The organism is Methanobrevibacter arboriphilus JCM 13429 = DSM 1125, from assembly GCF_002072215.1.
Classification (GTDB): domain Archaea; phylum Methanobacteriota; class Methanobacteria; order Methanobacteriales; family Methanobacteriaceae; genus Methanobinarius; species Methanobinarius arboriphilicus.
This window is the reverse complement of record NZ_JXMW01000006.1, coordinates 1-230,686: the sequence shown is the minus strand read 5'-3', so window position 1 is coordinate 230,686 and position 230,686 is coordinate 1. Positions and strand designations below refer to the sequence as shown.

187 protein-coding genes and 1 tRNA gene (1 of these 188 cut by a window edge) are annotated in these 230,686 nt (G+C 25.3%); 116 read left to right on the top strand and 72 right to left on the bottom strand.

Annotated features, from left to right (window positions below):
• The 24 genes from rpmD to mvk form a co-directional block, all read left to right on the top strand.
• On the top strand, positions 1–441 hold the 3' portion of the coding sequence (gene rpmD / locus MBBAR_RS04830) for a 50S ribosomal protein L30 (RefSeq protein WP_080460145.1). 18 nt of this gene lie to the left of the window's left edge; only the last 441 of its 459 coding nucleotides appear in the window; its start codon lies off the left edge, out of view; it ends in the stop codon at positions 439–441.
• A 39-nt stretch (positions 442–480) separates the two neighbouring features.
• Positions 481–918 (top strand): uL15m family ribosomal protein, encoded by a 438-nt coding sequence (locus MBBAR_RS04825; RefSeq protein WP_080460128.1) that lies wholly within the window; start codon positions 481–483, stop codon positions 916–918.
• A gap of 346 nt (positions 919–1,264) precedes the next feature.
• Entirely contained in the window at positions 1,265–2,629 is a 1,365-nt protein-coding gene (secY, locus tag MBBAR_RS04820; protein ID WP_042701532.1) for a preprotein translocase subunit SecY, read from the top strand.
• Between the two features lie 37 nt (positions 2,630–2,666).
• Positions 2,667–3,221, top strand: coding sequence for an adenylate kinase (locus MBBAR_RS04815; protein ID WP_080460124.1), 555 nt, complete (start codon positions 2,667–2,669; stop codon positions 3,219–3,221).
• 38 nt (positions 3,222–3,259) lie between these two features.
• Positions 3,260–3,841: an EMC3/TMCO1 family protein gene (locus MBBAR_RS04810; protein ID WP_080460123.1), complete on the top strand. Its 582-nt coding sequence runs from the start codon at positions 3,260–3,262 to the stop codon at positions 3,839–3,841.
• Between the two features lie 311 nt (positions 3,842–4,152).
• A complete protein-coding gene (locus MBBAR_RS04805; protein ID WP_080460122.1) occupies positions 4,153–4,419 on the top strand; it encodes a 50S ribosomal protein L34e in 267 nt (88 codons plus the stop codon).
• Positions 4,419–4,937, top strand: a complete 519-nt coding sequence (gene cmk / locus MBBAR_RS04800; protein ID WP_080460121.1) for a (d)CMP kinase — start codon at positions 4,419–4,421, stop codon at positions 4,935–4,937. Before MBBAR_RS04805 ends, cmk begins: the two co-directional genes overlap by 1 nt.
• Positions 4,938–5,159, top strand: coding sequence for a 50S ribosomal protein L14e (locus MBBAR_RS04795; protein WP_080460120.1), 222 nt, complete (start codon positions 4,938–4,940; stop codon positions 5,157–5,159).
• Between the two features lie 405 nt (positions 5,160–5,564).
• On the top strand, positions 5,565–6,524 hold the full coding sequence (locus MBBAR_RS04790) for an RNA-guided pseudouridylation complex pseudouridine synthase subunit Cbf5 (protein ID WP_080460119.1): 960 nt from the start codon (positions 5,565–5,567) through the stop codon (positions 6,522–6,524).
• Positions 6,525–7,312: 788 nt separating this feature from the next.
• Positions 7,313–7,397, top strand: a tRNA-Ser gene (locus MBBAR_RS04785).
• A gap of 327 nt (positions 7,398–7,724) precedes the next feature.
• Positions 7,725–8,174 carry a 30S ribosomal protein S13 gene (locus MBBAR_RS04780; protein ID WP_080460118.1) on the top strand — a complete coding sequence of 150 codons (450 nt, stop codon included), beginning with the start codon at positions 7,725–7,727 and terminating at the stop codon, positions 8,172–8,174.
• Between the two features lie 296 nt (positions 8,175–8,470).
• Complete coding sequence (locus MBBAR_RS04775; protein WP_080460117.1) at positions 8,471–9,106, top strand: 30S ribosomal protein S4; 636 nt, start codon at positions 8,471–8,473, stop codon at positions 9,104–9,106.
• A gap of 14 nt (positions 9,107–9,120) precedes the next feature.
• Positions 9,121–9,513: a 30S ribosomal protein S11 gene (locus MBBAR_RS04770; protein WP_042701483.1), complete on the top strand. Its 393-nt coding sequence runs from the start codon at positions 9,121–9,123 to the stop codon at positions 9,511–9,513.
• A gap of 12 nt (positions 9,514–9,525) precedes the next feature.
• The gene (locus MBBAR_RS04765; protein WP_080460116.1) at positions 9,526–10,323 is read left to right on the top strand and encodes a DNA-directed RNA polymerase subunit D; all 798 of its coding nucleotides are present in this window, start codon (positions 9,526–9,528) and stop codon (positions 10,321–10,323) included.
• 25 nt (positions 10,324–10,348) lie between these two features.
• Positions 10,349–10,714 carry a 50S ribosomal protein L18e gene (locus tag MBBAR_RS04760; protein ID WP_080460115.1) on the top strand — a complete coding sequence of 122 codons (366 nt, stop codon included), beginning with the start codon at positions 10,349–10,351 and terminating at the stop codon, positions 10,712–10,714.
• A gap of 56 nt (positions 10,715–10,770) precedes the next feature.
• Complete coding sequence (locus MBBAR_RS04755) at positions 10,771–11,193, top strand: 50S ribosomal protein L13 (RefSeq protein WP_042701476.1); 423 nt, start codon at positions 10,771–10,773, stop codon at positions 11,191–11,193.
• Positions 11,194–11,369: 176 nt separating this feature from the next.
• On the top strand, positions 11,370–11,771 hold the full coding sequence (locus MBBAR_RS04750; protein WP_042701473.1) for a 30S ribosomal protein S9: 402 nt from the start codon (positions 11,370–11,372) through the stop codon (positions 11,769–11,771).
• A gap of 278 nt (positions 11,772–12,049) precedes the next feature.
• Positions 12,050–12,220, top strand: coding sequence for a DNA-directed RNA polymerase subunit N (locus MBBAR_RS04745; RefSeq protein WP_080460114.1), 171 nt, complete (start codon positions 12,050–12,052; stop codon positions 12,218–12,220).
• 115 nt (positions 12,221–12,335) lie between these two features.
• Positions 12,336–12,524: a DNA-directed RNA polymerase subunit K gene (locus tag MBBAR_RS04740; RefSeq protein ID WP_042701467.1), complete on the top strand. Its 189-nt coding sequence runs from the start codon at positions 12,336–12,338 to the stop codon at positions 12,522–12,524.
• A gap of 885 nt (positions 12,525–13,409) precedes the next feature.
• Positions 13,410–14,660: a phosphopyruvate hydratase gene (gene eno / locus MBBAR_RS04735; RefSeq protein WP_080460113.1), complete on the top strand. Its 1,251-nt coding sequence runs from the start codon at positions 13,410–13,412 to the stop codon at positions 14,658–14,660.
• Between the two features lie 212 nt (positions 14,661–14,872).
• Positions 14,873–15,064: a 4Fe-4S dicluster domain-containing protein gene (locus MBBAR_RS04730; protein WP_042701461.1), complete on the top strand. Its 192-nt coding sequence runs from the start codon at positions 14,873–14,875 to the stop codon at positions 15,062–15,064.
• A gap of 104 nt (positions 15,065–15,168) precedes the next feature.
• Complete coding sequence (gene rpsB, locus MBBAR_RS04725) at positions 15,169–15,765, top strand: 30S ribosomal protein S2 (protein WP_080460112.1); 597 nt, start codon at positions 15,169–15,171, stop codon at positions 15,763–15,765.
• Between the two features lie 198 nt (positions 15,766–15,963).
• Entirely contained in the window at positions 15,964–16,824 is an 861-nt protein-coding gene (gene amrB / locus MBBAR_RS04720; protein WP_080460111.1) for an AmmeMemoRadiSam system protein B, read from the top strand.
• A gap of 530 nt (positions 16,825–17,354) precedes the next feature.
• Positions 17,355–18,314, top strand: coding sequence for a mevalonate kinase (gene mvk / locus MBBAR_RS04715; protein WP_080460110.1), 960 nt, complete (start codon positions 17,355–17,357; stop codon positions 18,312–18,314).
• Here mvk and MBBAR_RS10710 read toward each other — a convergent pair.
• The gene (locus tag MBBAR_RS10710; RefSeq protein ID WP_394334521.1) at positions 18,307–18,510 is read right to left on the bottom strand and encodes a hypothetical protein; all 204 of its coding nucleotides are present in this window, start codon (positions 18,508–18,510) and stop codon (positions 18,307–18,309) included. The genes mvk and MBBAR_RS10710 overlap by 8 nt on opposite strands.
• A gap of 55 nt (positions 18,511–18,565) precedes the next feature.
• Between MBBAR_RS10710 and MBBAR_RS04705 the strand changes: the two genes are divergently transcribed.
• The 5 genes from MBBAR_RS04705 (at position 18,566) to MBBAR_RS04685 (ending at position 23,669) form a co-directional block, all read left to right on the top strand.
• Positions 18,566–19,408 (top strand): isopentenyl phosphate kinase, encoded by an 843-nt coding sequence (locus MBBAR_RS04705; RefSeq protein WP_080460108.1) that lies wholly within the window; start codon positions 18,566–18,568, stop codon positions 19,406–19,408.
• A gap of 199 nt (positions 19,409–19,607) precedes the next feature.
• Positions 19,608–20,684 carry a type 2 isopentenyl-diphosphate Delta-isomerase gene (fni, locus tag MBBAR_RS04700; protein WP_080460107.1) on the top strand — a complete coding sequence of 359 codons (1,077 nt, stop codon included), beginning with the start codon at positions 19,608–19,610 and terminating at the stop codon, positions 20,682–20,684.
• A gap of 1 nt (position 20,685) precedes the next feature.
• Positions 20,686–22,035, top strand: a complete 1,350-nt coding sequence (locus MBBAR_RS04695; RefSeq protein WP_080460250.1) for an RNase J family beta-CASP ribonuclease — start codon at positions 20,686–20,688, stop codon at positions 22,033–22,035.
• A 52-nt stretch (positions 22,036–22,087) separates the two neighbouring features.
• Positions 22,088–23,125 (top strand): short chain isoprenyl diphosphate synthase IdsA, encoded by a 1,038-nt coding sequence (idsA, locus tag MBBAR_RS04690; protein WP_080460106.1) that lies wholly within the window; start codon positions 22,088–22,090, stop codon positions 23,123–23,125.
• 211 nt (positions 23,126–23,336) lie between these two features.
• Positions 23,337–23,669, top strand: a complete 333-nt coding sequence (locus MBBAR_RS04685) for a hypothetical protein (RefSeq protein ID WP_080460105.1) — start codon at positions 23,337–23,339, stop codon at positions 23,667–23,669.
• 140 nt (positions 23,670–23,809) lie between these two features.
• On the opposite strand, the gene MBBAR_RS04680 is transcribed toward MBBAR_RS04685, so the two are convergent.
• The 7 genes from MBBAR_RS04680 to MBBAR_RS04650 all read right to left on the bottom strand — a co-directional run bounded on the left by MBBAR_RS04680 (position 23,810) and on the right by MBBAR_RS04650 (position 33,432).
• Positions 23,810–24,595, bottom strand: a complete 786-nt coding sequence (locus tag MBBAR_RS04680; protein ID WP_282956046.1) for a class I SAM-dependent methyltransferase — start codon at positions 24,593–24,595, stop codon at positions 23,810–23,812.
• A 310-nt stretch (positions 24,596–24,905) separates the two neighbouring features.
• A complete protein-coding gene (locus MBBAR_RS04675) occupies positions 24,906–25,253 on the bottom strand; it encodes a DUF2149 domain-containing protein (protein ID WP_080460103.1) in 348 nt (115 codons plus the stop codon).
• 23 nt (positions 25,254–25,276) lie between these two features.
• Positions 25,277–25,924 carry a MotA/TolQ/ExbB proton channel family protein gene (locus MBBAR_RS04670; protein ID WP_080460102.1) on the bottom strand — a complete coding sequence of 216 codons (648 nt, stop codon included), beginning with the start codon at positions 25,922–25,924 and terminating at the stop codon, positions 25,277–25,279.
• 205 nt (positions 25,925–26,129) lie between these two features.
• Positions 26,130–26,987, bottom strand: a complete 858-nt coding sequence (locus tag MBBAR_RS04665; protein WP_080460101.1) for a DUF2162 family putative transporter — start codon at positions 26,985–26,987, stop codon at positions 26,130–26,132.
• A gap of 9 nt (positions 26,988–26,996) precedes the next feature.
• Positions 26,997–28,724 carry a right-handed parallel beta-helix repeat-containing protein gene (locus MBBAR_RS04660; protein WP_080460100.1) on the bottom strand — a complete coding sequence of 576 codons (1,728 nt, stop codon included), beginning with the start codon at positions 28,722–28,724 and terminating at the stop codon, positions 26,997–26,999.
• Positions 28,725–29,462: 738 nt separating this feature from the next.
• Positions 29,463–31,406, bottom strand: coding sequence for a right-handed parallel beta-helix repeat-containing protein (locus tag MBBAR_RS04655; RefSeq protein WP_080460099.1), 1,944 nt, complete (start codon positions 31,404–31,406; stop codon positions 29,463–29,465).
• A gap of 286 nt (positions 31,407–31,692) precedes the next feature.
• Positions 31,693–33,432, bottom strand: a complete 1,740-nt coding sequence (locus tag MBBAR_RS04650) for a right-handed parallel beta-helix repeat-containing protein (RefSeq protein ID WP_080460098.1) — start codon at positions 33,430–33,432, stop codon at positions 31,693–31,695.
• Between the two features lie 590 nt (positions 33,433–34,022).
• Here MBBAR_RS04650 and MBBAR_RS04645 point away from each other — a divergent pair.
• The 5 genes from MBBAR_RS04645 (at position 34,023) to MBBAR_RS04625 (ending at position 40,679) form a co-directional block, all read left to right on the top strand.
• Positions 34,023–34,853, top strand: coding sequence for a class I SAM-dependent methyltransferase (locus tag MBBAR_RS04645; RefSeq protein WP_080460097.1), 831 nt, complete (start codon positions 34,023–34,025; stop codon positions 34,851–34,853).
• A gap of 204 nt (positions 34,854–35,057) precedes the next feature.
• Positions 35,058–36,116 (top strand): ABC transporter substrate-binding protein, encoded by a 1,059-nt coding sequence (locus MBBAR_RS04640; protein WP_225370052.1) that lies wholly within the window; start codon positions 35,058–35,060, stop codon positions 36,114–36,116.
• A gap of 264 nt (positions 36,117–36,380) precedes the next feature.
• Positions 36,381–37,556 carry a choloylglycine hydrolase family protein gene (locus MBBAR_RS04635; RefSeq protein ID WP_080460095.1) on the top strand — a complete coding sequence of 392 codons (1,176 nt, stop codon included), beginning with the start codon at positions 36,381–36,383 and terminating at the stop codon, positions 37,554–37,556.
• Between the two features lie 599 nt (positions 37,557–38,155).
• Positions 38,156–38,428: a DUF6110 family protein gene (locus tag MBBAR_RS04630; protein ID WP_080460094.1), complete on the top strand. Its 273-nt coding sequence runs from the start codon at positions 38,156–38,158 to the stop codon at positions 38,426–38,428.
• A gap of 82 nt (positions 38,429–38,510) precedes the next feature.
• Positions 38,511–40,679 carry a heavy metal translocating P-type ATPase gene (locus MBBAR_RS04625; RefSeq protein WP_080460093.1) on the top strand — a complete coding sequence of 723 codons (2,169 nt, stop codon included), beginning with the start codon at positions 38,511–38,513 and terminating at the stop codon, positions 40,677–40,679.
• Positions 40,680–40,890: 211 nt separating this feature from the next.
• Here the strand turns inward: MBBAR_RS04625 and MBBAR_RS04620 are convergent, their stop codons facing one another.
• A complete protein-coding gene (locus tag MBBAR_RS04620; protein ID WP_080460092.1) occupies positions 40,891–41,175 on the bottom strand; it encodes a hypothetical protein in 285 nt (94 codons plus the stop codon).
• Between the two features lie 510 nt (positions 41,176–41,685).
• Here MBBAR_RS04620 and MBBAR_RS04615 point away from each other — a divergent pair.
• The gene (locus MBBAR_RS04615; RefSeq protein WP_080460249.1) at positions 41,686–43,392 is read left to right on the top strand and encodes a glutamate--tRNA ligase; all 1,707 of its coding nucleotides are present in this window, start codon (positions 41,686–41,688) and stop codon (positions 43,390–43,392) included.
• Positions 43,393–44,204: 812 nt separating this feature from the next.
• Here the strand turns inward: MBBAR_RS04615 and MBBAR_RS04610 are convergent.
• Both MBBAR_RS04610 and MBBAR_RS04605 read right to left on the bottom strand, forming a co-directional pair.
• Positions 44,205–44,414 (bottom strand): KTSC domain-containing protein, encoded by a 210-nt coding sequence (locus MBBAR_RS04610; RefSeq protein WP_042701408.1) that lies wholly within the window; start codon positions 44,412–44,414, stop codon positions 44,205–44,207.
• Positions 44,415–44,764: 350 nt separating this feature from the next.
• Entirely contained in the window at positions 44,765–45,754 is a 990-nt protein-coding gene (locus MBBAR_RS04605) for a hypothetical protein (protein ID WP_080460091.1), read from the bottom strand.
• 724 nt (positions 45,755–46,478) lie between these two features.
• Between MBBAR_RS04605 and MBBAR_RS04600 the strand changes: the two genes are divergently transcribed.
• Positions 46,479–47,714: an LL-diaminopimelate aminotransferase gene (locus MBBAR_RS04600; RefSeq protein ID WP_080460090.1), complete on the top strand. Its 1,236-nt coding sequence runs from the start codon at positions 46,479–46,481 to the stop codon at positions 47,712–47,714.
• Between the two features lie 73 nt (positions 47,715–47,787).
• The gene (locus tag MBBAR_RS04595; RefSeq protein ID WP_080460089.1) at positions 47,788–49,413 is read left to right on the top strand and encodes an FAD-dependent oxidoreductase; all 1,626 of its coding nucleotides are present in this window, start codon (positions 47,788–47,790) and stop codon (positions 49,411–49,413) included.
• 74 nt (positions 49,414–49,487) lie between these two features.
• Here MBBAR_RS04595 and MBBAR_RS10525 read toward each other — a convergent pair whose 3' ends face one another.
• Together MBBAR_RS10525 and MBBAR_RS10620 are read right to left on the bottom strand one after the other, a co-directional pair.
• Positions 49,488–49,844 carry a flavodoxin family protein gene (locus tag MBBAR_RS10525; RefSeq protein ID WP_263641022.1) on the bottom strand — a complete coding sequence of 119 codons (357 nt, stop codon included), beginning with the start codon at positions 49,842–49,844 and terminating at the stop codon, positions 49,488–49,490.
• A gap of 8 nt (positions 49,845–49,852) precedes the next feature.
• Positions 49,853–50,035: an NAD(P)H-dependent oxidoreductase gene (locus tag MBBAR_RS10620; RefSeq protein WP_080460087.1), complete on the bottom strand. Its 183-nt coding sequence runs from the start codon at positions 50,033–50,035 to the stop codon at positions 49,853–49,855.
• A 487-nt stretch (positions 50,036–50,522) separates the two neighbouring features.
• On the opposite strand from MBBAR_RS10620, the gene MBBAR_RS04580 reads away from it, so the two are divergent.
• The 24 genes from MBBAR_RS04580 to MBBAR_RS04460 all read left to right on the top strand — a co-directional run bounded on the left by MBBAR_RS04580 (position 50,523) and on the right by MBBAR_RS04460 (position 70,767).
• The gene (locus MBBAR_RS04580; RefSeq protein WP_080460086.1) at positions 50,523–50,942 is read left to right on the top strand and encodes a TipAS antibiotic-recognition domain-containing protein; all 420 of its coding nucleotides are present in this window, start codon (positions 50,523–50,525) and stop codon (positions 50,940–50,942) included.
• Positions 50,943–51,045: 103 nt separating this feature from the next.
• Positions 51,046–51,729: a DUF6882 domain-containing protein gene (locus MBBAR_RS04575; RefSeq protein WP_080460085.1), complete on the top strand. Its 684-nt coding sequence runs from the start codon at positions 51,046–51,048 to the stop codon at positions 51,727–51,729.
• Positions 51,730–51,969: 240 nt separating this feature from the next.
• Positions 51,970–52,593: a DUF6891 domain-containing protein gene (locus MBBAR_RS04570; RefSeq protein WP_080460084.1), complete on the top strand. Its 624-nt coding sequence runs from the start codon at positions 51,970–51,972 to the stop codon at positions 52,591–52,593.
• A 12-nt stretch (positions 52,594–52,605) separates the two neighbouring features.
• Positions 52,606–53,280, top strand: a complete 675-nt coding sequence (locus MBBAR_RS04565) for a hypothetical protein (RefSeq protein ID WP_080460083.1) — start codon at positions 52,606–52,608, stop codon at positions 53,278–53,280.
• Positions 53,281–53,545: 265 nt separating this feature from the next.
• Positions 53,546–54,409 (top strand): hypothetical protein, encoded by an 864-nt coding sequence (locus tag MBBAR_RS04560; RefSeq protein ID WP_080460082.1) that lies wholly within the window; start codon positions 53,546–53,548, stop codon positions 54,407–54,409.
• Between the two features lie 441 nt (positions 54,410–54,850).
• Positions 54,851–55,678, top strand: a complete 828-nt coding sequence (locus tag MBBAR_RS04555; RefSeq protein ID WP_080460081.1) for an AAA family ATPase — start codon at positions 54,851–54,853, stop codon at positions 55,676–55,678.
• Between the two features lie 848 nt (positions 55,679–56,526).
• A complete protein-coding gene (locus MBBAR_RS04550; protein WP_080460080.1) occupies positions 56,527–56,826 on the top strand; it encodes a hypothetical protein in 300 nt (99 codons plus the stop codon).
• A gap of 220 nt (positions 56,827–57,046) precedes the next feature.
• The gene (locus tag MBBAR_RS04545; protein ID WP_143746136.1) at positions 57,047–57,325 is read left to right on the top strand and encodes a hypothetical protein; all 279 of its coding nucleotides are present in this window, start codon (positions 57,047–57,049) and stop codon (positions 57,323–57,325) included.
• Complete coding sequence (locus MBBAR_RS04540; protein ID WP_080460078.1) at positions 57,312–57,653, top strand: hypothetical protein; 342 nt, start codon at positions 57,312–57,314, stop codon at positions 57,651–57,653. The genes MBBAR_RS04545 and MBBAR_RS04540 overlap by 14 nt, the downstream gene beginning before the upstream one ends.
• A gap of 611 nt (positions 57,654–58,264) precedes the next feature.
• A complete protein-coding gene (locus tag MBBAR_RS04530; RefSeq protein WP_080460076.1) occupies positions 58,265–58,741 on the top strand; it encodes a hypothetical protein in 477 nt (158 codons plus the stop codon).
• 66 nt (positions 58,742–58,807) lie between these two features.
• Positions 58,808–59,860, top strand: a complete 1,053-nt coding sequence (locus MBBAR_RS04525) for a hypothetical protein (RefSeq protein ID WP_080460075.1) — start codon at positions 58,808–58,810, stop codon at positions 59,858–59,860.
• A gap of 4 nt (positions 59,861–59,864) precedes the next feature.
• Positions 59,865–60,275, top strand: a complete 411-nt coding sequence (locus MBBAR_RS04520; RefSeq protein ID WP_080460074.1) for a hypothetical protein — start codon at positions 59,865–59,867, stop codon at positions 60,273–60,275.
• 40 nt (positions 60,276–60,315) lie between these two features.
• Positions 60,316–60,705, top strand: coding sequence for a hypothetical protein (locus tag MBBAR_RS04515; RefSeq protein ID WP_080460073.1), 390 nt, complete (start codon positions 60,316–60,318; stop codon positions 60,703–60,705).
• Between the two features lie 434 nt (positions 60,706–61,139).
• On the top strand, positions 61,140–62,591 hold the full coding sequence (locus MBBAR_RS04510; protein ID WP_080460072.1) for a phage tail protein: 1,452 nt from the start codon (positions 61,140–61,142) through the stop codon (positions 62,589–62,591).
• A gap of 2 nt (positions 62,592–62,593) precedes the next feature.
• A complete protein-coding gene (locus tag MBBAR_RS04505) occupies positions 62,594–63,349 on the top strand; it encodes a hypothetical protein (RefSeq protein WP_080460071.1) in 756 nt (251 codons plus the stop codon).
• Positions 63,346–64,395, top strand: a complete 1,050-nt coding sequence (locus tag MBBAR_RS04500) for an XkdQ/YqbQ family protein (RefSeq protein ID WP_080460070.1) — start codon at positions 63,346–63,348, stop codon at positions 64,393–64,395. Before MBBAR_RS04505 ends, MBBAR_RS04500 begins: the two co-directional genes overlap by 4 nt.
• 5 nt (positions 64,396–64,400) lie before the next feature.
• Entirely contained in the window at positions 64,401–65,438 is a 1,038-nt protein-coding gene (locus MBBAR_RS04495; RefSeq protein WP_080460069.1) for a transglutaminase domain-containing protein, read from the top strand.
• 1 nt (position 65,439) lies between these two features.
• Positions 65,440–65,787: a hypothetical protein gene (locus tag MBBAR_RS04490; protein WP_080460068.1), complete on the top strand. Its 348-nt coding sequence runs from the start codon at positions 65,440–65,442 to the stop codon at positions 65,785–65,787.
• A complete protein-coding gene (locus MBBAR_RS04485; RefSeq protein ID WP_080460067.1) occupies positions 65,781–66,884 on the top strand; it encodes a baseplate J/gp47 family protein in 1,104 nt (367 codons plus the stop codon). The genes MBBAR_RS04490 and MBBAR_RS04485 overlap by 7 nt, the downstream gene beginning before the upstream one ends.
• 6 nt (positions 66,885–66,890) lie before the next feature.
• On the top strand, positions 66,891–67,460 hold the full coding sequence (locus MBBAR_RS04480; protein ID WP_080460066.1) for a hypothetical protein: 570 nt from the start codon (positions 66,891–66,893) through the stop codon (positions 67,458–67,460).
• Positions 67,453–67,677 (top strand): hypothetical protein, encoded by a 225-nt coding sequence (locus tag MBBAR_RS04475; RefSeq protein WP_080460065.1) that lies wholly within the window; start codon positions 67,453–67,455, stop codon positions 67,675–67,677. The genes MBBAR_RS04480 and MBBAR_RS04475 overlap by 8 nt, the downstream gene beginning before the upstream one ends.
• A gap of 1 nt (position 67,678) precedes the next feature.
• The gene (locus MBBAR_RS04470; RefSeq protein ID WP_080460064.1) at positions 67,679–68,725 is read left to right on the top strand and encodes a hypothetical protein; all 1,047 of its coding nucleotides are present in this window, start codon (positions 67,679–67,681) and stop codon (positions 68,723–68,725) included.
• Between the two features lie 23 nt (positions 68,726–68,748).
• Positions 68,749–69,855: a phage baseplate protein gene (locus MBBAR_RS04465; RefSeq protein WP_080460063.1), complete on the top strand. Its 1,107-nt coding sequence runs from the start codon at positions 68,749–68,751 to the stop codon at positions 69,853–69,855.
• A gap of 180 nt (positions 69,856–70,035) precedes the next feature.
• Positions 70,036–70,767, top strand: a complete 732-nt coding sequence (locus tag MBBAR_RS04460; RefSeq protein WP_080460062.1) for a hypothetical protein — start codon at positions 70,036–70,038, stop codon at positions 70,765–70,767.
• Between the two features lie 128 nt (positions 70,768–70,895).
• Here MBBAR_RS04460 and MBBAR_RS04455 read toward each other — a convergent pair whose 3' ends face one another.
• The gene (locus MBBAR_RS04455; protein WP_080460061.1) at positions 70,896–71,795 is read right to left on the bottom strand and encodes a hypothetical protein; all 900 of its coding nucleotides are present in this window, start codon (positions 71,793–71,795) and stop codon (positions 70,896–70,898) included.
• 774 nt (positions 71,796–72,569) lie between these two features.
• Between MBBAR_RS04455 and MBBAR_RS04450 the strand changes: the two genes are divergently transcribed.
• The 3 genes from MBBAR_RS04450 to MBBAR_RS04440 all read left to right on the top strand — a co-directional run bounded on the left by MBBAR_RS04450 (position 72,570) and on the right by MBBAR_RS04440 (position 79,483).
• Positions 72,570–73,592, top strand: a complete 1,023-nt coding sequence (locus tag MBBAR_RS04450; RefSeq protein WP_080460060.1) for an adenylosuccinate synthetase — start codon at positions 72,570–72,572, stop codon at positions 73,590–73,592.
• A gap of 625 nt (positions 73,593–74,217) precedes the next feature.
• Complete coding sequence (locus MBBAR_RS04445; RefSeq protein ID WP_080460059.1) at positions 74,218–77,346, top strand: right-handed parallel beta-helix repeat-containing protein; 3,129 nt, start codon at positions 74,218–74,220, stop codon at positions 77,344–77,346.
• Between the two features lie 436 nt (positions 77,347–77,782).
• Complete coding sequence (locus tag MBBAR_RS04440) at positions 77,783–79,483, top strand: SulP family inorganic anion transporter (protein WP_158082530.1); 1,701 nt, start codon at positions 77,783–77,785, stop codon at positions 79,481–79,483.
• 485 nt (positions 79,484–79,968) lie between these two features.
• Here MBBAR_RS04440 and thiD read toward each other — a convergent pair whose 3' ends face one another.
• From thiD to proS, 3 genes are all read right to left on the bottom strand, one after another.
• Positions 79,969–80,844, bottom strand: coding sequence for a bifunctional hydroxymethylpyrimidine kinase/phosphomethylpyrimidine kinase (thiD, locus tag MBBAR_RS04435; RefSeq protein WP_080460057.1), 876 nt, complete (start codon positions 80,842–80,844; stop codon positions 79,969–79,971).
• Between the two features lie 212 nt (positions 80,845–81,056).
• Complete coding sequence (gene cofC, locus MBBAR_RS04430) at positions 81,057–81,731, bottom strand: 2-phospho-L-lactate guanylyltransferase (RefSeq protein ID WP_080460056.1); 675 nt, start codon at positions 81,729–81,731, stop codon at positions 81,057–81,059.
• Between the two features lie 231 nt (positions 81,732–81,962).
• On the bottom strand, positions 81,963–83,384 hold the full coding sequence (gene proS / locus MBBAR_RS04420) for a proline--tRNA ligase (RefSeq protein ID WP_080460054.1): 1,422 nt from the start codon (positions 83,382–83,384) through the stop codon (positions 81,963–81,965).
• 795 nt (positions 83,385–84,179) lie between these two features.
• Here proS and MBBAR_RS04415 point away from each other — a divergent pair.
• From MBBAR_RS04415 to rpiA, 3 genes are all read left to right on the top strand, one after another.
• Positions 84,180–85,223: an NAD(P)-dependent glycerol-1-phosphate dehydrogenase gene (locus MBBAR_RS04415; RefSeq protein ID WP_080460053.1), complete on the top strand. Its 1,044-nt coding sequence runs from the start codon at positions 84,180–84,182 to the stop codon at positions 85,221–85,223.
• On the top strand, positions 85,224–85,661 hold the full coding sequence (locus MBBAR_RS04410) for a UPF0179 family protein (protein WP_080460052.1): 438 nt from the start codon (positions 85,224–85,226) through the stop codon (positions 85,659–85,661).
• 476 nt (positions 85,662–86,137) lie between these two features.
• On the top strand, positions 86,138–86,806 hold the full coding sequence (rpiA, locus tag MBBAR_RS04405) for a ribose-5-phosphate isomerase RpiA (protein WP_080460051.1): 669 nt from the start codon (positions 86,138–86,140) through the stop codon (positions 86,804–86,806).
• A gap of 288 nt (positions 86,807–87,094) precedes the next feature.
• Here rpiA and cobM read toward each other — a convergent pair whose 3' ends face one another.
• From cobM to MBBAR_RS04390, 3 genes are all read right to left on the bottom strand, one after another.
• The gene (gene cobM / locus MBBAR_RS04400) at positions 87,095–87,865 is read right to left on the bottom strand and encodes a precorrin-4 C(11)-methyltransferase (protein ID WP_080460050.1); all 771 of its coding nucleotides are present in this window, start codon (positions 87,863–87,865) and stop codon (positions 87,095–87,097) included.
• A 404-nt stretch (positions 87,866–88,269) separates the two neighbouring features.
• Positions 88,270–89,214 (bottom strand): DUF166 domain-containing protein, encoded by a 945-nt coding sequence (locus MBBAR_RS04395; RefSeq protein ID WP_080460049.1) that lies wholly within the window; start codon positions 89,212–89,214, stop codon positions 88,270–88,272.
• Positions 89,215–89,346: 132 nt separating this feature from the next.
• Positions 89,347–89,925: a methyl-coenzyme M reductase family protein gene (locus tag MBBAR_RS04390; RefSeq protein ID WP_080460048.1), complete on the bottom strand. Its 579-nt coding sequence runs from the start codon at positions 89,923–89,925 to the stop codon at positions 89,347–89,349.
• A 352-nt stretch (positions 89,926–90,277) separates the two neighbouring features.
• On the opposite strand from MBBAR_RS04390, the gene MBBAR_RS04385 reads away from it, so the two are divergent.
• Both MBBAR_RS04385 and MBBAR_RS04380 read left to right on the top strand, forming a co-directional pair.
• Positions 90,278–90,742: a hypothetical protein gene (locus MBBAR_RS04385; protein WP_143746133.1), complete on the top strand. Its 465-nt coding sequence runs from the start codon at positions 90,278–90,280 to the stop codon at positions 90,740–90,742.
• 127 nt (positions 90,743–90,869) lie between these two features.
• On the top strand, positions 90,870–91,376 hold the full coding sequence (locus MBBAR_RS04380; protein ID WP_080460046.1) for a hypothetical protein: 507 nt from the start codon (positions 90,870–90,872) through the stop codon (positions 91,374–91,376).
• A 384-nt stretch (positions 91,377–91,760) separates the two neighbouring features.
• Here the strand turns inward: MBBAR_RS04380 and MBBAR_RS04375 are convergent, their stop codons facing one another.
• The 4 genes from MBBAR_RS04375 to metG form a co-directional block, all read right to left on the bottom strand.
• Positions 91,761–92,789, bottom strand: coding sequence for an MraY family glycosyltransferase (locus tag MBBAR_RS04375; RefSeq protein ID WP_225370323.1), 1,029 nt, complete (start codon positions 92,787–92,789; stop codon positions 91,761–91,763).
• A 210-nt stretch (positions 92,790–92,999) separates the two neighbouring features.
• A complete protein-coding gene (locus tag MBBAR_RS04370; protein ID WP_080460045.1) occupies positions 93,000–93,506 on the bottom strand; it encodes a hypothetical protein in 507 nt (168 codons plus the stop codon).
• 78 nt (positions 93,507–93,584) lie between these two features.
• Complete coding sequence (locus MBBAR_RS04365) at positions 93,585–95,228, bottom strand: DUF530 domain-containing protein (RefSeq protein ID WP_080460044.1); 1,644 nt, start codon at positions 95,226–95,228, stop codon at positions 93,585–93,587.
• 257 nt (positions 95,229–95,485) lie between these two features.
• Positions 95,486–97,498, bottom strand: coding sequence for a methionine--tRNA ligase (gene metG, locus MBBAR_RS04360; protein ID WP_080460043.1), 2,013 nt, complete (start codon positions 97,496–97,498; stop codon positions 95,486–95,488).
• 1,222 nt (positions 97,499–98,720) lie between these two features.
• Here metG and MBBAR_RS04355 point away from each other — a divergent pair.
• Entirely contained in the window at positions 98,721–100,109 is a 1,389-nt protein-coding gene (locus tag MBBAR_RS04355) for a DNA primase (protein ID WP_080460042.1), read from the top strand.
• Between the two features lie 282 nt (positions 100,110–100,391).
• Positions 100,392–101,366: a DNA primase catalytic subunit PriS gene (priS, locus tag MBBAR_RS04350; RefSeq protein ID WP_080460247.1), complete on the top strand. Its 975-nt coding sequence runs from the start codon at positions 100,392–100,394 to the stop codon at positions 101,364–101,366.
• Between the two features lie 281 nt (positions 101,367–101,647).
• Here the strand turns inward: priS and MBBAR_RS04340 are convergent, their stop codons facing one another.
• From MBBAR_RS04340 to MBBAR_RS04330, 3 genes are all read right to left on the bottom strand, one after another.
• Positions 101,648–102,079: a DUF3021 domain-containing protein gene (locus tag MBBAR_RS04340; protein WP_080460041.1), complete on the bottom strand. Its 432-nt coding sequence runs from the start codon at positions 102,077–102,079 to the stop codon at positions 101,648–101,650.
• 15 nt (positions 102,080–102,094) lie between these two features.
• A complete protein-coding gene (locus MBBAR_RS04335; protein WP_080460040.1) occupies positions 102,095–102,532 on the bottom strand; it encodes a LytTR family DNA-binding domain-containing protein in 438 nt (145 codons plus the stop codon).
• Positions 102,533–102,712: 180 nt separating this feature from the next.
• On the bottom strand, positions 102,713–103,513 hold the full coding sequence (locus tag MBBAR_RS04330; protein ID WP_158082529.1) for a CARDB domain-containing protein: 801 nt from the start codon (positions 103,511–103,513) through the stop codon (positions 102,713–102,715).
• 175 nt (positions 103,514–103,688) lie between these two features.
• Here MBBAR_RS04330 and MBBAR_RS04325 point away from each other — a divergent pair, with 175 nt between their 5' ends.
• On the top strand, positions 103,689–104,453 hold the full coding sequence (locus MBBAR_RS04325; RefSeq protein WP_080460038.1) for a DUF169 domain-containing protein: 765 nt from the start codon (positions 103,689–103,691) through the stop codon (positions 104,451–104,453).
• A 284-nt stretch (positions 104,454–104,737) separates the two neighbouring features.
• Positions 104,738–105,286: a nitroreductase family protein gene (locus MBBAR_RS04320; RefSeq protein ID WP_080460037.1), complete on the top strand. Its 549-nt coding sequence runs from the start codon at positions 104,738–104,740 to the stop codon at positions 105,284–105,286.
• 267 nt (positions 105,287–105,553) lie between these two features.
• Here MBBAR_RS04320 and MBBAR_RS04315 read toward each other — a convergent pair whose 3' ends face one another.
• From MBBAR_RS04315 to MBBAR_RS04305, 3 genes are all read right to left on the bottom strand, one after another.
• Entirely contained in the window at positions 105,554–107,296 is a 1,743-nt protein-coding gene (locus tag MBBAR_RS04315; protein ID WP_080460036.1) for an ABC transporter ATP-binding protein, read from the bottom strand.
• A 2-nt stretch (positions 107,297–107,298) separates the two neighbouring features.
• A complete protein-coding gene (locus tag MBBAR_RS04310) occupies positions 107,299–109,119 on the bottom strand; it encodes an ABC transporter ATP-binding protein (RefSeq protein ID WP_080460035.1) in 1,821 nt (606 codons plus the stop codon).
• 350 nt (positions 109,120–109,469) lie between these two features.
• Positions 109,470–110,438, bottom strand: coding sequence for a helix-turn-helix domain-containing protein (locus tag MBBAR_RS04305; RefSeq protein ID WP_158082528.1), 969 nt, complete (start codon positions 110,436–110,438; stop codon positions 109,470–109,472).
• 797 nt (positions 110,439–111,235) lie between these two features.
• On the opposite strand from MBBAR_RS04305, the gene MBBAR_RS04300 reads away from it, so the two are divergent.
• Complete coding sequence (locus MBBAR_RS04300) at positions 111,236–112,600, top strand: hypothetical protein (protein WP_080460033.1); 1,365 nt, start codon at positions 111,236–111,238, stop codon at positions 112,598–112,600.
• Between the two features lie 321 nt (positions 112,601–112,921).
• On the opposite strand, the gene MBBAR_RS10615 is transcribed toward MBBAR_RS04300, so the two are convergent.
• Entirely contained in the window at positions 112,922–113,044 is a 123-nt protein-coding gene (locus tag MBBAR_RS10615; protein ID WP_263641345.1) for a hypothetical protein, read from the bottom strand.
• Between the two features lie 54 nt (positions 113,045–113,098).
• Entirely contained in the window at positions 113,099–113,536 is a 438-nt protein-coding gene (locus tag MBBAR_RS04295) for a TetR/AcrR family transcriptional regulator (RefSeq protein WP_080460032.1), read from the bottom strand.
• A gap of 787 nt (positions 113,537–114,323) precedes the next feature.
• On the opposite strand from MBBAR_RS04295, the gene MBBAR_RS04285 reads away from it, so the two are divergent.
• Entirely contained in the window at positions 114,324–114,929 is a 606-nt protein-coding gene (locus MBBAR_RS04285; RefSeq protein ID WP_080460030.1) for a hypothetical protein, read from the top strand.
• Between the two features lie 1,545 nt (positions 114,930–116,474).
• Here MBBAR_RS04285 and MBBAR_RS10220 read toward each other — a convergent pair.
• The 16 genes from MBBAR_RS10220 to MBBAR_RS04210 all read right to left on the bottom strand — a co-directional run bounded on the left by MBBAR_RS10220 (position 116,475) and on the right by MBBAR_RS04210 (position 132,342).
• On the bottom strand, positions 116,475–116,651 hold the full coding sequence (locus MBBAR_RS10220) for a hypothetical protein (RefSeq protein WP_158082527.1): 177 nt from the start codon (positions 116,649–116,651) through the stop codon (positions 116,475–116,477).
• On the bottom strand, positions 116,652–116,789 hold the full coding sequence (locus MBBAR_RS10215; RefSeq protein WP_158082526.1) for a hypothetical protein: 138 nt from the start codon (positions 116,787–116,789) through the stop codon (positions 116,652–116,654).
• Positions 116,770–117,180: a class I SAM-dependent methyltransferase gene (locus tag MBBAR_RS04275; protein ID WP_080460028.1), complete on the bottom strand. Its 411-nt coding sequence runs from the start codon at positions 117,178–117,180 to the stop codon at positions 116,770–116,772. Before MBBAR_RS04275 ends, MBBAR_RS10215 begins: the two co-directional genes overlap by 20 nt.
• An 85-nt stretch (positions 117,181–117,265) precedes the next feature.
• Positions 117,266–118,663, bottom strand: coding sequence for a B12-binding domain-containing radical SAM protein (locus MBBAR_RS04270; protein ID WP_158082525.1), 1,398 nt, complete (start codon positions 118,661–118,663; stop codon positions 117,266–117,268).
• Between the two features lie 62 nt (positions 118,664–118,725).
• Positions 118,726–119,865 carry a glycosyltransferase family 4 protein gene (locus MBBAR_RS04265; protein WP_080460026.1) on the bottom strand — a complete coding sequence of 380 codons (1,140 nt, stop codon included), beginning with the start codon at positions 119,863–119,865 and terminating at the stop codon, positions 118,726–118,728.
• Between the two features lie 126 nt (positions 119,866–119,991).
• A complete protein-coding gene (locus MBBAR_RS04260; RefSeq protein ID WP_080460025.1) occupies positions 119,992–121,005 on the bottom strand; it encodes a glycosyltransferase in 1,014 nt (337 codons plus the stop codon).
• A 27-nt stretch (positions 121,006–121,032) separates the two neighbouring features.
• A complete protein-coding gene (locus tag MBBAR_RS04255; protein WP_080460024.1) occupies positions 121,033–122,040 on the bottom strand; it encodes a sugar phosphate nucleotidyltransferase in 1,008 nt (335 codons plus the stop codon).
• A 422-nt stretch (positions 122,041–122,462) separates the two neighbouring features.
• Complete coding sequence (locus tag MBBAR_RS04250) at positions 122,463–122,825, bottom strand: hypothetical protein (RefSeq protein WP_080460023.1); 363 nt, start codon at positions 122,823–122,825, stop codon at positions 122,463–122,465.
• Between the two features lie 650 nt (positions 122,826–123,475).
• Positions 123,476–123,772 carry a putative quinol monooxygenase gene (locus tag MBBAR_RS04245; RefSeq protein WP_080460022.1) on the bottom strand — a complete coding sequence of 99 codons (297 nt, stop codon included), beginning with the start codon at positions 123,770–123,772 and terminating at the stop codon, positions 123,476–123,478.
• 281 nt (positions 123,773–124,053) lie between these two features.
• Complete coding sequence (locus MBBAR_RS04240; RefSeq protein WP_080460021.1) at positions 124,054–125,121, bottom strand: NAD(P)-dependent alcohol dehydrogenase; 1,068 nt, start codon at positions 125,119–125,121, stop codon at positions 124,054–124,056.
• A gap of 653 nt (positions 125,122–125,774) precedes the next feature.
• Complete coding sequence (gene cca, locus MBBAR_RS04235) at positions 125,775–127,211, bottom strand: CCA tRNA nucleotidyltransferase (protein ID WP_080460020.1); 1,437 nt, start codon at positions 127,209–127,211, stop codon at positions 125,775–125,777.
• A 210-nt stretch (positions 127,212–127,421) separates the two neighbouring features.
• A complete protein-coding gene (thpR, locus tag MBBAR_RS04230) occupies positions 127,422–127,997 on the bottom strand; it encodes an RNA 2',3'-cyclic phosphodiesterase (RefSeq protein WP_158082524.1) in 576 nt (191 codons plus the stop codon).
• 76 nt (positions 127,998–128,073) lie between these two features.
• Positions 128,074–129,210 carry a 3-dehydroquinate synthase II gene (locus tag MBBAR_RS04225; RefSeq protein WP_080460018.1) on the bottom strand — a complete coding sequence of 379 codons (1,137 nt, stop codon included), beginning with the start codon at positions 129,208–129,210 and terminating at the stop codon, positions 128,074–128,076.
• Between the two features lie 251 nt (positions 129,211–129,461).
• Positions 129,462–130,256, bottom strand: coding sequence for a 2-amino-3,7-dideoxy-D-threo-hept-6-ulosonate synthase (locus MBBAR_RS04220; RefSeq protein ID WP_211272915.1), 795 nt, complete (start codon positions 130,254–130,256; stop codon positions 129,462–129,464).
• 491 nt (positions 130,257–130,747) lie between these two features.
• Positions 130,748–131,293, bottom strand: coding sequence for a methyltransferase domain-containing protein (locus MBBAR_RS04215; RefSeq protein ID WP_080460016.1), 546 nt, complete (start codon positions 131,291–131,293; stop codon positions 130,748–130,750).
• 113 nt (positions 131,294–131,406) lie between these two features.
• Positions 131,407–132,342 (bottom strand): pantoate kinase, encoded by a 936-nt coding sequence (locus tag MBBAR_RS04210; RefSeq protein WP_158082523.1) that lies wholly within the window; start codon positions 132,340–132,342, stop codon positions 131,407–131,409.
• A 483-nt stretch (positions 132,343–132,825) separates the two neighbouring features.
• Between MBBAR_RS04210 and MBBAR_RS04205 the strand changes: the two genes are divergently transcribed.
• Positions 132,826–133,491, top strand: a complete 666-nt coding sequence (locus MBBAR_RS04205) for a histidinol phosphate phosphatase domain-containing protein (RefSeq protein ID WP_080460014.1) — start codon at positions 132,826–132,828, stop codon at positions 133,489–133,491.
• A gap of 312 nt (positions 133,492–133,803) precedes the next feature.
• Here MBBAR_RS04205 and MBBAR_RS04200 read toward each other — a convergent pair whose 3' ends face one another.
• From MBBAR_RS04200 to MBBAR_RS04190, 3 genes are all read right to left on the bottom strand, one after another.
• Positions 133,804–135,783 (bottom strand): transglutaminase domain-containing protein, encoded by a 1,980-nt coding sequence (locus MBBAR_RS04200; protein WP_080460013.1) that lies wholly within the window; start codon positions 135,781–135,783, stop codon positions 133,804–133,806.
• 818 nt (positions 135,784–136,601) lie between these two features.
• A complete protein-coding gene (locus tag MBBAR_RS04195; protein ID WP_080460012.1) occupies positions 136,602–138,374 on the bottom strand; it encodes a pseudomurein-binding repeat-containing protein in 1,773 nt (590 codons plus the stop codon).
• 447 nt (positions 138,375–138,821) lie between these two features.
• The gene (locus MBBAR_RS04190; RefSeq protein WP_080460011.1) at positions 138,822–139,484 is read right to left on the bottom strand and encodes a 2,5-diamino-6-(ribosylamino)-4(3H)-pyrimidinone 5'-phosphate reductase; all 663 of its coding nucleotides are present in this window, start codon (positions 139,482–139,484) and stop codon (positions 138,822–138,824) included.
• A 448-nt stretch (positions 139,485–139,932) separates the two neighbouring features.
• On the opposite strand from MBBAR_RS04190, the gene MBBAR_RS04185 reads away from it, so the two are divergent.
• The 3 genes from MBBAR_RS04185 to hemL all read left to right on the top strand — a co-directional run bounded on the left by MBBAR_RS04185 (position 139,933) and on the right by hemL (position 142,565).
• Positions 139,933–140,331, top strand: coding sequence for a carboxymuconolactone decarboxylase family protein (locus tag MBBAR_RS04185; RefSeq protein WP_080460010.1), 399 nt, complete (start codon positions 139,933–139,935; stop codon positions 140,329–140,331).
• 210 nt (positions 140,332–140,541) lie between these two features.
• A complete protein-coding gene (locus tag MBBAR_RS04180) occupies positions 140,542–141,174 on the top strand; it encodes a cobalt-precorrin-8 methylmutase (RefSeq protein WP_080460009.1) in 633 nt (210 codons plus the stop codon).
• 128 nt (positions 141,175–141,302) lie between these two features.
• On the top strand, positions 141,303–142,565 hold the full coding sequence (hemL, locus tag MBBAR_RS04175) for a glutamate-1-semialdehyde 2,1-aminomutase (RefSeq protein WP_080460008.1): 1,263 nt from the start codon (positions 141,303–141,305) through the stop codon (positions 142,563–142,565).
• A gap of 586 nt (positions 142,566–143,151) precedes the next feature.
• Here the strand turns inward: hemL and MBBAR_RS04170 are convergent.
• Entirely contained in the window at positions 143,152–143,868 is a 717-nt protein-coding gene (locus MBBAR_RS04170; protein ID WP_080460007.1) for a DUF4012 domain-containing protein, read from the bottom strand.
• A gap of 647 nt (positions 143,869–144,515) precedes the next feature.
• On the opposite strand from MBBAR_RS04170, the gene MBBAR_RS04165 reads away from it, so the two are divergent.
• The 3 genes from MBBAR_RS04165 to MBBAR_RS04155 all read left to right on the top strand — a co-directional run bounded on the left by MBBAR_RS04165 (position 144,516) and on the right by MBBAR_RS04155 (position 147,530).
• Complete coding sequence (locus tag MBBAR_RS04165; RefSeq protein WP_080460006.1) at positions 144,516–145,364, top strand: hypothetical protein; 849 nt, start codon at positions 144,516–144,518, stop codon at positions 145,362–145,364.
• 606 nt (positions 145,365–145,970) lie between these two features.
• Positions 145,971–146,738, top strand: a complete 768-nt coding sequence (uppS, locus tag MBBAR_RS04160) for a polyprenyl diphosphate synthase (protein ID WP_143746132.1) — start codon at positions 145,971–145,973, stop codon at positions 146,736–146,738.
• A 33-nt stretch (positions 146,739–146,771) separates the two neighbouring features.
• Positions 146,772–147,530 carry a TatD family hydrolase gene (locus MBBAR_RS04155; protein WP_080460005.1) on the top strand — a complete coding sequence of 253 codons (759 nt, stop codon included), beginning with the start codon at positions 146,772–146,774 and terminating at the stop codon, positions 147,528–147,530.
• A 115-nt stretch (positions 147,531–147,645) separates the two neighbouring features.
• Here MBBAR_RS04155 and MBBAR_RS04150 read toward each other — a convergent pair whose 3' ends face one another.
• The 5 genes from MBBAR_RS04150 to hisD form a co-directional block, all read right to left on the bottom strand.
• On the bottom strand, positions 147,646–149,010 hold the full coding sequence (locus MBBAR_RS04150) for a BaiN/RdsA family NAD(P)/FAD-dependent oxidoreductase (protein ID WP_249025030.1): 1,365 nt from the start codon (positions 149,008–149,010) through the stop codon (positions 147,646–147,648).
• 282 nt (positions 149,011–149,292) lie between these two features.
• Entirely contained in the window at positions 149,293–150,534 is a 1,242-nt protein-coding gene (gene tgt, locus MBBAR_RS04145) for a tRNA guanosine(34) transglycosylase Tgt (protein ID WP_080460004.1), read from the bottom strand.
• A complete protein-coding gene (locus MBBAR_RS04140; RefSeq protein ID WP_080460003.1) occupies positions 150,515–151,261 on the bottom strand; it encodes a queuosine precursor transporter in 747 nt (248 codons plus the stop codon). Before MBBAR_RS04140 ends, tgt begins: the two co-directional genes overlap by 20 nt.
• A 372-nt stretch (positions 151,262–151,633) precedes the next feature.
• Complete coding sequence (gene aspS, locus MBBAR_RS04135; protein ID WP_080460002.1) at positions 151,634–152,953, bottom strand: aspartate--tRNA(Asn) ligase; 1,320 nt, start codon at positions 152,951–152,953, stop codon at positions 151,634–151,636.
• Positions 152,954–153,800: 847 nt separating this feature from the next.
• A complete protein-coding gene (hisD, locus tag MBBAR_RS04130) occupies positions 153,801–155,096 on the bottom strand; it encodes a histidinol dehydrogenase (RefSeq protein ID WP_080460001.1) in 1,296 nt (431 codons plus the stop codon).
• 763 nt (positions 155,097–155,859) lie between these two features.
• On the opposite strand from hisD, the gene MBBAR_RS04125 reads away from it, so the two are divergent.
• The 3 genes from MBBAR_RS04125 to MBBAR_RS04115 all read left to right on the top strand — a co-directional run bounded on the left by MBBAR_RS04125 (position 155,860) and on the right by MBBAR_RS04115 (position 158,960).
• Positions 155,860–156,174, top strand: a complete 315-nt coding sequence (locus MBBAR_RS04125) for a UPF0058 family protein (RefSeq protein WP_042704259.1) — start codon at positions 155,860–155,862, stop codon at positions 156,172–156,174.
• 630 nt (positions 156,175–156,804) lie between these two features.
• Positions 156,805–157,755 carry an alpha/beta fold hydrolase gene (locus MBBAR_RS04120; RefSeq protein WP_080460000.1) on the top strand — a complete coding sequence of 317 codons (951 nt, stop codon included), beginning with the start codon at positions 156,805–156,807 and terminating at the stop codon, positions 157,753–157,755.
• A 116-nt stretch (positions 157,756–157,871) separates the two neighbouring features.
• Positions 157,872–158,960 carry a pyrroline-5-carboxylate reductase dimerization domain-containing protein gene (locus tag MBBAR_RS04115; protein ID WP_080459999.1) on the top strand — a complete coding sequence of 363 codons (1,089 nt, stop codon included), beginning with the start codon at positions 157,872–157,874 and terminating at the stop codon, positions 158,958–158,960.
• An 879-nt stretch (positions 158,961–159,839) separates the two neighbouring features.
• On the opposite strand, the gene MBBAR_RS04110 is transcribed toward MBBAR_RS04115, so the two are convergent.
• The 4 genes from MBBAR_RS04110 to MBBAR_RS04095 all read right to left on the bottom strand — a co-directional run bounded on the left by MBBAR_RS04110 (position 159,840) and on the right by MBBAR_RS04095 (position 163,249).
• On the bottom strand, positions 159,840–160,091 hold the full coding sequence (locus MBBAR_RS04110) for a hypothetical protein (protein WP_080459998.1): 252 nt from the start codon (positions 160,089–160,091) through the stop codon (positions 159,840–159,842).
• Positions 160,092–160,292: 201 nt separating this feature from the next.
• Complete coding sequence (locus tag MBBAR_RS04105; protein WP_080459997.1) at positions 160,293–160,847, bottom strand: putative ATP-dependent zinc protease; 555 nt, start codon at positions 160,845–160,847, stop codon at positions 160,293–160,295.
• A gap of 274 nt (positions 160,848–161,121) precedes the next feature.
• Complete coding sequence (locus MBBAR_RS04100; protein ID WP_080459996.1) at positions 161,122–161,586, bottom strand: GyrI-like domain-containing protein; 465 nt, start codon at positions 161,584–161,586, stop codon at positions 161,122–161,124.
• A 283-nt stretch (positions 161,587–161,869) separates the two neighbouring features.
• The gene (locus MBBAR_RS04095) at positions 161,870–163,249 is read right to left on the bottom strand and encodes a cyclic 2,3-diphosphoglycerate synthase (protein ID WP_080459995.1); all 1,380 of its coding nucleotides are present in this window, start codon (positions 163,247–163,249) and stop codon (positions 161,870–161,872) included.
• Between the two features lie 476 nt (positions 163,250–163,725).
• On the opposite strand from MBBAR_RS04095, the gene MBBAR_RS04090 reads away from it, so the two are divergent.
• Positions 163,726–164,949, top strand: coding sequence for an FprA family A-type flavoprotein (locus tag MBBAR_RS04090; protein WP_080459994.1), 1,224 nt, complete (start codon positions 163,726–163,728; stop codon positions 164,947–164,949).
• Positions 164,950–165,618: 669 nt separating this feature from the next.
• Entirely contained in the window at positions 165,619–165,894 is a 276-nt protein-coding gene (locus tag MBBAR_RS10055) for a hypothetical protein (RefSeq protein ID WP_143746131.1), read from the top strand.
• 379 nt (positions 165,895–166,273) lie between these two features.
• On the opposite strand, the gene MBBAR_RS04085 is transcribed toward MBBAR_RS10055, so the two are convergent.
• The gene (locus tag MBBAR_RS04085; RefSeq protein ID WP_143746130.1) at positions 166,274–167,833 is read right to left on the bottom strand and encodes an FAD-dependent oxidoreductase; all 1,560 of its coding nucleotides are present in this window, start codon (positions 167,831–167,833) and stop codon (positions 166,274–166,276) included.
• A gap of 474 nt (positions 167,834–168,307) precedes the next feature.
• Here MBBAR_RS04085 and MBBAR_RS04080 point away from each other — a divergent pair, with 474 nt between their 5' ends.
• Complete coding sequence (locus MBBAR_RS04080) at positions 168,308–171,121, top strand: beta strand repeat-containing protein (protein WP_080459992.1); 2,814 nt, start codon at positions 168,308–168,310, stop codon at positions 171,119–171,121.
• 244 nt (positions 171,122–171,365) lie between these two features.
• Here MBBAR_RS04080 and MBBAR_RS04075 read toward each other — a convergent pair whose 3' ends face one another.
• On the bottom strand, positions 171,366–172,991 hold the full coding sequence (locus tag MBBAR_RS04075) for a right-handed parallel beta-helix repeat-containing protein (protein WP_080459991.1): 1,626 nt from the start codon (positions 172,989–172,991) through the stop codon (positions 171,366–171,368).
• A 397-nt stretch (positions 172,992–173,388) separates the two neighbouring features.
• Here MBBAR_RS04075 and MBBAR_RS04070 point away from each other — a divergent pair, with 397 nt between their 5' ends.
• A complete protein-coding gene (locus MBBAR_RS04070; RefSeq protein WP_080459990.1) occupies positions 173,389–174,363 on the top strand; it encodes a ZIP family metal transporter in 975 nt (324 codons plus the stop codon).
• Positions 174,364–174,528: 165 nt separating this feature from the next.
• On the opposite strand, the gene MBBAR_RS04065 is transcribed toward MBBAR_RS04070, so the two are convergent.
• Positions 174,529–175,512 (bottom strand): beta-ribofuranosylaminobenzene 5'-phosphate synthase, encoded by a 984-nt coding sequence (locus MBBAR_RS04065; protein ID WP_080459989.1) that lies wholly within the window; start codon positions 175,510–175,512, stop codon positions 174,529–174,531.
• 787 nt (positions 175,513–176,299) lie between these two features.
• Here MBBAR_RS04065 and gdhA point away from each other — a divergent pair.
• Positions 176,300–177,646 (top strand): NADP-specific glutamate dehydrogenase, encoded by a 1,347-nt coding sequence (gene gdhA / locus MBBAR_RS04060; RefSeq protein WP_080460244.1) that lies wholly within the window; start codon positions 176,300–176,302, stop codon positions 177,644–177,646.
• Between the two features lie 306 nt (positions 177,647–177,952).
• Here the strand turns inward: gdhA and MBBAR_RS04055 are convergent, their stop codons facing one another.
• Positions 177,953–178,630: a TIGR02253 family HAD-type hydrolase gene (locus MBBAR_RS04055; RefSeq protein ID WP_080459988.1), complete on the bottom strand. Its 678-nt coding sequence runs from the start codon at positions 178,628–178,630 to the stop codon at positions 177,953–177,955.
• Positions 178,631–178,668: 38 nt separating this feature from the next.
• Positions 178,669–179,352: a DNA polymerase domain-containing protein gene (locus MBBAR_RS04050; protein WP_080459987.1), complete on the bottom strand. Its 684-nt coding sequence runs from the start codon at positions 179,350–179,352 to the stop codon at positions 178,669–178,671.
• Positions 179,353–180,074: 722 nt separating this feature from the next.
• On the opposite strand from MBBAR_RS04050, the gene MBBAR_RS04045 reads away from it, so the two are divergent.
• The 3 genes from MBBAR_RS04045 to MBBAR_RS04035 all read left to right on the top strand — a co-directional run bounded on the left by MBBAR_RS04045 (position 180,075) and on the right by MBBAR_RS04035 (position 182,756).
• Positions 180,075–180,458, top strand: a complete 384-nt coding sequence (locus tag MBBAR_RS04045) for a 30S ribosomal protein S8e (protein WP_080459986.1) — start codon at positions 180,075–180,077, stop codon at positions 180,456–180,458.
• A gap of 419 nt (positions 180,459–180,877) precedes the next feature.
• The gene (gene mch, locus MBBAR_RS04040) at positions 180,878–181,840 is read left to right on the top strand and encodes a methenyltetrahydromethanopterin cyclohydrolase (protein WP_080459985.1); all 963 of its coding nucleotides are present in this window, start codon (positions 180,878–180,880) and stop codon (positions 181,838–181,840) included.
• Positions 181,841–182,345: 505 nt separating this feature from the next.
• Positions 182,346–182,756, top strand: coding sequence for a secondary thiamine-phosphate synthase enzyme YjbQ (locus tag MBBAR_RS04035; RefSeq protein WP_080459984.1), 411 nt, complete (start codon positions 182,346–182,348; stop codon positions 182,754–182,756).
• Positions 182,757–182,906: 150 nt separating this feature from the next.
• Here MBBAR_RS04035 and pheT read toward each other — a convergent pair whose 3' ends face one another.
• Positions 182,907–184,559: a phenylalanine--tRNA ligase subunit beta gene (gene pheT / locus MBBAR_RS04030; RefSeq protein WP_080459983.1), complete on the bottom strand. Its 1,653-nt coding sequence runs from the start codon at positions 184,557–184,559 to the stop codon at positions 182,907–182,909.
• Positions 184,560–184,859: 300 nt separating this feature from the next.
• Complete coding sequence (locus tag MBBAR_RS04025) at positions 184,860–185,216, bottom strand: hypothetical protein (protein WP_080459982.1); 357 nt, start codon at positions 185,214–185,216, stop codon at positions 184,860–184,862.
• Positions 185,217–185,842: 626 nt separating this feature from the next.
• Between MBBAR_RS04025 and MBBAR_RS04020 the strand changes: the two genes are divergently transcribed.
• The 11 genes from MBBAR_RS04020 (at position 185,843) to MBBAR_RS03970 (ending at position 199,991) form a co-directional block, all read left to right on the top strand.
• Positions 185,843–188,602, top strand: coding sequence for a valine--tRNA ligase (locus MBBAR_RS04020; protein ID WP_080459981.1), 2,760 nt, complete (start codon positions 185,843–185,845; stop codon positions 188,600–188,602).
• 262 nt (positions 188,603–188,864) lie between these two features.
• Positions 188,865–190,247, top strand: coding sequence for a 3-phosphoshikimate 1-carboxyvinyltransferase (gene aroA / locus MBBAR_RS04015; RefSeq protein ID WP_080459980.1), 1,383 nt, complete (start codon positions 188,865–188,867; stop codon positions 190,245–190,247).
• 83 nt (positions 190,248–190,330) lie between these two features.
• Positions 190,331–190,924, top strand: a complete 594-nt coding sequence (locus tag MBBAR_RS04010; RefSeq protein ID WP_080460243.1) for an endonuclease III domain-containing protein — start codon at positions 190,331–190,333, stop codon at positions 190,922–190,924.
• A 575-nt stretch (positions 190,925–191,499) separates the two neighbouring features.
• Complete coding sequence (locus MBBAR_RS10610) at positions 191,500–191,661, top strand: heavy metal-binding domain-containing protein (protein WP_080459979.1); 162 nt, start codon at positions 191,500–191,502, stop codon at positions 191,659–191,661.
• Position 191,662: 1 nt separating this feature from the next.
• Positions 191,663–191,767: a heavy metal-binding domain-containing protein gene (locus MBBAR_RS10605; protein WP_080459978.1), complete on the top strand. Its 105-nt coding sequence runs from the start codon at positions 191,663–191,665 to the stop codon at positions 191,765–191,767.
• A 12-nt stretch (positions 191,768–191,779) separates the two neighbouring features.
• Positions 191,780–192,076, top strand: coding sequence for an STAS domain-containing protein (locus MBBAR_RS03995; RefSeq protein WP_080459977.1), 297 nt, complete (start codon positions 191,780–191,782; stop codon positions 192,074–192,076).
• 50 nt (positions 192,077–192,126) lie between these two features.
• Complete coding sequence (locus MBBAR_RS03990) at positions 192,127–193,815, top strand: GH3 auxin-responsive promoter family protein (RefSeq protein WP_080459976.1); 1,689 nt, start codon at positions 192,127–192,129, stop codon at positions 193,813–193,815.
• A 41-nt stretch (positions 193,816–193,856) separates the two neighbouring features.
• Positions 193,857–195,593, top strand: a complete 1,737-nt coding sequence (locus MBBAR_RS03985; protein WP_158082522.1) for a GH3 family domain-containing protein — start codon at positions 193,857–193,859, stop codon at positions 195,591–195,593.
• 48 nt (positions 195,594–195,641) lie between these two features.
• Positions 195,642–197,396 carry an MATE family efflux transporter gene (locus MBBAR_RS03980; RefSeq protein ID WP_158082521.1) on the top strand — a complete coding sequence of 585 codons (1,755 nt, stop codon included), beginning with the start codon at positions 195,642–195,644 and terminating at the stop codon, positions 197,394–197,396.
• Between the two features lie 92 nt (positions 197,397–197,488).
• A complete protein-coding gene (locus tag MBBAR_RS03975; protein ID WP_080459973.1) occupies positions 197,489–197,905 on the top strand; it encodes an ATP-binding protein in 417 nt (138 codons plus the stop codon).
• 154 nt (positions 197,906–198,059) lie between these two features.
• The gene (locus tag MBBAR_RS03970; protein WP_080459972.1) at positions 198,060–199,991 is read left to right on the top strand and encodes a SpoIIE family protein phosphatase; all 1,932 of its coding nucleotides are present in this window, start codon (positions 198,060–198,062) and stop codon (positions 199,989–199,991) included.
• A 188-nt stretch (positions 199,992–200,179) separates the two neighbouring features.
• On the opposite strand, the gene MBBAR_RS03965 is transcribed toward MBBAR_RS03970, so the two are convergent.
• The 4 genes from MBBAR_RS03965 to MBBAR_RS03950 all read right to left on the bottom strand — a co-directional run bounded on the left by MBBAR_RS03965 (position 200,180) and on the right by MBBAR_RS03950 (position 211,285).
• Positions 200,180–202,438, bottom strand: coding sequence for a DHH family phosphoesterase (locus tag MBBAR_RS03965; protein WP_080459971.1), 2,259 nt, complete (start codon positions 202,436–202,438; stop codon positions 200,180–200,182).
• Between the two features lie 356 nt (positions 202,439–202,794).
• On the bottom strand, positions 202,795–203,301 hold the full coding sequence (locus MBBAR_RS03960; protein WP_080459970.1) for a hypothetical protein: 507 nt from the start codon (positions 203,299–203,301) through the stop codon (positions 202,795–202,797).
• A gap of 506 nt (positions 203,302–203,807) precedes the next feature.
• On the bottom strand, positions 203,808–209,171 hold the full coding sequence (locus MBBAR_RS03955) for an outer membrane protein assembly factor BamB family protein (protein ID WP_080459969.1): 5,364 nt from the start codon (positions 209,169–209,171) through the stop codon (positions 203,808–203,810).
• A 134-nt stretch (positions 209,172–209,305) separates the two neighbouring features.
• Entirely contained in the window at positions 209,306–211,285 is a 1,980-nt protein-coding gene (locus MBBAR_RS03950) for a right-handed parallel beta-helix repeat-containing protein (RefSeq protein WP_080459968.1), read from the bottom strand.
• A 912-nt stretch (positions 211,286–212,197) separates the two neighbouring features.
• On the opposite strand from MBBAR_RS03950, the gene MBBAR_RS03945 reads away from it, so the two are divergent.
• The 12 genes from MBBAR_RS03945 to MBBAR_RS03895 all read left to right on the top strand — a co-directional run.
• Positions 212,198–215,839 (top strand): chitobiase/beta-hexosaminidase C-terminal domain-containing protein, encoded by a 3,642-nt coding sequence (locus tag MBBAR_RS03945; RefSeq protein ID WP_080459967.1) that lies wholly within the window; start codon positions 212,198–212,200, stop codon positions 215,837–215,839.
• Between the two features lie 341 nt (positions 215,840–216,180).
• Entirely contained in the window at positions 216,181–216,555 is a 375-nt protein-coding gene (locus tag MBBAR_RS03940) for a hypothetical protein (RefSeq protein ID WP_080459966.1), read from the top strand.
• A 352-nt stretch (positions 216,556–216,907) separates the two neighbouring features.
• Positions 216,908–217,072 carry a hypothetical protein gene (locus MBBAR_RS10210; protein ID WP_155930726.1) on the top strand — a complete coding sequence of 55 codons (165 nt, stop codon included), beginning with the start codon at positions 216,908–216,910 and terminating at the stop codon, positions 217,070–217,072.
• 545 nt (positions 217,073–217,617) lie between these two features.
• Positions 217,618–218,190: a rubrerythrin gene (rbr, locus tag MBBAR_RS03935; RefSeq protein ID WP_080459965.1), complete on the top strand. Its 573-nt coding sequence runs from the start codon at positions 217,618–217,620 to the stop codon at positions 218,188–218,190.
• A gap of 317 nt (positions 218,191–218,507) precedes the next feature.
• Positions 218,508–218,888, top strand: a complete 381-nt coding sequence (locus tag MBBAR_RS03930; protein ID WP_080459964.1) for a desulfoferrodoxin — start codon at positions 218,508–218,510, stop codon at positions 218,886–218,888.
• Between the two features lie 510 nt (positions 218,889–219,398).
• On the top strand, positions 219,399–220,319 hold the full coding sequence (locus tag MBBAR_RS03925) for a DUF2121 family protein (protein ID WP_080459963.1): 921 nt from the start codon (positions 219,399–219,401) through the stop codon (positions 220,317–220,319).
• Between the two features lie 631 nt (positions 220,320–220,950).
• Positions 220,951–221,799: an MBL fold metallo-hydrolase gene (locus MBBAR_RS03920; RefSeq protein ID WP_080459962.1), complete on the top strand. Its 849-nt coding sequence runs from the start codon at positions 220,951–220,953 to the stop codon at positions 221,797–221,799.
• Between the two features lie 231 nt (positions 221,800–222,030).
• Positions 222,031–223,416 carry a methanol--corrinoid protein co-methyltransferase MtaB gene (mtaB, locus tag MBBAR_RS03915; RefSeq protein ID WP_080459961.1) on the top strand — a complete coding sequence of 462 codons (1,386 nt, stop codon included), beginning with the start codon at positions 222,031–222,033 and terminating at the stop codon, positions 223,414–223,416.
• 21 nt (positions 223,417–223,437) lie between these two features.
• Positions 223,438–224,262, top strand: coding sequence for a methanol--corrinoid protein MtaC (mtaC, locus tag MBBAR_RS03910; protein WP_080459960.1), 825 nt, complete (start codon positions 223,438–223,440; stop codon positions 224,260–224,262).
• 337 nt (positions 224,263–224,599) lie between these two features.
• Positions 224,600–226,222, top strand: coding sequence for a methylamine methyltransferase corrinoid protein reductive activase (locus MBBAR_RS03905; RefSeq protein ID WP_080459959.1), 1,623 nt, complete (start codon positions 224,600–224,602; stop codon positions 226,220–226,222).
• A gap of 336 nt (positions 226,223–226,558) precedes the next feature.
• Positions 226,559–227,617, top strand: a complete 1,059-nt coding sequence (mtaA, locus tag MBBAR_RS03900; protein WP_080459958.1) for a methylcobamide:CoM methyltransferase MtaA — start codon at positions 226,559–226,561, stop codon at positions 227,615–227,617.
• 631 nt (positions 227,618–228,248) lie between these two features.
• Positions 228,249–230,686 (top strand): beta strand repeat-containing protein (locus MBBAR_RS03895; protein WP_080459957.1); only part of this gene is annotated, 2,438 nt, incomplete at its 3' end.

Here is a 230,686-nt window from a genome sequence, read left to right as displayed (position 1 = left end):
GTTAGAGGTACAACTGGTGTTAAAAAGGATATTGCTGACACTTTAAAAATGTTAAGATTAACTAGAATAAATCATGGAGTTTTAATAGAAGATACTCCTAGTTTTGATGGTATGCTTCAGAAAGCTAAAGATTATATTACTTGGGGAGAAATTGACTCTGAAACTTTAACTGAAGTTATTTCAAAAAGAGGAAAATTTGTTAGTGGAGAAAAAATCACTGATGAACTTTTAGCAGAAAAAACTCAATATTCTTCTATTGGAGATTTATCTAATGCTCTTATTAATGGTGATGTTAAAGGGGAAGATATCGAAATTAAACCAGTATTTAGATTACATCCTCCAAGAAAAGGTTATGAAGGTATTAGAAGTTCAATTAAAGAAGGCGGATCTTTAGGTTATAGAGGAGAATCTATTAAAGATCTAGTCAAAAAAATGAGCTAATGAGCTATTAATGATCTTTTAACTAATGTAGGTGTTATAATGATTAGAAAAACTCGTAAAATTAATAAAATGAGAGGTTCTAGGTCTATTGGTGGAGGCTGCACTAAAAAAAGAAGAGGTGCAGGTCATAAAGGTGGTAAAGGTAAAGCTGGAATGGGCAAACATCATTGGACTTGGACTGTTAAAAATGATCCAAATCATTTTGGGAAATATGGTTTTAAAAGACCTCAAAAAATGACTAATAAAATTAAACCTGTTAATATAGGATATCTAGATGATAATTCTGAAAAATTATTAGCTAAAGGAATAGCTACTAAAGAAGGAGATACTATAGTTATTGATGTGACTGATTTAGGTTATGGTAAAGTTTTAGGTAAAGGAAATTTGTTAAAACCTTTAATAATTAAATCTCCTGCATTTTCTGCTTCTGCAGAAGATAAAATACAGAAAGCTGGTGGAGAAGCTATAAAATTATAGTTAATCTTCTAATATTTAATATATCATGTACTATATTAGATATTTATTAAAAGACTAATTATTATAAATATTTATTATAAATATCTATTATAAATATCTAATTATTAGTTATATGGTTATTCCACTAAATTATAATATAAATATTAAATATACTATAAATATTAAAAATTAAGAAAGATATTATCATTAAGAAAAATATTATCTAAACTTATCAAATTTAGAATTTTTAATATTTTCAATTTATATTGAATAACAATAATGAAATCAAATAATAACCTATAAATACATTGATTTATAGAATACAGTTTACAATTTGTAACAAATATTACAAGTACTGAGGAATAAAATGATCTTAGATTATATAAAACCATTATTTTCTATATTGCCTGAGGTGAAAACACCTATTCATAGGCAAGATTTCAAAGAAAAGCTTAAATGGACTGCCATTGTATTGGTATTATATTTTTTCTTAACACAAGTACCTTTATATGGACTAAGTCCTTTAGCAGTCGATCAATTTGCTCAAATGAGGGCTGTAATGGCCGGTAGTTTTGGTTCAATTCTTACTTTAGGGATTGGTCCTATTGTTACTTCGTCTATTGTACTACAACTTTTAGTAGGAGCAAAAATTTTAAAATTAGATCTTTCTCGCCATGATGATAAGGCATTGTTCCAAGGTACTCAGAAGATTTTAGCTATTGTATTTACAGTATTTGAAGCTGCTGTTCTTGTATATACTGGAAGTTTAATTCCAACAGACCCTTCACTCTTATGGTTATTAATGCTCCAATTAATTATTGGTGCATTATTAATACTTTTCCTTGATGAAGTTGTTTCAAAATGGGGTTTTGGAAGTGGTATTGGACTATTTATTGCTGCAGGTGTATCCGAAGCAATTGTTGTTGGAACATTTAATTTCTTACCAACTAAAGCAAGTCCTGGTGTTATGCCTGGAATGATTCCTAAATTCATACAATCCATTACATCAGGTTCTCCTGATCCAACTATATTAATTCCACTAATAGCTACAATTGGTGTTTTCTTAGTAGCTGTTTATGGAGAAAGTATGAGAGTAGAAATACCAATTTCTCATGGACAAGTTAAGGGACATGGAAGAATTAGGGGTTCAGTAGCTAAATATCCTTTAAAATTTATATATGCAAGTAATATGCCAGTTATTTTAACTAGTGCACTTCTTGTTAATGTTTCATTAATGGCTAGTGTATTCCAAAAATTAGGATTTCCTATTTTGGGTCAAGTTGAAGGTGGTAAAGCTATTAGTGGCCTTGCTTATTATTTAACCACTCCTTCAAGCTTAGGAGTAGTTTTTACAGATCCTTTAAAGGTTTTAATATATGGTGTTTTCTTTATTGGTTTTTGTATATTGTTCTCTTGGCTATGGGTAGAAATGAGTGGTTTAAATGCAAAAGAAATTTCTAAACAATTATATAATTCGGGAATTCAAATTCCAGGTTTTAGAAGTAGTAAACGGCAGCTATATAAGATATTAAATAAGTATATTCCTGCTCTTACTGTGCTTGGTGGTGTTTTTGTAGGTTTACTTGCTTTTGGAGCCGATTTAACTCAAGCAGTTGGTGGAGGTACTGGTGTTTTACTTACTGTCGGTATTGTTTACAAACTATATGAAGAAATAGCACAAGAACAATTAATGGATATGCATCCAATGCTTAGAAAATTCTTAGGAGATTAAATATAAATATATAATAATCAATATTGAGGAGATTTAATTGAAATTAGTAGTATTAACTGGGATTCCAGGTTCTGGAAGCACTACTGTTTTAGAAAGTACTTTAAAGAAAGTTGATTATGTCCATTTAAATTATGGGGATGTAATGACTGAGATAGCTATAGAAAACAGTATTGTAAAAGATAGAGATGAGCTTAGAAAATTGTCTCCTGAAACTCAAAAAGAAATTCAAAAACAAGCCGCAGCAAAGATAAAAGAAAGTTCTGCTGATAATAATGTTATTGTAGATACTCATTGTACGATATCTACACCATCTGGATTTTTACCAGGACTCCCTCAATGGGTTCTTGAAGAGTTAAAACCAAATGTATTTGTTTTAATTGAAGCAGATCCTGATGAGATTATGCTTAGAAGAATTTCTGATGAGTCAAGAACTAGGGATTTAGAGATGTATGAAAGCATTAAGTTACACCAAGAAATGAATAGAGCTGCTTCTATGGCATATGCAACTCTTACTGGTGCTACTGTAAAAATTTTAGAAAATCATAATGATCAACTTGATGTGATTGTTGATAAATTATTTGAAGTTTTATAATATAGAAAATAATATGAAGAAAATAAGAGGATAATAAAATGGTTTTAGAAATAATTTTCGGTGGGCTCAGTTGGATTTTTAATCCGATATTAGCTTTAGATCCTATGCCCAATAATCCGATGCTTACAATTTTTTTGATAGCAACTATTATAGCATTTTTCACTACATTAGCTAATAAACTATTAGTTGATCAAGATGAAATGGAATCTTCAAGAGCGGAAATGAAAGAATTCCAAGAAAAGATGAAAGAAGCTCAGATGAGTGGGGATGCTAAAGCTTTGGCTAAAGCTCAAGCTATGCAAAAAGATGTTATGGCAAAACAAGGAGATATGATGAAAAATTCATTTAAACCATTGCTTGTGACTCTTATTCCAATAATGCTAATGTTTTGGTGGATGGGTCAACCTTCAAATCCAATTAATCATGTGATTGTTCAACTTCCTGAGTTTGTTTATTATGTATTATTAGTTCCTGTGTGGCATGGTGTTTATGGTATGTTTTATGGAGGAGGAGGACCTTCTGTACCGTTTATTGCAGGTTGGTTAGGTTGGTACATAATGTGTACTTTTGCTATGACACAAATTCTTAGAAAATTCATGGGCTTTAAAACAGGATTTTAATCTTAAATTATCCTGTAAGCTCTTATTATCATGATTTTTAACCTATGAATATTAACTATAAAATGAATATTACTATAAATATTAAAATATATTCATATATCTTATATTCAATAGGTTATTAATTTTATAACCTCTCATGATCATCTCGCTAATTACAAATAGATCATGAATTAATCAATCTTGAGATAATAATGTGATCATGATGAATCATGAAATTATCTCTAATAGTAAATTAAAATAACATTTTAAATGATATATTAAAAAATTAAATAATATTATTTATTAAATAATATTCAAAAATAGGTGAAAAAATGCCTGAATCAAGATATAGATCTAGATCTTATAAAAGAATTAACAAAAAGACTCCTGGTGGACAAAGTGTCCTAAGATATAAGAAGAAAAAACCAAGTAAGCATATATGTGCTGAATGTGGTGCAATTTTACATGGAGTTCCAAGAGGAAGACCATATGAAATTGGAAAATTATCAAAAACTAAAAAACGGCCTAATAGACCATTTGGAGGAAATTTATGCTCTAAATGTGCTCGTGATTATTTTAAATCAGAGGCAAGGTCCTAATGATTATAACAATCGGTGGTTTAGCGGGTAGTGGAACTACTACAGCAGCTGATGTATTATCAAAAAAAATTGATATTCCTTTTATTTCTGCTGGAAGTATCTTTAGAGATATGGCAAAAGAAAAGGAAATGTCTCTTATAGAATTCAGTAAATATGCTGAAGATAATACTGCTATCGATATTGAACTTGATAAAAGACAATCTGAAATAGCTAAAAATTCTGAAAATCTTATTGTTGAAGGAAGACTTTCTGCTTATTTTGTTGAAGCAGACCTTAGAATATGGTTACTTGCACCATTAGATATTAGAGCCAAACGTGTTTCAAATCGTGAGTCTAAATCTTTGGAGGTAGTTATTGAAGAAACTATTATTCGTGAAGAAAGTGAGGCTTTAAGATATTTAGATATTCATAATATAGATATTAATAATTTTGATATCTATGATTTAGTGCTTAATACTAATAGGTTTAACCCAGATAGTATTGCAGAGATTATATTAACAACATTAAAGGTGATATAAATGGCATCCATAGAAGTAGGAAGAGTATGTGTTAAGACAGCTGGTAGAGAAGCTGGAGAAAAATGTGTAATTATAGAACTCATTGATGAAAATTTTGTAGAAGTTATTGGAGGTTCTGTTAAAAACAGAAGATGTAATATAAATCATTTAGAACCTCTTGAAGAGACTATAGAAGTTTCTGATGATGCTGAAGCTATTAAAAAAGCTTTAGAATCATTATAGTTTAACATCTAATTTCTTTATTTTCATTTTTCTTATTTTATTTTTATTTCTTAATATTTTTATATAATTATTTTTATATAATTATTTTTTTATAATTATTTTTAGCTTAGTTAAATATTTTTTATATTTATTTATATTTTCATGTTAATATTGTTTTTTACATTAATATTATTTTTATATAAATATTATTTTTTTTATATTGATGCTATTTTTCTATTTTCTATGTTAATTTTATTGTTATTTTTTTGTACTTATTTTTTATATTTTTTTTAATTTATATTCATATTTTTTCTAATATTTTTTATATTTTATAAATATCAAAAAACTTATTAATTAGAATACTAAAAATAATGTTATTGTTAATTATAAACTTATTTTAATTTAATCTATTTTGAGGTGTTATATATGACTCTTTTAATAAAATCAAAAGCAAATACAAATCCGAATTATGGTTCTAAACCTCAAGATAGGTCAATCGAAGAACATATATCTAAAGGTGTTATTAATTTAGATAAACCTTCAGGTCCAACATCTCATGAAATAGATTCATGGGTTAGAAGAATTTTAAATTCTGAAAAAACAGGGCATGGTGGAACTCTGGATCCAAAAGTTACTGGTGTTTTACCTATTGGAATTGATACTGCAACTCGTGTAATACAGCTTCTTTTAGCTGCTCCTAAGGAATATGTTTGTTTGATGACTTTACATAATGATATTGATGAAGAAAGTGTAAGAGCTATTTTTAAAGAATTTCATGGTAAAATATATCAAACTCCTCCAGTAAAATCTGCTGTTAAACGAGAATTGAGAGTTAGAACAATACATTATGCCGATATTCTCGAGATAGAGGGTAGAAATGTTCTTTTTAAGATAGGATGTGAAGCTGGAACTTATGTAAGGACCTATTGTAAAGATATTGGTGAAGCACTAGGAGTTGGGGCTCATATGGCAGAGTTAAGGAGAACTCAAGTTGGATCTTTTACTGAGGATAATAATTTAGTAACTTTGCAAGATTTAACTGATGCATATTATTATTGGAATAAAGAGAATAATGAGTCTTATTTAAGAGAATGTATATTACCAATGGAAACAGCTACTGAACACTTATCAAAAGTATTTATTAGAGATTCAGCTGTTGATGCAATATGCCATGGTGCAAATTTAGCTGCTGGTGGAATATCTTCTCTTTCTGATGATATTAAAAAAAATGATGAAATTGTAATATTTACTCTTAAAGGAGAATTAGTGGCTTCAGCTACTGCTCTTTTCAATCTAGAAGATATATTGATGGCTTCTGAGGGAATAATGTTTAATACAAAGAAAGTTTTCATGAATACTGGTGTATATCCAATGATGTGGAAATAATATTTTTATTTTTAATAATTTATTTTATAATTTTTTAATAGAATTCAGCTTTATATTTCATTATATTTCATTATATTTCATTTTATTTCATTATATTTCATTTTATTTCATTTTATTTCATTTTATTTTATTATATTTAATATAATTATTATTATATTAAGGTAAAATTTTTAATAGGGTATTATTATCCTATTAAACTTAAACAATTGTCATATGGATTATTACTGTCCTTATATTATTTATTACTTTCTATAAGAAGTATTACTTTTTTATTTTATTGTATACTCTGATGTTATTACTAATTCTTTATTTTTAAAGCCTTATACTATTTTTTCTAAGTAATACTTTTTTTTATAAATTATAAATTATAAATTATATCTTTTTATAAATATTACTAAATTTTATAAATATTAAGTCTAATAATATAACTATTAAGCTTAAATATTTTCATAAACTGTAAAATAAACCGTAAAGTTTAAATGTATTAAAGTTAAAATATTTGTTTATCCTTAATATGTTACTGTATTATCAATGATTATAATTTAGAAAATATTGTATTTTTACTCTTATAATAATATAATATTAATCATATATTGTAGTTTATTAAGAATTTAATAGTTTATTAATTATTTAATTGTTTATTAATTATTAATAGCCTATCAACTATTTAATTTGTTGAAATTGATATTATTTCAAATTCACAATTTTAGTAAGTTTTTGAAGCTTTTTTCTCAATGAAGTATATATTTCTTCTTGTGAATGTTATGTTTCATTTGCTATATTATCTTGCCGAGATAGTCTAGCCTGGTAAGGCGCAAGACTGGAAATCTTGTGGGGATTTTCCCCGCCTGGGTTCAAATCCCAGTCTCGGCGTTTATTAGTATATAAAACAATTGAGATTTTTTACTATTTATTCATTAAGTTTTATTGAAGTTAAATAAGTGATTTTTATTTTTTAATCTTTTTTAATTTTTTAATCTTTTTGAATTGTTCTAATCGATTTCATTATTCTAATCGATTCTTAATTGTAATATAACTAATAGTGTACTCTTAGGATTTATAATTAATAAAAATCTTTTAATTAATGTTAACTAAGTTTAAATTGTTGAAAACTGTGTTTTGTATTATAATTTTCATGCAAAACATTCGAATCCAGATTTCACGTCTCATGGATTCGCTCTACTAATCGGAGGTTATTTAATGGAAGACGATTTTAAGCACTTGGTGCGTATTTCCAGAAAGGATGTAGATGGTAATAAAACTATTGAACATGCTTTAACCGATATCAAAGGTGTTGGGTTATCCTTATCAAGGTCTCTAGCTTTAGCTATGGGATTTGATTTAAATCAAAAAATAGGATATATCTCAGATGAAGATGTCTTAAAAATTGAAGAAGCTTTAGAAGATCCTCAAAAATATAACATTCCAGAATGGATGTTAAACAGACAACGTGACTATGCTACTGGTGAAACTACTCATTTAATTGAATCTGATCTTGTCATGACTTTGAGAGATGATTTAAACAGAATGAGAAAGACCAGAAGTTATAAAGGAAGAAGACATGAAGTCGGCTTACCTGTAAGAGGTCAAAGAACTAAATCTACTTTTAGAAAAGGTTCATCTGTTGGTGTAAGAAGAAGAAGAGGATAGTTTAGTTTTATAGGCTTATTTTAATGTTATAATATTAGGCTGTGCTTTAAACTTATTTTAATAATTTGATTATTATTTCTGGTTATTATAATTTTGTTTTTGGTTATTATAGCTTTATTATGATTATTATAACTTTATCATGATTATTATAATTAATTTTTTGTTATAATTAATTTTCATAGTAAATCATAGTGAATAAAATCTGATATTATATATTAAGCAATTATTAAGCTAATATTTTTAGTTAAATTATCAATAACATTTTATAAAATAATAAAATTTAGGGAGATTATATAATGGGTCATCCAAGAAAAGCAAGAAAAAAATATGATACTCCACCTCATCCTTGGAATGCTGAAAGAATTAAGTCAGAAAATAAATTAATGGTTAAATATGGCTTAAAAAACAAGAAAGAGATTTGGAAAGCTGACACTTTAGTTAGAAAATACAGTAGGGAAGCAAGATATTTATTAGGTTTCTCTCAGGACCAAGTAGAGGAAGAGAAAAACGAGTTAATTGGGCATTTATCCAGACAAGGTTTCCTTGCAGAAAATGCTAATTTAGAAGATATTCTTAACTTAACTGTTGAAAATGTTTTAAGAAGGAGATTACAGACTGTAGTACATCAAAAAGGGCTTGCTAGAACAGCTAAAGAAGCAAGAATGTTTGTCGTCCATGGTCACATATCTATGAATGATAAAAAGATTGATTCTCCAAGTTATGTAGTTAAACGTGGTGAAGAAGATCTTATAAGTTATTATACTCCTTCAATTGCTAAACAGATTCAAGAATATAATGCTGGAAAAGCAACAGGAAATGATAGTACTGATGCTAAAGGTAGGAATTTTAAAGGTAAATCTGTAGAAACTGGTGCATCTACTGAAAATCCTATCGAAAACACAGAAAATGTGCAAAATCCAGATAAAAATTAATAAATGGTGAAATAATGGCGAAAGATGAAAAATGGGGAATAGCTAATATTTACTCATCATTCAACAACACTATCATCACTGTAACTGATATCACTGGTGCTGAGACTATTTGTCAATGGTCTGGTGGAAAAGTTGTTCGTGCAGATAGACAAGAAGCATCTCCTTTTGCAGCTATGGAAGCAGCTACTAGAGCAGCTGATGATGCTAAAGAAAAAGGATATGTTGGTTTACATATTAAAGTAAGAGCTCCTGGTGGAAATGGTCCAAGAAGCCCAGGTCCTGGTGCACAAGCTACTATTCGTGCTTTAGCTAGGGCAGGTATTAGGATTGGTAAAATTGAAGATATTACTCCAATTCCTCATGATGGTACTGGACGACCTGGTGGTAAAAGAGGAAGAAGAGTCTAAGAAGGGTATATTATGGAAATTGAAGTCAAAAGTAAAGATGAGAATGAAATTGTTTTCATCATTCGTGATGCAGAAGTACCTTTTATCAATGCTATTCGTAGAATTGCTATGATGGAAGTTCCTAAAATAGCAATTGAAGATGTTAACATTGTTCAAAACGATTCAGCAATGTTTAATGAGGTTTTAGCTCACAGATTAGGATTAACTCCTTTAATTTCAAATTTGGATGCTATTGATGGAATGGAGATGGCAGATGAATGTGATTGTGAGGATTATTGTCCTAAATGTAGTGTTTCTTTTACTTTAAATAAAACAGGTCCTGGTGTTATTTATTCCAAGGATTTAGTTTCAACTGACTCAACAATAAAACCAGTATATGACACAATACCACTCTTAAAACTCAAAGAAAATCAAAATGTGGAATTAGAAGCAGTAGCAAAAATAGGTTTAGGTAAAGAACATGCGAAATGGATGCCTACTACTGTTTGTGCTTATAAACAATATCCTAAAATCACTTTTAATGAAGATTCAGAAGTCAATTATGATTTAGCTGATGTTTGTCCGAGAAATATTTTGAAATCTGACAAAAGATCTAAAGTATTAAAAGTGCAGAATATTGAAAATTGTTCTATGTGTAAAGCTTGTGTGAGAGCTGATGAGAATAATTATATTGATATAAGTTTTGAGCCAGAGAATTTCATATTTAAGATTGAAACTGATGGATCTATACCTCCTGAAGAGGTTTTATCAAAAGCTTGTGATGTTTTAAATGAAAAAACAGACAAGTTCATCACGTTTAGTAAAAATTAATATTAGGATAAAGGAGAGAAAACTAATGGCTAGAAGAGTTATCAAAACAAATCCTAACCTCACTGAACTTATAAAAAATCTTAAAGATAAATCTTATAATGAGGAAGTAGCTATTTGGAAAGATGTTGCACAAAGATTAGAAAGGGCAAGTAGAAGACAAGCAGAAGTTAATTTGTCTGATATTAACAGGGTTTCTGAAGAAAATCAAACTGTACTTGTTCCAGGTAAAGTTTTATCTAATGGTAAACTTGACCATGAAGTTAGTATTGCAGCATTAAAATTTTCAAAGACAGCTCAAGAAAAAATTGAAAAATCTGGTGGAGAATGTATTTCTATCAGTGAGATAATCGAGAAAAATCCTAAAGGTAGTAATATAAAGATTGTTGAATAATTGATTTATTCAAACTTATCTGTAAAACTACGATTTATTTAATAAAGGTGTTATTAATGATTATTGATGGAGAAGGACATATTTTAGGAAGACTTGCTAGTGTAACAAGTAAAAAACTTCTTGAAGGTGAAGAAATTGTTGTTCTTAATGCTGAGAAAATAATGCTCACTGGTTCAAAAGATTGGGCTTATGCTAAGTATAAACAAAGACTTGATAGGGCAAGTATTTCTAATCCAAGAGATTTAGGTCCAAAATATCCAAGAAGACCTGAAGAAATTTTTAGAAGAACTGTAAGGGGAATGTTACCAATTAAAAAATCTAAAGGAAGAACTGCTTTTAAAGGTTTAAAAGCCTATGTAGGCGTTCCAAAGGAATTTAATGATTTAGAAACATCTAAAGTACCTGATGCAGAATATGGAAATATTAAGAAAGGAATAGAATTAGGAGAAATTTCAAAACTTTTAGGAGCTAAATTTTAATTTTTAAATTTTAATTTTATTTAAATAAGTTTATTATTTAGATAATACTAGTTAGATAATTTTATTTAGATAGTACTATTTCGATAATGTTATTTAAATAATTTTGTTTAGATAACTTTATAATTTGAATATTTTTATTTAGATTCTTTAATAGTTTTAATTAGGGATGTGTTTTAATGAAAAAAGTTGTTCACACAAGTGGAAAGCGTAAAACAGCTATTGCTCGTGGTACTGTTCAAGAAGGTAAAGGTAGAATTAGGATAAATAAACGTCCAATTGAACTTTATTCACCAGAGCTTGCTAGATTAAAATTAACCGAACCTTTAACTTTAGCTGGTGATTTAGCTAATGATGTTGATATTAATGTCAAAGTTATTGGTGGAGGAGTTATGGGTCAGGCAGAAGCCGCTCGTATGGTTATTGCAAAAGGATTAGTACAGTGGACTAATGATATGGATCTTAAAGAAAAATTTGTTCAATATGATAGAACAATGTTAGTTGGAGATCCAAGACGTTCTGAGCCAAAAAAATATGGTGGTCCTGGAGCAAGAGCTCGTAAACAAAAAAGTTATCGGTGAATCGATAAACTTTTTATATTTTTTTATAAGTATCGATAATTTTATAAGTATCAATAATAAATTAAATAATTTTATTTTTAAAATATTGAATTTTTTAAATTTAAAAATTTTTAAATTTTTTATTATATTATAGAATTAATATTATAAAATTAAATAGAAAATTAAATATAAATAAAAAATCAAATAAAAATTAGATAAAATAGAAAATTAAATAAAAAATTAAATTTATATTTAAATTTATATATTTTATTATAATTAAAAGGAAATGATGATTTAATATGATTCCTATACGATGTATAAGTTGTGGAAAGCCAGTTTCTGCATATTTTGATGAATATAATAGTAGGATGGCTGATGGAGAAGATTCAAAAGCTATTCTTGATGATATGGGTATTAAAAGATACTGTTGTAGGAGAATGTTAATTACTCATGTTGAAACATGGGAATGATGTTTGAGCAGGAGATCTTTCTCTAATCATGAAATTTTATGTATTTGTTAATATTGGTATTTTTTATTATCAATTTTGTATAGTTAGTTAATTATGGAATTAATGAGGATATAAAATGGCAACAAATAAATTAACAAGATTTGAAAAAGCTAGACTTCTTGGAGCAAGAGCTCTTCAACTTTCTATGGGTGCTAAACCTTTAGTAAAAGTATCCGAATCTATTGATCCAATTGACATAGCTGCCTTAGAACTTGAAAATAAAGTTTTACCTTTAGATGTTAAAAAAAATGAATATAATAAATAATAATACAATAAGTAATAAAATAAATAATACAATAAATAATACAATAAGTAATACAATAAGTAATACAATAAATAATATTAGAAATAATATTAGTTATGTAATAAATAATATTAATCTGATATATTTATTATAATGAATAATTAGATAAAAAGAAAATAATTGGATAAAAGATTTTTATTAAAAACATATATTCATTATTAAAATATTAGAAATAAAGATTAAATTTATATATTAAATAATAAATATATTTATTAAATGATAAGTTATTAATAGATAAATTATTAATATATTTACTAATAAGTTTATTTACTATTAATAATTATAATAAGATATTAATATTTAATAAGGTATTAATATTAATTAAAAAATATTTTTATTAAAAATAAATTTTTATTATAAATTATATAATTAAATTAATAATAAATAATATTAGAAATAATATTAGTTAATTAGAAATAATATTATTTATGCAATAATATAATTAAATTAATAGAATATATAGTAAAATTTAATTAATAATTAAGTAATAAATTCAATATTAAATATAAGCAATGGTTTTTAATGGTATTATATTAATCTATAAATCAACTTCTATTTTTAAAAAAGATTTTTAATCTCATTATAGGTTATATGGTTGAAATTATGAAGCATTGAGTTATACTAATTTATATGATCGATTCTCAATAAGTACTTATTAATTATGCACTTATTAATTATGCTAGGATAAGTTAGATTAATAGAATAACTTAGATAATTAATTATTATCTTTGTATTGATTATTAGCTACTTTTAGTAGTTTCTAGTATTCTTAGGACTGTTTTGTATTAGTAATATTATGGGTTTAATGTATCAATAAATCTTAATGAATATCCTTGGGGTGTTTTTTTGGATAGTGTTATAGAAGATGTTCGTGTTAGAAAAATTTTAGATAGTAGAGGAAATGCTACTGTTGAAGTAGATATTCTCACTTGGAATGGGTTTGGACGAGCTGCAGCTCCGAGTGGTGCAAGTACTGGATCTCGTGAAGTTGTTGCATTTCCAGATGGAGGAGTAGACAAAATTATTAGTGAAGTTGAAGATTTAATTTCTTCTGAACTAATTGGAATGGATGCTGAAGATATTGCAGATATTGATTTAGTTTTAAAAGAGATTGATGGGACTGATAATTATGCTTCTATTGGTGGAAATACTACTGTAGCAGTATCTATGGCAGTATCTAAAGCAGCTGCAGCTTCATATAACTTACCACTTTATAAATATTTAGGTGGGAATCTTGTTAATGAAATTCCCTATCCTTTAGGTAATATGATGAATGGTGGAGCTCATGCAGGTGTTAATGCTCCAGATATTCAGGAATTTTTAATCGTTCCAGTTGGTGCAAATAATATTACTGAAGCAGTCTTTGCAAACTCATCAGTTCATAAGAAACTAAAAGAACTTATTCAAACTAAAGATTCTCTTTTCACTGGTGGTAAAGGAGATGAAGGTGGTTGGATTCCTAATGTAAGTAATGATGTTGCTCTAGAAATACAAGCTCAAGCTTGTGAAGAAGTTGGGGATGAAATTGGAATAAAAATTTCTCCTGCTTTAGACATGGCGGCCTCTGAATTTTGGGATGCTAATCAAGAAAAATATATTTATTCCCAAGATAATGTTTCTCGAGATACTGGTGATCAGATTGAGTTTGTTAAAGATATAATTGAAACTTATAATATGATTTATGTTGAAGACCCATTTGATGAAGCTGATTTTGATGGCTTTAAAGAATTAAATTCTCTTGTTGGTGATAAATGTTTTGTTTGTGGTGATGATATATTTGTTACAAATAAAGAGATTTTAGCTAAAGGAATTGAGATGAATGCTGCTAATGCAATCATTATTAAACCTAATCAAATTGGTTCATTATCTGAAACTTATGCGACTGTTAAATTAGCTAAAGAAAACGATGTTGCACCTGTTGTTTCTCATAGATCTGGTGAGACAACTGATGAGACTATTGCTCACTTAGCTGTTGCATTTGGAGCACCTTTAATTAAAACTGGTGCATTAGGTGGAGAAAGAATAGCGAAATTAAATGAGCTAATCCGTATAGAAGAAGAATTATCCAATCCAATAATGGTTAAATTGGATAAATGAACTATTAAATGAAATTATTTGTAATTAAATTTAAAATATTTAAATTATTATATGTTTAATTTACAATATTTAAATTATAATTTATAATTAATTTATGATATTTGAATTACTATTATACTTAATTTACAATATTTAAATGTTTTATACTTTAAAAGTATAATACTTAAATTATGATAAAACCTATATGATATAGAGAGTTTAAAGGAGATATTATGGCAAAGGTAACTGTTGATTATGATAAATGTGATGGTGGAGATTGTGGTGAATGTGCAGATGTCTGCCCTATGGAAGTTTTAGTACTTGAAGGAGATAAAATAGTCATACAAAACCAAGAAGACTGTAGCTTATGTGAAGTTTGTATGGATGTTTGTCCTCAAGAATGTGTTAATGTTGAGGATGATTAATCTTCATAATATATTTTTAATAATATATTTTCATTAATGTATTTTAATAATAGCTAAATTTTTAAATTATATATAAGATTATAAATTAATATAAAGGTGATATATTGTCAGAATTATTAATACCATTAGAGGAATACTTAGCAGCAGGATTACATATAGGAACTCAACAAAAAACAAGTGATATGGAAAAATATATATTTCGTATAAGATCTGATGGGTTATATGTTTTAGATATTAGCAAAACCAATGATAGAATTATGGCAGCTGCTAAATTTTTATCTAAATATGATCCAGAAGATATACTTGTAGTAGCTACAAGACAATATGGTCAAGCTCCTGTTAAGAAGTTTGGAGAAGTTACTGGTTGTAATTCAATTCCTGGAAGATTTATTCCTGGAACATTAACTAATCCTAATTACTCTAAATTCATTGAACCAAAAGTTATTGTTGTAACTGACCCAAGATCTGATTCTCAAGCTATTATAGAGTCTAAACAAATAGGTGTTCCTGTTGTTGCTTTATGTGATACTGAAAACTTATTAAGTACTGTTGATTTAGCAATTCCTGTTAATAATAAAGGTAGAAAAGCTATTGCTTTAGTATATTGGTTATTAGCTAGACAAATGTTGAGAGAGAAAGGTACTATTGGTGAAGATGAAGATATTAGTCTAGATGCGGCTGATTTTGAATTGAAATTCTAAATTTGTAAATCTAGAGCCCTATTAAATAATATTAAATAGATATGGAACTATTGAATATTGAATTTTTAAATATGAGGTTATTAAATATAAAATTATTAAATATGAGATTATTAAATAGTAGAAATATTAAGTAATATGGAATTTTCATATTACTTAAATTGAATAAATTTATTAAATCTAAGAAACATATTTAATATCATGATAAGAAAACCAGCTGTAGCAGGATTATTTTATGATAAAGATCCATCTGAATTAAAAAAAACTATTGAATGGTGTTTCAATCATAAATTAGGGCCTGGAAAAATTCCTAAATTAAGGATTCCAAGTAATGGTAATTCAAATAATGATAGTATTTATGGTGCTGTTGTTCCTCATGCAGGATATTCTTATTCTGGACCTATCGCTGCTCATGCTTACTGTGAAATAGTTGAAAATGGCTTTCCTGAAACATTCATAATATTATGTCCTAACCATACAGGATTGGGAACTGGAATTTCAATATTCAAAGAAGGTATATGGAATACTCCTTTAGGAAATGTTGAAATTGATGAAGAATTTGCAGAAGAAATGATTATAAATTCTGATTTAATCGATTTTGATACATCTGCTCACATTAGAGAGCATAGCTGTGAAGTTCATCTTCCATTTTTACAGTATTTTTCTAATGATTTTAAAATTGTCCCTATAGTTATTTGGATGCAAGATATGGAAAGTGGCTCTGATATAGCTAAATCTATTACTGAAACAGCTAAAAAATTAGGAAGATCTATTTTAGTGATTGCTAGTACGGATTTAACTCATTATGAATCTAAACAGATAGCTGAAAAGAAGGATAAATTGATATTAGATGCAATATCAAATATGGATGAATATTCTCTTTTAAAGGCTGTTGAGGATTTTAGAATTAGTATGTGTGGTTATGGTCCTACAATCGCTGCTATTAAAGTATCAAGGTCTTTAGGTGCTAAAAAAGGGAAAATCTTAAAATACGCGACAAGTGGGGATATTTCTGGAGATTTAAGTTCAGTTGTAGGATATTGTTCAGCTATTTTTGAATAATTTCATAATTTGGATTATTAGAGTTATATTATTAGGATTATTAGATTATTTAAGATTATATATTCAATAACTTGATTATATTTAGAACTATATTATTTCTAGTTATAATTCTGGAAAAATTAGTTATAGTTAAAAAATTTGTTATAGTTATAATATTAGTTATAGTTATAATTTTTTTAGTTGTAATGGTTTTAATAGTTGTATTTAGTTTAACTATAATTAATCATTATTATATTATTAGTTATATTTAGTTATATTAGTATAACTATAATTAGTCATGATTACTTCGTTATGATTACATTAGCTATATGTTAGCTATGTGTATTAGCTATGTTTTATAGTAGCTATATTAGTTAGGTTATTGTTTATCTTATAACTTTTCTAGTTTTAATTATCTTAATAGTTATAATTATTATAATAGTCTTATCTAGTAATTTTATATTAGTAATTTTAATCTCTCAATTATTATTTTCATGGATTTCAAATGATTTAAATTAGTATTAAATCTATAATTATTTAGATGTGTAAAAATGGAAATTATTGCTTCAGCTCCGGGTAAAACAATATTATTTGGAGAGCATGCTGTTGTTTATGGTGAACCTGCTATTGCAGGTGCTGTTAATAAAAGAGCAACTATAAGATTAAAAGAGGCTTCTGATGTTTCTATTTTTAAATCTAATGATTTGGGATTTGAGGCAGAATTAGATACTGTTGCTAAAAGATATAGGTTAAAGAAAGGAAAACCAGGTATAATAAAGTATATTTTAGAAATTTTGCATAAATGTCATGATCATAGCCCTATTGAATTGGATCTTTCTTTAGATATTCCTATTGGTTCTGGACTTGGATCTTCAGCAGCTGTAACTGTAGCTACTCTTGCAGCACTTTTTAAATATCAAAGAAAGAAATTTAATAAAAGTTTTATAGCTAAAAAAGCCCATGAGATTGAAAATAATGTTCAAGGTGTGGCAAGTCCACTTGATACAAGAGTAAGTACCTTTGGAGGATTAATATATCTTTCAAAAGATAAAAAGATATCCAAATTTGATACAAATCTTAAATCCTCTTTTGTTATAGGCTATACTTCTAAACGGGGTAATACTGGCAGAATGGTTAAATCTGTGAAATCTTTAAAAAATAGGAATCCTATGGTTGTAAACCCAATTATAAAGACTATTGGTAAGATAACTGATGAAGCTAAAATAGCTATCATTAAAAAGCAAGAATTTAAGTTAGGAGAATTAATGAATATTAATCAAGGTTTACTTGATTCTCTTGGTGTAAATACTAATGAACTTTCTCGTATGGTTTACCTTGCAAGAAAAGCAGGAGCTAGTGGTTCAAAAATCACTGGAGCTGGTGGAGGAGGAAGTATTATTGCATGTTGTCCAAGAAATCAAGATAGAGTATTTAAAGCTCTTAGTTATCATGATAATGCTATAAAAGTCAATTTTTCAAATAGGGGAGTTTTTGTTAAAGAAATTAGGTAAAATTAATATTGATAAAGTTAATATTAATAACTTTAATATTAAAAAATCTAATATTATAAAAAACAAATCTAATATTAATAAAATTAATATAAATAAATTTAATTTTAATACTATTATATATATTAATAAATTTAATATTCATAAAATTGATATTCATAAGATCAATATTTCTAAGATCAATATTTCTAAGATCAATATTTCTAAGATCAATATTTATAAGATTAATTCAGAAAATTAAATTAGGGGATTAAATGATAATTTTAAAGCTTGGTGGAAGTATACTAACTAATAAAAACTCAAAAAAAGCTGAGGTTAATTATACTAACTTAAATAGAATAGCTAATGAAATTAAAAATGCTCTTATCAATAAAGGAATGGATAATTTTATTAATAACAATTCTAGTGATCAAGGTTTAGTAATTATTCATGGTGCTGGTTCTTATGGACATCCTCCTGCAAAAAAATATGAAATTGGAAAGAATTTTAATAATGATGAGTATCCTAAAAAAAGAATAGGATTTTCAAAAACTCAAATTTGTGTAAAAAAATTAAATACTATAATATGTGATATTTTGGTTAATCATGGATTGCCCTGTGTATCTATTCAAGCTTCTTCATTTATTACTACAAAAAATAAAAGAATAAATAATTTTAATTTAGATTCAATTGAGAAATATATTGATGAAGGATTTATACCTGTAATATATGGAGATGTAGTTCTTGATGATGAATTAAAGGTAGCTGTACTTTCTGGTGATCAAATTTTACAGTATATAGCTATAAACTTAAACTTATCTTCAAAATCAAACAAAAAAGAAGTTATTTTAGGAACAGATGTTAATGGTGTTTATACAAAAAATCCTAAAAAATATGATGATGCAAAGCATATTCCTGTACTTACTTCTCTAGATGATATTGATGAATTAGATTCAACAACTAATATTGATGTTACTGGTGGAATGATCGGTAAAATAAAAGAATTATTAGAGTTGGCAGAAATTGGTATAGAGTCTAAAATTATCAATGCTAATGAACATGGTGCTATATTAGATGCATTAAACAATAAAAATATTAAAGGAACTAAAATAAAATAATAAAAAGTATAAAATTTAAAAACAAGAATATAAAAATAATAATTATATTATAATCATATAATATTACGAGATTTAAGCTAAATTTAACTTATTTAATATAACTTATTGTATATTAAATATTTACTATTTAACTTATTTAACCTATAACTTATTTAAATTATTTAATTAAAAAATTAAGGAAAAATTAAGGAAAAACAAAATGATTTCGGATAGAAAATTAGAACATCTATTATTATGTAAACACTATGATGTTCAATACAAAAATAAAAATGCTGGATTTAAGGATATTGAGCTTGTTCATAATGCTTTACCAGAAATAAACAAAGAGGAAATTGACATATCTACCAATGTTTTTGGAAAAAAATTAGAATCTCCTCTTTTTATAACTGCTATTACTGGGGGACATCCCTCAGCTCTTAAGATTAATAAAGAATTAGCTATCGCTGCTGAAAGTGAAAAAATTGGGCTTGGTCTAGGTAGTCAAAGAGCAGCAATCGAGAACCCAGAACTTTCAAATACTTATGAAATAGCTAGGGAAAATGCTCCCAATACTCTTTTAATTGGAAATATAGGAGCTCCTCAGATAATTGGGGATTCAAAAAACTCTAAGGAATTTGCTCAAAAAGCTATTGATATGATTGATGCAGATATACTAGCTATTCATTTAAATGCACTTCAGGAGTCAATACAGCCTGAAGGGGATGTCAATGCTACTGGTTATTCTAATTCAATTGAGAATATTGTTGAAGAGATTGATATTCCTATAATGGTTAAAGAAACTGGAACTGGTATTGCCTTTGAGGAAGGTAAAACTCTTGAAAGGGCTGGTGTAGATTTTATTGATGTTGCTGGTGCTGGTGGAACTAGTTGGGCTGCTGTAGAAACTTATCGTGCTGAAGATAGATATATTGGTGAGTTATTCTGGGATTGGGGGATTCCAACTGCAGTTACAACAGCTGAACTTTCAAATTCATTAGATATTCCTATTATATCTTCAGGTGGGATTCGTTCAGGATTAGATGCTGCTAAAGCAATTGCTCTTGGTGCGGATGCGGTTGGAATGGCTTTACCGATATTAAAAGAAGCTTTTGTTGGACATGGTGAAATTATCAAATTTATTAATATATTTAATGATTCTTTGAAAATAGCTATGTTTTTAGTAGGTGCAAAAAACTTAGAAGAACTTAAAAATTCAAATCTGATTATAAAAGGCGATACTAAAGAATGGCTAGATGAAAGGGAATTTAACACAAAAAATTATTCAAGGAGGAACTGATTTGACTGTAGAAGTTATTGCAATAGGTGGATATGAAGAAGTCGGAAAAAATATGACTGCTGTAAAGGTAGGTGAAGAGGTTATAATCTTTGACATGGGAATCCATCTTGATAGAATAAGTATTCATGAGGATACTGATATAGATAGAATGCATAGTTTAGATTTAATTGAAAGAGGAGTAATTCCTGATGATACTTTAATGAAGGATGTAGATGGGAAAGTTAAGGCGATTGTCTTTTCTCACGGGCATTTAGATCATATTGGGGCGGTAGCTAAGTTAGCTCATCGTTATGATGCTCCAATTATAGCTACTCCTTATACTATAGCTCTCATTGAAAGAACAATAAAGGGTGAAAGGAAATTTTCTGTTTCAAACCCTTTAAGAAACTTAAATCCTGGTGGGAAATTACAATTATCAAAAGATATAACATTGGAATTTGTACAATCAACCCATAGTATTCCACAAGCAGTATTACCTGCTCTTCATACTCGTGAAGGTGTTGTTCTTTATGCAAATGATTTTAAATTTGATAATCATCAAAAAATATCTCCACCTCCTGACTATAATAGGTTAAGAGAATTAGGTAAAAAAGGTGTTTTATCTCTTATTGTTGAAACTACAAGAGCTAATGAGTTTCATGAGGTTAAAACTTATTCTGAAAGAGTAGCTAAGATTATTTTAGAGGATTTGATGAAGCAACCTCTAAAAGAAAAAGCTGGAATGATTGTAACTACTTTTTCATCTCATGTTGAGAGAGTTCAAGCGATAGCTGATATTGCTAAAACTAGTGATAGGCATATTTTCTTTTTAGGTAGGTCTATGGAAAGATACTGTGGTATTGCTGAAAATTTTGGAATATTAGATTTACCTGATAATGCTAGTGTTTATGGAAGTCCAAAGGCAGTTACAAAAGCACTTAATAAAGCTGAAGATAATAGGGAAGAATATTTACTTGTTACTACTGGACATCAAGGTGAGCCTGATGCTTTACTTCCAAGAATAGCAAGTGGTAGAACTCCTTTCACTGTAAGGCCTGGAGATAATGTTATAATATCTGCTCCAATTATTCCAAATCCTACAAATAAAGCTAATCGACATATGATGGAAAGAAGATTGATTTCAAGTGGTGCTAGAATATATTCTAATGCTCATGTATCTGGACATGCTGGAAGAGAGGATCATAGGGACTTTATTAGAATGCTTAAACCAAAACATATAATTCCTGCTCATGGGGAATTAGAAATGTTAGCTGCATATGGTGAATTAGCAGAAGAAGAAGGATATAGAATAGGTAACAATGTACATATTTTAAGAAATGGTCAAGCTCAAGTGTTTAATGAAGGATTTTAGATTATTTATATCTAAAAACTAAATTATAGTTTAATAATTAGGAGGGATAGTCATGTCAAATATTAATGAAGATGTAGGTAAAGTATTAGGACAATATTCTAAAGATATTCATAAAGAAATAGGAAATACTCTTTCAAATATAGGGCCAGAAGATCTTCGTGAAGCTTCAATTTATCTTACAGAAGCTGGGGGTAAAATGTTAAGACCTGCTCTAACAGTTTTAATTTGTGAAGCTGTTGGTGGGACTTTTTCAAGCTGTATAAAAGCTGCTGCTGCTATAGAATTAATTCATACGTTTTCACTTATTCATGATGATATTATGGATAAAGATGATATGAGACGTGGAAAACCTTCAGTTCATAAAGTTTGGGGTGAACCAGTAGCTATATTGGCTGGAGATACTTTATTTTCAAAGGCTTATGAACTAGTTATTAACTCAAAAAATGAGATTGATTCTTCAAATCCAGAAGAATGCTTAAATCGTGTAAATAGAACTTTGTCCACTGTTGCTGATGCTTGTGTTAAAATATGTGAAGGCCAAGCTCAAGATATGGGCTTTGAAGGGAATTTTGATGTAAGTGAAGAAGAATATATGGAAATGATATTTAAAAAAACTGCTGCACTAATTGCTGCTGCTACTGAATCTGGAGCTATCATGGGTGGTGCTAATGAAAAAATTGTTTCAGATATGTATGATTATGGTAAACTTATTGGTTTAGCTTTTCAAATTCAAGATGATTATTTAGATCTTGTTAGTGATGAAGATTCTCTTGGAAAGCCTGTTGGTAGTGATATTGCGGAAGGTAAGATGACAATTATAGTTGTAAATGCATTAAACAGAGCTAATCCCGAGGATAAAAAAAGAATTTTAGAAATTTTAAGGATGGGTAATGAAAGTGGTAATTGTGATCAGGTATACGTAGATGAAGCAATATCTCTTTTTGAAAAATATGGTTCTATTCAATATGCTCAAAATATTGCCCTTGCAAACGTTAAGAAAGCAAAACAACTACTTGAAATATTGCCTGAATCTGAAGCTAAACATACACTTTCTTTAGTTGCAGATTTTGTACTTTATAGACAAAATTAGTATACAGAATTAGTATATAAAATTAATATATAAAATTATTAATTTTGTATTAATAAAATAAAATTAACAATACAAAATTTATTAATACAATTTATTAATACAAAAAATTATTAATATAAAAATAATTATTATTAATATAAAATTACTTAAATGTTATTAACATTTAAGTTTTATATCTTTCATTATTATTTAAAAAAATTAAGGTGTTAATTTGACTGATGAATTAGAAATAATTGAAAAGCTATTAAAAGTAAGTATTGATGATAAAGATAATGGTATTTTCAATTCACAAATTGAAACAATTAATGATTTAGTTGTTAGTGATTTATCTACTGGAGACTTAATTGATGTATTAATTGGAATTCAAATACAAAGGGTTTCATTAGGTTTTAAAAATGAATTAGATAATAAAAAATTAGATAATTCTTGTGAATCAGCTGTTGAGAATTTGATTCAACTTCTAAATTTAAAAGGAGACAATGAATGTGAAGCCTTTGATGGTGATGCATCAATAGAAATAAATCCTTTTAATTTTAATCCTTAATTGAATAAAACATAATTGAATATATAAGTATAGTTTGAACTTAAATATAATAATGTTTTTTTAAATATTATATTCTAATATTTTTTAAATATTTATTATAATATTCTTTTAAACATAATATTCTTTTAAAGTTTGAAGTTTTATTTTTTCCACCAAATTAAAATCCAATCTGCTTTATCATTTGGATTTTCTAACATTCCTTCATTATTTTTTCTTAGATTTTTTTCGAGGTATTTATATAACTCTTCTTTTTCTTCTTCTGTAAAATTGTTTAATTGCCATTTACCATTATCAATTGCGTCTTGAACAGATTTATATTTCCTATTTGTTTTAATTTCAAGATTTTCTATGTTTGGATAAATATTCATACTTATGAGAATATTAAAAAGATAATTATATGGTGCAAAATCATTTTTTTCTTTTCCAATACTTTCATAAAAATCATTTTCAAATTTCCAATTTTCTGGACCAAATATTGTTATATAAACATATTTATCAGCTATATTGTTTACATTATTTATGGTATCTTTTATTGGTGATATCCCATTAATAGATCTTGATAAAAGAACAATATCCTGTTTTCCAACTTCTTTTAATGTCACATCTTCAAGATTTTCTTTTATGGTTTTAATATTATCAATATTTTCAGCTCTACATTTCTCATCTAAAATTTCAAGCATTCTTTTTGATGAATCAACAGCAGTTACAAATTTAACCTTTTTAGATAGTGGTATTGTAATTGATCCTTCACCACAACCTAAATCAATAACAGTATCACCTTTATTAATTCTCATTTTTGAAAATAGCTTTTTTTGATATTCATCTTGTTTTGAACGTTTAGAAAATTTATCTGCTTCATTATCCCAGTTTTTTGGCTTTCTTCGCTTTTTATGTAATTTTTCTTGCCAAAAAAATTCCCAGTCTATATCTTCAGGATCATTTATGCAATTTTGTTTTTTAATTATAACACTCTCTATTAATTATCTTTAAATTATTATATTTTAATAATATTGATTTTTTATAATATTATTATTTCATATATTATTATTACAATATATTATTACAATAATTTTATATTATTATTGTTCTTATCCACTATTATTATTTAAATATCAATATTATTATTTTTATTTTTAAAAATATTGTTATTTTTTAAATGATGATATTTTTAAATGATACTACTTTTATAATATTATTACATTCCATTGTTTATATTAATTATTATTATAATTATTATTATGTTGAATTTGTAGGAGGAATCATGATTAATTTACCTGTAGTCGGATCTTTATAGACCGTTCCCATATTTTCCATTCCTTCACTTTCTCCAGATTCAACATCAACCGTTCCATTATAATTTTCTCCCTCTTCTACAGATACTGCTTCTTTTATGGTATTTGCCATTTTCTTTTTTTCTTCAGGAGTAGCATCATTAAATATTATACTTTGCATATTCATGGACATAACTGCAAATATTAAGAAACCAACTGCTAATACAAGCATGGCATCAGTTAAATTTGCCATTCCTGCTAGAGGATCATCATCACCACTACTTTTTCCTAAAAATCTTCTTTTCTTAGACATTGTACCAACTCTTTTTTATTATCTTAGAATTTGTTTTTTTCCAGAATTTCTAGAGTAGAGTTGACTAAAACTTCAAAATTAGATAGGTCTTCTTCATACCAACGTTTTCTAAGTTTTGAAACAACATAAGATACAGCTGAAGCTGCTAATCCAGTTACTGTTGTATCAAATGCTATTATTATTGCTTGAGCTAATAATTCTATATTCCCTGCTCCAAGTGCTGCAAGCCCTGGCCCCATTGGAATTAGAGTTCCCATAAGCCCAAATGTTGGTCCGAGCCTTACCACCATATCTGTTTTCTCAACAGCTTTTTCCATTCTTAACTCTTCTTCTTCAATAACTTTATCTGCAAATGCTCTTTTAGTTTCAGTTCCAAAATCTTCATTGTTGATAACTTTAATCATAGCTAATTTGTATTCTTCATTAATATCTGATTCTTTTATTGTTTCTTTCATTTGATTTGTGTTATTTAAGCTATTAAGTGATCTTATTAATGATTCACTTTCTTCTAATTTGAATTTTTTTCGAGAAGTGTATTCAGCTATAAGCCCTCCAACACTTATTAATGCAAATATTACAAATAATATTAGTATAATTATGACTGGTATTAGTAAACTTTGAGAGATTGCATGTAAAATGCCTGTTAGAATTCCGCTTCCTATAATGTCCATGATATCTTTCTCTTTTTTAATTGATTTTCATTATTTTACTTTTTAGTAATCTTTTTAATGTTAATCTTTTAGTTATAATCTTTTAGTTGTAATTTTTTAATATTGATTCTAAATAATAACTTTTTAGCAGTATTAATGTTTATATAACTTTTAAAATTGAATATTATTGCATTTAAACTATATTTAAACTATATTTAAATTATATTTAAAACAAATTTCTAAATCTTTTAGATTTTTTAAATACAAATCCAAAAGCTACTGATATTAATACAATTATTAATATGTATATCATCATATTAGTTTCTGGAAAACTCAAAGGAGTCATATTTTGACTTAAAACATTTTGTAGATTTGGAACAAACATATATAATGTAAAATATAGTATTCCTGAGAGCATTAAAAAAAATCCAAAAATCCCATTAAACATTCTTTTTGGAGTTCTTATTTTTCGGTATAATATAAAATATGAGGCTATTATTAAAACAATTGAAATTCCTACCGAGATTAGTCCCAATTCAAATATAGATAACCAAATTGAAGGGGCAACATAAATTATATTAATTAATATTGCTACATAATAGCTAAAAAATAATAATATTAATGAGAGTTCTTTTTTTATTTTATATATTTGGAGATATTTTCTTTTTTCTTTTTCTAGATTTTTGGGATGTTTTTCTATATTAGTCTGCCGATTTTTTATATTATTTCGCTCTTTTCCGGAATTTTCCAGAATTTTCCTGTCTTTTCCTGTCTTTTCCTGTCTTTTTTCTGTTATATCTTTTTTTGATTTCACTTTAAAATCTAAAATAAATCTATAACCAGTATAAATCAATATCATTCCAATTATTGTCATTATGAAACTTATATTATTATTTATGATAGGAATTATTGATTTACTGAAAATATTTGAAATAAAAACTGACACTAAGATTAACAAACCTAAATATACTACTATTAGCATTGAATTATTCTTATTTATAGAATTATTTATTAAAGAAGTAGATATAGCTATGGAAGACAACACAATAACTATTATATAAGATAAAATCTGCAAATCAATCATTTTTCCACCTTAAAATGAGATTTTTTTATCTCTTCTTAACATATATCCCACAATTATCGAACCTAAAAGTAGTCCAATAATTAATATTCCTAAAGCTTGACTATCTTCTATTTTAAATAAATTTTCTCCATCGTCAATATTTATTATTTTAGCTTGTTGTGTTGAAGATTGAGCTGCAGAACTAGATCCAGAAGACGAAGATGCTCCTTCACTTAATTGATTTGAAGAAGGATTTGATCCTCCAGATGATCCAGTACCTATTCCAATGGTTCCAAGACCATTTCCTCCAATACCTAGGCCTCCTAGACCTCCATTTCCAAGATTTCCAGTTCCTCCGTTAACAGGGGTTTTTCCATTATTATTGTTATTAATATTTTCAGTATAGGTAATTCCTAGTTGAAATCTTTGCACTCCTGCTATTGCGCTTAAAATTCCTCCTGCTTGATTTTTATCAAAATTTTTGCCAAAATTAATAGTAGCTACTCCATTTACGGTGGTGACCCATATTTTTTCTCCATTAACTATGAAAAGAACATCTATTGGAGGTAAATCAGTCATGGGCTGACCATTATATGTAAAAACTCCCATATAAACTCCATTTCCAGCACTTTTAAGTTTAAATTGTATCATTCCTGACTTTAACTTAGGGCAAATATTAGCTAAATAACCAACATTAGCTCCATACCAGTTGGGTCCAATTTCTAATGTATTATAGTTTGAATCTCTAAGTTCAACATCTTTACCTGTGTTTGCTGAAATATCGTTAGATGATATGTCTTTTGCTTTATTATCAATATAATTTGGACCAAAACTAATTCCTTCTACATTATATTTGATAGAATTAGTTTTCATTGTAACATAAGAATTATCAATAGAATCTAAACGTATTCCATAATGATTATAAGAAATGTTGTTATGTGTTAAATTAAGATTTGTAAGAATATTTTCGGCTAATATTCCATGCTCTTCATTATTTTTTATGTTATTATATTTAATCTGAGTATATTGAGTTTTATAGGAGTATATACCTGATTTTTTATTATTGTTTATTTTATTGTTTATTATGTTTGTTTTTTTAGTATTTTTTAAGCTAATTCCATTCTTGTTATTTGTAATGTTGTTACTTTTAATATCTACGTTATTTGTACTATCTAAAGAAACTCCTTCATTATTATTATCTATTTTATTGTTTTCAACATAGATATTATTACTATCTTTTAAAGAAATCCCTTCATCTGATTTTGTGATATTATTATTGTTTATAGTTACATTGGAACTTTTAGAAACTGATATTCCAGAATCTTTAGCAGTTATATTATTTTTTGATACTTTAATGTTTTTAGTGTTGTTTAATGTTATTCCATTTCCATCGTCATTATCCAAATTAAAACCTGAAATTGTTGTACCTGATGCAGAACTTCCATTTATGAAAAATATTGTTTTTAGTAAGCTACTATCAGAACCACTTATTGTTGTTCCAGAATTACTTATAATATTTAATTTTTTGTTTATTGTTAAAGTTAAGTCTTCGTAAAAACTTCCTAAAAATTTAATTGTATCTCCTGCTGTAGCTGTATCAATTATTTTTTGGAGTTGTTCACTTAATGATAATCCAGTTTGATTATAAGATGAAGCATCATTAATATTTATTGTTTTAGCTGTAGCTGTATTAATACTCACTATAGCTATTAAACTAATAAATAATAAAACAATTAATATATTTTTTTTGTTTTTCATAATTTCATCTTTGGTTTATTTTAAGAATATAAATTAATAGAAGTTTTTTATTAAAAAGATTAAATTATATCAATAGGATTAAATTATCATATCTTGAATTGGATTCCTATTAAAATTATTAATTTATATAATTTCTATTAATTTATAATTTTGATTTTAATATGGTCTTTGATAAAAATCATTAAAAACTATTATAATCTACTGAATTTTGTTATAATCTAATAGAATTTCTATTTAATTTATTTTAAATTAAGTTTAGATTTAATATTAAATTTAAACTTAATTTAAAATTTTAATTTTTATAATATATATAATAATATATGCTTATCAACGTTATATATTTTATTTCACATTGTATTTAAAAATTAGTATTTTTATTTTTGGTAATTTTCATATTTTTGATAATTTTTAGAAATAGTTTTATTTAGAAATAGTTTTAACTTTTATTTTAATCCAAATAATTTTTATAAATAATAATATTTAAAAAATTTAAAAAATAATCAGAAATAATATGTAAATTTGAAATAAATTTAAATAATTGTAAATTTAAATATTATGAAAAGTATTGTAAAAATAATTATAATAATCAATATAAAAGTGATTAATACATGGATATAAGTTAAATAATCTAAAAAGATGCATTTAACTTATTTATATTAAATCTTACATGTATTTAATTTACTAATGCTATTTTAGATAGAATTTAGAAATAAATTTAATTCTAAATTACTTCTAATTCTAAACCACTTTCACATATTTATTTTGTTTTTTACCATTTACATTGAATGCAACTTTTTTAGTTCCTTTGGTGGTTCCTTTTAGCTTCATTTTTAATGTCACTGATTTTTTAGCAGGTAATTTTACTGTCCATTTATTTGTTTTTTTACTGTATTTAGTTTTATAGTTTACATTGTAAGCTTTGAGTCCTTTGGATGGTGAAATTCTAACTTTTATATTTTTAGAAGATGTTCCATAATTTTTAATAGTTGTGTATGCTGTGACATATTTGTTCTTTCTGATTTTTTTAGTATTAATTTTATTAGAATTTTTAACTTCAACTGCAGGATTAACTTTTAAACTAGTTAAACTTGATTTTTTATTGAAGCCATCACCAGTTAGTGTAGCTGTGTTTTTAAAAGTTCCTGCTTTATTAGGAGTTATATAAACATTTAAAATTGCTTTTTCATTAGCTTTTAAAGAATTCACTGTCCATATTTTATTGTTTTTATTAAATGATCCTATATTTGTACTAAAACTTTTTATAGCAAAGTTAGGAATCATATTTTTGATATTTATGCTTTTAATTAATTTTTGTCCAATATTTGAAACAGTTATTGTATATTTAGCGGTTTGACCAGTTTTAATAGTTGGAGATGAAATTCTTGAATTAATACTTATTGATTTTTGAGGTATATTGTTATCATTTATAGATAATGCATTTTTACTTAAAAAATATGTATAAATCTCATTTCCAGTAGAACTATAATTATATTCTCTAAAATCAGCTATTCCAGTTCCATTTTTCACTAAAACATATTGATATTGACTATTGTTATTAAGATAGACCTTCACATAATTAGGAATCATTTCTGTAATTAGTTGTTTAGTGTCATTTGTTTTATAAGCTACTTGGAACATACCTTTTGATATTTCTGATAACTCTGCTAATATTATTCCAGTAGTTGTTTTAGAACATACTCGCACTCCACTTCTATCATTTGTACCATAGAAATTATATCCTATAACTAAAACTGCACGATTATTATCGTCTATTTGAACTCTTTGAATTTGAAATTCATTAAACCCCGTATTATATAATAGATAGTTATATTCAATGGTTGGTTGGCCTGATGTATTGGTACCAGAATCCATATAGATTCCATTTTTATTATTATTAGTTATCATATTACTTATAATACCAAGAATATTATAACTACTATTAATATAAATTCCAGATTGACCTTGATTTTCGATGTAGTTGTATAATACTTTTATATTATCTTGTAATTCTCCATTATTATTGAAATACACACCAAAACCATTATTATTTGAGATATTGTTGTATGATATTTCAGTGTTGTTTGTATTTCCAGTGGAGATTATGCCTTCATCATTGTTTGTGATAGTGTTGTTTTTTATCACTGTATTATTTGAATTATCTGATGATATTGCAGTTCCTGAGTTATTTATTGTATTATTACTAATAACTATATTTAAGCTATCTAAAACTGTAATTGCTATGCCTTCAGCTGTAATATTATTATTGCCTATTTTTACATTAGTTGCATTATCAATTATAATTCCAGCTTCTTTTGCATTAATATTGAATCCTTCAATTGTAGATCCACTTCCACCACTTAGTATTCTAAATATTGGTTCTTGGGGATTAGATGGACAACTACTAAGTACAGTTCCAACATCACTTACTATATTCAATGTTTTATTTACAATAATATTAGCTAAATGTGTGTATGTACTTCCTTTAAATAGTATTGTGTCTCCACTTGAAGCATTATCAATTATTCCTTGTATATGGTCCATATTATATGGCATTTGCTGATCTTGAAAATCAATTGTCCATGTAGCAGCATAACTTGTATTAGTTCCTAAAGGAGATAAAACTATTAATAGTGAAAAAATCATTCCTAAAAAAAGAATTTTTTTTGAATTTATTTTAAGCACCTCTCTTAATTAATGTATTTTGGAATCTAAAGAATATAATAATAAATATATAGTTGTTATAACTATAGGGATACTATTAATAATATTAATAATAGTATTAAAAATAATATTAATAATATTAACACGATTATTAATAATTTAATAGTATGTATAATTTAGAAAATTTAAATGATATCAAATTTAAAGATATCAAAAATAAGCTAAAATAAAAATTAAAAAGTAAGAAGCTAATTGTATAAATTTAATTTAATCTTTAAATTTAATTTACTTCTTACTTAGATATTAATTATTTGACAACTTTTACAGATTTGGTTTGTGATTTGCCGTTTGTTGTTACTTTTACTTTTTGTGTTCCAATTTTTGTTGCTTTGACTTTCATTTTTAAGGTTACTGTCTTCTTAGCAGGAACTTTTTTGACTGTCCATGTTTGGCTTTTTTTGTTGTATGATGCATAGCTACTTTTACTTGTTGCTGCTACTTTTAATCCTTTGGTGGTTGCTATTTTACTATTGAATGTACTGGAGTTATCTAATCCAGTGTTTTTAATTGTAGTTGTTACATAGAAATATTTATTTCTCTTTACTTTATTTGCACTGAATGCATTACTACTAGATAATTTAATATCTTTGTTTACAGTTAATTTTGTTGGATTTGTTGAAGTATCGTTTTGTGTTGAAGTTTTTAATGTTGAAATAATGTTTTGAGTTCCTGCTTTTTTAGTTTGAACTTCAAGTACTAAAGATGCAGTATCTCCAGTATTTAAGCCATTTATAGTCCATTTATTATTAGAGAATGCTCCAGTAGATTTGTATGTTACAACAGAGTTCGCAATACTAGATAATAGTCCTGTATCAATAGTTATTGCATCTGATGTTCCATTTCCAATGTTTTTAACAGTTAAAGTATATATTAGCTTTCCACCATTTTTCACGACATTTGTGCTTATTGTGTCTGTAATAGTTAATAAAGGACTGGTTACAGGAGCATCTTCTATATAGTAGTTTTTAACAATGTTGAAGCTGTTATTTATTTCAGTATTCCACTCGCTTTCAGACCAGTTCATTAATTCACGGTATCCATTACCATTTCCAGTTATATTGTTGTTATCAGTTATGTTTATTTCTTTTGCAATATTGGATTCAGGGATGTTTTCTAATAATATTCCTATTAATGAATTGTTGCTTATGTTGTTACCATCGATTAAGATATCATTTACTTGAGTTGGTGAACCATGGTTTGTGTCTCCAGCTTTAATAACAATACCAATATTATTATTGACTATTGTGTTATTTATCATACTAGCAGTTTCAGCAGCTTTAACAAGACCTAATCCAATTCTGCTCATGCCTGTAATGTTATTGTTACTAATTACTATATGTTTTACTCCTCCTCCGAAGAAAATTCCATACTGAGCATTAGTAAGATTGTTATTATCAACTAATATATTTCCTGCATTTTGGAAAAATGACATAGCATTTCTTCCAAGATCATGGAAATTACTATTAGTTATAACTGTATTATTTCCTCCACCAACACCAATAGCGTCACGGAAATTACTTGCTACAACATTATTTATTGTTAATCCAATTACACCACGAGTATTAATCCCAGTTCCATTGTTAGTGTTATTTCCTTTAAGTGTAAGGTTATCAAGGGTTATATTGTTTGCTCCGTTAGCTACATTTATTGTAGACATAGCATTTAAAGTAAAGTTAGATATAGAAATATCTTTGAATATTTCTGGAGCAGAATTATTAACTGCTAAATTGAATATATATGTATTAGCATTTTGAACTCCAGTTATTGAAGCACCGTTACCTAAAATTGTCAAACTTTTACTAATGTTTATTGAACCAGCAAGATTATAAGCACCATCAGTTGCAAAACTTATTATATCTCCTACTCCTGCTCCATTAATTATAGATTGGATAGTAGATAAATCAGCTCCATCATCTATATTCCATGTTGCTGCAGATACAGACGAAGTCATTGTTCCTATAGCTACGAAAAGTACTAATAGGAACATTAATCTTAATTTAATATTCTTAATTTGATCATCTCCAATTTTATCATAAATTAGTTTTTAGTTTCTAAATTGCCATTTATTTACTTTCACTAATTCAATCTAGTTTTTTAATTAATCAATTAATTTTTAAGAGATTTTAAAAATTAATTATTACTTAAACTATTTTTAAACCATTTTTACAGTTATTATTTAAAAAATTAGCTACCCTGTTTTTCCATAAAACAACAATAAAGATTAAAACAATTGATTAGGGTATTAATTTTTGGTTTATAATTATTAATTGCATAGATAATAATAACTGCATAATAATAATATTTCGTATTGAATATATATACATTTCGACTTATTTTTTCATTATTTTATTATTAATTTTAAATTATAATTATAGTGATAGTTTATATCATTCATATGATTATATTTTTTTTAAAAATTTTATTTTCTTTTTTTAAGGTTTTAGATAGCTTTAAATATAATTATGAGTAAAATGTTATGTATAATAATACATTTCGTTTTGTATGTAGGGCATTTCGTTTTGTGTATACTTGATTATAATTTAATTCAATTTAAATAAATTAAAAATAGGTAATATTATGGATTCTAATGATTGTATAAAAGATCCCAATGATTTTGACTGGGAAAAAGCTTGGGCAAATGAAGTTGGGTCTAAGAAAAGAGAAAAGAAGTGGACTAAAGATACACCGAAAATTCATTTTGAAAAAATAGCTGTTAAAGATGAATATCATGAAAAGTTAATTCCTAAATTAATACTTGGGGATGAGGACACAGTTTTGGACTTGGGAAGTGGTGAAGGTGCTGTAACTTCATTGATAGCTGAAAAAGTTAAATCTGTAACTGCTATTGATTCTTCACCAGTTATGCTTGACATGCTCAAACAAAGAATTGAACATTATAATATTGATAATATTGATATTGTTGAGAGTGATATTGAAGATGCAACCGTTGATAATGTTGGAAAATTTGATGTTGTTGTTGCTTCAAGATCTTTTATGGGAATTCATGAAATTAAAGATACAATTATAAATATTCAAAAAATAGCTAAGAAATATGTGTTTTTAGTTGTATTTGGAAGGAATAATTGGAAATTAGAGAAGAAATTCTATGAGGAAATTGGAAAAGATTATCCTGATTTTGCACCTTATGATTATTTATTTAATTTATTGGTTAGTTTAGGTATCTATCCTAATATTGAAAATTTTGACCTTGTAGGTAATAGAAAATATGATGATATTGAAGATGCATTTATTAGAATGAAATGGAAGATGAATAATCTTTCTGAAGAGGAAGTTGATAAAATAAGGCCATTTTTAGAAGAAAATTTAACACTTAATAAAGAGGATGGAAAGCTAGAGAATCTTGAAGATAAAGCTGATTTAGTATTAATGTGGTGGAAAATTAAGTAATTTAGCATTAAATAGGATAAGATAATCTAATAAGATAATTAATAAGATAATTTAATAAGATAATCTATATTAATGGATAATTTAATGCTAATAAGTAATTTATGCTTAAATAGATAGTTTAATAGTAAATAACTAATTTTATTTAATTTTCTTAATGGGGTTGTAAATATTAATAAAAATATTATACTTGTGGTCATAGCTATATTGATAGTTTCTGGTGTTGGAATTGCTTACTACTTTAACCCAGGTTCATCTATATCTCAAGATGGAAATATCACCATAACTGACATGGTTGGTAGGACAATTACTGTTCCTAGTGATGTTTCAAATGTAGTAGCTACTTCTCCTCCTATGACTACAATGGTTTATATGCTTACTCCTGATAAATTAGGTGGACTGAATTATCAGTGGACGGATATAGAAAAAGAATATGTAAATAGTAAATATCTTAATTTACCAGTAATTGGTGGATGGTTTGGACGACAAGATGGTAGCTATGAACAGATTATTTCTGTTAATCCTGATCTTGTAATTGAAGGAGCTATGGGTGATGTTGATTTAGCTACTGTAAATGAAAGACAAACTAAATTTGGAACTATTTCTGTTGTTGGAGTTACTGATAACTCTGATGTTACTAAAATTACTCCCTCAATTGAATTTATGGGGAAATTACTTGGTGCTGAGGATAAAGCTAATAAATTGATTGATTTTACTAATAAATATCTTGATAAAACTGAAAAAGTTTCAAGTTCTATTCCTGATAATGAGAAAAAGAGGGTTTATTATGCTGAAGGTGATGAAGGTCTTCAAACAGACCCTAGTGGTTCTCTCCATGCTCAATTAATTGATATTGTTGGTGGAAAGAATGTTGCAGATATTCAACTGCAAGAAGGGGTTGGACAAGTTGATGTTTCAATTGAACAAGTTATTAAATGGAATCCTGAGGTTATAATAACTACTAGTCCTGACTTTTATCAAAAGGTTTACAATAATTCTAAATGGGCGGATATTGATGCAGTTAAAAATAAACAAGTTTATTTGTCTCCACAATCTCCATTTAAATGGTTTGACAGGCCTCCTGGTGCAAATATAATTATTGGTATTCCATGGACTGCTAAAGTCATATATCCAGATAAATACTCAGATATTGATCTTAAATCTGAAGTTAAGATGTTTTATAAAGAATTTTATCACTATGACTTGAGTGATGAGGATGTTGTAAATATTCTTAAAAGTAGTGGGTTAAAAGAAGAAAATATGTAACTTTAATAAAATATTTAGCTTTATTTATATAAAATTTTATTTTATCATTTTTATTATAATTTTTCACTATTTTTTAAATTTTATAATTTATTTAATAATTCTAATTTACAATTATTCAATAATTATATATTATGTTAATAACATATTATATAGTAATAATATATTATACAATAATATATTTTATATATGTATATTAAAGAATATGTATTAAAAATACATATTAAATGAATATAGATTAAATGAATAGGTGTTAAGGGTGAAAAAATGTGTACAAGTATTTTTACTAAGACTGAGGACAATAAACATTTTCTAGCAAGAACAATGGATTTTTCATTTCCTTTAGAGGGGAATCCTGTTTTTTTACCAAGAGAGTATAGCTGGCATGTTTTTGGTAAAGAAATGACAAATAAATATGCGATGCTTGGGACTGGTCGAGGAATAGCTGGAAATTATATTTTTACTGATGGAATAAATGAGCATGGTCTTGCTATGGCTGAACTTTATTTACCTGGTGAAGCTGTATATAATAAAAATGAAGTTAAAGGCAAAAATAACTTAGCTCCATGGGAGTTTTTGAATTGGGTTTTAGGTAATTATAAGTCAATTGCTGATTTAGAAAAGAATTTAAAGAATATTAGGTTAATCGATACTGAAATACCTATCATGAATAAGTCAATTCCTTTGCATTATATTTTTGCTGATATTACTGGTCGTGTGGTTGTAATTGAGCCTAGTGGTGGCGAATTAAAATTTAAGGAGAATCCTGTTGGTGTTATGACCAATACTCCTAATTTAGAATGGCATACACAAAATCTTAGGAATTATATTCATATTCAACCTAAACAATTTAGTCCAAAAAAATATGGTGAATTTACTGCAACACCTTTTTCACAAGCAACTGGAACAACAGGCCTTCCTGGTGGATTTACACCTTCTAATCGTTTTGTTCGTGCAGCATTCTTCAAAGAATATATTAATAAAGCTAAAAATGAGGAAGAAGGAGTTACTAATATATGGCAGATTTTAAGCACTGTCCGTATTCCAAAAGGCGTAGTTATTGAAGATTCTGAAGGTGAGGATTATACTGAGTATTTAGCTGGAATATGTTTGGAGAGCAGATCTTTTTATTTTACTCCATATGAAAATAATCGAATTACAAAAGTCAGATTAACTGATGAATTGATAGACGATGGTAATGTTGTTATATTTGAAGCTCCACGAAATCAATCATATGCTTCTCCTGAGGGAATAATAGATCGTAATGATACTATAACAACAATAAAAGAAGTAATAGAACTTTTAGACGATGTTAAAACTACTAAAAAAGGTCAAATAAAAGGTAAAAACAAGGATATTTTAGAGAATGTTGATGACAAATTTTTAAAAGAAAACATTTCTAATATAAAAGAATTTTTAGATGTTATTGAAAAAAATAAATAGTAAATAATTGAATTAATAATAATTGAATAAAAAATTATATTTTTTTATTCAATATTTTTTTATTATTAATATATTTTTATTATTGGTATATTTTTATATTATTTTTATATTATTTTTACATTATTTATATTAGTTTTATATTATTTTTTATAAGTGTTTTTATAATATATCTTCTTATTAGTACTATTTTTAATTTTTATAGTGTTTTTATAAATATTTTTATAATATCTTTTTTTATTTGTATTATTTTTAATTTTTGTAGTATTTCCAGCATTTATATGATATTTTTTTGTTTTTGAATTTTTTAGAAAAATTTAAATACTTGTTTATATTAATTTAGGTATAACTAAAAAATATTTAGGTAAACCTAAATTAAATCTAAATTATTTTTTAGAATATTAATTTTTAAAGTTCTTATATTTTATTTGACTTTGAAAATTAAATAGTATTAAATGATATTAAACAGTTTAAATAGCTCAAATATATTAAATAGTTTAAACAGCTTAAATAGATTAAATAGTTTAAATAATTCAAATAATATAGCTAAATATATTTTTAAGCTAAAACAATAGTTTTTGATAAAAAAGGAGAGATTTTTAATGAAAGAAAATTTAAATAAAGTTATTAAACATAAAAAATTATTATTGTTTGCAGGAGGAGCTATTACTGCAATAGCTGCTAAAAAAATATTGGAGAGTGATGAAACAAAAAAATTTTGTGTTAAGACACTTGCTAAAGTAATGGAATTACAAGACCAAGCAGAAGAAGCATTTCAAGATGTAAAAGATAATGCTGAAGATGTAAGATATGAAGCAAAATTAAAAACCAAAAATGAAGTTTTTAATGTTGAAGCTGAAGAAAATAAAAAATAATGTTTATGAATATTATTTTTTATAGAATTCTTTTCATAAGGACTATTTTTCATATAAAAAAATCTTTTATTTTTGTGGTTTTATGAAATATGAAGTTATGCATGATTTTCCAAATAGACTTAGAATTAGGTGCGGTAGAGATGCATTTACAGAAAAAGAGGGATATGGATTATCTAGGTTGTTTTTAAAATTCGATTTTATTAATGAAATAATTACATCCCATAGAAATGGCAGTCTAATAATAAAATATGATAAAAATAAGGATTATATTTTGGATTTTATTAATAAAATCAGAATTGAAGATATTAAAGAAGCAGAACCTACTGAAGAAGAAATTCTTAAAAAAATAGACACAGAATTCCAACTTAAGTTAACAAAAACAATTTTAAAAAGGATTTTTATTAAATTATTTGTACCTTATCCTATAGAAATTATAAAAGTTTTATATGATTCCATACCTTTTATAAAAAAAGGTTTAAGAAGTATGTGGAATTTTAAGATAGATGTTCCATTACTTGATTCAATAGCTATATTCACATCAATATTTATGAAATCATTTAATTCTGCGGGTTCTGTGATATTCTGGGTATCTTTAGCTGATTTACTTGAAAGTTACACTGTTAAAAGAACTAAAAATACTTTAAAAAATAGTTTAGCTATAAACATTGATACTGTTTGGCTAGTGAAAAAAAATAACAATAAGGATAAGAGTAATAACAATAAAAACAATGATTTTGATTTAAAAAATAATTTTGATCTAAAAAATTTTGATCTAAAAGAGATAAATGAAATAAAAGCCCCAATTTCAGAAATATCTAGGGGGGATTGGATTCGGATTCGAACTGGAAGTGTGATTCCTGTTGATGGGGCTATTGTTAGTGGAGATGCAATGATAAATGAGTCTTCAATGACTGGAGAACCATTATCAATTCATAAAACCATTGGTAAAATAGTTCATGGTGGAACAGTAGTTAAAGAAGGTTCTATAATTGTAGAAGTCATTGCAATTAATGAAGAAACAAGGATAAATAAGATCATTAATTTAATAGAAAATTCTGAAAACTTGAAAGCAGAAATTCAAAGTAAAGCAGAATACTTAGCTGATTCAATAGTTCCATTTAGCTTGCTAGCTACATTATTCACTTACTTGTTAACTAAAAATTCTATTAAGGCTTTGTCAGTCCTTATGGTAGATTATTCTTGTGCTATTAAATTGGCTACTCCAATTTCTGTAATATCTGCAATGGAAGAAGCATCTGATCATAAAATGATGATAAAAGGAGGTAAATATCTAGAAAATTTTGCTAAAGCTAAAACAATAGTTTTTGATAAAACTGGAACATTAACTAAAGCTTGTCCAAAGGTAGCTAAAATAATTTCTTGTGGAAATTTGTCACGAGATGAAGTATTAAAAAATGCAGCATGTTTAGAAGAACATTTTGCACATAGTGTTGCAAGAGCAATTGTAAAACAAGCAGAAATAGAAGATCTTCAACATGAAGAATATCATGCTGAAGTAGAGTATATTGTGGCACATGGAATATCAACAACATTAAATAAAAAGAGAACTTTAATTGGCAGTGCTCACTTTATTTTTGAAGATGAAAGTGTTTCAATAACTAAAAAACAGCAAAAATTAATTGACGATAGTATAAATGAATATTCAACAATATTTTTTGCAATGGATGGTAAGTTAGAAGGGATTATTTGTATAGAAGATCCTATAAGAAAAGAAGCTAAAGATGTTATAATTAAATTAAAAGAGTTGGGAATTGAGAATATGATTATGTTGACTGGAGATAGTGAAAATGCAGCATATCATGTTTCAAAAGAATTAAAAATCACTGAATATCGATCTCAAGTTTTACCTGAAGATAAAGCAAACATTGTACAAGATCTTCAGGATAAGTTTGGAAAAGTTATAATGGTTGGGGATGGAATTAATGATTCTCCTGCATTATCAGTTTCTGATGTATCTGTAGCTATGAAGGATTCTTCTGATATTGCAAGAGAAGTAGCTGCTATATCCCTACTTTCTGATGATTTAAACCAGCTTTTAACACTTCGAATTTTAAGTGAAAGAATGCTAAATAAAATAAATAATAATTATAATGGTATATTAGCTATTAATACATCTTTAATTGTTTTAGGAATAACTGGTATTATGAGTCCTTCAAATTCTTCATTAATCCATAATCTTTCGACAGTAGCTTTTGGAGCATTAAGTACAAGAAAATGTTTAGATAAGTAATCTATACTATTTTTAATTTTAATTTTTAAGGTTTTTATAAATCTTTTATTTTTTTATTTATTATTATTTTTTAGTATTATTTCTTTATTATTACTTATTTAGTATTACTTATCTGCTATTTTTTATTACTATTATTATTTTTTAGTATTATTTCTTTATTATTACTTCTTTATTATTTTATTCCTTCATTGTTTTTATTATTAATTTTTTGTTATATGTTTGGAGTGCAATGTGGTTTATCATTAGTAGCTCCATAAGCTCTTTTTTCTCTTTCTTCAATTTTTAAGATTATTCCATTGCTAAATATTTCATAGATAATATCTCCATCTTTTATTTTCATTGATTTTGAAGACGTCTTTATTGTATCATCATCTTTCTGATAAAATTGAGATATGGTTATTTCTAAATTATTAGTTATTGTAATTTTTTTGTCTTTTTCACTATACTTATCGATTCTCTTTTTTATATATTTCAAAACCTTTTTTTCATCTGACATTTTTTAGCCTCGAATTTTTCTTTAAATAAACTTGAATATTTGATTTTTAATCATGTCTTTTATTTTTTTCTATTGTTTTAGACTAATTCTATTGTATACTAATATTTGTAGTTTTTATTAATTATTTTTTTTGGCTTGATTCTAGGATTTTTATTAAAAATTATCTATATTAACTATTTATATAGTGTAATCAATAATTATAATATATTATATAATTATAATAATTATAATAGAGATAATTTATAATAATTATACTAGATATAACAAACTAGATTAATAATAATAGTTTACAAAGATAATTATTGAGATAATTTAGAAGCAATTATTAGATAATTTAGAAATAATTATAGAAATAATTATAGAGATAATTTTATTTAGAGATAATTTTATTAAAAATAATTATATTTTTATTAAAAATAGTGATAATTAAAATATAGATAATTCTATTATAATATCATCTAATTTTAAGCATAATTAATTTTCACACGTGATTATATGGATATCTTAGAAATGACTGACTTAGAAAAAACAATCTATAAATATGCACTTTTAAATGCAGTTAAACATAAAGGAAATGCGAATCCAGGAGCTGTTATGGGAGCTATCATGAGTAGTGAACCAGATTTAAGAAAAGATGCTAAAAAGATAGGGTCAGTATCTGGTAGGATAGTTGCAAAAGTTAATGGAATGTCTACTGAAGAAATAGAACTTGAAATAGCTAATTTGGGTATTGAAATTGAAGACAATAAAACTAATAATGAGAAAGAGAAAGGTCTTTCAGATTTACCTGGTTCTCATAAAAATGTTGTAATGCGTTTTGCTCCTAATCCAAGCGGCCCTTTACATATTGGTCATGCAAGAGCTGCAGTACCTAATGGGGAATATGCTGAAAGATATGATGGAAAATTGATTCTTCGTATTGAGGATACTGATCCAAAAAGAATTTATCCTCCTGCTTATGATATGATTCAAGAGGATCTTGAGTGGTTAAATATAAAAATTGATGAAATTTATTATCAAAGTGATAGGTTTCCAATTTATTATGAATATGCAGAAAAACTAATTAAAAATGGTGCTGCATATATGTGTCAATGTGAAGGTGGAGAGTTTAAAAAATTAAAAGATGCTTGTAAAGCTTGTCCTTGTAGATCTAAATCTCCTGAAGAAAGTATGGAGTTATGGAGAGAATTTTCTAATATGGAGGCTGGTCAAGCAGTTCTTCGTGTTAAAACTGATATAAAGCATAAAAATCCTGCTATTCGTGATTGGGTAGCTATGAGAATTGTTGAAGAAGAGCATCCTCGTATTGGAAGAAAATATAAAATTTATCCTATGATGAATTTTTCAGTAGCTATTGATGATCATTTAATGGGTATGACTCATGTTTTAAGAGGTAAAGACCATTTAGCTAATAGTGAAAAACAAAAATATCTTTATGAACACATGGGTTGGGATGTTCCAGAGTTCATACATTATGGAAGGCTTAAAATGGAAGATATTGCACTTAGTACTTCAAAAGCTATGGCTGGAATTGAAGAAGGTACTTATATGGGTTGGGATGATCCTAGACTTGGAACTCTTAGAGCTATAGCTAGAAGAGGAATTCAAAATAAGGCTATCCATGATTTAATGGTTGAAATTGGTGTTAAAATGTCTGATTCAGCTATTAGCTGGAAAAAGATTTATGGTCTTAATAGAAATATTCTAGAGGAAATTTCCAACCGTTATTTTTTTGTTCCAAATCCTAAAAAAATTAAGATAGATGACTTAAGTATCGAAAAAAATAATGAAACTGATATTAATGAAACTGATATTGAGATAATTGAAAGACCTCTTCATCCAGATCATCTAAAAAGAGGTAATAGAAAACTTGTTTTTGATGGTGAAGTCTATATTTCTAGTAATGATTTAGATGATGGTATTGTTCGTTTAATGGATGCAATAAATATAGATATTAAAAATAATGATATTTTTTATAATAGTAAGTCTTTTGAAGAGGCAAGGAAATTAAAAGCTAGAATTATTCAATGGGTTCCAGCTAATGATAATATTAAAGCAAAAATTGTTATGGATGATGCCTCTATAGTAGAGGGGATTTGTGAATCTGATTGTAAAAATCTTAATGTTGGAGATATTGTACAATTTGAAAGATTTGGATTTGCAAGGTTAGATGAGATTAATAATGATGAGCTTATTTTTTATTTTGCTCATAAATGATTTTATTTAGTAATTTTATCTTTTAATATTATTTAGTAATTTTATTTAGTAACTTTATTAGTAATTTTTTTATTATACTTATTTTTATTATTTTTTAATATTAGTATCTTATTAGCATTATTATTAGTATTATTATTAGTATTATTAATATTATTATTAATATTATTATTTGTAATACTTTATTTATTATTTTTTAAATATTAGTATTTTTGATATTATAAGTATTATAAGTATTATAAGTATTATAAGTATTATAAGTATTATAAGTATTATAAGTATTATTAATGTTATTAATATTATTAGTGTTATTAATATTATTATTTGTAATACTTTATTTATTATTATTTTTTTTAAAAAAAAATATTGGTGTTTAAAAAATATTGGTATAATTTATAATACGATATATAAATGTTATTAGTATTATTTATATTAGTATTATCCATATCAATATTACTAATTATTGCTAATATTACTAATAATATTTATACTAATATTATTCATATCTGTATTATTTAAAAATAAATAATATTAAATCTAACATTAAGTCTAATACTAAATCTAATACTAAATTTAATACTAAACTTAATACTAATCTAATATTAAATCTAATATTAAGTCTAATACTAAACTTAATACTAATCTAATATTAAATCTAATATTAAATGATAAATTTAATAATAAATCTAAAAATTAGTCTAAATATAAATCTAAAATAATAAAAATTAATAAAAATGGAAAATTTTTGAAAATAGAATTAATAGAAAAATGAATTATTAATTAATAGAAAAATGCATTATCCTTCTTTCAATTTTTTAAAGTTTTTTATATGGATATTTTTCCTTAATATATTTGCTGAAATATGTTCCATGTGAATCAGCAGATAATAAATCTTCATGGTCTGCGTTAGAAACCCCATAGAAGTGATAAATCTTTTTATTTAGAAGTTCGACTTCTAATGTTTGTGTTATAGGGTCATATCCTACCGAAGCAAGATCTTTTGAATTAACGGGAACTCTATCCATAACTCATCACCCCCAGTATTAAGTTACTATTATATATGTACATGATTTTATTTAATTTTTTTGGATATTATAAATAAAATTTGTATATTATGTTATTCATAATAAATTATTCTATTCATTTTAATATAGTAATTTATAAGTTATAGTTATGCAAATATTAAAATATGATATAATTTTTGATTAACATAATTAATAAAAGAATATAAACAGGAATTTCATTGATTCATTAGTAAAGAATAAATTAATTTATAAGGAATAAATTGAGTTATAATAAATAGTTTAATATAATAAATAATTTAATAATAAATAATTTAATTTATTAATAATTCTAAAAATTATACTTAACAATTTTAGAATATTTTTTTAACATCAGAAAAACTTATCCATTTTTCCTGTGCCCTATATTTTACCCTTATATTTTCGTGTTTTATCTCTAATATTTTACTGGAATAGCTTTCACCATTATAATTGAATATTATTTCATCTCCAACTTTTATATCATAATAGTTTCCACCAATAAGTATTTTTTCACCCATATCAAACAACCCTTCTGTATATGAAGATTTTTCATCATCATTATGAGAATCTGAGTATTTTAAGTTATCATGATTATTATAGTTTTCATATTCCTTTTCATATTCCTTTTGATATTCTTTTTCATATTCTTCATCACCATAATCACTATAATTCTTATACTTCTTATCATTATAATTATTATTATCTATATAATCATTATTGTATTGATTATCGATATTTAAATTACTATTTAAATTATTTTTGACAGGATTATATTCTTCAGGAGTTGTATATGGAGTTATAGTATCATCATTTACTAAATCTGGTTCCTTTTTAATTATCCTAAAGCTTCCATCTTCATTTTCTTCTAGATCAATATTTTCATTATTTTCAATTTCATTTGTTTCAGTGTTTAAGTTTTCAGGAGTATTTAAATTATATAAATTTTCTTCTTCTAAATCAATATTCTGATTTAAAGAAATTTCTATATCTTGTTCATGATTTTGATAATAATCATTACTTATAATATCTTGATGTTTTATATGCATAGGTTCTTGAAATATTTTACTTGCTACTCCATTTTTCAATTCTTTTTTTTCTTGCATTGGTTCTTCCCAAGACTTACTCACAAAACTATATTCATTCGATTCTTCTTCAAGATTATTTTCTGTGAATGGATCTTTCCAATGTTTATTTACAATCGGTGGTAGATCATCTGATAAATCTGAAGTTTTTTTATCTTTATACAGTAATTTAACTAATATAATAGCTATTGCTCCAATTACAATTATTGTAGTAATTATTGGGAATGTTATTGGATTCATGTTTATCATCGATTTAGATTTTTTATGTTTCATTATAAAATTTTTTTATACAAATGTAATTTAAGTAAAATGAATATAAACTATATTAAAAATATAATTTTTTCAATATTTATTAATTTAATATACTTAATATTATATATTTATTTATAATGATACTTAATATAGATATTTAATATATTTAATTCTTATCTTAACTACATTTTTATATATATATTTTTTATATTCTTTATATTCTTATTTTAATCTTTATTTTTTAATTTTTTTCAGTTAATTTTTATTTATAGTTGTTACTTTCCTTATATTTTTGGTTTATTTAAAAATTAATAATAGTGTTTTTAATTAATAATAAATTTTTTAATAGTATTATTTTTTTATTAAAATTGTCTTTTTAGATTTTTTATAAAAAAATTTATTAAATACTTTTTATAAATAGTTATTATTCTCTATTTGTTATAATATTATTCTCTATATTATAATACATCTTTATTTATTAATAATACTCTTTATTTATTAGTAATATTCTTTAAATAATTATTATAATTTTTTAAATAAATATTATAAGCAAGCATTTGATTTTATTTACAAAATAGGTCTTTATTTGTAGATTTCTATTAGCAGGCCTTTATTTTTAGGTCTTTAGTAGGTCTTTATTTATAGATCTTTATTAGTAGGTCTTTGTTAGTAAAATATTTAATCAATTATATTTTATAATGGTGGACAATTTATGAGCGTAAAAATTAATGAAAATTATCTTTTATTACAAAATAGCTATCTATTCATTGAAATTGCAAGAAGAATTGATGAATTTCAGAAAAATAACCCAGAAGTTGATATAATTCGTATGGGAATTGGAGATGTAACAAAACCTTTAACACCAACTGTTTTAACTGCTTTTAAAAAAGCTGTTGTTGAGATGGGTGATGAAAAAACATTTATGGGTTATGGCCCTGAGCAAGGTTATCCTTTTTTAATTAAAACAATTATAAAAAATGATTTTGAGCCATTAGGCGTTAATTTAGAGTTAGATGAAGTCTTTATTAGTGATGGATCAAAGTGTGATACTGGTAATATTCAAGAAATATTCGATTTAAATAATAAGATTGCCGTAACTGATCCTGTTTACCCTGTTTATGTAGATACTAATGTAATGGCTGGTCGCACTGGTCATATTAAGGATAATGGTATGTATGAAGGGTTAGTTTATTTGCCATGTATTCAAGAAAATGATTTTGTACCAGAATTACCTAAAGAAAAGGTAGATATAATTTATCTCTGTTTCCCAAATAATCCTACTGGAACTACACTTAATAAAGAACAATTAACTAAGTTTGTAGAATATGCAAAAGAAAATGAATCTATAATATTATTTGATGCAGCTTATGAGAAATTTATAACTGAAGATGATGTTCCTCATAGTATTTATGAAATAGATGGAGCTAAAGAGGTAGCTATTGAATTTAGAAGTTTTTCAAAAACTGCAGGGTTTACTGGAACTAGATGTGCATATACTATTGTTCCAAAAGAACTTAAAGCAGTAGATAGCTATGGTAACTTACAATCTGTTAATGAGCTTTGGAATAGGAGACAAACTACAAAATTTAATGGTGTTTCTTATCCTGTTCAAAAAGCTGCTGAAGCTACTTTCACAGAAGAAGGAAAGAAGGAAATAATGGATAATATTGAGTATTATATGAACAATTCAAAAATAATTCGAGAGAGTTTAGCTAATATAGGTTTAAATGTTTATGGCGGTGTAAATTCTCCTTATATTTGGGTTAAAACTCCTAATGATATGGATTCTTGGGACTTTTTTGATCTTCTTCTTAATGAAGCAAATGTGGTTGGAACTCCTGGTGCGGGCTTCGGTTCTAGTGGGGAAGGTTATTTAAGACTTACTGCATTTAATTCTTTAGAAAACACTAAAGAAGCAATGAAAAGGATTTCTGAATTATCTTTTTAGATATTTGATTTTTAAATAGCTGTATATTAACTTAAATATTTATTTAAAATAAAAATAAAAAGGAAATGGTATTTTGTTTAATGGAAAACACATCTCTTACTGGTTAGACAGTACAGAAATGAAAAACTATTCTTCTCTTAAAGAAGAGATAAAAGTTGATGTTGCTATTATTGGTGGGGGAATAGCTGGAATAACAACAGGGTTTATTCTTAAAAAACAAGGGTTCAATGTTGCTTTAATTGAATCTAATCGTATTGTTGGTGATGTTACTGCTGGAACAACAGCTAAAATCACTATTACATCTGGCTTAATCTATAGCAATCTTTTATCTAAATTTGGAAAAGATTTTGCTTTAAAATTTTATATGGCAAATTTTGATGCTTTTAATACCATTAGTAATATTGTCAATGAATTTAATATTGATTGTGATTATAGAGTTTCTTCTTTGTATTTATATTCTTCTGATGAAAATTCTTTTCATTTAATTAAAAATGAGTATGATTCATTAGAAGAGCTTGGAGTTCATGCAAAACTCACCGATGAATTACCATATCCTCATAAAGGATTAGGGATATTACATGATAATCAAGGTGAATTTCATCCAAAAAAATACTTAAATTTTTTAGCTGATTCTATTGATGGTGATGGTTCTTTTGTTTTTGAAAAAACACGAGCTTTCACTATTGAAGATGCTCCAAATGATTCATTCTATGATTCTGATTTGAAAAAGATTTCTAATGGTAATGATAGTGATTTAAAATTGATTCATACTGAAAATGGAAATATTTTAGCTAACTTCGTAGTTGTAGCTACTAATTCTCCTATATATGATCCAGATTCTGTATGTAATTTTATGTATCAAAATAAGTCATATATAATGGGAATTTATACTAATAAAAATAAAGATTCTGGTATGTTTGTAGATATTAACCCATTTCATTCTTATAGATCAACTAATACTGATAAGGGAGAAATGGTTATTGTTGGTGGTGAACATCATGATATTGGTGAGGTTGAAGATACTTGGGAGTGTTATAAAAACTTAAGTAATTATATTGAAGAAATTTTCGATACAACTGATATTGAATATTTTTGGTCTAATCAGGACAATAGATCTGTAGATGAGGTTCCTATAATTGGTGAAACTTCACATAATGGTGTTTATATAGCTACTGGTTTTGGAAGCTGGGGAATGACTACTGGAACTATATCAGCTAATGTTATTTCTCAATTAATATTAAATAAACTTGGTAAAAAGAGATTAAAACTTAATGAAAGAAAAGAAAATTTAAGAATAGATGATTATATTGATATTTTTGATCCTCAAAGATTTAAAGATAAAGAAGGTCATAAAGATATTGAAAAATGTTTAAATACATTTGATAGAGGATCTGAGATTGAAAATTCTGATATTTATGAGTTAAGTGATGAGGAATCTCAACTTTTATCTAAGTATTTATTAGAATTAAATTTTGAAGAAGCAAAAATTGTTAATATTGGAAATCATTCAGTAGCAATTTATAAAGATATTGATTCTAATTTTTATGGGGTTGAATCAAGATCTACTCATAGTGGTTGTACTCTTGTTTGGAATACAGCTGAAAAATCATGGGAATGCCCTAAATTTGGATCAAGATTTAGTTTTAATGGGAAAGTGATCCATGGACCTGCAATTTATGATTTAAAATCATATATTTAAAAATTCTTATGTATTATTTGTTTTTATATTTGCTTTTTAAACAATTTTAATTTTAAGTAATCTTTATTTCAATTTTAAGTAATTCTCATTGCAATATTTTCAGCTTCTTTAAGTATTTCATTTTTCTGGTTTAAATCTTCTTTTGAATGAATTCCTGCAGCTATTAATGTATTCACCACATCAAAATTCATAAAATCATATAAAAACGCTTTTTGATTTTTGGTATATTCTTCATAAACTTTAGCATCAGGGTTTCCTTGAGTATATATTAAAATAACTTTTTTCCCATCAACATTTCTATTTTTATTATTGTATATACTATAAAATCTATCTGTGAATAGTTTAGTTTGTGCTGTAACTTCACCAAAATAAATTGGTGATCCAATAATAATATAATCTGCATCCTCCATTTCTTTATGAATTTTATTTATATCATCATCTAATCACATGATTCATTTTCTTTGCAGTATCCACAAGCTTGACAAGGATTTATATTTAAACTGTTTAAAGATACTAATGCAGTTTCGTGGTTATTTTCATCTGCTGTGTTAAGTATTTTCTTAATTATTGTATTTGTACTACCTTCCTTATTAGGACTTCCTGAAAATGCCATAATTTTCATAAGTTCACCCCATTATTAAAATTTAAAAGTTATTATACTATTTTAATTAAATTATACCATTTTAATTAATCTTATAATTTAATTTTAGAACCTAATTTTATAAAATGTTTCTGTTCTATATAAGATATAAAATAATTTATATATAATTTGATTTATATATAAAATAGATTATATTTATTATATTAATATTATATTTAATAATATATTAGTTTATAACTATATTAGTTTATAACTAATTTAATAATTTATTTTATAATAATATCATAATAATATTAATAGTAATACTATTAATACTAATATTAATGCTATTAAATACTATTAATACTAACACAAATAATAATATTAATAATAATATTAATAGTAATATCAACAGTAATACTTAAAATTATTGTAGTAATAATAAACTTACTAATATTCATGTTTTTAAGTTTTTATTTAAATTTTTTATCTAAATTTCTTTATTTTTTAGAGTATAAGAGGGGTTTTAATGGTTTCTGATAAAGATCTTTTTGATGGAATGAGTGAAGATAATAAAAATAGGTATAAAAAAGATACGATCAATCGATATGGTAAGCGTTCATTTAAAAAAGCTGATAAAAAACTTAAAAAGATGAACCCTGCTGAATGGGAAAATTATCAATCTAACTTAAACAATTTAATTCAAGAAATAGCAAACTCTATGGATAAAAATGAATATAATTCAAAAAAAATTCAAAAATTAATATTTAAACATTTTAAATTAGTTGGGACTTTGAATCCAACAAATAAAGAATCTTATATTGAACTAGCAAATCTTTACTGTGAACATGAAGATTTTATAGTATTTTTTGATAATTATCATAAAGGATTGGCCGAGTTTATGTCTAAAGCTATGATCTATTTTGCAAATAATGATTCTAGAAATTAATTCTAGAAATTAATTTTTTAATTAACAATTTTTAATTATTTATATTCTATTTAATCAACATTAAACATTAAATTATATATACTAATGTATATCAATATAAACTATGAAAGAAAAGGCAATAAAAATAGAGGATTCAGATTCATTCCAAACAATATTCACAAAATATGGGGCAATAGCTTTAGATAAGCAAGAATGCTTTGGTGAAATTATTGGAGATACTATTGGGAATTTAAATATTGATGATGGAGTTATATCTTTTGGAGATGATTTAGAATTTCCAGTACAAATAATTGGAACTTTATCCAATGAAAATAATAAGTGGCATTGGGCATGGGATAATGAAGAGGTAAACTTCACTGAAAATTTAATCAAAGAGTCTTTTGATGTTAAAAAAATTGGTGAAAAATATAGTATTGGTCAGTTTATTACCGATGTATTTGATGCTGATTTACTTGAATCTCATTTGATAGCTATGACTGTTTCAGGTATTATGGATGATGATGCTTATTATGCAGTTGATCTGGGAGAAATTACAATCTTTGTAACTATTAAATCTGATAAAATTCAAAAAGATAACTCAATTGAAAGATTTATAAATGTTTATAATAAGTTTCAAAAAGAATTTGATGTTAAACCAAGACTTGCATTTGAAGGTTATACTAAACTTAGAGGATATAAATATAAGGAAAGAGATGAGTTTTCAGTAGCTAAAATTGATGAATCAAGAGTTATAGTTGGATTTTCAGAAAGAGGTAATGTAACTCATATTCAAACTCTGTTAGAATAATTTAATCTCTATTTTATGTTTTCATTCATATTTATTATAGTTTAAATATTTTAATACTTTTTGTATATATTTTATTAATATATTTATTCTATCAATATATTATTTTTTATATTATTTATAAGATTATTTCTAATATTAGTATAATATTATTTTTAGTATTATTTCTAATATTTAGCTTATATGACATTTTAAAATTTTAAATTTTGGTATTTGGGCATTCCTAATATTTTGGGTGGTTTTATGGATAAAGAATTAATCCAAGAAATAAATTATGAAATATCAATATTAATTGATTCTGGTTTTTATTACAATGATGAGATACTTGAAATTATAGAAGAACAGTTTATTGATGAAGATATACCATTAGATATTCTTAATAATATGATATTAGATAGATATAATGAAAATATATCTAAACAAAAGGATTGGGAAGAAAAAACTGACTTTGATAGACTTAGAGAGTGTTTTAATCAGATTAATAAAGAAAAGATAATAGCTATCCATAATGCAGGTTATACTATAGATGAAGGTGTTCATGATGCTTTTGAAGTGTTCCATCATCTTAAATCTAAAAATATGTCTCCTGAGGGATTTTGTTTTTATAATTTTCAAGATATAGAAGTAGCTATTAATTATAATCTGTTAAATATTGCTTTTGGAGATTTTACAGACAATGAAGAAAAATCATTAGATATAGGTAAAAAAATAACTAATATTTTTAAAATAAATAGCTTTTCTGTTAAATGGAATGAAGATATTAATACAAGAATTGAAATTAATCCATTTAAGTGGGAGAAATCCTTTGATAATCAAGAATATGAAATGGAAGGAGCTTTTAATTCTTATTTAAAGAACTATAAATAATTATGGGTATTTATGAAACAAAAAACTTTAAGGTTGATGGAAGATGCAATTTCATCAGCTGGAAGATGGACTTGGTTAGAAACATCTGAAAATTCTATTCAGCTTGATTTTGAAGATGTTCAATTGTATAAACCAAGTTTAGAAAAATATACTAAACATTCTAGTGAAATAACTATCCGTTTAGCTGACGATCCTTTTTTTGCTATTTTTTATAATGATTATGAAGATATAAATTTTTTAAATATAAAAAATAATTTAAACATAAAGAATAATAAAAAAAAGAATGACTTTTTAAAAGAAGAAGATTTTCAAATTAAAGATGATTTTTCATATAAGATAATAGAAAATGGGCTGAAATTTCAAGATTTTAATCTTTTTGAAAAAATAAATGAGAATTATAAGTTTAAAAAGACATTTTTAGGAAATATTGATGATTTTTCTAATATTAATAATGATTTTTCTAGTATTGAAGTTGATTTTATATTATTAGTTATTTTTGATGATATTGCTATTATTTGTGGAGCTAATCAGATTAATTTTTTCAATGATTTTGAGTCTTTAAATGATCATGATATTAAAAAGCTTTCTAATCAATGGTGGGTTTACTGGGTTGATTATTGGAAATCTAAAAAAACTGATCATGAATATGAGTATGATCCTGCTTGTGAAGTATTTTTATGGATATAAGTTTTCAGAAATACAATTTTTAATGATATAAATTTTCATGATATATATTTCCATGATTAGACTTGTATTATTATAGACTTGTATTATTATAGATTTGTATTATTATAGGTTTGTCTTATTATAGATTTTTATATATAGCTTTTTAATTTATTTTATTTCTAATTTATTTTATTTTAATATTATTTTATTTCTAATGTATTTTAATTTTATTAAATGATAATTTTATTAATGCTTTTAATAATATATTATAATAGGATTATTTACTATGAAATCTAATTCACATTATAAATCAGAAAATATAACTATTGAGGATATAGTCAATTGTTTAAATGATTTAGAAAGTATTGATTCTTTTTTTATATTAGAAAGAGGAGATTGTAGCTACCTCCAATGTATAAACTATAAAGGTCATTTATTAATTGAAGAGAGAGTTTATAAGGATAATAGTTTTAAACATTATGTTTTAGGTCATGATTATATTACCTTTAATGAAAATGAAGTCAAAAAAGATGGGATATTTGATACTGATGAAAGTATGATGTTTAATATAGGGCATGAAAATAAAAAATCTTACTTTAATAATAATAGATTAGCTATTGATGATAAATTTTTCAAAAGATTTTCAAATGAACTTTTTTCTTTAGAAGAGACTATTAGTACTTTTACTAATTATTATACTAATATTCCATTTGAATTTATCACAAAAAGAGATATAACTCACGAGTTTGGAGAGTTAGAAAAAGGATTTATTTTTATCAAATGGTTAAATTCAGCAGTTGATAATTTTAAGGAAGATTTAGATGAATTTATAACAATCATCGAACCTTTTATAATTGATGAACTTAAAAAAGATTGTATTGGTCGTAAAATTGTTTTTGATGAAAAAATGAGTGAAAGGTTAAATTTTCCTGAAAATGAAGATATTAATAATGAAGATATTAATAATGAAGATATTAATGGAAATAGTATCAAATGCTCAGTTTTTCAAGTCATAGACGTTTTCTGGGCTGCTGAGTCTATCATTGAAATTGCTAAAAAATATGAGTTTATACATGATATTGTTATTTTTAAAAAGAAAAGTCTTGAGGATATTGAGCTTATAAAAATAAGTATTGAAGATTTCAGCTAAATTATCCTATCAGGCAGCAAATAAACAATATTTAAAAATCAATAAAACCAATAAACAGAAAACTATAAAATAATAAACTTCATTAGCTAATTTGTTATTATTCATGACAATCACCCTAATATCAAGTTATTACTTTTAATTTTTCATATTAATAAATCTTACTATTTTAAATCAGGAAGGATAAAATATTTTAAAGACACTAAAATTGCATTAAGCTAAATAAAATATATAAAATATTTTAATTTATTATTTAAAGTCTATATTGTACAAACAAATTAATAGTTTAAGTTAATTTGTGCATTACATTTATATAATCTATTTTTAGAATTTTTATATACTTATTTTATTATCTATATTTATTTTATTATTAAAATTACTTTTCAAAAGCTCTCTGATTTATTTTATAAGTTATACTTTAGATATATTATTTTGGTAATTATTATGGATAAACAGACATTTGAAGATATTATTGATGAAACTGGGACTATTTTTAGAGATATTGATGTTTTTGGCCCAAATTATTTGCCAGAAATATATAAATATAGAGATAAACAGTTATATGAAATGGTTAGCTTTTGTAGAGGGCTTAAAAATGGACATCCTCCTCAAAATATGATGTTAGTAGGTAAATATGCAACTGGAAAAACATCTACAATATTGAAATACTTTAATTTAATAGAAGAAAGATTTAATAATGTTTTGTGTGTCCATATAAATTGTCAAGTTAATAAAACTGAATATAAAGTGTTTACTCAAATTTATAAAAGACTTTTTGGTGAAAATGTAAATGTTAATGGGTTATCTACTTTTAATATCTTTGAAAAATTAATGAAAGAGATTAGAAAAGACAATAAAATATTGATAGTAGCATTAGATGACTTTGATTTTATAAAAAATGATAAAGAGTTAAATAAAACATTATACAATCTTTTGAGAGCTCATGAAACATATAATAATGCTAAGATTTCAGTGATAACTATAACTTCGCAACGTAAAAGTATTATTCTAAATGATAGTGTTATTTCTAGCTTTCATCCAGTCGAGATCAATTTTCCAAGATATACTCATTCTCAAATATTTGATATTCTTAAACATAGGTGTATTGCAGGATTTTATCCCGGTGTAATATCTGAAAAACTCATTAATTTAGCTAGTGATTATACTTTTGAGCGAGAAGATTTACGTTATGGTATTAAGTTATTAAGTAAAGCAGGTGAACGTGCTGAAACTTATGGTTCTAGTAAGATTACTGAAGATTATATATACTAATTATTTTTTTTAAATATAGTTAATACTTTTATCTTATTTTTTATTATATTTTCACTTGCAATCATTCCATAGGGGGTGGGGTGGGGTGAGAGCTGTGGCTTATTTATAATGTATAAGACAAATTAAAGCACAAAGCTAACTAATTTAACATAATCATTAATTAACTTTGAAATAAAGTAAATAAAGATAAATATATTATATTTTTGATAAAAGTGAGTTAAAAAAAGACTTTTGTTAAAAAAGATTTTTTATAAAATATTAAAAATATTTTTTTTATTTTTAACTTAGAATCAGCATAGCTATATTCAGGATGTTGGCTTATTGGATGCAGTTTCAGAATAGAAAAATTAACAAAAATAGGAATTTTTTAAATTATTTGAAAAATCCATAATTTTGTATGAATTAAAGGAGTTGTGATATAATTAAAAGTGAAGCAATAGTAAAATTAAAAATTTGTAAATGGTGTGGGGAAAAATTTTTAAAAAAGCATAATAGGCAAGTATATTGTTCTGATTTTTGCAGTAAAAATGCAAGACAAGAAAAAAATAGAGCATATTTCAGGAAGTATTATCATAGATACAAAGAAACTATGGCTGAAAAACAACGATCTGGATTGGGAAGTGGTTATTTATCAATGCATAGACATAACAGCTTTGATCAAGAGTTACTAGCTATAAAAAAGGAAATGAAAAAATTGAAAATAAAATCTTAAATATTATTTGATTTAATTTTTATTTTTACTCAATTTTTTCTAATTGCTTAGAGTAAGTGTTGATTATAAAAAATAATTATTTGCACTATGTAATTAATTAATGCAATAAGCTTTTTTTAATTGCTTAGAGTATGTTTTGGATATTAAAAAGTTTAGTAGTATGATAATAAATAAATGCCCTGAATGTAATGGTAAGAATATTGAAATAAGTTACAACCACATGATTAAAAGATACACTTTGACTTGCTTTAATTGTAATAAATATTACAAAATAGGAGAACAAAATAATATATGTTGTCCTGAATGTAATGGAAAAGATATTTGTTATGAAAAATTGGAAATCATTTGTAAAAAATGTGGTTTGGTCCTTAGTAGTGTTCCTCCATCTTATGTTGCGAATTTTAAAGTAGTATTTGATTGGGGAATAAAATTATAAATTTAATTTGGATTAGATGAGTCGAAACTAAATCTGTTTTTTAAATAGACTTTTCTCTATAAAAATTAATAATATTATTTTTTATATATAAAAAATAATCAATAACTATCTATTCATCTAATCAATTAAATTTTCAATCTTTTTTATATTTTCTATTTTTAATTTTTATTATATTTAAATTTTCAATAGTTTTAAAGTTTTATAACATTTTTTTTATTTTTTGAACAATAATAATTCATTTTTTTATTTTATTCATACTTTTCATAATTATTTTTATAACATCACTGATTATTATGTTGGAGGTGGTATGATAGTACAAGTAAAAGAAATAAGTCCGATGAAACTAATTATTGGCATTACGATAGGAATAACAATAATATATAGTCTAAAACTTGGATACATAGAAGTTTCAACAGCAGGATTGGGAATTTTTGGAGGTTATTTGGCTAAAAATATTGAATTGAAATCAGATAGTCGTGATATCAATGACAGAGAGTAATAAAGCAGAAATAGATATTGCTGAAATTAGGGGAATACTTAAAGGAGTGGATAATAAGTTGGACACAATGCAAAAAGATATTATTCATATAAAAAACAATGACAAAGAAAAACTTCAAAGAATAGCTAAAATTGAAACAGAACAAAAATTATTGGAAAAATGGGAAAATGAACATATCGAAATAAATAAAGATACAAAAAAAGAATTTAATCGAATTGATCAGAAATTAAACAGATATATTAGCTCTGAAAATAAATGGAGAGTTGGAATAATAATTACGCTTACTTTAGCATTATTTGATTTAGTAACAAGATTTCTAATAAAATGAAAAATAAAATAATAAAAATTATTTTAAGAATAAAATTAGTTTATTTTTTCATGATTATTATTTTTAATATATTCTTTTTTTTTATTGAATAGTATTTCAATTTTACATCATTATATTTTATAATATAAACTTTTTTTATAAATTCATTGATCCAAAAACAGTATAATTATCATATAATCATATTTGATATTAAAATTTTAAAATATTTATTGAATGGTTGAATTATATGAATTTCATTATATCTTATTATGGCTGAATTTGGGACTTTTTTTATATGGAAATTTTATATGGAAATTCTAGATGACTTTAACTGTAATGATAATTTATTTATAGAATTTTATGTTTTTTATATTAGTAATTTAGTGATTAATTAGGAAAAATTTATTATGTATTTTTATGTTTTTTATTTAATCTTTAATAATGAAATTAAGTATTATGGAGATTTTAATATAAAAAATATCTTAAATTATTTTTTGAAATATTTTTATGAAAAAATTTCTAAAAAATTTTCTTTAAGTATTTATGGGAGCTTTATTCCTCCTCCATATTCTATAGATAATTTATTATCAATTAATTAAATATTGAATAATTAAAAAGGAGATTTTTTTTAAATGGAATTTGATAACACATTAAGTAGTGATGTATTAATATATCATATTTTATCTGATTGTGATAATCCTGTTATAAATAGGCATATGATTGCTTTTCAAGCTCAATCCAATATTGAAAATGAAAACGATTGTATTTTCATAGATCATATTAGTAACCAATATAACAAACAGACTAGTGACTCAGACCATTTTTTAGCAACTGTTGAATTAATTATCACTAATAGGAATTCTGATTATGAAATAGCTAGTGAGGCTATTAATTTGTGTATCAAGCAAATTAAAAAAGTTCTTAGAAATAATATTGAGATTCAAAGAAGGCAACTAAAAATAATGAGTAGTATTACTTCTTATAGTGATGATTGTATTTTAAATCGTAATTTAACATTACAACTTAATGAAATGGATGTATATAGTTTAGAAGAAGATTTTAGTGATTTGGATATTTTGTTTGGTGGAATTGAACTAAATGTTCAATGATTAGTTAAATATAAAATTAAAAGATGAAAAGCTAATAAAAGCTTTAAATATTTAGGAGTGATAAAAATGTTGGGTGAACCATTAATAAATATAACTGAGAGTGCAGGAGTAGTTCCTAGAATTAATTATAGTAATGTTGTTTGTATTGTAGCTCCATTTAAAGATAGTTCTTTTGTGTTTAAATCATATAAGAATATTCAAACAGCGATTATTGAACAAAAAACAACTGATGAAGATGCAGTAGGTTACAGATATCTGCAGATTTTGTCTGAAAATAATAATATAAAAGATGTTATTTTATGTAATTTAACAACTGGTGAAAATGAATATGATTATAGCTTAACTGATGAAAAATTGGCTAATATTTTTGAAGAATTAAAAGATGTACATTTTAATATTTTGGCCATTCCCTATGAGTTAACACCTAATCAATTAACAATGTATAAAGTTTTTAGAGATAATGAGTTTAAAAAAATGAATGCTTTTGGATTAAACACTTATATTGAACCAACTTTAGAGAAAATTCAGAGTATATCTGTGGAATTTGCGGATGGAGGTATTTATAAGGTGATAACAACTCCAATAAGTAAAAATCTTTATAATTATAGTCTGTCTGAAAGTGTGATTTACCATACTGCAGTTACAGCAGGTCACAATGAAAATGTAAGTGAAACTTATTTTATACTTGATGGAGTGAGTGGTGAGATAACTAAAGAAAAATATTCAGAAGAAGTATACAATGCAATTATTAATAATGGTAGTTTAGCTGTTGGATATCGTGATAAAGTTAATGGTATAGTACAAATAATCAACAGTAATACTCCATCAATGAATGATTTGAAAATTGAAAGAGTATATCATTTAATTATTAATGAAGTTAGGAGATTGATTGAAGATACAATTGGGAAGGATAACAGTAGGTCTTTAACTTATCCTGGACTAATAGGAACTTTAATTTCAATAAAAAATAAATATGTTGGTTTAGGTTATATCACTGATTTAAACTATACTCTCAATAAAATTGGACAAGATAAAGCTCAATTAACACTTAAAGTTAATGAAGATGATATAATTGGAAAATTTGATGTTTCAATATCTCTTGAAATAAATGAGGAATGATATTATGGTTTATGTATTAAATGAAGCAAAAGCAGAAATAGATAATTTAAAAATATCTCATATTACTAGTGTGAGTGTTGAAGAGAATGATGATTCTAGTTCAGTAGTAACAAGTGATGGTGATGTGATTTTACCCTCTAACAATACTGGGGGAACTATAACCATTGAAGGATTGGAATTACCTGATGATGTTGAGGAATTAGTTGAGTTAGAAAAGCTGATAAAGTCTAGGAATATAGATAAAGCAACATTCAGCGGAATAGCATTCACTCAGAAAGGAGAACCATATCAAAGAACTATCACTGGATCTAATGGATTTATACTTAGAGGTTCTGAATGGACTCCTACAGATGGTGTGACTAGGTCTTTTGATTGTAAATTTAATAAAATTACCTTTGATTATAAAAAAGCTTAAAAATACCATTTTTTATTTATTTTTTTGGAGGATTATATAAATGGTTGAAAATATGAATAACATAGAAAAAAAACCAAAAATAGTAGAAAAAACTCTTGATCAATTGTTAAATGAAACTGAGTCTAAAATAACTCAAGGAAATGAATATTATCAAACAGAAAAATTTAGATTAGGTGATGGGATAATAAAAATACATTTCAAATTAATAAATCAAGAAATAATAATGCAAATGTATGATAAAAAAGAAAATGAAAGAATTCCTTATCTTTTGTCTAAGTCTCTTTATAATCCTAAAACTAAAGATTTATTCTCTGAAAAACAATTAGATAAATTTTTACCAGGTGGTTTAGCAATTGTTATAGCTTATAAAATACTTCAAGAATCTGGTTTTGACGAAAATGTAATGAAAAATCAACAATTACCTTTTTAAAGCAGCACCTCAATTTTGAAAAAGGAAAAATTGGACATTTAACAAGATTATTTTGCAGTGGAGTAATTACTCTAGATTTGAAAGAATATGGGGATTATCCTCCAATTGTTAGAATAAGTTTTGATGTTATAAGCAATGAGGTGCTAAGATACAAGAGTAAAATGATGGGAGCAAAGAAATAAATTCGTAATGTTATTTATATTACTAAAATAGATTTTTAGTAAATTAATTATAAAATATTTTTTAATCAATAATAATATCATTTTACTTTTATTTTTATATTTTATTTTTATAGTTTATTATTATAGTTTATTCTTATATTTTACTCTTATATTTTATTTTCATATTTTTAAAGTATTTCTCAATTTTTACATATTTTTATTTATTATTATCAATATTCATTATTTTTTATAAAAATTAAGGAGCAATCATAAATGACAAGTGAAAACAATCAAATCAATATCAGTACAAATATTGATGATTCTTCTTTAGAAAAATTACAAACAAGCCTTAAAGAATTGCAAAATGGATCAGTTGGTATTTTTGTTGATGGGTCAACATTAGATAATGCATCAATTAGTTTAGAAAACTTTAAATCTTTATGCACTGAATTAACATATCAAATCAATGTTTTAATTCCTTCTTTAGGAGGACTATCTGGAGCAGTTCAATCATCTATAGAAACTTTTTCGACTGCTGGAGAATCTCTTTTAACTTTTTCAGAAACTTTAGTAAATATAAGAGATGCTTTAGAAAACTTTGATGACGTTCTTAAATCTGTTGGGGTAAAATTTAAATTTCTTGGAGAAGGAGGAGCAATAAATAAATCATTAGCTAGTATACGTTCTGCTTTTGAAACTACTGGGGGTAAAATTCGTGGTTTTGGGGAAGTTATTAAAAATACTTTTGGAAATGCTAGTTCTAAAATAGGAACGTTTTTAACAAACACTGGATCAAAACTAAAAAATCTTGGAAGTGCATTTTTAGCCTCTGGTAAAGGAGCATTGACTGCAGCAGGTAATTATGTTAAATCTGGAGCGATGGCAGCAGCAAGTGCTATAAAAACAGGTGTTTTAACTTTGGCAACTTATGCTCAAGCTGCAGCACAGACGATTCTTAATGTTGTTATGAGCTTAAATCCAATTTTTTTAATTGTTATCGCAATTGTGGCACTAATAGCTGCTCTTGTTTATCTTTATTATAATTGTGAACAATTGAAAGCGATTATTGATGGATTATGGCAAGGTTTACAGTATGTAGCAAATATAATATGGGAATCATTAATTGGAGCTTGGCATGCTCTTATAGAAGCATTAACTGGAGCATATTTAGCTATTGTAACTTTTGTAACGGGTGCAATTGCCTGGATTGCTCAATTACCTGCTATGATTTGGTCATATTTGAGTTTAATAATATCTCAAATAATCTCTTGGGGACTTAATATTTTAAGTGTAGGTTTAAATGTTGCAAGAAACTTTGTTAACACGGTTGTTAGCTTTTTCACAACTTTGCCAAACAGAATTTACAGTGCGATTAGTGGTGTTGCAGGTAAAGTTATAAGTGTTTTCAGCAATGCAGGACAAGCAGCTTGGAATGCTTTTGTATCAGCATTGGATTCTATTAGTGGAGGCTTAGCGAGTATAGCTATTAATTCAATTAGTGGAAATAATCCTGCGGGTAGTCCTTATGAAGAAAATTATAAAAATGATCTTGCAGGTAGTCCTTTTGAAGAGTCTAGTAATAGTATGCTGTATCCTTCAAATAAGAGTACTAATATTATTAATTTAAATGGTTTAGTTACTGAAAGGGATGTTGTTAATTATCTTGTTGATTTATTAGATAAAAAAGATAATCTTGAAGGTTTAAGAACTATGGGAGTTGTTTAATAATGGTGCATGTTAGTATAAAAGGAGTGCCTATTTTGGGTAATGTTAAAATAATACAAAACACTGGGGTTAAAACAGAAAATACTCTTAATTTCATCAAAGGACAATTAACAACAGGTAAAACTTATCATATTCCTCAAGGTGATCTTAGCTATGTTTTTAAATTTGAAAATATATTAACAAAAGATGATATAAAGACTTATAGGCCTATATATTATAAATTAAGAGACTATACTAAGAAAAATATTGCAAATATAATAATTGGGGAGATAAAGTTTAATGGTAAAATAACTAGTCTTGATGAAGAACTAACTGTTGGTGGTGAAAGAAAATACACTTGGGTTGTTGAAGGGTCTGAAAACTTTAAACTAAGTACTAAGAATTTTAATACTTTTAATTATAAAAAAACAACTGTAAAAAGTATAAAAAATAGTAAAACTAATGCACCTGCTTATATTAAGGCTTTATATAAATGTACTCTAGTTAAAAATTGTAAAAATAAATCTAAGTGTGTTTATTATTTACAGAAACTATTAAGGTCTGATGGGTATTACCTGAATTATTTGCATGATGGGATATGGTGTACTTATACTCAAAGAGAGTTTGAAAAATGGCAGAAAAGAAAAGCTAAAATTAGTGTAACTGGTAAATGGGATAAAAACTGTAAAACTTATATTAAAAAAAGATTTAACATTGAAACAACCCATATTAAGGGAGCTGAATTGAAATTTGAAAGTGTGGGAGTGAGTCCATTATGACTGCAAAACTCTACACAAAGTATCAAGAATTGGATAAAATAACCAGTACAAGTAACACTTTCAATGAAATACCTATGTTAACAGATTGGAGTATTAAAAGAGATTGGAATAAAGCTGGAAGCCTAACATTCAAATCACCCATTAAACTATCACCTGGAACTCATGTTAAATTAGTTAGTCCTCATCATAGAACTTTTGGTGGTCAAATAATAAAAAGAAATCATGAAACAGGAGATTTTTACTCCTATGATTGTTTAGATTACAAACGATTTTTACTAAGCACTGCTACAATTTCATATAATAATCAAACAACAAGTAATATTGTGAAGTTATTGTTTATTAAATATCTTAAGAAGGGTAATGGAATATTCAAACTAAAATTAGGCAAAACAAAAACAATATTTCCTAGTTTGAGTTTTCAGGACAAAACATTACTTGAAATTATAAGTAATCTAATCAATCTTGAATATAAAAAAGGCACTCTTATTTTTTTTGATGTTGATGAAAACGGAAACCTAATATATAAACCATATCCTCAAAAAATGAAAGGTTACAGTCTTAAAAGTGCAATTAAATTCACTGATACTTTGGATTACTCTGATATTATTACTGGTGGGATTTTAATGGATGCTAATTATAATACTATTAAATCTTTTGATAATAATAATTTAAAAGCAATATGGGGAAATATAGAGTTAGCAAAAATATTATCTGATAATCCTAAACCTTCTGATGATGGAGATAAAGAAGATTCTGATATTAAAAAGATAATAGATGATATCAATAAGAATCTTAGGAATACTTCTTATTCTAGTTGTGATTGTTTTTGTATGAGTGATAATATTTTTAGTAGGCTTAAATCTAATAAAATCCCTTGTAAAATAATATCATACTATTCAAAATATGCTAGTAGTGGAACACATCGTACTGTACAATACAAAAACAGTAAAGGATGGAAAGACTTTGATTATACAGGATTCACAAGACTACTAAAACCAATGAGTACGCGAAAAAATCTTAAAACATATAAGATCTACAAAAGGTGATGATATTGGCAACATTTAAAGGATGTGAAGTTGATGCAGGGGTTAATTGGATAGTAGATAAAAATACTATAACAATCACTTGTCGTCCTTCACGTGGACCTTGGAATAAAAAATTAACCACTCACACTTGGAAAAATTATTGCACTGAATGTGGAGTATCTGGTAAACTTTCAGGACATGGTAATTGTCATGGCAAATGGGGTAAAAATGGTCAAATATGGTGTACTGAATGTAGAGCTGATTTTTGTGGCGTCACTGGTAAAGAATTATCTAATATATCTAGAAGCACTCTTAAAAAATCTAATAAAACTAGTTCAACAGTTACTAAACAAGAAACAAATATTAATGATAAAAAACAGGCACTTGTTGAATTGAAAAAGGATTATAAGGAAAAAAATACACCTAAAAAAGATTTTAAACTAACCATACCTCCATTAAAGGGTGTTAGTGAGGGACGTTATATTGAATTACGTCCCCCATTAGTTGAAAAGACTAAAACCTTTTTTATTGGGGCAATAGATACAGGTCAAGAAGATATGCAATTAACACTTTATGATAAAATACCTTCACCTGGGACAGAATATTCTGAAAATAAAAGTAATGGTACTAGTAGTGTTACTGTATCAGATGCTAACAGTCAAATTGAAAAAACCATAATGTTAAAAGGTAAATCATTGAAAAAAAGCAACAATTTGGATACTGTAAAAGCAATATACAATTGGTTAAGACATGATGGGGGAAACGGAAAATATGAATATAAATATTATTATAATTGGTCGGATAATGGATCCGGTAACCCATTTACGCTTAATACTAGTTATTTGAAAAAAAATTGGGAAGATCACACAGGAAATTGTGTTTGGTTTGCATGGACATTTTATTTAATGTGCAAAGGAGCTGGAGTAAAAGTTAATATTATTAATGGAACAGGTATTTGGAGTAATGGTTCTTATGGTCATCTTTGGAATAAATACGGTGGGAAAGTATATGATTGTAGTTCAAGCTTTTGTAAAAAATATATTCAACAAAAAGTGGTGAAATAATATGGATTATGGTACAGATTTGGCAAGTCATGGGCGATTAGATAGTAAAGGGCAGGTAAGTACCGTTAGTGGTGTGTATAATGTAAAACAAAGTCTTAATAATAGATTAAAGACATATAAGGGTACATATTCATATATTGATGAAGATTATGGTAGTTATTTAAAAGACTATGTAAGTTTGGATGATGATAAAACTAATCAATCTCTTGTCTGCTTAGAACTTGAAACTCAATGTCTTAAAGATGAAAGAGTTGAATCAGCATTAGCTACATATGAAAATGGTGAATATAAATTAAACGTTATTTTAATTAATGGTGAGGAACTAAAATTGGAGGATATATTATGGTAGAAGTTGAGGAAAAGATATTCACGAGGGTTGATGGAACAGAAAGACGATTTACTGAGATAGTAGAAGAAAATATCGACCGTGTAAGTAAATCTTATTATACTGGGGTTGCGACAGTTAATGATTTTAGTAATGGTAGTATGAATCTTTTTGAGCTTGTTAATCAATCTGATTGTCAATATGATATTGAATTTTACATGGAAACAATTAAGCAAGAATTATTATTTAAATATGCTACTGGTGATGCACTTGATGATTTTGGTGCCCAAAAAGGAATATATCGAGAAGAAGCAAATTTTAGTACAAGCAATGTATTATTAACTCTTGCTAACAGTCTTAATACTCCTATAACTATTTTTGAAGGAACAGAAATATCAACAGATGACACAATAATATTTTTACTCGCAGAAGATGTTAAATTTGAAGTAGGACAAACAACAGCAAATGCAGAGATAATCTGTGAAGAAGCAGGTAGTATAGGGAATGTAAAAGCAGGTAGCATTAATATTATTCTAACAGACCTTCCTTATGATTTAACAGTTACCAATTTAAATGATATAACTGATGGGGTGGATGAAGAAGATGATGATTCATATAGGGATCGTATTGTTGATTCTCATCTTAATTATCCTGTGGGTACTGTTAAATGGTATGAAAAAGTAGCTGAAACCCTTGTAAGCAATGCTTATTATCATAAATTATCTCCTACTAATGGTGAAATAGTTTACAAACCAACCTCCAATGTAACGAATACTGATTTAGCTAATTTGTTTAATCAAAAAGAAAATGATATAGTTAATTTAACAATTAATTTTTCTCCAGCAAATCCTAGAAGTGTCATTGATAATGGTATGAGTATAATTGTTCATGTACGAAGTGGCTATAGTTTTAGTGTGATAAAAACCCAAATAATAAATGCTGTTAGTAATTATGTGGTTAATTTAAAATTAGGAGAAGTTTTTAAACCATCATGTGTTGGATATCTTTGTGAATCAGTTGAAGGTATCCAATTCACACAATTAACTGGTTATGAAGAAATTAATCTTGAAAATGATGAGTATGCTGTCATTGAAGGAGATTTACAAGTAATACAAGGGTGAATGCTTATGAGTTATGATGATAGTTCTAATTATGGGAATTTTATTTGTGAAAACTTTGATGAAAACAATAATTTCATGAATCCTGAAAGTGATATGGGTTGGTTTTTCTATAATTTAATAGGCAAATCTTTTGATTATCTTTCTGATGAAGTAAATAAATTAGCACTTAATATGAGTCCTGTAAGATGTGAAAAATCTTATCTTGATTTATTAGCAATAGAATTCAATATAAAAAGAAATTCAGAGTGGTCTGATAATGAATATCGGGCAATAATAATGTTAAATAATTATAATGTGATGACTATAAGGGGATTAGAGTATTTTTTGAATCAATTAGTCCTTACACAAACTAATGATGCAGATGGTTATATAACTATTGGTTATATTGGTAATGGTTTTCATTTTAGTAATGAATCTAATATTAATGAACTTGTAAGTAGTAGTACAATAGAAAATGATTTATTAACTGAACCTACTAGTGCTGTTGCAAGAATAAATGTTCCAGATGGTGTAGATACAAGTTTAATAGAATTTATAATTGATTATTTACCTTATGAGGTGATACTAAATGATTGATACTGAAAAATTAAGACAAGGGATAGAAGCTAATTCTGAAGTAGAATTAAAAATTGATGAGTTATTAGCTAGTGCAATATTCTTCCAAGAAGATTTTATAAAAGTAAATAATAAAGAGATAACAATGATATTTAATAAGGATTATGAATGTTTAGAATGTTATGGAGAAGTAATAACAGTAGAAACCAATATTAATGAATGTGAAGAGGTAAGATAATATGGCTTATGATAATAAAAACCCTTACCAAAGAGTTAATGATGGAGTGTATGATTCATATTTGAATAGTGCTATAATGTTGCCTACTATGTTTAATATGGTTGGACAGGTTAATATACCTTCACAATTTGAGAATAATGTGTTTAATAACACTGAAACAGTTCAAAAAGCTTTGTTTCTTGATATTACGCTTGTTAACAATACTACAATCAATAATGGTAACACATTAGTTGGTGTTAATGATAATAGTTTCACACTTAATACTAAAGTTGTTTTATCTTTGTTTAAAAATTGGAATAAAATCCAATTTGAAGGAACAAATGTTAATAATTTAACGATAACATTAAAAGATAATAATAACACAACAATAAGGACCATAAATAATGGTGAAGACTTAACAAATTACAATATAACTGATGATGAAATTAAAATAGCAGTTACTTTTACAGGTTCATGTACAATAACCAATATTAAATTACAAGTCAATACAAGAAAATTAGATAATAATAGTGGAGTAGAATTATCATCTTCACAAATTAGTGGGTTATCCCATTGGCAATCTCAAATAGAAGAAGACATTGAAAATATAGTTGTGAATACTAATAGTATTGGTGATAATTCTGTGACTACATCTAAAATAGCTAATGGGACTATAATTGATGAAGATATAAGTTCATCTGCAAATATAAATCTAAGTAAAATAGCTGATGACAATATACAAACACTAGCATCAAAAAAAGATGATATATTGACAGTGAATCAGTATGGTTTTAAAAACACTAATCTTATGTTGACTGTCTTAAAATGGAGAAGTATATCAGTTTCACAACTTCAAAATTCATTTACTATTGTTAATGTATTACCTATTGCTCCAAAGAATGTTATTGGGCTATGGAGTGAAAATGCAAGACAAACATCCGATCGGGCTTTGATTAACACTGGTGCTAATTGGTATGTGAGCAATAATAATAAAGATGTGAGTTTTCGTATATATCAGGATAGTATTCATACTTTTGCATGGGATTTTTTCATGTTGAGTACAAAATAAAATATAAGAGGAGTTGTTTTATTTTGACTAATACTATTTTTCATGGTATAATAATACGAAAAGAAGGAATTCAATATAAGGTTAATCTTGATACTGGAACCCAAATATCTTATGTGGCTAATGCAACAAGTTTTAATGTTGATATTGGAGATAGGGTTGTAGTGTCATTTATTGGTTATAACAATAAGCCTGTGATTACTAACGTCTATAATAAAACAAATAATGGTGATATTGATTGTCGTAGTGTTGAAAAGATAATTAAGATAAGTACATCAGGGTTAATCGACACATATAAAATAGATTATAATAAACCTCCGTTAGAATCTTTTTTCACAGTTACTAATGGACAAGATGGTGTTGATGGAAAGGGATATCCTTTACTAACAAGTGTAACGAGTAATACAATATCTGGGCTTGGAACTTACACTTTTACAGTTTCAAAAAATCAGAATGAAGTATCATATGCAGTTGGAGACATTATAAAAATACAGGCCATAAATAGTACATTTGTATATATAATAGGTAGAATAACAAGTTACACGAACAGAACACTTGTTATAAATGTTTCTTATGCTAATAATGGTGGTACTTTTAACAATTGGAATATAGGGCTTAGTGGTGAGAGAGGTGAATTATCAGATATGGTTAATCTAATATATCCTATTGGAAGTCCTTTTTTTTCATTTTTAATAGATGAAAATCCAAATATTAGATTTCCTGGAACTAATTGGGTGAGAATAGAAGAAAATACTTATCTTGTAAGTGCAGGTCCTAATCTAGTTGGTATGACTCCAACAGGGAGTAATAATAAAACTTTAACAGTTAGCAATTTGCCAAATCATAATCATAGTGGTAGTATTAGTTCTGTGTCATTAACAACAAACTCTAATGGTAGTCATACACATAAAGGTTATACTAATCAAGTTTATCAATCAGGTACTAATCGTACTGGGTTTTGGAATAGTGGGGGAGAAGAATCTGCTAGTACATTTACTCAATCATCTGGTGAGCACATACATTCGATTAATGCTCATGGACATAATTTAACAATAAATAGTAATGGTTCAGGAGAGACATTTGATAATAGACCAAAATCTCTTGCGATTTATATGTGGAGAAGAATTAACTGAATTAGAAAATTAAAAATTTCTAATAATTATTTAGATGATTTTATGATCCTTGTTAATAATAATGATATTCTTAACAACTTTAAATTGAAATTGTGAGTTGATATAAGTAATAGCTATATAACTATAATAATTTTCTTAAAAGAACATAAAGAGACAATATAAATAATATGAAGTTTCATAATGGAGGAATTATATTTGCCTGATTTATCAAACAAAGAACTTTTAATACCTTATGGTACTTACCAAGACATGATTAAAAGAACAAGAGTATACAGAAAACAAAATGGTAAAAATCCAACTATTATTTATTTAAACAGTAGAAACAAGAAAGATTATGTTAATTATATTAAATTATATGAAATGTACAAGAGAGTTAAACAATACAAAAAAGATAAGCCAAAAGAAGTATTAAATAATGTTTGGATAAATAAACCTAAAATTAGTATTAATGTTTTAATTCCTAAATATAATAATCCAACAGTTAATATTAATGGTAAAAAATATATTCCATCCAATTTCACGAAGTTTTATGATCTTATGGGCGGTTTTGGATACTCTTACTATTATAATGATATATATTCTTTGTCCCAGGAGATTAAAAATTTAACCATTGGTAAAGCAATGAATTGTACTGATTTTGCACAATTAGGAGTTTATATTGCAAGTCAATTTAAAAAAGATGGAAAACAAATATACACAACTCGATACAGGCATGTTGACTGTAAATCTGGGGGAGGTCACACTCAATTTGAAATTCAAGGTGGAGAATTTAATAAATGGACTATTGTTGATATTTCAGCGAAAGCAGATAAAAATAGTAGAATATATTCATTAAGTGATGGATGGTGTCTTAATGGAACAGTTCGAGGATATAATGAAAGTTGGATATTGGTTGATGATGGAAAAACATAATATTAAATTCTAAAAAACAAGATATAATATTATAATAATTAAAGATAGATTGAGCAAAATTAAATGATAACTATTTAAATAAAATAAATAATAAAAAATTAGTAATAAAAAATTAATGATCAGATTTTTTATCTAAGAGTATATAAAGCATCTCTTTTACTAATTTGTTTTAAACTACTTGTACCTAATCTTAAATTTTTAACAAGTTTTGAATATTTTTTAGGTATTTTAAATCTTAATATTATTTTTGTTGATTTTCCAGGTTTCAATGCTTTTAATTTAGCACTTGCAGTATATTTTTTAAGTTTTGGATGAATTTTACCGATATTTTTATCGCCTGATTTTTGATACCACATTGATACTTTTGTTGCTTTTGAAGTTTTTGATCCTAAGTTAGCTACCTTAATGACTAAATAGTCTATATTTCCTTTTTTATAACTTTTTTGACTATAATAACCTGCGGTTATTGGTTGAGATTTGCTCAATGACAATTGAGGAGCATCAGTAACTTTAACTAAATATATCTTGGTTCCATTGATTATTTTTCCATTTGCTTTTACATCCTGTGGGTTACCAAAATTTAAAGTATAACCTGTACAACTACCATTAAGATTTACTGTAATAAAATACCACCCAGTTTTTTTATATGTGTGTGATATCCATCCAGTTGTTTTCTTTTTAGTACCATCTCCAAAATCTATAGTTGCACCTTTAACTTTCATACCTTTTAAATTAGTTACTAAAATATCGCCTCCACTATTTATAGAGGCTTTATATTTAATTTTATTTCCTTTAGCTACTTGGAAAGCATAATCTTTATAGGATTTCCATTTTTTGGGAACTTTATTTTTCTCAATGGTTTGAATTCCTTTATTTGCACTCAATTGTGTAAAACTATCTGCCTCATGATTAGTTACTTCAAATCCGTTGTTGCCAATAGTATATGCTGAACTTGCTGATATTGAGAATAATATTAAAAATGCTAATATTATTGCAAATATTCCAACTCTGGTTTTATTAATATTCAAATTTTCCACCCCCTTATTAATTTGAAAAATATTTCTTTCGTAATATATCTTTTATAATATCTAATATATTCACTTTATTAATATTTCCAATTTTTTATTATATATATTTATCATATTAATATAATTTACTATAAATAATAATTTATAAATAAATATAATTTTTTAAATATAATTTTTCTAATATCAAATGAAATTTATAAATTATCATCTGTAATTGAAAATATATATAGTTTTGTTATTTAACAATATTATTAATTAAGATTATTGCTAGTTTTGTTTAATCTTATTATTTTTATATTTATTTTTTAAATAATTATGTATATTTTACTTTATTATTTATATATTTTATAATATAATATATTTTCTAATAATTTTTATAATTCGATCAAGAAATTGGAAATAGTATTAAAAATAGCTATTATATTAATAATAAAATTAATACTAATTCTCTTATTGTTCATATTATTCATTATTAACAATTAACTTAATATAGGATAATTTAACAATAGTATAATTGGATTGATTTTTTGATTTTAAGTTAAAAAAATATATTTTAATAAAATCAAATAGTTTATTATCTTTATAAATATAATATCTTTATAAAAAACATAATATTGTAGAAAAATGAAAAATTTAATTATTATTATATTATTATAAATATTAACTGTATAAAACTTAAGTTAATTATAATCTAATTAATTATAATCTAAGTTTTTATAATTTAAGTTAACATAATTTAAGTTTGATGATTATTTAATGGTTTAGGAGATTCAAATGACTTGTAATATTTTAGTTGGTGGAGCTTGGGGAGACGAAGGTAAAGGAAAATGCATAACTTATCTTTGTGATAATGATAAACCTAGTATAATAGCTCGTGCTGGAGTTGGACCGAATGCTGGTCATTCAGTTGAATTTAATGGTGAGAAATATGGTTTACGTCTTACTCCTTCAGGTTTTGTAAACAGAGATGCGAAACTTCTGATTGGTGCAGGAGTTCTTGTTGATCCTGAAGTATTTTTCCATGAATTAGATTATCTTGATAAGTATGATATTAAAAGCAGGTCCTTTATGGATTATCGATGTGCTATAATAGAACCTGAACATAAAGAGCGTGATCAAGCTTCAGAACATCTTTTCAAGAAAATTGGTAGTACTGGAACTGGATGTGGTCCAGCTAACGCTGATAGGGTACTTAGAACAGCTAAAATGGCTCAAGACCTTCCTGAACTTGAAAATTATACTGCTGATGTTCCTTTGGCAGTTAATGAAGCTATTGACAATGGTGAGGAAGTTTTTATTGAAGGATCTCAAGGTTTTGGACTTTCTCTTTATTATGGAACTTATCCTTTTGTAACTAGTAAAGATACAACAGCTAGTACTTTTGCAGCTGATGTTGGGGTAGGACCAACTAAAATTGATGATGTTATCATTGTTTTTAAATCTTATATTACTCGTGTAGGTGAAGGGCCTTTCCCATCTGAAATGCCTCAAGATCAAGCTGAAGAACTGGGTATTGAGGAGTATGGTACTGTTACAGGAAGAAGAAGAAGAGTGGGTCTCTTTGATATGGATTTAGCTAAGGAAGCTTGTATGATAAATGGTGCAACTCAAATAGCTTTAACTTGTGTTGATCGTCTTTTCCCTGATTGTGAAAGAACTCAAGATTATTCTGCACTTTCTGGAGAGACTAAGAGTTTCATTGATGAAATTGAGAAAGAAACTGGTGTTCCTGTTACAATAATATCTACTGGTCCTGATTTAAAAGATACTATTGATTTAAGGAAAGAATTATTATAGCTAATTTAAATATAATTTTAAATAATTTATTATATTTTTTTTATTATTTTTTTATTATATTTTTATTATTTTTCTATTATTTTTCTATTATATTTTGAACTTTTATTTATATTAATTATATTTTTAAGTATATTATATAATTTTTTTTGACTATCTATCTTAATTTTATATTTCCTTATCATTAATTTAAGTGTTTTATATTTTATCTAATTTTAGGTTTTTATATCTTAATTGAAGTGTTTTAATTATTTATTAAAGTATTAGTTGTTTTTAATGTTCTTTTTATTTTTCATTTTTTGTCTTTATTTTTCATTATTTTTGTTAATAGAGTTTATTTTTAATATTTATTCAATTTTTATAATTATTTTACTATTTATGTTTATTTTCTTTTTGATTATTTTTATTAATCCTTTAATTTTAATTTAAATACTGGGGGGTGTGGGTAGCTATTTTTTATTTTAGATAGTAATCTTTTTATAGGAGTATTTTTATATTATATCTGTAGCATAGTGAATGTTCTTATTGTGTTCATTTTTCTTATATTGTCGATTTATAATGGAAGTGAAAAAAAGTGAAAAATATTTTATTTAGATATATAATTAGATATAAGTGTTTTATTTCGTTTATGTTTATATTAACTTTCTTATTTTTGTTTATTTTGTCTAGTGTTAGTGCAGGTACTTATAATTTGACTTCTTCTAATACTACTGAGCAGTTTCAGAATGTTATTACTAGTGATTCTGATAATGAGCTGATTATTAACTTGGAGGATGATGGTAATTATACTCTGGGTCAGATTAATGTTACTCGTAATGCTACTATTCAAGGTAAAAACAAGAATGTTAATATATCTGGATCAGGATCGGGTATTTTGTTTAATATTACATCAAATAAGGTTAAGATTATTAATTTAACTATCACTGGTTTTGATACAGCTATACAATCGAATAATGGTGATTTAACGATTAATGGTAATAATATTACAACTAATGGTATCAGTATTGATATAAGTAGTGTTGGTAATGATTTAAAAGGAATAAGTATTGGAAATAATGTTATTGTTTCTTCAATTGCTAATTATAATCGTGGGGCTATTTATATTTCTGCTCTTGATAATAGTCAAATATCTGTTTCTTTAATTGGTAATAATATAAAAGGTAATAGTTTCAGTGATTCTAATGGTGTTCGTATTCGTGGAGCTGGCTGTAGTAACAATATAACCTTGGTCAACAATAACATCACAGGAACCTATGGTGGTATTTATTTGTATGGAGCTAGTGGTAGTAACACCAATATATCTTTCATTAACAACAACATTACAGGTGAATCTAGATATGGTGTTTTTTTTGATATATCTAGCAGTAACAACTCACGATTAACTTTTATCAACAACAAAATCATAGGGACTTATGGTGGTGTTTCTTTAGATGCAGCGATTAACAGTAACACCAATATATCTTTCACTAACAATACTATTATAGGAACTAGTGGTGGTGTTCATCTATTTTCATACAGTAGCAAAAACTCCAATATATCATTTGATAACAATAACATCAAAGGAACATCAGGTAATGGTGTTCAACTATCTTCATACAGTAGCAACAACACAAATATATCCTTCAATAACAATAACATTACAGGTACAGGTTATGGGTTGTATCTGTCTGCATACGAAAACAGCAAATCACAAATTACCTTCGCCAAAAACAATATTACTGGAGGGGTTTGTGGTATTTATGTTTATTCTTTTGAAGGTAATATTGTTGGTGTTAGTTTTTTTAATAATACTATAAATTCTTCTGGTGATGGATTTTATTTCGAATATTTTGATACTAGGTCAATACCAATTACAAATATTACTATAACTAATTTTACTATTAATAGTAATACTATTTATGCTGATGGAACTGGTTTGAATTTCACTGGTTTATATTCTAACTGTCGTGTTAATGTCAGTGTTCAATATAATTGTATTATTGCTTCTTTTGGTTTGAATTTCACTGGTGGTTCTAATTATAATAGTCGTTTTGATTATAATTGGTGGGGAGTAAATAATATAACTGGTAAAGTTTTTGGTATTAATACTATTAATCATTATATTTTGAATATTACTAATCTTACTAGTTTGGATAATCTTAAACCAGGCGATAATGTTATTTTTGCATTTTTAGTATTGAATACTACTCTAGTTAATGATAATGTTGAGCATTTACCTTATTTTATCGTGAATGGTACTCTTAATGGTGTTGATTATAATACTAGTACTGATGATTTATTTACACATGATTTTAATATATTATCTGGTGGTAATCAAGTTTTAAATGCTTTTTTAAATGATCAGGTTGTAGCTTTTACTTTTGATTCTAAGTTTTTTGAAACTAATTCAACTATTATTGTTAGTCCTTTTAGTGTGAATGTTGGTGGTAATGTTATTATTGGTGGCCATTTAGATGGCTATTTTGGTAATGGTTCTGATACATTAATTGTTACTGTTGATGGTGATGATTATGAGGTTAATATAGGTTATAATGGTGTTTGGAGTCTTAATTATACTACGTATTCTACAGGAAATATCTTTGTATTAGTTGATTATTCTGGTAATGAGAATTATACAAGTTTTACAAATAATACTAGTTTTATTGTGCTTAAAAATATTACTAATTCAAATATAGTTGTTAGTCCTTTTAGTGTGAATGTTGGTGGTAATGTTATTATTGGTGGTCATTTAGATGGTTATTTTGGTAATGGTTCTGATAAATTAATTGTTACTGTTGATGGTGATGATTATGAGGTTAATATAGGTTATAATGGTGTTTGGAGTCTTAATTATAAAGCTCCTCATGTTGGAATTATTACTGTGATTGTTAACTTACTTGAAAATCCATATTATGAAAATTTTGTTAATTCTACTAGTTTTAATGTTTTAAAAGCTGATACCAATAGTACTATAATTATTGATTCTTCAAGTGTTTTTGTTGGTGATAATATTGTTATTAGTGGTCATTTAGCTAATTATACTGGAATTGATAGTGTTAATGTTACTGTTGATGGTCATACTGAGTTAGTGCATGTTAATGAAGCTGGTTTTTGGAATTTAAATTATATAGCTACTCGTGCTGGTACTTTTGATGTGATTGTTAGTTTGTTTGAGAATTCTAATTATGAAGATTTTGTTAATTCTACTAGTTTTAATGTTAATAGGTTTAATGTGGTTTCTACTTTAGCTGTTTCTGGTAAATTTACTTATGGTGAAACTATTAAATTGAAATCTAAGTTAACCAAGGGTACTAATGGTTTGGCTTTGAAAGGTAAGTTAGTTAAGTTTTATGTTAACAATAAACTTGTTGGTAGTAAAAAAACTGATTCTAATGGAATAGCTGCCTTTAATTATAAAATTGATTCTACAAAGAAACTGACCTTTAAATCTGTTTTCGCTGGTGATTCTGAATACAATAATAAAACATCAAATATTATATCAAAAACACCATCTAAAGCTAAAATTTCCATGGTTTTAAGTAGCAAACTGTATAAAAAGAGAATTAAGGTTACATTAAAGTTTAAAAGAAAAGCATTGAAACTTAAATGGGTTAAATTTTATGTTAAATCAAAATATGTTGGAAAAGCTAAAACTAATAGTAAAGGAATAGCTTTATTCAAATATACTAAAAAACATGGAAAATTAACTATTAAAACTCTTTTTACAGGTAATAGTTTATTTAAAAGTGTTAAATCTGCACGGAAAATAAAATTATAATATTGAATGGAGTTATGACTATTTTTTCAGGCACTTTAAAAGAGATTTTTATTATTTAATCTGTAAAAATATTTAAAATTTTTTTAAACTTTAAAAAAAGAATTATTTTTTTCTTTTTAATTTTTTAACTACTTCTTTTTTAGATTTATTTTTTTATATTTTTTATTATTTTATCTTTATTTTTTTATTATTTTTTAAATTCATATTTTGATCTGTGATTGATAAATTTTTTAATATCTTGTATTGATTAAATATATAGTCATTATTTATATATTAGCATAAATTATTTATTACTTAATTAATAAACTAATTTATTATAAAATACTTTATTATAAACTACTTATTAATAAAATATTATTATTTAATTAAATAATTTATTTTAAGGTTTTCCATTAAAGTTTTCCATTCAGAAAATTTTTTTAAAATGGGGAATATCATGTTAAAAGAAGTTAAAGAACTATTTCCTATTCTTAAATGGGGGAGAAGTTATAATAAAAAGTTTTTAAGACTTGATGTTATAGCTGGAATAACAGTTGGAGCAATAACTATTCCAGAAGCTATTGCTTATTCTTCTTTAGCAGGTTTACCTCCTCAAGCAGGTCTTTATGCTGCTTTTGCTGCCTTACTTGTTTATTTTATTTTTGGAACATCTAATCAACTTTCTATTGGTCCAACATCTGCATTATCTATTTTAGTTGGTTCTACTATTGGAACTATGACTATTGTTAATCCTTCTAATTTTTGGGCTATTGCATCCTTTGTAGGGTTGTTAGTAGGTATTTTTTCTATTGTAGCTTGGATACTTCACATGGAATTTATTTCAAGAGTAATATCTAGAAGTGTTTTAACTGGTTTTTCTGCTGGTGCTGCTGTTTATATAATGGCAACACAATTATCTAAATTAATGGGTATAGATGGTGCGGCTGGAGGCTTTTTTAGCAGAATAGCTTTTATTGGAACTCATATTTATGAGATTAATATAGTTACATTAGCTATTGGGATAATATCAATTGTTTATCTTCTTTTAAGTGAGAAATATCTATCTAAACTCCCTAATGCTTTAATAATTGTGGCTGTTCCTATATTATTATTTTCTTTTATAGATTTAAGTTGGTTAGGTGTTAGTTTAGTGGGGAATATTCCTGCAGGTTTACCTATGTTTGAAATTCCAAAAATACCTAACATTGATTTGGGGCTTATCGTTTATTTAGCAGGATTTTGTTTTATTTTAAGTTATGTTGAGGGAATGGGTACTACTAAAATATTAGGTTTAAAGAGAGATGATGATTCAGCAGATAGTAACAAAGAACTTCTTGCTTTGGGATTATCTAATATTTCATCTAGTATTGCTCAAGGATTTCCAGTTGGTGGAAGCTTCTCAAGGTCTGCAATCAATGAAGAATCTGGTTCACAATCTCCTTTTTCAAGTTTGGTTTCTGCTTTAATTGTTATTATTGTAATCTTATTTTTCACAGAATTTTTTAGTCATCTTCCTGAGACTATTTTAGCTGCTATTATAATTGTAGCTGTTACTAAGATTTTTAATTTGAAAGAACTAAAAAGATATTATGTAATAAGTAAAAAAGAGTTTATTTATGCTATAGTTACAGCTGGAGGAGTTTTATTTTTAGGAATTTTGCAAGGTGTTGTTGTTGGTGTTGTAATTTCTGTTTTAGGAATATTATATAATATTTACAACCCACATATTGTTGAATTAGGTCGTGTAAAAGGTACAAGGTTATATAAAGATATAAGATTCCATGAACCTGTTGAAACTATTTCTAATGTTCTCATACTAAGGATTGATGGTGCTCAAGTTTTTCTTAATTCTGAAAATATTGATAATGAAATATTAAAAAGAATAAAAGAAAGAAAGGAAATTTCTGTTTTGGTTTTAGATATGGGCAACACTGACTATTTAGATATGGCAGGAGCTGAAAATTTAGAGCTTTTACATGGGATTTTAGCTAAGGAAGGAATTGAACTAAGATTAGCACATTTAAACTCTCCTGTTAGACAATTATTATGGAAAATGGGTTTAAATAAAAAATTAAACATGTATAAGGGTATTTATCCAACTATAGATGATATTGTAAATAATTGGGAAAAAAAGTATTATGATGAAGAAGAGAAATAGCTATATTTTTCGTTTTGATATTTTTACTTTAATATATGTGTTTTAATATTATTGTGTATTATTATATGGAATATTTTTATTTGCTATTTATTTTATATGTGATATTTTTATTATGTTATTTATTTTAATATAAGATAACTTTAATGTTTGTTATTATTTATAATATTTCCATAAATATAGTTTTTCCGTGAATTTATATAATTTAGTAAATTTTATATAGTATGAATAAGATATGTTATAATGTTATTGTAGCGAGTATTCTCTATAGTAACCCTCCTCAATTATAATATTTTTTAGACATATTATTTAGTAGTTTTTCTGTTTTCTTAAAAATTAAAAAACATTCTATATTTACCTACCTTATATTATATTTAGCATCTATTATTATAATTGAAGGAGGATTTATTTTATTTTAGTATTATATTTTAAAAATAGTATATTGTCTATAGAATGTAAATATATTCTTTGTAAAATATTAACTATTTTTAAAATTTTTCATGATTAAAACACCTTGCTTGTTTTAATGTTCCATATTCACCATTTTTTATAGCTATTTCTGTAAAATCTAAAGATTTTTCAATGGATATACTCAAATTATTCGTATTTAAATTAGTTATATTCAAATTAGTTATATCTAAATCAGTTATATTTAAATCAGTTATATTTAAATTATTTTCTTTTATTAAATAACTTGTTAAAGCAGCTGAAAATGTGCATCCACTACCATGAGTATTTTTTGTTTCAATAAGAACTTTTTTAATGGTTTTTAATTCATTATTGGATTTGTTAAAAATAGTATTGATTCCATTTAGATGCCCTCCTGTTATTATAACATTAGAAATCTTTCCAATTTTATAAGCTGCTTTTTTAGCATCATCAGGATTATCTATCTTCATTCCTGCTAGGATTTCTGCTTCAGCAATGTTTGGTGTTGTAATTATAGACTTTGGAAGAAGGTATTTCTTGAGAGCATTTGCGATTATTTCTTTTGATTTTTTTATTTCTTTTTCATCTTTTAAAAGAGGTCCTCCAGCACTTGCAATCATCACTGGATCGACTACAATGTTAATATCATACTCTTTAATTTTCTTAGCTACAGTTTTTATTATTTCTGGAGAATATAACATTCCTGTTTTCCCATAATTAATATATTCTCCGTAACCATCAAATATTGAGTCGAATTGTTCTTTGATGTATTCTGTATCTACTGGCATTAATGAAAAGACTTTATTTGGATTTTGCGAAGTTAATGCTGTTATAACTGAGGTTCCATGAATATCAAGAGCTTGAAATGTTTTCATATCTGCTATTATTCCTGCTCCTCCTGATGGATCTAGTCCTGCTATTGAAATTCCCATCATTTAATCATCTTTTTTAGATTTTTTAATTTTTATTTTAGTTATTTAATTAAAGTTTAATTATTTAATTAAGGTTTATTCATTTAATTAGGGATTAATTATTTAATTAAGGTTTAATTATTTAATTAGGGATTAACTATTTAATTAAGGTTTAATCATTTAATTAGTGTTTAGCTATTTGATTAGATTTTAATTATTTAATCAAATTTAGTTATTTAATCAGGTCTTGTAATTTTTAGTCTTTCTGCACCATGAATAGATTCAACACCTATTTTCAAATCTTTTAAATAGCCTTGTGTTTCACATCCTGAACCATGAATCATTATTTCTCCAAGATCTTCTGCTATATTTACATCAAGAGACATATAAAATGAATCATATATTACAGGGTCAAATCCATTTTTATTTGCTTCTTTAATATGATTTTTAAAGCTAAATTCTCCAAATTTCATATCAATAGATAATGGTTTTATTATAAGACCGTTTGTTCCTCCTCCTTTAGAAGGAACTATCACGAAATCAAGAGCTTTCGCTGATTCAATTAATGCATCAATGTTTGTTTTAGAAATGAGAGGGATGTCTGATGGAACAATAAATACTTTTTTGGTTTTATGCCTACACCAGTCCATAGCTTGAGAAATTGCAGTATTTAAGTTTAATCCTTCATTTTCTACTAAGGTTAGAACTTCAAGTTTGTTTGCATATTCTAATACTTCTTTATCTGCACTTATTATAATTATTTCATCAACTACTGGTTTTAATGTTTTTGTCACATCCTTAAGCATAGCTTTAAGAAGTTTTTCCCTTTCTTTTAACTCTAAAAAAGGAGATAATCTTGTTTTTGCATTTGAAAATCTTGATACTGGTATGATAGCATATATTTCATCCATTTTACCTACTCTTTATTAGTCTTATTGATTTTTTTATTATTAATATGATTATTGCTAATGTTATTATTAATATTATTATCAATATTATTGACCTTATAAATAATATTATTAACAATCTTATTAACAATCTTATTAATAGTATTATTAATAGAGCTATTAGTAATTTTATTACTAGTATTCTTAATATTATTATTAATTTTATTTTTATAATTTCAAGTATTCTTTATTATTTTAATAAGTTTTAGCCATTAAAGCAGTATATTTGCCTTCTTTACCACAATGGACACATTTTGAACCATCAATATCTTTACAATAATCACTATCTTCTGATTGAGTTCCAAGTATATCAATTTCAGTTATTTCCTCTATTACTTTTCCACATTCTTCATCTCCACACCATGTAAATGAAACAACTTTTTCATCTTTAATTAACTCATTTACATTATTTAAGCTTTCTGTTGAAATAATAGAATCATTCATTTTTTCCCAAACTTGATTTTTCATGTTTTCAGATATTTCTTGAAATATTTCTTCAATTTTTGAAACATAATCGGATTCTAAGTCAATTTCAATTTTTTCAAGATTATCTCTTCTAACAATCACTGCTTTATTATTTTCAAGGTCTCTTGGTCCAAGTTCTATTCTTATTGGTGATCCATTTAATTCCCATTCATAAAACTTTTTACCTGGACGAATATCTCTATTATCCATACTTGTCCTTATGTTACTAGACTCAAGGGAAGATTTTATTTCTTCACATTTGTTTAAAACTTCCTCCCCTCCTTTTTTAAATATGATAGGGATTATTGTAACTTGGTTAGGTGCAATCTGTGGTGGAAGTCTTAGTCCTTTTTCATCACCATGTATACCAATTACAGAGGCTATTACTCTATCAGAAAGACCATAGCATGTTTGATAAACATAATCATGTGTACTTTCAGCTGTTTCATAGGTAATATCAAATGTTTTTGCAAATGTTTGACCTAAATTATGGACTGTTCCAATCTGTAATGTCTTTCCATCAGGCATTAATGTATCAAAAGCCATTGTATAATCAGCACCAGGGAATTTGTCCCATATTGGTCTTTTACTTAAAAGATAAGGAATAGCAAGAGTATCAAAAAATTCTTTATAAATTTTAATAGCTTCTTTCACTTGTTCATCAGCTCCTTCTTTGGTTGCATGAACAGTATGTGCTTCTTTAAATGTTGTTATTTCTCTTACTCTTATAAGTGGTCTTGTATGTTTTGTTTCATATCTAAATGTATTAACAACTTGATAAAATTTCATTGGAAGGTCAATATGAGATCTTACCCAAAGAGAAAACATAGGATACATTGCTGTTTCACTTGTTGGGCGTATAGCTAATTTTTTATTTAATTCTTTTTGCCCTCCGTGTGTTACCCAGTAAACTTCATCTTCAAATCCTTTTACATGTATTCCTTCTTTTGCTAATTCATCTTCAGGTACAAGTAGTGGGAATAATACTTCTTCATGATCTTTATCTAATAGTTTTTTAAGAGGTTCAATAATATGTTTTCTTAATTTAAATCCTTTAGGTAACCATACACTCATTCCTTTTATTGGATATCTTGAGTCAATTATTGATGCTTCTTCTAAGATATTATGATACCATTGGCTGAAATTTTCCATTTAATCACCTGAATATTAGTAATAATTATTTTCATTGGTTTTTTAACATTTATCTTTATATTTATTTTCTTTTTAATTTTTTAGTTTCTTTAAAGAAAATATAATTTTTATTTTAAATAATAGATATTAATTTCAAAATTAGCCTAATATTAGTCTAATATTAATTTATTATTAATTCATTATTAATTTAACATTAATTTTTAATATTAGTTTAATATTAGTTTTATTGTTAGTTGATTATTGATTAATTATTAGTTAAATTGATAATAATTTGAATAGTTAATAGTTAAATAGGATACTATAATATATAATTGAGATCATAGTATAAAATAATATTTAATATAAAACAGCATTATTCAATATAAAACAGTATTCATAAAAATTATTAACTTATCCAATTAAATATCAATAATATCAATTAGTATCATTTTAATACTATATACAAATAAATTCTAAATATTTTATCTGATAGTTATAATATTCATATTATTTTATTAATATATAATTATATTTCTAACTATATTTTAATTATACTTTTAATTATATTTCAAAGTATATTCATATCATATTCATACATATTTCTAATTATATTTATAATTATATTCCTAATTATATTTCAAGTAATATTACAATTATATTTAAGTTATATTTCAAGATATATTCATAATTATATTCATACATATTTCTAGTTATATTTTTAATTATTTTCTATTTAATTTATTATTTTTACTAAAAAATCAAAACTTATTTTATTAGTGGAAGCAAATATATATTATATTATTATAGGAGATAATTATGGATTCCAAAAAAATTCAGATGCCTAGGGAAGTTCATATAGGTGCTGATGTTATTGATAATACTGGAAGTATATGTAAAGATTTAAGATTTTATGATGATGTTCTTGTTGTTACAGGACCAAACACTCTTAAAATTGGGGCTGATAAAGCTATTGAGAGTCTTGAGGATGAAGACTTTGCTGTTGACCTTTCTAAGATCAATGATGCTACTTCTAAGACAGTAGAAAAAATAGAAGATAAACTTAACAATATTTCTCTCATTGTTGGTGTGGGAGGAGGTAAAGTTATTGATGTAGCAAAAATGGCAGCTACTAATGCAGGCATTTATTTTGTTTCTGTACCTACTGCTGCTTCTCACGATGGGATTGCTTCTCCTTTAGCATCGATTAAAAATAATAAAGGTTCTGTTTCTATGACTGCTCAAGCTCCTATTGGTGTCATAGCTGATACTAATATAATTCGTAATGCTCCTTTTCGTCTTCTTTCTGCAGGTTGTGCAGATATTGTTTCCAACTATACAGCTATTAAAGATTGGCAATTAGCTAACAGGCTTCAAAATGATTCTTATAGTGAATCTGCAGCTGCTCTTTCTCTTATGACTGCAAAATTAATAATGAAGTCATCAAAATCTATAAAAAAAGGTTTAGAAGAAAGTGCTAGGCTAGTAGTGAAATCTTTATTTAGTAGTGGGATGGCAATTAGCATAGCTGGATCAAGTAGACCTGCAAGTGGATCTGAACATAAATTTAGTCATGCATTAGATAAAATAGCTAAAAAACCTGCTCTTCATGGTGAGCAATGTGGTGTTGGAACTATAATGATGATGAGTCTTCATGGTGGGGACTGGGAAGTTATAAAAAATGCATTACATGATATGAATGCACCAACTAATGCATATGAATTAGGAATTGATCCTGATGATATTATTGAAGCTCTTATTATGGCACATAAGATAAGGCCTGAGCGTTATACAATATTAGGAGATAGAGGACTTTCAAGAGATGCAGCTAAAAAATTAGCTATAAAAACAGGAGTGATTTAAATGATAACTTTGATTGGAGAGGATTTAGCAGAAGTTGGACTATCTTTTATATTTGAAGGTCAGGTAAAAGAATGTGAAAGTTGTAGGTTTAAGGCGTCCTGTGTTGATTCATTAGAAAAAGGAAGGAAATATACCATTACTAAGGTGAAGGATATTACTCAAAAGTGTCCAATTCATGATTCTGGAATTGTAAGTGTTGTTGAAGTAGAATTAGCAGATATAAACGCTCTTGTTGACTCTAAAAAGGTTTTCGAAGGATCGAATATTTCTTTTGAGTCTCCTGATTGTGATATCAATTGTATTTATTATGATTTATGCTTCCCTGATGGTTTAAATGATGGGGATAAATGTATTATTCTTAAAAATTTAGGAAAAAAGGAGCATGTTTGTGCTAAAGGGCTTAACCTTACTAAAGTTACTTTAAAATTACATCCTTAATGATAACGCTTGTTATTATGTATTTAGACTAATTTGAATCTAAATTATTTAGTAAAATTCTCTTATACAATTTATGTAGTGCCATTATTTGTTATATTTTTATTATTATCATTTATGATTATTATTATCTTTATAGTACTATTATCATAGTTATAGGATTGATATTATCTTTATATCATTATTATTATATTTGTAGAACTATTATTATCTTTATAATATTATTACTATTATATTCATAGTCTTATTATTATCTATATAATTTTATTAATATATTTATAATTTTACTAGTATATTTATAATTTTAGTATTATATTTTATAAGTGTATTAATAAGTGTATTAATTCATTATAACTCTATTAATTTACTGTAACTCTATTTCGTTATATATCTATTATTTCATTATATAAGTATATTAATCCGTTTAATTGTATTTTTTATTATAATTGTATTATTGTTAATATTTTTGGTGTTTAAATATGAATTTAAAGAAAATAGCAGGGTTTGCTGCTGCAGAAGAAATTCAAGATGGTCAAATTATTGGTTTAGGTACTGGTTCTACTACTCATTACTTTATTGAAAAAGTGGGTATGAGAATGAAAGAAGAGGGAATGGATGTAATGGGGATTCCTACATCATATCAATCTTTCCTTTTAGCAAAAGAATGGAAAATACCAGTAACTACTTTAGAAGAGCATGATGTTGATATTGCTGTTGATGGTGCTGATGAAATTGATCCTAACTTTAATTTAATTAAAGGTGGAGGTGCAGCTCATACATTAGAAAAAATTGTTGACTATTCTGCAGAAAAGCTTATTATTATAGCTGATGATTCAAAAATTGTTAATAAGCTTGGAAAGTTTCCTGTGCCATTAGAAATAATCTCAGAATCCAGAAAACCTGTTTTTTCTGCACTTGAGGATATGGGTGCAGATCCTAAAATAAGAATGGCTCAGTATAAAGATGGTCCTGTTATTTCAGATAATGGTAATTTTATAGTTGATGCTGATTTTCGTGAAATTGATAATCCTATACAATTAGAAAAAGATTTAAATTCAATACCTGGTGTCGTTGAAAATGGAATTTTCTCTCAGATGGTAGATCAAGTAATATTGGGAACTTTTGATGGTGTGAAAGTTTTAAAATGAGTTTTAACTATTAATATTAATGTTTTTTATTTAAATAAATAATATAGAAGAAAAAATATTAGAAATATTAAAAATATTAAAAATATTAAAAATAATAAAAACATTAAAAAATTAATAATAAAAACATTAAAAATATAATAATAAAAAATATTAGAAATATTAAAAATAAAAAGAGAATAAAATAAAAAAATAATAAATACAAAGAACAAGAATAACAAAAATAATAAAAAAATAATAAAAATATTTAATCAGTACTATAAAGTATTAAAAATATATTAATGGATATAATTATCTATATTCGTGTTTAAAGTTAGGATCATATAGCTTTGAACTTTCAAAGTCTCCTGGATCAAGGACTTCTCCAACAACAATCATAGCAGTTTTAGTAATATTTGCTTTTTTGACTTTATTTACAATATCAGATAAAGTTCCTTTAACTATTAACTGTTCTTTCCATGAAGCTTTTTTAACTACAGCAATTGGAGTGTTTTCATTATAACCTTCTTTACCATCAAAACCATTTTTAAGTTCTTCTACAACTTTTTCAATCATTCCAACTCCAAGGAATATGCACATAGTTGCTTGATGTGTTGCTAGGCTAGCTAAACTTTCTTTTTCAGGTTTTGGGGTTCTTCCTTCAGGTCTAGTTATTATCACTGTTTGTGATATTTCAGGTAGTGTTAGCTCGGATTCAAGGGCTGCAGCTGTTGCAAAGACAGAACTAACTCCTGGAATTATTTCATATTCTATATTTCTTTTTTCCAATTCTCTGATTTGTTCACCAATCGCCCCATAAATTGATGGATCTCCAGTATGGACTCTAGCGATTGCTTTATTGTTATCTATTCCTTTTTCAATAATTTCTATTATTTGATTTAAATCAATCGTTGCACTATTGTACACTTCAGCAGTTTTTTTTCTATGATTTAGAACTTCTGGATTAACTAATGAACCTGCATATATAATTATATCTGCTTTTTCAATCGCTTGATATCCACCAATTGTTAATAATTTTGGGTCTCCAGGACCAGCACCTATGAAAATCACTTTTCCTTTCATTATATCACATGATTAATTTACACTATGTTTTTTAATGTCTTATTTTTTAATAATTTTAATGTATTGAAAATAGTATTTTATTGTTCTTATTATTTTTATTACTTTTATTATTTTTATTATCCTTATTACTTTTATTATCCTTATTATTTTTGTTATTCTTGTTCTTTGTATTTATTATTCTTGCATTTTATTTGTATTATCTATTCTATAATTAATAATTGTATTATTGTATAATCAGTATGTGTATTAATATTTATAACAGTTCTTGTATTATAATCAGTATTTCTATTGTATGTTAGTATTTGTTAATATTGTATAACAGTGCATGTGTATTAATTTTTATTATATTAACTAAAATTTGATTTTTATTAAATATATTTATTCAGTATATTTATTCATTAGTCTTATTCATTATCTTTTTTAATATTAACTCTTTTTTCATATACTTCAATAGCTCCATAAGGACATTCATGAATACAAATTTCACATACTCCACATGATACAGGGTCTATTACAGCTTTACCATCATCATTATAGTAAATAGTATCAACACCGGTTAAAACATTTGGACAAGAGTTTAAACAGGCATTTTCACATTCTTCAAATCCTTCACAAGCTTCTTCATCCACCATTGGAACTTTAAAAGTGAAACCAAGAGCCCTTTTAATAGCTTCTTTTGTTCTATAACTTGCAATATGTAATATTGTGTCTCCAGTAGCATTATCCGTTGCCATTGAAGCAACACAAGGAAAATTATGAAGTTTATTGTTTGCTTCAAATTCAGCATCTTTAACTGAAACTCCATTTAAGTTTTCAGCTATAAACCAGCTTGAACCACAAGGAGCTCCTCTTATAACTTTTATAGAAGAAATATTACTATCTAAATCAGTTTCTTCAGATTCACTATCAGTTTCTATTTCAAACTTAGGTCTTCCAAATACTTCTGTAAATTTATCAATAAATTCATCTCCTATTGGAGTTAGTCCACAGAAAGGTTTAGGAAATACAATGGTTGTATTATCATCTAATTCACTTATTATTTCATTTTGAAGTCCTAATGGTAATTGTTTTGGATGATAAATGGGAGCAATTACAGATTTAGCTCCTGATTTCTTAACTACCTCTGGAATAACCATGTTTATATCTCCATAAAGTCCAACTGCTATTATTAAGTCTGATTCAGGAATATTTTCAGGTATATAACTACTTATATCATCTATAAACTCTGGTAAATCATCTTCAGATGGAAATTCATGTATGCCTATAATGTTAGATGCAAAACCATGAGTAGCTATTCCATTTACTATTTTGGATCCGTATTCTCCTGAACTAAGTATGAAAATTTTCATTTTATCCTCTCAATTATTTTTTAGTGTCCTCTTAATTATTTTTTTAGTATATTCTTAATCATTCTTAAATTATATAATGATAAAATTCTATTTTGAGCTTTTACTTTTATTTTTAGCTTTTTTATTTTTTATTTATTTATGAATTTTTATCTTAAAATAAGTTGATTCTATCTTTTCTTTTTTTTCTACTGTTTCTATTATCTTCATTTTTTCCATAATAATTAGTAAATCAACAACCTTTTCTAAAAATTCTTCTTTTTTATAATTTTCTTTTTTTATTTGGAGATTTGTTATGGATTCTTCTATTTTATTTTTTTCATATTTGTTATATGATAATTCGTTTTTTGGGTTTTTTATTTCAATAAAGTTAGTATTATTTATTAAATGATCTATTATATTTTCAATACTTGTTAATTCATTAATTTTTAGCTTTTTATAGATTTCAAATATTAATATTACTTTTTCACATTCTTTTTCTTCCATTAGTACTGGTTCAATAGATCCTTTAATCTTTTTAGCAAAATGGGTTATTTCTTTTTTTTCTCCAATTGGAACAAGTATTAGGACTTTTACTTCTTCACTTAAAAAATACATTCCTCTACTAATTTTGAAACTTTCCATTTCAATTATCAATCCACCTAAATCATCTATAAATTCTTTAAATTCATTGAATTTATAAATGCCCCCAGTAAATAATAATAATTCATACATATTATCAACTGATATTTATTTTTGTACTTTTGATTATATTATTATTTCTATTTCATCTATTTTTATTTTAAATATTTCTTATTTTTAATATTTTTCTAATATTTTTATTATTTTTCTATTATTTTTTTATTATTTTTCTTATATTTTTATTATTTTTCTATTATTTTTTTATTTTATTCTCTTTTTGTTTTCTTATTTCAATTCTTCTTTATTTTTGTTCTTTTCTTGTAAAATTGTCTTTTTTTTGAAAATTTTTCAAGTAAATTTTAATATATTCTATTAATTTAATGTTTTTATCTTAAAATAACTTTGAGGACTTGTTTTTACAATAAAAAATCAGCAAACCTTTTTAATGGAAATCAATAAAGACTTTTACATGGATTCAAGAGGAGTATATACAATTGATTTTTTATTTTCAATATTTTTAACTTTGACAATTGGAATCATTGTTTTGAATCTCATTGGAAACGCTTTAGAAGATCAAAAAACAATTGAAGAAGATATGGGTGGGAGAATATTAATTGATAATATTGCTAATACTATAAATCAAGTTAATTCCAACAATTTAGGGCATATGAAGGAAATTAATATTCCAGATAACATTTCGGGTAAAGATTTTAGAATAACAATAAACTATGATGAAGTTGTTTTAGAATTAGAAAACAAAAAAGCTGATTCTGCTTTAATACCTATTAGAATAGTCAATGTTAACCTTGACCCTATTGAAGAAGTTAAAATATATCCTGGAAATTCATATAAAATTAAAAAATCATTAGATAATAATAATTTAACTGTAATTCAAATTTATAATGATTAGTAATTTGTAAATTATTAAATAGTTTTTATTGTAATTATACAATGTTTGTAACAATATAACTCTATATTTATTGATATTTTAGTAATAAATTAATCTTAATCTATTGAATAATATATTTATTGATAAAATGGTGTTTAAAAACGAAAATAAAGGACAAGGATCTATTGAGTTTCTTTTTTTAATTAGTTTTGGTATAATTCTAGCTTTATTATTAATTAACTCTTTAGCTCAAGAATATGATTTAAATTTATCTATTTTAGCAGCTAAAAATGGTGCTACCACTGGTTTAGATGGTGGAAGGTTAAGTGTTTTTGAAAAAAGTGCTTATAATAAATATAAAATTAATAATTCTGTTTTAACACATCCTAATTCTGTTAAATTAGTAAAAATAGAAACTATTAATAGGGGATATGATAGTAGATATAATAGAACAAGTATTCAAATAAAGGCTTTTGTATCATCTTCTTCAGTAATGTTGAAAGGGGATAGGACTTCAACAGGAGATAGAATAAATTTTAATTTAAGAAAAAGTATTACTATGGCATTTGACACATCTAACTTAACTAATGCATTACATAATCCTTGTTTTTCTAATCATCATGTTTATACAACTGCTAATGTTCAATGGATTTAATTTTTCTAGTTTTTATGTTGTATTCTATAGTTTTTAGATGTTATTATATTTAGTATTAATATAATTAGTATTATTATACTTAACATTACTATAATTAATATTATTATAGTTAGTATTATTATACTTACTATTATTATAATTAATATTATTATATTTAGTATTATTATATCCAATATTATTATAGTTAGTATTTATATATTTATTGTTATATCTAGTATTATTATGCTCAATATTATTTTTAGTATTATTGTAATACTGAACATTTAATAATATTAGTAATATTAGTATTTTTATTAATCATTATTACTATATTAATAATATTAATTATTATATAAAATATAATTATAAAATATAATTATAATAATATTGAATATTTATGATACTTTAATTAAATAAATAATATAAAATATCTTTGTATTTAATGAATTGAGCTAGAGTGGTATTTCCAATTATATCTGGAAGTATTATTGCCACTATAATTCCAAGTATTCCAAATAAAATTCCGATTCCCCAAATTATTCTCACAGCTTCTTTTTCACTAATCGGTTTTCTAAGAACTAATCTAATTAATGATTTAAAGCCTTGATCAGGAATTATCAGCTTACCATCATTATTAACTTCTGTTGGTCTGTGTTGTTGTCTTTCCATGACTCCTGCACTATAAAATTTCATAGCTGCATCAAGTATATTTGGAAAAAGAACAATAAATGCGATTAATTTCATCCTACCAATAAAAGCTATTGCTGCTATTGCTGCTCCAATAATTAAAGTCCCAGTATCTCCTGGAAATACTCGTGAAGGATATTTATTATAAAGTAAAAATGCAATTAATGCTCCTAACATACTCATACTTATAATAGCTACATCATATTTGCCTAATATTATACAAGATATGGTTAATGAGGTCATAGCTATTACTCCAAGACCTGATTCAATTCCATTTAAACCTGCTAACATATTTGTAAGATTAGCTACTATTGAAACAGCTATAGGGATTAAAATTATGTATAACAATCCAACATTTGGAGGTGCAATCCATATCAAAGGAATACCTGCAAGAAATAGTAAAATAAATTTTTCTTTTGAGGATAATGTTAATAAATCATCTACCATACCTATAATCCCAACAAGGAGTATAACTACTAAAACAACTGTCAGTTGAAAAGTTATAATTGGATGTAAATATATTCCAGCAAATATACCTATTATAAATCCAAATAAGATCCCTATTCCACCCATTTCAGCCACTATTGGCTTAGCAGTTTTATGAATATCTTTCCCTATGATATTTGCTTTTTCAAGCTTTCTTATTAGTCTAGGCATTGTGAACCTAGTTACAAAAAACCCTAAAATACCACAGATAGCTGAAACTAGGACAATTGTAATTTCAGGATTTGTAGTAAGTAGATTTATCAATTTTTCACCTTTATTTTATTGTTTATATGTATTTTATTTCTATAATCTCTATTTTATAGTTTTATTATAGTTCTTATTTCTATACTTTTATTATAGTTCTTATTTCTATAATTTTATCTTATTTTTAATATAACTGTTTATTATTTAATATATATTTATTTTATTTAATATACTATTATTTTATTTAATATAAACTTATTATTAATCTTAACTATTTTTTATTATATGATAAACAGTTCTAAGAGGAATATTTTCTTTTTTTGCAATTTTTTTAACTGGAACTCCTGACTTAGCTAAATTTTTTATTCTTGTTCTTGTAGCATCATTATATTTATTCTTTTTACCTCTTTTTAACTTGAATTTCTCTTTATCATAACTATTTTTCATATAATATATAGTTTTTACAGGTAAATTTAGGTATTCTGCTACTTCAGTTGGAGTTTTACCACTTTTTATTAATTTGATGACTTCTTCTTTTTTTTCATCACTATATTTTATTCTAGTGGTCCAATTATGCTTAATTTCTACTTCTATTTCTAATTCTTCTAAAGCTTCTAAATATTTTTTTGAAATTCTTTTATATATGCTAGGAGGACATGTAATTCTTTTTAAGTTAGGATATTCATCCATCAGATTAACAATCATTTTTGAACTTAGTTGAGAGCTAATATGGATTGTTTCTGCCTCTTTTTTATTTTTATCTTTATCTAGCATTTTAATCTATAAATATATTATTTACTTCTTCTTTATTTCTAAGCTTATTTCTTTTTCATTTCTTTTTTATTTCTAAGTTTATTTCTTTATCATTTCTAAGAATTTTTTAGATTTATTGCTTTTTGGCTTTTTAAAAGTATCAATGTTTTTTATTCCATTTTCAACACTTTTTTCAGTAACATTGAATGTTTTTGAAGATAAAGAAACTGGAATATTACAATTTGAGCTTATAATAGCTGCTCCAAGTGAAACATAATCAATTTTTATATTGGATCCTTTTATTTTCTTTTCTAAATTAAATTTTTTATTCAGTAATAAATCCATATTATTTAATTCAATTATTTTTTCATTTTCATTATTTTTTAAGATATTAACAACTTCTTTGTTTATATTTTCAAATATTCTTCTTTGTTTTCTATCAATATCACTACGGAGATATGGGAAAGGACCTCCATATCTTTTTCGTCTGTCTTGTGAAGTTGTTAAGTAATATTTAAAAATATCCCATAGTATTAATGTTGAAGCTACTTCTGAAAATACTCTTTTTTCAACATTTTTTCTTTTATGGATATCTTGTTTTAATTGAGGATCTAGATTTTCTCTTTTACTCATTAATCCAACAGTTTTTAATCTATTTTCAGTTTCAAATCTTCTCCATTCTTCTAGTGAATCTTCCCCAACAACGAATTTAGGTCTTTGTAGTTTTACATCTCTCACAATTTCATCGTATTTAGCTAATTTGTAAATATTACTAATCTTATCTTTTAATATGGATTCTTTATTGTTTTGAACAATATTTTCTGCATATTTAGCATATCCAATAGCTAGTGCAGTTCTAGCATGTTTATCATTGATTATAGTTGGTTTAGTTCTATGAAATTGCAGAAATTCAATTCTTACATTTTTACCATATTCTTTTCTTATTTCTTCTTCATAGCTATTGACATATTCAGAATCTAGTGAAACTCTTTTCCTTATCCATCTGTCATTTTCTTTAAATTTTATAACTGCTGAAACGGTTTTCACTACACCTTTTCTTTCTTGTTTCAATATACTTAAAACTTTTTTAAAGGATTCTCTTCCCCAACTTGTCATTTCAGACATTAAAACCATATAATTTCCAGATAATGGCAAGTAAGGAATGATTTCTAATCTATAAACTCCCGTTTTATTAATTTCGAATTTAAAATCATTACAGCCACATGAACATTCTTCTTTTTCTTCTAATTTTGATATATTTTCCTTGTTTTCAATATTTTCAATATTTCTATTATTTGCTGATTTTTTTTTAGATAGTTCTATGAATGCTGAGGGTTTATATGATTTAGAACAAGATTCACATTTAAAGATTCCAAATTCTTCTAAATGCCCTATAGCTATTTTATGAGCATCAATTGCAGATTTAACCCGATCTAATACGTTTTTTTTAGCTGTTGCCTTCATTCTAAAGTATTGACCGTGCCTATTTACTTCGCTCATTTCTTCAAAGGCAATATCTCCTGAACTAGTTGATCCATACTTATTCAAAGATCGATATGGGGCAGTATAGCCTTTTAAATCCATATCTTCTCTCATTTCTTGCAAATTGCTCAATCTTTTTGTAAGTATAGAGTAAACTGATTTAAATGATTCTAGTTTGGAAATTTTTTCCAAACTTATTTTTTCATTTTGAACCTCATTTAAATATTTTTCAGCTTTACTAATAAGAATTGATTCATCCATTTAATCACCGTGAGGACTTAACACTTACAATAATTCAAGAATAACGCCAATTTCATTTTTATTGAAGTGTGTTAGATATAATAGGATTTTAATTTTTATATTTTACTGTTTATAGTTCATATTTCAATATTTATAGTCTATATTCTATTGATTATAATTTATATTCTATTATAGCTTATATTCTATTTTTATATTTCATATTATATTTGTATTCTATGTTATATTGAAATATTATTACTTTTCATGTTATTTCTATGTTATCTTATGTTTTCTCCTACTTCGCCTTCTTCACAAGCTAATAAAGTAGAACTATCACTTGCCAGTATCATACCTTCAGATTTTACTCCGAATAATTTTGCAGGAGGTAAATTGACTAAAACAACTACTTTTTTATTTATTAATTCTTCAGGTGAATATTTAGTTCCAATTCCAGCTACAACTTGGATTTGTTTTTCTTTTATATTTACTTGTAACTTTAATAATTTATTAGAACCTTTTATTTTTTCAGCTTCTAATATTTCACCTATTCTCATATCCATTTTTCCGAAATCATCAATAGTAATCTGTTCATTCATTTCTTCGCCCCCTTTTTCTTCTTTGTTTTCTAGATTTTTTTCTTCACTTTCTAAATTTTTATATAAGTTTTCTTTTTCTTTTTCTAGGATATCTTCATCTATTTTTTTAAATAATGGTTTTGGTTTATTTATCGCATGATTAACTTCAAGAGGAATTTTTGAGTCATTCCATTTTGTATCTATTGGTATATTTAATATATTAGCAATTTTTTCAGCTTTATTTGGGATATAAGGTTTTAATAATATAGCTAATGCTTTAGTCAATTGATTACACAAATATAAACAGTTAGCTGCTCTTTGATTATCTTCTTTAACAGCTTTCCAAGGTTCTTGATCATTAAAGTATTTATTTCCTTTTTTAGCTATTTTTATTATCTCGACTAAACCTTCTCTAAATTTAAATTCTTCAATTAATTTTCCCACGGTATTTGGAATCTCTTCAATAGCTACTTCAAAAGCTCTATCATCATCATTTGGATTTTTATATTCTGGAATTTTATTATCAAAGAATTTTTTTGTGAAAGTAAATGTTCTATGTAGGAAATTTCCAAGTACATCAGCTAATTCGTCGTTAATCCTTCTTCCAAAATCATCCCATGAAAAATCAGTATCTTTACTTAAGGGAGCATTTATTGTAAGATAATATCTTAATAAATCACTATCATATTTTTTAACAAAATCTTCCACCCAAATAACCCAGTTTTGACTTGTAGACATTTTTTTCCCTTCAAGTGAGAGATATTCTCCTGCAATAATATTGGTTGGTAGTCTACACCCATATCCTTCAAGAAGAGATGTCCAAAATAGTGCATGGTGATAGATTATGTCTTTTCCAATAAAATGGATTGCTGTATCATTCCAATATTCTTGCCAGTCTTTTCCAGTCTTAGCTGACCATTGAACAGCAGAGGATATGTATCCAAGGAATGCTTCTCCCCAAACATATATTATCTTTCCTTCTACTCCTTCAAGAGGAATTGGAATACCCCAATCCATATCTCTACTTAATATCCAGTCATTTAAACCTTCTTTTAACCAATTTTTAGCATAATTTTTAACATTTGCGGGCATTTCTTTATTTGAATCTATATATTCTTCAATACTCTTTTGGAAGCTACTAAGTCTGAAAAAATAATGATTAGATTCTTTTATTATTGGAGTATGATTACAGGTTAAACATTTCGGATCTATTAAATCCACCACATCTAAATGCCTTCCACAACTTTCGCAATGATCTCCTCTTGCGCCTTCAGATTTACAATATTTACAGGTTCCTTCTACATATCTGTCAGGTAAGAATTTTTCACATTTCTCACAGTATAATTGTTTTATTTCCTTTTCATAGATTAAATCTTTTCCATATAGATCTAAAAAGAAATTTTGAGCTATTTTATAGTGAATTTCATCAGTGGTACGTGTAAAGCTATCGAATGATATGTCACATGACTTTAAGTCCTTTACAATCATTTTATGATATCTTGTAGCTATTTCAATAGGTTCTTTACCTTCTTTATCTGCTTTAACTGCAATTGGTGTTCCATGTTCATCAGTTGCACCAACTAGTAGTACTTCATTATCAATCATTCTATTATAACGAGCATAAATATCTGCAGGAATGTATGTTGATCTTAAGTGCCCTAAATGACAGGGTCCATTTGCATAAGGTAATGCACATGAAATAAAAATCTTAGACATCTTTTTCCTCCTATTAATTAGTTTATCATCAGACTAACTATATTTGCAATGTTTTAATTATTCTATTATAAAATTATTCTATTATAAAATATTTTGATTACTTTATTATAATTTTGTAATATTTATATAAATTATATTATATTATCGATTTAGCATTATATCTTATTATATTATCTCATTATATTCCCATTATATTATTAATTGAATTAATTGACTAAAAAATATAATATAATATTTAATATAACATTAAAAAACATAGATATTTAATAGATATTTGAAAAATTAAATATGTTATATTTTTTACTTTTTTCTTATATAAATATGATGATTTATTTTAAACTAGCTATTTTTAACCTTATTTTTACTAAAAATCTTTTATAATTATTGTTTGAATTTGAATTCTTGATTAATGAATATGAATTTATTTTTTAGACTTATTATTAGCAATGAAATTGATATTTCTAAATATAAAAATGATTTTAATAATTTTAATATGTTTCATAAATTAATATTACTTGTTTATTTTAATGATTAATTAATTGTACAGGTTTAATATAATTTTATAAAAATAGAGAACCTTTTCTAATGTTAATATTATTGCTATATTATTGCTATATTATTATTGAGTATATTAAGAATAATGAATAAGAATAATGAAAAATAATAAAATACAATATAATAAATGGTCTAATAGTGAAATATTTTACAGTAAAAAGTAGAAAATAGTTTGAGAGATAATACTCTGTCTTGCACTGATTTAAGACTTAAATTTAATAGAAAAAATAGTGAATATATTCATATTATTGCTGAAAATGTGGAACTCGGAACTAAAAAATAAGTACTTGTTATATTGTAATATATAAAATTATATTTTATTTTTAATTATTTTTAATTATTTTTTTTATTTTTCTTACTATCTTATTTAGGTATTTAAATAGATTAAAGAGTAAATAAGAGATAAATAGCACTTTTATATTATAAATATTATAAATAAATTTTATTATTATCAACTTTTTAGGTTTAAGTATTTTTAAGTTTAAATATCAATTTTTAAATAACACTAATTAATTATGCAATTTTAAATTAAATAAATAATTAGATAATTAAATAATAATTAAATAATAATTAAGTAATAATTAAGTAATAATCAAATAATAACTAAATAATATTAAATAAATAATTAAACAAATAATTTTTTAATGATAAAGATAAAATAAATAATATGGTGTTATTGTCATTTATAAATCCTCTTTCAGAAGAAGGTCAAGAGATAGTAAAGGAAAAAGGAGATCTTGAAAGCGTATTCTCTTCTAATGATGAATTAATATATATTGTTACTCATGATAAACGTCAAAATATCGATGATGATTCACTCATACCTGAAAGCTATGGAGATTTAGCTATTAAGCGTATTCAATGGTATATTGAAAGAAAAAATAATAAAGATTTTAATAATGATGATTACAGCTATTTATTCAATGAAGAAATTACTGAAGCTGATGTTATTTCTTTTCATTTAATTTCCCAAGCAATAGCTACTAAACTCAATCCAAACTCTCGTGAAGCAAGATTTTTTGTAGAATCCCAAGGAAAAATCATTGAAGAAAGATTAGTTAAATTACCTGAACAGGAAAGAAAAGAAATTGTAAATAGGATCTTGAATCAATTGATCTTTCAAGAAAACATTAACTGGAAATTTTTGAAAGAATTAGTAGCTAGTAAAAAGATTTCTCTGACTGATCTTGTTTTAGATGAAGGAAATATAATTTTAGATAAAGAGGATTTCATCAATCGTTTTGGAGATAAATTTAAAGATAGGGCTCCTGATAGAATGTATGAAATTATAATTGGAGATAGTATTAAAGAGTTAATTTTAACTAAAATGATTATGCAGAATACTGAAAATTATCTTCAAAAAATAAGAGAGATGTCATCTAAAATAGAGGTTCATCCAGCTATATCCGAGCTTTCAGAAAAGATTGCACAATCTATTTCTGAGCTTACAAGTAAATATAGTGGATTTTATGGAGTTGGTGGATCGGAAGGGTCCATGAAAATTGGAAAATTAATAAAAGAAGCTTTTCCTCCATGTATAGCAACTACAGTTGAAGGTGTATCATCAGGAGGTAGAAATGATGCGATTGTTCTACTTTTAACCTCATTTGTTTCTTATGCTCGTCTTTATCCTGCTATTTTTAGAAATGAAGGTGTAGATGTTAAAGTTTCTGATATTGATCCCAATCTTACCATTACTTTAAATGAAATTTTACCACTTATTTATGAAGCTGCTGATAATTGTTCTCCTCCACTTTTTGATGATCAACCACAAGAAAAGATAAATATAACTTCAAAACTTGGTTTTGGAATGTATGAAAATCCTGAACTTGATCATGAAGGTGAAACAACATGGTATACTCCTATGAGTTGTGAAAAGATTAAAATGCACTTACCTCAATTATGTAGGCCTGACAAATTATGTGCAAAAATAGGAAATCCTCTTTCTTATTATTCAAGAGCTAAATGGTTGATGGAAAAAGAAGGAAAATCGGCTAATAGTATTAATAGTAACAATAATAGTAATGGAGATAGTAAAAATAATAATAATCAATAATTAATATTGATACTAATACTATGCTATAACTAATATAATACTAATAATAATTGTAATAATAATAGTTGTAATAATACTTGTAGTAATATTTGTAATAATGATAATAATAATTAATGATAATTGTAATAATAATAGTTGTAATAATACTTGTAGTAATATTTGTAATAATGATAATAATAATTAATGATAATAATAATTATGATATGAAAATAGGATAAATTGATTTTAGGTATAAGTTCAAAAAATTCTTATACATATTTATGGCATATTTATGGTGATATTATTTTTAAAACAGCTACTTTAGAAGAGCGAAGAAGATATTATAGGGAGGAATGGTCTGAAAAGGATTTGCCTAAATTTATTACAGATGAACTTAGAATGAGGGAATTTGGGTTTGATCATTTAGGACATGGCCCTAATGATAGATATAAAGTTTTTAAAGGTAAGGATTCTCTTAGAAGATTTCTTAGATATAAAACTCCTTTTGCAGCTTATATATCCGTAGCTTTTTATAATAATCCTCGAAGAAGAGGAGATTGGCTTAAATCAGAATATGTTTTTGATGTTGATGCAAAAGATCTTCCTATAAGGTCCTGTGATTGTGATGGTGTTTGCGAAATCTGCCTTTCTGAAGCTCTTGAAATAGTAAATAATATGATAGATACTTTAGAAGGAGATCTTGGAATAAAAAAGATTCATCTCATCTATTCTGGTCGAGGATACCATATAAGAATATTAGATGATGAAATAATGGATTCAGATAGTGAACTTAGGTCTGAAATTCTAAAATATGTAGCTGGAGCAGAAGTTCCAAAATTAAAGTATGGTAATATATCTGAAGGTAGTGGAAGTAGCTATAATTTTGAACATTTTTCTATTCCAATAGCTTATCCCAAGGTTTTTACAAAAAGAATAAAATATAATATCCAGCACTTAAAAGGAAATGAGGAAATTGATGATATAAACAAGAATTTATTAAAGGATATTATTAAAAATAGGGATCTTTTGGATGATGATCAGTGGGGTATTTTTAGAAGTAAAATAGGTCCAAGAAGATATAAAAATATGGTTACTGGAATGGCAAGGGTTAATTTAGCTACTATTGATGCAAAGGTTTCAATAGATCTAAAAAGAATTTTAAGGTTGCCCACTTCTCTTCATTCAAAGGTTAGTATGAAATGTGTTGAAGTAAAAGATCGTGAATGGTTTGATCCATTTAAAAGTGCTGTTCCTAAGTTTGTAGAAGAAAGAAAGTAATAAATTAATAAATATTAACTTTAATCTACATATTTTGTATATTATTAATAATAAATAATAAAAGTAATAATACTAATAATACTAGTAATAATAGTAATAATAAAAGTAATAATACTAATAATAATACTAATAATAATACTAATAATACTAGTAATAATAGTAATAATAATTTTTTTTATATTACTGTTTTTTATATTATTTTAATTGTTTTATTAATATTGTTTATTGTAATTTTATTATTGTTTATTATTTTAGTATCTATTATAGTTGTTATTGATATATCAATTCTTGTTTTGGATTTTTTTTATCTGTTTATTTATATCTGATGCTTCTTTTCTATTATATAAGTAGAAGCCTGCCCATATTAGAATAACAAATATAAGAGCGATTAATACCCATATAATAATTCCTAATCCATAATTTATTGGAATCCATCCTACAAATAAAGATGTGATTATTAAAATACTCATTCCAATAGATATTTGTATTAAAAATTGTTTTAACAAAGATAATTCGTTGTTTTCATAAACTATTGAAGGTAAAGAGAATCCAATGCCTACAACCATAGCTGCGATTGAATAGATTATGAAGTTATTTATTAATAATTCTTGAAACTCTTTTCCTCCAAAATAAATCCCAAATATACTTAAAATTATTAATATTAATGATCCTATTGCCATTCCTTGGACAGTTAGCTTAATATATTCTTTCATAAAAATTCCTCCTAATTATAAACCAATATATTTCTTAAATTTAGGTAAATATTTTCTTGAAATGTTTGATTCTAATCCATTTTTCATTTTAACATGCATAACTCCCTTAAATAATGGAATTACATTATCAATTTCTTTTATGTTAATTATCGTTGATTTAGAGATCCGAAAAAAATTTTCACCTAATATCTTTTCTAATTCATATAATCGTTTATTTGAAGCATACTTTTCATTTTCATCATAAACAATGACTTGGTTATTCGCTGATTGAACCATGAATATTTCTTCAATAGATTTTATGAATATTTTATCCTTATTTTTTAAAATTATTAATGAACTTGATTGAGTTTCAAGTGTTTCAATAGCTTTTTGAATCTCATCAGTTATTTTATCTGTGAAAATTACTGCATAAGGCTCTTTTATTTCATTAGATAATTTTATTTCAACTTTCAAACTATTCCTCCTTTATTTTATCATTGAATATCTATCTATATGTATTTACTACAAAAATAATCTTTTTGGAGGATTTGATAAGTTGTATATATCCTTAGCTAAGTGGTAAAAATAGAAGTTTAAAATAAGAATTAAGTTTATTTATAAAAGATAAAAAATAAAAAAATTAAAGTTTAATAATTAGTAACATATTTTGCATGGACCATAATATTGTCTAGCATAAGATAATGATACATAACTTATATATTTCATGTTTCCATGTTTATATGCATGGTATTTTGTTCCAGTCCTTGTTATTATTACTTGCCCTCCACTATTCTTTTTTGGTGTTGTTTTTTTAACTATCTTAATTCCTTTTACTGTTTTTTTGTTATTAGACTTTTTTAGTTCATTGATTTTATTTTTATAATCAACATTGAATATCTTATTGTATTTTGTATAGTATGAACTGATAGGTACTTTAACAGTTTTATATTTCCCAGGTTTTAATGCAGGAACATATGTTTTCTTAATGTGTTTTCCTTTTGAATATATGCCTAAATAATTGCCTTTAGCTGTTGCATCTCCAGTATTTTTAATAGTTATATAGTAATTATTATTTTTGCGTTTAACTTTAGTTATTTTAAGATCTGGTTGTTTTAAAAAATTTACTGTGACTTTTTTAATCTGTGATAAACCTAAATTTGAAGCATAAAAAGTCTTATACATTGAATAACCATTTTTACTCTTGTAATTTTTAAAATCAATTTTATTTTTTAAAGTTTTTGATTTACCTTTATTATCACTAATTTTAATAGATGAAACTTGTTTGTAATTTTCTGTCCAGATACTTCCAGATTTAGAATCAAACTCAACCTCATAGTTTTCAGCATTATTAGAGTAATAATAGTCATCATTTTCGTCATGCAATGTATATGTAGCAGCTGAAGCAGCACTTAAACTAAAAAAAGCTACCAACACAAAAAAACATATTATTAACAATTTACCCGCACTTTTCATAAATAATCAAAACCATTCAATATTAGTATAGTAATAATATTTTGCTTGGCAATAATATATAAAACTTTTTAAATTATTTTTTATTTTATCTATTTTTAATTGTATACATTAAATTATTTTAATTATATTCTCTAATATTAATATAAGGGTGATAAACATGAGTGAAGTTAATGAAATTGGTAAGAAATTTAAAACACTTTTAAAATTAGATAAATTTCCTTTAGCTATATATGAATCGGAAAATCTTCCTGAAAATGCAGTACCTATGTGTTCATTGGATCGCTGTGTTGCAAAAGCGATTTTTCTAACTTCTGATAATGATAATATAAATCCTTTATATATAAATAATAAATCACTTAAGGGATGTTGTCCTGGATCAATCACATATTTTGGATTTGGAAAGCCAGCTAAATTTATTAAATATTTTGTTTCTACTGGTAAAGAAAATTTTAGAGGTGGAGATGCTGAATATCTTAAAGCAAGCCCAGATGATGTTGAAAAATTTTTGGAATCTATTGGAGAAATAAAACAAATTGAAAAAAATCTTATAATTCAAAGATGTGAAGATGTGGAATATGATATTGATGATATAAACCTTAGATCAATTCTTATTTTTGGTGATGCCGAGCAAATACGAAATTTAAGCAACTTAATATATTTCAAAAATGAGAATACTTTTAATGGAATTAGTATGCCTTTTGGACCATCATGTGCTAGTTTTATTACATATCCCACAGGAATGGCTGAAAAAACACCTGAAAATACTTCTTTTTTAGGACCTGTTGACCCAACTGGCAATACCTGGTTTCCATCAGACTATTTATCTATGGGAATACCAATAAAAATTGTAATAGAATTATATAATGATATTGATGAATCATTTATTTCTAAACGACCAGACGTTGCATTTCCACAAAAATGAATATGAATTTTTATATTTATAATTTTTTCCTATTAGTTTTTTCCTATTAATTTTTTCCTATTAATTTTTTTTATATAAAATATTTTTTTATTAAAATGTGTTCATACTATTTTTAGGTTTTTTAAATTAGAGAGCAACTTCTTTTTTGATGGATTGTGTTATTTATCTGTAGTTTGTATAATTGAATGACCTTAAAGTATATACATCTAACTGATAATATTATAATAATAAGTCATTATAGAAGATAAATAATTTTTTTCTTTAATGATTAAGGTTGTGTTATTATGAATACATTTGAAGTTATAAATAAAAGAAGAAGTGTAAGAAGTTTTCGAGATGAAAAAATTGATGAAAATGATATTGAAAAGATTATTGGGACTGGTAAAATTGCACCAGTAGCTGGTAAATTCCAAATTACTGTAGTTCAAAACAAAGAGATTCTAAATAAATTAAACGATGCAGTTAAAGAAGCTTTAAAAGCCTCTGGAGATGAAGCTAGAATAGCTCAAGCTGAAAACCCTGATTATAATGCTTTTTATGGAGCTAATACTTTTGTTTTATTTTCAGCACCTGATGAAAATCCTTTTGGAGCATTGGATACTGCACTTGCAGCTGAAAATATCATATTGGCAAGTACCGAATTGGGATTAGGAACTTGTTATATGTTAACACCAGTATTTCCATTACAATCTCCAGAAAATGAAGAATTACTTAAAAAATTCGAACTACCAGAAGGATATAAACCAATTGGGGCTGTTGTGATTGGTAAAGTATCTTCAGATATTCAATATCCAGAAAGGAATGATCTGAATAATGTAAATTATGTGAAATAATCACATATTTTTTTAATTATTTTTTTTATGTATAATTCTTAGACTATATTTTGGGTTATGAATTTTTAATTTAGATTTTACTTATTGGATATTTTTATTTATTATTTATTGAATGTCTTTATTTTTTATATTTAAGACTTCAAATATTAAAGAAAATATAAAAATTAGGAAATATAAAAATTATAATACTTAATTACAATATCTAATTATAATACATAATTATAAATCTAATTAATACTGATTATAATATCTAATTATAATACTTAGTTATAATCTCCATTTTCCTGTTTTATTTTGAATATCAACCATTTTCTTATATAAACCATCTATTTGATTTAATTCTTGAGGAGAACCTTTTTCAACTATTTTTCCTTCTTTTAAAACTACAATTTTGTCAGCATTTGCTATTGTACGCATTCTATGTGCAATTACAATAACAGTTTTATTTTTAATCAATATAGACAATGCTTTTTGAATTTCAGATTCATTTTCTACATCTAAAGATGCTGTTGCCTCATCTAATAAGATTATTGGCGCATTTTTAAGTAGTGCTCTAGCTATTGATATTCTTTGTCTTTCTCCTCCTGATAATAATGATCCATTCTCTCCAATTAATGTATCATATCCATTGGGAAGGTTTTTTACAAATTTATCACATCTTGCTAGTTTTGCTACCTCATATACTTCTTCATCACTTGCTCCATGAGATCCTATTCTTATATTTTCTTTTACTGTATTATTGAATAGAACTACATCTTGGAATACAATTGCATAATTTTTGAGTAGTGCTTCTGGATCAATTGTTTTTAGATCAACACCACCTAATGTTATTTTTCCTTCATTAGCATCCCAAAATCGTGCTGCTAATTTGGATATTGTACTTTTTCCTCCTCCTGATGGACCTATTAATGCTGTTACTTCTCCTTGTTTTGCATTGAAGTTAATATTTTTTAAGATATCTTTATCTTCTTTATAATTAAAACTAACATCTTTGAAAGTGATATCATATCCCTTATTTGAGTATTCTATAGATCCATCTTGGACTGCTTGACTTTCTATTTTTTTCATTCTCTTAATTTTAACTCCTGCCATAAATATTTCAGCTAAAAATTCTAAAGCACCTTGAATTGGTAGATATATAAATGCTGCAGCTATTAAATATAATATAAACATTAATAGACTAATTTGACCACTTACTAATAGAGTAGATCCCACAATCATCACAGACACAATACCTAATTTAAGTACCATTTGACCAGATATTACACTAGTACCTGTTACTAATTCACTTCTAATAAGAGAGGACTCAATATTTTTGATTTTCCTATTTAGCCCTTTTAAATAATCATCTTCATAATTATATGCCTTTAATTCTTTTATTGTTTCAATAGATTCTTGGATTCCATCAGTACCGGTTCTACGTTTTTTTATTATTTTTTCACTATTTTTTTCCTGTATTGATTTTGAAACAATAACTATTAAGAATGATACTGGAATAACCCATAATAATGCAATAGATAAAGGAAAGTTGAATAATAATATTCCAATAGATATAATAACTAATGAAATTACAGAACCAGCTAATTCAGGAACTGCATGAGAAAATGCATGTTCTAAGTCAGTACAATCTCCCATAATAGTTGTTGTCAAATCAGATAAATTCTTTTTTTCAAAAAATGACATTGGAAGTTTTCTTAGCTTTTCTGCAAGTGTTATTCGTCTAACTTCGCTTTCTTCATAAGTGGCATTATAGATGAAATGGTATTGTTTTGATTTTAATATATAAATTATTCCTAAAACTATTATTATTAAGATTATAAATCCTATTAAATCTAATTCAACAGAAATAATACTTGGATCTGGTATATATTGAGATAAAAACAAAACAAATAGTATAACAGGTAACATTAAACTAAAATCTAAAAGAGTTGTATATATTATTCCTTTCTTTAAGTTATTAGATCCTTGTTTACTTAATGCAAATTTTTTAGCTAGATATTCATCTATCATTATTACACTCCCTCTTTTTCATTTTTTAATTTTATTGGAGATTGGAAATTTTTCACTTTCCACTGTACAGATTCATTATAGTTATCCCACATATTCTTATAAAAACCATCTGCTTCAATTAGCTCATTATGTGTTCCTGATTCTATAATCTCACCAGATTGTATTACATGTACTTTATCTACATTTTTAATTGTAGATAACCGATGAGCTATAATCAACACGGTTTTTCCTTCTGTAATTTTTTTAAAAGCTTTTTGTATTTTGTATTCATTTTCAGGATCTGCAAATGCTGTAGCTTCATCTAAAATAATTATTGGAGCATCTTTTAATATGACACGAGCTAAAGCTATTCTTTGTTGTTCCCCTCCAGATAAATGAACTCCTGATTTTCCAATAACTGTATCTATTCCATCAGGTAATTTTTTTATAATATCATCACATTGTGCAGCACTTAATGCTTCTAATACTTCTGATTTTTTAGCATCTTTTTTAGCAATTAAAACATTGTTTAATATACTGTCTTTAAACAATTGAGTTTTTTGAAAAATAAATGAAATATTTTTCATTAATTCTTTTTCTTTAATATTTTTTACATTTACATCTCCGATTAATATTTCTCCACTGTCTACATCCCAAAATCTTGGAATCAATGTAGCTAAAGTAGTTTTTCCTCCTCCTGAAGGACCAACTAAAGCTATAGTTTCATTTTCTTTAATCTCAAAATTGATATTTTTTAAAGTTTCCTTTATATTTCCAGGATATTTAAATGAAACATTATTAAACTTTATTTGATGATTTGTAGTATGCTGAGGATTTTTACTTTCTTCTAATGGTTTTGTATCTAATATTTTTTCTATTTTTAGTAGAGATTGTTTTGCAATCATCCAATTTTGACTTGAAAACATGATTTTATTCATTATTAAAGATGCTATTGGAGTTAAAATAATGTAAAATATTAAATCTAAAAATAAAGAAGGATTAAATGTAGAACCCATTAATAATATTCCTGCAGGTATTAATAATGCAAAAAATCCATTTATTGAAACAGTAAAGCAAGTATATAGGACTTGACATGAAATTGAATAGTTGGTTACAAATTTACTATAGTCTTTAATTGTTTTGTGGAAGTTTTTAAAGGAAAAAATACTTTGTTGGAAAGTTTTTGTAACAGGTATTCCTCTTACATATTCCACTGCTTCGGAATTCATATCTTCTAAAGATTGTTGATAGTTTATTAGCATTTCTTTATTACTTCCCCTCATCATAGGTATAAGTATTAATAATGCTATTAACATTGGAATTAAAGATAATACTCCGAAAAACCAATTATAACTAAATAATAATACTAAAAAAGCGATAGGAGTTACCAATGCGCTAATTAAATCTGGTAATGAATGAGCTAAAAACCCTTCTGTTGTTGCAGAACTATAATCAATAATTTTACGTAAACTTCCACTACTTTTATTTGAAAAAAATCCTAATGGTAATTTTAGTAAGTGATTCATAGTTATAATTTTCATATTTCTTTCATTTCTAAATGCAGATAAATGTGTACACATTAATGCTACAAAATAGATTCCTATAGATAATATTCCGTAAAATAATGCCATCCATCCATAGTGAGCTAAATTTACAGCATTTGAATAATTTGGCATTACTAATATTATCTCTTCAATCATTTTCCAAATATAAATAAATGGTATTAATCCTAAAACAGCACTAATACCAGCTAAAATACATCCGATGACAGTTAAATATTTATATTTTCCTGAAAAGCTTAATAAACTTAAAAATTTATTGTCTTTTTTTTCATATAACTTCATTTTTTCCCCTTATATTATTATTTTAATAATTATTATTTTAGTAAATTTAGGCATGCCTAAATTTATAATAATCCAAAAAGCCATTCCTATTTTTAAAACAATTTAAAAAAACAAATATATTTTAAATGACTTTAAAGAAATTTATTAAAACTAAAATTAAAATAAAAAAACCATTAAAATTATCTAATAAATAGATAATTTTAGTCAATATATAGATATTTAATATTATATTTAATTGGATTTAACTGGTTATTTTATTTACAATTAAATTATATTAACACAAGAAATATATAAATATAATCGAACTAAAAAGACAAAACAATCCAAATAGACAAAATAAGTAAATAAATTTATTTTTTTCGTGATCTATATTGACTTGGAGTGAGTTTATAATATTCTTTAAATGCAGCAGAAAATTTACTAGGATTTTTATAACCTACCTTATTAGCTATCTCACTAATTTTATAATCTTCTTTATTTAATAATTCTTTAGCTATTTGTAAGCGATACTCTTTTCTCCAAGCATACACTGGTTTGCCATAAATAGCTTTAAAAGAAGTTTTCAATGAAGTAATACTAATATTATACTTTTTTGATAAATATTCGAGAGTTATAGGATTATGAATGTTTTTTATCAATTCTTTTTTTATAGATTTAATAGTTTCCACTTGTTTTTTTGAAAATTTTGGCCTATTTTCAATTGTATTGTTTAAAGGAGTTATTTTTAGAAATAAAAAAAGTTCTAATACCTTTAATTTAAAATACATTTTCTGAATTTTTTCATCCACATAATACATCTCATTAAAAATATGATCAATCTCTTCTGTAGATTTAATTAAAAGAAAGTCATTATTTTCGGATATTTTCTTATATAACTCATTTAAATCAAATGAATATCCAAATACATTTTTTAAAAAAGGTTTAGCAGATTTTTTATTAATATATATTTCTATTCCTTCATAATAACCTAAAGGAAATGTTGAATAGCTTTTTTCTGCAGTTTTTGTAGCTACAACCAAATCTCCTTCTTCTAGATAATGGTATTTTCCTTTAAATTTACATTCAAATCTTCCTTTTTTACAATGATTAATAGTAATTTCCTGATCTGAGTCTATTCTTTTAAATTCATTTATTTCAAATCCATGAATTTCATTATGTACTAGGTAAATGCCTGGAAAAACGGCATAACTTACCATTTTCCCATTTCCAGACTTAAAATCAAAGGAATAAACTGTTTTAAAAGAATTTTCATTAAAAATATGCATTGATTTTTTATTATATTCTTTATCAATCTTTAGTTTTAATGGATTGTTTTTCATGATAATCATTATTGTTATTTAATATTTTAACAATTACTCATTAATCAGACGGTTAATCATTAATTAGGATTAATCATTAATTAGAATAAATGACTGCTAATAAAATAATTTTGACAAAAATTTTTCTATGAATATAATATAAATATTATAATATATAAAATTTAGGTAAGCCTAAATATTTAAATATTTTTTATATTTTATAATAAAATAACGAAAAAAATTTTAAAAAATAGATTCAAAAAATCAACTGACTAAATAAAACTAAAAAACATACTCTCATTATCTCATATAGCCTTATATACATATAGAATCAATTGATAATATTATATATTAACGAGGTATTATTCAAAATTATAATAAGCTCGATGAAGATAAAAACAAATAGATTAAAAAATAGTTATACAATCTCATAAGATTACCTAATCTTGAGATTGAGGGCTCAAATCATTCCAAGTCCGCTTTATTTTTTATTCTTAAAATGAATAATTTCTATTTTAATTTCCTTTTTTATAATATTTATATATTATTATAGATTTATGTATCAATTTTTACAATTTTAAGATATAATGCATGGTTTCATGTATTTTTAGTCTTAATTTTTTAAATAAAATCTATTTAGATTTTTATTTAAAATAACATTTGTCAATACTTTGAAAAAGTATAATATTATTTATTATTCGTTAAAATATTTTTACACATATGTGTATTTTATATAAGCTGTTTTTTATTATAGAAAGTTTATTATATTAGTAACAACATATATCTGTTTAATCTATTGTAATAGGGGGTGAAAAAGAGTGATATTTAAAAAATTAAGCATATTCTTGATAGTTTTATTTGCTTTTTGTTTTTGTTTGACTTCAGTTTCAGCAGCTGAGACTACAATTAATAATTCTACTGCTGGAGGAATTAATGGGGCAATAACAAATGATCCAATTGACACAATAATTCTTGATCCGGGTGTCTATTCTGGAAATAACAATACTCAGATAGTTATTAATAAATCAGTTACAATTAAAGGAAATGGCCCATCAAATACTGTTATAATTGATGGAAGTAATTTATACAGAATATTCAATGTTACAGGCACTGGAACTTTAACTCTGATTAATGTTACTTTAAAAGATGGTTTTGCAAATTCTCCTAATCCATTTGGAGGAGCTGTTTATAATCTAGGTACAGTCACTATGACTGATTGTGTTTTAACTGGTAATCAAGCAGGACTTTATGGAGGGGCTATTTATAATAATGGTATACTCAATACAGACAATTGTGTGTTCGATGAAAACTATGCTCCTCAAGGAGGATCTATTTTCAATGATCCAATTGGAAGAAGCTATATCAATAATTCAACTTTTTCAAATGGAATTGCTGATGATGGTGGAGCAATTGTTAACTATGGGAATATGAGTATTATAAATTCAACATTCATTAATAATAGTGCTGCTGATTTCGGAGGAGCTATAATTTCTCAAGGGAGACTTTCTATTATAGGATCTATATTTAGGAATAATACTGCTATGCAGATTGGTGGAGCTATAACCATAGGTCCAAATGGTACATTGAATATAAGCCATTCTATATTAGTTGATAATAAAGATAGTCAGAATTTTACTATTTCTAATTATGGTAATTCTACTGCTGATTATAATTGGTGGGGTTCTAATAATCCTATTAATGTAACCAATTTTGATCTAGGTAATTATTTCACTATGATTTTAAATACTAGTGTTTTGAATAATACTTTAGAAATTGGAGATATATTACATTATAATTATTATTTTGTACTTAATGGTACAAACAATAACGCCAATGCAGGCTTATATTTCCCATACTTTGAAGTAGATATATTTAAAAATGGTGTTTTGATTGATACTATTGATGGTAGAAATAGCCAGTCTTTAACTACTGAGTTGGATTCTAAAGTTTCAAACTTTTCAACTATGTTAGATTATGAAACTCAAGGTTTTACTATATTAGCTACTGAACCAATACCACCAGTACCGCCAGTACCGCCTGAGCCTCCTGAACCTAATAATAATACTAATAATACAAGTAATAATCCAGTAGCTAATGCTACTATGAAAGAAACAGGAATGCCAATAATTATCATAATTTTAGTGCTTTTAGCTAGTTTAGGATTAATCTACAGAAAACAATAAAATTTTATTTTTTCAGGGAATAATTTATTTTCTATTCCTTATTTTACTTTTTTATTATAATTTTTATATTTTTACATTCATTATATTTTAACTATAATAAAAATGTTAATTAATTATTTTATTATATCATTTACTAATTAATTTTGATTATAGTTAATTATTAAAATAAGATTAAATTATTTATTTTAAAAAATAAAATAATTTATAGCTAGAATAAACACATAAACAATCAATTAAATATAATTTTTCATAATACTCATAGCTATAACTATAAAAGTATTATCAAAAATTCTTAATAAAAAGAAAATAAAATTTAAAGAGTTAATTTATTGTTTGTTTTATAGCTTCAAGATTAGCATCTATAATCTCATCTACATCACTATCAGATAGAGTCATCCATAAGTTTATAAATCCTTTAATATTGGTAAAAAGAAATAAAGCCATCTTATTTGGACTAATGTTAATATCTAATTCTTTTTTATATATAAATTCATCAACTTACTCTTTAAAAATTTTAATTACAGTATGAGTCATATTATCAAATAAATCTCTATATTCTGGATGTTGATGATAAATACTATTAAGCATTAAATAGTATTTTTTATAATCAATTGTTTCACCATTTATTTTTCTAATAGGTTTTTCATTATTCTGAATATCAATACCTATTGATCGATAATATATAAATCTTAATTTTTCAATAAATGAACCTTCAAATTCATAACAAAGATTTTTTAATTCTGTGATTTTTTCTACAAAGTATCTTTGTATCATATAGGATAAAATAGCGTCCTTATTTTTGTAATGATGATAAATAGAACTAGCTGCGATTTCAGATTTTTCTTTAATTTGTTTTATAGAAACGTTATCATATCCATATTCCATAGATAATAGAAAAGTAGCTTCAACAATTTTATTCTTAATACATAATTTCACCTAGCATTTCTATCCATCCAATTATTGTATTCAGCTTTGTTTAGTTTTTATGTCGTTATCTTTATCGTATTTTCATTAGTTTTTGCTCAGATATAGCAGATGAAATTGAAATTAGAGTTAATCATGTTGGTGCATTATTAAGAGAGTTAAATGAAAAAATATTACTTAAACTCCTAATTCTTCAAACAAAAGACAAAAACTATATCAAATTAACACAAAAGAAAAACAAATATTAGATTATTTCAATAAAAAACAATATAAAACAAATTTTTAGAAAATTTTATAAATGACAAAAGTAGAATAATTAGTAATATTTAAAGTGAAAGATTGCTTATTATTAAACAAAATAGACTATATCAACTAACAAAGCTTGGAAAAGAAGTTTTAAATTATATTTATTAATTATTACTTTTTATGAGTTAAGTTAAGGTATAACGAAAGTGTAATATAAAATAATTAACAGATAAAGAAGTTTTAATATAATTAATTGTTGTTAACTAATGGAGATGAAAAATGGCTAGATTAGGTCTAAAATTTATAATAGCAATTTCTCTTCTGATATTTGGATTTTTTGTGTGGGTATATTTTCACCTTTTTCTATATGATTTAGTAGGAGGAGTTCTAGCTTTAATAAGTATTCCGATTTGTATTGTTTTATACATTTTTATTATTAAAATTATATTTAAATCAATTAGCCCTAAAGCCTCTAATAATAATTATAATAGCATAAATCATAGTTAATTATATAGCTAATAATGAAACTTTTAGTGTTATAAAGAATGGTTCTATGATTATAATTACTCTAGAAGATAATGATATGCATAAATTGACTATTGACATGGATTCTGGATTATCTAAATCCATAACTACAATAGATGATTTTGAATTTAAAGGAGCTATAACTAATGATAATTCATTTTGTTTCCATGATATATTGACTGGTTTAATTAATTATGGAATCGGAAGATTAGTAGGTGATTTTATTGGTGAATATTCAGATATTATTTTATTTTTAAATGATAATAATAGAGACATTTTATTTGGTTTAGGTATTGGTACTGATATTATAGGAGGAATAGCTCTTAAATTTCTCCCTTCAATAGTTTCAGGAACAATTGGTACTATTGGTATTGGTATTGGTTTTGGTTTTGCAACAATAGGGTATAAAAATACGTGGGCTTCTAATGATACTTGGCAATATTATAGTTATCATGGAACTATTTGGGATATGAAAACTATATATATACTCAATAAAAAGACTAATAAGATAGATTGCATTGAAGTTCCTTATAAAAATAATTGGGAATATGATATTGATAGAGCCTCTTATATTGATAGTGAAACTGGTCGTCGAAATTTAACTACTGCAGAAATAAATAAATATTTGAAATAAACTTAGGAGTATTATGAAATATAATAATAAACTTATTTTAACTCATATTTCATTATTAATTATTATATGGGGTTTAATTTACTTAGAAAAATCGAATTTTCCAGATTTAAGGTTACTTATCATAATTTTTGCTATTTTCTTATGTTATTTTTTTATTAAGTTTTATGGATATAAAACTGAAAAACATGAGAAAATAACATGGAAAAATATATGGAAAAATAATAAATATTTTTATATTACTTCTTCGTTATTAACTATTTCCATTCCACTAATGTTATTAATATAAAAGAAGTATATACTTTTAAGGGTTATTTAATTTATTTTTTATAAATAGTTAATTAACTTCTAAAAATAAATATAAAACATTAATTAACTAATTAATAAACAACCTTGAAGAATCTTAATTCAAATATTTTTATTTAGAATATTATCAATTTATATTTTTTTTGTTATACTAACCTACTATTTATTTTAATTTAACACCATATTATAATTATTTTTTTAGTTATAACCTTCTTTTAACGATGTGTTTTTCATTATTATTTTTAAGTATTGGGAAATATTAAGAGGTTTTTATTATTTTGTATTGGATTTAGCTAATATTCATTACTACTTTACTATTTTATTTGAGTTTTATAGCTTATCTGTTGTATTTTCTCTGGACTTATATTTAGATATATTTCCCCCAAGATTAAAACTATTAATCATATCTCTTTATTTATATATCTTATTTTTTATAATAATATTTATAAAACTTCATTTTTAGCTAATTTTTCATATTTTTTGTAAATTTTAGAGTTTAGCATATATAAATTTATTTTATCGAAATATTATTGATTTTGTTTCTAAAAAATGAGATTATTATAATTCCTATTTGTATAGCAAAGTTATTATCAGCAGATATTACAACTTCTAGAATCATCTCTTTTCTTTAACAAATAATTTATAAATATAAAGTGAATATTCTCTACTTTTTTATTTTATTAATATTTTTAATATAAACTTATCTATATAAAAAATATAAAGAATAACATGATTAATATAAATTTAAACTTAATATATATGAATTAATAAATAAAAAATATTTAATATATAAATAAAAAATAAAATAAAATATTAGTCTTATTAGTTTCTTTACGAGCTAATTTTTGCTATTATCATCAATTATTCTGAAAAATTACGAATTTCTCATCTTTAGATTTAAGTTTTGAACTTTTCCAAACTAAGTTACAAACTTAATTAACTTTTTTAATCTCATGTAAGCACTGTTTAAATATAATTTTTCTTTTATTATACTTAAAATAAAGTTCTATAATTTTAATTACTTTACAATTAATTACTTAAATTATACAGCACTTTTAACAATAAATAAAAGTTATATAGAAAATAATATCTAATTTATAGGTAGATACTCCCTTCTCCCTTCCCTCTCCTTTTACCAAAAAATCAAAATTCGAATTAATATCTGGAAGTATTTTTTATGATAATAGATTATTCTTTAAATTTTATAGTTATCTTATTATTTAGAATATTTTTATTATATTTTTACTCTTTTTCATTTTTTATTTTATATTTAACCAATTTTTTGAGTTCGATTATCTTTATTTCACCAAAAAGCTTATTTTTTATAGGAATTCTAACTTTTGAAATAACTGGACTAACAAGTATTAATGTTCCTGCATTATAGGTTTCCTTTACAATCTCAAATTTATCTTTTATCATTCAATTAAGTATCCATGAGAATTGTGGAGAAATATGATTAATACTTAAACTTCTATTGTTAAAATGATTAAACCTACCTAAAAATAAGTATAATATCCTATTTTGTATTGTTTCAACATTAGGAGTAGTAAATATCAATTTCTCCCCCTTCCCCTCTTAATACCCTATAACTTTCATTGATCAAATTCCAGAGATATTCTAAATGTTCAATAGTTTCAACAGAAACAACATAATCAAAGCTATTATCTTCAAAAGGAAAAGTAAAATTAGCATCTATTTTTAAAAAATCTATATTTTTTGGTTTGAATAAATCAGTATTTATATCAGAAGCAATTACATCAAATCCCATACCATTCAGAGTATTACTTAGAAAACCATCTCCTGCTCCAATTTCTAAAACTTTTCCTCTAGGTAATTTATCAAACAATTCTAAAACTTTTCTTTTTGTTGGTTCCCTTTTTGAATTATCTTTACTTCCTTGATATTTGTCTTTTTTTATTTCATTGGGTGTTTTATATATTATTGACATAATCTACTCTGATATTACCTTAAATTAGAAAAATAGTGATATATTTAATTTTTCAATTTTTCAGTTTTTCAGTTTTTCAATTTTTTTATTTAATAATATTTTTTATATAATATTTAATATAAAATCCCGTGATTAGGAAGATATTATAAATAAAAAATATTAAATGGCTTAATTGGGAAAAATATGAGTCAGAATATTTTAAAAAGAGTTTAAAATTTATCCAAGATAAATAATAATAATTAACACCCATAATTCTTGGTCTCTTAAGGTTAAAATCTGAATATTCACTGTCTTCAAAAAGTAAACCCTTTTTTTTATATTCTTCATAGAAAAAACTACCTGGAAGAGGAACAAAAGTTGAAAAACCAAAGATTTCATTAGATAAATTTTCTTTTATGAATTGTTCAGTTAACTTGATATCTTCTTTTGTTTCAACAGGAAAACCAGATATGAAAGAAGCTTGTATTTTAATATTATTATTTTTTAATATATTTACTGCTTTTTTATTCATATCAACGCTTGTTCCTTTCTTAAAATATCTTAAAATTTTATCTGAACCAGATTCTATGCCTATAAAAACTTCTATAAGACCTAATATTTTAAGTTCTTTAATTAAGTCGTGATTTTTAATAATATTATTACTCCTACCATGAATATTGAAATTAATCTTTAATTTTGATTTTTTTAAACAATCAATGAAATTAATCAACCATTCCCTATCTTGAAGAAAATTATCACTTTCAAAAGTTACACTTTTTAGACCATACTTATTTTTGAGATAAATTAATTCTTGAACAACATTTTCTGCAGATCTTGTTCTTATTTTTTTACCAAACATTTTTTTGGATGCTGGTGCACAGAATTTACAATTATATAAACATGCACGGCTTGTTAATATTGAAAAATGAGGTTCTTTAAGTAATAATGGATTTGGAGACTTACTATGGGAAACTATATCTCGATTTACAAAATCTAAATTGTCTAAATTCTCGATTTTTTTACCTTCAATAACTTTTTTAAATCTATCAGTTCTATTATCCCCCAATTGATTTCCACCTAATTCTTCAATTTTTGCCTTAATAATCTCTAAAAAAGAAATTTCACCTTCTCCACGAATTATATAATCGATTAAATGACTGTTTTCATATTTTTCAGTAGAAACTGAAGGATCGACACCCCCAACAATGATAGTTACATTAGGATTTTCTTTTTTATTAATTTTGATCGCTTTCATAGCTATATTATAATTCATAGAGATAATACTATAACCTACTATGTCATAATTTTTTACAATCCTTTTAAATTCTTTCCAACTCACAGATTCTAATTCTAAAAAATCTACTATTTCATCATTGGACTTAGCATAATTAATTATATATCCAATCCCATGTTTTGTTCCTAAAGAACTATTTGGAATCTTTTTAATTTTTCTATATATTCTCATATACCAAGAATGAGATGGGTAAACCATTAAAATTTTCATATTTAACTCCATAAATATATATAGTTAATATTATATTTTAAAAAATTAATTATTTAATCATATTATCTATTAATTAAAAATTTATAACATTTTTCAAGTTTTTCAGCTATGTATATTCCTTTATACAATTCATATTGTTGTTTGCATTCATTTTTAAGCTTTTTATAGATTTCTGGATTTTCAAGAATTGTTTGGATTTTTAAAGCTAAATCTTCATAATTCTCAGTTTGAAAAAATAACCCTCCCTTTTTCCCACTTGTTTCAACAATAGGGCTTATGTTAGATGCTACAAATGGAACTTCACATCCTAATGATTCTACAATCACAATTCCAAATCCTTCAACTTTACTTGGTAGACAAAAAATATGGGAAGAATTAATAATCTTTAAAACATCTTCATGTTTTTCAACAAAACCACAAAAAGTTATATTATTATACAAATTTTTTTCTTTTACTAAATCTATCAATTTTTCTTCTTCTGGGCCTGTTCCTACAATTTTAACTTTTAAATCTTTGTATTTGGAACCATTTTGATTTATTAAGATATCCATAGCTAATATCAAATCTTCAACTCTTTTATACTCTACTAATCTTGAAACACAAGATATTGTTCTATTTTCAAATTTTTCACTTTCTATTTTCTTGAATTCAACTATATTTGGAACTACAACTATTTTATCTTCTGGAAAATGTTTTTTTAGATTATTTGCTGTGAAATTAGAAACAGCTATGAGTAAATCAATATCTCTAGATAAAAAATATCTTTCAAGTATTTCACCAAATAAACCAGTAATACCAATGTTTTTAACCCATTCTCCAATCCATACATCATGATATCTTGCTACACAGGGAATATCAAGTTTTTTAGCTATTCTCCATGCAATTATGTATGTAATGAAATTATAACCTACAACAATATCAAAATCAAGTTTTTTAGCAACATCATAAGCAGCTTTCATAAATAGTAGTCTATTTTTAAATGATCCTTTTTGAGTATAGGATCTTTTTTTACCGCAAGCTATCACTTTAATATTTCCTATATTCTTTTCTTTTTCCATTCCCTCTTCATAAGATGTTAGTACAGTGATATCATTATCTTTAGATAGATAGTATGCTTCATTAAATGCAACTGCTTCAACACCACCTTTAATTTCAAGATTTTCACTTTTTGGAAAATATTCTGTAATAAAACATATCTTCATATTCGAACCTCAATTTTAGAAATACAATGTATCTGAGTTTTTATAGACTTTTATCACCCCCTCATTAATAAATTTACATATTGGATCTATTTTCTATTATATTAATATTCTAAACAGTGTTTAAATTTAATATTCAAGCGATTTATAGACATTCATCATTCCATTAGCCATATTTTCAATAGAGTGTTCTTTTGCAAATTTATAATTTGATTTAATATCACACTCATAATTTCTATTTTTTAAAACATCTACTAAATCCTCTTTAGTTGTTTTATAAGTTCTTTTCTTTACATCAGAGGGGATGTGTGAATCATCTAATGTTACAATTGGTTTACAACAAGCCATAGCTTCGACCATTGGTAAACCATATCCTTCCATAAAACTTGGAAAAATAAAAACATCTAATGAGTTATAAAAATTATTAATTTCTTCATTTGGAATAAATCCTAAAAAAATGATCCTATCATCATCTTTAGCTAATTCTTTTAAATATTTTATATGAGGGCCTTTTCCTCCAATGAAAAGCTTAGAATTTTCAATATTTGCAGATTTAAAAGCTTTAATTAGAATATCTATTCTTTTTCTGTAATTTATATTGGATAAAGTACCAATAGTATAGATTTCATTTGTTTCAACCTTTTTTGGAAACAAATTAATATTAATTCCTTGTCTTACAATACTTATATCATCTAAATCAATTGAATAGGATTTGTTTATATCTTTTGCTGTTTCTTCACTAATTGTAACTAATTTTTCACATTTTAGTGCTTGTCTAATAGCTATTTTAAAAAATCGTTGGGATTGATATCTTAATAATTTATTTTTATGGATTAGATTAGGTATTTTAATAGGCATTAAGTCGTGAATTGTAACAACAGATTTACTTTTATCAAGCCTTATTGATTCAATTGGGGACAATGCATGATAAATATCTTTAGATTTATCTAGAATAAAAGGAAGTTCTAAATAAAAATAACAAATGTAATCTAAAAGCCCATCACTTTTAAAATAACTATCATCTTGACTAATAGTAGTTAAATTCAATTTTTTTTGTTTTAATCCTTGAAGTAACATTTTTGAGTAGCTACCAATACCTTCATTTCTATTATCAAAGAATCTAGATATCAAAGAAATATTCATTTTATCTCATCCAAATTGATTAATGATTTATCTATTGTAAAAATCTTCTAATCTAACAGTATCGTTTAAGTATGGTGTTGAAACTTCGTGGAGTACTGTGTTTTCAGTAGCTACTATGGAATGTTCAATATGAGGTTCTATTCTTATTGTGTCATTTTTACCAAAGTATTCTTTTTTATCATTAAATTCTATATAAACTGCACCTGAGATTATATACATGGTTTCATCCTTTTTTTCATGAAAATGGAAACTAGTTTGAAATCCTTCTTTTATAAAGAGTTCTTTAGTTAAATATTTCTCTGTATAGATTAGAACTTTTTCATATCCCCAGGGTTTATCGGTACGATTTTCATATTCTTGTCTAACTGTCTCTAGTTCTTTAGAAGTGTCTATTGCCATCCAAAATAAACCGTCCTCTTTATAATAACCTATTTTATTTTCTTTTGCCATTAATGGGAAAAGTGTTTTTTCTATATCTTCTGTTTTAAAGTCTCCAAAATCAAGTTTACCCTTAGAAAAATAAACTCCTCCATTGATGTAATAATCCAAAAGAGGTTTCTCTTTAAAAGAAACTAATTTATCACCATTTGTTTCAACAATTCCATATGGTGATTGCATTTGAGTTATGAAAATGTTAAATGGATAATTTGATTTTTCACCTTGTTCAATCATCTTGGAAAGGTTTAAATCAGCTACAACATCACCATTACGAATAACACATTGTTCATAATCGTTTTTAATTTCATCCATACCAAGGCGAATTGCATTTAAAGTTCCGAGAGGCTCATTCTCAATAACATAATGAATATTAACACTTTTATGCTCATTGCCAAATCTTTCTTTTATTTTTTCATTTAAAAATCCAGTTAAAAGATAAACATCTTCAACACCAGCATTTTTAAAATCGAATAGTTGTTTGTCTAAGATAGTGTAATCTTCTTTGATTTCAACAAGTGGTTTTGGGATTTTTTCAGTAATAGGCCTAAGACGCTTACCAAAACCACCACAAAGAATCATTCCTGCAGTTTTTAGCATTTTAATTCCTCAATGATTTTTTATTTTTTATATTCTTATAAATATTTTTTAAGTCTCTATTAACAATTTTATTCATTTTTTCACGTTTATTTGAAATATTTGGCATATTTCTTTGATATTTATAGATAATTTTACTGATAGCTTTATATTCAGTTTTTAAATTTTATTTATAGTATATTACTAGAGGTTCTATATAGATGATTAATTATGAGTAATTTCTTAATGTTCTTTAAAAACTTGAATTAAAGTATTTTTTTAGAAGTTTCTATAAAAATGTGAAAATAATTATTTATTACAATTTTCAGTAATATACTATATTTATATACTTAATATAAGCACTAAATTTTAAAATAGCTGTTTTTAAAGAGTAAAATTTACCTCTAATATTTATATATTACTGTAAATTGTGGTAAAATGTGTGTTTACTTGTTTAAATCAGGGTGGAAATCAATAAATCTTATTAAATCAGCAATCCATTTTTTACCATCCCATCCTTTGTATACCATCTTGCCTTCTTTAACAGGACCACCAGCAGGACCAACGAACATTTTACCATTTTTGATTTCTAATCTGTTAAGTTTTCCATTCATGTCGTCGAAATCAAGATGATCATCTGTGTGCATTTTAGTAACATCTCCATTTTTGTAATGATAAAACTTACCTTCTTTAAAGGTCGCAGTCCACTTATTGCCTAAATTCATATAATCAATACAATATGATGATGTTTTCATCTCAACATTTTCTGGGTTCGGTGTAAATACAAAAAACTGTGTATTCATGTTCATAATTCATCACTCCATTTTTTATTTATTAAATCTTTTAACACTTGAAAAATATATAAGAATTTTTCAAAAAAATTAGTATAATGAACTTAGTCTCATACTTTTTTTATACTATAACATATCACTGAAAAATTGCAATAAATAATTATTTTCACATTTTTATAGAAACTTCTAAAAAAATACTTTAATTCAAGTTTTTAAAGAGCATTAAGAAATATTTTAATATAACTATTTATAGTAGTGAATATTCTCTACTTTTTTATTTTATTAATATCTTTAATATAAACTTATCTATATAAAAAATATAAAAAAGAAGATGATTATTATAAAATTAAACATAATAAATATACATATATACATATTTACAAATTATATATAAACTAATAAATAAAAAATATTTACCATATAAAAAATAAAATGAATTACTAAAATACAATCTAAATGTTTTAGAAATATTTAAAATGGTATAAATAAACAATTAAGAATTAAAAATAGGTAATTAACTCTTAAAAAGAGAAATAGTTAATAAAGTAAGAATGAAATGGATAACAGATTTGAAATAGGATATTAATAGGGTAATAATTAATAAAATAAAAAAATCTAAAAAAGTGTAATAAAAAATCTAAATAAAATTATGTATTAAATAATAACTTTTATAGATTTGTTGGTTCTGATGAATAAACTGAAATTTCTAATTCTTTAGCTAAATAATCTTCTATAGCTTCACCAAATTTAGTGAAATGAACTTGGTTTAAATGAGAAGTTAAACAATCTTTATTTTCCCATTTTTCAACAAATAAAAGAGAATTATCCTCATCTAATTGATCATATAAATTATATTCTACGCATCCTTTTTCTATTCGTGTTTTTTTAATTAGTTCTTTAGATTCTTTAATAATATTATTTTTCATACTTTCTTTTGCTACTATTTTAGCTAATACTATAATCATATTTATTCACCTATAATTCTATAATAATAGTTATGGTAATTTTGTATTTTCTACAAACTACCATAGTATTTAATGTTTTTATTTCTATCTTAATCTAATTTAACCCTTTTATTCTCAAACCTCCTTTAATGAAACCTATATTTTGAATTATTTGTTCTACTTATTTTTAATATTTCTATTTTTAATATAATACTTTCTTATTATAGGGATGCTTTCTTATTATAGGTTTTTTCATAACTCTTTTTCATAACTGTTTTTATACATCCTTTACATTTTTTATATTAGATATTTTCATCAATTATAACCACTGGTTTTATCAGATCTCTTGGTTTTTCTTTCATTAGGAGTAATGCTTCTTCAATTTTATCAAATCCATGGAATACGTGTGTTGCCATGAGTCCTGGATCCATTCTTCCGTAGGATACTATATCAGCTAATCTTTCCATTCTCACTCTTCCGCCTGGACATAGTCCTGTTGCAAAATCTTTATCTGCCATTCCGAAACCCCATCCTTCACGACAGATTGGTAAAGTTTCTCCACTTCCAAAATAATTGATATTTGAAACTATAGATCCTGCTTTTGCAGTTCTAACAGCATCTAGTATTATATCTGGCCCTCCTCCTGCTATAATGACTGCATCAACACCTTTTCCATCGGTTGCTTCTAATATTTGTTCATCTGTTGGTCCTTCTTTATATGATATTATATCTGTTGCACCGTATTCTTTAGCTACCTCTATTGCTTTGGGACGAGTTCCAACTGCAAAAATTTTCCCTGCACCTTGTAGCTTTGCACCAGCAATAGCTGATAATCCAACAGGTCCAATTCCTAATACTGCTACTGTTCCTCCCATTGGAATATTAGAATTTTCAGCTCCCATAAACCCAGTAGATAACATATCCGGTATCATAACAGCTGCTTCAAGAGACATCCCTTCAGGTAAATGTGCTAGATTTGCATCTGCTAAATTCACATGGAAATATTCTCCAAAGACTCCGTCTTTAAAATTAGAGAATTTCCATCCTCCTAATGGTCCAGTTGTTTGTGAGGAAAATCCTCTTTGTGCTGCTTCATCATCCCAATCAGGAGTTATAGCTGGAACAATTACTCTATCTCCTGGCTTAAAATCTTTTACTTCACTTCCAACTTCATCAACTACACCTAAAGCTTCATGTCCTAATATAAGATTGTGTCTATCTCCTATTGCACCTTCCCATACAGTGTGTATATCTGATGTACATGGAGCAAGGGCTAATGGTTTTACCAGTGCATCACGAGAACCTATTTCGGGTTTATCTTTTTCAATCCATCCAATTTCACCTATTCTTAACATTGCCAATCCTTTCATAATATCACCTATTATACATACAAATGGTATTATGGCACTTAAAATTAACTATGAATTGCTTTATTATTGTTTTCTTGAATAAGGAAACAGAATAATATATTGTATAATACGTTTCAAATTAAATTTTAGTATTAGTTGTGTTTCAATTAATTTGTTTCGAATAGCTTCAATAATTAGTAGATATACATATTCTGTATAACTAATAATATTTTGATATTTTTAATATTTGTAATTGATTTTTGACATTTAAATGCCATCAATACTCATTAATACTGATATAGTATTAACACATAAATACTTTTCTAAATAATTCTTAATATTCTAATAATATTATTTTTAAATTTAGTAATAATAATATTAAATAAAAAGACATATGATAATATTGATTATTTATTATTTATCAAGCTAATATTTTTATACTTTTATATTTCAATGTCTTAATATCTTACTATCCTAATATATTAATCTTTTAATATTTTAAATAAGCTAAAAATCAATATTATATTAAAAATAGCTAAATAATAATTATATTAGAAATAAAATAATTAATAAAATCATTAATTAAATTATTAATAAAATAATAAATATAATTATTAATAAAATAATTTAATTATATTAATAATTATATTATTAATTAAAGTAAAAAGTAAATTTTATCTTTTTAATAGCTGTCCTGGATTTAAAAAGTTGTCTAAAAATTTTAAAAAGTCTGTGTTTTCTTTTAAACTTTCATCTTTTAGTATGTGTTTGATACTTTGACCTGTGTATGTGTCTATTAAAAGTCCCTTCATATTCTTCCCTACCTTTATAATATGGATATTCTCTTTTGTTAAAACACTTTTGATAAAATTCTTTGCAGTTTTAAACTGCCTCTCTTTATTTAAAACAAGCTTATCTTCGAGAATATAATAACCTTCACCATGAGATTTTATAAAGTTTTCGCATGCTTTTTTATCCCAAACTCTAGGACCTTCATGAATATAATATTTACTTTGCTTGTAAACACTCAACTCAAATATAAAAACCCCTATTTTTTTCTCATCAGTCCAATAATCACTTTTAAAAACTGAAAAATCATTATCTTCTAATTTTTCTTCAATAGACTGTTGGGTTTTTCTAAGTTGAGGATGAATAGAATCAACAGAAATATCTGGAATATTAAACTTTATTGTGATTGTTTTAGTTTTTCTATCCTTAAATTGTTTATATAACTCATAAGGACTAATCTGATGATATATTTCTTTTTCAGACATCTTTTCTTCAAAAGTTTCTTTTTTATCAATTCCATAAAAGAATTTTATTCTATCATCTTCATTAGAATTTAAGAAGTTTCTTGAAGCTATTATAAACTCAGACATCCTCTCTTTTGTTAATGCAGCTCCAACATTCCGTGTTTTGTCGGTTGGATCAATAGCTATAAGTGGATCTTTAAACAATTTATCTGTTTTATAATCTTCTAAATCAATAACTCTCTTATTTTTCCAATTAGCTGCTGCTTCAAGAGTTTCTTCAAAAGTATTATATCTAAGTATTAGCATTTCACAAAGATAACCTGCAAATCCACCAACTTTAAACTCAGATCCATAAACTCCAACTTCACTCATGAATTTTTTAAGAAGTAATACTTCATCTTTTTCTCTTTCACTTTTTAAATGTTTTTTAATATAGTTTGTGTGGAGTATTGTTCTATCAACTGCTGACTTTAATTCTTTAGCAGTTTTTATCTTATAACATGGAACAAAATCAACATAATAACCATTAATATGGCTTGTAAGGTAAGGATGAGATGCATAATGTTCTTCAGCTATTCCATTTAAATGTTCACTACATTTATATCCTAAGTAAAGACCTTTTTCTTTTAAATAATCTTCATCTTCTTCAAGTGAGAAATTAATGAATATATCAATATCAGAACTTCCAGATAACCATGTTCCTTTAGCTATTGAACCAACGAGTTTTGATTCAACATTAATATCTTCTTCTTTAGCTATTTTATTAATGTAGCTTATTGCATCTTTAGCAATTTCATGAACCTTTTTTATTTCTGATTCTTTTGGTTTTATTTCTTTTAATATTTCATTATAGTTCATAAAATCACTTAATAAAGATGTATATTCATACAAATACTAATAATAATACTTATAATAACATTAATAATTATAATAATTTTAATATTTATAAATAATACTAATAATTTTAGTAATACTAATATCAATTATAATACTAATAGTACTAATACTAATTTTGATTGTATTAAATAATAGTATGAATATTAATATAGATAATTAAAGTATAGATAATTAAAATTCGAAAACTTCAATATTAGAATAAATTGGACCTTTTGGTGTGAGTTCACTCTTTTTTAGGGATATTTTTCCAATATTCATATTTCCAATTTCAAAATTTTCTAATTTTTCTATTTTTGATTTAAATTCCTTTTTGTCCTTCAAATTCCTTATTCTTCCAATTGTAATATGAGTTTTAAATTGCTTATCTAATTTAAACCCAATATTTTTAAATTCCAAATCTAATGCATCGTGTAGTTTAGTTAAAAACTCACTATTTTCACATCCAATCCACAATATTTTCATATAATTTTTATTTGGAAAAGTCCCAATTCCTTTAATAGATATTTCATTTGAAAAATTATCTTTAAATTTTATTTCATTTAAAACCTTCAAAACACAGTTTTTAACTTCAAAAACTTTATTTTTATCTATATCTCCAAAAAATTTAAGTGTAAAATGTAGATTCTCCTCTTCTACATATTTTACATTATTATTTGTGCTTTTAAATTCCTCTTGAACTTTCACTATATTTTGAATTAAATCTGAATCTATATCTATAGCTAAAAAACAACGTTGTTTTGCTGCCATAATTTCACATATATACTTTAGTCTCATAAATTTTTATTTAAAAGTTATAATTAACCTTTAATTTGTTTTTGAACTATTATTTTTCAATTATATTCTCTTCTATAGACATTCCAAAATGTCTTGCTCCTTGATCAATGAATACTTTAAGTTTATCTCCAACTTGAATATCAGATACTGAAATAGCTTCATTTTTATCATTTACAAGTCTTATTGTTTCAGCATTCTGTAATAAAGATTTTATCTTAATTCCATCAAAATCTGCTTCTAGTAATATAAGAGGTCTTTTTTCGATTTTAGATCTTCCTACTATAACAGTTCTACTATTACCATCTTTATCAACAGCTAATACTTCATCACCAGTTTCAAGTTCAGATAAATATTTTGTCTTATTTCCAGGTACCATTACATAAGCTTGTACAGGGCCTGCATTTACTCTAAATGGTCTTGATGCAACATATTCACTTTCAAGAGATTCACTATGAACTAAAAACATAGCTTTTGAGTATGATCCAATTAACATTCCTTCTCCAGGAATTAACATTGAGGTTGTATCAATACATACTCTATCTCCACTTCCAACAGGCTTAATATCTGTAACTGTTGCTTCTTTTAACTCATATTTTTCAGTAGATGCATCTTCAATTATTTTAGCTATTTCTTTTATTTGTTTGAAACTTTTTGGTTTAAATATTATTCCATCAGTTCCAACTTCTAAAGTTTCAATAGCTAATCTAGCTTCTTCTGGACTATTTACAGCAGCTATTAGCTTTACCTCGACACTTTGAAGATCTGCGATTATATTTTCAAGGGGGATAATTGTCCAATCTTTTCCAACAAGAATCAAATAATCAACAACTTTTCCAAGGACTCTAGCTAACTCTTCATGTTTTTTACTATTAATTTCAACATAAGCTACAACTTTTTTTCCCTTATCTTTATAGCTTTTAGCTACTTTTAAGTCATTAGAATCATTTAAATCAGCATCATTATCTAATTGAAGAGTTCCATCACCTTCTCCATTGATACCAACAATGGATATATCTGCATTTTCATCTTCGCTTATGACTTCAATGTTTCCTAATTTTTTTATATTGTTGATATCTTTTAGATCTAAAACATGATCGATTCTAGATTCAAGTCCAGTTGTTATTAGTTCTTTTTTCTCTTCCCATTCTATATCAGGGGTCATTATCCAAGCAAATTTATTTTTCAAGGCAAGATCTCCTTAATAAGTTAATAAAATTTAGTTTGATATTTTAGATTATTTAGTTCAGATTTTAGATTATTTATTCCATACTATAGATTATTTAATCAATATTTTAGATTAATCAACACTTTAGATTATTTATCTGGAGTTTGAATTATTTAATCAGTATTTTAAACTATTTATTCATATTTTAAATTATTTAATCTATATATTAGATTATTTAATATATATCTTAGATTATTTAATCTATTTAAATGTTAATCTAAGATTTTTAAAGCTTCTTCAACATCTAAATCTTTATGAACAACTTCAGCTATAGCTTTTGTAATTTTTCCAGGAGATTTAGCTTGGAAAAGGTTTCTTCCAAATGCAACTCCAGCACCACCAACTTCAAGAGAATCTCTAACCATTTCTAATAGTTCTCTATCGGTTTCAACTTTAGGTCCTCCAGCTATTACAACTGGAACTAATGCTCCTTCAACTACTTCTTTAAAGCTATCCGGATCACCAGTATAGTTTGTTTTAACAATATCAACACCAAGTTCAGATCCAACTCTTGCTGCGTGTTTTACAAGTTCAACATCATGTTCATTTTTAATTTTTTGACCTCTTGGATACATCATTGCAAGTATTGGAATTCCCCATTGGCTACATGTTTCAGCTATTTCACCTAATTCCATTAACATTTCAGCTTCTGTTTCTGAACCAATATTTACATGTACTGATACTGCATCAGCTCCAAGCTGAATTGCTTTTTCAACAGATGTAACTAAAACTTTGTTGTTTGGATCAGGACTAAGAGAAGTACTAGCTGATAAGTGTATAATGAGACCAAGATCTTTACCATATCCTCTGTGGCCTTGTTCAATTATTCCTTTATGCATTAAAACCGCATTTGCCCCTCCACGAGAGATACTTTCAATTGTTTCACTCATATTTACTATACCTTTAACAGGGCCAATTGATACTCCATGATCCATCGGTGCAATAACAGTTCTATTAGTTTTTCTATCTATGATTCTTTCTAAACGAATCCTTTTTCCAATCATAATTAGCCATTCTCCTATAAATTCTATTTTTCTGAATAAGGTTAATCCTTTTAAGCTAATAACCTTTTTAAGCTTTAAGATAGATTTAAGCTTTAGCTTAAAAGTATTTTTATAATTTTTTTTATAATATAACGGTATTTATATTTCTTTAACTATAAAATATTTTTTAATTATATAAATATTAATAAGTTTATATTAATATTAGTATTATTATTAGTATTAATAATAAAAATGATAATAAAAAAATTAATTGATATCAATTAAAATATAAAAATAATATAAAACTGTATAAAAATTATAAGATATATAAGATTATATAAGATTATATAAAATTATATAAAAATATTATGAAAATTAATAAAATATTATGAAAATTAATAATTATGATATTTAATAAATTATATAATACTAATAGTACTAATAAAAATTAATATAAATTAATATTAATATAAATTTATAATGTTGTAATTAATATACTGAAACATTATAATCAATTAGCTTTTTTTGTTTTTATTTAATTTAGAACTCCAAAGTTCAAACTCTTTTATTTGTGGAGGTATACCTTCATTTCCACATGATTCTAACCATCCTTCTTTAGATTCAAATACTTCTTCAGTTTTAGAACTTCTAACAAAATCTATAAGTCCTCTATTTCTAATTAATGTTATTTTAGGTTTTAATAATGATGCCCATATAAAATATACTTTAAATGTTGTATCTGGATGATAACCTCCTCCAAGATCAACAGAAAGAACATCACACTTGTCTAGCTTTTTATATACTTCTTCTAATGTGGTGTGAAGACGAACATCAGCACTGATAAATTCTAAATTGTCATATTTTTCAGTTAAACTATTCATTTTAGGTATTGCTTCTGGACTGTTGTCTAATGCAATTAACTTTCCATTTTTAATATTTTTAGCTATTATTTCACTTGTATTTCCAACATGACACCCTAATTCAACTACTGTATTTCCTTCGTTTAAAACCTCTTTTAGTTGCTTTCTATACACTTTAATGTCATAACTGATTATTATCATATTATCTTTAGCTTTATTTTAATTCAATCGGTGTCATATTATTATTAAACTTTTTAACATTATTCATTATTTTAATATTATCAATTTTCATATTTTAATCAATTTTAATATTATCAATCAATTTTTATATTATCATTATATATTTTAGATATTTTAAAATCAATAGCTTTTAAATTATCAGACTTTTGGATCTTTCCTAAATCTTCTTTGTTTGCAATTGCAAATACTGTATTTCCAAGCATTGCCATGGATGCTCCAATTGTACATTTTTTTAATTCATTAACAATTTTCAAAAGTTCTTTGTTCATTAATCCTGTTTTTTTTGCAAATTCATATGAACAATCCATAAAATTTTCAATTGTTGGATTATTAATTATTCTTTCCTGCATAATAAGACCAAATTTGTTTATGTTTTTCTTCATTTTTGGATCTTCTATAATGCTTGAAGTGTCTATTTCTCCAAATGTTTTTGTAAGAATTAATACATCAGAAAAATTATTTTTATCTCTTATAATATTTGTTTTACCAATTCCTGGTGCTCCAGGGGATGTTCTAATCATAATACCTTTTGATGTTTGAGATAAAACATCTCCCAACCCACTTCCAAGTTCAACTTCTGTTAAATGAGCAATTTGGCCTGCCTGATTATTAGATAAATTTAAATTAAAGATTTTTGATAGTCCAATAGCTGTTCCAAATGAGCATGAAGCTGAAGTACCAAACCCTGATCCTACTGGAACATTTATTTCATGATTAATAAGTAAATCATCTTTCAATTCAAATTTTCCACTATTTTTAATAATATGGGGTTTCAATATTTCTATTGTTTTTAGAGTTATTAACTCATTTTTTGGGTCTTTTTTACCATTTATTCTAATTTGAATTTGATGATTTTCATCATCGCCTTTTTTTAGGGTTTGTATGATTGTTTTAACTCCACTGTCAATTAAGACTCCTGCTCCACAAGAACCTTTTTTTAAAGGATTTTCATCTTCTTTTATACTAAAAAATCCAGTTATATTACTTGGCACAAAAATAGAAACTTTCATATTCATTCCTTTTAATTTTATTCTAAAACTTTTTAAACCTGCTTAAAGTATTTTTAAAGTATTTTAAAGCTTTCTTAATTCTTTTTTAAAATCTTTTTAAAGTCTTTTTAAAGTCTTTTTATAGTTATTTTTAATATTAAGTTTTTTAATAATATTTAATAAATTATTTTATATGCAATAAATAATCGTAATAAGTTATTTTGATATTTAAATAAATAATATATAATAATTAATATGCAATAATTTAATATACAATAAAATTATTTTAATAATAAAATATATTATTAATAAAATTATATATTTATATATTTAATTACTATATATCTAATTATTATATATCAAATTATTATATATTTAATTTATATACTTATTTTTAGTATAAAGTAATTAATTATATTATAATAATAAAATTATAGAATAATAATAAATTATTTCATTACTTAATCATTAAACAGTTATTAAACGTATTAAGGAGAAATATTTTTGAATAAAAGAATAGATTTACATATGCATAGCTTATTTAGTGATGGTGAATTACTTCCTTCTGAATTAGCTAGAAGAGCTGCAGTTTTAAACCATGAAACAATTGCTATAACTGATCATATTGATTCTTCAAATATAAGTTCTTTATCTAAATTAGCTGGAGCTCTTGATGATATTAATGAAAATTGGGATATTAATGTTGTTCCTGGTGCTGAAATAACTCATGTTCCTATTGAAATTATTGATAGTTTAGCTATAAAGGCAAGGGAGTTTGGAGCTAAGATTATTGTTGTTCATGGGGAAACATTATCTGAACCTGTTATTCCTGGAACTAACTTAGCTGCAGTTCAATCCGAAAATGTGGATATTTTAGCTCATCCTGGTCTTATAACTCATGAAGAAGCTGAAATAGCTAAAGATAATAACATATTTCTTGAAATTAGTGCAAGAGCAGGTCATAGTTTATCTAATGGCCATGTAGCTAAAGTAGCTTGTGATGTTGGTGCTGATTTAGTAATTGATACTGATGCTCATGCTCCTAATGATTTAATAACATTTGAAAAAGCTAAACTTATTGGTTTAGGTGCTGGACTATCTGAAAAACAGGCTGATAAGGCTTTAATTGATAATCCAATTAAAATACTTAAAAAAAGAGATATTATTTAATCTAGTTAATATTTAAAATAAATTAATATTAAAAATATATTTAATATAATATTATTTTTAGTATATTTATTTTAAATATTAAATATATAAATTTTATTATTATAATTTATTTTATCAATATATAAATAGCTTTAATATATCTATTCAATATAAAAATAGTTTTATATTTATTATGTAAAATTAGTTTTAGTATATTTAATATTTAAAATAAATTATAATAAAAAAATAAGAGGAATAATTCCTCTTTAATTGTTTAATTTTTGAAAATCTTTTAATTTTACTTATAATAAACTTTTTTAAAGTCTAACTTTTTTAAAAGCTTATACTTGCGGATTTTCCTTGTCCTTTTAAGGTATATGTATTGACATTCCAGTTTTTAACAGTACCTAAGCTATTTAGTGAGCTTGTAGTGTCTGCTACTACCCAAGTGTCACCTACTTTTATCTGTGCAAATACATGTCCTATTCTTCCACTTACTGTGAAAGTACAGTCTGCATGAACATATCTTGCAGCTAAACCAGATGCTCTTGATAGAGCTATCAATAAGTGGGTTTGGTCAACACAGTTTCCTAATTTATTGTTTAGTGTTCCTGTGGCTGAATATTTTGTATCATAGTAATAACTATATTTTATATTATCTCTTACATAGTTAAATATTGCAGTCGCTTTTTCAAGTTCAGTTTTACAGTTTTTAGTTAAACTTGCTGCTAAAGATTTTATTGCAGCATTATTTACTTGACAATTAGTAGTTGCTACTAAGTATTTTTGTAACTCACTTGCACTTAATGTATTTTTCTCATTTAAAGGACCCGTAGGAATAGAACCAGATCCACTTCCTCCGCTACTTCCACTTCCTCCATTTAATTTATCCGTACTTTTTATATTTAAGGTTAAATAATTTGGCAATCTCCCTTCTGATTTTGAGAATTCAAGGATTTTTGAAAAACCTAATATTAAGGTTTGGAATTGCATATTACCTAATGTTGAACTTCCATAGTTAGGAGCTTGACCATTTTTAACCATATATGCTGAAACTCGTGAAGCTAAATCTACAAAGTCATTTTTGTAAATATTTCCATTTATTGAGCTTCCAGTAGGACTTGAAGGAGCTTTAAAGGTCTTAGCTACAACACCGCTACTAACACCTTTATTTATATTAACAATTGCAGTTGATGCTAAATATAAAAAGTCAGTCATTGAATATTGCTTTCCATTAATTACAACATAGTTCGGAAGAACACCATTGTTTTTAACAAATGCTTCTACTCTAGCTCCTGCATCTTTAATATTAGCTAAACTGATTGTATCGGAGTTTGATGAACCGTTTGATCCACTATTTCCACCTGTACCACTATTATTTGTTGAAGAACTACCAACTGTAATTCCATTTTTACCATTATAGTTAGGTACAACCTTATTTAAAGTAGTAGAAATTTTTTTATCAAATGAAACATAATTAGGCATTACTTTATTGTTTTTATAGTAATCTACTATCTTAGCAAATCCATAAATTATAGTTTGAAATTGTATGTTTCCAAGAGTTGAACCTCCATAGTTTGGGGCTTGGTTGTTCTTATCTGTAAACGAAACAATTCTTTTTGCTAAGTCAACATAACCAGCTTTGTATAAATTTCCACTAGTTACACCACCATTAGGGTAACTTGGATCTTTAACATTTTTTGCAGTTATATCTGAAGTACTACCTCCATTCAAATTTATAATGGATTTAGAGAGTAAATATAAAAATTCACCCATAGATATTTTTTCACCGCAAAGGGTTATATAATCTGGAAGTTTACCATTTTTTTCAACATATTTCTTTAATTCAGTTGCTGCAGACATAATATCTTTATTGCTAAATTTAACTGTTGAAGTTAAAGTAGCGAGGGTTTTTAAGATAGTTGTATCAGAACTGCTTAAAACTGCACTATTCGAATTTGTTGTTGAAGTGTTGCCTAATTGGCTTGTTTTCTCAGAAGTTTCTTCGCTTGAATTGTTTATTTGACTATTATTATAGTCTGAATTATTATTGGTTTCTAAAGATTCTGAAACTGAGTCATTTGAACTATTTGATGAAGATTCGATATCATTTTGATTTTCATTAATATTATTAATATCTTCGTTAGTTATATTAATAATATCTTGGTCTGAATTATCGTTTGTACTTATTGAATCTTCAGGCAAATTATCCGCACTTTGTGTAAAAAGATTTTCTATAGTATCGTTTGTGTCACTAGCATATATTAAGCTACTATTTGCAATAACGAGTAGCACAATAAATACAAATAACATTTTTATCCTATTCGAAATTTTTTTACCTCCAATTTCTCAATTAAAGAGCTTTTTTATATTGTATGAATATTTTAAAATTTTTATAAAATTTCATATAATATAACTCTAAAACTGAGCATTTAATTGTTTTGTCTTTTAAACAATATAAATGTATTGTTTTTTCTCATTGTAGCTTTTTTTTCAACTATTAATCTTATTTCAAGAGCATTCTATTATTATTGCATTGTCTTTTTTATTTGCTGTATAAAAGTTTATATTATTTATTAGGATTTTAATATTAAATACACTAATAATCAGCATTCTCTATAAATAGAATCTAAATTAATACTTTAAAATCAATAATTAATATAATTTTTAATTTATGAGAAAATTTATGAGAATATTTAAATTAATTTATATGAATATTTTAGGAATAATTATAGAATAATGAAAAATAGATAAGAATTAAGTAAGAAACAATAATGAATAATCTACAATAATCTATAACAATACTCAATAATCTATAACAATCTATAATAACAAACAATAATAAACAATAGCAAATAATAATAAATAATAATAAACAATAGCAAATAATAATAAATAATAATAAACAATAACAAATAATAGCAAATAATAATATATAATATCAAATAATAACTAATTATAATCATTAATAATTAAAAAAATAAAAAATAATAAAAAATATATTTAAATAAAAAATAACTCTAAAATATAATATCTAAAATATAATAACTCTAAAATATAATAACTCTAAAAAATAATAATTCTAAAAAATAATTCTAAACTATAAAAAAATAATTAAAAGAAGGTAAGTATTAGAATGATATTTCTGCTACTTTACCTGATTTAAGTTTATATGTATTAGGATTCCAATTATTTACAACACCTAAGCTATTTCTTGAACTTGTTGTATCAGAAACAGTCCAAGTATCATCTATAAGAACTTGTACCCAAACATGACCATAAACACTTCCACTAGAAAAAGTACATGTTCCATGTACATATCTTGCAGCTAATCCAGATGCTCTGTAAAGAGCTATAGATAAATGTGCTTGGTCTACACAGTTTCCATACTTAAGCTGAGATGTTTTAACAGCTCCATATTTAGTATCATAATAAAAACTGTAATCAACATTTTTCTGCATCCAGTTATATATAGCGGTTGCTTTTTCTAAGTCACTATCACAACCTTTTGTTATACTTGCTGCTAATTTTTGTATTTCAGAGTTAGTCACTTGACAATTTTTTGTGTTTTTTAGATATTTTTGCAGTTCACTAGCACTAAATGTATTTTTATCATTTAATACTGTAGTTTTTGCTGAACTACCTCCACCAGTACCACCTGAATTAATAGGGTTACTAGATTTTACATTTATAGTTACTGATGATGGTAATTTATTATTTTTAGCTACATATTCTATTATTTTTGAAAATTCCCACACTATTGTTTGGAATTGAATTTTCCCAATTGGAGAATTTGCATAATTTGGAGCTTGCTTATTAGTTTTTATAAACTTTGTAACATTCTTTGCAAGAGATACAAAATTTGCTTTAGATAGTTTACCATTTATTGAATTTCCAGCAGGTTTTGTTGGATTACTTACAGAAATAGAACTAATTCCACTTGATGAACCACTATTAATATTGGCGATTGCACAACTCAATAAATATAAAAAATTAGACATTGTATATTTTTTAGAATTTATTTCTACATAATTTGGCAATTCATTGTTTTGATTAACAAATGCATTTACTCTAGACGCAGCATCTTTTATATTAGCTAAACTTATTCCACTACTCCCAGTAGGTTGTGATGGTGTTACAGATCTTGTATATTTTGGAAGTACTTTGTTTATATTGTTGTTTTTTGATATTTTTATAGTTACCTTTGATGGTAAATATCCTTTAACAGATTTAAAATACACAATCTTATTTAGCATTGATATTACAGTTTGATACTGCATAGTTCCTAATTTTGTAGTTAAATAATTTGGTATCTTATTATTGGAATTTATATATTTTATTATCTTTTTTGAATATGAATAATATTGTGCTTTAGTTAATGAACCTTTTATAGTAACTCCAGTCGGATTACTTGGATTTTTAACATTATATTTTATAGTTACTGATGTTGATTTCTGATTATATTGGTAGTGTATATATTTACTTAGTATATACATATATTCAGGCATTGAAAACTTATATCCTCCAATAGTAATACTATTAGGTAGTTTTTTATACTTTTTTATATAACTATTGATGGTTTTAGATGCTTTCAATATTTGACTTTGAGTTAATTTACTAGGTTCACCAGCAGCTGCTTTACCAGTTACAGTAGTTTTAGGATTATTATTAGTATTAATATTAGTATTAGAATTAGTATTAGAAGTGTTTTTAACCTTGTTTGTACTTTCATTTGTACTACTAAGATTATTTACATTTTCTTGAGCTATATCTTGAATATTATTACTTTCTATATTATTTTCTCCTAAATTTGAACTATAATCCGTCACATTACTAGCATAACCTGCACTTATTCCAATGAAAAATAGACAAAATATAAGTATAATAAATGCCTTTTTTCTCAATTTAATTCTTCCACCTCTAGACTCTATAACTAGTTTTTATTTTACTAGCTTTATTAACTGAATAACCCATTAAATTAAGTTAATTAAATTAGTAATTCATAAAACACTTAATAAACTAATAATATTTTATCAATAAATTTATAAATTATATTATTAATTCATTAATAGTTAATACTATTTTACTAAATAAATATGGATATTTTATATCTATATATTAAATATTCTATCTATATATCACTATGATGTAGAGTCATGCATTAATAGTAATATAAAACTAAAATTAAAAATGAATTCTATTGGAATAAAAATATCCAATCTAATATTCATTCTGAATTAGAATATAACTATTTAACTTAATAATTTAATGTTATATCTATTATTGAATTTATAGCTTATAAACTTTTATATATTGAAATAAGCACATAAACCTTTTTTTTTAGAATAAAATCACAGAACTTTGTACTCCAGTACTAAATCCTTTCCTAATTGATAGCTATTTTTTAATTCAAGGTTAATGGCTTCTTTCATAAAATCAAAACCATCTCCATCAAACAATGTTTTAGCATATTTGCCTCCAACGACCATTGGAGCTACACAAACCCTTATTTCATCAATTAGGTTTTCTCTTAGCATTGAAAAGTTTAAAGTAGATCCTCCTTCCAACATTAATGTTTTAATCTTTTTTGAGTAGAGATAATTCATCAATTCTTTTAAGTTCACTGATGAGTCTTTAGAATAGAATACATCGGCTTTTTCACCAAGGGCTTTTGAGCGTTCAAAGACTATGTTATCTGTTTCAACTTTATTAGAAACTGCTATGATTGTTAAAGCATCATCATTCAATATTCTTGATTCAATAGGTGTTCTAGCTTTATTATCAACAACCACTCTAATGGGATTATCTGATTTCTCAGAAGTTATTTTATGAACAGTTAATCTAGGGTCGTCTATTAAAACAGTGTTTATTCCAACCATTATCCCATCGACCTCTTTTCTAAGTTCATGAACCCTTTTTAAATCTTCCAGACCAGATATTTCAGAACTCCCTGTTTTTGTAGCTATTTTACCATCAAGTGTCATAGCTGCATTTAGTATCACATAAGGTTGCATGTTTTCACACTTGTCTTTCATATATTTATCTTTTTTATTAATTATTATTTTAAAGTACTTTTATTTTAATTAATTTTAAAGTATTTTTATTTTAATATTATCTTAAAGTATTTTTATTTTAATTATTTATCTTGAAGTATTTTTATTTTAAAAACATTATAATTTTCAAAATCTTTTTTTAAAAACTTTCTTATTTTAAAACTTTTTATTTTTATAAATCTTTTTATTTTAAAAAATTTATATTATTTAATATGTATAATAATATTGTATAATAAATATAATTATATAATCTATAATAATGAAATCTATAATATGAAATAATAAAATAATTGAATAATAAATATTCGAATAATAAATAATTGAATAATAAATAAAGGAAAAATAAATAAAGAATATTTATTTTAATAAGTATGTAATTTAGACATATTTAAATTAAGGCGGTGATTTAATGGAAGATAGATATAAAAAAGGAATGGAAATTCTTAAAATAACTAATAAAGATGCTATCAATGGATTATTTGATGAATTAGAAGATATAGCTCCAGACTTAGGTAGATTTATAGTTGAGTTTCCTTACTCTGAAATATATACTAGAAACGGACTAGATTTGAAAACCCGAGAATTAGCTACAGTCGCAGCACTCACTGCTTTAGGAACTGCTAAGGGGCAGTTAACTAATCATATCAATGCTGCACTTAATGTAGGTAATACTCCTGAGGAGATTGTTGAAGTCATAATGCAAATGTCTGCTTATGCAGGATTTCCAGCAGCTATAAATGGTATTTCTGCAGCTAAAGAAGTTTTTAAGAAGAAAGATTTACTACCATTAAGAAATAATAAAAAATAATAAAAATGATTAATATTTATTGATTTATAACCAAAAGTTATATTAATCTATATTAATTTATAATAATTCATAAAAATTAATTATTTATAATTATTTATATCCATTGTAATCATTATATCATTATAATCATTATAACTATTTATATCCCTTATAGTTATTATAATCTTATAATTATTATATGAATGTTTATATTATCATTAGAGGTATAATATGTTTATGGGAGCATCAACTAAGCAAGGTTATGATATAGCTGATAAAAGTAGAGAAATTGTAAGGTCTTTAATTGCTGAAGAAATTAAAAACCTTTCTAATGAGGAAAAAGACATTGTTGAAAGGATTGTCCACTCTACTGCTGATCCTGAATATGCAAAATTAGTTTATATTAGTTTTAACTTTGTTAAATCTAGTTTAAAAGCTTTGAAAAATAATGAGGATATTTTAACTGATATTAATATGGTTAAATCAGGAATTACTCAATATGATGGTAATGTTGAGTGTTTTATTAAAAACAGTGAAGTAGTTGATATAGCTAAAGATAAAAAAATTACAAGAGCTGCTGCTGCTATTGAATTTGCAGCTCAAAATGACTTTAAGGGAATAATTGTTGTTGGAAATGCTCCAACTGCGCTCTATAAAGCTATTGAATTATATAATAATAATGAATTAGATGTTTCTTCTATTGTTGGAGTGCCTGTTGGATTTGTTGGAGCAGCTGATTCAAAAGAAGAGCTTAAAAATAGTTCAATACCTAATATTATTACTAAAGGACCAAAAGGTGGAACTCCTGTAGCTGTAGCTTGTGTTAATTCTTTAATTCAGACCATGAAAAATATTAATAGATAAGTTATGATTCTTATGAATTAATTGTTAAATTAAGGTTTTTATTATTTATAATATTATTTATTTATAATATTGTTAATTATGGAATTAAAATTTTTATTATTTAATTAAATTGTATTTAGTGATGTATTATGAATTCAAAAGATTTATTCAATGAATCAAAAAGATATTTTCCTGGGGGAGTTAATTCTCCAGTACGTGCATTTAAGCCATATCCTGTTTTTATAGAAAAAGCTAAAGGATCTAAAATTTGGGATGTTGAAGGTAATGAATATATTGATTGTTGTTTGGGATATGGGCCTTTAATTTTAGGTCATTCTGACTCTAATGTAATTGATAATGTTTGCAGTCAAGCGAGTATTGGAACTGCTTATGGAGCACCAACTGAAAACGAGATAAAATTAGCAAAAATGGTTATTGATAGAGTACCTTGTGCTGAAATGATAAGATTTGTAAATTCTGGAACAGAAGCTACAATGAGTGCAATACGTTTAGCTAGAGGTTTTAATGGTAAAAATAAGATAGTTAAATTTGAAGGTAGCTATCACGGCGCTCATGATTATGTTTTGGTGAAATCTGGATCTGGAGCAGCAGCTCTTCCTGATTCTCTTGGAATTCCAGAAGATACTACGAAAAATACTTTAACATGTCCTTATAATGATGAAGATGCTTTAAAAAAACTCATCGTTGATGAAAAAGATAATATAGCTGCAGTAATAGTAGAACCTGTAATGGGTAATATTGGTTGTGTTGAACCAAATAATGGATATTTAGAGTTTTTAAGAGAAATTACTGAAGAAAATAATATACTCCTTATTTTTGATGAGGTTATCACTGGTTTTAGACTTTCAAGTGGAGGAGCTCAGACTTATTATTCAATTACACCTGATCTTGTCACTATGGGCAAAATTATTGGAGGAGGATTTCCTATGGGTGCATTTGCAGGAAAACATGAGATAATGGAAATGATAGCTCCTGAAGGAAATGTTTATCAAGCTGGAACATTTAATGGAAATCCTATATCAGTAAAAGCTGGTATTTCTACATTGAATAAACTTGATCAAGATTTTTACAAGAATTTAAATAAAAAAGGAAATTATTTAAGAAATCAAATATCTGAAATTGTTGATAATTTAGATTTAAACATCCAGACTGTTGGTTTAGCCTCAATGTTTCAAATATATTTTAATAGGGATAAAGTAACAAATTATGAAATAGCTAAAAAATCAGATATCGAAAGATTTTCTATATATTTCCATGAATTGTTGGATAATGGTATTTTTATACCTCCGAGTCAGTTTGAATGTAATTTTTTATCCTCTTCTCATAGTAATGAAGACATAGAAAAATTATTAATTGCTATTGAGGATTCCCTAAAAATTGCTTGGAAATAGAAAATATTTTTTTCATTTCTTTTATTTTATTTTCATTTTGAGAATTAATTTAGTTATTAATCTTTAATTTTATTATCATTAATTTTATTATCTTTAATTTTATTATCTTTAATTTTACTATCTTTAATTTTAATATTTCAATCTTACTATCTTTATTTTTTTTAAGTTTATTATATTTAGTTTTATTTTCTATAGAATATCTTATTTTTAGATACTTTATTTTCTACTTTTCTATTCTTCACTTTTAGATTTACTTTTTTATTTTTAACTTTTATTTTTAATTTTTATTTTTAATTTTTGGCTTTAATTTTTGTTTTTATTTTTAATATTATAAAGATAAAATTGACTAAAAGCAGTATTAGGTATAATTAGCTAAAATTGTATTAAAAATAATATTTAAAACTGAATCATCTCAAAAATAATAAATATAAATTATATGAACAAAATTAATGATAATAAAATTAAAGAATAAATATGATTAAAATTAGACAAAATTAGAAATTAATAAATATAAATTATAATTAAAGACTAAAAAAAATAATTAAAGATTAAAAAATAGAAAATTAGACTATAATTAGTCTAATTATTATAAAACAGATCCTAATCCTTTAGAAGCCATTAAGCCAACAAATGATCCTTGTGGAATCATCACAATATTACCTTTAGAATACTGATCTAAAGCAGCTTGAACCATAGCATTCCGTTTATCTGGATTATTTGCAGCAGTTGAAAGTGCTGAAGCAAGTGCCATCACAGCTTCTCCTCTGCTCATGGATCCTCCATGTAATTCATCGTTTTCTCGTACAAGATCTATTGCACTAATATTTGTTTCTTGCCCATCAACTTTTATAGGGCCTGCAGCCTGTATAACTGCATCTAGTGCTTCAGTATTTATTGCTACTACAGCATCAGGTGTCATATTTGTATTAGCTTCAACAATTTCTTTTGCATATTCCATTCCTTGTTGAGTGTTAGTATCCCATAATGAATCATGAAGTAAAAGTTTAGATCCAGCTCCCTGTGATTGTGCTTCTGCAGGTTCAGGTTGTGTTGGATGAGCTTTACCACCTGGATAAATTGGTGTATAATTAGATATACTTCCATTTTTCAAGTCTACAACAAATGCCATATCTACAGCACCCATACCTGGTCTTGATTCACTTTCATCAACAGCTAACACTAAAATGCTCTTATCTCCTTGAGATAAGTCAGGGCCTCCTAAAAATGTTCCCCAAACAACAGCAAGTATTCCAATTGCAGCTACTATTGTAATTGCAATTATAAGTTTATTTTTTCTTTCCATGTTTTATCCCTTCCCAAAATAGTAAATTTAAAAATTGCTTTTTATTTTTTAGTTTTCGTTTATTTTTTTATTTTTAATTTATTTTAACAATTTTATCATAATTAGAGATAATATAATTATATAGTTATATATTACTTATATAGGAGCAATATACACTTTTAATTATTTTAAATAGTTTTATTAACTATTATAAAAAATTGTTTTTTATAGGATAAATAACATATTTTTTCCTATTATTTCTAAAAATAAACTATCTTAAAAAGTAGTTAATTATGAAAAAATAATGATATTTTCATTACTTAATCTATATAATATATGTCTTCATTAAATATAATCTTTTCTATGAAATACCTTTTTTCTATATAATCTTTTCTATATATTAAAAACATTATTAAAATATTATTAAAATATTATTAGAATATTATTAAAATATTAAAAACTACATTTAATTATACCATATTAATTAAACAATATTATTAAAAATATTATAAATTCTTATTATTAAAAAAATTTTAAATAAAATTATTATAATTATTTAAATAAGTATTATATTTAATAAAAACTATATCTATAAAAATATAATAATTATAATACAAATATATAATTTATACAGTAAAATTTATACATTAAAAGTTTTGGTAGGTTATATGGTAAAAATTGTGGTAGGTTGTGGTGAAAATAAAAATGTTATTTTGGCACAAAAGGCATTAATTAATGAGGATATAGAAATAGAATTAGCTTATTCTGATGAAGAACTAATTTTTGCTATGGAAGATAATACTATTGATGCTGTTGTTAGAGGTTCTTTAAAATCTTCAAAGATATTGAAAAACACTAAAGATCTAAATAAAGGGATGCCAGTTAATAGAGCAAGTTTTATAAGATTCAACAATGGAATACATGAAGATATTAGGGATAATATTGATTTAAATTATAATGGATTTTTGCTTGGACCTGTTGGAATTGATGAGGGAAATACTATTGATGAAAAATTTCAATTAATTCTTCAATCAGTTAAATTTATGTTAAAATTAAATAAAACCCCTAAAATTGCTGTTTTGGCCGGTGGAAGAAAAGAAGATTTTGGAAGAAGCCCTGAAATTGATAGATCAATTAAAGATAGTGAAATTTTAGTAAAGAAAATAAATGATTTTTTTTCAGATAAAGAATTAAACCCTGATTATGCTGCCTTTTTTAGTTTTAATTCTTCGAAAAATGATTTAAAGAATATATCTACAAATTTAAACAAATTATCCATGAAAAACTATTATATTCTAATAGAAAAAGCTATTGCTGATAAAAATAATATAATTATTGCTCCTGATGGAATTACGGGGAATCTAATATTTAGGACACTTGTTTTAATCAATTCATGGGAGAGTTTTGGTGCTATAGCTTTGGGTAGTGAAAAAATATTCATTGATACAAGCCGTGATCAATCAGAAGAAGGATATATAAGAGCATTAACCTTTGCATATAATTTAGCTAATAAATAATATTTAACTTCATGCTTATATAAATGCATATTATTAATAATTATTATATATTTGTTATAAATAATTATAATATTTCTTATAAATAATTATTATAAATACCTATTTTATAAATACTTAATTTTATAAATAATTAATTTTATAAATATACAATATTATTAATTTAATTTTAATATATAATAATTAATCTAGAATTATTATAAATTATATAATCTAAAATTAGTATATAAAATTAATAAATCATTTATACAAATAAATCAGTTATAAAATTAATAATTAAGATGTAAGATTAATACATAAAATTAATAATAGGTTAAGATTAATATATAAAATGTAGATATATAGTATAAAGTCTTTATAAATAAATTTTATTTTCAAAATTAATTTTATTTTAGAATAGAGCTAATTAATTATATTATTAATTATTTTATTAATCATGTTTTTAATTATTTTATTAGTCATTTTATTAATATTTCTAAAATTTAATCTAAAATCTTTATAAACTATTAATCTTTATAAAACTATTAATATAATTATTGTTACTAAATTAGTCTAAAATTTTGAATATTATCTTTTTATTGATAATTTGTATTGAGAAAGGGAAAAATTATGGAATTGATGAAACCAATATATCAACTTTACGAATGGTATATATCCAAAGGACTTGATCCTAATAGTATGCCTAAACATATAGCTATAATTATGGATGGTAATAGAAGGTACTCTAGAGTACAAGGTAATATAAATGTTATTAAAGGTCATGAAATTGGTGTTGACACATTAGAAAAAGTTCTTGATTGGAGTATTGATCTTGGAATTGAAATTGTAACTGCTTATGCATTTTCCACAGAAAATTTTAATAGACCAGCCGAAGAAGTTGAAGGTTTGATGAATCTTTTTGTAAAAAACTTTAAAAGAATTGTTGCTCATGAAAAGATTCATAATAATGAAGTAAAAGTTAAAGTAGTAGGAAGACTTGATCTTTTACCAGAAAATGTAAGAGAAGCAATACTGGAAGCTGAAGAATCTACTTCACATTATAATAAAAAACTTTTTAATTTAGCTATTGGTTATGATGGTAGACTTGAAATAGTTGATGCAATAAAAAAAATAGTTAAAGAAGTTGAAGAAGGAAAAATCACTAGAGACGAGATTGATGAGAAAGCAGTTAGCAATAATTTGTATACTGCAGGGTTGGAAGATCCTAATTTAATTATTCGTACAAGTGGAGAAGAACGTTTAAGTGGATTTCTTTTATGGCAGTCTTCATATTCTGAATTGTACTTTTGTGATAGTTTATGGCCTGAACTTAGGAAAGTTGACTTTTTAAGAGCTATTCGTGACTATCAACAAAGAGAAAGGAGATATGGAACTTAAATAAATTTTTAAATCATTTATTGAGGAATTTTGATGATAGATATACATTGTCATGTTGATTTTGAGCAATTTAATAATGATAGGGAAGAAATAATTAAAAGAGCTAAGGAAAAGCTTTCTGCAATTATAAACTCTGGAACTAGTATTGAAGGAAATGAAAGAGCTTTAAATCTTTCAAAACAAAATCCTAATTTTATTTACCCTACTTTTGGTTTCCATCCAGTTAGTTCTGGACAGATTAGTGATAAAGATTTAAATATGTCTATTGATCAAATGAAAAAACATATGGGTGAAATACTGGCCATTGGTGAGGTGGGTATGGATTATTTTTATGTTAAAGATAAATCTGAAAGAGCTAAACAAGCTGAAACATTTAAAAAATTTATAGAATTAGCTAATGAATATAAAAAACCTCTTCTTATACATGCTAGGGATTGTGAAAGAAAAGCATTTAATATAGTGAAAGAATATGATGATATTCCTAGTGTTATATTTCATTGTTATAGTGGTAGTTTAAAAACAGCTAAAAAATTGATTGATGAAGGTTATTATACATCAATTTCAACCATGATTTGTTATTCAAAACACCATCAAGACTTGTTTAAAGAAATACCAATTGAAAACATCTTAACTGAAACTGATAGTCCTTATCTTGCTCCAAATAGGGAAGATAGAAATGAACCATCTAATGTTTTGTATGTTGCTTCGAAATTAGCTGAAATTAAAGGAGAATCGGTTGATAATATTGATAAAATAACTGAAAAAAGCGCTAAAAATGTTTTTGGAATTTAAATAAACTTTTTTAAACCTTTTTAAACATTTTTAAAACCATTTTGGACTTTTTAGAATTTTTTCTTTATTATTTTTTTTATTTTTAGTTCTTATCTAATTTTTAATGCATGTTTTTTTATTGGATAACTGACTCTCCTGCAGATTTTCCAGCTAGATAACCTGTTGAAAATGCGATTTGTAGATTATATCCTCCTGTAGGCCCATAACTTTCAAGAATTTCCCCTGCAAAATAAAGTCCATTAACTCCACTTATTTTTGATTCCATAGTTTTTGGATTTATCTCGTTAATTTTGATTCCTCCACAGGTAATCATCGATGCTTTTTTATTCATACTATTTATTTCAACTTTGAAATGTTTTAAAGTATTAATAATAGCTTTTTTATCCTTTTTAGTCATATTACTAAGTGTTTTATTTCCACTTACTTGTGATTTGTTTAAGAAGAAGTCTATAAATCTATTCTTTAGATAAATCTTGAGATAATTTTTTATCATTGTTTTTCCATTTGTTGATGAATCTTTTATTATCATTTCATTTAGCTTTTCTTCATTAATATTAGGAACCAAATCAACTTCAATATAAATACCGTTTAATTTAAGTTCACAGTATTCGCATTGATTATCTAAAGATATATGATTACTAATATCTAAAATTCCAGGTCCTGATAATCCAGAGTGAGTTATTAAGATATTTCCTCTTACTTTAACAACTTTACCTTTTTCAATAGTCGAATTATCATTAATTTTATATGAAATTTCAACATTTTCTAGTGTTATTCCAGAAAGTTTATTAAGATAAGGGTCATTTATTTCTAATGGTGTTGCTCCAGGTCTTAATTGGGATATAGAATGTCCAAGATTAGTAGCTAAATCATATCCTTCACCATTTGAACCTGTATGTGGATAACTTTTTCCTCCTGTAGCTAATATCACTTTTTCACAGTAAATATCTTTTTTGTTTGTGTTAATGAGAAATAAATTGTTTTTTTCTTCTATTTCATTTACTTTTTCATTTACTTTTATTTTTAATTTTTCATTTTTTTTTTTAATTATAGATTTCACATGAAAATTTAATAAAACATCAACATTCAATTCTTCTAAATATTCTTTTAAGATTGATAAAACTGAGTTTGAATCTTCAGTTATTGGGAAACATCTTCCATTTTCTTCTTCTTTAAATTCTAATCCTTTATTTTTAAATATATTTAATAAATCATGATTATTTAAATTGTAGATACTGTGCTTAAGAAATAATTTATCTTCTTTTCTAAATTGATTTATTAATTTTTTCATTGGAGAGAGATTTGTTATATTACATCTCCCACCACCAGTTAAAAGCAGTTTTTTACCTAATGTCTCATTTTTTTCAATTAATACAACTTTGTAAGGAGTTTTAATTTCTTGAGCAGCTGATATTGCAGCTATCATTCCTGCTGGACCTCCACCTACAACAGCTACTTTGTAATTTTTCATTTTTTTCATATTTTCACTTAATAATTTCCATAGTTCCAATAATATATGAATAAGATAAGTTTACATTGTTTAATAAATAATTACTATAATTTACTATTAATAATAATATTTTTAATAATATTAATAATATTTAATCCTCAATTATATCCTCTGCCAATTTATATGTTTTATATTCCTTGAAAAAGCTATGAAGTTAATAATCTGTATATTACACAGTTTTTAAAATTAGCTGAGGAATTCGAGAAATAAATCTTTTTTTGATGTATACTCTTAGAAAAACTAATAATTTGACTATTCATAATATCTTTTTAACCACTCGTCACGAAAATCAAAAAATTTTTTCTTAAATATAGATTGACGGATTTGATGGGTGAGTTTGATAATAAAATAGACATTATGGGCGGTTATAAGTTCCATAGCAAGTTTTTTATCTGCCATAATTTGTTCTGAAGTTTTTAAACCACCTTCATTTTTTAATAATTTACGAATTTCCTCCCTTGTATAAGAAGATTTACATGTTGGGCACTGACAACCTTCAAACAACGGAGAAGAATCATCTCTAAATTCTGCATTTCTGAGATTAATATCTCCGTCAAGAGTATAAACTTTACCATGTCGTGCTTCACGAGTCGGTGCCACACAATCAAAGGTGTCGCATCCATTTTCCACTCCCACAAAAATATCATCTGGCTTAGAAAGACCCAAGAGATGGCGTGGTTTTGATTCTGGTAAAATCCTATTACACCAAAACAAGATATTTGATAGGTGTTCCTTTTCAAAAGCACCTCCCAAGCCATATCCATCAAAATTTAATGCTCCTAAGTCACGAGCAGCTTTTTCTCGTAAATCTTGATAATGCGCACCTTGCAAGACACCAAAAAGTGCCTGATAAGGTTTTTCAACATGTTCACGGGTCAATTTTTGATGTTTAAGCAAACACCGAACTCCCCATTCATATGTACGATTTAATGCTTTTTCATTATATTCTCTACTATCACCAATGTTAGTCAGTTCATCGAATGCCATAATAATATCAGCACCAATTTTATGTTGAAATTCCATTGAATATTCTGGAGTGAAAAGCTTTTCAGTTGCAGCTTCATTTGTCTTGAAATACACTCCCTCATCTGTTACTCTTGCTAAACGATTCTTATTTTCTGCTTTAAATTGTTCACGAGCAATATTCCGCTTGTCCATCGAAACAACCTTACCTAGTCCACTACCAAATGACATAACTTGAAATCCACCACTATCAGTAATGGTAGGGCAGTTGTATTCTGAATATTTAGACAATCCTCCAGATTGTTCAATGTCTTTAGAGATTCTTGATAAGTGAAACCCATTGCTAATCATTGCTTGAGCACCAATATTATTAAATTGATGTGGTGGTAAGAACCTAACTTTAGAATATGTGCCAACAACAACAAAAGCAGGTGTTTGGATATCACCATGAGGAGTATGAATAACACCTGCTCTACCTAATGCACCTGGAATTTTAGCATTAATTTCAAAATTAAACTGATTCTGATTCATTTTCCATCACTTTTTCTGATACCATTACTTTTTCACATAATTTAACAGCTCCATAAGTCACAGGTAATAATAATGTTTCACCAACGATTTTAGAAATATATGCGATTAACAATAATCCCACAAATTGAAAGGTTGAAATTGTACCAATAAATGCAATAGTAGTGAAAATCACAGTATCAACCAAATCACCAACTAAACTTGAGCCAATTGCCCTCTGCCAAAAGTACTTACCCTTAGTAATTTTTTTAATTTTAACAAAAACATAAGAATTAAGAATTTGTCCACTAACAAAAGCAATCAAACTACCTGCAACAATACGAGGCATAAAACCTATAATTGCTTCGTATGCTATTTGATTTTCCCATCCAGGGCCTGGAGGCAAAATTTGAACAATGAACAATGCCAAAACAGCAATTAAATTCATTGCAAATGCTGTCCAGATGACTTTTTTGGCACGCTCAAAACCAAAAATCTCAGTAATTATATCTCCTAAAATATAAGAAATAGGAAAAAGTATCGCACCACCGTCCCAAACTAGCCCAGTTGAAAAAAAATCAAACATTTTAGTGCTAGCGAGATTACTGACAATTAAAACAGTAGCTGTTAGTGCTGTTAAAATTGCAAAAAGCTGTGATTGAGAAATTTTTAACTTACTAACTAAATACAACATTATTCTTTCTTTCAATGCCATTTTTTCTTTCAAAATCACTTTTTCTTTTTTAATCATATGTAACCTCAAAGCTAAGTTTCTCTAATAAATCTTATTAAGATTATAAAATGATAATTAGTTGTTTAATTCTTTCAATCTCTAGTTTATATTAATTTAAATCGGTATATAACTTTTTATACAATTTTTAGAAAAAAACAATGAAAACAAGTATATAAAAGAGGAATAATAAATAAATAATTTTACTATCTATTTTACTTAATACTTCCCTATTATTACTTAAATAAACTTTCAAAGTTCAGATATAAATAAAATAATAAAATAAACAATAATTAAATAGCTATAATAAAATAAGAATTATTAAAATACTTATTATAAAAATAAAAAGCTAAAAATATATGATTAATAAATATAATGATTGAAAAACAGAGATTAAGGAGTTAATCTACGTCTATCTCTTGGGAACAGGACAGTTTCTCTAATATTATCTAATCCAGTTAGAGTCATGTTAAATCTATCAGCTCCAAGACCCCATCCTGAGTGAGGAGGCATTCCATATTCAAATGCTCTTAAATATCCATTAAATGCATCAGGATTTAAACCTTTTTCAGCTATTTTTTCTCTTAAAAGGTCGTGTTGATGAACCCTCATAGCTCCAGAGGATATTTCAAGATCTTTATACATTAAATCAAATGCATGGCTTTTTACAGGATTTTTTTCATTTGGCATTACATAGAATGGTTTTATTTCAGTTGGCCATTCTGTTAAGAAGTAGTAACCATCCATTATTTCTCCAAGTGCTTTTTCAGCTGCTCTTGATAAATCTTCACCCCATTCCATAGGCACATCCTTTGAGTTTATCATATCAACTGCATCATCATATTTTAAAACTTCAAAATGGCCTTCTGGTATATCCAAGTCCATTTCAAGGGTTTTTAACTCTTCTTTACAGTTTTGTTTAACATCTATTATAACTTTTTGAACAAGATCATTTAATATCTTCATAACATCAACATCATCCATGAATGATGCTTCCATATCGATTGAAATAGCTTCATTTAAATGACGAAGAGTATCATGTTCTTCTGCTCTAAATATTTGAGCTATTTCATAAACTTTATCAAATCCAGCTGACATCATCATTTGTTTATATAATTGAGGACTTTGACCAAGAAATGCTTCTTTTTCAAAGTATGTAATTGGGAATAGTTCTGTTCCTCCTTCGGTAGCTGAAGCTACAAGTTTAGGAGTGTTTATTTCTAAAAATCCTCCTTCTTCAAAGAAATTTCTAACAGTATGTAACATTTTACTTTTTATTTTAAATATAGAACTTACTACTGGTTTTCTAAGATCTATGAATCTAGAATCAAGTCTAGTATCAATTTCTGCCTTAACTTTTTCAGTTGGGTCCATTGGTAATGGTTGATTAGCTAAACAAAATACTTTTATTTCAGAAGGGATGATTTCAACACCATTAGGAGCTTTTCCACTTTCTTGAACTTTTCCTTTAAGTCCAATAACAGATTCTTTTCTTAATTTTCTTATTTTATCTAATAATTCTCCTTCTATTTCTTTGCTTGGAGCAGTTAATTGTATCATTCCACTTCTATCTCTAATAAGTACAAATATTATGCCTCCAAGGTCTCTGATTTCATGTACCCATCCCATAACAGTAACATCTTCACCAGTAATATTTTCGTCTATTTCATTTGTATAATGGCTTCTTCTCCATATATCTGATAATCTTGTCAATTTTTCACCTTTGTAATCTTATAAGTCTTTTATACTTTAATCTGTTATTAAATTCAATTATTTATTATAAATACAAGCAAATTAATATTATTAAAATTAATAATTATTAAATTAAAACTGTTAGTAATATCAATAAATTTATTAATATCATTATTGATATTATTAATATTATCAGTAATATTATCAGTAATATTATCATTAATATTAGTAATATTAGTAATATCAGTAATAATATTTTATATTTTCATTATTTCTATTGTTATTTATATTAATATTTATATTAATATTCCTATACTATTCCTATTAATATTATATAATATTATTATTAATATTAAATTTCATGAAATCTAAAATTATATAGACCATAATGAGATAATATTAATCAAATTAATATTTAAATGTTTTTTTTAAATAATTACTTTGAATTAGTTATTTTTTACTAGTTATTTCAATATTATATGATTATTATGATTTATTTTATTAATAATTATTCTATTACTTTTTATTTTAATAATAATTATTTTAATAATTCTTATTCTATTATTGGATATTCTACTATTGTTTATTTTATTATTTAAATATTTTAATTCTATTATTTATTTTATTAAAAACTACTTTAATATTAATATTAGTACTATGTTAGTATTATAAGTATTAATATTAGTACTAATTTTAATATTATAAGTATTATTATTGGTATTATTAGTATTATTAGTAATTATTATTATAAGTATTATTATTAGTACTATTTTTAGTATTATTATAATCTCTATTATTTCTATTATTAATATTATTACTATTATTTATATTTTTATTATTTTTACTATTTTTATTATTTCTATTGCCTCTATTTTTTATCTAATCTAACTTTAATTGAATCTGCATGAGCATAAAATCCTTCATATTCTGCTATTGGAACAACAATATTTTCAAGAGATTTTAAACCTTCTTTGGTAATTGTCTGAACTGTAGGTTTCTTTAAAAATGATTCTGTTGAAAGTCCTGAATACATCCTAGCGCCCCTATCTGTTGGGAGAACATGATTTGTTCCAGAACCGTAATCTCCAGCAGCTACTGGAGAATATTTGCCTAAAAATATTGAACCAGCATTTTTTATCTTTTTCAGTATTTTTTCATCTGTTTCATTATCTTTAGTCATTATTATCAAATGTTCTGGGGCATATTCATTAGATATATCAATAGCTTCTTCAATAGATTTTGTCACTATAATTTTTCCAAATTTCTTTAAAGATTCTTCAATAACTTCCTTTCTTTTAGCTTCTTTAGTTTTTAACTCTATTTCTTTTTTAGTTTTTTTTGCTAAATCTAAATTATCTGTAACAAGATAACATGATGCATTTGGATCATGCTCGGCTTGTGAAAGTATATCATAAGCTATATATTCTGGATCAGCTGTCTTATCTGCTATTATTAAAACTTCTGAAGGTCCTGCTGGAAATTCAATATCAACGTTTCCATAAACAAGTTTTTTTGCTGCAGTAACAAATATATTTCCTGGTCCAACAATTTTTTCAACTTGTGGTATTGATTCTGTTCCATAAGCCATAGCAGCAATAGCTTGAGCTCCACCTACCTTGTATATTTCATCTGCTCCAGCAATATCTGCTGCAACTAAAATTGCATCCATTATTTTACCATTTTCTTGTGGAGGACTGCAACATATTATACGCTCAACTCCAGCTATTTTTGCAGGGATAACAGTCATTAAAATTGTTGAAGGGTATGCAGCTCTTCCTCCTGGAATATAACAACCAACTTTATTTATTGGTCTGATTATTTGTCCTGCATTTATTCCTTTTCTTAATTCAATTTCCCATTCTTGTGGAATTTGTTTTTTATGAAACTTTTCTATGTTTTCACTTGCTTCTTCAAGAGAATTAAGTAAATCTGGGTTTGATTCTTTTAATTTTAGATAACTCTCTTTTATTTCATCATTAGAAACTTTAAATGATTCTATTTCAACGTTATCAAATTTTTTTGTATATTCTATTAAGCTTAAGTCTTTTGAATTTTTAACATTTTTTAAGATTTCAGAGACAGTTGGTAATATGTCTTCAATATCTTCTTGAGATTTTTCTGTTAATTTACTTAAATTTTCTTTATCGTAATATGAAATTTCCATATGAATCAACTATAATTCTGAAAATAAATTTAATTAGTTCTAATAAATTTAACTCTATTTTTAGAATGAATTAAATAATTTATAAAATATTCTTTTATAAAATATTTCTTTGAAATGATATAAATATTATGTTATTGTATATTATTCATAAAAACATTTATAAGCAATTTAAAGATAATATTTCTTATAACTATAAAATTATTTAAAATAAATTCTACTAATAAATTATATAAATTATAATGAATATTATATAAAATGATTTAACAACAATTTTAAATATCATTAAATTATAAATAATGATTATTATAGGTATACAAATATTGTATTGAGATAGGAATACATATAGTTTTTTTGAGAATATATAAAATTATATAGTTTTGTATAGTATATCACATAATATTGTATAGTAATATTATTAACTAAATATTAATAAGTATTATTGATATATTTCAAATAATGCATGATTTTGACTAATATATTTTGCATTTATTTAAAAATTTTAAGATAATCTATAAATTTATATAATACTTTTGTACAATGTTATTATTATATGGATATTAACTGTTATTTATATAAATATAAAATAGTACTTAATGATTATACATTAAATTAATATGATTATACCTGATTAATATTTTGGGTATAGAGTATTATTTATATAATATACGCTATTATTATCAAATCTCAGTGCTTGAAATTGATTTCATTAAGTTATAATAGTAAGAGAGTAGCTATTTAATGATGAAGTGATAAGAGGTTATTTATGTATAAAGATGAAATGATTCAGATGCATCAATTTTTAGTATATGTTTTAAAATTTTTAGAAACAGAAAGTGAGATACCTAATTCATGTAGTGAGTATATTGCTCTTAATATAAGCCCTCATCATATTCATAGGACTAAGGCAGAACATAAACATGCAATTTTTGTGCTTTCAAATACGATTTCTGAAATTATCTTAAAAGAAGATAATGATTCTGTCCCTACTAATGTTTCTAATGCTTTATCAGAACTTGTTAAACGCTCTAAGAAAGAATTAAAAGTTGAAAATGCACCTGTGCCTGTTGAATCAAAATAGAAAAATATTTTAAATTAGATTTTAATTGGTTTTCTTTAATTGGATTCATTTAATTGATATGTTGTTTTAACATTTTATTGATTTTTAATTTTAATTCAATTATTTAAATAAGTGATTATTATCATAAAACTGCTTTTAGAACATAGATTTTAATTTTTATGTTATTTAATACTGTTTATAATTTTATAATATATTTCATAATAATTTTAATCTAATAATTTATTAAAATCATTGATTTTAATAATTTTTTATACTAATTTTATAAGTTTTCATAATTTAACAAGTTTTAATATTTAATAAGCTTTTATAATTAAATTTAATAGTATTTATAATAACTTTAATATAACTTTAATATAATAACTTTAATAAGAATTTCTAAAATATTTTTTTTAAATAATTTTGATGCTTTTATTTTGATGTTTTATGTTATAAATAATACTTATTTTATTACTTTTTATCTTATTACTATCTATTTTACTATTATTTATTCTATTATTCTTATTATTTCTATTATTTCTATTATTTTATTATTTTATTATTCTTATTATTCTTATTATTTTTATTATATTTTATATATTAGAATATATAGATTATTAAAATATACAAATTATTAGATATATAGGTGTTTTAATGAATGATTCGAAAAATATTCTTTATTTTGAAGAAGAAGGAATTTCAAATAACGAGATAATTGTTTTTATACACCCTAATTTATTAAGTAATTGGATTTGGATAAATCAAAGAGATTATTTTAAAGATTTTCACTGTATATATTTAGATCTTCCAAATCATGGAAATAGCTATTTAGGAAATGAATTTTCAATAGAAACCTCTTCAGAAATTATAAAAGAATTGATTCAAGAAAAAACACATGATTCTAGAAATAATAATAAAATAAAGAAAGTAAATTTAGTAGGAGTTTCTTTAGGTGGTCAGATTGCATTATATTTATTATCTAAATATCCTGGTTTAATTGATAATGTTATTGTATCTGGAGTTAACTTATATGAAGATCCTGAAGAAGATGATTTCAATAATATAGTTTCTATGATGAATATATTTAGAATGGACATTTTAGATAAAAAACCCGATAAATTTCTTATTAAAGCACTATTAGCTGAATATGGATTAGAAAAAAAGTATTATGAATTTATAAAAGAATCAAATGAAAAAATTTCAATTGAGAGTTTTAATTCAATTACTAAAGAGTCCTTAAAATTTAAAATACCTAAAATCGAAAATAATAAAACTAAAAATAAAGACAATAGAAAAAACAAGCATAAAACTAATAAAAATAACAATATTAATAACAATATTAAAAATGATAATGCTAAGAATAAAAGAGATAATAATGGTGAAAATCTTTTAGTTTTGTTTGGAACAAAAGAGTATCCTAAAGTTAAAAAATCTGCAAGTTTAATAAAGGATATTTTTAATAAAGCTCATGTTTTTGGAGTTTATAGATCTCTTCATCTTTGGAATATTATTGATTATGGATGGTTTAATGAAGTTGTTAAAGACTTTATTTGTAATAAATCATATAATTTAAATAATAAGGATTATTTAATTGAAGATATATAATTTAAGATATCTAATTGGAGATATATTATTAGGATATATAATTTAGGATAGATCTAATTGGAGATATATTATTAGGATATATAATTTAGGGTAGATCTTTTAAGGTGTAGGTTTTTATGAAAAAGTATGGCTTTATTGGATATGGAAATATGGGGAAAATGATAGTTGAAAATATTCTTAATTTGAAGATATTCTATCCTAATGAAATGATTATTTCAAATAGAACTTTATCAAAGCTTAATAAACTTAAAAAAGATTATCCTGATATTACTATTACTGATGATAATACATATTTAGCTAAAAATTGTGATAAAATCTTTATTTTTATTGAGACTCCTGAATTTAAAGATTTGATATTTCAGATTTCTCCTTTTCTTACTGATGATTCTCATATTGTTCATGTATGTGCAGGATTAAGTTTTGAAAATATAAATAGTTTCTATAAGGGTTCTGTTAGCCAAGTTATTCCTTCTATTGTTTCTACTTTTAATAATTATCATAATGAGGCTATTAATATTAATAATAATGTAAATAATATCAGTATTGGTGAAAATATTGATAATATTAATAATATCCATAATATTAATAATATTAATAATAATAGTGATATTAATAATGAAAATGTAAATAATATCCATAATATTGATAATAATATTGATAATAGTAGTGATAATAGTAGTAATGATACTTTTAATTGTTTTAAAAATTTATTTAACAATAAATTGGGGATTTCTCTAATTTTACATACTAATAACACTTCAAACACTGATAAATGTTTAATCGAAGAAATATTCAATGAATTTACTTATATACAAATAATTGATGATTTTGAACTAAGTAATGATGAAGATAATGATAGGGCTATTGAAATAGCTACTATTTTAACAAGCTGTGCTCCAGCTTTTATTTCATTGATAATTGATAATTTAGCTAGTATAGCTAATTTAAAATCTGAAAACAAGATTAATGTTGATGAAGCTAAGTATATGATAGTTAAAACTTTTTTAAGTACTTTTATTCAGGTTGATACTGATAACTTGCGTACTTATGATATAATCGATAAAACTTCTACAAAAAAAGGGATTACTGAAATTGGTCTTAATTATTTAGATAAAAACAGTAATGAATTAATTAATGAACTTTTTGATTCACTCCTTGAGAGATATGATGAAGTTAAGAGTGAATTAAATAAAAATTATTCTTGATTATGCTTTTATTTAGTCTAATTATTAGTTAACAATTATTACTTAGATTAATAATTATTTGATTTATTCTAATTATATATCTTATTATATTTTTCAATCTTATTATATTTATCAATATTATTATTTTTCATGATTTTCTATATAATTATATAATTGTTTTATTATTTTATTATATATTAGTTGTATAATCTTTTTTATGTGGCAGAAGAAAAAGCCCTTAATTAAATTCCCTTTTAGTAATGTTTTATAATACGAGGATAAAGCTGCTATTTCGTGGAGGTTTTAATTTTTTAATTAAGGGCTTTTAGGACTTAAATGTTTTGTTCATATATTTTTGTCCTGTAAAATTAATATTGTTTTTTCTAGTATATAAATGTTTAGGCATACCTAAATTTTTTTTCTGTTTGATTTTTATATCATTGATTTTCATGCAAAATATTTTAGATTTTATATAGAATTATTTGGGAGAAAATAACCTCAATTAACAATAATTTGAGGTTGACTAAATTATGAGTTGATATGCTTATTTAGAAATATTCCATGGAATAAAAAATTTTGTCAATTGAGGGCAATTTTCTATCTATGACATGTTATATAATATAACAATTGTTATATTATTATTTTTATTATATAAATGTTGTGGTTATTTTTATAATAATATCTAATATTAGATACTCTCTAGTATTAGATAATCAGATTTTAATATTAAGATAATGAGATTCAAAGTATATTCAATAATAAATATCTTTGATGTATATTCAATAATATGTATATTCAGTGTAAAAACATTAATATAATCTATTTAAGATTTAATATCTATCTAAGATTTATAATAAAAATAAAGTAGCTATTTATCAAAAAGTATTAAATTATGTCATATTATTCTGTTGATATAAACTTAACATATTTTCCATCAATATTAAACACTCTACATTCTTTCAATGTTTTTTTACCATCAGTAATATCGAATTTTAATCCATGCCTATATATTTCATTTCTTTTTTCTAAATCTACCTTAACATCATATAGTAAACCAGTAGTAGGTGAAATATCAGGATTAGAAACTTCTATTAATTCTGCATCGATTATTTCCTCATTTTTTCTTAGTTTTAATTTAACTTCCTTCAACATTTTTAATCATCATTTTAATTATTTGTAATTAGTTAATAATAAAACTATTCTTAATTAATTACAAATATTAAATATTTTTATATTTTTTTAAATAATTATATTTAAGTTTTTTATAAGTTTTTATAAGTTTATTATAGATTTTTATAAGTTATTATTAGATTTCATGATTTTTTAAGGATTTTTAAAGATTTTTAAAGGTTTTTACAAGTTTTCATGAGTTTCATGAGTTTTTTTGTTTAAAATGTATTTAAAGTCCCAAAAAGGAATTCCTTTTGTTTCATTATATTCAAGATGTTCCATTTCATGAGAAGATCCATATGCAGCAGGTCCATAAAAGTTTAAAGGCCCTTCCAAATGTTTTACAGATATTTCCATATCTTTTGGATTTAAAATGGCTTCTAAAATATATTCTCCATTTACTTTTGTCATATATGGTCTTTCAACTAGCTCTCTTTCATTTTTATTTCCACATTTTTCCATTCTGTATATTTTACCTTCTTTTGATAAAATTTCGGGATTAACAAATAAGTATATTTTCTCTAATGTATATCCTATTTTAGTTTTTTTATCATACTCTGTTACTTTTTCTTTTATAGACATTAGCTTTTTAGAGTTTTTATTAACACTCCAGTCCCCTCCAAAACGGACTGAAAAGAAAAGTGGTAAAAAAATTTCTTCTGGAAGATTTAATTCTCTTATTATTTCTTTTTCTTTTATTGTAAATGTCAAAATCTTTTTTATATCTTCTTTTTCCAAATTGACACCTTATTTATTTTATTAATTTTTTTTTATCATTATTTTAAAATTTTATTTATTATAATTATTATTTTGAATTTTAATATTTAAAATTTTTATTGTTGATATAATTTAAAAAAGTATTAGAGATAATAATTGTAAATTCTTTTAAAAAAGATAAATATTAAAATTCAAAATAATAATTATAATAAAAAATATAAAAAATAGATATTGAAAAATTAAATATGAAAATAAGTATTAAAAAGATAAATATAGAAATAAAAGGATTTAAATATTAATCTAATGGCATTAAAATTCTAGTTAATAGTTTATCTTCTGAAACATCCTTTGGGCTATTGTAATAGCTTTCTAGAAATATTCCAGTAGGTTTCATCCCATTATCTTCAATCCACATCATAATTTCATCGTATGTTTCTCCCATCTCTTGATAAGGTCCTTGATATAGGCTATACACAGCTTTCATCTCTTCTATATAGCTGAATTCTATATCATCTTTTCCAGGTAACTCTTTGTAAACAGGAAAACCTATTTCTACTTTTAAATTCTCCATGTCCATATTAAAATATCTTACAAAAGGAATATCTTCAGGATATTCTCCAATTTCTTTCAGATATTCTTCTATTTTTTCATAAGTTTCCCCTATTACTATAGGTAGATTTTCCATTTTTGTTGTGGTTTTAATAGAGATTACTGGTTGTTTAGATTTTTTTACAATCTCTATTCTTGATACAAGTGGCATTTTATCTCCCTTTATATGATTTAATATAAACTTTTATTAAAAATCTTGATATTTACTTTAATCTAATTTAATCTAATCTAATTTTGATATTTGTTTTATTATTTCCTTATTATTAATTCTATTATGTATTTTTAGCATTGTTTTTATTACTTTTATTGTTGTTTTATTAGGTTTATTTTTATTCTTTTATTAATTCTATTATTTTTATTATTGTTTTTTTATTGGTTTATTGGCTTTGTTAACTTTATTAGTATTATTAGTATTATTAGTCTTATTATTTTTATTATTTTTTATTAAAATCTTCAATAGCTCCATCTACTATTTCAAGAATAGATTCATCAAGATCTGGATAAGTATCATCAATAGCTATTGGGATGTTATCACAATAAACAACTTCAAGTCCTGCTTCAAGTGAATCCTTAGTAGCAACATCTACAGCTGCAGCTTTAAGTTCAGTGAGCATTACATCGACATGATCTATGTATTTTTCAATATCTTTTTGAAGAAGTGGTCTGTTTGAAAGGTGTGGTGTAGTTCCAACAACTTTACATCCATAATTTTCTTCTAAATGACTCACTAAAACATCTTTTACTTCATCTGGAGCTGTGGTAGCAAACAACACATTTTTACCATTAATATCACCATGAGGTTTAGGTCTAAATACAGTAGATATGATTTTTGCATTAGGATTTATTTCACTTATAAACTCTTCTATAGCTTTCATCTTTGAAGGTGTACTCATTGGCTCTTCACACATTGTAAGAATAACTAAATCAGCTAAACTTATTCTGAATGGTCCGAAAAAATTAGTTATATTTAAAATTGGTTGATTTGCTCCTATCAATGCAATGTGTTTGTCTGTTTTAACTGGGGGAATAGCTGCACCACTACCTTCAAATATAATAAATTTTGATTCAACTTCATTAGCTATTTCCGCACCTTTTTTCATGTTTGTCATGAATACATCACCAGACATTCCGCCTCCACATCTTCTACAACCAATAGTAAGAATTCTACTCATAAGAGCATCTTCCCAATGGTCAGAAGCCGCATGAACACCTTTGTTAGATTGTTCCATTAAAAATTCTGGTGTGATTTTTAATTCATCCCCTCTTACAATTTCAGGTTCTTCTGGACCTCCTCTACCCATAGCTACAACACATGGTTCATAACCGTTTTCATCTATAAGTCTTGCTGCAAATGCAGATACTGCTGTTTTACCTATTCTTTTACCAGTTCCAAGTATTTTAAGAGATGGTTTTGTTGGTATTTTATACTCTGTTAATGGTTGAAATTCAAAATCTGGTCCTCTGTATAAAGCACCTTCTCTAATTACTTTTGAAGCTATTTTAAACCTTTTGGTGTAATCAAGTACTGGTTCATCACTTAAATCCATTACAACATCTGCATTATATTCTTTAATCATTTCAACTATTAAATCATAGGGAATCTCATTTTCATCTGGACCAAAATGTACAGGCATTCCCATCATTTTGGCATAGCTTTCAGGATTATCTGTTCTTAATTTTTCAGTTCCTCCAATAAATACTGTTGCAACAACATCTACGTGTTCTAAACTATTTAATATTTCAATTGCAGATTTAGTAACTGGTAAATAATGCTCTCCATCAACTAAACAAACTATTTTTTCCATATTTTTCATAAAACCACTTTTTTAGATTTATTAATTTATTTATTAATCTATACTTTAATTCCATATTTTTTATATAAATTTTAGAAATATTTCAATAAAGATGTAGTGAATTATCTTTTTCTAATTATTTTGAATTATATTCAATATTATATAACATTGTATAACTATTTATCTTTATTTGTATTGCATAAATTACATAAAAATAATCAATTAATTGAGATAATTAATTGAGATAATTTAATTGTCAGATTAATTGAACAGATTTAAATATTTAAAATTAGAAATATATTTAATTAGTAAAATATTTGATTAGTAATATATTGTAATAGTAATATATTTAATAGTAATATATTTAATAGTAATATATTTGATTGGTAATATATTAATGAATTATTAATAGAATAAATATTGGATTAATTTATATTGTAATCTATACAATCAATTATATAGTTTATAAATAATGAGATATATTAAATGGTGAGAATATGAAAGCAGATGCATTTAAAATAGCTGACGGAGTATATTGGGTTGGCGTTCTTGATTGGGATTTAAGAGATTATCATGGATATACTTTAGATGGTACAACATACAATTGTTACTTAGTATTTGGTGAAGAAAAAACAGCATTAATTGATAACACATATCCTGGATCTTCTGCACAGCTTTGGGCAAGAATCTATGATGCTTTTAGTAAAGAAGGCAAAGAGCCAAAAATTGATGTAATTATTCAAAATCATATTGAAAATGATCATAGTGGGTGTTTAGCTGAATTTGTTAAAAAATTCCCAGATTTAGATCTTTATTGTTCTCCTAAAGCTGTTAATGGTCTTATAAGTCATGTACCTGCACTTGAAAACTTTGATATGAATGTGGTTAAAACTGGAGATACTCTTGATATTGGTGGTAAAACTTTTACTTTTCTTGAAGCACCTATGTTGCATTGGCCAGATAGTATGTTCACATTTTTAGCACAAGATGGAATATTATTTTCAAATGATGCATTTGGACAACATATTTGTGCAAGTGAAAGATATGACACTGATATTTCAGAGGATTTCTTAATAAGTCATGCACAAAAGTTCTATGCTAATTTAATAACTCCTTCTTCTCCACTTGTTTTAAGAAAGCTTGATGAAGTTGTTGAATTAGGTCTTCTTGAAAAAATAAAAACTATTGCTCCATCTCATGGACAAATTTTAACAGAACCTATGAAATTAATTAATAAATATAAAGAATGGGCTTCTGGAGAATGTAAAGATAAAGTAACTTTTTTATATGATACAATGCATCATTCCACACAAAAAATGGCTCATGCTATGATGGAAGGTCTTATTAGTGAAGGAATTCAAGTTAAGTCCTATTTTTTACATACTGATGGTAGGAGTGATATTGTAACTGATGTTCTTGATAGTAAAGCTATTTTTGTTGGTAGTCCTACTATGATGAACAACCCTTATCCTAGTTTAGGGGATTTGATGTATTATTTCAATGCTCTTTCTTTTAAAAAGACTGGTTATCAGAAAGAAGCAGTTGTGTTTGGTTCCAAAGGTTGGGGTGGAGGGGCTAATAGAAAACTAACAGCTGACCTTCAAGGAGCAGGTTTTGAAGTAGTAGAACAATATGATTTAACATATATTCCTACTGAAGAAGAATTACTTAAATGTTATGAAATTGGAAAAGAAATAGGTAAAAAATTAAAATCTGAGTAAACAGCTTAGTTATCTTCTTATTCATTCATTTATAATTCAAATAATTAATCATGATTTCAGTATTTCACATGCTCAAAAAGATTAAAGGGCTTGTGAATAAATGAAATTTTCAGAAGCTGATGAAAAACTATCAATAATAATATAAAAAAGAAGTTAAACAAAATCTACATTAAAACAATGAATAAGAAAAATATAAGAATAACAATTAAAATAAAATATGGACCTTTAAGAAATTATTAGAATATCTCTTTTTAAAATTATATTTTTAAATTATATTTTTAATCTATATTTTTAATCATTTTTTAATCATTTTTAATCCTTTTTTAATATTTGTTCACATTTTAGGAATAAAAATTCTCAAAAAGTAAAGTTTATATATTTTGAGATATAATATATCTTTGAGCAAGTGTATAAAATTTGACCTATGAATGCTTGGAATATAAAATAATTATAATATAAAATAATTCGAATATTTTTAATTAAAAATTATTTAATTATAATTATTTAATATAATTAATTTATTTAATATAATTATTTTAATTATATATTCTATTAATATATATTCTAATAAAGCAAGAGGTCAAAGTCTTTAGTTTTGATTAAAAACAAAGATAACTTCGAAAATGTCTAATTAGCTACCTATGCTAATATTAAAATATAGGCTACGACATGAACAAAACAACTACATTATTTATAGTGCTTTTGTTCCTATATTTATTCTGTAGCTTTGAACCGCTTTCATCCGCAGAAAAAAGTCTTTCAAATGAACTAATGGAACACAATGAGCATTATGAAAACCCTAAAAGACCAAAAAAATCTAAAAAAACAAAAAATTCAATTAAGTCAAAAATATTTAGTGATATTAAAAAGATAAATAAAATTTTAGAACATGATGGATTGCTTTTAAAATTATTGAAAAGAGAGAATAATAATTTTAAAGAATAGATAAATTTATAAAAGGAAAATCATTAAATAAAAAAGTTTATTAAATAAAAAAGTAAGTTTATTATATGAATTTAATATTAAATAAATTAATATTAGATAATATTTAACATTAGATAAATTTATAGTAATTTTTTATTATTAAGTTCTTTTTATAATAATATCTTTTTTGATATATGAAATCATTTATCTATTAAAAGTAACCTTGTTCTTTTTATTAATCAATAATTAATTGATTAAATTAAAAATCTTTTTAATTCCATTTATTAATTTTTTAAATCTTATAATATCCTTATTATTTTATTTAAAATAATTAAGATAATATTTAATTTAGTATAAAATTTAATATCTCTTATTTATTCATTAAGCCTATTATTTTCACTTAGTCAATTTTATAAGATTTTAAATTTTTAATAGCTGGGCCATGAATCGAATTGCCTTTATAATTAAAAAGAGAACCGTGTTGTGGACAATCCCAAGTTTTTTCTGCTGAATTCCAGCTTAATCTGCATCCATAATGAGTACAGTTTGCTTGGAGTACAAAAACATTGGATTTCGAATTTTTATAGATAGATATATTTCTTTTAGGAAATTCAATTATTTTAGCTTCTTCAGGATTTAAATCTAATATTGCCTCTTTTATTATTTTTAATTCTTCTGTGTTTAAATCTTTTGTATTGAAGCTACTTTGACATTTTTTCTTTATTGATTGTTGTTTTTTAAATCTTTTTGGTGAGAAAGCTTCAGTATAAATATTTTTTTTATTTGATATTAAGTCTCTTAGGATCATTCCTGCTAACGTTGCTTTTACCATTCCCCAGCTACCAAATCCAGTAGCTATATAAATTCCCTTTTGAGAAGTTTCTCCAATAACTGGCAACATATCAATAGTTTTATTATCTTGATTAGACCAGAAATATTCAATTGAATTAACATTGAACTTTTTCTTTGTATATTCTATTAATTTTTTGAAATTTGCACTAGTGTTTTTACTTTTACCTGTATGATGATGTTCTCCTGCAATGATTAATAAATCTCCTTTTTCAGTTGGAGTCTTTCTATAGGTATGGAAAGGATTTATATCAACAAACATAGCATCAGGTATTTTTTCTTTTACATATACTCCCAACATATATGATTTGATTGGGGACATATATGATAAACTTGAATCTGGGTCATATATCGGTGAATTTGTAGCTATAATAATAGAATCAGCAAAAATATCTCCTTTTTCAGTTATTATTCTATTTATTTCATCTTCTTTAATATCTATTACTTTAGTATTTTCAAATACATGAGATCCTTCTCCAGGTATTAGCTTTACTAATGCATTACTATACTTTTTAGGATGAAATATAGCTTGATTATTATATCTTATAGCTTTATTTATAACAATATCATTCGCACTGTCCTTATTTTTCGTATTGTTTTCCTTGAACGATTCTTCATTAAAAGGCATTTGAAAATCATCAGTTAAATCAGCATCTATATCTAATTTTTGCAATGCTTTATATTCTTTTTCAATATCTTTATAATTATTCTTATCTGTTGAATAAATATATAATGGAATCTTTTCATAATCACAATCGATTTTATATTCATTAATTAATTCAGATATTTTATCAAAAGCTAATATGTTTGCATCTCTGAATTTTAAAGCAGTTTCCAAACCAAAATCAGATAATATCTCATCATAGACTAAATTTGATGATATTGTTATTTTAGCTGTTGTAGATCCCGTTACATCAGAAGCTATCTTTTTTGATTCAATTATACCTACTTTAAAACCTTGTTTTTTAAGCATTAATCCTGTTGTAATTCCTACTATTCCTCCTCCAACAATAGCTACATCCACTTTTGTTTTATCTTTAACAGTAGGAAATTCTAATGGTTCTTCTTTATCTAACCAAAATGGTAAGTGTTTTTCTCTAATAAAAATCAACACCTTATATATTAATTAAACATTATATATTAATTAATATTTAATATGTTCATACAAAGTAATATAATTAATCTTTTGATTGATATTTGAACTATAATTAATATTTAATAATATGAAGTTTTATTAATTGAGAAGAGAATTTATTGTTTTAATTATTTTATCTAGTTATAGTTTTTCATATTTTATTTTTTAATTCTTTTTTAATTCCTTTTGAGGTCGACTCACAATTATTTTTGTTCAATTAGTATATATACAAAAATGAACAATTTTTAAAAAATTTTATATACTATTTTTTCTAATATTAATAATTATATAGCTACCATTATAATAAAAAGATTTAAAATTTACATGCTTAGAAAATAAATATATATTTCATTATTTAGTTATTCTTTTCAATATATTTTATTTTTTAATATATTGTGATTTTATCTTTTTTGTAGCTATTTTAATATTATAATTGAATAGGGGGCAATTATGTTTAAAAATAAAAAAATAAGCTTTATTTTATTAGCTACTTTATTTTGTTTTTTATTTTTAGTTTCGATTAGTTCTACATCTGCTAATGAAGTCAATATTAATAACACTACTAATGAGGGTATCAAAGGTAGTTTAGGCAATGATACTATAAATTTAGATGGTGGTATTTATAGTGGAGAGAACAATACTAATATTTCCTTTGATAATAGTAGGAATATTACAATTCAAAGTTCTGATCCCAATAATAAAGCTATTATTGATCTTGGTGGTGATGAAGGAGTAACATTTATAAATAATACTGGTGCTGTTGATAGTTTGGGAAGTTTAACACTGAAAAACTTAGTGTTTAAGAATGCTAGATTCTTTGCATTAATTTGTTTTAATTCAAAATTAACTGTGATCAACTGTACTTTTATACATAATAATGCATTACTTTTTGGTTTAATTAACATGGGTTATCATTCACAACTTAATATTATAGATTCTGATTTTATAAACAATAGTGGGCGATATGGTACTGCAATAGCTACTGGTCCTTCTACTAAAGGTATAAGTATTACTAATTGTAATTTTATAAATAATAGGGCTTCTGAGTCTGGTGGGGCACTTTTTATATTTTCTTCAGAATTTAATAATACTAATATTACTAATTGTAATTTTATAAACAATAGTGCTTTAAATGGTGGTGCTATTTATAATTATGATGGTACAAAAAATGTTATTAATTGTACTTTTATAAATAATACTGCCTCTTCTCTTGGAGGAGCAATATATAATGAAAATAATGTTAATCTTAATATCTACAATGGCACTTTTATAAATAATACAGGCTTTTCTGGTGGTGCAATAGCTAATTGTAATATAGATTATATAAATATCTCTAATTCTAATTTTATTAATAATACTGCATTTGTTTCTGGTGGTGCTATTTATAATAATCAGTCTACGGGGTTCAATGTTTTAAATTCTAATTTTATAGGTAATAATGCTTCTTTGGGTGGTGTTCTTTATTCATTAAGCTCAACTGCCAATAGGATATCTAATTCAACTTTTATAAGTAATAATGCTTCTGATGGTGGTGCTATCTATAATGAAGATTTTAATCAGATTATTATAAATTCTACTTTTACTAATAATTCTGCTACTGGTTCTGGTGGTGCTATTTATAATTTTGGAAATAATCAGAATATAATTAATTCTACTTTTACTAATAATTCTGCTACTGGTTCTGGTGGTGCTATTTATACTTACTCTGATTATCAAAATATTGATAATTGTAAGTTTATAAGCAATAATGCTTCTTTACAGGGAGGTGTTATTTATCAATCTGGAAATAATCATACTATAAGCAATTCTGAATTCATTGGAAATAATGTTTCTGATGATGGTGGTGCTATTTACATTAATGGAGATTATAATAATATTACAAACTGTAATTTTAAAAATAATCATGCAGATTATAGAGCTGGAGCATTATATCAAAATGGTTTTAGTAATATAGTTAATGATACTATATTTACAAACAATAGTGCTAGTAAAGGAGGAGCAATATATAGTAATTCTAATATGAATGGTAGTGTAATTAATTCTTCTTTTATAAATAATAGTGGATTTTATGCTGGTGCAATTTATATTTCCAATACTAATTTTTATAATATAATTAATTCTTCTTTTGTTAGTAATAATGGGAGTTATGGAGGAGCTATTTTTAATAATGAGATTTATATGGAACTTGCTAAGATTGCTGAATTAGATAATATAGACCTTAACCGAGTTATTAATTCTAGCTTTATAAATAATACTGCAGACTTTGGAGGGGCTGTTTTTAATTCTGGTTCTTTAAATATTTCTAATTCTAACTTTACAAATAATACAGCAAGTAAAAGTGCTGGAGGTATTTTTAACAATAAATTTTTATTTGTAAATAATAATTTCATGACAGGTAATTTTGTAATAGGTAATTTTGCACTTTTAGGTGGAAATGTTATTTATAATAATGGTTCTTTAAATGTTGTTTTATCATATTTGAATAATACTACTATTCCTGTTTATAAAAAAAGTTTTACTTTATTTGCATATTTAACCGATGATATGGGTAATCCTATCACTGGTCAAAATATATCATTCTATGTTAATAATGTATTTATTGGAAACTCAACAGCTGATGAAGGATATGCTTCAATTAATTATTTGATTAATCAAACTAAAGGTATTTTACTTGTTAATGGTGATTATTCAGGTCATAATGATCAAAATATCACTATTAAAAATGGATATTTGTTAATTAGTAAGACTAAGGTTTTATCAACTATTATTTTGAATAAAAATCATTATTGGGTTAATGAAACTCTTAATGGTGTTTTCAAAGTTGTTAATATTGGTGATGGTGATGGTGAAAATATAAATGCCATTATTACTTTTCCAAATAGCTTTAAATTATATAATTTCACTGTTTCTAAAGGTTACTTTGATTCTAACACTCAAATTTGGTATATTGGTGATTTAGCTGTAAATGAAAGTGTTAATATGTTTTTCACTGGTTCATTTAAAGAAAAAGGTGAAAAGGTTTTTGTACTTAATGTTAATGGGGATAATATAAATACTTCTTCAGATAGTAAAGCTGTTTTTGTTTATAAAAAATATTCTCCAGGCCCTAATCCTGGTCCTAATCCCGGCCCAAAACCTAAACCTTCTCCTAATCATTCTACAGATAATAATGTTAGTGCAGGTATGAAAAAGTCAGGTTTACCTATTTTTGTATTGTTATTAATATTAATAACTTCTGTTATAATAGTTAGGGTTAAAAAATAGTTTATATAACCATTTTAAAAAATTAGATATTTTTGGGGTTTTTATTCCCTTTTTTTTATTTATTATTTGTTTTTTTTATTTATTAATTGATCCTTAATTTTTTTATATTGTGATATAATGATTTTAATAAATAATACTAAATATTTTTAATACATAATTTAAAAAGTAATAATAAATAAAAAAATTTAATTGAAGGAATCAAATTCCTTCAGAACATTTAAAATATTATCATTTGTATTATTGTCTATTTTTTTCTTTTAATTAGAATTGAACCTACTAGACTTACTAACACTAAAATTATTGTTGTTGGTATTCCAGTTTCTTTCATTTTTGCATTTGCAATGTTATTGCTATTTTGATTTGTAGTGTTGTTTTCATTATTTATATTGCTATGGTTTGTATTATTAGTGTGGTTTGTTTGATTTGCAACTATTAAAATCATACCATTTGCTATGTTTATTGCATATGTATCATGACCACTATAATTACCAGTAACTTGTAAATTATCATTTTTATTTCCAATAACTGTATATTTTATAGTTGCATAACCTTCAATAACATCAGAAACTCCAATATATTCTCCATTAACATAGAATGATATATTTTGACCAGTAATACTATTACCCATATCATCGGTTAAAGTAGCATATATATTAATCTTAGTTTTATTATTAACTTTTATTGTTGAATTATTGAGATATTTAAGTTTTAATATTCCCATAGATCCGTTATTGTAAATTTCTTTTCCTAAAATAGCATTATTGTTTTCCATTATATTTCCTGAAAGTTTCATCATGGCATCATTAAATATAACTCCTCCATAACCTTTTGCTGTATTTTCTGTGAAATTTGAATCAACAACATTCATTTCTTCGGTATAGTAGTTGTAAATTGCTCCACCATCATTACTTGCCTTGTTTTTGTTAAATTTAGAGCTATTTATTAGGAATTTAGTGCCTGCAGTATTAAAAATAGCTCCTCCATAACTGGCATTATTTTCATTGAATTCAGAGTTTGTGACTGTTATATTATCTCCATAATATATGTCTATAGCTCCTCCATAGCTAGTGGCTTTGTTATTAGTAAATTTGGAACTGTTTATAATGACTTTATTTCCTCCAGTACTATATATAGCACCACCTCCCCAACTATCTGGAGCAAGGGATGTATTATTTGTAAAATTTGAGTTAGTAACTTCTAGATCACTTGCATAGTTGTAAACTGCTCCACCACTACTATTAGCTCTGTTATTTGTGAATCGGGAATTAATAATTTTTAAATTTGAACCACTATGTTCTATAGCTCCACCATCAATTCCAGCAACATTATTATTAAAAACAGAGTTAATAACAGTTATGTTAATTGCATTATTAAAAATAGCACCAGCAGTTCTACTTGCTGTGTTATTGGAAAAATTAGAGTTAGTAACTTCCATGTTTGGTCCACTATTAAATATTGCTCCTCCACTTCCATCATTTGCAGTATTGTTACTAAAATTACAATTAGTTAGTGTTATTTTTCCTCCATTGTTAAATATTGCCCCTCCACTATTAGCATATCCATTAATTATGGTTATGTTTATTAAAGTTAGGGTGTTTCCTGGATTAATGTAAAATATTCTTCCTAATTGTTGAGCATTAAGTATAGTGTTCTCTCTACTTTCGCCCTTGATTGTTAAGTTTTTATCTATGATTATGTTGGTTATATTATCAGTATATATGCCATTTTCAAGATTTATCCAATCTCCGTCGGTTGATTCGGCTACTGTTTTATTTAATCCTCCAACTGTGCTATTTGTTATATTGTGTTCTGCAGCACTTGTTGAAGATAAGCTGATTAATAGTAATGTTGAAATTGTAATTGTAATCACTGTGATTTCTATAATTTTACTTTTTGACTTAATTTTATCACCTCCTATATATTTTTCATGTATATATTTATTATTGTAAATAATATTTATATTTTTTTCATGATATTATATATAATATTTATTTATTATTTAGATTATAAATAAATATTAATATATTTATCAATAATATTAATATGAATTAGATTATTTTATATATATATTCTATTAATAAACTTATATTTCATTAAAATATATAATATAAAAATAAATAGTATAATGTATAACATAAAAATAAATAATATATAAAATACCATAGTAAATAATATAAAATAACATATCAAAAAAGTATATTAAATATTCATTTATTGAATTTTATATTAAATGTTTATTTATTAAATTTTATAATTTAAAGATTATCATGTTTCCTGATTTTATTTATGCGTCATTTTGGGGATTTATCGGAACTTTTTCATTGATTATTGGGTCATTTTTAGGTTATTATTTTAATATTCCTAAAAAAATATTGGCTTCATTTACAATATTTAGTGCAGGAATTTTAAGTTCTGCTGTGTGTTTTGAAATACTTTTTGAGGCATATAGCTATGGAGGACTAGCTCCAACTGTATATGGCTTCATTATCGGTGCTTTTATTTTCACAATTTTTGATATTGTTATCCATCATTTAAATATAAAAAATAGAAAATTGAAAAATCTTTCTAACAATAATATTAATTTTGATAATGGATATAATGATTTTAATAGTTCTAGTAATAGTTCTAGTAATAATAAAAATGAAAATAGTAAAGATAATAAAAGTAATATTCTCAATAATTTTTATAAAAATGGAGATAACTCAAATAGACTTTTTTTAGGTAAAGGTGTTTTATTTTCTTTAAAAAATGCATTATTTGAAGTTTATGCTCATAAATCTAAAAAAGAGTATAATAAATATCAAGTTGAAAGTTTTATTATCATGATAGGAGTTATATTAGACGGTATTCCTGAGGCAATAGCTATTGGACTTTTGGTAGTTATTGGAGGACCTATTAGTTTAGCTTTAGTGCTTTCTATCTTAATTGTTAATTTATTTGAAAGTCTTTCTGGATCAACTGATATGAAATTAGGTGGATGGAATAAAAAATCAATACTTTTAATATGGTCATCTGTAACAATATTAGCTACTATATCTGCAACATTAAGTTTCATTATTTTTTCTAACACTGATCATTTTGTTTTATCAATTGCTTTAGGAATAGCTGCTGGAGCTTTAATTTCACTTATAGCTGATGTTATGCTTCCAGAAGCTTTTAAAGAAACTCATGAATTAACTGGACTTTTAATGGGTTTGGGATTTTTAACTTCTTTTATTTTGTCTCATTTAAAATTTTATTAATAAGTAGTTATAATCATTGATAACCAGTTGTAATTTTTCATGATTTGGCTTTTATTTATATTTTATTTATATTTTTTCATAGTTTTCATATTTTACTATAGTTTATTTATATTTCTTTTGTATTTTGATATTTTATGCATAGTTTATTTCTTATTCATTTATATTTCATCTTTTTAACTCAAAGCCATGATTTTGAGCTTTTGTTTTGAAAACAATACCATTTTCTCCAATAAATTCTTTTGTTGCTTTAAACGCATCCCTATTTTTTTTATCCAATATTCCATATATAGATGGTCCAAATGAACTCATCCCAACACCATAAGCTCCAAATTCCCTCATTTTTTCCATTGTTGTTTTAATTTTTTCTTTTTGAAGGTCTAATTCCACTTTTTTAAATCCTATTTTCTGAATTTCATTAATAACATTACCAAAAGACTTAATATTTTTTTCTAAGAGAAATGGAACTAAATTCATAAAGATAAGATGGGATAATTTTTCAACATCTCTTTTTGGAACAGGACAATATTCTTGAAATATATTTACTTCATTTTTTCCCATTATTGTCCTAGATTCAGGAATGGCTATTAGTATATCCCATTCTTTTGGAAAATCATATCTTCCAATTAGATTTGGAGGGTTAGCTTTTGAAGCTGAAGATGGTAAAAATTCTGTTTTTTCATTTATATCATGACCCCCATCTATTATAAGTCCTCCTTGATCAAAAGAGTATATTCCAACACCAGATGTTCCTCCTCTACCAAGAATTTTCCCTAATTCTACTCCATTTATTGATATTCCATTATATTCACATATTAATTTTGCAGTAGCTAAAGATATTTGAGTTCCAGAACCTAATCCTGAATGTGTTAGAAAGGCTTCATTAACATTAAAATGGAATCCATTGTTTATATTAAAATGTGAGATTATTTTTTCTGCAGAATCCTTTATTTTTAAAAGGCATTGGTTTTTTATATCATTATCTTTTATATTTTTGTTAAAATCAATACTTATTCCTTTTTCCAATGTTTCAGCTTCTAGAACAAAGTTTGGTTTAGATATTGTCAATCCAATGCCTCCATCACGTCTTCCATAAGACCCATTTAAATCTATTAATGCCATATGTATTCTCGATGGAGTTTTTATAATCATAAATCTGCTCCTTACAGTTAAGGGTTTTTATTTATTAAAAATTTATTTTTAATTAGTTTTATCTTTAATTTGTTATTTTTAATTATTTTTATTTCTTTCTTATTCTTATTTTCTTTTTACTACAATTTCTATTTCATTTCTATTTCATTTTTATTTCATTTTTATTTCTATTTTTACTTATTCCTATTTTTATTTATCTTATTTTCTTTTTTGTTTCTTATTTTTATACTTTATATTTCCTATATTCTTTTATATTTTATATATCTTCTATAGTTTTTACATTTCCTATATTTTTATATCTTCTATAGTTTTTACATTTCCTATATTTTTTATAATTTCTGTATTTTTTTATATTTTTCTAAATACTCTTTTATTTTTATTATTTTATCTTTTAATTTCAATTTAATCTTAAAATTATTGTATTGTATTAACTTTAATTTATTGTACTAATTTTAATAAATTATCTATTAATCTAAAAATCTAACTAGCTTTTTATGATTGTTTTATATGTTTGTACAATTAGTATAATTTCAATGATTTATATTAAAATTATTAATTATACTATATATATTAGATGAACAAAATCACAAAGTATAATAATGGAAATAATAATATTTAATTGTGTAATAAAAATTGTGTAAAGCTCTCACAGCTAATGATTATATTTTACCTTTGAGATAGTATGCTATTTTTATTCTTTTTTTATATATGTTTTGAATCTGTTAAAATAAATATTGTTGCTAATTTTAGTAACAAGACTATAGATTCCAATATGAGGAGTGATCATATGTCATATGTAAGTGATGTTTTAGAAGATTTGAAGAAAAAAAATGAAAATCAACCTGAATTTATTCAAGCTGCAACAGAGATTCTCGAATCAATAGAACCTGTATTTGAAAAACACCCCGAATATCAAAAAGCAGGACTTTTAGAAAGATACGTCGAACCAGAAAGAATTGTAGTATTTAGAGTGCCTTGGATTGATGATGAAGGTAAAGTACGTGTAAATAGAGGTTATCGTATACAATTCAATAGTGCTATTGGTCCTTATAAAGGAGGATTACGTTTCCATGAATCTGTGAATTTATCCATTATTAAGTTTTTAGGTTTTGAACAGATCCTTAAAAATTCTTTAACTGGAATGAATATTGGTGGTGGAAAAGGAGGTAGTGATTTTAATCCTAAAGGAAAATCTGATAATGAGATTATGAGATTTTGTCAAAGCTTCATGACTGAACTGTATAATTATATTGGTCCAGATACTGATGTTCCTGCTGGAGATATTGGTGTTGGTTCTAGAGAAGTTGGATTTTTATTTGGACAATATAATAGGATTTCAAATGAACACCATTGTGTATTAACTGGTAGTGGTTTAGAATATGGAAGTTCTCTTGTTAGAACTGAAGCTACAGGTTATGGGCTTGTTTATATTACAGAAGAAGCATTAAAACAGAGAGGAGATTCTTTTAAAGGTAAAACTGTTGTTGTTTCTGGTTCTGGAAATGTTGCTATTTATGCTGCTGAAAAAGCTATTATGTTAGGTGCAAAAGTTATAGCTATGTCTGACTCTTCTGGATATATTTATGATGAGAATGGTATTCAAATACCTTTTATAAAAGAAATTAAAGAAATTAATTATGGTAGAATATCTGAATACTTAGATTATTTTGATGATGAAACTTTGACTGCAGAATTTGTTGAAGGTAGTAATCATATTTGGAATCTTAAATGTGATATAGCATTTCCATGTGCAACTCAAAATGAGTTAGATGGGGATTCTGCTAGAAAACTTGTTTCTAATAATGTTAAATATTTATCTGAAGGAGCTAATATGCCCTGCACTCTTGAAGCAACAGAGATTTTGCAAAAAGCAGGGGTTGTTTATCTTCCAGGAAAAGCAGCTAATGCTGGTGGAGTAGCTACAAGTGCATTAGAAATGGCTCAAAGAAGTTCTAAGTTATGTTGGTCTTTTGAAGAAGTTGATTCAAGGTTAAAAGCTATTATGGTAAATATATATCATTGTATTGATCAAGCTGCTAAAGAATATGGATTTGAAGAAAATTATGTCATTGGATCTAACATAGCAGGTTTTATAAAAGTAGCTAATGCTATGATGGCTCAGGGTGTTGTCTAAAATCTTGAATATTATATCTTTATTATTTAATAATTTATTTTATTATTATTTTTATTACTTTTATTATTAATTTTTATTATTAATTTTTATTATTACTTTTTAGAATTATTACTATTTTTCAGAATTATTATTACTATTTTTTAATTATTACTTTTTATTATTAATTTTTAGTATTATTACCATTTTTTATCACTGATTTTTTTTATAATGGGGATTGTTTTTTTATATTTTTAATTTTTTCTTTTCAGTATATTTTAAAATTGTATTAAAGTATCCTTTCTTTTATTAAATTTTAAGTAAATAATCTTATAATATTTTACATATTTCTCCTATATTATCAATAATCTCAATATTAGAAGTATCCAACATTTTTTTGGTAATTATATGACTATCATCAGAATTTACTAGTATTGCAGACATACCTGCATTTACAGCTCCAATAATGTCAATTTCAGATTTATTACCCACCATAATACTATTTTCTGCCTTACAGTTCATTCTATTCAATGCTTCTTCAAATATTTTTTTTTCAGGCTTTTCAGATCCTACTTCTTCTGATGTAATAACCTCTTCAAAGAAATAATGAATATCAAGTCTAACTAGTTTTTCCCATTGTTTTATTGTTATACCATTAGAGATTACTCCTAATTTATATCCTTTATTTTTTAGATAGATAAGAATATTCATTGTTTCTGGAAATGGTCTAAGTAGGGCAAACTTAACATTGTGATATGTAACCATTCCTAAAGCAACTAATAAGTTATTTTCTTCACCACATATTTCTTTTGTAAGAACATTGAAGTGTTTATTATAATTTGAGCCTTTTTTTGAAATAATCTCTTTTAGTAAATTATATGTTTCTTCTTTATTTGAAGGCAAGCCATTTTCAATCATCACATCAATAGCTGCTTTTCTAGCTACCTCTGCAAAGCTTGAAGTATCTAATAATGTTCCATCTATATCGAAAAAAATTGCTTTATCCATTCTAACACCAAAATCCTTGCTTCAGCATATATAAATATTTAAAAAAATGAATCTAATGTTTTTTGTTTTTCTTTTTCTCCAAGTTCTTTTAATTTTTCTTTAGTATATCCAAATGATTCCATTATCCTAGAAACAGCTGGAATTATTTGATTATCAATATAATAATCAGAATCATAATTGTATTTTTCTGAATCTTCGAATGGTATTGCTCTTTGACTTATTGGACCTTTACCTTTGACTACTACATATTGTATTATAGTTCCTCTATCAATTTTCATTCCTTTATCTTCTAATCTTTGTGCAGCTACAACATGAGGTCCGATTTGTTTATAATCAGATAGTTTTTTGGTTATTTGTGTGTGAATAATCAGATCTTTCATATCAACATCACCAGATTTTACTTTTTTTAAGACTTTTCTTATAATCTGCACTGCTTTTTCAACATCACCATCTTTTAGTATAGCCATTAGTATTCCTTGTTGGGTATCTTTAGCTACTGGAGCCCAATCTCTTCTAACAAGTTCTAATCCTTTAGCTATGATCACTCCGTCTTCTATTACTGCATATCTTTTTTTTGTTACAAAGAACCCTCTTCTATAGAATCCTTCATATTCAAGTTCCATGCTTTCAGGTAGTGTTGCATTAAAATCTACAAGAAATTTATGTGCTTGAGATTTTATTTCCTCCTCAAGAGCTATTTGTTTATCAGTTTCAGTCACCATTGTAAAACACTTGATTTTAATAGTTCCATTTATTAAATTTATTCTAATAAAAATTTATTTATATAAAAATTTATTTATAGATATTCACATATTAGTTTAAACTTATTAATAGATTTAATCATACTTGTTAATAGATTTAGTTATATTATTACTAGATATATCCATATTATTTTTAATTATTATTGGATGTAGCTATATTATTTTTAATAATTATCAATAGATTTAGTCATATTAATTATTAATATATCTAATAATAATTATAGAAGTAGCTATTATCTAAAACTATTTATAGTTAATAAATTAATAGTATTTATTATATTAAATACTATTATAAAATAAGAAGAATTTTAAAAGCAAGAAATTTTTAAAATTGCTCCTATTTTGGTGCTCGTTAATATATAAGTTAATATATAATATTAATATATAAGTTAATATTAAAGTTTATATATGATAAAAACCAATATTTGGTTATCATATCTAAAAGACTATTTTTTCTTTTAAATTAAATCAAATGTAAGAAAAATATCAATAAAAATATCATAATATTTTAGTTATAATTATAAGTATTGGTATTTATTATCTATATTTATGGTTATTTTAGGTTTCTCTAAGAGTACTTAAATGATTTAAATAGGTCTTTTATATTGAATATTATTAGTTTACAAAATTTAATAAATAAAATTGTTTATAATAAATAAAATTAATTTTAATTAGGTGAAATAATGGCGATATCACAAGGAAAATCCACAAGAAAGTCAACTGGTGGAAGATACATAGCAAATCGTGGGAAAAGAAAATCAGAGCTTGGAAGAGAACCAGCTTACACTAAATTAGACGAAAAAAAATTGAGGAAAATCAGGACTCGTGGTGGAAACGAGAAATTGAGATTAGCTTCTGAAAATAAGATAAATGTTGTTAACCCAGAATCTAATAAATCTGAAACTGTTGAAATCATTACTGTACTTGAAAATTCTGCTGATCCCAACTATGTAAGAAGGAATATTATCACAAAAGGAGCTATCGTGGAAACTAGTGCAGGTAAAGCAAAAGTAACCTCAAGGCCTGGTCAAGACGGTATCCTTAATGGTGTTTTAGTCATTGAATAATGATTAGTCTTCTGATTCTAAAATAATAATATTAGAAGATAATTTAGAAGATAATTATATTTTTATAATTTATTAATATTTTTATAATCTTTTAATATTTTTATAATTTTTTTAATATATATTGTATTAAATCTACTTTTTTTATATTAAATCTATTTTTTATATTAAATTTGTATTAAATTTACTTTTATATACATTAAATTTACTTTTTTATTATATTAAATCTACTTTTTTAAATTATTTTATAATATATTAACTTATCTCTATTTTTATCAATAATTTATTCTATTTTTATATTCTATTTTTATAAAAATTATTTATAAAATTTTAAATAGTACAAAAATAATCATTAATATATCATAAATATTTATAAATATATTATAAAAATTTTAATTAAATTTTAACTTGAGGTAAAAATTATGCTTAGTGTTAATTTAGAAGCTAAAAAAACAGTAGATGCAATGATTGAAAAAGCTGATGAGCTTAATATAGCTGTTTCCAAATTAAATAATGGTGCAACCATTATTGATTGTGGTGTAAATGTAGCTGGAAGCTTAAAAGCTGGTGAATATTATACTAAAGTATGTCTTGGAGGATTAGCTGAAGTTGGAATTTCTATTCCTGGAGATTTATCTGAAAAATTTGCGCTTCCTTCTGTTAAGATTAAAACTGATTTCCCTGCTATTTCCACTCTTGGTGCTCAAAAGGCTGGGTGGTCTGTAAGTGTTGGTGACTTTTTTGCTTTAGGTTCTGGTCCTGCAAGAGCATTAGCTAAAAAACCAGCAGAAACTTATGAAGAGATTGGTTATGAAGATGATGCAGATATTGCAATTCTTACTCTTGAATCTGATAATTTACCTGGTGAAGATGTTGCAGAAGCCATAGCTAATGATTGTGGTGTTGATGTTAAAGATGTAACTTTACTTGTAGCTCCTACTTCTTCTCTTGTTGGATCTATTCAAATTGCTGGAAGAGTTGTAGAAAATGGTACTTATAAAATGTTAGAAGCTCTTCATTTTGATGTTACTAAGGTTAAATATGCTGCAGGAATTGCTCCAATAGCTCCAATCGACCCAGATGGTTTAAAGGCTATGGGTAAAACAAATGATGCTGTTCTCTTTGGAGGAAGAACTTATTATTATATTGAATCTGAAGAAGGAGATGACATTAAAGAATTAGCTGAAAAATTACCTTCATCTGCAGCTGATGGTTATGGAAAACCATTTTTTGATGTATTTAAAGAAGCTGAATTTGATTTCTATAAAATAGACAAGGGAATGTTTGCACCTGCTGAAGTTGTTATTAATGATCTAAGAACTGGTGAGTTATTTAAAGCAGGGTATGTAAATGTTGATCTTTTGAAGAAATCATTTGGTTTATAGTTTATTTATATAATTAAAATATAAATTTTATAATAGCTTCTATCTAAAGGAGTTATTTATATCTCTTTTTATTTTTTATTTTTAATTAGCAATATTCTTAATACTTATATTTTTAATACTTATATTTTTGATGTTCATATTTCTAATACTTGTATTTTTAATACTTATATTCTTAATATTCGTATTTTTAATACTTATATTTTTAATATTTATATTTTTAATTTCTTATTTTATTTTTCAATAATTATTTTTACTTTTAAAATTTTAATTTTTCATATAATTTTGATCTAAAAATTTAAATAATTAAAAAAACATTTATTAGTGTAATCTAGATAATTTGTTATTGTAATGTATAGAATTATTTTACTAAATTTCATTAACTAATTAAATTATTAAAAATAATATTAACATAATATAGATAATATCAATATAATCAATATAATATTATGATAATATTAAGTTATACTAAGATAATATTTGGTCTAATATAATATTTGGTGTTTATATGACAATTTTTAAATATGAAATAAGTTTGGACACATCCAAAAAAACTGAAATTATAGATATAACCTTAGATATTCAAGAAATTCTAACTAAAAGTAAACTAAACTCTGGAATAATTAATATATTTTCAAAACATTCAACTTCTTCAATAGTAATCAATGAAAATGAAGAAGGTTTGTTATATGATTTTGAATCTATTTTAAATAAAATTATTCCTAAAAATAATAGCTATAAACATGATTTTATTGATAATAATGCAGATTCTCATATTAAATCTTTATTTTTAGGCTCAAGTGAAACTATTCCTTTTTCAAATAACGATTTATCTATTGGTACATGGCAATCAGTTTTTTTTGTAGAATTTGATGGTCCAAGAACAAGAAAAGTTGAATTAACTGTTATTGGAGAATAACTATAAAAAATAAATATTTTTAATTAAGAATCTAACATAATATAAAAATTTAATATTATTAAATTTAATATTATTAAATCTAAGATTAATTAAATTTATATTATTTTTATATTAGTACTATTTTATTAATAACTATTTTAATGAAATTATCTATAAAAATCCTATTTCAAATGCTATCACTGGATATTCCAGCTCAAAATTATTAATTACTTCGGGAGATATTTCTCCAAAGAAACCAGAGACAGTACCGTTTTTACTAGTCCCTTTAATATTAGATACTCTTCCTTTAATGAAAGTAGAGTTATTTGATGGTGAAATTTCTATTTCATATCCTAAATTAGATAAAAGACTTGCTATTGTTGATTTAATTTCAGTAAAATTAGCTGTAGAATGACAAATGGCTCCTGCTAGTTTTTTAACAGTTTTAACATTTGTTTCTCTTGATTCATCAATATATAATGTGTCCCCTATTTCAAATATTTTTTGTGGAAGGTCTTCATGTTTATTATCCTCTAAAAATTCCATGAGACTATTTATTAAACTTTTTCTAATCATTGTTCTATCAATTGTAATTGGCTTAGATACTTGTACATGGTCATCTTCTATTTGTTTCATTTTTTCATAATGATTTTCTTCACTTGTTAACATTAAACTCATTATTTCTTGGAAACCAAGACCAATCATAATTTCACGAATGGTTTTTTCACCTTTAAACCAATTATTTTCATAAGCTATTGTTGAAACATTTGGAAGTTCTGCTTTAATTTTATTTATACAGTATTGAATAGCTACATTTTCAACTATGTCAACTTCATGAAGGATATCTATTCTGTATGAAGGAATTTCTACTTGAACTTCATTTTCATTTATAATTTTTGTATCCATCCTTGCTTTAAGCAATAACTTAGCCACATCTTCTGCATTAAGATTTACTCCACCAATAAGTTCATTACAAAAATTGACTCTTACTTTTCTAGTTTTTGGGCTTAAATCAGGAGTTGTAATTGTTTTGTCTTGGTAAACAATATCTAAACTTTCTATTTTCCCTCCAACTTCTCCAAATGAACTACAAATAATATTTAATGTTTGTTGAACTGCTTTTTCATCAGTTCCAGTCACATCTACAAGTATATTTTTTGTATCTTCTGTAAGTTTTGTTAATTCTCCATTTATAATTGGTGGCATGGATAATACTTTATCATTTTTATCAAGAATAATAGGATACTTATCGAATCCTGATATTAGCTTTGCATATTTCGAACCTTTTTCATGTTCGTCTAATATTTCCTTTGGAGTTAATTCATTTAAATGATCTAATGGAATAAAACTATTTTCAACTGGAGAACTTGCAATATATTTATAATCTCCATTAATAACATCTAAATTATGAATACCAATAGCTACTTTTTTTCTGTCTCTTCCAATAACCCAGTGTAAATTTTCTTGAAAGTCCATTATTTGTTTTAATTTCTCTCCATCAAATTTAACATCCTTAATTAATGCAAAAGCTATATATGGTCTAATATTTTCTATTTCTTTATCTACAAATACTTTTTCTCCAGAAGGTGAAACTTTATATTTAGGAAGGCCCATTTCTTGTGATATGAAACCTTTTAAGCTACGAGAAACTCCTTCTACTGATAACTGATCTGGACGGTTTGGAAAAAATTCAACTTTAATTGTTTCATCATCGAAATCTTCTATATCGCTTCCAAGCATAGGTAAAATATCAATTAGCTTATCATTTTCAATGTTAATTCCAAGCTCTTTTAAATCTTGATATTCAAATGTAATCACTGGCATTAATTATCTCCTGAAATAATTTTATTATATAATTTATTTTAATTATTATGATTGTATTTTAATTTTAATTATTTATTATAAAGTATGTTAATTTTTAATATATGTTGTTATTTTTTTCATTTTTTATTATTTTCTATTATTTTTTTCATTTTTCATTTTAATATTTTATTTTTTTATTTTCATTTTTTATTTTTTTTGAAAAATAAGGTTTAAAATAATTTATAATGAATATTTGATGTTTATTATAAAAATTTTTACTATAAAAAATATTTATTATGAAAATTATATTTTGAATTTAGTTTAAAATCCAAAGATACACATAAAGAATAGAGATTCAAAAACAAAGTGCAATGATCGATGTTCAAGATGAGTCATGTGTTTTATAGTTAAAGAATGAATAACATCAATAACAAAGTGGATTAATCCACCTAAAAAACCTATTTCAAGTGAGAAAAAGACTATTGATAATACAAAAAAATGAAATACTGCTTCTAATCCTTCATGAACTAACCATGCTTGGAAATTAGAATAAACCATTTCCTGAACTAGACCTCCGAATATTATGTAAAAATCGTGAAGGAAATTCCACATGACTATGCTGTGCAATTCATCGCTTATAGCTAATACAATAGCTATATAGAACCATAATAATTCCATTCTTTCACCATTAGTTATCTATAATAATATTTGATTGTTTATAATCATATTTAATTATTTTATTTAGTTATTTATAATCATATTTGCTTAGTCATTAATCATATTTAATTATTTTATTAGTTATTTTAATCATATTTAGTTATTTATAATCATATTTAATTTACTTAATTTAATTTATATTATTTTGAATAAGCTTAATGAAATTATTTATAATTCCATATTATTTTTATATTATTAGGACTTAAAATAAAAGTATATTAGACTCATTATCTATATTATTTATAATAATTATAGTTATTCATTTATTAATTAAAATATTTTTCCATAATTATGATATTATTATATATTGTTATGATATTATTTAGTATGTTAATTAGTTATAAGTATAAAATATATTAAATTAAATATTAAAATATAATATTAATATTTTAAAAATATTTAAAAAAATTACTAAAAATTAGCTGAAAATTAGTTAAAACTAGTTAAAAAATAGTAATATTAATATTCATCGAATTGCAAACTTTATTAGATTATTCTTAAATATTTATCAAATAATAAATTTATAGAAATAATACAATTATAGAAATTAATACAGTTATAGAAACAATACAATATGGAGAAGATACATGACAATAGACAACATTCCTAAAGATTATGATCATAAAAAAGAAAAAGAATGGCAAAAAAAATGGGATGATGATCAAATTTATAAATTCCTTGGTAATGGAACAAAACCAAGGTATATAATTGATACTCCTCCTCCTTATCCAACTGGTTCTATTCATATGGGTCATGTATTAAATTGGGTTTATATTGATATAAATGCAAGATACAAACGTTTAAAAGGTTTTGATGTTTTATTCCCTCAGGGTTGGGATTGTCATGGTCTTCCAACTGAAGTTAAAGTTGAAGAAAACAATAATATTAAGAAAAATGATGTTTCAAGAGCAGAATTTCGTAATATGTGTGTAGATCTTACAAAAGAAAATATAGCTCTTATGAAAAATCAGATGAAGTCTATAGGATTTTCTCAAGATTGGTCAAGAGAATATATCACTATGACTCCTGAGTATATGAGAAAAACTCAAACTTCTTTTCTTCAAATGTATGAAAAAGGTTTAATATATCAAGGTATTCACCCTGTTAATTGGTGTCCTCGCTGTGAAACAGCTATAGCTTTTGCTGAAGTTGAATATAGTAGTAATGATACTTTTTTAAATTATGTTAAATTTCCATCTGTTAATGAAGAAGCTGATAATATTGAAGATTCTACTTCAAATAAAAATTCTGATTCAGATGAAAATGGAGTTTTAATAGCTACAACCCGACCTGAACTCATGTCTGCTTGTGTAGCTGTTGTTGTTAGTCCTGATGATGATAGATATACAGATATTATTGGAAAAGAGGTTGAAGTTCCGCTTTCAAAACAAAAAGTTAAAGTTATAGCTGATAATGAAGTTGATCCTGAATTTGGTACTGGTGCTGTTATGGTTTGTACTTTTGGGGATAAAACTGATGTTTCATGGGTAAATAAACATAATCTTGATATTATTGAAGCAATTGATGAAAAAGGAATTATGACTAAATCTGCTGGAAGATATGAAGGAATGACTTTAAAAGAATGTAAGTTAGCTACTGTTGATGATCTTAAAGCAGAGGGGTGTATTGTTAAACAGGAACCTGTTGATCAAAATGTTGGTCAATGTTGGAGATGTAAAACTCCTATTGAAATTTTGGTTAAAAAACAATGGTTTGTAGCTGTAAATAAATTAATCGATGATATTAAGTCTGCTACTAATTCTATGAATTGGGTTCCAGATCATATGAAAAGCAGACTTCTTAATTGGGCTGATTCTATGGAATGGGATTGGTGTGTTTCAAGACAAAGGATATTTGCTACTCCTATCCCTGTTTGGTTCTGTAAAAAATGTGCTAAAGTCCATCTTCCAAATATTGAAGATTTGCCTGTAGATCCAACTCAAACACAACCATCAATTGAATGTGATTGTGGTTCTCGTGAATTTAGAGGAGAGGAGGATGTGCTTGATACTTGGATGGATAGTTCTATATCTCCATTAAATATTGCTGGATGGCCAGATCCAAGTTTTAAAGATAATTTTCCTGCTGATTTACGTCCACAAGGTCATGATATTATTCGTACATGGGCTTTTTATACCACTCTTAGAACATTAGCTTTAGTTGATGAAAAACCATTTGATGAGATTGTCATTAATGGTATGGTATTTGGAGAAGATGGTTATAAAATGAGCAAATCTCGTGGAAATGTTATAGGTCCTGAAGAGGTTATTGAAGAGTATGGTGCAGATGCTCTTAGAACTTGGGCAGCTAATAGTGTTCCAGGTTCTGATGTTCCTTTTGATTGGAAAGATATTAAATATGGTTATAAATTCCTTAGAAAATTTTGGAATGCTTTTAGATTTATTAGTATGCATATTTTTGATGAAAATATGTCTAATGAAAATATAAATATTGTCAATAATGGATCTAATAACGCTATTAAAGATAAATTAATGCCCTTAGATAAGTGGATACTTTCAAAGTTAAATAATCTTAATAAAGAGGTTACTGAAGCTTTTGAAACTTATAATTTTGCAACAGCTATTAATTCAATTGAAAAATTTGTTTGGCATGATTTTTGTGATGAATATATTGAAGCTGTTAAATATAGGCTTTATAATGATGATGTAACTAGAGATTCTAGAATTACTGCTAAATATACTTTAAAAACTGTTGTTGAAACTTCTTTAAAACTTCTTTCACCTATTACTCCTCATTTTGCTGATGAAGTATATCAATATTTTGAAAATACTAATAGTATAAATATTATTAAATGGCCGAAATTAGATGAAGATCTTATTGATGATGTTTTTGAAGATAATGGTCAATTAGCTATTGAAACTATTGGAGAAATTAGAAGATTTAAATCTTCTTCTAAAATTCCTCTTAATGTTCCTCTATCTGAAGTTAATATTTACACTAATGAAGATTTAAAGGCAGTTTATGAGGAATATATCGATGATATTAAAGGGACTTTAAAGATTCATAAACTTGACTTGTTAGTTGGAAAACCTGATATTCATGAAAAGGTTGTTGAAGTTACTCCTGCTATGGATAAAATAGGTCCTCAATTTAAAGGAGATGCTCCAAAAATTATCAAATATTTAACATCTAATGATCCAGAAGAGATAGCTAATTTATTAGAAGAAAATGAAGAAAAAGGAAATAATGGTCAAATAACGATTGGAGACAATGTTATAACTAATGAACATGTTAATATTGTAAAAGAAGTTGTTGGTAAAAGTGGTAAAAAGGTTGATGTTGTTCAATCAGATAATTTAGATGTTTTATTTGAAATAATTAAATAAGTTTATTATATTTTTATTATATCTTTATTATATTTTTATATATAATTATAATATACATTATAATAAGTCTTAAATTAATAATATAAATTATTATAAATTATAATAAATTATAAGTTTATAATTATGTTATAATAGATTATAAATCTATAATATTCAATATAATAAATTATAGTTTCATGATATAGATCATAGTTTCATAATATAGATTATAGTTTTATAATATACATTATAATACATTGAATCAAAATTTTAGATGATTTAGATGATTTTAAAAGTAAAAAAAGTTTCAGATGTTGGAGGAATTGTTAAAGCACCTCCTTCTAAAAGTTATACTCATAGGGCTATAATCATAGCTTCTTTTGCTGAAGGTACTTCTTGTTTATATGACCCTCTTTCTTCAGAGGATACTCTTGCTTCAGTTAATGCTTGTAGAAATTTTGGTGCAGATATAAATACGTCTAACTTTAATTCTCTTGGAAATAATCCTAATTCAGATAGCTATTGGGAAATTAAAGGGATTGGTAAGGGAAATATTGAAAATCTTTCCAATACTCCAATTGATTTGAAAAATTCTGGAACTACTCTTAGAATAATGACTTCTTTAGCTGGTCTATCTAAAAATAAAACAATATTTACTGGTGATGAATCTCTTAAAACACGTCCTATGGATATGCTTCTTGAAGCTTTAAAACCATTAGGAGTTGATGCAAAATCCATCCTTAAAAACGGAAAACCTCCTATTGAAGTACGTCCTGGTTTTATTGGTGGAAAAACATCTATTGATGGCAACGTTAGCTCTCAATTTATTTCTTCTCTTTTAATTGCAGGGACTATCTCTGAAAAAGGCATTAATCTTGAAGTTAAAGGAGATTTTATATCAAAATCATATGTAGCTATGACCTTGGATGTTATGGAGAAGTTTGGAGTTGAAATTGAAACAGACCTTTTTACTAAGCATGAAAATTGTGATCTTATTGATAAAAAATGTTCATCAACCTTTTTTTCTATTAAACCTCAAAAATTCACTGGTATTGATTATGTTGTTGAGGGAGATTATTCTTCTGCATCATACCTTTTAGGTGCTGTAGCTATTTTAGGTGGGAAAATAACAGTTAAAAACTTATTTAAGAATTCTAAACAGGGAGATAAATTAATTTTAGAAATTTTAGAAAAAATGGGTTCTAAAATTACTAGTGATAGTGATTCTGTTACATTAACTTCTGATGGAAATCTTAATGGTATTGAAATTGATTTACATAATGCTCCTGATCTTCTTCCAACTGTTTCTGCTTTAAGTGCTTTAGCTAATAGTAATACTTTAATTACTGGTGTTAAACATGCTAGGTATAAAGAAACAGACAGAATAGCTAAGTGTGCAGAGGAACTTTCTAAATTAGGTTGTAATATTAAAGAAAATGAAGATGGTATGGAAATTATTAGTGGGGTAAATTTAGAAAAATCAATTTCAAATAAGGTTACATCTCATAATGATCATAGATTAGCTATGGCTTTTAGCTTAATAGGACTGAAACATGAAATATTTATTGAAAAAGGAGATGTGTTTAATGTTTCTTTCCCTAATTACATTGAATCGATGGGTGAAATTGGGATAGAAATAGATTTGCTTGAAGATGAATGTATTTAATATTAAAATAGCTAAGTAAACAGTTAGGTGATTATATTTCTAAATCTAAAAATAATAATTTGTCTTTAAAAGTAGAAAAAATAATGAAAGAGCTTAATAATTTATATACTCTTCGTGTTTTTGAAGATAGGGATCCATATAGGGTTTTAATCAGAACAATTCTTTCTCAAAGAACAAAAGATGCAAATACTGATAAAGCTACAAATCAACTTTTTTCTAAATATAAAGATATTCATGAAGTTGCTGATGCTCCAATAGAAGATATTGAAAAGCTTGTTAAAAGTGCAGGTTTTTTTAGAGTTAAGGCTAATAGAATAAAAGAAGTTTCACATATTATATTAGATTATTATGGTGGAATAGTTCCAAATAATATGAAAGAACTTCTTGAACTTCCAGGTGTTGGTAGAAAAACAGCTAATTGTGTACTTGTTTTTGCATTTCAAGAACCAGCTATTCCTGTAGATACTCATGTTCATAGAATACCTAATAGGTGGGGAATTGTTAATACTAAAACTCCTGAAAAGACAGAAGAAGAATTAATGAAAATTGTTCCAAAAAATCTTTGGATTGAAATGAATGATTTAATTGTTCAATTTGGTCAGACAATTTGTAGACCTATTAATCCATTGTGTGATCAGTGTCCAATTTCTGATTTATGTGAATACTATCATTCTTAATGTTCTATAAAATAGATTATAATTAATTGAAAATCTATACTATAATTTTTTATAATATTTTCTAGTTTTTTTAATATATTTAATTTTTATAACATTGATACTTATTTTTAACAAATACTCTTTTTTTAAATTCGATGTAATGATTATGGAGAACTCTAAAAAATATTTTACATAGAAACTTTATTCTAGATATTAAACTTTCAAAAAAGGAAATTTTTAGATTATACTATGATTTAGTGGACAAATAATTATTATAAAAATACATAAAAATTTCTTATTTAAGTTTCGATTTTATTTAATTCGTACATAATTTTTTTATAATATTTTTTAAATCATCAGAGTTATTTTTTATTTATTATTTTTTATATTCGTGACTTTTTTTATTTGTGACTTTTTTTATATAATCCATGTAATTTTAAAAATTTCCGTTATGTTTATATATTACTTTTTCAAATATTATAATTGTAAAAAATAGTAAATGTTCACTTTGTAGTTAATTTTTTATTAATATTTTAGTGGAAATTTTTCATGAAAAAAGTTTAAATTAAAAAAGAAGGTGTTAAATATGGTATTAAGTGGAGTATATTATTTCAACTGAAAGTCATATTTTTGGATATAAAATTATAGGAACAAAAGGTTTTGTGTATGGTTTAACAGTTAGAAGTAAGGCTGTTATTGGAGAAATTTCTGATGGACTTAAAAATATTGTGAGTGGAAAAAATTTGAGCTTATATTAAAATGATGGAAGAAACTCGTGAAGAAGCTCTTGAGAATTTAATAAAACAGGCTAATGAATTAGATGCAAATGTATTATTTTCTGTTAAATTTGATTCTAATAAATAATTGGGTGAAATTATGGATATTAAAAAAAAAATTGAAGGTAATAAGCTAGTGATTAAAGTTGATGGTAGATTGGATACAAACAATTCTCCTAAATTAGAAGAAGAATTAAAGAAAGATCTTCCAGAAACTAAAGAATTAGTTTTTAATTTTGAAGATTTAATGTATATATCAAGTTCAGGACTTCGCGTTATTCTTTCAACGCAAAAAATTATGAATAAACAAGGATCTATGGTTATTGAAAATGTCCATGAGTTAGTAATGGAAGTTTTCGAAGCTACAGGCTTTTCTGACATCTTAACAATTAAATAATATTAATTAGCTTTGATTAAATAGAAATTAGAAATAATAGATGTGAAAAAATGGATATTTCAAAATTAACACCAGCAGGACAAAAAAACTTAAATGATATTTCTGAAGGAAAATCTATTTATGAAAATCTTTTGATAATGACTAATAATCCAATGGAACATAATGAAAAGTTTTTAATGCAATTATTAGAAGATAATAAAAATACAGTTTATGGAAAGAAATATGGTTTTGGAAAAATTAAATCTATTTCAGACTACCAATCAAAAGTTCCAATAACAGAATATGATGATTATATTGAGTATATAATCCCTATGAGTGAAGATGGAGTTAAAAATTTAATAACTTCTTATGAAGTAGATCATTATTCAAAATCATCCGGAACATTAGGAAATCCAAAAAAAATCCCACTATCTGTCAATGCACAAAAAATAATGTATGAATACACACTTTTATATACTATGGCAATGATTTCAAGTGAAATAGGCATAAATTGGGTTGATAGTCGTGCATTGAATCTAGTTGAACTATCTATTGAAACATTAAAGTCCGGTGCAACATATGGGGCATTGTCTGCAAAATTTATGTTAAATTTTAAAGAAGTTTTACCACTAATTTATACTTCTCCTTTTGAGGCTTTTTTTCCAGAAATTGATACAAATACCAGATATCTCCATTCTCGTTTTGCATTAATGGATAAAAATATTAATATGGGTCAAGCTGCATTTTATAATTTCTTTTTAGAGATAATTAGATATATAGAAAGTAATTGGGAACTTTTAGTTAGGGACATTGAAAATGGCACTATTGATGAAAGTATAAAAATGTCTAATGAAGTTAGAAAAAAAGTTTTAGAAAAAATTAATCCTTTACCTGATAGGGCTAATGAGTTTCGTGAAATTTTTAAAGATGGATTTGATAAACCAATTATTCCAATCATATGGCCAAATATGTCTTTTTTAGTTGGAATTGGTACTGGTGGATTTTCAAACTACACTAAAAAAATAAGAGAAATTTATGGAGGTAATAATTTTAAATTCTGTTTAATGGGATTATCTGCTTCTGAAGGGAATTTTTCAGTTCCTTATGAATTAGAAAATCCTAACTCACTTTTACTTCCTGATAGTATTTTTTATGAATTTAGACCAGTCCATGATGATAATATGGATAATATTTTAACATTAGATCAATTAAAAGAAGGAGAAGACTATGAACTTATTATAACAAATCTTTCAGGTTTTTATAGATATAGAATGCAAGATGTTATTCGTGTAACAGGCAAGTATAATAATATGCCAACAATCCAGTTCTTATATAGACTTAATCAAACAGTTAACTTAGCTGGAGAAAAAACTACAGAAATGGTTTTAAGTAATACTCTTCAAAGAGCTGAGGAAAAATTCAATTTTGACTTAGTAGAATTTTCTATATATCCTGATTCCGATGCAAGTCCTCCAAAATATGTATTTTTAATTGAAGCATTGAATATTCCTGAAAATGTTAAAAAAGAGGATATAAAAAATTTTATTGAGGAAGATCTTTCAAAATCAAACCCATCTTTTGGTGATAAGATTAAAAAAAGGATTTTAGGAAAAATAGAGCTAGATTATTTACAAGAGGAAACTCATTTGTTATATCGTGATTTAATGATAATGAAGGGTATTTCTTCAGCACAATTAAAACCTCCTCGTGTTATAGTTAATGAAGTTCAGAGAAAATTCTTCTTTGCATTGACTGAATAATTGAATTTTTCATTTAATAGTAATTTATGGAGTGTATTGTCTTGGTTAGCTACATTGATATTATTTCTAAAAGAAATGAAAGTATTCCTAATGTTTTATCTGAGTTAAATAATAATTTATTATATTTATCTTTTAAAGAATTTTTAAATGATCCTTGGATTATTCAAAAAAAAACTCTAAAAGATATTGTTAAATGTGCAGAATCAAGTGAATTTGGGAAAAAACATTCTTTTGAATCCATAGAATCAATTGAAGATTATAGAAAAAATGTTTCGATTTCAGAATATCTTGATTATACTCCCTATATTGAAAAAATGAAGAAAGGTAAAAAGGATGTTCTTTTTAATGGTAAAACAGATTCTTTTGTTGTATCTTCTGGTACTACAGGTAAAATGAAATATTTCCCTGATAGTAGAAATGGAGTTTTATCTAAAAATTTAATTATGAAATTAAGATCAATCCAGCTATCACTAATGTGCCCTGAATTATTAGAAAGTAGTTCTAATATTCTTGGTATCACTAACTCATCAAATTATGGTAAAACTGAAGGGGGGATTCCTGTTATGGCTGCTTCAGGCCAAGGAATAAATACATATGTCGATGAAGAACATGATAATAATGATAATAATAATTGTGATAGTGATAATGGTTTTGATAAAAATAATTTTAAAGATAATAATGAAGATAAAAGAGGAGAAAAAGACAAAATTTTAGATATTAAGATGATGCTGCCTCAAGAATTAATTTCTGCAAAAGATATTGGTTCAGATGATATGAATTATTTAATGGCACTTTTTGCATTATCAGAAGAAAATCTTAACTGTGTTGTTTGTAATAATTTAGCTCATTTTAATTTTTTACTAAAACAAATTAAAAATAATACTGAAAAGATGATTAATGATTTAGATAAAAAAACACTTTCTGTAGATATTGATAATGATTTAAAAAATCTTCTTTTATCAAAACTTCCAGAAAATAAAGATAGAGTAAAAAAATTAAGAAAAATATATTCAAAAGATTTTTCTCTTCCTTTAAAAGATATTTGGCCTTGTTTTACCGCAGTTGGATGTTGGTTATCTTCAAGTGTGGGGCGTGTAGCTTTTGATATGCGAAAAGATCTTCCAAAAAATATTAAATATCTAGAATGGGGGTATGGTGCTAGTGAAGGAAAATTTAATGTACCTTTCGAGGTTAATGTTTCTGGAGGACCAGTAGTTCCTTTTTCATGTTTTTTCGAGTTTTTAACACTTGATAAAAAAAGAGTTTTAACTTTAAATGAAGTTGAGGAAAATAATTTCTATGAACTAATTATTACAACTTATTCTGGTCTATATCGTTATAATATTCATGATATTGTTTCTATAAATGGTAAAACTTTTAAAACTCCTAATATAGAATTTGAATGCAAATCTAATGAAAATATCATTTGTAATGGCACTAAATTTTATGTTAACACATTTAATAATATTATTAAAAAGATTGAAAAGGAAACTAATGAATTTGTTAGCTTTTTCCAATTGTTTATTAAAAATAATAGAATATCATTCATCATAGAACCAAAAAATGAAAATTTTGATATAGGCACTTTTAAGAATATTTTAATGAAAAATTTAGATAAAATTAATATTAAGCTAGAAAATGTATATATTATGAAAAAAGGATATAGGGATAGTCTTTTTGTAAAAGAAGTTTGTCCTGGAAAAACTATTACTTCAACTAAATTATCTACAATTCTTGATAAAAAATTGGACGAAGATTTTATAAGGGAAATAATATAACTTTAATATGGATTTATGAAATGTTTTAGACACTATAAGGATTTTATCATGAAAAATAAACTAACTAATACCTATTTAATTTCAAAATCATTCAAATCATATATTTTTGTTTCAATTATGGGCTTAATTTCTGCTACAATTGGAATGGTCATCGATGGACTATTCGTAGGAAATTTAATTGGAATTAAGGGAATGGCTGCTTATGGGATTGCATCTCCTTTTTTTATATTTTTAGCAGCAATATCTACTATTTTTGCAAATGGTGGAACTATTTTATCTTCTAATTATATTGGAAGAGAAGAAAAAGATAAAGTTAATCTCAGTTTTACTTTAACTTGTTTTATCGCAGCAGTGACTTCAATAGTAATAATGTTTTTATCTCCTTTTTATGTTGAATGGTTATCTGTTATTTTAGGAGCTAAAGGAAATTTAATCCCACTAACTGCTGATTATATATTAGGTTTTACTATTGGTACTTTTTCATTAGTTTTTTCCCAAGTATTATTTTCATATACTAGATTGGACAATTCTCCGAATTTAGGTCTTATTTCTGTATTGATAGCGACAATTATTAATGCAGTTTTAGATTTTGTATTTACAGCTATTTTTGGATGGGGAATGTTTGGAATTGGAGTTGCAACGACTATTGGCTACTTTTTTGCAGTAATTTCCTTGTTAACTCATTTCTTTTCTAAAAAAAATAATTTACATTTGATAAGATTCAACAGCTTTAAAGAAGTTATTAATATATTGAGGATAGGATTACCTTCAGCATTAAATAGGGTATTCACAATGGTTCGAACCATTATTACAAATTATTTAGCTATATTAATTGGCGGCACTATTATTATGGGTGCTTTATCTATACAATCTAATGTTAATCAGCTTTTAAGTTCAGTAGCTATGGGAATTGGAATGACAACTATGTTGCTTGGAGGCGTTTTCTATGGTGAAGAAGATAAAAGATCTCTTAAAGACCTTTTAACGATTTCTTTAAAATGGGGTTTATTAATTATAATAATGATTTCGATTTTAGTAATTATATTTGCTCCATTTATAGTGGCTGCTTTTGGTTCTAATCCTGAAATTTTACCAGTAGCAACACATTCTCTTAGGTTGTTTGCCTTATCACTCCCACCTTCATTAATTGGTGTTATTTTCTTAAATTTTTATAGCTCAATAAACAATATTTATATGGCAAACTACATTGCATTTGCTCATAGTTTACTATTTATTTCTTTATTTGCATGCATTTTAACTCCATTTATTGGAGCTAATGGTATTTGGCTTTGTTTCTTTTTAGGAGAAACGACTACTATATTAGGTCTTTTTATATTAATTAAATTTAAATCAGGAAAATGGCCAAGAACAGCAACTGATTTTTTAATGTTGGATAATGACTTTGAAAGCAATATTAAAGATAGTTTTGAAATTTCTCTCGAAAATGATATGGATCAAGTAATAGAATTATCTAATAGAGTTCAATCATTTGTAGATAAATATCCCAATCATGAGGATAAATTATTTAAAGTATCATTGTGTGTTGAAGAGATGGTTGGAAACATTGTAAAACATGGTTTTGATTCATCAAAAACTCATTATATAGATATTAGAATTATTTTAGTAGAAAATGATGTTATTTTCCGTATTAGGGATGATGGTAAACAGTTTAATCCAATAGAATATGGAAATAAAGATAATAGCTCTGAAAATGCTCTGGGTATAGCTATGGTAAGAAAAATTGCTAAAAATATGGAATACAGAAGTACAATTGGATTAAATAACTTGACTATAACGATATAATTATAGTTTAATTATAGTTATAAATTATAATATATGTAGCATATTTGATAATTAATGATACTTAATATAAATGTCAAAAGAGGGTAGTAATTATGGATAAACTTATTGTTCATGCAGAAATCGAGAAATTAGATAAAGTATTGGATTTTATTAGTAATCAGTTAAAAACATATAATTTTTCAAAAAAGTTTGAAATACAATTAGAACTTGCTACAGAGGAAATATTTGTTAATATAGCTAATTATGCTTATAAAAAAGACTCTAAAAATAATGAAGTTGCTATATATTCGTTTTTTAATGAAGATAACTCAACATTAACTGTTAAATTTGTTGATAATGGAATTCCTTTCAATCCTCTTGAAGAAAAAATTCCAAATACAACTTTAGATTCTGAAATGCGAGAAATTGGTGGGCTGGGGATATTTCTTGCAAGAAGAAATGTTGATGAGATTAATTATCAATATAAAAAAGGAAATAACGTTTTAACATTTAAAAAACTATTAAAATGAATTAAGAACTAACATTTTAATTATTATATAAAATTTAGAAAGTAAAGAATCAAATTTCATTTATTAATATGTTATTATTAAAATAAATAATATTTTACTATTAATAATATTCTAATAATTATTTAATTTAAAGGTTTAAAGGGATTGAACTTAAATGAATATAGATGAATCTAGGCTAAATTATGATAGTTATAGTTCGAAACTAATTATATTAATAATTTGTTCAATTATTTTCATTATAATAGCCATTCCTTTTCGTTATTTCTTCCCAGTTTTAAATATATCTCAATTAAGACCTTCAAGTGCTTTACCTCCTGCTTTTGGAATGATGTTTGGATTCTGGGGTGCATTAGGAGCAGCTCTTGGAGATTTAGTTTCTGATATAATTATTGGATATCCTTTAGTTATAGTGGTCTTTGGTTTTATTGCTAATTTTTTGTTTGGATATATTTCTTATAAATTATGGTATAGTTTTAATATAGGGGATAAACTTACTAAACCTAGGTTAGATACATTAAATAATCTTTTAAAATTTATTATTGTGATTACAACAACATCTTTAATAATGACTGCCTTATTATCTTTTTTATTAGAATCAGTAGGAATTTTAAGTTTTGTTTCTTTACAAACTTTAATATTTTTATTAGCTAACTTTGATTTTTCCATGATTTTGGGGATTCTGATTATTTCAATTGCTAATATCTATGGAATTAAAATGTATTCTCCAAAACAAAAAAAAGCATTTATTAATCCTAAAGTATTCGATTTTTCATTAGGACTAGCTGCTTTAATAGGATTATCTTATTTTTTATATTCAATATTTAATGGATCTTGTGTATATGGTTTATATATAGGGATTATATTTTATGTTCTTATTTTCATTTACATTTTTAAACCATTTAATAAAAAAATTAATACTGAAAACAAGGAAATAACTTTAACAGAAAAGTTCATATTAGTATTTATACTAACTGGTACGATAATTTCTATTTTAACAGGAATTGAAGGGTTTTATTCTATTCAAATTACTCAAAATCAATTAATAAACTTTTGGAATCATTTCTATATGAATATGAGTTTCATTATTATCATATTTTATATTTTTTTCATTGGATTTTTATACTATATTGAAAAAAACATTACTAATCCTATTGAATCTATTTCTAGTTCTGTTAATGAATATACAAATAGTAAAAATAAGATTGAAGATTCTAATAATATAGTAAAAAAATTAAACAGTCTGCAAAATAAACAAATTGAAATTGAAATTTTGGTAGAATCATTTGAACAAATGATTAAGGATTTAAAATTATATATGTTGGATTTAAAAAATATTACTGCAGAAAAAGAAAGAATTAATACAGAATTGAATATTGCAACTAATATTCAAAAATCCATACTTCCAAAAGAATTTTTAACATCTCAAGGAAATGGAAAATTTGATATTTCTGCAACTTCATATCCTGCAAAAGAAGTTGGAGGAGATTTCTATGATTTCTTCTTCATTGATGATGATCATGTAACTATTGTTATAGGGGATGTTTCAGGTAAAGGTATTCCTGCAGCACTATTCATGATGTTATCTAAGACTCTTATAAAGAAAGAAGCATTATATGAATCAAATCCTAAGAATATATTTAAAAATGTTAATAATCAACTTGCAAGAGATAACTCTGAAAACATGTTTGTAACTGCCTGGATGGGTATTTTAGAGATAAAAACTGGTATGCTCACTTATGTAAATGCAGGACATAATCCTCCTTTACTGAAAACTTCTTCAAGATATAAACCACTTAAATCCAAACCAAACTTTGTTTTAGGGCCAATAGATGATATTGATTATACTCAAAATGAAATAAAGCTGGAAAAAGGAGATAGAATATTTTTGTATACTGATGGTATAACAGAAGCTATTAATAGTAAAAAAGAGTTTTTTGGAGAAAAAAGTTTAATAAATATATTGAATAACTCAGATTTACCTATACGTGATTTATTAGTGAAAGTAAAAGAAGAATGTGATGAATTTTCTAAAAATCTTGAGCAATTTGATGATATAACTATGCTGATTTTAGAATATAAAGTTTGAATTTAAAATATTATTTAATAAATCAATGTTTTTTTTGAATTCTTATCCTTAATTAAAAATTGATTAAACCAAAGAAATTATCTATTATTGATTCAATTTTTCTAAATGTTTGTTTATTAACATAGAATTTAATATTGTATATAAAAACAATAAGAAATAGTTAAAAATAGTTTGTTATGAAAAAATATTTATATTTCATCCATGTTTGAAATTTCTTCTGCAAAACTACCCAATACTTCTTTTAATAAACCTTCTATAAACTTTATGGAACCTGCGACTTCATGTCCACCACCATCTATTCCAGCTTCTGGTATTTTTTCTTGAAGCTTCCATATGATTTCATTTAAGTTAAAACCAAACTTTTTATGTATAACTTCTGTTGCTCTAATCACTCCAAAATCAGGTCCATAACAGAGTGTTATTATTGGTGTTTTATCTCCAAGATCTTTTACATATTTGTCATGAACAAATCCACAAGTCTTTCCTGGAGCAGGAAAAGTAAATTTATGAGCATACTTTTCAACATCAAGAACATTGAAATGTATTCCATTAGGAAGTTTTTCTTCTTTTACATTTGGAAGTGTAGCTTTTAATTGTGTAGCTATTCTTTTATTATACTCTTTATATAATGCATTAACAAGCTTTTCATGCTTATCAATATTATCAACTGCAAGTATTGTATCCATGATTCCTCTACCATTCATGAATCTTAAAAAGTATGCTTCAAAATCAACACAAGCAGCTATTTTATCAAGGTCTTCTCTACTAAAACCTTTTTCTTCAGCTAATTCTATATATTGTTCTGCTTCATTTGATTCTGCATGGTCACCAAGTGCAGCTACTCCTGGAAGGTGACTTATGAGTTCTTTTATTTCAGGATTAATTATATTAGCTACTTCAACAGCTAATGCTCCTGCAGTAATCTGTGAGTCTCCTCCAACAAGATATGGGTTAACATGAGTATCTACAAACTCATCTACTTCTACTTTCCCATCTTTTACTTCGCCTGGGAAGTGATGATCGATTACAACAATCTCAATATCATATATTTTAGCTTTCATAAGTGCGAGAACATCTTCTTCTGTTGAACCATTATCTAAAAGCACAATAAGGGGTAATTTTTGTCCATGTCTTTCCAAATCTTCAAGAGCAAAAGAAAGGTCTTTTATAACATCTTCAAGCTCATAAAATGGGGCTTTACTCGGCGATCTTCTGAAATAATGCCATTCTGCATCAGTACTTGGGCTTATTTCTCTAAGTAATGGGATAACCGCTTTTTCCATAGCTACTCCTGCAGATATTCCATCTGCATCTGCATGATGTCTAAGTAAAATAGTTCTACCGTCCATTATAGCTTTTCGTATTGTTTTTGCAGCTTCTCTCATTTTTGGTTGTAATTTATCTAATATTGGACTTTTAATTAGTGTTGGTACATTTTCAGGTTCTGCTTTTTCATCTAGTGCTTTTTCAATTATTTGACGGATTTTATCTTCTTTTTCACCTTCTAATTTTTCTATTATTTCAGATTCGATTTGAATTTTACCACTATGTTGATTCACTTCCCCCATTACTTCAACAATGTCTCCGGTTTCAATGTGTGGATAAACTCTAACACCTGCTTCATCAAATGCAGCTGCCCATGTAATAGCTGTTTCATCAGTAATTGTGAAAATTGTTGGTCCTGAAGTTTGTTGTATTTGTATAATTTCTCCTTCTATTCTAACAACTTTTCCTATATCTTTGTTAGTAAGAGATCCTATTTGGCTTCTGGAGATATTCTTCTTAACTTTCTCTATTTCTATATCTCCAATTATGTTAGCTGGCCCCATATCTACTTCTCTTTTGTGAGGCTTAATTTCAGTTATTTTTACAAATATTTCATCTCCAACTGAATAATTTGGGTTTCCAGTTCTCATCAAACCCCAAACTTGATTGTTTAAACTAACAAATACTCCATACTTTTCTACTCTTGTAATTTTTCCTTTATAGATTAAACCTATTTCTAAATCTTCCATCTCACAAAGAGGATCTAATACAAATACTTTTGTTGGTTTTTTTCTAAGTTCTTCTTCTAGCTTCATTTTTTCTAATTCCTCTTTTTCTTTTATTTCTCTCTCTTTTTCTAATTTGATTTTACATTCTGTGCAATAATTAGTGCTTTCTGGAACTATTTTGTTACAAGACTTACAAACATTAATTTCTCCTATTCCTTCACAAGTTTGACATTTTTCATTAATATCAATTACACCTTTTCCTTTGCAAACTTCACAGGGTACATCTTCTTCTATTTCTAAATCAAATTTAGCTTTAGCATTAGTATTTACACCTTTAAAATGGTTTTTAGTTTCAAAACTATCTTGAAAACCTGTTCCATCACAGGAATCACATACTTTTTGATCAACTTTTGAAGATCCTGTTCCTTTACAATTAGGGCATTTTTTTCTCATTCTTTACCTCTATAATGATAAAATTGTTGATAATTTTTAATTATCTTTTAATAGATTAATTATTATTTAATATATTCATTGGCATTGATTTCTTCATTGGATTATGTTATTTTTTATATTATTTTTGTCATTTAATTAGTTATTGAATTATCTTTAATATTATTATCTGTAAATGTTTTTATCTGTAAAATATGGTTATTTAATTTTTTAAGCTTAAAAATAAAACTAATTATTCTATTATCATATTTAAAAAATCAATAAAGTATAAAAATAATATAATCAATTAATATTAATAATATAATTAATTAATACTTAATATTTAATAATTAATAAAATAAGTTTATGATTAAATTTATCTATTGATTAACTTCTTTAAATTTATCTGGGTTATTTTTAACAAGGTTATTTCTTTGATTTTGTATACTTATCCCTTGATTCATAAGTTTATTAGCTGTACTTACATAATTATTTGCAACTACTTTATTTCCTTTTTTAAAATTTTGTATAGCTAATTGGAGATTAGAGGTTGCATTTTCTTTTAAGTTTAATTCTTCTTCAATTAAACTAAGGTATTGTAAATATAGAGTATCATTAATATTTTCATTATATTTATTAATTTCTAACATTTTATTTTTTGCTTCAAGAAAGTTGTTACTTGATGTTTGTACTTTTTCTTCAGCTAAGTTATAATTATGTAAATTAAGGTAGGTTACAGCTTCATTATAATTTGCATCTCCAATTTCAATATTCTGACTTAAACTTGGAATTATATTATTTATATTATCCATAGGAGTTTTAATACATCCACTAACAGATACAGTAGCTAACAATACTATAATTACAATAATAATCTTTTTGTTCATTAATGTTTTTTATGTATATTATAAAATATAAATCTTATTAAATTGAAATAACATTGATTATAATTTTAGTTTTTAATTTTTATAATCTTTATAACTTTTAATCATTTTTAATTATTTTTCATATCTTTTCATAATTTTTCATAATTTTTTATTTAATATTAATAATAAATTTTAATATGTAATAATTTAATATGCAATAATTATAACTAAATATTAACTAAATATTAACTAAATTTTAATTATTTTAAAAATAAGTTGGTAATAAAATAGATGGGTATTTTATATGATATAAATATTCAGTGCAAATATAAAAGATATAAAAAGATATAAAAAGATATGAAAAATAATTAAAAACATGAAAAATAATATAATAAAAATCTGGAATATAATAAAAGTCTAATAAAAACTTAATAAAAATATAATAAGTATTTATTAAAATGCTTAATAAACCATTAGCTTATTAATAAAGTGTTAGTTTATTAAACTTTAATAAATTACATTTTTTGTTATATTTTAAATTTTATTATGTTGTTATTATAGTTTGATTCTGTAACCATTCTATCATAGTTTAGGTTTATATATTTGTATATGTTTTTGTGTGTTGAGTATTTATAAAAGTTGATTTTAATAAGTTTAGTTGTTCCTTTTTTTATTGCAGGCACGCTTATTATTTTGTATTTTGTGTCACTATACCAAATCATTAATTTGCTTGCTGTTGAATCTCCAGTTCCTTTATTTTTTATTTTAACAGAGTAGGTATTTCCACTTCTTTTGATACTTGTTACTTGTAAATCTGGTTTATATCTAAGGTAAGATTCTTTAAATGTTATTTTATTGTTTGTATATGTTGATTCAGTTACTTTTTTATCATAGTTAAGTTCTACTGTTTTTGTTTTATGATTATTGTTTGTGTAGTTTAAATGTGATGATTGATTAAAGAAGAATAAAATATATCCTATAGTTTTTCCTTTTGCTATACTTGGAATATTTACTATTTTGTACATTGTTGAGCTTATTGATACTTTCATTTTGGTTGGGCCACTGTTTGCATCCCCCTGATTTTTTATAGTGCAATTATATATTGTTGTGTTGTAATATTTTGGGTCATTAGCATGTGATCCTGTTGGGTATATTCTTTCGATTTTTAGTAATATTAAGTCTGGTTTTGGATTTTTTAGTGTATATTTGGTTTTAAATTTAACCTTATTGTTTTTATAGTTTGATTCTATGAGTTTTTTATTGTAGTTTAGGTATGCGTATTTTGTTTTATGTAATAATTTTGCATAGAATTTTGATTTTATTGTTTTACTATCTCCAGCATATATCTTAGGTATTGTTATTGTTTTATAATATTTTTTATTGTATTTTAATAACATTTTACTTGTTTGTGATGTTTTATTTCCTTTGTTGATGATTTTAAAGTAATAATATCCTTTTGAGTATGTGATTTTAGAGATTATTAGATCTGATTTATATATTTTTGTTGTGTTTTTTGTTGTGTTATTTTTAGGAAGTTCTATATTGAAAATATATGTATAAACTGGAGATGTATTGTTGTATATATCTATTGCTATTATTTTGATTGTTGTTGTTTTATTTAAATTGATTGTTTGTCCTGAATATTTATTTATTCCTATTATTGGCTCTCCTCCATTGATTGTGTAGTACATTACATTGGTTTCACTATCACTTGTAAATTTGATATTTATTGCACTGTTATATTTACCACTTGGTATATTGCTTTTTATTGTTGGAGGTAATATTTCTTTAAGATTTATTGTTTTTTGTATTGTATCTTCAAATTCTTGGTTTTTTATTTTTAGTGTTATGGTATATGTTCCATAGTCTTTATATCTGTGGGTTGGGTTGTATTCTGTTGAGGTGGTTCCATCTCCAAAGTCCCAATAGTATTCGAAGTTATTACCTTTAGAATTGTCATTAAATTCAACTTTTAGTTTTTCGATTGTAATTGTAAAATTAGCTTGAGGTTTGTTTAATGCATAAATTTTCTTATTGTCAATAAAATATATTGTTCCATCTTTTCCAATAGCAATTGATGATGTTATGGAGTCTGTTGTTTTATTCCATTTTAATGTTCCATCTGGATTAATAACAAAAAGACCATTTTTGGTTCCTATGTATATAATTCCATCATTATCAACAATTGGTGCTAAATATCCTTCTGATACTCCACCATGATCAAATTCCCATATTAAGTTACCATTGTAAAATGCTCTCAATTTGTCCTCGAACATTATGTAAGCTGTTCCATTATGTGTTAAATAAATTCCATATGCTTGTTGCACTGTTTTATCAGAATTCCATTTCCATTTTAAAGTTCCAACTGAAGTTATTGCATATACTGAACATCCTTCTTTTTTATCACTACCATCATTTGCAGTTAAATATATTATTCCATCTTTTCCAACTATCGGTGTGTTATAGCTTGCTATTGAGTATTTTTGCTCTAATTGGTATTCCCATTTAAATGTGCCGTTATTGTTAATTGCAAGAAGGGTTGTTTTGAAGATATTATTATTTCCTTCTCTGTAATTGTTAATTACATATACTGTTCCATCTGGTCCAATTGCCATATTTCCTGATCTAAATTCTACATAATTGGAGCTATAATTGTATATGTATGATTCATGAAGTTGATATTTCCATTTTAAGGTTCCATTAGGATTTACTGCAAATAATGTTCCGTTTTGACTTGTAAAGTATATTATTTCATTTTCATCGGTTATAGGTGAAACTCCGAAATTGGAATCTCCTGCATCAAATATCCATTTGAGTGTTCCATCAGGTTTTAAAGCATGTAGTTTGTTATCCCAACTTACAACATATATTGTTCCACTTTTACCTATTGTTGGTGAATTGATTAAGTAGCTTCCAGTGTCATAAGTGAATATTATTTGTCCATCTCGGTTGAAAGCATAAACTGTTCCATTGTATGCATTGGCATAGATTATATTACCATTTACAACAGGAGATCCTATTATATATATTCTATAAAACCATTTTATTACATCAGAGTCTATTGTTGGTTGTTGGAATGGATTTTCTTCATTTGTGACATTTGAATTAACGATGTTAAAATATCCTTTATATGTTTGGGAATTGTAACCATAAGATTCAAATTTAGCAGTATAATTTATGATTCCTGTTTTATTTGCATAGTATGTTCCATTTCCTCTACCATTTATTATGTTTATATAGTAGTTTTTTCCATTGATTGTGATTGTAAGTTGACCATTTAAGTTTAAATCTCCGTCGGTAGCACTAATGTAGTATATTAAGTTTTTATTGTATGTGCCTGTGTTATTTGTAATGATTATATTTGCATTTGCATTAGTTATATTAAAGTGCCCTTTAAGATTGAGGTCATTATATGCAGGATCATGGAAGTATGCTGTATAGTTTATGATTCCTGTTTTGTTTGCTAACCAAGAACCCATTCCATATCCATTAACAATATTAATATAGTAATCTTTTCCATCAATTCCAATGTTTAATACTCCATTTAACCCTAGTGTTTCAATTGACTTATCAAAAACATAGATATTATAGATTATGTATTGATTATATTTACTTGTGAAATTTTGAATATAAATAGTAAAGTTACTTGGAGTTATATTTAACCAACCTTCATTATCTGAATTAATATAGTTTGTAGTTTTATTTAAGACAACTTTTATATCAAGTTTCCCAGACTTATTAGCTAACCATGATAAAATAGCTATACCATTTTTATCTGTAATTGCACTTCCTAAGTATGTATCATCAATATAAAAGTTAATAATTTGATTAGATATAGGATTTCCTTTAGAATTTACTAATAAAGCACTTAAGTTTACCAAACGATTACCAAATCCTGAAGTATTGTTATAATCAATATATGTATCGTAAATAAAAATTATGTTATAAACCATATTTTTATTTGTCACTATAGTAATATTATTAAATTCATGTTTTAAGTTAATTGTAAATGAATAATTAGCAACTCTACCATCAAACTTACTAGGAATTTCAGCTATACTTCCACCATTATTAAAAAATTCCACATTAAAATAAGGTAATAAATCAATACCATATGTATTATTAGTATTATTCAAATGGAAATAATAAGTAAAATTAAATTGATCATTTGTATATTTGTTTAATACATCTGAATTTGTTATTGTTATCTCATAGTAATTGTCAACAATACAATTCAATACTCGAGATCCATTATTATTTCCCCACCAATTATAGGATGCATTAAGAGTATTATTAACTTGTTCATTGTATACTGATTTTGAATAGTTATCGATAATAACATTATAATTAAGACTTATATTTTGACCTTTATTATATAAAGTATTACCAAGATCATTAGATATTGTATTATCTAAAAAATAAGAATTTTTAACTATTAGGTTATTCCCTTCATTGTATATAGCTCCTCCACGAGATGTTGCACTAGCACCACCTGAAGTGATACGTGTATTGGTAAAATTACTTAAGCTAAATGAAGAATTATTACCTATATTAAAAATTACGCCTCCATAGCTACTAGCACCTCCTCCACTAGAAGATACTGTACTATTTGTGAAATAACATTCACTAATATTTAAAAAGTTTCCTGTGTTATAGACAACACCACCATAGGCAGCAGCACCTCCTCCACCAGAAGACACTATACTATTTATAAAATAAGAATTTTTCAGGTTTAAAAAGTCTCCTGTATTATAAAAGATACCACCATAACCAGCAGCACCTCCTCCACCATTATTTATTCCATTATTTTTAAAATAAGAATTTTCAACTAGATAATTATTTCCTTCATTATATATAACACCTCCATAACCAAACCATGCAGACAAACCAGTATTTGAAAAGTTACTATTGTTTATTTGGAAGTCATATCCCTTATTATATATAATTCCTCCATATCCTGGAGAACCAGCTCCCATACTATTATGTGTATTGTTAAAAAAATTTGTATTATTTATTTGGAAGCTATTTCCATTATTATATATTACTCCTCCATATCCTGTTGATGCAGAAAGAGTATTTTTAGAAAAGTTACTATTGCTTATTTGGAAATTGTTTCCATTATTATATATCACTCCTCCATATCCTTTTGATGAAGATAGTGTGTTGTTAAAAAAAGAATTATTGATTATTTGAAAATTATGTCCTGAATTATATATTACTGACCCTGAAACTGTGGAATTAGATGAAGAAATTGTATTATTATTAAAAATAGAATTTTTTATTGTTAAATTGTCTCCATTGTTATATATGACCGCACCAGAAGCTGTTTGATTATTGCTAATTAATTTATTATTAATAAAACTAGAATTTTCTATTAAAACATTACTTCCTGAATTATATATCACTCCTCCAGAAAGATTATCATCTATTAAATTACCATATAAAGTATTATTTATGAAAGTACAATTAATCAAACTTAAAAAACCTTCGTTATATATTATACCTCCTTTATTGCCTAATTGGTTACTATTCCGTATTGTTATATTGATTAAAGTTAAATATCCTGTTTTAGTTATATTGAAGGCTCTTGAATCTTTTCCTGTTAGGTCTATTATAGTTGAGTTTGAATTTCCTATAATCGTGATGTTTTTATCAATTATAATACCATAGTCTCTATGTTCATCAGAACTGTTTACTCCTCTTTGATATATACCCTCTTCCATAAGTATAGTTTCATTGTTAGTAGAATTTTGAATGGCTTCATTTAAACTAGAACCTGTTTCATTGTTAATTGTTGCTGCAGATATATAATTAATATTTAAAATAAAAATTGCAATTAATATTATTATAAAGATTGTCTTCTTAAAAGCTGTTTTATTATTTATTTTCATTTATCAATACACCTTATAGTTTTTTTTTTTGAGTTATCATTATTTCGATAAGTTTTTTTTTTTTTTTTTTCAAATGTTTTTTAATTAATAATTTTTAATACTTATTTTGATTTATTAATTTTTGGATTTTTGGTTTAAAAAACTTCTCTTTTTCTTTTAAATCCATATAAAATTAATATTACAAATATAAATATTATAGTATGGGCTAATGCAATATCATTTGTAGTAAGCTCTTTTTTAGTTTCTTCTAACAGTAATTCAGAAACTATTGAAGTTTTTGAATCTCCTACTCCAGATGATCCTCCAGAACTACCTCCACTATTAGCTGACTCAGAAGATTTAAAGGCTTTATTATTATTTTTTGCTGAAGGACTAGTAGATGGGGAATTAGAAGATTCATCATCATAATCGTTAGCTGATGATTCCATTTTACTAAAAGACTGTTTATATGGAATAGATCCTGCAGCTGCAAATGTAGGAGATGAACCAGCTCCATTTGGATTATTCCCATAATTTCCATTTCCTGTACCAGATCCTTTTCCATTTCCGCTTCCTGTACCTTTTCCATTTCCTGATCCATCACCGTTTCCATTACCATTCCCGTTTCCATTTCCATTTCCTGTACCTGGTTCGGATCCTGTACCTGATTGATCATTGTTGATATTTTCCCAATCTTTGTAATTATCTGGAGGAGAAACTGGTAACATGTTTGTTACTATTGTGTTCCAATTTAAAACAGCTGAAAGTCCATAAAACTCAGCTCTAACTTCTCCAATAAGATCCATAGCATTAAAAACAACAAAAGCAGAACCGTTAATCATATATGTTTTGAAAATTTTTTTACCTACATAAAAAGTTATTATGCCTGTTGGCATATTAGAAGCAACTTTCCCTGTATCCCCATCAATTATATATGCCATGTATGTTGCTGGACCTACCCTTAAAATTTTTAAATAAGGAGGATTTATTAAGATACCACATACCCAATCATCAGGTTTAATTAAATTAGATCCTATAACAATATCATAGGAATCTATTTCTTTAACATATTGATAAGGATCATTCATTCTTTGACCGTCAAATGTTCTCTGATTATTATAGGTTACAATATTATGTTTAATTGTATTGTCTAAGAAATATCTTAATTCACTTCCAAATTGTATTCCTGCCCCACCATCATATAAGCCAATGTCGGTTCTTTCAATATTATTTATTATTATATTTTTTACAACTGTAAGGTTGCTTATAATATTATTAAATTTAATACCTACATTAGAATACTGAATAGAATTATTATGTATTAATACATTGTCTGAATATCCTCCTTCAAATAGAACACCAAAGTATGTATTATGTAAAATAGTATTATTGGTAAAAGAAACATTACTTGAATTAGAAATACCAATCCCATTAACATTGTATGTTAAATTAGAATTTGATATCTTCACATTCATCGAGTTTTTTGAATAGACACCACTCATATTATCTCTAGAACTAGTCATTGAGATTTCTTGAGCTAAACCAGAGAATTCTATTTTAGAATTTGTTATAAAGCTATTTTTAGAATTTATCAGTTCTATTCCATTTCCATTGCTCTTTGATATTTTTATGTTTTTAATTAGAGTATTATTGGAATTTTTTATAGATATTCCATTATTATTCTTATCTATTGTTGTATTAGATATATTAATATTATTTGAGTCATATACATCTATACCTGTGTTTTTAACAAGGTTTATAATGTTATTTGTTAAATTTATATTAGATGAGTTTGTTATAGTGATCCCAGTTTCATAGTTTTGTATAATAAAACCACTTATTGAAACATCTTTAGTGTTTTGTATATTAAATGCAGATCCTAAGTTAGAGCCTATTATTTTTGTTTGGTTACTTGATATGATTTTAATTTTCTTATTTATGGATATATTGAGGTTATTATATGTAGAACCTTTAAATTCTATAATATCATCATCTTTAGCATTCTTTATTTGATTATTAATTTCATCATTAAGTATTATTGAATGACTTTCATAATAACTCTCATCATTAATAATAATTTTTGAAGCAGAAGCTTCATGTATCATACTAAATAAAGCAATGAGAAAAAATATCATAATAAGAACTTTATAAATTTTAAAATTCTTATTTGAATTGATTAATACTATTTTATAACCCCCCTTTAATAATAAGATTTTATAAAACGATGAATAGATCTCTTTTTTAGGCTATTGTTTTTTATAGTATTCTATAGAATATTATATAGTTTATATGTAGATTTTCACATCAATATTCTAATTCTGTTAATAGATATATTGCATCGTTATATTTATTGTAACATATCGAAATTTTAATTTATAAAACTATATATAATCTTTATATAATCTTTATATAATTTTTATATATTATTTTTAATTATTAAACCGTTATGTTTAATTATCATATCGTTATGTTTCATTTTAAATATATTTAATAGTTACTATTTTTAAAATATTAAAATTATTTAAAATTATTTAAAAAATTAGTTAAAGAATCAATTAAAAAATTAATAATAATTAATTAAAAATCATTAAAAATAAAAGTTTTATTTTAAAACAACTTATATTATTTTTTTGTATTGATCAATAATTTTAAATTTTATTATATTCTTGTATAAAACATATATGTATTGAATTTTAGTCGATATTGTTTAATAATTCATACACTAACTGAATAAAAATAATTATTAATCAAATCAATATCAAACTAATTTACAAACATCATTAAATTCTATAAAATAATTACTTACAAAAAGATTTAAATATAGAATAATTAATATTTCTATATGCAGTCTTATTCATATTGGAATTATAATAACTTTAATGTTTAAATTAATTATTTTTTTATTTATATATTATTACTAGATATGAACATTAGTTCTAATCATATGAATATTGATTGTAAATAGTTTACATTGATATGTATAATTGATTTATATATCAAAAAAATTTCATATCTTTTTAGAATAAGATTATGGGGGGTAAAAAAGATTGATAATACGAAAATTAAAAAAAAATACGTTCACTATGTTACTATTAATAACGATAGTTATTTTTAGTGTTACTATGATTAGTAGTGTTAGTGCAACGGATATAACTAATTCCACTGATGGGGGTATAAAACAGGGAATCATTGATTCAGATGATGGTATTTTACACCTTTCTGATGGAATTTATAGTGGAGAAAACAACACGAACATAACCTTGGATAAAAATATGACGATAATCGGTCATAGTAAAGAAAATACTATAATCGATGGACAAGGAGTAAATAAATTCTTTAATATACCTACAGGTACAGGATATTCATTAACTCTAATAAATTTAACCTTAATAAATGGTTTTAGTGCAAGTAATAATGGAACTATAAGTAATAATGGAGGTACTATTAATATAGAGAATTGTGTGTTTAATAATAACTCTGGATATTCTGTTATATTAAATGGTTATGTTTCTGGTTCACAGAAGAGTTTTCTTACAATAAAGAATTCTAATTTCAATGGTAATCCTGCAACAAATGTTATTTATAACCGTGGATTCAATGCTACTGAAAAAAGTATTGCTAATATAAATAGCTCTAATTTTAACAATAATAATAGAATTTATAGTGTTTATGGTGAAATTGTAGCTAATTATAATAGATTTATGAATAACGCTATTTCTGCTAGTGCTAGTCAAAATACTCTTAATTTTGATTTTAATTGGTGGGGAAGTAATAATGCTCCAAGTGTAGTTACTACTAATCGTTTTATTGTAAATGTTATTCCAAATGGTAAAGGTAGTTTTAATTACACTATTGTGTTAAATGATTCTAATATTGAGTATAATTCTAGTCTACTTCCTGATTTTAATGGAGTATACTATTATTATGATGGTGGATCAAACACTACTTTCAGTGCTAAAAACAATCAATCACTTTCAACTGATCCTACTCAGAACAATTTTTTCCTAGTTGTTGATAATTACAAATCTCAAAAGATTACTAATAATATGACTGTTAATCCTATTAAAAATGCTAATGTTGGAGAAAACATAACTGTTAGTGGTACTTTAAAGGATGTTAATAATCAAAATGTTGATAATGTTATTGTAACTGTTGTATTTAGTAATGGTACTAGTTATAATATAACTGTTCATGATGGAATTTTCTCTCAAAGTTTCACTGCTACAAGTGCTGGTAATTTTGATGTTTTAGTTACTTACAATGGTAATGATATTACTACAACTGGTAATACTAGCTTTAAAGTTAAAGAATCTACAATTGGGCAGGATAATTCATCAAAACCTCAATTTAATAATGGTGAATCTGATTTTGTTGGACCAGATACTAATAGTACAAAATGGAATGCCACTTTAACTGCTAATGGGAAATTAGCTATTGGTTCAGATGGTACAATCTATTTATTAGATACTAATGGGGCTTTAAGTGCTTACACACCTAATGGTATTTTAAAATGGAAAACAGAAAATATAGCTACAGGTACAAATTCTTATCCTGCGATTGGAAATAATGGGACTATATATATAGCTAGTAATGGAACTTTATTTGCATTTAATAAAAATGGTGTTTTAGTCAATAGGTTTGATTCAGATTCATTAGGTATTGGACAATCTACTTCACCTCAAATTGGCTTTGATGGAACAGTTTATGTAGTATTTAATACAACTTTATATGCAATAAATCCTAATTTTTCTTTGAAATGGAAGTATGATTTTTACCGTCTTGATATTTTAAATGCTACTGGTAATGTTACATCATATTCAATAAGTATTGTTACTAATGGTGTGATTATTGATAGTAATGATATTATTTTTGTAGCTGTTTCAGAAAATCAAGGTGCTTCTAATAAATATATTTATTCTATTCAAGCAATACTTCCTAATGGAACCAAAAAGTTTGAATCTGTTGTTGGTACATCTTCATCAGCTCCTATTCAGGCAATTGCTGAATATATGGATGTTGTTTATGTTGAAATGAGGAACACTTTTCTTATTATTTCTAAAGAAAATGGAACTTTTAAAAGTACTAGTGGAGGATCATTATCTGCTAATCCTATTGCAGTAGGTCCAGGTGGAGTTGTAATTTTTGGAGGCAATCCTATGGTTGCTATACGTCCAGATGGTAGTGAAGTATGGAGTGGTTGGGTTTATGGACTTCAAGCAGTCTATTGTTTTGGTGCTGATGGAGTATTTTACGCAAAAATAGGTGGTGTTTTATTAAGCATACCAGTTGATAATGTTATGAATGGTGATCCCTCACAATTTATGACAAAGTGGAGATTAGCTGTTGATGCTACTGATGTTGCTATTGGTCCTAATGGAACTCTTTATGTTGTTGGTGGAAATAGATTATATGCTTTACAAGATTTAAGTGTTGATTTCAATTATGATACAAACAATAAAGATGTTGATTTTGTTTCTAACATTTCTCATCCTGTTGAAAGTTATTTATGGGACTTTGGAGATGGAAACACTAGTGATCAGGCAAATCCAACTCATACCTATGCAAAATATGGTAACTATACTGTTAAACTTGTTATAAATACATTATCTGGTGAAGTAGGAAACTTTGAAACTGTAATTGAAGTTAATGATAATATTAACCCTATAGCTAATGCAGATAAAGATTCAGGTACTTATTACAAAAATATTCAAGTTGAGTTATATCTGAATGAACCAGGTAAAATCTATTATACTTTAAATGGTTCAACACCAACCAACGAAAGTATTTTGTACAATGGTCTTATAACAATTAGCTCAAACTCTATTCTTAAATTTATTGCAATAGATGAGTCAGGCAATCCATCAGAAGTTTATACTAGAGATTATACAATTGATAAAACTCCAGTTAATGTCACTGCTAATAATAAGGGAGGCAGTTATTACGATAACATCTTAGTAACCTTAAATACATCAAGAGATTGTAAAATTTATTATACTTTGGATGGTTCAACACCAATAAGCACTAGTAATGAATATACAGGACCTATAATAATTAACAAAAGCTTAACTTTAAAATTTATTTCAGTTAATGAAGCAGGAATTTCTTCTAATGTAGTTACTGAAAAATATACATTAGACAAAAGTACTCCAATAGGAAAAGTAAATTATAATTCAGGAACATACAATAAAAATTTGAAAATAGCTTTATCAATGAATAAAAAAGGCACAATATACTACAAATTAAACAATAATGCTTATATTCAATACAAAGGACCGATAACTATTAGTAAATCTTCTACAATAAGTTATTATGTAAAAGATTTAAGTGGAAGAGTATCAAAAACAACTACTTTAAAATACACAATTGATAAAACAAGTCCTAAGATTACTAAAATAACACCTAAAAATGGCTATACAAAAGTTGCAGCTAAAAAACAACAAATTGTCATTAAATTTTCAGAAAAAATAAAAGCAACAACAAGTAAATATTTAAAACATATAAAACTTGTTAATAATAAAAACAAAAAAGTATCAACAAAAGTTACAATCAAAGGAAACAATTTAATAATCAAAACAGCAAAGCTATCATCAAAAATTACATATAAATTGTCTATAATCAAGAATCTGTTTAAAGATTATGCAGGAAATAAATATTCCAAAGGTATAAATTTAAAGTTCAAAACAAGATAAACAAAACAATAGTAATTTATAAGAAAGAGAGAAAGAGAGTATCTCTTTCTATTTTTATTTTTATTAAAATTTTTTATTAAAATTACTCTTTTTTATTTTTTTCTGTTCTTACTATTTTTATTTTTATTTTTTTATAAATTAAATTTTTATTTTTATAAGCATTATTTTTAAACATTATTTTTTATTTTTAATAAAAATCTTTATCATAAAAATTTTTATCTATAATATCTATAATAATTCTATAATAATATTATATAATTATAGAATTTAATAGAAAAATTTGTATAACTATAGAATTGAATAGAAAATATTATTTAGTATAACTCAATAATATTCTAATCATGACAATTAATGATAAAAATTATGATAAAATAAAAGACTATGCAGTTAAATATCGTCAAGCTGTAAATGAACTTTTAGAAAATGATGTTGCAAAGCTTAAAGATAAATCAATTAGTCCAGAATTAAATAAATTTTGGGATGAATTTGAAGATAAGTTTAATAATGTAAAATCAGGTAAAAAAGATAATCAAATTTTTAATCTTTATGTAGCATTAAATGATGGTCGATCTGTGGTAATAACTAAAATGGATACTATAGAGCCATGGTTTGTTAAAATAAGTGGTGTTAACTGTGAAAATGGTGAAAATACTTTAGAAATAATTAATTCTAGAAGTAAAGAACCTGAAATAGTTTTAGAATTAATAGATTTATAAATTGATGAAAATTTTTAAAAAATTTTTAATTTTATTGTATTGATTTATTTTTTTATTTTTATTTTTTTAAATTTTTAATTTTACAAATAATGTTTTTACTTTTAATCCTTTATTTTTAATTTTTTAATAATTTTTAATTTTTTACTTTTAATCCTTTATTTTTTATTTTTAATAATTTTTAATTTTTTAATTTTTTCATATTGGTGAAATAAATTTTTAATAGAAAAATTTATAAATAAAGCACGAATATAATATAAATTACTATCGATTATATAATATTATATTTCTTTTAAATATTATAAAAATAGTTAATATAATCTTAATATTACTTAAAAAAAGTAAAGGTGGAAAAATGATAGTAGTTGAAGAAAAATTAGGAAAAAATCATGAACGTTATGTTGAAAAAAATGAAAAAACTGTTGCAAAACATTTAGAATTTAGACAAAAAAATTCTCTCAAAAAAATAAACATTAGAGCTAGTAAAAATATGCAAGCTCTAAAAAAAGAAAATATGTAATATTAGATAGTAAGATAAGTTTTCTTTGAACAATAATAATTTTTTTTTTGAATAATAATGAGTTCTCTTTGAATATTTTTATCAATTATATTAATTTTATCATTTTTTTAATAGCTATTTTTTGCATATTTTTCTATTTTTCTCTATTTTTTCTCTATTTTTTCTTTAATTTGTGGCTGATTATACTTTTTATTCTGTTTGGTTCATCGATTATAATAGATTTTCACATTGAATATTAGTTTAAGTTTATATTTTTTAAATTTATATTTATTATTTATTTCAACATTTATTTTTAGTTTTTAAAAAATTGTATCTTTGAACACAAAAACGTGTTAATAATTAATATATTAATATATTTTATTTTAATATATTTTATTGATATCGAACTAAAAGTAATGTTTAATAAGGTGTTCTAACATATTATTATTTACATAATAAAATTGAATATTTAAAGAATAATCAATCTGAGTATTATAATTGGTTATTAATAATACTCATTGTTTATGTCTTTATTGAGTAAATTACATGAAATCAAAGGTGATATGATGTCAAAAACTCTCGAAAATTTAACAAAAGCATTTATTGGAGAAAGTCAAGCTAGAAATAGGTATACTTTTTTTGCTAAGCAAGCTAAAAAAGATGGTTATGAACAAATATCTGATATATTTCTTCAAACAGCAGAAAATGAAAGAGAACATGCTAAATGGCTTTTTAGATTAATCAATGAAATAAAAGAAGATGATGAAGATATTATTGTTGAAGCTGAAGCCCCTACAATCTTAGGAGATACTGTAGCTAATCTTAAAGCAGCCATTGCTGGCGAACATTATGAAAATAGTGAAATGTATCCAGAGTTTGCAAAAGTAGCTAAAGAAGAAGGTTATGATGATATATCTAAAAGATTAACTGCAATTGGAGAAGCAGAAATACATCATGAAACAAGATATAGAATGCTACTTAAGATTGTTGAAGATGGAACTACTCATAAAAAAGACAAACCAGTTACATGGATGTGTCGTAAATGTGGACGTATACATATTGCTGAAGAGCCTCCTGAAAAATGTCCTGCATGTGATCATCCAGCTAAATACTTTGAAATAATCTGTGATGAATATTAATCATGGGTTTATAGAATTTGATGCTGATGGTTTAATATTATTCATTAGAATAAATTCATTAATATAATTAATATTTAATTATTGAACATTATTCAATTATTAAATGTTTAAATATTATTTTATATATGTTTAAATATTATATATTTTATAATATTTTATATATTAATTGTATTAATAATATTTAATCCATATTTAATTTTAATCCATATTTAATGATTTCAAATATTTGTTAATTCTGTGTATTTGATGATTTTAGATTTAATAAGATTTTAGATATTAATGATTTTAATGTAATATTAATAAAATCAGGTGATAAAATGACAAAACTTAATGAAATATACAGATGTAATGTCTGTGAAAACATAGTTGAAATAGTTAATGAGGGTATTGGTCAACTAGTCTGTTGTGGAGAAGATATGGAACTATTAGAGGAAAGACAACTTGACGTTGGTCCTGAAAAACATATTCCTATAATCGAGAAAGATGGCGATAACATTATTGTAAAAATAGGTGAAGTTCCTCATCCAATGATTGAAGAGCATCATATATGCTTTGTTGAGTTGTTTGTTGGAGATAAAGTTTATCGTAAATTTTTAAATGCAGGAGATAAACCAGAAGCTGTTTTTGAAGTTTGTGCAGACATTGATGACTTAAGAGCACGTGAATATTGTAATGTTCACGGATTATGGCATTCTTAACTTATTAATTTTTTAATTAACTTTTATCAATTTTTTAATTTTTTAATTTTAATAATATTTTTATAATTATTTTTAAATTTAACATAATTTTAATAGTATTTTTAATTATATTGTTTATTATTTTTTATTGGTACTATATTATTGTTTATAATTTTTCTATTTATTTTAAAATTTATTATTTTAAATTTAATTAATACAATAATTAAATAAAATCAATAATAATTAGCTTTATAACAATTATCATTATAACAGTTTATAACAGTTAGATAATCATTATTCATATAATAATTAATCATATAATAATTAGTCCTATAAAAGTAATAATGATAATAAAAAGAAAAAAGTTATAAGCAATATATTAAAAATATTAATATAAAAACAATAAAATGCTAGTTTTTATTACTAAATATTTTCTAATTAAAGATTTTTACAATCGATTATCAATATTTAAAGATGTCAATATTTAAAGATGTCAATGTTTAAAGATATTAATGTTTAAAGGTGTATTTAATGAGTCTAATTATTGCTTATGTTGGGAAAAAAGGATGTGTAATGGCGAGTGATAAAAGAAGAATTGCATATTTTGGAGATAAGGAAAATCGTGAAAAATTAGAGGAAGAAATTTATTCTGGATCTATTAAAAACGATGAAGATTTAAAAAAAAGATCTGATGAATTAAATATTACTTTAAAAATTTCTGATGATGCAAATAAGATCCGTTATATAGAAAATGTTATTGTAGGTGAGGTAAGCTCTAGAACAACTTTTGAAACTAGACGTAAACGTATTTATGGAACTACTTATGGATATCAAATCATTGAAATGTTAGGTTCAGATATAACTCACTCTGAAAAAGGGGAAAATGCAATAATATTGTTTGGAAATAAAATATCTAAGGCTATGGCTAATGACCTAATCAGTAAAAAGTGGAAATCGAGTTTTAGTCTGAAGTATATGGGTGAAATTTTTGAGAGTGTTTTAGAGGAAGTAGCTTCTAAAACTCCTTCTTTAGGTAAAAAATGTGATGTTATGATTGTTCATCCTGAACTTGATAAAAAAAGTTCTCAAGAATATCTAGATGAAACAATTAGAAGAGATGTTCAATTATTAGGTAAATGGAGAGAAAAATTAAAAAGTGATCTTCTTGAACAAAATGAAACAATTCAATTAGCCACTAAGATTATAAATGAAGGGGATATTGGGGTTGTTTCAACTACTGATGGCCCTATTTTACAAGTAACTTTAAATAAAGATGTTCAAGCTTATGACACTAATTGGAAACAGCTTGCAAAACCTGGTGAAATTGTTGTAATGATTTCTAATCCAGGAGATGTTGAAATAGGTGATGAAGTCGTTATTGAGAATGAAATTCTTTGTATTAAAAGGAATAAATCTCATCTAAAATGTGATATAATTCTCTGTGACACTTGATATTATTTTATATTTTTCCATATTGTATTCTTTCATTTTTCATTTTTTTGTATTTTAGCTTTTTATTCTTTTATACTTTTTCATATTCTTTTTTTATTTTTATTTTTAATTGATTTAATAATTCTTGATTAAATTTTAACATTTTCTGACTAATTATTTTTTTATTATATAATTTTTATTCTTTGTTTGCTATTTATTTATTTTTATTATTTTTATTATTATCATTATTATAATTATCATGATATTGTTATTAATCTAAAATAATTATAGTAATATTTATACTTATGAAAGATAAATATTATAATGGATTATGTTTTTATTTTTAATTAACTATAATCTATTCAATTAATAAGATATAATCTATAGTGGTATAATCTAATAAGGATATAATCTATAGTTATATATCTAATAGATATAAGTTAATAGAAATTATAATTAATAGAGATATAATTTACATAAAATAGAGATTTAACTTATAATAAAATAGAGATATAATTTAATAAAGATATAATCTAAAATACGAGTATAAATCTAAAATACGAATATAATTTAATAGAATAATTTTTCATGGATTTGGTTTATGTACTTAAGTATATAAGAAAAATTCTTTAATATAAATATTAGGTGAAATATGAAAATAACATTTTTAGGAACTGGTGGAGGTCGTTTTGCAACTATTACTCAGAAAAGAATGACTGGAGGTTTCAGAATCGATAATATTAATGGTAAAAATATTCATGTTGATCCTGGTCCTGGAGCATTAGTTAGGTCATTCCAATTTGGACTATCCCCAGCTACTTTAGATGGAATTTTTATATCACATGCACACACCGACCATTATACTGATGCTGAAGTCCTTATTGAAGCAATGACTAGGGGTATGACCAAAAAAAAGGGAATTATAATGGGAAGTCGTAGTGTTTTTGAAGGATATAAACAATGGGGTCCTTCAATATCTAATTATCACACTGGAAAGTCAGAAAAATTAGTTTTGAGTCCTAATAAATCGAAAAACTTTTGGAATTTAAAGGTAAAAGGAACTAAAACGATTCATGGAGATCCAACATGTATTGGATTTCAGATTAAGTCAGAGGACTTCAATATATCTTATACATCAGATACTAAATATTTTGAAAAACTTCATAAATATCATAAAGATGCAGATATTTTAATAGCTAGTGTTATCAGACCAGGTAATCAATCTATTAAAGGACATATGTGTACAAGAAATTTTAAAGATTTAATAAATGAGGTTAATCCAAAATTAGCTATAATGACTCATTTTGGTTTTAAAATGTTAAATGAAAACCCTGAAAAAGAAGCTGAATTTTTAACAAGCGAAACTGGCATTCAAACTTTAGCTGCATTTGATGGTTTAGTCTTAAATTTTGAAAAAAACAATTTAAAAAACTTTAAAATAGAAAAAGCTAAAGATACTTGTAAAACAGATAATAATGATATATCTTTAGATTTCTTTTAATCTTTTCATTTTTTTAATTTTTATTCTTTTATTTTAATTTTTTCATTTCTTTTTTGATTTTTAATTGTTTCATATTTTCTTGTTTTTTATTTTTTTTATTTTTTGAATTATGATTTAAGCTATATTGTATGTTTAATATAATCTAAATCCTAATATACATAAAAATCAAATTTTAAATAATAGTAAAGACAAATATATAATTATTTGTTCATAAGATTAGGAGGAATTTATATGAAAAGATTTACTCAGATGGAATATAAAGATCCTGATGAAATGTTGTTTGGTCATGCGAAATTTCCAGTAAAAATTCGAGAAAATATGGAAATAGGTGATGGATATGTCATTCCTGAGATAAATGTGGCTCCTGGTGAGGGTACTGAAGAATCTAAAGAAAAAATGGTTTCTGAATCTAGGAATATTGCTCATAGTGCTTCTGAAAGAGCAGTTAATATTGGTTTACCTGCATTTATTTTAGAACAAGAACACATATCTCAGCAAACTAATAATCCTGATTGGACTGCCGAGTGTACAAAAGTTCAAATAGAAATGCTTGAAAAATACTATGATGAATATGGTATTAAGACAGCATTAAGAGCAACACCTGCAGATATTAGGGATGAAGAGAAAGATTCTGGTTTTTGGGATTCTGACCTTTTTAATAAGGTTATTGAATCTATTGAAGCTTGTGCTTCTAATGGTGCTTCAATTGTTTCTATAGAAACAACTGGTGGTAAATCAGTATCTGATTATGGTATTGCAAGAGGTGATCCTAAGGCTATTCTATTTGGAATTGGTGTTCTTGGTAGTATGGACATGGAATATATGTGGAATAAAATTGTTCTAATATGTAAAAAATATGATTGTATTCCTGGTGGAGATACAGATTGTTCTCAAGCTAATACTGCAATGTTTCTTGCAGGAGGATTGTTAGATAAAGATTGTTCTCATACACTAGCAGCTCTTGCAAGAGCTATGGGGGCTGCAAGAAGTTTAGTAGCTGTTGAATGTGGGGCAATGGGTCCATTGAAAGATTGTGGTTATGAAAATCCTATTGTTAAAGCTATTACTGGTGTTCCAATTTCTGCTGAAGGTAAAAATGCAGTCTGTGCTCATTCTGATTTAATGGGTAATTTAATGGCTGCTGTTACTGATGTATGGAGTAATGAATCAGTTTATCATAGGGAAGAAATGGGTGGTACAACTCCTGAAGTTTGGTTACAAGCAACAGGTTATGAAGCGGCATTAATGAATACTGCTATTGAAACTGATAATGGAAAAATTTTAAGAGATCTTTATACTCTTACAGATAAATATAGGGATCCTCAGGCATTAGTTCTTGCTTATGATAATGCTTATCGTATTGGTCAAGCTATAGTGGAATATGGGGATGATCCTTATCTTAGAGCTAGGGCTGCTGCTCTTGAAGCTGGTGCAATTATCAATGAAGCAGTTGATGCTAAGAAAATGTATTTAACTAGATTTGAAAGAGATTCTTTAGATAGTGCTCTTAAAACACTTGAAAAATTACCTACTGAGTCAGATAAATTTATCAAAGATTGTATTAGAAGGTATTCAAGGAAAATAGCTGATTTTGATCCTAAAAATTATGAGTTATAATGGAGCTAAGGAGGTTATAATATGAGTTATGAAGATTTAGAAAATAGAATTAATCAAAGGAATGTTTTTCTAAGATACAATGTGGAGTTAGAAGGACCTGCAATAAAACCTGAAGAAGATGAGGATGTTGTAGATATTCTTCCAAATGATGAACCTTTCAAATCAATTGCTTTAACTATTCTTCATGAAAATAGGGATGATGCAATTAATATTGTTAAAAAATCATTGGATGAAGGAGTATCTCCTATTGATATTATTAATGAGGGATTGATGAAAGGTATGGATGCTGTTAGTGTTCTTTATACTAAAGGAATTTATTTCTTGCCAGATCTTATGCTAGCTGGTGATGCAATGATGGAAAGTGTAAAAGAATGTGAGGCTGTTTTAGGACATAAAAGTGAAACTAAAGCTACTGTCGTTTCTTTTGTAGCTGAAGGAGATCCTCATGATATTGGTAAAAATCTCATATTGATGTTTTTAAGAGCTGGAGGCTATGAAGCTATTGATTTGGGTAGAGATGTTCCTGCAGCTGATATTGTAGAGGCTGTAAAAGAGTATAATCCAATTTTCATTACTGGAACTGCTCTTATGACTACTACTATGACAGCATTTCCTAAAGTTGTTGAAGCTCTTCAAAAAGCTGGTTTAGAAGTTCCAGCTATTGGATGTGGTGGTGGAGCAGTTAGAAAAGATTTTGTCGAGTCTTTCCCTATGAGTGTTTATGGTGTTGAAGCATATCACACTCCTAAATTGGCTGATGCTATTTTAAAGGATAAAAAAGATTGGAAAGATCTTAGAAAAGAATATGTGGATATTGTTGATGAATTTGTTCCTGAGTACTCTTAAATAGAGTACTACTATTATTTTTAAATTTTTTAATTATTAAAATCTTTTAGTTATTATTTTAGTTATTATTTTAGCTGTTAAATTAACTATTAATTAGTCACTGATCTAACTATTGAATTAGTTATTAAGTTATAAATTAATTTAAATTTTAATTTAAATTTTAATTTAACTATTAATTTAATTATTAATTTAATTAGTATTTTAGCTATTAATTTAAATATTACTTTAGCTAGTGCTTTAAATATTAATTTAACTACTAAATTTGACTTTTAATTTTTTATAAATCTACCTAGCTATTTTTCTAAGCTTGGTTTTGAAGTAGGACAAGTGATTTAAAATGAATGATAGATATGCTATTGCTATAGACATTGGTACAAGTGGTATTAGGGCCCAAACATTAGATATAGGCTCTTTAAAAGTAATTTCCACTGCAATCACTCTTAGGCATCCTTTACCTGGTGCTAATGTTGTTGATCACCTTCATTTTGCTTTAAAGGTAGGAATAGAAACTGCTCATAATCTTCTTATTGAAGCTATAAATAAGGTAATAGCTGGTTTAAATATTGATACTCAGAATATTGAAAGAGTAGCTGTTTGTGGTAATCCAATACAACTTTCTTTATTTAATAATATTGAAATTAGGGATTTGGCTTATTGGGGGGAAAATGCCCTTGAAAGATTAGATGTTAAAATTCCTTCAAGAAATTCTACTATAACTTCTCCAAAGGAAATTGGGTTAATTATATCTGATACTGCATCTATCTTCATACCTCCAGCCATAAGGCATGAAATTGGCGCTGATGCTCTTGCAATGCTTTTTAAAACAGAAGTTTTAGATAAAGAAGGAATTTATTTAGTTTCTGATTTTGGGACTAATGCTGAAATAGCTTTGGTGATTGATGGTGAAGTTTTTGCTTGTTCTGCTGCTGCAGGACCTGCTATCGAGGGACAGATGATAAATAAAGGTCGACTTGCATCTCCAGGGGCTATCTGTGATTTAGAAGATATTGATTATAATTGGAAAAGTATTATTTTAGACAATGATCTTTTGACTAGTGATGGTGATGTTATTGATCCTTCTAATGGAAAAATATCGTTAAAATCTACTAATGATATTAAAGCTACGGGTATTACAGGAACTGGTGTTATAGCTGCTTTTAGTTTAGGTATTTCTAATGATTTAATTGTAGATTCTAAAATAAAAACTAAAGATCATAAAATTCATTTACAAGATGATATTTATTTAAATGAAGATGATATTATTAATATTGGTAAAGCATTAGGTGCATTTAGAGCAGCTCATTTAACTTTAGCTGAGAAAGCAGATATACTTTTAGAAGATATTGATGCTGTTTATATGGCTGGGGCTTCTGGATTTTATGTAGACCCATTAAAATCTTTAAATATAGGTCAGATACCTCCATCTTCTAGAGAAATTTTTCAAGTTGGAAACACTTCTCTTGATTTAGCTAAAGATATTGCTTTAAATCCTTCTCTTCTCGATGATTTACAAGAAATTGCAGATAAAATGCGTAGTAATCATATAATGCTTGCAACATCTAAAACTTTTGAGAAAATTTATTCTTTAGAACTTTCATTTTATGAAGAAGGTATGCCTTTTTGGATGTATAACCAATGGCTTGAAAAATATGGATTTCAAAGCATTCCTTCAAAAGAGCCTAACCCTATTGTTCATAAGATTTTTGAAAGAGATATTCCAGAATTAGGGGTTAATGGTCTGAATGTTATTAAAATTGGTTTAACTTTAGAAGCTCAGTTTGATGGATGTACAAGTTGCTTAACTTGTATTAAGAATTGTCCTGAAGATGCAATATCTTTAACTGGTGATGGTAAAATTTTATTGAGAACAGATAAATGTGCAGGTTTAGGATGTCAAAAATGTGTTTTAGGATGTCCTGAAAAAGTTTTTGATTATGGTAAATTTTTAAATATTTCTTGATATTTTAAATATTTATTAAAAATCTTTTTGTATTATTTTATTGATAGTATAAAGTGTTTTTGTTTGTAGTATAATTATTTGTAGTATAGATTATAATATTGATTTTAATAATAACTTGTAATAATAACTTGTAATATTTAATTGTAATATTGTAATATTTTATTATATTATTAACATAGTTAGCAATATAATTGTATAAATTATTAATATAATTAACAATAAAATATTATAATAATTATTATAATTTATTTAAAAATAATTTATTATAATAACCATAATCTATTATAATAATTATATTAAAAATTAGAATATTATCAAGGATTCAAGGTGAACTTCATGAATTTAAAAGAAAATCTTTTATCAGTGCTTTCAGGAGAAAATGTTGATGTTGCACCAGTTATTAGTGTTACACAATTGGGAATTGTAGAATCTATGGAAAAAACAGGAGCCATATGGCCTGAAGCCCATAAAGACTCTGAAAAAATGGCTAAACTTGGGAGTTCTCTTTATGAACTTGCTGGACTTGAATGTGCAAGAATACCTTTTTGTCTTACTGTTGAAGCTGAAGCTATGGGTGCACAAGTAGATTTAGGTGGAAAAGATAAACCTCCTCAAGTTTTAAATACACCATTTTCTAATGCAGATGATATAGATATTCCAGATAACTTTTTAGATAATGGAAGGATTCCAACTGTATTAAAAGCTGTTGAAATTTTAAAAGAAAAATATGATGATCTTCCAATTGTTGTTGGAATTACTGGGCCTTTTACATTAACAGGACATTTACTAGGTGTTGAAAATCTTGTTAGATATTTAAAAACTGATATTGATGAGGTTGAAGATGCAATTGAAAATTCTCTTGATGCTTGTATGGACTATGCAGAGGCTCTTTCTGATGTAGAAGTAGATGTTGTATGTGTAGCTGAACCAACTGCTTCTCCAGAGCTTATTGATCCTTTACAATTTAAATCTATTGTTAAACCAAGGTTAGAAGATCTTGCAGGTTTTATAAATGAGAAAAAGGTTTTACATATTTGTGGATCTACTCAAGAAATAATTCATGATATGGCTTCTATTGGTTATGATGGAATCAGTGTTGAAGAAAAAGTTAATATTGTTAAAGCAAAAGAGGATATTGAATGTGGTATATCTTCTTTAAAATCTGGTGGAAAATGTTTACCTAATAATATTAATACTCCTTCAAAGATTATTGGAAACATTTCTACAAGTCAAACATTGTTTACAGGTTCAATCGAGGATGTTAAAACAGAAGTTAAAAAAGCTTTAGATGATGGAATAGATATTTTAGCACCTAGCTGTGGATTAGCTCCATTATCTCCAATAGCTAATATTAAAGCAATGGTTGAAGCAAGAAATGAATATTATGGTTTATAACCTATTAATATTTTAGTTTTAATTCAAATTCAATTATATTTTTTTTCTAATTTTTATCAATTCTTTATTTATTGTAATTCTTTATTTATTATTATAATTCTTTAGTTATTTTATTAATTCTCTACTTTTTTGATTTTTGGGCTTTGTAGAAATCCTTATTTTTTACACTTGAAATTTTTACTTTTGTGAAATTAAGTTGTTAAAATAATTCTTTAATTTCAAAATAAAAGATTTTTAATCATAATCTTTTTTTATAATTATATTGATATTAAAAGGATTTCTACAAAGCCTATTTTTTTATTTTTATATTTCTTATTTTTATTTTATTTTTTTTTTAATTATTTTTAATATTCCTTTAATTTTAATTTAAAGCTGGGGGGGGGGATAGCTATTGTTTTTTTCTTTTTGCTGTGTTTATTCGTTCATATGGGTTCTTATTGTTTTGTTTATTATTTTTTAGTTTTTAATTTTTTTATTCTTTTAATGACGTTTGGGTTGTTTTTTGTTTTTGGGTAGGAAGTTTTTTATAGTAGTTTTTTTATATTATATTATTGTAGCGTAGTGAGTGTTCTCATTGTGCTATGTATTTTTTATATTACTGATTGATTGGATCAGGAGGTGAAAAAAGAAAATGTTTGCAATAAATAGATTTTTTAAGCCAATTATTTTTGTTGTGTGTGTTTTATTTATTTTTTTAGCTTTATCTAGTGTTAGTGCAGCTAATCATGATTTTACTACAGTTAATACTACTGAACAGTTTCAAAGTGTTATTAATACTGATAATGATAATGATTTGGTGATTAGTTTTGATGATGGTGATTATTTTGATTGGGGTCAGCTTAATATTAGTCGTAATGCTACTATTGTTGGTAAGAATCGTGGTGGTGCTAAATTCACATCATCTAGTGGTACTTTGTTTAATATTAATGCTACTAATGTAAAGATTATTAATTTAACTATTAGTGGTTATACTACAGCTATAAAATCTAATTGTAGTGATTTGACTGTTAGTGATAATAATATTACTACTTCTGGTGTTAGTATTAATTTAAGTAGTAGTGGTAGTGCTAATCCTATAACAGGTGTTGTTATTAAGGATAATATTATTAAATCCAGTATATCTACTAATTTTCATGGTGCTGTTTCTTTATTCGGTAAGTCTGCTGATAGGACTGTTTTTGATGTTTTATTTAGTGGTAATAATATAACTGGTGGTTATTCTGGTGTATACTTAGGTGATGGTAGTTATGATAGTCCTGTTTCGTCTGGTAATTTGGTTTTTGAAAACAACAACATCACAGGAACATCAGACTATGGTGTTTATCTGGATGCATCCAGTAGCAACAACACCAATATAACCTTCGCCAACAACAACATCACAGGAACATCCAACTCTGGTGTTGCTCTGGGTGCAGTCAGCAGCAACAACGCCAATATATTCTTCGTCAATAACAACATCACAGGAACATCACGTGGTGTTTCTCTGGGTGCAGACAGCAGCAACAACACTAATATATCCTTCGTCAATAACAACATCACAGGAAGACCCGGCCTTGCTGTTGCTCTGTATGCATCCAGTAGCAACAACACTAATATATCCTTCGTCAATAACAACATCACAGGAACATCCAGCCCTGGTGTTTCTCTGTCTGCATCCAGTAGCAACAACATCAATATATCCTTCGTCAATAACAACATCACAGGAACATCCGCCCCTGGTGTTGCTCTGTATGCATCCAGTAGCAACAACACTAATATATCCTTCGTCAATAACAACATCACAGGAACATCCAGCCTTGGTGTTTATCTGGAGGCATACAGCAGCAACAACATCAATATAACCTTTGCCAATAACAACATCACAGGAACATCCGGCCCTAGTGTTGCTCTGTATGCATACAGCAGCAACAACATCAATATAACCTTCGCCAACAACAATATTACTGGTGTTAGTCATTGTGTTTATGTTTATTTGTATAATGGTAATATTAAGGGTGTTAATTTCTTGAATAATACTATTAATGCTACTAATGGTGATGGTTTTTATTTCTATACTGGTGGTGGTGTTACTAATGTGACTGATTTTATTATTCGTGGTAATACTATTTTTGCTACTAATGCTGGTTTGAATTTTACTGGTTTAAGTGTTGGTTCATTGGTTAATGTTACTGTTGAGTATAATCGTATATTGGCAAGTTTTGGTGTTAATGTTACTGGTCATAATGATAATAGTAGTTTTGATCGTAATTGGTGGGGTCTTAATAATATAACTGGTAAAATTTTGGGCATTGATACTCTTAATCATTTTATTTTGAATATTACTAATACTTCTAGTTTGGATGGTGTTCATTTTGGTGATAATGTTAGTTTTATGTTTTTAGTTTTGAATACTACGCTTAGTAATGATGGTGTTGAATTTTTACCTGATTTTGTTGTTAATGGAACCTTCAATGGCGATGATTTTAATAGTAGTCGTGTTGATGGTTTTGTTTATAATGCAACAGCTACAGCTGGTGTTCAAACTTTAGCTGCTACTTTAGATAGTCAGAATGTGATTCTAAGTTTTAATACTAATTCTAGTATTAATGTTCCAGATAGTGTAAGTATTGGTGCGAATGTTACTATTTCTGGTGAGCTTGAGGGTTATGTTGGTAATGGCTCTGATTCTTTGACTGTTAGTGTTGATGGTAATGTTTATAATAATGTTACTATTAATTCTACTGGTGGTTGGAGTCTTAATTACACAACTAACTGCACAGGAAACATAACTATTAGTGTTACTTATGTTGGTAATGATAATTATACTGGTTTTACTAATGCAAGTAGTTTTACTGTGATTTTGAATGATACTAATTCTAGTATTGTTGTTAATCCTGAAACTGTGAATATTGGTGATAATGTTACTATTTCTGGTGAGCTTGTTGGTTATGTTGGTAATGGCTCTGACATTTTAAGTGTTATTGTTGATGGTAATGTTTATGATAATATTATTATTAATTCTACTGGTGGTTGGAGTCTTAATTACACAACTAACCGCACAGGAAACATAACTGTTAATGTTACTTATGC

Excerpts from the sequence above, each read along its gene's own strand:
- MBBAR_RS04825 (WP_080460128.1), top strand. The coding sequence starts at position 481 with ATGATTAGAAAAACTCGTAAAATTAATAAAATGAGAGGTTCTAGGTCT.
- secY (WP_042701532.1), top strand. The coding sequence starts at position 1,265 with ATGATCTTAGATTATATAAAACCATTATTTTCTATATTGCCTGAGGTG.
- MBBAR_RS04810 (WP_080460123.1), top strand. The coding sequence starts at position 3,260 with ATGGTTTTAGAAATAATTTTCGGTGGGCTCAGTTGGATTTTTAATCCG.
- MBBAR_RS04805 (WP_080460122.1), top strand. The coding sequence starts at position 4,153 with ATGCCTGAATCAAGATATAGATCTAGATCTTATAAAAGAATTAACAAA.
- cmk (WP_080460121.1), top strand. The coding sequence starts at position 4,419 with ATGATTATAACAATCGGTGGTTTAGCGGGTAGTGGAACTACTACAGCA.
- MBBAR_RS04795 (WP_080460120.1), top strand. The coding sequence starts at position 4,938 with ATGGCATCCATAGAAGTAGGAAGAGTATGTGTTAAGACAGCTGGTAGA.
- MBBAR_RS04790 (WP_080460119.1), top strand. The coding sequence starts at position 5,565 with ATGACTCTTTTAATAAAATCAAAAGCAAATACAAATCCGAATTATGGT.
- MBBAR_RS04780 (WP_080460118.1), top strand. The coding sequence starts at position 7,725 with ATGGAAGACGATTTTAAGCACTTGGTGCGTATTTCCAGAAAGGATGTA.
- MBBAR_RS04775 (WP_080460117.1), top strand. The coding sequence starts at position 8,471 with ATGGGTCATCCAAGAAAAGCAAGAAAAAAATATGATACTCCACCTCAT.
- MBBAR_RS04770 (WP_042701483.1), top strand. The coding sequence starts at position 9,121 with ATGGCGAAAGATGAAAAATGGGGAATAGCTAATATTTACTCATCATTC.
- MBBAR_RS04765 (WP_080460116.1), top strand. The coding sequence starts at position 9,526 with ATGGAAATTGAAGTCAAAAGTAAAGATGAGAATGAAATTGTTTTCATC.
- MBBAR_RS04760 (WP_080460115.1), top strand. The coding sequence starts at position 10,349 with ATGGCTAGAAGAGTTATCAAAACAAATCCTAACCTCACTGAACTTATA.
- MBBAR_RS04755 (WP_042701476.1), top strand. The coding sequence starts at position 10,771 with ATGATTATTGATGGAGAAGGACATATTTTAGGAAGACTTGCTAGTGTA.
- MBBAR_RS04750 (WP_042701473.1), top strand. The coding sequence starts at position 11,370 with ATGAAAAAAGTTGTTCACACAAGTGGAAAGCGTAAAACAGCTATTGCT.
- MBBAR_RS04745 (WP_080460114.1), top strand. The coding sequence starts at position 12,050 with ATGATTCCTATACGATGTATAAGTTGTGGAAAGCCAGTTTCTGCATAT.
- MBBAR_RS04740 (WP_042701467.1), top strand. The coding sequence starts at position 12,336 with ATGGCAACAAATAAATTAACAAGATTTGAAAAAGCTAGACTTCTTGGA.
- MBBAR_RS04730 (WP_042701461.1), top strand. The coding sequence starts at position 14,873 with ATGGCAAAGGTAACTGTTGATTATGATAAATGTGATGGTGGAGATTGT.
- amrB (WP_080460111.1), top strand. The coding sequence starts at position 15,964 with ATGATAAGAAAACCAGCTGTAGCAGGATTATTTTATGATAAAGATCCA.
- mvk (WP_080460110.1), top strand. The coding sequence starts at position 17,355 with ATGGAAATTATTGCTTCAGCTCCGGGTAAAACAATATTATTTGGAGAG.
- MBBAR_RS04705 (WP_080460108.1), top strand. The coding sequence starts at position 18,566 with ATGATAATTTTAAAGCTTGGTGGAAGTATACTAACTAATAAAAACTCA.
- fni (WP_080460107.1), top strand. The coding sequence starts at position 19,608 with ATGATTTCGGATAGAAAATTAGAACATCTATTATTATGTAAACACTAT.
- idsA (WP_080460106.1), top strand. The coding sequence starts at position 22,088 with ATGTCAAATATTAATGAAGATGTAGGTAAAGTATTAGGACAATATTCT.
- MBBAR_RS04675 (WP_080460103.1), bottom strand. The coding sequence starts at position 25,253 with ATGTCTAAGAAAAGAAGATTTTTAGGAAAAAGTAGTGGTGATGATGAT.
- MBBAR_RS04670 (WP_080460102.1), bottom strand. The coding sequence starts at position 25,924 with ATGGACATTATAGGAAGCGGAATTCTAACAGGCATTTTACATGCAATC.
- MBBAR_RS04665 (WP_080460101.1), bottom strand. The coding sequence starts at position 26,987 with ATGATTGATTTGCAGATTTTATCTTATATAATAGTTATTGTGTTGTCT.
- MBBAR_RS04660 (WP_080460100.1), bottom strand. The coding sequence starts at position 28,724 with ATGAAAAACAAAAAAAATATATTAATTGTTTTATTATTTATTAGTTTA.
- MBBAR_RS04650 (WP_080460098.1), bottom strand. The coding sequence starts at position 33,432 with ATGTTCCTATTAGTACTTTTCGTAGCTATAGGAACAATGACTTCGTCT.
- MBBAR_RS04645 (WP_080460097.1), top strand. The coding sequence starts at position 34,023 with ATGGATTCTAATGATTGTATAAAAGATCCCAATGATTTTGACTGGGAA.
- MBBAR_RS04635 (WP_080460095.1), top strand. The coding sequence starts at position 36,381 with ATGTGTACAAGTATTTTTACTAAGACTGAGGACAATAAACATTTTCTA.
- MBBAR_RS04630 (WP_080460094.1), top strand. The coding sequence starts at position 38,156 with ATGAAAGAAAATTTAAATAAAGTTATTAAACATAAAAAATTATTATTG.
- MBBAR_RS04625 (WP_080460093.1), top strand. The coding sequence starts at position 38,511 with ATGAAATATGAAGTTATGCATGATTTTCCAAATAGACTTAGAATTAGG.
- MBBAR_RS04620 (WP_080460092.1), bottom strand. The coding sequence starts at position 41,175 with ATGTCAGATGAAAAAAAGGTTTTGAAATATATAAAAAAGAGAATCGAT.
- MBBAR_RS04615 (WP_080460249.1), top strand. The coding sequence starts at position 41,686 with ATGACTGACTTAGAAAAAACAATCTATAAATATGCACTTTTAAATGCA.
- MBBAR_RS04610 (WP_042701408.1), bottom strand. The coding sequence starts at position 44,414 with ATGGATAGAGTTCCCGTTAATTCAAAAGATCTTGCTTCGGTAGGATAT.
- MBBAR_RS04605 (WP_080460091.1), bottom strand. The coding sequence starts at position 45,754 with ATGAATCCAATAACATTCCCAATAATTACTACAATAATTGTAATTGGA.
- MBBAR_RS04600 (WP_080460090.1), top strand. The coding sequence starts at position 46,479 with ATGAGCGTAAAAATTAATGAAAATTATCTTTTATTACAAAATAGCTAT.
- MBBAR_RS10620 (WP_080460087.1), bottom strand. The coding sequence starts at position 50,035 with ATGAAAATTATGGCATTTTCAGGAAGTCCTAATAAGGAAGGTAGTACA.
- MBBAR_RS04580 (WP_080460086.1), top strand. The coding sequence starts at position 50,523 with ATGGTTTCTGATAAAGATCTTTTTGATGGAATGAGTGAAGATAATAAA.
- MBBAR_RS04575 (WP_080460085.1), top strand. The coding sequence starts at position 51,046 with ATGAAAGAAAAGGCAATAAAAATAGAGGATTCAGATTCATTCCAAACA.
- MBBAR_RS04570 (WP_080460084.1), top strand. The coding sequence starts at position 51,970 with ATGGATAAAGAATTAATCCAAGAAATAAATTATGAAATATCAATATTA.
- MBBAR_RS04565 (WP_080460083.1), top strand. The coding sequence starts at position 52,606 with ATGAAACAAAAAACTTTAAGGTTGATGGAAGATGCAATTTCATCAGCT.
- MBBAR_RS04560 (WP_080460082.1), top strand. The coding sequence starts at position 53,546 with ATGAAATCTAATTCACATTATAAATCAGAAAATATAACTATTGAGGAT.
- MBBAR_RS04555 (WP_080460081.1), top strand. The coding sequence starts at position 54,851 with ATGGATAAACAGACATTTGAAGATATTATTGATGAAACTGGGACTATT.
- MBBAR_RS04540 (WP_080460078.1), top strand. The coding sequence starts at position 57,312 with ATGACAGAGAGTAATAAAGCAGAAATAGATATTGCTGAAATTAGGGGA.
- MBBAR_RS04530 (WP_080460076.1), top strand. The coding sequence starts at position 58,265 with ATGGAATTTGATAACACATTAAGTAGTGATGTATTAATATATCATATT.
- MBBAR_RS04525 (WP_080460075.1), top strand. The coding sequence starts at position 58,808 with ATGTTGGGTGAACCATTAATAAATATAACTGAGAGTGCAGGAGTAGTT.
- MBBAR_RS04520 (WP_080460074.1), top strand. The coding sequence starts at position 59,865 with ATGGTTTATGTATTAAATGAAGCAAAAGCAGAAATAGATAATTTAAAA.
- MBBAR_RS04515 (WP_080460073.1), top strand. The coding sequence starts at position 60,316 with ATGGTTGAAAATATGAATAACATAGAAAAAAAACCAAAAATAGTAGAA.
- MBBAR_RS04510 (WP_080460072.1), top strand. The coding sequence starts at position 61,140 with ATGACAAGTGAAAACAATCAAATCAATATCAGTACAAATATTGATGAT.
- MBBAR_RS04505 (WP_080460071.1), top strand. The coding sequence starts at position 62,594 with ATGGTGCATGTTAGTATAAAAGGAGTGCCTATTTTGGGTAATGTTAAA.
- MBBAR_RS04500 (WP_080460070.1), top strand. The coding sequence starts at position 63,346 with ATGACTGCAAAACTCTACACAAAGTATCAAGAATTGGATAAAATAACC.
- MBBAR_RS04490 (WP_080460068.1), top strand. The coding sequence starts at position 65,440 with ATGGATTATGGTACAGATTTGGCAAGTCATGGGCGATTAGATAGTAAA.
- MBBAR_RS04485 (WP_080460067.1), top strand. The coding sequence starts at position 65,781 with ATGGTAGAAGTTGAGGAAAAGATATTCACGAGGGTTGATGGAACAGAA.
- MBBAR_RS04480 (WP_080460066.1), top strand. The coding sequence starts at position 66,891 with ATGAGTTATGATGATAGTTCTAATTATGGGAATTTTATTTGTGAAAAC.
- MBBAR_RS04475 (WP_080460065.1), top strand. The coding sequence starts at position 67,453 with ATGATTGATACTGAAAAATTAAGACAAGGGATAGAAGCTAATTCTGAA.
- MBBAR_RS04470 (WP_080460064.1), top strand. The coding sequence starts at position 67,679 with ATGGCTTATGATAATAAAAACCCTTACCAAAGAGTTAATGATGGAGTG.
- MBBAR_RS04460 (WP_080460062.1), top strand. The coding sequence starts at position 70,036 with ATGGAGGAATTATATTTGCCTGATTTATCAAACAAAGAACTTTTAATA.
- MBBAR_RS04450 (WP_080460060.1), top strand. The coding sequence starts at position 72,570 with ATGACTTGTAATATTTTAGTTGGTGGAGCTTGGGGAGACGAAGGTAAA.
- MBBAR_RS04445 (WP_080460059.1), top strand. The coding sequence starts at position 74,218 with ATGTTTATATTAACTTTCTTATTTTTGTTTATTTTGTCTAGTGTTAGT.
- MBBAR_RS04440 (WP_158082530.1), top strand. The coding sequence starts at position 77,783 with ATGTTAAAAGAAGTTAAAGAACTATTTCCTATTCTTAAATGGGGGAGA.
- thiD (WP_080460057.1), bottom strand. The coding sequence starts at position 80,844 with ATGATGGGAATTTCAATAGCAGGACTAGATCCATCAGGAGGAGCAGGA.
- cofC (WP_080460056.1), bottom strand. The coding sequence starts at position 81,731 with ATGGATGAAATATATGCTATCATACCAGTATCAAGATTTTCAAATGCA.
- proS (WP_080460054.1), bottom strand. The coding sequence starts at position 83,384 with ATGGAAAATTTCAGCCAATGGTATCATAATATCTTAGAAGAAGCATCA.
- MBBAR_RS04415 (WP_080460053.1), top strand. The coding sequence starts at position 84,180 with ATGGATTCCAAAAAAATTCAGATGCCTAGGGAAGTTCATATAGGTGCT.
- MBBAR_RS04410 (WP_080460052.1), top strand. The coding sequence starts at position 85,224 with ATGATAACTTTGATTGGAGAGGATTTAGCAGAAGTTGGACTATCTTTT.
- rpiA (WP_080460051.1), top strand. The coding sequence starts at position 86,138 with ATGAATTTAAAGAAAATAGCAGGGTTTGCTGCTGCAGAAGAAATTCAA.
- cobM (WP_080460050.1), bottom strand. The coding sequence starts at position 87,865 with ATGAAAGGAAAAGTGATTTTCATAGGTGCTGGTCCTGGAGACCCAAAA.
- MBBAR_RS04395 (WP_080460049.1), bottom strand. The coding sequence starts at position 89,214 with ATGAAAATTTTCATACTTAGTTCAGGAGAATACGGATCCAAAATAGTA.
- MBBAR_RS04390 (WP_080460048.1), bottom strand. The coding sequence starts at position 89,925 with ATGTATGAATTATTATTATTTACTGGGGGCATTTATAAATTCAATGAA.
- MBBAR_RS04385 (WP_143746133.1), top strand. The coding sequence starts at position 90,278 with ATGGAAATCAATAAAGACTTTTACATGGATTCAAGAGGAGTATATACA.
- MBBAR_RS04380 (WP_080460046.1), top strand. The coding sequence starts at position 90,870 with ATGGTGTTTAAAAACGAAAATAAAGGACAAGGATCTATTGAGTTTCTT.
- MBBAR_RS04370 (WP_080460045.1), bottom strand. The coding sequence starts at position 93,506 with ATGCTAGATAAAGATAAAAATAAAAAAGAGGCAGAAACAATCCATATT.
- MBBAR_RS04365 (WP_080460044.1), bottom strand. The coding sequence starts at position 95,228 with ATGGATGAATCAATTCTTATTAGTAAAGCTGAAAAATATTTAAATGAG.
- metG (WP_080460043.1), bottom strand. The coding sequence starts at position 97,498 with ATGTCTAAGATTTTTATTTCATGTGCATTACCTTATGCAAATGGACCC.
- MBBAR_RS04355 (WP_080460042.1), top strand. The coding sequence starts at position 98,721 with ATGGTGTTATTGTCATTTATAAATCCTCTTTCAGAAGAAGGTCAAGAG.
- MBBAR_RS04340 (WP_080460041.1), bottom strand. The coding sequence starts at position 102,079 with ATGAAAGAATATATTAAGCTAACTGTCCAAGGAATGGCAATAGGATCA.
- MBBAR_RS04325 (WP_080460038.1), top strand. The coding sequence starts at position 103,689 with ATGAGTGAAGTTAATGAAATTGGTAAGAAATTTAAAACACTTTTAAAA.
- MBBAR_RS04320 (WP_080460037.1), top strand. The coding sequence starts at position 104,738 with ATGAATACATTTGAAGTTATAAATAAAAGAAGAAGTGTAAGAAGTTTT.
- MBBAR_RS04315 (WP_080460036.1), bottom strand. The coding sequence starts at position 107,296 with ATGATAGATGAATATCTAGCTAAAAAATTTGCATTAAGTAAACAAGGA.
- MBBAR_RS04310 (WP_080460035.1), bottom strand. The coding sequence starts at position 109,119 with ATGAAGTTATATGAAAAAAAAGACAATAAATTTTTAAGTTTATTAAGC.
- MBBAR_RS04305 (WP_158082528.1), bottom strand. The coding sequence starts at position 110,438 with ATGAAAAACAATCCATTAAAACTAAAGATTGATAAAGAATATAATAAA.
- MBBAR_RS10615 (WP_263641345.1), bottom strand. The coding sequence starts at position 113,044 with ATGGCTTTATTTCTTTTTACCAATATTAAAGGATTTATAAACTTATGG.
- MBBAR_RS04285 (WP_080460030.1), top strand. The coding sequence starts at position 114,324 with ATGATTATAATTACTCTAGAAGATAATGATATGCATAAATTGACTATT.
- MBBAR_RS10220 (WP_158082527.1), bottom strand. The coding sequence starts at position 116,651 with ATGATAAAAGATAAATTTGAGATTGTAAAGGAAACCTATAATGCAGGA.
- MBBAR_RS04275 (WP_080460028.1), bottom strand. The coding sequence starts at position 117,180 with ATGTCAATAATATATAAAACACCCAATGAAATAAAAAAAGACAAATAT.
- MBBAR_RS04270 (WP_158082525.1), bottom strand. The coding sequence starts at position 118,663 with ATGAAAATTTTAATGGTTTACCCATCTCATTCTTGGTATATGAGAATA.
- MBBAR_RS04265 (WP_080460026.1), bottom strand. The coding sequence starts at position 119,865 with ATGAAGATATGTTTTATTACAGAATATTTTCCAAAAAGTGAAAATCTT.
- MBBAR_RS04260 (WP_080460025.1), bottom strand. The coding sequence starts at position 121,005 with ATGAATATTTCTTTGATATCTAGATTCTTTGATAATAGAAATGAAGGT.
- MBBAR_RS04255 (WP_080460024.1), bottom strand. The coding sequence starts at position 122,040 with ATGCTAAAAACTGCAGGAATGATTCTTTGTGGTGGTTTTGGTAAGCGT.
- MBBAR_RS04250 (WP_080460023.1), bottom strand. The coding sequence starts at position 122,825 with ATGAACATGAATACACAGTTTTTTGTATTTACACCGAACCCAGAAAAT.
- MBBAR_RS04245 (WP_080460022.1), bottom strand. The coding sequence starts at position 123,772 with ATGATTATAGTATTAGCTAAAATAGTAGCAAAAGAAAGTATGAAAAAT.
- MBBAR_RS04240 (WP_080460021.1), bottom strand. The coding sequence starts at position 125,121 with ATGAAAGGATTGGCAATGTTAAGAATAGGTGAAATTGGATGGATTGAA.
- cca (WP_080460020.1), bottom strand. The coding sequence starts at position 127,211 with ATGAACTATAATGAAATATTAAAAGAAATAAAACCAAAAGAATCAGAA.
- thpR (WP_158082524.1), bottom strand. The coding sequence starts at position 127,997 with ATGGCAGCAAAACAACGTTGTTTTTTAGCTATAGATATAGATTCAGAT.
- MBBAR_RS04215 (WP_080460016.1), bottom strand. The coding sequence starts at position 131,293 with ATGATAATAATCAGTTATGACATTAAAGTGTATAGAAAGCAACTAAAA.
- MBBAR_RS04210 (WP_158082523.1), bottom strand. The coding sequence starts at position 132,342 with ATGAAAGTTTCTATTTTTGTGCCAAGTAATATAACTGGATTTTTTAGT.
- MBBAR_RS04200 (WP_080460013.1), bottom strand. The coding sequence starts at position 135,783 with ATGTTATTTGTATTTATTGTGCTACTCGTTATTGCAAATAGTAGCTTA.
- MBBAR_RS04190 (WP_080460011.1), bottom strand. The coding sequence starts at position 139,484 with ATGCAACCTTATGTGATACTAAATGCAGCTATGACACTTGATGGTAAA.
- MBBAR_RS04185 (WP_080460010.1), top strand. The coding sequence starts at position 139,933 with ATGGAAGATAGATATAAAAAAGGAATGGAAATTCTTAAAATAACTAAT.
- MBBAR_RS04180 (WP_080460009.1), top strand. The coding sequence starts at position 140,542 with ATGTTTATGGGAGCATCAACTAAGCAAGGTTATGATATAGCTGATAAA.
- hemL (WP_080460008.1), top strand. The coding sequence starts at position 141,303 with ATGAATTCAAAAGATTTATTCAATGAATCAAAAAGATATTTTCCTGGG.
- MBBAR_RS04170 (WP_080460007.1), bottom strand. The coding sequence starts at position 143,868 with ATGGAAAGAAAAAATAAACTTATAATTGCAATTACAATAGTAGCTGCA.
- MBBAR_RS04165 (WP_080460006.1), top strand. The coding sequence starts at position 144,516 with ATGGTAAAAATTGTGGTAGGTTGTGGTGAAAATAAAAATGTTATTTTG.
- uppS (WP_143746132.1), top strand. The coding sequence starts at position 145,971 with ATGGAATTGATGAAACCAATATATCAACTTTACGAATGGTATATATCC.
- MBBAR_RS04155 (WP_080460005.1), top strand. The coding sequence starts at position 146,772 with ATGATAGATATACATTGTCATGTTGATTTTGAGCAATTTAATAATGAT.
- MBBAR_RS04150 (WP_249025030.1), bottom strand. The coding sequence starts at position 149,010 with ATGAAAAAAATGAAAAATTACAAAGTAGCTGTTGTAGGTGGAGGTCCA.
- tgt (WP_080460004.1), bottom strand. The coding sequence starts at position 150,534 with ATGAATCAGAATCAGTTTAATTTTGAAATTAATGCTAAAATTCCAGGT.
- MBBAR_RS04140 (WP_080460003.1), bottom strand. The coding sequence starts at position 151,261 with ATGATTAAAAAAGAAAAAGTGATTTTGAAAGAAAAAATGGCATTGAAA.
- hisD (WP_080460001.1), bottom strand. The coding sequence starts at position 155,096 with ATGGAAATTTCATATTACGATAAAGAAAATTTAAGTAAATTAACAGAA.
- MBBAR_RS04125 (WP_042704259.1), top strand. The coding sequence starts at position 155,860 with ATGTATAAAGATGAAATGATTCAGATGCATCAATTTTTAGTATATGTT.
- MBBAR_RS04120 (WP_080460000.1), top strand. The coding sequence starts at position 156,805 with ATGAATGATTCGAAAAATATTCTTTATTTTGAAGAAGAAGGAATTTCA.
- MBBAR_RS04115 (WP_080459999.1), top strand. The coding sequence starts at position 157,872 with ATGAAAAAGTATGGCTTTATTGGATATGGAAATATGGGGAAAATGATA.
- MBBAR_RS04110 (WP_080459998.1), bottom strand. The coding sequence starts at position 160,091 with ATGTTGAAGGAAGTTAAATTAAAACTAAGAAAAAATGAGGAAATAATC.
- MBBAR_RS04100 (WP_080459996.1), bottom strand. The coding sequence starts at position 161,586 with ATGCCACTTGTATCAAGAATAGAGATTGTAAAAAAATCTAAACAACCA.
- MBBAR_RS04095 (WP_080459995.1), bottom strand. The coding sequence starts at position 163,249 with ATGAAAAATATGGAAAAAATAGTTTGTTTAGTTGATGGAGAGCATTAT.
- MBBAR_RS04090 (WP_080459994.1), top strand. The coding sequence starts at position 163,726 with ATGAAAGCAGATGCATTTAAAATAGCTGACGGAGTATATTGGGTTGGC.
- MBBAR_RS10055 (WP_143746131.1), top strand. The coding sequence starts at position 165,619 with ATGAACAAAACAACTACATTATTTATAGTGCTTTTGTTCCTATATTTA.
- MBBAR_RS04080 (WP_080459992.1), top strand. The coding sequence starts at position 168,308 with ATGTTTAAAAATAAAAAAATAAGCTTTATTTTATTAGCTACTTTATTT.
- MBBAR_RS04070 (WP_080459990.1), top strand. The coding sequence starts at position 173,389 with ATGTTTCCTGATTTTATTTATGCGTCATTTTGGGGATTTATCGGAACT.
- MBBAR_RS04065 (WP_080459989.1), bottom strand. The coding sequence starts at position 175,512 with ATGATTATAAAAACTCCATCGAGAATACATATGGCATTAATAGATTTA.
- gdhA (WP_080460244.1), top strand. The coding sequence starts at position 176,300 with ATGTCATATGTAAGTGATGTTTTAGAAGATTTGAAGAAAAAAAATGAA.
- MBBAR_RS04055 (WP_080459988.1), bottom strand. The coding sequence starts at position 178,630 with ATGGATAAAGCAATTTTTTTCGATATAGATGGAACATTATTAGATACT.
- MBBAR_RS04050 (WP_080459987.1), bottom strand. The coding sequence starts at position 179,352 with ATGGTGACTGAAACTGATAAACAAATAGCTCTTGAGGAGGAAATAAAA.
- MBBAR_RS04045 (WP_080459986.1), top strand. The coding sequence starts at position 180,075 with ATGGCGATATCACAAGGAAAATCCACAAGAAAGTCAACTGGTGGAAGA.
- mch (WP_080459985.1), top strand. The coding sequence starts at position 180,878 with ATGCTTAGTGTTAATTTAGAAGCTAAAAAAACAGTAGATGCAATGATT.
- MBBAR_RS04035 (WP_080459984.1), top strand. The coding sequence starts at position 182,346 with ATGACAATTTTTAAATATGAAATAAGTTTGGACACATCCAAAAAAACT.
- pheT (WP_080459983.1), bottom strand. The coding sequence starts at position 184,559 with ATGCCAGTGATTACATTTGAATATCAAGATTTAAAAGAGCTTGGAATT.
- MBBAR_RS04025 (WP_080459982.1), bottom strand. The coding sequence starts at position 185,216 with ATGGAATTATTATGGTTCTATATAGCTATTGTATTAGCTATAAGCGAT.
- MBBAR_RS04020 (WP_080459981.1), top strand. The coding sequence starts at position 185,843 with ATGACAATAGACAACATTCCTAAAGATTATGATCATAAAAAAGAAAAA.
- aroA (WP_080459980.1), top strand. The coding sequence starts at position 188,865 with ATGATTTTAAAAGTAAAAAAAGTTTCAGATGTTGGAGGAATTGTTAAA.
- MBBAR_RS04010 (WP_080460243.1), top strand. The coding sequence starts at position 190,331 with ATGAAAGAGCTTAATAATTTATATACTCTTCGTGTTTTTGAAGATAGG.
- MBBAR_RS10605 (WP_080459978.1), top strand. The coding sequence starts at position 191,663 with ATGATGGAAGAAACTCGTGAAGAAGCTCTTGAGAATTTAATAAAACAG.
- MBBAR_RS03995 (WP_080459977.1), top strand. The coding sequence starts at position 191,780 with ATGGATATTAAAAAAAAAATTGAAGGTAATAAGCTAGTGATTAAAGTT.
- MBBAR_RS03990 (WP_080459976.1), top strand. The coding sequence starts at position 192,127 with ATGGATATTTCAAAATTAACACCAGCAGGACAAAAAAACTTAAATGAT.
- MBBAR_RS03980 (WP_158082521.1), top strand. The coding sequence starts at position 195,642 with ATGAAAAATAAACTAACTAATACCTATTTAATTTCAAAATCATTCAAA.
- MBBAR_RS03975 (WP_080459973.1), top strand. The coding sequence starts at position 197,489 with ATGGATAAACTTATTGTTCATGCAGAAATCGAGAAATTAGATAAAGTA.
- MBBAR_RS03970 (WP_080459972.1), top strand. The coding sequence starts at position 198,060 with ATGAATATAGATGAATCTAGGCTAAATTATGATAGTTATAGTTCGAAA.
- MBBAR_RS03965 (WP_080459971.1), bottom strand. The coding sequence starts at position 202,438 with ATGAGAAAAAAATGCCCTAATTGTAAAGGAACAGGATCTTCAAAAGTT.
- MBBAR_RS03960 (WP_080459970.1), bottom strand. The coding sequence starts at position 203,301 with ATGAACAAAAAGATTATTATTGTAATTATAGTATTGTTAGCTACTGTA.
- MBBAR_RS03955 (WP_080459969.1), bottom strand. The coding sequence starts at position 209,171 with ATGAAAATAAATAATAAAACAGCTTTTAAGAAGACAATCTTTATAATA.
- MBBAR_RS03950 (WP_080459968.1), bottom strand. The coding sequence starts at position 211,285 with ATGATATTTTTTCTCATTGCTTTATTTAGTATGATACATGAAGCTTCT.
- MBBAR_RS03940 (WP_080459966.1), top strand. The coding sequence starts at position 216,181 with ATGACAATTAATGATAAAAATTATGATAAAATAAAAGACTATGCAGTT.
- MBBAR_RS10210 (WP_155930726.1), top strand. The coding sequence starts at position 216,908 with ATGATAGTAGTTGAAGAAAAATTAGGAAAAAATCATGAACGTTATGTT.
- rbr (WP_080459965.1), top strand. The coding sequence starts at position 217,618 with ATGTCAAAAACTCTCGAAAATTTAACAAAAGCATTTATTGGAGAAAGT.
- MBBAR_RS03930 (WP_080459964.1), top strand. The coding sequence starts at position 218,508 with ATGACAAAACTTAATGAAATATACAGATGTAATGTCTGTGAAAACATA.
- MBBAR_RS03925 (WP_080459963.1), top strand. The coding sequence starts at position 219,399 with ATGAGTCTAATTATTGCTTATGTTGGGAAAAAAGGATGTGTAATGGCG.
- MBBAR_RS03920 (WP_080459962.1), top strand. The coding sequence starts at position 220,951 with ATGAAAATAACATTTTTAGGAACTGGTGGAGGTCGTTTTGCAACTATT.
- mtaB (WP_080459961.1), top strand. The coding sequence starts at position 222,031 with ATGAAAAGATTTACTCAGATGGAATATAAAGATCCTGATGAAATGTTG.
- mtaC (WP_080459960.1), top strand. The coding sequence starts at position 223,438 with ATGAGTTATGAAGATTTAGAAAATAGAATTAATCAAAGGAATGTTTTT.
- MBBAR_RS03905 (WP_080459959.1), top strand. The coding sequence starts at position 224,600 with ATGAATGATAGATATGCTATTGCTATAGACATTGGTACAAGTGGTATT.
- mtaA (WP_080459958.1), top strand. The coding sequence starts at position 226,559 with ATGAATTTAAAAGAAAATCTTTTATCAGTGCTTTCAGGAGAAAATGTT.